This window comes from Clostridium sp. LIBA-8841 (genome assembly GCF_034439435.1).
GTDB lineage: Bacteria > Bacillota > Clostridia > Clostridiales > Clostridiaceae > Sarcina.
The window spans coordinates 1-230,686 of sequence record NZ_JAPCKJ010000004.1 but is presented as its reverse complement, the minus strand read 5'-3'; the positions used below and the strand labels follow the sequence as shown (position 1 = coordinate 230,686).

Below are 230,686 nucleotides of genomic sequence, written 5' to 3'. Positions count from 1 at the left end.
CCAGATGAAGAGGGTGTATTATGGGTTGATAATGATAACTTTGAAGCTATGTTTAAACTAGTGGATAAATTTATAAAAGATGGAGAGTCTGACTTAGCTTTTATTGGAGGAAAAAGAAACTGGAATGTTTCAAAAGATAGATTAAATGGGTTTAAGGATGCTTTTAAAGCAAATAATTTAAGTTATGATAGCACTATGGTTATTGAAGGGGAAGATTTTTCAGAAGGCTGTGGGTATTTGGCTATGAAGGAGATAATTTCAAAAAGAACTCCTAAAATAGTTGTTACTACAGATGATTTTCTTGCTTTCGGAGCAAATAAATTTTTAAATGAAAAGGAAATTAAAGGAGTAAAAATAGTAGGTTTTAATAATACACCTATGACAAAATATCAAAATCCACCAATTTCCTCTATAGATATTAATGCTAGAGAATTAGGATATGAGGCTACTAAACTACTTATAGACTATTTAAATGGCAACTTAAAGAACAGAAACGACTACTGTATAGTGGATACTGAGTTCATTGATAGAGGATAGGATTCCTCATACAATTTGGGCAAACGTTTGCACAAAAAAGTGAGAATAAATGAGAAAATAGAAGTTATAAAGAGAAAATAGTATAGAATTTTGCTGAAATCGATTTTGTAAAGGGTTTAATTATCTGATATTATAAAAATGTAAAATGAGACTTAATTCAAAGGAGCTTCGCGAACTTGAATTTTAGTCGAATTTATCTTATTACTATGTTTTTTAGATTATCTAAAAAACAAATTTTTTTGGAAATTGGGCAAACGTTTGCACAATTTTGAAATTTAAGGCATTCAAATAATATAATAAAAATGCAAGGAGTAGTTATGAATAAAAAGTGGTGGAAAGAATTAATCGCTTACCAGATTTATCCTAAGAGTTTTATGGATTCAAATGGTGATGGAATTGGTGATATTCCAGGGATAATATCTAAGTTAGATTATCTAAAGGATTTAGGGATTGACTTAATTTGGCTATGTCCAATGTATAAATCACCAAATCATGATAATGGATATGATATTAGTGATTATAAAGACATCTTAGATGAATTTGGAACTATGGATGATTTTAATGAATTACTTAATGAGGTTCATAATAGAGGGATGAAACTTATTATAGATTTAGTAATAAATCATACTAGTGATGAACATCCATGGTTTATAGAATCAAGATCTTCTAAGGATAATCCTAAAAGAGATTGGTACATTTGGAGAGATGGAAAAGAGGAAAAAGAACCTAATAACTGGGAAAGTATTTTCAAAGGTTCAGCTTGGGAATTTTGTGATAATAGTGAACAATATTACTTACACTTATTTGCTAAGGAGCAACCAGATTTAAACTGGGAAAATAAAGCGGTAAGAAATGAATTATATAAAATGATAAATTGGTGGCTTGATAAAGGAATTGACGGATTTAGAGTTGATGCTATAAGTCACATAAAAAAAGAAGATGGTCTTAAGGATATGGATAATCCAGAAGGGCTAAAATATGTTTCATCCTTTGAAAAACATATGAATGTAGAAGGTATAAATGATCATCTTAAAGAGTTGAAAGAGGAAACTTTTTCAAAATATGATATAGTTACTGTTGGAGAAGCTAATGGAGTTAGTGCTCATGAAGCTGATCACTGGGTAGCAGAAGATGAGGGAACATTTAATATGATATTCCAATTTGAACATCTTAGTCTTTGGAATTATGAAGAGGGACAAGGATTTGATGTAAAGGCATATAAGGATGTTTTAACTAATTGGCAAAATTCTTTAGAAGGTAAAGGATGGAATGCACTTTTTGTTGAAAATCATGATATACCTAGAGTTGTTTCAACTTGGGGAAATGACGATGAATATTTAACTCAGTGTGCAAAAGCTTTTGGAACAGTTTATTTCTTGCAAAAAGGAACACCTTTTATATATCAAGGACAAGAACTTGGTATGACAAATGTTAAGTATCATAGCATATCTGATTATGATGATGTTAGAACTATAAATACTTATAATGAGAGAATTGAAAATGGTGTTTCAGAAGAAGTAGCCTTAAAAGAAGCTTGGGTAACTTCAAGAGATAATTCAAGGACACCTATGCAATGGAACTCAAGTAAAAATGCAGGATTTACTGAGGGAAAACCTTGGATAGGAGTTAATGAGAATTATAAAACAATAAATGTAGAGGTTGAAGAAAAGGATGAAAATTCAGTTTTAAACTTCTATAAAAAGCTTATAAGACTTAAAAAGTCTAATGAAGCTTTAATCTATGGTGTATATGATTTAATTCTTGAAGAGGATAGAAGTATTTATGCTTATACAAGAACTTTAAATGAGGATAAGTTCTTAATAATAGCTAATTTAACTGGAGAGAATGCTAACTACAGTTACGAGGGAGAAAAACTTAATTCTAAAGACTTACTTCTTAATAACTATGAAGTTTGTGAACACAGTGATTTAGTAGAATTTACTTTAAAACCTTATGAGTGTAGAGTATATAAACTTTCTTAATAAATTGAGACTTGATTCAGAGTGGAGTTTTTACTTTGAATTTTAGCTAGATTTATCTAAAGACAAAACTTAGGGGTAGAGTGTGTATGGACTATAACCTGAGAGTGAGTGTTATAAGATTAATAATTGGAGGTATTTGAGAATGAAGAAATTTAAATTAGGGTCTTTTGATTTCTGGCAAAAGTTTGGTAAGGCATTACTTGTAGTTGTTGCTGTAATGCCTGCTGCCGGACTTATGATTTCAATAGGTAAGGTAATGGGAATTTACATCGATGTAGATTTCGTAAGAACTATAGCGAGAGTTATGGAGGATATAGGTTGGGCAATAATTGGTAACTTAAACTTACTATTTGCCGTTGCAATAGGTGGTTCTTGGGCTAAAGAACGTGCAGGGGGAGCTTTTGCAGGTACCATAGCATTTGTTCTTATTAATAGAATTACTGGGGTAATATTTAGTGTAAGTAATGCTATGTTAGCAGCAGATTCAACTGCCACAGTTCAATCATTTACAGGACAAACACTTTTAGTTAAAGATTACTTTGTTTCAATACTTGGCGCTCCAGCACTTAATATGGGTGTATTTGTAGGTATTATTTCAGGTTTCTTGGGAGCAGCTTTATATAACAAGTACTATAATTATAATAAATTACCTAATGCATTAGCATTCTTTAATGGTAAACGTTTTGTTCCTTTCGTTGTTATAGTAGGTTCAACAATAACAGCAATTATACTTTCTTTTGTATGGCCATTTGTACAATATGGATTAAATACTTTTGGACAATGGATAGCTACATCAAAGGATACAGCTCCAATAATAGCACCATTCTTATATGGTACATTAGAGCGTTTATTATTACCATTTGGATTACACCATATGCTTACAGTTCCAATAAACTATACAGAACTTGGTGGAGTATATCATATACTTACAGGTCCAACAGCTGGACAAGTTGTTGCAGGACAAGATCCATTATGGCTTGCTTGGATAACTGACTTAAATAACTTTAAACAAGCAGGAGACATAACTTCATATAATCAACTTATAGGCTCAGTAGTACCGGCTCGTTTCAAAGCTGGTCAAGTAATACTTTCAAGTGCATCATTAATCGGGGTAGCACTTGCTATGTACAAAAATGTTGATCCAGATAAGAAGAAAAAATATAAATCAGTATTCTTCTCAGCTGCTATAGCAGTATTCTTAACTGGTGTAACTGAACCAATAGAATTTATGTTCATGTTCATTTCACCAATATTATATGTGGTTTATGCTGTTATAGCTGGTTTAGGATTTGCCATAGCGGATGTAATAAACTTAAGAGTACATGCTTTTGGATTTATAGAACTTTTAACTCGTTCACCACTTATGATAAATGCAGGCTTAACTCAAGATTTAATAAACTTTGTAATAGTTGCAGTAGTATTCTTCTTCATAAACTACTTTGTATTTAGCTTCTTAATTAAGAAATTCAAAATAGCTACACCAGGACGTATGGGTAACTATATTGATAGTGAAGATGAAAACACTGGTTCAACAAATAGCAATGCTTCAATGGATGAATTAGCAGTTAAGGCTATTGAGTTATTAGGTGGAAAAGAAAATATAGTAGATGTAGATGCTTGTATGACTCGTCTTCGTGTTACTGTTAAGGAAATTGATAAGGTTGGAGACGAAAAGGCTTGGAAAGAAAATAAAGCTTTAGGTCTTATAGTTAAAGATAAAGGAGTTCAAGCTATATATGGCCCTAAAGCAGATGTATTAAAATCAGATATTCAAGATATCTTAGGTATTTAGGAGTTTATAAAATGAAATTACTTACTTTAAACTGTCATTCTTGGCTAGAGGAAGAACAATTAGAGAAGATAAAATATTTAGCAAAGACAATAGTTCAAGAAAAATATGATGTCATAGCTCTTCAAGAGGCTAGTCAAAGTATTAAGGCTAGTATTAAAGAAGGAAACATAAAAGAAGATAACTATGGATTATTATTAGTTAAAGAAATAAACAAACTAGGTGGAGAAAAGTACCACCTAGTTTGGGATTATTCTCATATTGGATATGATATATATGAGGAAGGCTTATGTATATTAACTAAGCATGAAATAGTAAATAGTGAAAGTTTTTATGTATCACAAAATCAATCAAAGGCTTTTTGGAAATCAAGAAAAATAGTAAAAGCAACAATAAATATAAATAATGAGCATATAGATTTTTATTCTTGTCATATGGGTTGGTGGAATGATGAGGAAGAAAGTTTTATAGTTCAAGTTAAAAATTTACTTTCACATGCAAAAGAAAGTAAAAATAGAGCATTCTTTATGGGTGACTTTAATAATAATGCTTTCTTAAAAAATGAAGGATATGATTTTCTTAAAAGTAACGGATTGATTGATACATATAATTTAGCAGAAAGCAAGGACTCTGGTGTTACAGTTAAAGAAAATATTGCTGGCTGGGATGATAACACTGAAGAGTTAAGAATAGATATAATTTTTACAAATGAAGATACTGAAGTCTACGAAAGTAAAGTTATATTTAATGGAGAAAACAAAATAGTTATATCAGATCATTTTGGAGTAGAAGTTTTATTAAAATAATAAAATTTTTATATTAAAACAAAAGCATAATTTATCTAAATGTAGAAGCTATTAAGTAAGTATTTAATAGTCTATAGATATAAGATGAAAGCTATTTTTAATCCCTTTTATTTAAATGGGGCTGTATCAAAATTTTTATTCAGTTATTTTGATACAGTCTCATTTTTTATGATATTTCATAGTTAAGATAGTTAACTTTCATTTGTAATTCTACCTATACTTCCTTCTAAAATCTTTGATATGTTTTTTACCAATTTTTCAGGTGATTCCTTCATTCCAGATTCTATCCATTGAAGTAAAAGTGCTGTGAAACTTAGACTATAGAAATTACAAAGGAATTTCTCATTATAGTCAGAGAGATTGAATAATTCCTTATTATTTTCTATAACATTTATAATAATTTTATTTATAGAATTACAGATAAAAGTTTCTATATATTTTCTGTTTGAAAAACGGATAAGTGAATAGCTGATTTCTTTATTTTCATAAAAATAATCCAAAAGATCATAAAAACAAAGTTGCCAATGTTGGAAGTCTAAGGATTCATGAATTTTTTCATCAATTTCTGTTTTACAAATCCATTCTAATAAATCATAAATATCCTTAAAGTGTCTATAAAAGGTTCTTCTATTAAGTCCACAATCTTCTGATATTTCTTTAACTGTGATTTTTTCAATGAGCTTTTCTCTCATAAGTTTTTTTAGTGAGTTAGCAAAAAGTTCTTTTGTCATTTTTGATATTATTTCACTTCTCATAATACACCACCATATAATCATTTTTTGCACAAATTTAAATATATGTGACAGCATGTCTCAGAATGAAAAACTTGATTATTTTCATCATATTCTTCTAGGAATATAATGTCAATATAAAGAAGAATAAGAATTAGAGAGGATGATGAGTTTATGGAAAATTATCTAAGAATAAAAACTGATGTTCCAGAAGGTATAGATAAACGTAAGGCTTACTTAGTAGGTGGCGGTATTGCTTCTTTAGCTGCTGCATTTTATTTAATACGTGATGGTCATATGCCAGGAAAGAATATAACTATTTTTGAAAAGCTAGATATTGACGGTGGATCACTTGACGCTGCAGGAGATCCAGAACATGGATATGTTTGTCGTGGTGGAAGAGAATTAGAATCACATTATGAATGTACATGGGATCTTTTTGGAGAAATACCTTCATTAGAAAAAGAAGGATATTCTATTTTAGATGAATTTAAAGAACTTAATGATAAGGATCCTAATAGTTCAAATTGTAGATTACTTAGAAATTGTGGTGAGAAAATTAATCTTGATGACTTAGGACTTACTCATGAACACGTTAAAAAAATTACAAAGTTATTCCTTGCGACTGAGGATGCACTTGATGATGTTACTATAGAGCAGTTTTTTGACCCAAGTTTCTTTGAAACAAACTTTTGGCGTTTATGGTACTCAATGTTTGCTTTCAATCCATGGCATAGTGTATTAGAAATGAAGAGATATATGGAACGTTTCATACATGCTTTCCCTGGATTTGCAAAGATGGATTGTTTAGTGTTTACAAAATATAATCAATATGAATCATTCGTATTACCACTTACTAAATATTTAAAAGAAAAAGGGGTAAATTTTGAATATAAAACTGATGTTAAAGATTTAGATATAGAAGTTATAGGAAAACAAAAAACTGTTACAGGAATTCATTTAGTAAGAGATGGACAAACTAAAGAACATATAGATGTACTTCCTAGAGATTTAGTAATGGTTACTAATGGTTCTATGACAGAATGTACTGGATATGGGGATTTAGACACTGTACCACAATTAATAAGAGAACCTGGTTCTATTTGGACATTATGGGAAAACATTGCTAAAAATTCTCCTGATTTTGGACATCCAAAAGTATTCTGTGGAGATATAGATAAATCAAAATGGGAATCTTTCACTATTACTTGTAAAAAATCTAAACTTACAGATAAAATACATGAATTAAGTGGAAGAGATCCATTTGCAAAAAATAAAACTGTTACTGGTGGAGTTATTACTGCCACTGATTCTAATTGGTTAATGAGTGTAACTTGTAATAGACAACCACAATTTAAAGAACAACCAGATGATATAGTTGTATTATGGGCATATGGTTTAAGACTAGATAAAGAAGGTAATTACATTAAAAAGAAAATGGAAGATTGTACAGGAAGAGAACTTCTAGAAGAACTTCTTTATCACTTAGGACTTGAAAAAGATATTCCTGAAATATTAAAAACAGTTAAGGTTATTCCAACAATGATGCCTTATATAACTGCTCAATTTATGCCAAGAGCTAAGGGGGATCGTCCTGAAGTTGTCCCTGAAGGTTGTGTTAACTTAGCATTCTTAGGACAATTTGTAGAAATACCAGGTGATGTTATATTTACAGTTGAATATTCCGTACGTTCAGCTATGATGGCAACTTATAAATTATTAAACATCAATAAGAAACCACCTATAGTATATCCTTCACAATTTGATATTCGTGCTATTATAAATGCAATGAAAACATTAAATAGTGGAAAATCATTTCCAGGTGAAGAATTTGCTAAGAAATTACTTAAAGGCACAAACTACGAAGGATTAATTTAAGTTTGAAATAAGTATAATTACTAAGTTTATATTATAAATGTGTGTAATTTACAATAAAAAGATAAACTATTTAAAAAATAGCACCAGCATGGAAAAAATCATGTTGGTGCTATTTTTTAGTGTTTATTTTTATTTATACCAGATTTTAAATTTTAATTTTTGGCTATGTTTTAGGTGAGTGTTGATTTTTAGCTAACTCTTCAGACCTAACTTAATATCGCAAAGTATTGCTATCATCTACTTCAGAATAATAGCTAAAGCTTTTAAACTCGCTCCGCTCAAACAGAAAAAGCTTCTTAATGCTATTGTTCTTACGTAGATAATGCAATACTAGATGTTCATTAAGACGGTCTTACAGTTCTATCTAAAAACCAATACTAGTTTAAAACAGAGCTAAAATTTAAAGAGTAACAAATAAATTAAGTTTTGAAAAGCTAGATGAAAATAAAAATTTACTTAAAACAAGAAGAAAATAAATTAGCAATTTGGAATTTTAGTCTATAATAATAAATATAAAATATTTAAAGAGTATGATTTAATAGAGTGGTTTTACTATAAAGAATTAATGGAAAGGAAGGCTATTATGATTAATTTAAATGAAGAGCAGCAAAAGGTTGTAAATGAACAAGATAGTAATATTATTTTGCTTGCTTCTGCTGGTACAGGAAAGACTAATACTTTAGCAGAAAGAGTAGCATCTATAATTAAAAATGGAAATTCAAAGCCTTCAGAAATTTTATGCATTACCTTTACTAATAAGGCGTGTAAAGAGATGAATGATAGAGTAATTAAAATTGTAGGGGGAGAAGCTAAGGATATAACAATAAGGACCTTTCATAGCTTTTGCTTTGATATAGTTAAAACTTATGCAAAGAGAAATACTGATATATTTTCAGATTTTATAATATTTGATGAAGATGATTGTAAGGAAGTTATAAGTAAATTAAGTTATTATTATGCAACAAGTAACTTAATGGCTACTACTATGCAAATACAAAAAGTTATTGATTTTATAAAGATTGAAAAGGCTAGAAGAGAAACTTTAGAGGATAGAGTTTTAAATGAATATAAAACTGTAATTGATGAAATTTTTAAGTTTAGCGAAGAGAAAATAAATCAAGTTTGTAGTGACAGAGGAAATTTAAATTTAAAGCTTAAAACATATATTAAGTTTCATGGACATGAATTAGTTACACTATATGATTCTAAGCTTAGGGAGGATCATGCTTTAGACTTTAATGATTTAATAATACTTACTAAGGAATTATTTAAGGATGAAAAAGTGGTTCAAGCTCTTAAGAACAGATTTAAATATATAAATATAGATGAAGTACAAGATACAAGTATTATAGAGTATTCAATAATTGAAAAACTTTTTGAGGGAAATAATGTTCTTATATGCGGAGATTTCTTTCAAACCATATATAGCTGGCGTGGATCGGATCCAGAAATGATTTTTAATAAATTTAAAGAAAAATATAAGCCCATAGAAGTTGTATTTTCTAAAAATTATAGAGCAACTCAAAACTTAAGCCAAGCTTCTTTGGAGTTTTTAAATAATGCTTTTTCAAAGAAAGTATCTAGTATGTATAAGGATGGAATTTCAGCAGAATCCCAAAATACTGGTGAGAAAATAATATTAAAGGAAACAAGAGGATTAAGAGAAGAGGCTAGATTCATTTTTGATTCTGTAAATAATTTATGCAGAAAAGGAGAAGATTTAAAAAAAGTTTGTGTACTTACAAGAGATAATAACTACAATATAGGACTTAGTGAAGAGCTTTATCAAATTGGTGGTTATGAGGGAGCTGATTTTGAGTTTATACTTGTAGATCAATTTAAGTTTTTTAGAAGACAAGAGGTTAAAGACATATTAGCCTTTTTAAAGTTAATAGCTAATAGATATGATTCTCTAAGCTTAAAAAGAATAGTAAATAGATTACCTACTGGTATTGGTATGAGAACTTTAGAAGCTATAGATTCTTTACAATACAAAAAGGTAGGGATAAGATTATCAGACTATATAGATCCTCTTGTACTAGAATATGGAGAAAAATTTTCCTTACTAATAAATGAGTTTGAAAAAGAAAATATAATAGTTTTTGATGTAGAAAGTACAGGTGTTGATGTTACAGAGGATGAAATAATTCAGATAGCAGCTATAAAATTAAATAAAAACGGAGAGGTAATAGAAAAGTTTGAAAAATTCCTAAAAAATAAGAAACCAGTTAAGGATTCTTTTTATGTTCATGGTTTTTCAGATGAAATGCTTCAAAAAATTGGTGAGGATAAAGAAAAAGTTTTAAAAGAGTTTGTGGAGTATTCTAAGGATGCTGTAATAGTAGGTCATAATGTTCAGTATGATATAAATATATTATCTAGCGAGTTGGAGAGAAATGGCTTAGGAAAACCTAAGTTTAAAACTTTTTATGATACCTTAGATATATATAGGCGATTTTATCCTGGAAATATAAATTATAAGTTAGAGAATTTAAGTAAGGTATATGATACCAAACATAAACCAAGCCATGATGCTATGGATGATATCATTGCTACTGGAGAACTTTTGGTTAGGGCAATTAATGAGAAGATAATTCCAACTTCAATGGAAAGAATGGCCTTTATGTCAAAGCATTTAAAAGCATTCACGGTTATTAGTAAGAAATTAAATGAGCTTTTTCAATTATCAGAGAGTAAAAGACCATATGAATTGGTTGCTTGTGTAATGAATGGTTTTAATATTAAAAGCATGTATTCTGGAGATGAAAATAAGGAAAAGTTAAATAGGCTTAGAGATTTGTATGCTTTATTTAGAGACTTAGATGATAAAAGTAAAGGAAATAGAGATGCCTTATTAGATATTATACGAATAACAGGGCTTTCTAATGGAGAGTTAGAATCATTAATAATAAATAGGACAAAGAAGCCTAGAATACCAATAATAACAGTACATCAAGCAAAAGGATTAGAATTTGATACTGTATTTTTAGCTGGTATTCAAGAAAATACATTTCCTTCATATATGTCTATAAAAAGTGGAAACCTAGCTGAAGAAAAAAGAGTGTTTTATGTAGCTATAACTCGTGCTAAGAAAAGGTTAGTAATAACATATAATTCTCAAGGAAAATATGGCCGCAGAAATGAAATAAGTCAATTTATAAATTATATTCATAATGATTTTTTTAAGATTATATAAGCTTCATTTCAATAATTAAAATAGGCTATATTTTAAACTAGTGTTGATTTTCAGATAGAACTGTAAGTTAGGTCTGAGGGAATATCTGAAAATAAACACTTAAATAAAACATAGCTTTAAAATAAAATATTATTAAGATAGGAATAACCCAATTGAGAGTTAAAACTTCAATTGGGTTATTTTCCATGTATTTAGAACAAATATTTTATTCGCTTAATTTATTTTTTAAATATGATTTTTAGAATTTCAGAATGAGTAGAAAAAGTTTTTTTAAAAATTTTTTATTGATTTTATCATTATATATAGATTGAGAGTTAGAATTTTTTTGGTTTTTAGTAAATTCTTTAATTAAGCAGGAGCTTCAGTTTGATTGGTTTCTTCAGAGTTCTCAATAGTTTCTGATTGTGAAGTAATAGCGGAATCTTCATTTTTAGAATTAGGTTCTTCGTTTAAATTTTCATCTGAAACAATGCTTGGAGGAAGTTCATCAGAGTTTAGAACGTTGTTAGTTTCTTCCTCTAAGGATGGAGAAATATTTTCTGGAATTTCATGAGTTATATCTTCATGAATATCTTCTTCATCTTTAGTAATATTTTCATATTCTAATAAATCATCCTTAGGTAAGGTTTCTAAAATAATTTCAGATGAATCAAAGTTTTTATCTGTATATATTATAGAATTCATAGAAATTGGTTCTGATTCAGAAGTATCTTTTGGTATTTGAGTTTGTTGATTCATAAGAGATATAACTTCTAAACATATATCTTTTTCTATTGAGGTATAAGTATTTTGAAATTTTTCTAAGTTATTTAAAATTAAATTTGCTTTTTCAACTATTTTATTAGGTTCAGCCACAGTTAAATTTTCTCTTAGTATAGATTCTAAATAGTAATATTGATGTTCTAAATATTTCAGTTCATTTGAGCAGTCTATACACAGTCCATTATTTAGTTTTAAAAATATACCTCTTTTTTTACAGGCAGTACATTCTTTAATCAGTGACATAAAAATACTCTCCAACAAAATTAATCATAATATTATAATATTGGCCTTAGTGATAATGTGTTAATAAATTTTTTGAGAGTCAGAAAATATCTATAGGAACTTTAATAATAATATGTACTAATTTTCAAATATTTAGATAAATACTAAGGTTGATATACTTCCTATAAATCTGTATAATAATTCTGAAACTAAACAATGGAGTGGATTAAAAATGAGAATGAGAAGAAAGCCTTGGGCTAGACCAGAATTAGAAGCATGTGACTTCTTTGTAGCTAACCCAAAAGATAACAAAGGAAATTGGAATAATACTTTTAAAAATACAGAAAACCCAATATATTTAGAATTAGGATGTGGTAAAGGAACATTCATGGCAGTTCATGGTTCAGAGCATCCAGAAATAAATTACATAGCAATAGATATAAAGGATGAAGTTCTTGTTTTAGCTAAAAGAAACATAGAAAAAGCTTATGAAGAAAAAAATCAACCTTTAGATAATGTTAAATTAATGCCTCAAGAAATAGCATTAATAGACACTATATTAGACAATAATGATAAAATAGAAAGAATTTATATAAACTTTTGTAATCCATGGCCTAAAGACAGACACAAGAAGAGAAGATTAACTCATACAAGACAGTTAACAAACTATAGAAACTTCTTAGTTGATGGTGGTGAAATACACTTTAAAACTGACGATGATAATCTTTTTGAAGAGTCTTTAGAGTATTTCAAAGAATGTAATTTTGAAATAACTTACATAACTTGCGATTTACATAATAGTGATTATAAGTATAATGTAGTAACAGAACATGAGGAAATGTTCTCAAAACAAGGAATAAAAATAAAATTCTTAATAGCTAAGAAATTATAGTATTTTAGTTATAGGAGGCTGTGTCAAAACTTAATAATAAAACTTACAAATATATTCCGAGAACTACTAGATTTCGCTAAGAATTTATAGTCATTACTCCGAAGAGATTGCTAAAGCTTCAAAACTAGCTTCGCGTCGAACATTTCAGCTTTTTAACGCAATATCTTCTACGTAATAACTTAAATTCTAAAGCTTATCTAGATATTCTCTTCATACTATTTGTAAGTTTTATTAAAAAGTTGTTTTGATACAGGTCCCTTTATTTAATTAATGATTAGACTCTTTTTTCTACTCTAAATGGCCTATTTAATGGAATTGATAATAAGTATATTACCAATTCATCATACTCTTCTTTAGTAATTTCAAAAGGAGTCCACCAACCACTTCTAGGCCAACCACCATCTAATAATATTTTATTTAATACTTTTAATTTAGGAATAACCTTGTCAAAGGGTAACCCCATAAGAATTCCATTATCTAATATTAAATCAGCAACAGTTCCTTTTTTATCTACAAACTCGCCTTTGGATCCATATGCTTCAGGTTCTAAGCTATATTCAATAATTCTCATAAATAAAAATCTCCTTTAAAGTAAATCCCTTATTATATAGCTGAGCTTTTAAGTTATTCTACTAGAAGTAGTTAGAGTTTAGTAGTAGTGGTAGATGAATTTAATAGATTCTTAAAAATATGATTACTTATAATATTTTAGTTTTTGTCTAGTTTCTAGATTTAGGTGATAAATTTTAGAAACATAAAGAACTTTAAAAAAGTATATTTATTACAGTGATGAAATGGTATACAATGTATCTGAAGTTGATTGGAGGCTTTATATATTTTTGATATTCTTAAGTCAACTTTGAGTTAAGTTGTAAAGTAAAGCATTTAAATAAAAGTTACTGTTTTAAATAAGTATTGATTTAGAACATGGCTAAATAATAAATATTTGAACTTGGGGGTAAGGGAAATGAGTTTATCAACTAATGAATTAAAAGAAATTGTGAGAAAAATTGGTAAAGATTTATCAACTAAAATAGACGATAAGGAATTGCAAGGATTATTTTATAATTGTTTCATAAATACAATGGATACAACTGTAGAGGTTTCAGAAGGAGATGCTTTTGTAATCACTGGAGATATTCCTGCAATGTGGCTTAGAGATTCTACATCTCAAGTAGAGCATTACTTACCATTTGTTAATGAGTATCCAGAGCTTAAAGCTATTTTTACTGGATTAATAAATAGACAAGTAAAATGCATATTCATAGATCCATATGCAAATGCATTTAATAAAGAGGCTAATGGACAAAAGTGGGATAATGATATAACTAAGGACAGTCCATGGGTTTGGGAAAGAAAATATGAAATAGATTCACTTTGTTATCCAGTTAGATTAATACATAAATACTGGAAAGAATCAGGAGATGAGACTTTCTTCAATGAAGATATCAAGAAAGCTTTCAATATGATAATAGATCTTTGGAGAGTTGAGCAATATCATAGAGAAAAATCAGATTATAGTTTCCAAAGATTAAATTGTTCAGTAACTGATACATTAAGTCATGAAGGTTTAGGAACTCCAGTAGAGTATACAGGAATGACATGGTCAGGATTTAGACCAAGTGATGATGCTTGTGAATATGGTTATTTAATTCCAGCTAATATGTTCGCTGTAGTTGCCTTAAGATATATTTCAGAAATTGCAGAGAAAGTTTACAAGGATGAAGAGCTTAAAGAAAAAGCTGATAGCTTAAGAGAAGAAATAGACAATGCTATAGAAAAGCATGGAAAAGTTTATAAAGAAGGTTTCGGAGATGTTTATGCATATGAAACTGATGGTATGGGTAACTATAACTTCATGGATGATGCTAACGTACCAAGTCTTTTATCAATTCCTTATCTAGAGTACAAAGGAATTGAAGATGAAGTTTATCAAAACACTAGAAAATTCATCTTAAGTAAAAACAATAGATTCTTCTTCGAAGGAAAAGCTGCTAAAGGAATTGGAAGTCCACATACTCCAGATCAATATATCTGGCATATAGCTTTATCAATGCAAGGATTAACAACAAATAATCAAGAAGAAATAGATGCATTAATCAAACTATTAAAAGAGACTCATGCTGGTACTGGATACATGCATGAAGGATTCCATGTAGATGATCCAGCTCAATTTACAAGAGACTGGTTTGCATGGTCAAACTCATTATTCTCACATTTCATATATGAGAAAGTTATAAATAGAAAATAATAACTATGTTTTAAACTTGTGCTGATTTTTAGATAGAACTGTAAGATCATCTTAATGGGTAATACTTTGCGAAATTAAGCTAGATCTGAAGGATAGCTAAAAAGCAACACTCATATAAAACAGAGACAAAATAATAAATTTGTTCACCTGAACTTATTTAGTGATTATTTTAAAGTATTATATTCTTTGAATATTAATCTCCGTTGTTGTTTAAAATATAAAATTTATAATTTTTAATAATAATCATCTAAATTAAGTAATTTATATATTCATATATTTCAAAGGAAGTATCAATTGATACTTCCTTTTTTATGGATAAAAATTCATATGTATAACAAAAAATGAAATTTTATTTTATAAAAATGAAAAAAAGATATGATAAAAAGTTTTATATTTATTTAATAAGAGAGTTTGTTGAGAATAAACATTGGATAAAAAGGTAAAAATAGACTGAGGTGAATTTATGAGAAAGTTGAGTCTAGTTTTATTAAATATATTTTTAGTATTTAATTTAATATCTTGTGGATCACAAGGAAGTGATATTGTCATAAATTTTGTTGATAATGAAATCGAGGTTGAAGAAAACGAAAAAAGAGATATAACAATACAGTCTAAAGATAAATTCAAACAGTTTAGAAATAATAAAACTAAAATAAATAAAGAAGATTTGAAAAGTTATTTTGAAAATGATTTAACATTAAAAAAATTTGAGGCTCCTAAGAAAACAATAGAAGAATATGAAAATTGGTTTATAAATATGGCTAGAGATAGAGGTGAAAGTGCTAAGGAAATTTCAGATGCTTTTAGATCAGTAGATATTTTAATAGGAGAGGATATAGTTAAGTTTCCTGTAATATTAGATACTGTTATTTTTAATGATAGAGAAGCATATGCTATAGCTTATTTGTGTGAAGAAAGTGAAAATTTAGATATGGAAGCACAAGAGGCTATGGAATTAAGAAGGTTTGATGATGTTTTAATAATAGGAGTTTATAAAGACTCTGCAGATATATTTTATAAAGATAAGTACAAGTATAAATTTTAATTACACAAAATACGTTTTTAAAGGAGTAATCTTTAAAGAAAATTGGTTTCATTATTTACCATAATAATATTTTCTTATTATGAGAAAAATAAAATGAAACTTAATTGAAAAGGAGGATTACTTATGTCAAAGGATAGTCAACCAGATAACAAGGTCGCTAGAATGGAGAAGTGTAATTTTCAAACTCCAATAACAAGCGAAGAGGGCAAAAATCATAATAGAACAGCTAAAAAACATTCAGTAAAGAGAGAAGGATTCCAAAGTCCACATATAAATTAGAATATTATGAACAATAAGTTATAATTTAAAATTTTAGAGATTATAATAAACTTTAAAAAGTTCTAAATTTGGTGAAAAATAGGTTGTTTTCAAGGGTATTTTATTAATATAAAGGGATTAGAATCAAAAAATGTTTATTTTTTGAAAAAACACTTGAAATTTATTTAACGATATGTTAATATAATGTTAACAGGTTAAAGCATAAACCTAATTTCCCTATATTTCATATATATATGCATTTGTCCTATAAGTATCCCTTAGCTTATAGGACTTTTTGTTATATGTTGAAAATTAATGGAGGCGTTATTATGGTAAATAAAAAGTTTGGCATATTAACAAAAATAGTTTTATTATTTTTACTATTAGTACCTATAACTTTTAGAGTTTATAATCTTTATTATGTTGATTCAAACTGGGATATAAATTCTAAAGTTGTTAAAAGAGGAAAGGTATATAGGGATTATATTAAAGAAAAGAATTTAGTTGGAGTTCCCCAAATTTATTATAAATATAATTCTTTAACTCCTGAAGAAATGATGACTTTAGATGTCTTAGCAAATACTAAGGGATATAATGTTGAGGAAGTTATTCCTGATGTTCAGAAATATGTATTATCAGAGCAGGATGAAAGCAAAGGAGCAAAACTCACAGAAAGTCAAAAAGAAGAAGTAAATAATTATATAGATGAAATAAAATATAGTGTAAATCAATCTTTAGAAAAAAATTCAAGATATATATATACTATGAAAATAATATTGTCAGTATTTACAGGTTTAATGATAGTTTTAAGTATTTATGGGATTTGCATGATGATTATTTTTATAAATGAGAAATAGGCCTTTTATTTTAAAAGGCCTATTCTTTCTCTTGGGTATATAGTAAAAAAGGCTTTTCCATCTAAATCTTTTTTGGGAACATAAGGATTTTCCCATTTCCTCGCATCTTCTGAACGTGCCCTGTTATCTCCAAAAAACAAATAATGTCCTTGAGGAACATTAAAAGTTTTATTCAATATTTCATTATTTTTTACGTATGGTTCATCAATTAAAATATCATTTACGTACACAATACCATCTTTTATCTCAACTTTTTCCCCAGGAAGACCAATAACTCTTTTTATAAGTAGTTCTTTAGAAGATTCATGACTAAATACAAATATATCACCTCTATTTACACTAGTAAAAATTTTACTAACAAGCACTTCATCCTCTTCCATTATTGTTGGTTTCATTGATCCAGTAGGAATATATGCTTTAAAAAATAGATAATTATTTATAAAGTAGGAAACTCCAAAAACAACTATGAAAAAAATTATTACATCCTTTATCCTTAAGTATGATTTCTTTTTAAAAGTAGATACATTTCTTTCAGATAATGAACTCATAAAATATTATGTTGCCTTAAATATTATATTGAATTTTATCAAATTTATCTAAAAACTTATTAGTTTTAATTTTAAAAGTAATATATAATTTATAGTTTTTAGATAAAAGAATATGAATTGCAACAAGGCACCTCCTGTCTTAAAATAATAATACCATAAAAATCAATAAATTTGAATAAATGTAATAAAATGTATTTGGATTAAAAGTTTTAAATAAAAAAATATTTACATATATAAAATATAAGAACAAAAAAATAAGAGGTTAATATGAATGAGGTTTCGGATTGGTTGAAGATCACTTCGATTTTAGGTATTGCAGCAACTACTTATTTAATATATGAAAATAATAGTATAGCAATAAAAGAATATGAGTTATTTACTAGAAAAACTCCCTTGGCTTTTAGGGGATTTAAAATATTACATTTAAATAATTTATATGGCAAAAGTTTCGGAATTGATAATTATAGACTTATAGAGAAAATACAACTTTTAAAACCAGATATTATAGTTACTACAGGGAATATGCTTACAGCTAGACTAGATAAAGATTTTGTTTTTTTAGAGCTTTGTAAAAAATTAAGAAGTTTTTATCCAATTTATTATGCAATAGAAAGCCCACTTACTTTAGAGAATGAAAAGAATAATAAATATAAAATTTATTTAGAAAAATTAAAAGAAGCTGGAATAATACTTTTAAACAATAATAAAGTTTCTTTAATAAAAAAGGAAGATAAATTAAATATTTATGGGATTCTTATAGGGGAAGATGAAATAAAAAAATACTCTTTCAAAGAAAAGAATAATGATATTACTTTTTCAAGGGAAGAGATAGAAAATAAATTGGGGGAGCCTAATAGAAGTGAGTTCAATATTGTCTTAACAAATGATGTTATAAATTTTGAAGCTTATGTAAAGTGGGGTAGCGATATAACTTTTTCAGGATATAGCAGAATAATAAATAGATATATTTTTAATAATCTTATGGAAAGAAAAAAGGGGATTTTTATAGAGAGAGATTCTTCTATGATTTTAAGTAGAGGACTTGGAAATAAATTTTTTAGGATAAGAATTAAAAACAGACCGGAAATAACCTTAGTTACTATAAGGTAATATTGCATAGATTTAAACAATGTTAATGCTATGTAAAATTTTGTTCAAATATCATAGATATTGCTACATACCACCACAAAAGGTGATAGAATTTAAGCAATATAAAATGAGACTTAATTCAGTAGAGCTTTGAGAACTCTGAATTTTAGCCGAATTTATCTAAATAATATGACTTTTAATTTTTCTAATTAAAGTTAAGAGTTACTAGATCATAAGACAAAATGTGAAAAGCTTTTAAATCAGAATATTAAGGAGTGTAATATGTATGCTATATCATAAGGTAGTAAATAATAAATATCTCCACAATGATAAAGAATGGATTCTGATGCTTCATGGAATAGGTGGGAATTTAAATATATTTAAAAAGCAAGTAGATGTACTTTCAGAAAATTATAATTTGCTTTTAATAGACCTTCATGGCCATGGAAATTCACAAAATCATACTTTAGAAAATATGAAAAAAACTAAAGGTGAAATATGCTTTAAATACATTTGTGAGGATATCATAGAGGTAATAAATAGTTTGAATATAGAAAAAGTAAATGTATTAGGTATATCTCTTGGTACTATAGTTGCAATGCAGTTTGAAAAATATTTTCCAGAGAGAATTTCTTCAATGATATTAGGTGGAGGAATCGTGGGAATGAATTTAAAATCTAAACTTTGTTTAAATTTAGCTATTTGTGCCAAGAATATTATTCCAAGAGAAATTTTTTATAAAATTGTAGCTTATATGTCAATGCCATGTAAAAATCATAAGCTTTCAAGAAGTATATTCTTAAAAGCTTCTGAAAAATTAGATAAAAATGAATGTTTTAGATGGGTTGAACTTATGAGGAAACACTTGGAAAATTATAAATATAGTAAAAGTCATATTAAGAAGATTTTTATTATGGGAGATCAAGATCATGTTTTCTTGCCAACTATTAAAAGGTTTGTACCAAAAGAAGATATTGTTATTTTTAAAAATTGTGGTCATATATGTAATATTGATTCTTTTGAAAATTTTAATAATCTTGCATTAAACTTTTTAGTAAACAACCATGGATATATGTTAACTACAAAAGAAAGAAGAAAATATGTATGCAAATATAACTTTACATAAAATATTTTTGTAAAAAGCTAAGAGATAAATATTTTAAGAGACAAAAGTTAATTAAAATAATAGGAGGGTATATTTAAGGGGAGAGTTTAATATGAGACTAAAAAGTATTTGTTGTATGGCGATGACTACTATATTATTTACATCAGTATTAACTGGTTGTGGAACAAGCAGTGCTAAGGAAAAAGCAGAAGATGAACTTTATATTGTAACAGAGGATAAGTCTACAAAATCTTTAAGAAATTCTAAGCCAGGAATGTTTGGTATAACAGAAGATGGAGAAATACTTATGGAAAAAGGATATGAAGGAAAAATTGGGTATATAGATAAAAATGGGAAAAAATCTATAGATTTTAAATTTGAGAAAGGTAGTGAGTTTACTTACGGAATGGCTGGTGTTAAAGATGGTGATAAATATAAAATCATAAATCAAAGAGGGAAAACACTAGTAGAGAAAGAGGACGGAGTCTTATCGCCTTTAAGTGATAAGCTTATAAGGTATGAAAAGTTAGCTAATGAAATTTTAACTAATGAAAATACCACAGAAGCCATAGAGTCTTTAGCTGAGTCTGGTAAAACATTAAAATCAACTGGAATAATAAATATTGATGGTGAAGTTGTGGTTGAACCAGGAAGATATGATGTTATTTCTTCAGATATTGGAGATGGATATATATTAGTTCAGAAAAATAAATTGTATGGGCTTTTAGACCCTGATGGAAATGAAATAGTACCTTGTGAGTACACTTCTATAGGAACCATGAATGAAGGATTTATTCCGGTGTCAAAAGGAAATCTTTGTGGAGCTTTAAATGAAAAGGGAGAAGTTATAGTTCCAATAGAATATTTTTACGTTGGGCCAATGAATGAAGGGGTAGCACCTGCAAGGCTAGATGAAACAGGAATAGGCTTTTTAGACAAAGAAGGAGCTTGGGCTATAATGCCAGACTTTGATGGAGTAACGGAAATGAATAAGGGCTTTGCATTTGCTAGAAAAGACGGAAAGCATATAATAATTGATAAAGAGGGAAATGAAATAGAAAGTGAAATAAACTTTGAAAATAACATATCTATAAATGGATTTAGTGACAGTGGACTTGCTGTTGTTGATATTTTAGATGGAGAATCAAAATATATGTCTGTTATAAATACTAAGGGAGAAGAAATTAAGAATCTTGAGAAGAAGGATTATGCTTCTTTAGAAGTTTCTCCTAGTGGATTAATAGTTTCTGTTAACCAAGAGGGAAAAAAAGGGTTACTTAAAGAGGACGGCAGTGTAATTTTAGAAGAGGAATATAGTGATATAAGGGTTATATCAAAAGATGTTATCTTAGTAGATAAGGATGGAACTTATTCATACTTGGATTCTACAGGAAAAATATTATATTAATTTTTATTTTAAAAATAAATAATAAGAGAAGTTAAATTTTGTTATTAGAGAAGGTTTTTATTAAGTCTTACTATATTAAATAGTGCTTAATAAGAACCTTTAATTTTTATAAAATTATTTGAAGAGTAATCATTAAACTTAAAAAAGATATTAATTTCTAGATAAAGTTTATAATTTCAAGTATTTGAAAAAAATACAATGAGATTAAGTAGCATAATATGATAAATATTCATAAAGTGAGTATTCATGGTTTTTAATGAAGAATAAGTTACTGGAAATCATGTTAAAAAAGCTCTATAATTTAATGTAAATGATTATGGCAACTCATATTATAATTAGTAAGTTAAAATTATTATTTAAAAAATTATAAGATTTTAAACTAAACACTTAAAAGAGATGCCTTAATTAAATTTTACATAGTAAAAACTCATTTTTTCTGTGAGTAATCATACATATAAGTAAAATAAGATTTGTTATATTTCTTAATATAAGATTTTATAGGAGGGATAGGAAATGGAGAATAAAGAAAATAGTAAAAAGTCTTTTATGGCAAAGAATAAACTAGAAAAAATTTACAGTACCTCCCTGCCTAGTGGGTATAGATTCACTGAATTTAGACCTGGTGATGAGAATAACTGGGCATATATTCAATATTCAGCAGGTGCATTTAAAGATTATCAGTTAGCTGTAAGAGCTGTTTTTAAGGAAGTTGATAAATTTAGAAGGGAATTTTCAAAAAGATGTACATTTCTTGAAAATGAAAATGGTGAGAGAATAGGAACCGTTATGGTTTTGCCTAGTGCCACAGAAGAGATAGGAGTTCAAGAGATTAAATATTTAGCTATTGTTCCAAAATATCAGGGACAAGGCTTTGGTAAGGTGCTTATATCAAAGGCATATAAAATAGTTAATGATATAGAGGGCGCTACTAGAATTAATTTAGAGGCAGATAATGATAAGTCTGTAGGCTTTTTTGAAAATTTAGGCTTTGAAAAACTTGGTTAATTAAAAACCCATTCCAAAGAAATCTTCAGAGATTTAGATTGGAATGGGTTCTTTTATTTTTTAAAGAAAATTTGATTAATTATTTTAGCTATTTCTCTTACAGTTTCAACATTAGATTCTATATTTTCTTTAGCAACGATTAATTCTGCTGTAGTTTCAGTTGCAACATCTGATATATCCTTAACGTTTTGACATGTATCATTAAGATTGCTAGCTATAGTAGGTAGATCTTGAATAGTTTTATTTAGGTTGTCCTTATTTTGATCTAAGAGGCTATTTATATTTGATATTAACTTTAATACTTTATTTAAAGTTAATATTAAATAAACTATAGCCACACAACCTAATACAGCTAACAATAAATAAATTACATTTAAATCTATATACATAGGCTACTATTTATCTTCTTTAACTTCTTCAGTTTCAGTAGCAGCAATTTCATCTGCAACTTCAACAGGTTCGTCTAAATTTTCTTCTACAGCTTCCTTAGTGTTTGTACCTTTTTTGCTATTAAGGTATTCTCTTATTTTGCTTTTAGCTTCACAAACATTTTCTTTTCCTTTTGTAACTTGTGTATTTAAGTTTTCTCTTAATTCAGAAGTTTTATCATTTAATTTTTGAGCTGCTTTCTTTGAACCCTCTTTTATATCATTTCTAGTTTCTTTTCCTGATTTAGGAGCTAATAATACACCACCTAATACCCCTGCTAATGTTCCAATAGCTGCACCAGTTACTGCAAATTTAGCTTTTTTGTTTCTTTCTACTCTTGCTTTAGCTTTTCTTTTTTCTTCGATTAATCTTGATAAACTCATAATTAGTACCTCCCAATAAATTTTTCGTTTCGTTTAATTAAATTATACTATACAGTATAAAAAAATCAATAATAATTATTACTTAATATATTTATCTTATAGAAACATATTTTGAAGTTTGTTCTAAGAAAATGTAATATACTATCAATAAGCTTTATATACATTTATATTAAATAAAAATTATATAATATTTTGATCTATATATTAAATTTTATTTAATTATAAGCTTGTAAATAAAAATCTATAAATAATTTTTTATTTATAGATTTCTATTTGAATTTGTTAGTTATGATTATTAGAATTCTATTCATTATTTCCTCTTTCTATATATTTTAGCTTTTAATGTTGTTTTGGTGTATTTTATTGAATTTAGAATTATATCTTTGCCAGTGTTACACAAGAGAATAGTTGTTCCAAGAATGAATTTAAAGAGATTCAAATTTTCTTTCACAATAAACCACCTTACTCATATTATTTATTATAAAAAAGGGAATAGGGGGAATGATTAAGTCCTTATAAACTTGAAAGCTACAGCTTGTAAAATTATTAATAAGCAAATATATATTTTAGAGAAAGTTAACTAAACTTCTAAAATAGTGAAAACTTAAGATAAATTAAGTCTTATTTTATTATATGTAGGAAAGATCATATAAGTTAAATATGAGAGTATTATATTTCAAGTATATGTAATAAATAATATAAGTGACTTAAATTATTTATTTAGTATAATTTAGGCTAAATTGTGCATATTATATAATTGAATAAAACGTACCAGTATGGTATTATGGTCTAAAATTGAATATCTTATTGTTACTGTTTTAACAATAAGTTTTGAAATGGTAAATAAGATAAATAAATCAAAATTCATTTTTTTAGAGGAGGAGTTAAAGGATGGACCCGAGTCCCAGTATTTTACCAAAAATTATTCTAATATTATTTCTTATCTTAATTAATGCATTCTTTGCAGCTGCAGAGATGGCTATGGTATCTGTAAATAAATCTAAGATAAAGATGCTTGCAGAGAAAGGTAATAAAAAAGCACTTTTATTAAGAAAGGTTTTAAAATCACCTGGCAACTTTTTATCTACTATTCAAATAGGAATAACATTTGCAGGATTTTTTGCCAGTGCATCAGCAGCGACTAGCATTTCAGAAACTCTAGCGCAATTCATGTACAAGCTAAATATTCCATATAGCAACGAGATATCAGTTATACTTATAACTGTACTTTTGTCCTATATAACTTTAGTATTTGGAGAATTACTTCCAAAGAGAATTGCATTACAGAAGCCAGAAGAAATTGCTTTAATGGCTATAAGACCAATCAATTTTATTTCTAAAATATCAACACCATTTGTAAAGATTCTTTCAGCATCAACAAACTTTTTTATAATGATTTTAGGTTTAAATAAAGCTGAAAGCCAAGAAAGTGTATCTAAAGATGAAATAAAATCTATGATAAGTATAGGACAAGAAAATGGTGTAATTGATAAAACCGAAAAAGATATGTTAGATAATATATTTGAATTTGATCACAAAGTTGTTAAAGAAGTTATGACTCCAAGAGGAGAAGTCTTTGCTATAAAATCATCAACTCCAAATGAAACAATTGCTAAGAAACTTATAAGTGAGCAATTTTCAAGAGTTCCTGTTTATAGTGAAACTAGAGATAATATAGTAGGAATACTTTATCTAAAAGACTTTTTTGAAGCTGTTGTAAAAGTTGGGGTTGATAACATTAAATTAGATCAATTAATACGACCAGCTTACTTTGTTCTTGAAAATAAAGCTATAGATGATTTATTTAAAGAACTTCAAGATAGTAAGCAACATATGGCTGTAATAATAGATGAATATGGTGGTTTTTCTGGAATTGTTACTATAGAAGACTTAATTGAGGAAGTTATGGGTGATATATTAGATGAATATGACGACTCAGAGAACTTCATAGATAAAATAGATAATAATACCTATGTAGTTGATGGTTTATTAACATTAGACAAATTAAATGATTTTTTAAACCTAAATCTTGAAAGTCAAAATATAGAGACTATTGGTGGTTTTGTTGTTAACTTAATAGGAAATATTCCGCAAAGTGAAAATCAAATGGTTGAATATAACAATCTTTCTTTCCAAGTTTGTAAAACAAATAAGAAGAGAATAGAAAAGCTTAAGATATGTTTAAACAATTCAGATAGTTTTAACTCAGATGTTATATTAAATAACTAAAAAGGAAAGTGAATTAAAGTTCATTTGAAATAGATAAAGTGTTTTACACTTAATGATTAAAGAGCTTATAAATTATGATAAATAATTTATAGGCTCTTTGTTTTTATAAGTTAGAAAAAAATTTTAAATAGAAGTTTTATGTTAAATACTATTTTAATAAGAAAAATAATAATGTTAAAAGTTTTTTTAAGAAAAGTTTACCAATAATATGTACTAAGTGAAAATTTTTATCCGTTAATAATAAAAATCATTGACTAAAATAACGATAATCATTATCATCTAATTAGTAATCGATTTATTTAAAATGAGACTTAATTCAGAAAAGTTTTGCGAACTTTGAATTTTAGTCGAATTTATTTGGAGCATAGCAATTCTTGGTGACAGCTCAAATAAGTTGGAATCTTAGAATTGATAACTGACAGGAAAAATAGAGGCTTAATTTAGAGTAAATTTGTAAACTCTAAATTTTAAACTAAAGGATAAATTAAGGGGGAAAAATAAAATGTTAAGAAGAAAAAAATTAGTTGCGTTAACAGTAACAGCTATAATGGCTATGGGGATTTTAGCAGGATGTTCATCTAAAAAAGCAGAAGCTCAAGATACATCTAATGCATCAGGAGAAAAGGTGGTTAATGTTTACTCAGCAAGACATTATGATGTAGATAAAAAACTATTTAATGACTTTGAGGCTGAAACAGGAATAAAGGTAAATTTAGTTGATGGTAAAAGTGATGAATTAATAGAAAGAATGGCTAGAGAAGGAGAAAACTCACCTGCAGATGTATTTTTAACAGTGGGGGCTGAAAATATATCTTTACTTAAAGGAAAAAATTTAATTCAAGAGATATCATCAGAAAAAATAGAGAACAATATACCACAAGAATATAGAGGAAAAGACTGGGTTGGATTAACTTCAAGAGCGAGAGTGATTGTTTATAATAAAGATAAAGTAAATCCAGAATCAATAAAGACTTATGAGGATTTAACAAAGCCAGAATTTAAGGATAAAGTTTTAGTTAGAAGTTCAAGTTCATCATACAATGTAGCTTTACTTTCATCATTTATTCAATTAAACGGAGAAGAAAAAGCAAAGGAATGGGCTCAAGGAATGGTTAATAACTTTGCAAGAGTTCCAGAAGGAAATGATAGAGATCAAGCTAAAGCTATAATGGCTGGAATTGGTGATGTAGGTGTTATGAATTCATATTACATAGCTAAAATGATAACATCATCAGATCAAGAGGAAGCAAAGGCTGGAAAAGAAGTAGGTGTTTTATTCCCAGAAAACACACATATGAATTTAAGTTTTGGGGCTATAACTAAGAATTCTAAAAATAAAGATAATGCAGTAGCATTATTAGAATACTTAACTGAAGAAAAGGCTCAAAAAGCATATGCTGAGGAAAATGGAGAATTTGCATTAAATAAAAAAGTAGAAAAAACTGATCTTCAAAAATCTTGGGGAGATTTCACTGTTCAAGATGTTAATTTTGAAACATTAGGAGATTTTAAAGAAGAAGCAGTCCTAACTTTCGACCAAGTTGGGTGGAAATAATGAAAAAGCTTAGATTTAATGGCTGGGCAATTTTAAGTACAATCATCAGTTTGATGATTGTACTTCCTAATATAGACATAATTATTCATTTATTTCAAAAGCCTAATAAAACATGGTATCACATAAAAGAATATTTACTAAAAGATTATGTAACCACGTCTATTATAGTTGTGGTATTTACAGTAATATTAACTGTGATAATAGGGGTAACTCTTGCGTGGCTTGTATCAGCATATGATTTCCCATTTAGAAAATTCTTTAGATGGGCTTTAATACTTCCATTAGCTATACCACCATATATTGGAGCATATACTTATGCTGGAATGGTTAGCTATACTGGAGTTATACAAAGATTTTTTAGAAATACTCTAGGTATGGAAGTAAATCAAAAGTATTTTGATATTATGTCAATTGAAGGAGCAATATTCATATTTACTTTATTTTTATTTCCATATGTTTATATGGTTACTAGAGCATTTCTAGAGAAACAATCCGCTGGATTAATAGAAAGTGCAAGACTTTTAGGAAGCAATTCTATCGAAATATTCTTTAGAGTTATTATGCCTATAAGTAGGGGAGCAATAGTAGCAGGTGCTACTTTAGTAGCCTTAGAAGTTTTAAGTGATTATGGAGTTGTTTCTTATTTAGGGGTTCAAACATTCAGCTCAGCTATATTTAAAAGTTGGATTTCTCTAGGAGATGTTGATTCGGCTATAAGGTTAGCTGGAATGCTTATGGTTGTTGTATTCATTATACTTTCAGGAGAAAAGGCTTTAAGAGGAAGAAAAAAATATAGTTTTACTAATACAAAAGTTAGACCTATAAAAAGAAAGAAGCTAAAGGGACTAGGAGGAGTTTTAGCAACTACTTATGTGATTATAATATTTGCCTTAGGATTTATGATCCCTGTAATGCAAATGATAGCATGGGCATTTATGAGTTATAAAAATATTTATTATAATCAATTTTTAAGCATGATAATGAACTCAGTAATGCTTGCAGTAGGATGTAGTTTATTAATAGTAATCATGGCTTTAATAGTTGCTAATTATGTTAGAACTAGAAATGGAATTTTATCTAAGGCTTATGCAAAGGTAACACTTATGGGATATTCAATTCCTGGAGCTGTTGTTGCTATAACTATGATTCTTTTCTTTGTGGATATAGATAGTAGAATAAAAGGATTAGCTTTAAGTACTAGTATAATAATGTTGATTTTTGCATATGTTGTAAGATTTTTAGCAATAGGATATCAAAATATAGAAGGTGGTTTTGAGAAAATAGGAAATAAGTTTACTGAGGCATCTAGAACTTTAGGGTATGGAGTTACTAAAACATTCTTTAAAGTTGATATACACCTATTAAAACCAGCGATTTTGGGGGCTTTTGCCTTAACTTTCGTTGATATAATAAAAGAATTGCCTTTAGTTTTAACTTTAAGACCTTTTAATTTCTATACATTATCAACAAAGGTATTTGAATATGCAAATGATGAAATGATACCAGAATCAGCTATACCTTCTTTAATAATAGTTTTTGTTAGTTTTATTGCCATATATGTTTTATATAAGGTTGCTGATAAGGAGGAAGCTTAATGTTTGTAGAAATTAAGAATTTACATTTTAAATATAGAAATTCTAAAAAAGATACTATAGAGAATTTTAATATGGAAATAGAAAAGGGAGAAATACTTGCTATTTTAGGTGAAAGTGGTAGTGGAAAAAGTACTATGCTAAGAATTATAGCTGGTTTAGAAGAGGCTTATAGAGGAACTATTAAAATTGGTGATAAGATAGTTTTTTCTAGTGGTAAATTTATTGAGCCAGAAAACAGAGGCATAGGAATGGTATTTCAAGACTATGCTTTATTCCCTCATATGACTGTAAAAAAGAATATACAGTATGGATTAAAAGGAAAAAGTAGAGATGAGAAAGAAAATATTGCCACAGAAATGCTTACCCTTGTAAACCTAATTGAGCATAAAGATAAGTATCCTTATGAGTTAAGTGGGGGACAACAACAAAGAGTAGCCATAGCTAGAGCAATAGCACCAAAACCTTCAGTATTGTTATTAGATGAACCTTTTTCAAATTTAGATGCAGATCTTCAAGAAAAAATAAGAAGTGAGATAAAGGAAATATTGAGAAAGGCAGGTATAACATCTATATTTGTCACTCATGATAGAGAGGATGCTAAAGCTTTAGCAGATAAATTTATAGAGCTTAAAGACGGAAAAATAATAAAGAGTGGCTCTGCTTTAGGTGAATGTTGATTTTTAGTTAGCTCTTTAGACCTAGTTAAAAATTACACCAGTTTAAAATAAAGTCTAAATGATAAGCCTATAGGAGAGTTAAAATTATAGGTTTATTAAATAATAACTTTATAGAGTGGATTAGATAATTTATATTCTTTAATCAATCTTACAAGACTAATGTATTTAAAAGGGTTAAGAGAGATTAAGAAATAGGATGTATCAAAACTTAAAATAATAAATCTCATAAATAGTATTAGGAAAATATCTTAATGCATTATAGGTTTTATTTTAAGTTATTTGATACATTCTTTTTTATTTTTTACTAAAACCAATTAGTCAGATATAAGATAATTTAATAAAAAAAAAACTCTTATTATTAATAGATCTAATAAAAGATAAGAGTTATTTTTCGTATAATTTATAAGGTTAAGAGAAAAAATAAAATTTTATTTAGAATTAACATGTTTTTTATCAACTTAGTAACCTGAGTTACTTTTGGAAAAGATTTTTTAGTGTATACTAACATTAATAAAGTTGATTTTAATATTTTACATAGGTTTTTATATAGAGGAGGAGTTTTTATGGACGGCATAGGAATAGGAATACCTAAGATGGTTAGTGGAACTCATTATGGGAATTTACAAAAGGTTAGAGATGGAAAAAGAACTTTTGGAATAACTCCACATATACCAGGAGGATTTATCTCACCTGAGCAACTAGAAAAAATAGCTAAGGTAGCTAAGAAATATAATGGAGTTATTAAAATAAATTCAGGACAGAGAATACTAATAACAAATTTAAATGGAGAAGATTTGCCACAAATTTGGGAAGAACTTGGTATGGAACCAGCTGTTAAAAAACAAAATTCAGTAAAAAATGTAGAGATGTGTCCAGCTGGATTCTGCAAAAGATCAAAATTCAATACTATAGGTACTGGAATGAAACTTTTAAACAAATATAAGCATATGGATATGCCATGTAGAACTAAAATAGGAGTTGCTGGATGTAGAAATGCATGTGGAAGTGTATATTCAAAGGATGTTGGAGTTATAGCTGATAAAACAGGATTTTTAGTAACTGCTGGCGGTTCAGCAGGATATAATCCTAGAATGGCGGATATACTAATAAAGGATGTAGATGAAAAAGAAGCTTTAAGAATTGTGGATAAAATTTTTGAAGTCTACAAAGGAGAAGCAGAAGATGGTGAAAAACTAGGAGATTTTATAGATAGAATAGGAATTGAAAGTTTTAAAAAGAAAACCTTAGAATAATTAAGAAAAACAATCCTAATTTAACTAAATGATCTAAAAACATTTAAAATAGCTTAAAATAATGTGTGCGTTGAGTATTTTTATCTGATATTATATGTTTAAAGATAAAGATTATTAATTAAGAATAAAAATTAAGAATATAAAATATACAGGTAAAATGAGAGGAGAATTTTTGTTATGGCAAATGTTTGTTTATGTAAAGGTGTTTCAGAAGAGAAGATAGTTGAGGCAATAAAAGATGGAGCTCTTTCTTTTGAAGAAGTAGGAGAAAAAACAGGAGCAGGAACAGGTGCTTGTAGAGGCGCTAGATGCAAATGTAAAATTGAAGAGTTAATAGAAGAAAATAAATAATAATATAAACCGAAGAGGTGCACGTTTTTGTGCACCTCTTTTTTTATTTAAAAAAATATATTGACACTATATGGAATTGGTGTATATACTGTATATAAAGAATATATACAGTATATACACAGAAAGAGGTGAGTTTTTGAATATAGTAGTTTCAAACACTTCAGGGGTACCCATTTATGAACAAATAGCTAAGGCTATAAAAAATGATATTTTATCAGGAGAATTAAAAGAGAATTCATCATTACCATCAATAAGAAGTTTAGCTTCTGAACTTAGAGTAAGTGTAATAACAACTAAGAGAGCTTATGAAGAGCTTGAGAGAGATGGATTTATATATACTCTGCCTGGTAAGGGGTCATATGTAGCAGAGCAAAACAAAGAGCTTTTAATAGAAGAAAAACTTAGGGAGATAGAAGAAAAATTTAGTGAAGCAATAGATATAGCAAATAGCATAGGATTAGACTTTGAGGAACTAGTTAGAATGCTTAAGACTTTGAAGGAATTATAAAAAAAATAAGGGATAGGTTTAAGGAGGAAAATTTATATGGAAAATGTGCTTGAAGTAAAGAATATAAGTAAAAATTATAAAGAATTTTCTTTGAAAGATGTGAGTTTTAATATACCTAAAGGCTTTGTAATGGGGTTAATAGGTCCAAATGGAGCCGGAAAAACAACCACTATAAAGGCAATCATGAATTTAATACATCTAGATGGTGGAGAGATAGATATCTTTGGTGAGGATATTAAGAAAAATGAAATAGAAATAAAAGATAGAGTTGGATTTGTTTATGATGATTGTTGTGCTTTTGAGGATTTTACTATAAAGGAAAATAAAAATATTATTGCACCTTTTTATTCTAAATGGGATGAAGAAAAATTTAAGTATTATATAAGTAGATTTGAATTAAATGAAAAGAAGAAATTAAAAGAATTATCTAAGGGACAAAAAATGAGATTTTCTTTAGCAATAGCACTTTCACACAAAGCAGAACTTTTAATATTAGATGAACCAACATCAGGATTAGATCCAGTTTTTAGAAGTGAACTTCTTGATATTTTATTTGAAATAATAGGTGAAGAAGAAGTTTCAGTTCTTTATTCAACTCATATAACAACAGATCTTGAAAGATTAGCTGATTATATAACATTTATAAATAAAGGGAAAATTGAATTTTCTAAAGAAAAAGACCTTTTATTAGAGGAGTATTTCATAGTTAAAGGTGCTTTAGATGCCTTAAATAAGGATATTGAAAAAGAATTAATTGGATTAAGAAAAACAAGATATAACTTTGAAGGGTTAACTAAGAATATGAGAAAAATAAAATCAATATGTGAAGATAGTATTATTTTTGAAAAAGCCACTTTAGATGATATAGTTGTTTATTACTCTAAAAAGGATGTGAAATAGTATGAAAGAATTGATTAAGTTAGATTTTTTTATACAAAAGAAATATATTAAGAGTTCAATTATAGTTATGCTTTTACTAGGAGTTACTTTCGCATTAACTCAAGGATTAAATTATTTGTTCACTATGGGAACTTTTATCGTATTTTATTTTATGATAATTCCAATTGAAGTTGAACGAAAAACAAAATTCAATGTATATCTAAATTCATTACCAATGAAAAAAACAGATTATGTTTTTAGTAAATATGTAGCAACATTAGTTTATATGGTAGTAGTTAATGTCTTTTTATATTTTTTATGTACAATATTAGGTTTGATTTCAGGAAATGTCTTTACGCTAACATTAAGAGAGATACTTCCTAGTATAACAATTCAACTATTTTATGTGGCAATAACTTTACCTATATATTTAGTTATAAATTATAAATTTTATAGAGTATTTAATATAATCTTCATCATGATAATAACCATAATGGGTTCAATGTTATTTAATTGTCTTGAAAATGTAAAATTACAGGCTTTATTCGATATTACTAGAGGAGGATATGGGTTAATATTTGGACTAATAGCTTTAATAATATCTTTAATCGTTTCTATGATTATTTATAAAAAAAGTGAGGTGAAGTAATATGAAAAATTTAATAATTAAAGATTTGAAGAATATAAGAGTGTTAGCTATACTATATATCTTTGCAATGGCCTTCGGATATTCTCCTTTTTTTATAGATTTACCAAAAGAACGTTATGAGTTTTTAATAAATAGTATATTTATCTATTTTACTTTATTAGCTTCAATGATTAGTGTTAATCTTATAGTAGCTAAAAATACCAATAAAGGGACAATGACAAATAGGTTATTAAGATCACTACCAATCGATGCAAGAAAGGTAGTAGGAACAGCCTTCATATTACCTATAATAATTTTCTTAATATTTGCTTTGCCTAATATAATTGCTAGTATAGGCGTAAGTTTTATCGTTGGAGAAAAGATTATTGTAAATTCTCTAAACCTGCTTTTAGCATTTATACTTTTCTATATATACGCATCAATAACATTTAGTATGGCAATAGTATATCCAGAAAGTAGTACAATGTCTTATTTAAGAAGTATTCCGTTATTTATTCTAATAATAGGACTTTCTTTAGTGGAAAAGTTCTTAAAAAGTATAAATTATGATATTTCAAATATTTTAAATTCATTACCACTTATCATAGGGATATTATCAGTAATAGCAGTAGTTATGTCCTTTATTTTATACAAATTCTCATTAAATAAATTTCTTGTAAAAGAATTATAACTAGATAACTTAATAAATATATTGAAAAATATGTCTATAGATAATATTAGAAATAACTATACTATTTTTATATAGTTATTTAAAAGTTATCTATAGATTTTTTTATAGATGTAATAGTACATAAATGGTAATATATAATAAAAAATATTATTTATAATAATGGAGGGTATAAAATGGCAAGCAAAATGTTACACACATGCATAAGAGTAAAAGATTTAGATAAATCTTTAAAGTTTTACAAAGAGGCGTTAGGTCTTGAGGAAACAAGAAGAAAAGATTACCCAGAGTACAAGTTCTCTTTAGTTTATCTTTCAGATAAAGAAGATGGGTATGAAGTAGAATTAACTTATAATTATGATCAAGAAAAGCCATACGATTTAGGAAATGGATTTAGTCATATAGCAGTTGGAGTAGAAGATGTAGAAGCTGAAAGAGAGAGACACATAGCTTTAGGATATGAAGTTACACCTATGAAACGTCTTTCAGATGGCGCTGCAACATATTACTTTGTAACTGATCCAGATGGATATAAAGTAGAAGTAATAAAACTTTAAAATAAAGGGTCTGTATCAAAGGTAACTTAAAATAAAACTTATAAATATATTCCGAGAATTACTAGATTTCACTAAGAATTTATAGCAATTACTACGAAGAGTTTGCTAAAGCTCAGAACTCCTGTTGGTCAAACAGCTTCGCTTCTTAACGCAAAATCTTCTACGTAATGGCTTAAATTCTAAAGTTCATATAGATATTCTCTTCATATTATTTATAAGTTTTATTATTTTAAGCTTTGATACAGTTATTTTATTTTTTAAATAAAGTTATTTTTAAAACTAATGTTGATTTTAGATAGAACTGTAGTACCATCTTAATGAGTAGTTAGAGTTTCTATTATTTTGGAATAGATAATAGAAACTCTTTGAGAAATTAATTAGGTTTGAAGGGCTAGCTAAAATCAACATTCAACTAAAAAATAAATTGAAATAGTATTAAATTTTGATTCCTTCCTTAGCATATTTTAGAGAATATTGTTTTGGAGTTAGTCCAAACTTCTTTTTAAATAATCTTATGAAGTGAGAAATGTTTTCATAACCTAAATCATATGCCACTTCAGTAACTGAGCTTAATTTAAGAAGTCTTGCAGCTTCATTAAGCTTTAAGTTTGTAAGATAGTCATTAGGAGTCATTCCCATAACTTTTTTAAATTTAGAAGAAAAGCTAGGAAGTGACATATTAAGGTCATAGGCAATTTCTGAAACTGTTATATTGTTTTTTAAGTTTGATTTCATTATTTGAATTGAACGACTTATTGGATTGTTAAAATCATTAGAAATAATATCTTTAGCACCTTTAGTATTTAATAGACTATAGGTTATTTCTTGAGCATATAAATCAAGTAAGAATTCTTTATGAGTAGTATCATTGGTAGCAGTTTCTACAATTCTTTTAGTTGTCAATTCTATCAATTCATTATTTTCACTAAAAAAAGGTTTTTCTAGTTTAGAGTTTTTAAAATCTGTATCTAATTCATAAGAGAGTTTTTCTGAAACTGTATTTATTAAATCTTCATTTAATTCTAAAACTAATGCCCTAGTTGGCTTTTCAATTTTCATTTCTACACTTGAATTAGGAGGAAGGAGCATATACTTAGATGAATCATAGGTTATATTTTCTCCATTATTAATTCGTACATTTTTTTCTCCATCAACTATGGTACATAATCTTTTATATTCATAGGATTTGTATGTATCTTTATAATTTTTATCAAAGGTGTAGTACAGAATTCTTAAATATTCAGTTTCTATACCATCTGCTAACTCAAGTTGTCTGTCAAATCTGTCCATAAAATTCACCTCATAATAAATAATATATAAGCTATGATAAGGTTGTCAATTTATGTCGATTTAAAAATGAGATATTTTTTGAAAAAATCGATTAGTTAAATTTTTAACATTAAATTAAAATTAAATTATAACTTGGGGATAAATATTGGGAATACATTTGAGAGAAGGACTTGGAGGAAGAGAATATGAGTTATAAATTTTTTATGCCAGCTATAAGTTTAATGGGAGCAGATTGCTTAAAAGACGCTGGAGAACAAGTTGCAGAATTAGGATTTAAAAAAGCTTTAATAGTAACAGATAAAGTTTTAGGACAAATAGGAATAGTTAAAAAGGTAACAGATGTTTTAGATAGTAAAAATATTGAATATGCAATATATGATGAAACTAAACCAAATCCAACAGTTAAAAATGTTAATGATGGTTTAGCCCTATTAAAAGAAAAAGAATGTGATTTCGTTATATCATTAGGTGGAGGTTCAGCTCATGACTGTGCTAAAGGAATAGCTTTATTAGCTACTAATGGTGGAGAAATTAAAGACTATGAAGGTGTAGATAGATCTAAAAAGCCGCAATTACCAATGGTAGGTATAAATACAACTGCTGGTACTGGTAGTGAAATGACTTTATTCGCTATTATAACAGATGAAGAAAGACATATAAAAATGGCTTTAGTTGATAAACATTTAACACCAATTATAGCAGTTAATGATCCAATGTTAATGCTTGCTATGCCAAAATCATTAACAGCAGCTACAGGTATGGATGCTTTAACACACGCTATAGAGGCTTATGTTTCAACAGCGGCTACACCAATAACAGATGCTTGCGCAGAGAAAGCTATAGAACTTATAAGCACTTACCTAGTTAAGGCTGTTGAAAATGGAGAAGATGTAGAAGCGAGAGACATGATGGCTTATGCTGAATACTTAGCAGGAATGGCATTTAACAATGCAAGTTTAGGATACGTTCATGCTATGGCTCACCAATTAGGTGGATTCTATAACTTACCTCATGGAGTATGTAATGCAATATTATTACCACATGTTCAAGAGTACAATAAAGCTACAAGTGCCGCTAGATTAGCTAAAATAGCTAAGATAATGGGTGGAAATATTGAAGGATTAACAGATGAGCAAGGCGCAGATCTTTGCATAGATATGATAAAATCATTATCTCAAACTGTAGGAATCCCAGAAGGTCTTGGAGTATTAGGAGTAAAAGAAAGTGACTTCGAAACTTTAGCTACTAATGCTTTAAATGATGCTTGTGCATTAACAAATCCAAGAAAAGGAAATTTAGAAGAAGTAATAGCTATATTTAAAAAAGCTATGTAATTAAATTGCCACTTAATTAAATTTCATAATATATGAGCTATATTAGAAGCCAATTACAATAATTTTATTTAAGAGGTTTCTGATATAGCTTTTTTATAATTAAAAATAAGCTATGGTTTAAACCAGTGTTTATTCTTAGCTAGTCCTTAAGACATAGCTTAATTTTAAGTAAAAGTTCAATTTTTCAATTTGGTATCTTGAATTGACACTTCTGAAAGAAGTAAAAAGACGCCTTCTATTTATTGAGGTGTTATTTAAAACATATGGTATAATAACTGTGTATAACAGAATGGAAGGAATGATTTAATGAGCATAGCTATAATGGCATGTAGAAAAATGATAGGAAAGTGTGCTGCATCAGGGTGCTTTAAGGCATATAATAATTCAACAGCGGCCTTCAGTATTTATGGAGAAAATAAAGAGGATTTAGCTAGTTTCTTTTATTGTGTTGGCTGCAAGGATACATTAGTTGAAGGGGAAAATTGGATACATAAAATAAAGCAATTAAAAAAGAATGGTGTTGAAACAATACACATATCTCATTGTATAGAAGTTGAATGTGATGACTATAAAAAGCATGAAAGAATTTTAGAAAAAGAAGGATTTAAAATTGTTCACGGAACACATTAATATTTGATGATAAATATGTTTTAAAGATGGTATTAACTTTTAATTATATCTAAATGAATAGATAAAAATTAATACTTATATAGAAGTAGAGTTGAGTAATTAGTTTATATTAATGAGGAGGTATTAAATGAATTTAAAGAAGATACATCATGTAGCAATTATTGCTTCAGATTATGAGAAATCTAAAAATTTCTATGTTAATATACTAGGTCTTGAAATAATTAGAGAAGTTTACAGAGAAGAAAGGGATTCTTTCAAACTTGATTTAAAGATTGGAGAATGTCAAATAGAGTTATTTTCATTTAAAAATCCTCCAAAAAGACCAAGCTATCCAGAGGCTTGTGGATTAAGACACTTAGCCTTTAAAGTTGATGATATCAAATTAGAAGTAGAAAATCTTTTAAGTAACGGTATTGAAGTTGAAGACATAAGAGTTGATGAGCTTACTGGAAAGAGATTTACCTTTTTTAGTGATCCAGATGGATTACCAATAGAACTTTATGAATCTTAAAAAATAATATCAATTTAAATATGATTGAAAGAGGTCATATCAAAATAAAAAAATAAAGTCTTATAAATAGATTAGGAATTTTAGAATATTTATAAACTTTATCTTAAGTTTTTTTGATATAGCCTCTTTTGGTATTTACAAGATAAATTAATAGCTATAAATTAGTTTAGAAATTATAATTGTTAAAATTAAAAGTAGAATAGATATGGGTATAATTATTTGTTCTAAATTGAACCTTTAAATAATATACATATTATGTTAAGTAAATATTATGTGAAATGAGGGAAAAGAATGTATGTGTAGGTTATTAAAGGGTGGAATGAATAAAAAAAAGCTAATTTGTTCAATAATTGCTTGTTCAGTTGCATTAAGTCCTATGACAACGTTTGCTAAAGGCATAACAGGTGAAAGTAATATTAACGTTTCTTCAGAGAGGGAAGTAAAATCTAGAGAGGAGTTTTCAAATCAACCAATAGCATCTTATTGGTTTCCAGAAGATTTGTTAAATTGGAGTCCAGAAAATGATAAAGATGCTGTTTTTAATAAAAGTACAATTCCATTAGCTGAAAGAGTAGATAAGGATCGTTTAGAAACTGTTAATGAGAATCAAAGTAAAGATGTTAAAATAGCAGCCTTATCTATCATGAATGAGAGTACTACTGGAAATCCGTCTCAAGGTTTTAATGAATTTAGTTCAAACACATTTTCATATTGGCAATATATTGATTCATTAGTATATTGGGGAGGGTCAGCTGGAGAAGGAATAATAGTTCCACCAAGTGCAGATGTAACAGATTCAGCACATAAAAATGGAGTTCCTGTATTAGGTACAGTATTTTTTCCACCTGGAGCTTATGGTGGAAAGTTTAGTTGGGTAAAAGAATTTATTCAAAAAGATGAAAATGGTAATTTTCCAATGGCTGATAAATTAATTGAAGTAGCAGTAGAATATGGATTCGATGGTTGGTTTATAAATCAAGAAACAGCAGGTGGTAATTCTCAAGATGCAAAGGATATGCAAGAGTTTATAAAATATTTTAAAGAAAATGCACCAGAAGGCATTGAAATTATGTGGTATGATTCTATGACAAATTCAGGAAGCATATCATGGCAAAACCAATTAAATGATAGAAACAAAATGTTTATGGTAGATGATGCTGGGAATAAGGTTTCAGATAGTATGTTTCTAAATTTCTGGTGGAGCTATGGAAATCTTTTAAGAAATTCAAGAGATTACGCAAACAACAATGGAATTGACCCATATGATTTATATGCAGGAATTGATGTCCAAGCCAATGGATATAACACAGGAATAAGCTGGGATCAATTTGCTCCTAATGGGAAAAATCCATACGTTTCATTGGGATTATATTGTCCAAGTTGGACTTATTTTTCTTCAAATTCACAGGATGAATTTATGGAAAAAGAAAGTACATTTTGGGTAAATAAGATGGGAGACCCATCAGAAGTTTTAAGTAATGCTTCAAATTCAACTTGGAGAGGACTTTCAAATTATGCTGTTGAGAAAACAGTAGTTAATTCAATTCCTTTCATAACAAACTTTTCAATGGGAAATGGAGAAGCATATTATGTTGATGGAGAAGTTGTTTCAGAGGAGCCTTGGAATAATAGAAGTTTAAATGATATTATGCCTACCTATAGGTGGATAATAAATAATGAAGATGGTAACTTATTAAAAGCCGATATGGATTTTGAAACAGCTTATTATGGAGGAAACTCAATAAAGCTTGAAGGAAATTTAAGTGAGAATAAGTCTTCCACAATAAAACTATATAGTGCAGATTTATTAATACCATCAAATATTGAATTCTCAACAGTTGCTAAAGCAAATAATGAAGGGGTTAAACTTGATTTAGTCTTACAATTCCATGATGGAAGTGAAGCAATAATAGAGGGTGATAAAGACTTAGGAATAGATTGGACAAAGGTTGTTTATAATATGTCACCATTTGAAGGAAAATCAATAAAGAATATATCTTATAAGTTATCTAGTGATACTAATTTAGAAAATATAAAAGTTAATTTAGGAAATATAACAGTTAAAGATAATAACCACAGTGAAGTTGCAGATATAGAATCATTCTCTATAGATGAAGCAGAATTTAATGGAGGAATAAATGCTGGATTAAGACTTTCTTGGACTATAGATGGAAATAAAGAAAATATTAATCACTATGAAGTTTACAGCGTTAATGAAGATGGAAGTAAAGAATTTTTAGGAGCAACACCAAATACAAGTTACTTTGTAGGAAATCTAAAGAGAGTAAATTCTAAAGAAATCAATACTGATATAGAAGTTGTTGCCATAAATAAAAATTATGAATCTGGAAATAGTAAAACTGCTACCTTAGAATGGCCAGAATATCCGGCTCCAGAAGCTAAATTTGAAGTATCTAAAACCTTAGTAGCACCAGGAGAGAGTGTTACATTTACTAATACTAGTAGTGAGGTAACTGAGAATGTAGAGTGGGTATTTGAAGGAGCTAATATAGAAACTAGTACAGAAGATAATCCTACTGTAACCTATGAAAAAGAAGGAGTTTATTCCGTTACTTTAAAAGCTAAAAATTCATCAGGAGAAGACATTGAAATTATGGAAGAAGGTATAGTAGTCACAGAAGATGCCAAGAACATTTATAATATGGCATTAAATAAATCTACTACGGCTTCAGGATATGTTAGTGGAAGTGAGGCTCCAAGATTTGCAGTTGATGGTAGTTATAATACAAAGTGGTGTGCTGTTGGAAATGGACCACATTGGATAACTATAGATTTAGGAGAAGATAAGTTAATAGGAAGTGTGGGAATAAAGCATGCTCAAGCTGGTGGGGAAAGCCAATCCATGAATACTAGAGCATATACTTTATCTGTTAGTAGTGATGGAGAGAACTTTGAAGAGGTTTATAAAAAGAATGATAATCAGGGAGCTTCATCATTAGATAATTTTAAACCTGTTAAAGGAAGATATGTGAAGTTAAAAGTTGATAAGTCAACACAAGGGGGCGACGGTGCTGCTAGAATATATGAGGTTGAAGTAAATGGCATAGATTATAATGTGAAAAATGACTTAAAGAAATTAATAGATTCATCTAAAGAGGATTTATCAAATGCAGTAGAAGGTATGGAGATAGGTAATTATCATATTGGTGCAAAAGCTGATTTAGAAAAATTTATTACCAGTGCAGAAGGAGTCTATAATAATGAGAATTCTTCAGAAGAAGAAGTTAAAAATATTATTAAGGACTTAGAAAATGCCTTAGATAGATTTAACAAGCTAGTTATTGATGAATTTACTGGAGATATAAATAAGGATGGTGTAATAAATTTAGGTGACTTAGCTCTTGTTTCAAGATATCAAGGAAATGTAGACAATGACAATGAGTTAAGTATAAATAGTGATTTAAATCTTGATGGAGTAGTTGATCAGTATGAAGTTCAATTTATTACTGAAAAGATGTTAAATTAATAATAATTTTTATATAAATAGATTTTTAGAGATTATATTGAGCTCAATATAATCTCTTTTTTGTTTTATTATTCTTAAGAAGTAATTTGTAACTTTAAAATATAAATTAAAGATAGAGCTAGTTTATGTGAATTTTATTTAGATAAAAATTATAAAAAGCTATTAAACATACAAAAGAACTTTATATTCTTATTTGAAATTGAAAATATTCTTTTGGAAGTGTTGAAAGAACCACATTTAATATAGGTCCTTTAATAATTATATTATTTTTTTCTATATAATTTTTAAGTTCATATATAGCATTATTTCTTTGATCCTCTTCATAAGAAAGGCATAGATATTCGCCTTTAGGTATAACAAAGTTATGTAATTTTTTATAATCTTTTAAGAGAAAATAAATCTCTGAACTATCCTTGCTTCTGTCACCTAAGCCTTTAATATAAATTCCCTTTTCAAAAGATCGACTCTGAATAATTTTATTTATTTCCATTTTAAATTCTGAAAAAACCTGTTCTCTATGGGAAACTACAAAATTTATAGGCTTATTAATACTTTTCTTTAGTACATATCTTTCATCAAAATGTTTTTTATAAATATAGTTAATATTACTAACCTTAATGTTATTTTCAAAGTTTAATTTAAGCTCTAAAATATCATCTTTAATTATTTCTAAACTTTCAATTTCTTTTTCAATATAGTTTATTTTGTTATCTAGGAAATCTGTGAATTCTTTAGAATCTGTATTTTTATTTAAAATTAAATCAATTTCTTTTAAGGGAGTTCCTATTTTTCTTAAATATTTTATAAATCTTAGTTTTCTAAATTGATCTTCAGAATAATATCTATAATTAGTTTTAGGATCTATATGAGAAGGAACTAGCAATCCTATTTTATCGTAATTTCTTAATCTATCTATGGAAATTTCATTTATTTTAGAAACATCGCCTATGGAAAAAAGTTTATCCAAAAAAAATCTCACCTCATTTTAAAATTTATTCTTTACTCTAGTATTATACTAGAGTTTATAATAAGTATTATTAAAATTAAATTAAACCCAAAAATTATTTGTGAGGGAGTTTTTACTCCCTCTAATTTTGCTTTAAATTAAAGTTATGTTTTAAGTGAATACTAATTTTAGTTAGACTTTCAAATATGTTTAAAACATAGCCTAAATTTAAAATTACTTAGAAAACTACAGTTTTGAATTTTAATAGAAGAATTTAATGCTATCAATAAAAGTATTTACCAAAGCTTTTAAGAGCATTTATAGATTTTATTGCATATTACAAAAGATAAAAATAGAAGGAGGATTTATGGATAAAAAAAAGATAGGTAAGGCTTTATTATTTGGCATTATTACTGTGGTATTAATGCTTTTTTATGGAAGTGTTTTCGGCTTGGAAAATGGTGGAATAGGAATGATGATAGGACTGACAAGCTATGCACTTACAAGGATTGATTTAACAGCTTATCCAGTTTACAAAACAGCTACATTCATAGGTTTAAATGTGTACTTGGCCATAAGTTCATATTTTATAACAATAAATCCATTCTTAGGCCTTATTATTAATACTATAAATTTATTTAGTATTTTATTTATTTATATGAGAGAGTTTAAGAGTAGTATAGCCTATCTATTCTTGATGACTTATATAATTATGTGGGAAGATCCTACGACCTTAGAAAACTTACCTAAGAGGATAATTGCAATAATATTAGGGGTTTTCATCATAATAATAATAAACTTTATTTTTAATAAAAATAAGTTTAAGAAAAGTTCTAAAAATATAATTTTAGGAATTATAAAGAATCTTCAAATGGAAATAGAGAATATATTAAATGGAAATTGTAAAAAAGAAGAAAATTCCAATATACATAAAGAGTTAAGAAAATTAATGCTTTTACTTGATGAAAGAAATAGTAATGCTCTCATGTCAAATAATAAAGATAATATTTATTTTAATATTATTCTTATATTAGAAAGAATAAATACTATAATTTACAATACAGGAAAAGGAAATTTAAATGAAAATTTTAAAAAAGATTATTTAGAAATCTTAAAAAGTGAGTTAGAAGCACTGGAAAATGCTTTAAATAAAAAAGTTTTTCTGGTGGATGATAATAGTATTTTTAAAAACTTAGGTGAAAAATATAGTCCTTATAAAGTGGATAAAAAAGAAATAAGAGAAGGTATTGAACTTATTAGAATGTTAAGAATACTGTTTAATCACTTAAATAAGTATAAACAAGATGAATTAAAGAGCATATATGAAAGCAAAAGGAATTTTAAAGCATTAATTAGAAATAAAAGCAATTGGGGATTAAGAAGCTTAGGAGTATCTTATTCATTTAAAGTAGCTCTAACAGTATCTATAGCAATTTTCATTCTAGAAATTTTAAAACTTCCACAGGGAAAATGGATGGTTACTACGGTTTTTGTACTTCTTCAACCTTTTAAAGAGGATACTGTAACAAAAGCAAAGCATAGATTTAAAGGAACTGTATTAGGGGTTTCAATGTATTTGATTATATATACATTTATTCCTAAAGCTATTCCTATGCAATTGTTAATGCTAATTCTTTTATTTTGTTATTATATGTTTACTGATTATGATAAAAAGGTTATATGCATGGCTTTATTAATATTAAGTTTAGAAGGCCATGGACAAGTATTGATACCTGCTTTTCATAGATTTATATATGTTTTCATAGGAGCAATAATTGCATTAATAGCAAATAAATACTTTTTTCCATATAGCAAATCCAATATTATTCATGATTTAAAAGATAGATATGTGGAATTAACTAATAATCTTATTGAAGAATTAAGAAATGCAATAGAAAATGGGTTTAATAATGAAAATGTATTTAGATTAATGTTAAACTGTAGCTTCTTAGAATCAAAATTAATAGGTAATGAGAAGTTTGAAAATAGTGATTCATTTAATCAATTTGTAAGGAAACAAAGTGACATCATAAGAAGAATGAGATTATTTATATTATTAGCTCACTATTCAAAATGGCAAGTTTCCTCATCTGGTTTAGTTATTGATAAGACTTTTTTAAATAACTTTATTAATAAAATAGAGAAAGAATGCAAAGAAAATAATTAATAAGATAACAAATAAAAAAAGAGAATATAAAAACTTTAATTTAAAGTTATTTTTGATATAGCCTCTTTTTTTGATTAGGAATATAGGAGAATTTTTTTGTACTAAAAATTTATTAAGAAACTCTTTAGAAAATCTTTAGATTTATCTGAGGGGTTTCTTTATTTTTGGAATTTATTATAAGAGTATAGCAAATGAGAAGAGAAAAACTTAGTTTGGTAGAAGTTTTTTAGATATAGAAATTAATTAAGAAGGGGTAAGGGGTATGGATTTAGGAACTATAAATAATTATTTTGCACAATATGGACTTGTATTTTTATTTGTTATTATTCTTTTGGAATATATGAATTTACCAGGTTTTCCAGCAGGAATAATAATGCCAGCTGCTGGGGTAGTAATCTCAAGAAGTGATATGAATTTCTTTGTGGCACTTTTGGTATCAGTAATAGCAGGGCTTTTGGGAAGTTGGATACTTTACTGTATAGGAAGGTTTGGGGGTGATATCATCCTTAGAAAATATTTAAATAAATTTCCAAGTCATGAAGATTTCATAAATAAAAAGATAGAGTATTTAAGAGAAAAAGGTTATGCAGGAATTTTAATAAGTAAGCTTATTCCAATGGCTAGAACAGTAATAGCAATACCAGCAGGAGTTTTAAGATTAAACTTTATAAAATATAGTGCTTATTCAGCCTTAGGAATTTTAATATGGAATACAGCTTTAATATCATCTGGATATTTCTTTGGAGAAAAGATTCTACAGTTCTTTGGATAAGAGGTTTAAGTTATAAAAGAGAATTTAGATAGAGATTTAGAAATATAAAAAGAGTTTGGGGAAAGGAGATTAAAAATGAGAATAGCAATGTTTACTAACAACTATAAACCTTTTGTAGGCGGGGTGCCAATATCTATAGAAAGATTATCTAAAGAATTAAGAAACCTTGGACATGAAGTTTATATTTTTGCACCAAGTTATGATGAAACTTTATACGAAATAAATAGTGATGAAGAAGAAAATGTAATAAGATATAAATCCTTAAAAAACAAAAAATTAAAGGGGGAAATAGTTATTCCCAATATGTTTGATTTAGACATAGAAAAGTATTTTAGGAAGTTAAATATAGATGTTATACATGTTCATCATCCAATGTTAGTAGGAAATACGGCTCAATACTTAAGTAAAAAATATAATGTACCTTTAATCTTCACATACCATACTAGGTATGAACAGTATTTACACAATATAAAGGCATATGAAATCTTAGAAAAACATCAAAAAGATAATTCAATAAATCCTTTAAGAAAAGCTGAAGAGAAACTATTAAAATACACTAAAGAAAAGTTTGTACCAGGATATATAAAATTATTTTCTAATAGCTGTGATTTAATATTCTCACCTACTGCTTTAATAAAAGATTATTTAGAAGAAACTGGAGTGAAATCAAATATAAAGATTATGCCTACAGGGTTAGATGAATCTTATTTTAAAGAGGATGAGGAGAGTAATAAAGAAGTTAAAGACATTAGAGAAAAGTATAAAGGAGATAAAAAATATTTATTTTGTACAGTATCAAGATTAACTAAAGAGAAAAATTTAGACTTTATGATTAAAGGATTAAATGAACTAAAAGAAAAGGTAGGTGATAACTTCAGAATAATGATTATAGGGAAAGGTCCTTATAAGAGAGAACTTGAAGAAAATATAAATGAATTAGGATTACAGGATAACGTAGTGTTCTTAAACAGCATAGACAACAAGGTAATAACTAATTATTATAGAGCTTCTGATCTATTTCTATTTTCCTCAAAGTCTGAAACTCAAGGTATAGTTCTCCTAGAAGCAATGGCTGCAAGAGTTCCAGTGGTAGCATTAAAGGCAAGTGGAGTTGTAGAAGTTGTTAAAAATAAAGAAAATGGCTTTATGACTGAAGAGTACACTTCAGAATGGAGCCTAAAAATAAAAGAAATATTAGAAAACAAGGAGTTATTTAAAGTATTAAAACAGGGTGCTTATGATACGGCCTTAAAATACATGGCTTCAAATATAGCAAAAGAGGTTGAAGAAACGTATAGCTTTTTAGTGTATAAGAAAAAAGCATATTCAGGCTACAGAGATACTTTTAGAAATTATATGAGCTTATCAACAATTTTAAAAAAGGTTAATCTAAAAGCTTAAGTGAAAGTCCAAAATTTCAATTGGTTATTTTAGGATTATGTAATCTAAGTTAAAAAAGAATTTATTTTATTAGAGTATTTATTTTTAGATAGAACTGTAAGATCATCTTAATGAGCAGTTAGTATTGCATTATTCTGGAGTAGATGATAGTAATACTTTGCGAAATTAAGCTAGGTCTGAAGGTCTAGCGAAAAATAAATAAACTTTAAAATATAGTGAGGGGTAGGTGTAATTGGTGAAGGCAGTTGTAAAAAGGGCTTATAAGGTTTACTTGGATTTTGTTTTAAAAACAAGTACAGTAAGCTTTGAGAATTTTTATGAGATAGATGATGAAATCATGGATAATTGTATTTTAGGTTTTTGGCATGGTGATAGTTATTCCATGAATCTCCTACTAAAGAAGTTAAACCGGTATTATAAGGTCAAAAAAAATCAGGAGTTAGATGTAAATGTAGTTGTTACAGCAGATTCTAGGGGAGAGTATATAGAATACATGTTGAACTCATATGGAGCTCATGCATTAAGAATGCCAGATGGTGTTAAAATGAAGAATTTTCTTAAGGAATTAAGAGAAAAGAGCAGAGCAGAATCAGTTGTGGTATTGGCTTTAGATGGGCCAGTAGGTCCATTACATGAACCTAAGAAAATAGCTTTTTCCCTAGCGAAAGACTCTAAGAAGCCTTTTGTAGGAATAAAGGTTGAACACTCAAGAAAATTAAAATTGAAAAACAGATGGGATAACTATGGAATACCACTTCCTTTTACTAAGATACAGTTTTCAGCAGATGTTTTTGGAAATATAGATAATGATGTGTTAACAAATTTTAAAGAATATAAGGAAATAGTCAAAGAGAGACTATGTTCTTAACAATAAAAAAGCTTTCTATGATATTATTATATTGAAATAATTGGGATTAACAAAAGATTATGAAGTTAATGGGAGTTTAAGAGTAATTCAAAATTAAGCTAGGTCTAAGAGGAGAGTTAAAAATAAATGTTCACCTAAGATTGAGCTTAAAGTTAATACTTTGTAATTTAAACTACTGTTAATTTTTTTGAGTTAACAATAGGGTTCTAAGAAATTTCAATTAATAGTATGGAAGGAAGTAGAAATAAAATGAATAAGTTTAATATTTTAGTTGTTGAAGATGAAAAGGAAATAGCAGATGCTATTGAGATATATTTAAGAAACCAAGGATACAATGTGTTTAAAGGAAGCAATGGTTTAGAAGGATTAGAAATAGTTGAAAGAGAGGATATTCATTTAGCTATAGCGGATATAATGATGCCTAAGATGGATGGAGCAACAATGGTAATGAAGATCAGAGAGGAATATGATTTCCCTGTAATAATGTTATCAGCAAAATCAGAGGACATGGATAAAATTTTGGGATTAAATATTGGTGCAGATGATTATGTAACAAAACCTTTCAATCCTTTAGAGCTTCTTGCAAGAGTTAATTCTCAACTAAGAAGATATTCAAAATATTTAAATATGATGAAGAAAGATGAGAAAAAATCAAATGCTTATGCTATTGGTGGATTAGAAATAAATGTAGATAGAAAAGAAGTAACTTTAGATGGAGAATCAATAAAAGTAACTCCAATAGAATTTAAAATACTTCACCTACTTATGAGAAGTCCAGGAAGAGTTTTCTCAGCTGAAGAGATTTATGAAAGAGTATGGAATGAAAATGCAGTAAACACTGATACTGTAATGGTCCATGTAAGAAATATAAGAGAAAAAATAGAGATAGATCCAAAGAATCCAAAATATTTGAAGGTGGTGTGGGGCGTTGGCTATAAAATCGAAAAGCAGTAATTTAGAAAATAAAATAATTAAAACAGATGGAAAAACAAATTGGATTATTACCTTAATAATAGTAACTTTATTAGGAATATTATCTGTGGGAATGTGCTTATCTTACCCTATAATAGAAAAGAATTCAAAAGCATATGATGATAGTAATTATAGTTTGTTTAATAATGGAAATTTAAAACGAGAAATAAAGAACACTAATTATGCTATTTATTATGATTCTTTAGAGAAAAAGGCAAATGATGCAGGAGAGGAATTAGTCCCAGGAGAGAGTTTCTTTACTTTAAAAAGAGAGAATATAAATAAAGAAAATAGTCGTTATGATGAAGCTAAAAAGGAAGATATAGTAGAGTTAAATGAATCGGTTAAAAGAATGATTTTAGATTTAAATAATCTAGTGAACTTAAAAGTTTATGCTTTAGATGAAAATGGAGATTTAGTTTATACCAATGAAAAAAATCCATGGGTATTAGAAGGACTTGCTAAGAATTATCCTATGGGAAATTCAGATGTAAGCAGTAAATATAGATTCTCTGTAACTTTAAAATATGATGATAGAGGAAAGCTTACTATAGGTGATATTTATGGTGAGGATGAATATAGAGTTAAGCAATCACTAATCTCAAATAATGGTTATTATGAAGATTACATGCATTTAAACAATGAGTATGATGCTAAACCAATAGAAAATATGACCTTTGTGTATGCAGTCCCAAATACTTTAGAAGTTGGAGATGAGCTATACTATAATGAACTTAATAGAGACGACTATGCAATTAGGGATGCAAGTAGCATATTCGTTTTAGTAGGAGTTATAATTTCTGCATTATTAGCTTTAATAATACCATTTAAATATTCAAAGGATATATTATGGTTCAATAAGCTTTTAAAAATGCCTTTAGAGTTATTTTTAATTATAGCTTCCTGTGCTATTCCTATAATTGTGGAAAGTGGATCCTTAATAATAGCTCAAACCCTAAATGGTGATCTTTTAAATGTTCTAAAGAGTGCAGATATATGGTATTTAGATAGTATTGCATATATTTTAAATATACTTTTCTGGATATTTATATATGGAGGAATATTCTTTGGAATAACTTATATTAAGAATATTTTTAATATGGGATTCAAAAAATATTTAAGAGAACAGGTATTAATATATAGATTTAAAGAAGTTATATTTGCAGGTATAAGAAAAATATCAAGATATATTAAAGGAATAGATTTAAATAAGAAAAGTGATAAAGTACTTGTAATACTTATAGGAATTAACTTTATCTTAGTATCATTACTTTGCTTAGTTTGGTTCTTTGGCATATTTGGAGTAATTTTATATTCAGCAGCTTTATTATACTTTGGTAGAAAGTACGTTAATAAGTGGAAAGATGACTACAATAAGCTTTTAGAAAAAACTAAGGAAATAGCAAGTGGAAACTTAGATTCTAAGACTGATGAAGATTGTGGTTTCTTTAATCCAATGAGAGATGAATTAAATAATATTCAAAAGGGATTCAAAGCAGCAGTTGAAGAGGAGGTTAAGAGTCAAAGAATGAAAACAGAGCTTATATCAAATGTTTCTCATGACTTAAAAACTCCATTAACATCAATAATTGCTTACGTTGATCTTTTAAAAGGAGAAGAGGATGAAGAAAAGAGAAAGGATTATCTAGATACTCTAGATAAGAAATCTCAAAGATTAAAATATTTAATAGAAGATTTATTTGAAGTTAGTAAGGCTACTAGTGGAAATGTTAGCTTAAATATAATGAATGTAGATATTTCATACCTTATGAAGCAAGCTATCATAGAATTAGATGACAAAATAAGTGAAGCTGGATTAGATGTTAGGCTTTCAATGCCAGACAATAAGGTGATTTTACCTTTAGATAGTCAAAGAACTTACAGAGTCTTTGAAAACTTAATAGTAAATGTGGTTAAATATGCTCTTCCAAATTCAAGAGTATATGTAGAACTTCAAGATAGAGAATCAGATGTAGAAATTACTATTAAAAATATATCTGCAGAAGAAATAACATTCAATGTTAATGAAATTTCAGATAGATTTGTAAGAGGAGATAAATCTCGTAACACAGAGGGTTCAGGATTAGGGCTTGCAATAGTTAAGAGCTTCGTTGAACTTCAAGGAGGAAGATTCAATATAGAAGTAGATGGAGATTTATTCAAATCTATAATAAACTTCAAGAAGAACTAAAACAAATTTTCTTAAGAATTCTTAATAATTTCTTTTGAAATCTTAACATTAATCTTATAAAGGACTTAAAGATTAATCTATAAAATATCTATTAAGCTAGTTAGTTTTTAATTAGCCTAATGGATATTTTTTTTTATTAAGTTTTAAATGAGTGGAGGAAATAAGATGTTTGATTTCATAAAAGAATTTATTAAGGAACCTAAATTTATAGGAGCTATTGCGCCAAGTGGGAAAGAATTATCAAATAAAATGATAGAAGATATAGATTTTAAAAGTTGTGATTGTATAGTTGAGTATGGGCCAGGTACTGGAGTGTTTACTGAGAAGATAATGGCACGAAAAAGAGAGAATACTGTATTTTTAGTCTTTGAAACAAATTATGAGTTTTATAAAAGTCTAAATGATACATATGGACACAAGAAAAATGTTAAAATAATAAATGATAGTGCCGAAAATATTAAGTTTTACTTAGAAGAACTTAATATAGAGAGTATTGATTATATAGTATCTGGATTACCTTTTACTTCATTACCTAAAGAAGTATCAAAAGCTATATTAAAAGCTTCAATTGAGGTCTTAAAAGCGAATGGATATTTAATAACATTTCAGTATTCATTAGCTAAAAAGAAATTTTTTAATGAGTACTTCAATGACATGAAGGTAAAGAGAAGTTTAATAAATTTACCTCCGGCATATGTATTAACCTTTCAAGGAAATCAATCTAGAGTTTGTTCAAAAGTATAGAATATTGCTTTAAATATATTTTAGAATTCAAAAGTGACTTTGCATATATGAATTTATAAGTACGGATTTATAGGATAAAATAATCAAATAGTAAATTATTTAGATTATGTCAATTAGGATATCTTAGATTCTTAATAAATGTATTAAAGGTTATATAAAAATTAAAGGAGGGAGTCTTCTAATAAAAGTTTTATATTATTTAAGTTAATAGTTAATTGAATCTTAAATTATGAATTGAGATTAAAGTTACATTTCGAAATTTGATTAGTTATAAATAACTTTATAAAGATAAGTAGTGAAGTGTACAAATTAAATTTAAACTAAGGTAAAACAAAATTTTAAGTTACTTTTATTAGAATTTAGAAGAAGATTATGAGTGAAAAAATATTAGTGGTAGATGATGATTTAAGTATAAGAAACTTAGTTCAGGTATATTTAAAAAATGAAAATTTCCATGTTGAAACAGCTTCAAATGGAAAAGAAGCATTAGAAATGATAGAAAATGATGAATTTGATTTAGTTATTTTAGATATAATGATGCCAGAGCTAGATGGAGTATCAACTTGCATAAAAATTAGAGAAAAATATATGATGCCAATAATATTTCTTTCAGCTAAAGGGGAAGAAATTGATAAGATACAGGGATTAATAGTAGGGGCAGATGATTATATATCTAAACCCTTTGGAGCTATGGAACTTATTGCAAGAGTAAAAGCTCAGCTTAGAAGATACAAGAAGTTCAATCAGAGTACAAAGGATAAAAATATAATTGAAATAGAGGATTTAAGAATTAACACTAATACTCATGAAGTAACTATTAGGGAAGAGAATATTAAACTAACTCCAAAAGAGTTTTCTATATTAGAGTGTTTAGCAAAAAATAAAGGGGTAGTATTTAGCGTAGAAAAACTTTATGAAAGTGTTTGGGGAGAAAAATTTGCTGTTTCAGATACATCAATAGTAGTTCATATAACAAATTTAAGACAAAAGATAGAGCTAGATCCTAAAAATCCTCAATATATAAAAACTGTATGGGGAGTTGGATATAAAATATGAAAAAGAAAATCTTTAATAAATTAGCTTTTAGATTAATTTTATTAATACTAAGTAGTATATTAATTAGTATGGCTATTTCTTTTTTTATAGGCAATGGGTTTTCAATTTCAATACAAAATGAGTATATATATATTTCTTGGTATAACTCTAACATTCCAGGTGTTATTTCAATAGCAAAAGATCCTTATATACAGGGGCAAGCCTTATTAAGGGAGTTTAATTTTTATTCATTACTTATGGTTTTATTTCCAGTAATTATTTTTTTTATGATATTTTTAACTGTTATTAATAAAAGAATAAAATATTTAGAGTACATTACTAGAAGTTTAAGTGAGATTAAAAATGAAAAATATCTAAAAAAGTTAGATGTAATAGGAAAAGATGAAATTTCGGAATTAGCTAAAGGAATAAATATAATGTCTGAGAGATTAAAAGAAAATTATGAAAAAGAAAAGAAGAATGAAGAGGCTAAAAATGAACTTATAGTAGCAGTATCCCATGATTTAAAAACTCCTTTAACATCAATAATTGGGTATTTAGATCTTTTAAATGACAATAAATATGATTATTCAGAGGAACAAAAAGCATATTTAGATATTGCTTATAAAAAAAGTTTAGATTTAAAAAAACTAACTGAAGAATTATTTGAATATACTAAATTAGCAAATGACTACATAGAGTTAGAAAAAATAAAATTTAATATATCAATATTATTAAATCAGTTAATAGGAGAATATACTCAATTTTTTAATGAAAAAGGTATAGATGTTAAGATTGAAAATCCTTTTAGTGAAATTAATTGTGAGATAGACATACAAAAGATAATTAGAGTTTTTGAAAATTTAATAAAAAATGCAGAGAAATATAGTTATCCAGGTAGTAAGTTTAAGATTACGGTTGAAAGAGAACCAAATATTGTGAAGTTTATATTTGAAAATGAAGGAGATAAAATAGAAAAAGAAGATTTAGAAAAAATTTTTGAAAAAATGTATAGGCTAGATAAGGCTAGAAATTCAGAAAATGAAGGCTCAGGATTGGGGTTAGCTATATCTAGAAAGATAGTTGAGCTTCATGGTGGCAAACTGTGGGCAGAGTGTAATGAAAATAAAATAAGTTTTAACATGACATTACCTATATAAATTTAAAATAGAATTAAAAATAAATATTAAATAAAGGATACTTAAAACTCAGTAGATTAGAGTTTTATTATAAGAAGTATAAATTAGCTTAAAAAGATTTATGGAGTTTAGCTGATTTATACTTTTTTTATTATCTTATATTTGGTTGTGCTTAAAAAAAGAAAAAGTCAAAAGTTTAGTTAAAAGTTAATATCTATGTAAAGTATAGTTTAAATAAAAAATAAACTCTTAATAATTCTTAATAAATTTCTAGATTATATCTTAATAAAGTTTTTTTAATATATGAGTATAGAAATTAATAAAAAGGAGAATTAGTTATGAGTAAAGATAGATATGATAATTTAAAAGCTATGAAAAGAAATGACATGATTTTTAGAAGTGGGGTTATAGGAAGTACTTTAGGAATAATTATTTTTTATAAATTTTATTTAGCTTTAGCGGTGATAATAAGCACATTTACAGCTTATTATTTTATAAAAGAAAAAAATACTAGAGTTAAGCTTAATAAGGCATAAGGAAGAGGTAAATATTATGAAAGAGATTATTTATTTTCTTACATGTTTAGTGCAACCTATATTTTTACCAATTCCAGAGGTTGTAACAGTTCTTGCAGGAAGTGCAGCATTAGGATCGTTTAAGGCTTTTATTTTAGGACTTTTAGGAACTACAATAGGAATTTTAATTATGTATTTTTTATCAGTTTTAGGAGCTAAAAAAATAATAGATAAATTAGTAAATAAGAAGCATTTAGAAAAATATAAAAGCTATGTAAAAAGAAACGAAATATTATTCACAGGATTATTATTTATATTTCCAATATTGCCAGATGAAATTGTATGTGTTGGAGCAGGGGTTACAGGAATATCTTTAAAGGTGTTTTTACCTATAACAATATTATCAAAATTAATCACTTCATTTACTTTGGCATACTCATGGGAAGTGGCAAATATTTTATCTTTAAGTAAGATGGAACTAGTGCTTATAGAATTAATAATTTTAATTTTATTAGTTTTAATAAAAGAGATATTCAAATTAAGGAATCTGAATAAGAACGTAATTAATTACTATAATTATTAAATTACTTTTTGTTTTTTTATGATTATGCTTTGAATTAATGCTAATTTTAGTAGAATTTTATCTGCGGAAAATAATAGCGTTAAGAGACTTTTTCTGTTTGATGCGTATTTCTTAGTAATACGATATAACTAAAGTTCTATTATATAAGTGAAAATCCAAATTTAAATTGGGACTTTCACTTATAATTAAGTTTGGTCTTAAGGATTAGATAAAATTAACATTCAATTAAAGTAGAGTCTTTGTTATATATCTGTAATTATATAAGATTTAAAGAAAATCATAATATTAATTAAAAAATATGCACCTAATTTAAATTCTTCAAAGAAATATTCATTTTTTCACTGAAAAATATAAAAAATAGATTTTGTTAAATTTTACAAATGTGGTATAATGCTCGACAGAAGAAATGAAGAAGAAAAAAGGGGCATAAACATATGGAGAAAAAGAGAGAAAAGAGAATAACAGGTAAGCTTCTTATAGGCAATTTAATTATGATAATTGGAATAGTTGCCTTTGTTACTTTATATGGAGCAGTTTTTGGAAGCTCAAATAGTCTTATAGGTGTATGCACTGTAACGGCAATGCTTATGTATGGATCAATTCACTTAAGCTTAAAGTTAAATGAAGCTATCATAACAACTATATTATCTTTTGTTTTAATGGGAATTTCTACTCAGTTAAGTTCGTTAAATCCATTTTTAGGACTAGCAATAAACTTTATAAGCGTATTTATAGTAACCTATTTAGTTACTAATAAGATGGAAACTAAAGCTTATTTACCATTTATATTATGTTATGTTTTTATTGGAGGAACACCAGTCACTTGGAGAGAATTTCCTATTAGACTAGTGGCTCTTTTATTTGGAGGAATACTTATATCTTTAGTTTATTATTTTAGTCATAGAAAAAAAGATGATTCAGATCATATGAATATTACTGAAATGATAAAAACTATGGATAAAAATACACTTCAATTTAACTTTTCTTTAAGAATGGCAGTTGGTTTATCAATAGCTATGTTTATAGGAAGTGTGTTTGGCTTCCAAAAAGCAATGTGGATAAGTATAACAGTAATGTCAATAACTCAACCACATTTTGGTGATACAAAGACAAGAGTAAAACAAAGATTCTTTGGAACTTTAATAGGGGCAGCAATATTCATTTTATTATTTGTTTATATTGTTCCTTCAAATTTTAGTACCTTAGTTTTACTTGTTCTAAGTTATATTTATACCTTTGTTAAAGAATATAAAGTGCAAATAGTTTTTATAACAATGAATGCTTTAGGAGCAGCAATGATTTTATTTGAACCAGGAATTTCAGTGCCTATGAGGATAGGATTTATAAGTGTCGGGATAATAATAGGTTTAATAGTGAACAAAGTTATTTATGGAAAATTAAAATTAGATAAAGAAGATGAAGAGATAGAGAAAATCTGTAGATCTATGGATAAAGTAAGTAATGGCTTTTAAGGAAGTTCTATTTATCATAACCTCTAGTTAGAATTGTCTTACAGGTTATCTGAAATTTGTACCAAGACATTTATAAAAAAAGAAATAAATTAAAACAGAGCCTATAAATAAAAATGGAGTAAAAGTCTTTCATATAAAAGAGACTTACGAAATATAAGTAATGGTTCAGTAATCTAGCTATTCAAAAAGTAAATAGTAGGGGGAAGACCATTAATAAAAGATGATAGTAAAGTTTGTTTAATAACTTTACTATCTTTTTTATTTTAACTAATATTCCTTTTAAAAATATTAGTTCTATTTTAGTTATTTAAAATTAGTTTTAGATAGAATAAGGATTTTCATAAAAACCACATCGCTATATTAAGAATATAGGTTTTTAAGAGGCGTATATATAGTATGTATAGTTATTTTAGTGGGAGGAATTTATGAAGTTAAAGAAATTATTAGCTTTAACAACAACATTACTTTTAAGTACATCCTTATTAGGAGGAATAGAAGTATTATCAAAAGAAAAATTTAGCATACCTATGGAAGGATTAAAAGGATATTGGACCTTTGAAGAAAGTAGTGGAAATACAATAATAGATGAAAGTGGAAATAGTAAGAATGCTACTATTAGAGGGGATGGAGTTATTATAAATAATGGAGTGAGCAATAAAGGATTAGAACTTACAGGAGAAAAAGGAACTTTTTTGAGTATTCCGTCTATATTAAACATGGCAAATGAGGACTCAACAGTTTCTTTTTGGGTAAATATAGATGAAGAAACTTCTGATAATAGAGTTGAAAACACAATTCTATTACAACAGGAGGGGGCAGGGCGCTCAATACTTTATTATGCTCCTAGTAATCAGAGAGATAGGTTAGGATCTTTTGTTGGTGGAAGTAATATTTATGGAGAAGAATCCTTAGAACAAGGAAAATGGTATAACTTAACCATAGTAAGTAAAAAAGATAAAAAAGAAATTGATTTTTATGTAAATGGAAAGCTAGATAGTACACATACTGTAGGAGCATTTCCAAATTCTAATGATCCTCTAAGAATTGGAGATCATAAAGGAAATGATGGGTATGCCTTAAATGGAATTATAGATGAAGTTTTAATATATGGAAGAAGTCTATCTGAGGATGAAATAAGCAATATATATTATGAAAATGCAACTATTGATTCTTTAAAATTAAATCTAGAAAATTTATTAAATGAAGCTAAAGAACTTTATTCTTTAACAAATGGAATGATTGAATCTTCTTTAAATGAAAGACTAGAAAATGAAATGATTTTAAGTGGAAAATTTTTAGAAAATGAAAGTACAAATAAAGAAGAATGTTTAAATAGAATAAATAATTTGAAGAAAATTATTGAGGAAGTAAATGATTTTGTAAATGAAGAGCTTAAAGATAAGGTTGTAATAAGCTCTAATATGGACAATGTCTTTAGAACTGTAGACAAGGCTTTATACGGTGCTAATCATAGATATCATAAGGATGGATATGGTTCATATGATAGTGAAAACTTAAAAATTAAAGAGGAATTTGATGTGCTTTATGATGAATCTTCTTTCGGTTCTGTTAGATATCCAGGAGGAAAGGTTGCAAACCTTTTCCAGTGGAAAAGATCAATTGGAGACGTCAGTGAGAGAAAACATACAATTCATGGTGATCCAGAGCAAGTACCAGAGTTTCCTTACTTTGGATTAGATGAGGCTGCTAGATATGCTGAAGATAAAAATAGTGAATTTATTTATGTTTATAATATGGGAAATGGAAGTAAAGAGGATGCTGCTGATTTAGTTGAATATTTAAATTGTGAAGTTGGAGAAAATCCAAATGGAGGAATAGATTGGGCTCAAGTCAGAGCTGATAATGGTCATCCAGAGCCATACGGAGTAACAAATTTTGAAATTGGAAATGAGTTTCAACTGGGCGAGCAAGGATATTGGATAAATAATACTTCAGATAGATTAGCTTCATATATAGATGGAGGATTAATTAACTTTACAAATCAGTATGTAGTTGAAGAAGAGGATTGGAGAAATAACACAGCTGGAAAGAGTAACGGAAAGCCTAATCAAGAGAAGGAAATAAGATATTATCCAATAAAAGAAGAAACATTAGTTTTGAAGGTTGGACAGGAAATTTGGACAAGAGTAGATTCACTAGAAAATAGTGAAGGAGGAAAAGTTTTTGAATATGATAATTCAACAGGAAAAATAAGTTTCGGTGATGGAATTAAAGGAGACATTCCTTCAAATAATTTAGATATAAAAGTTTCTTATAGTGCATATAGAGATGGATATGTTGATTATTATGAAGAAATGAAAAAAATAGATCAAAATATTAAGGTTTATTCAAGCTATGATTCTCATGAATTTGTAAGAAGAATGGGGACTAACAAGTACTATGATGGAGTAGTTATTCACCCTTATTCAGGAACAATAAACAGTTCTGATCCTAAATATTATGAAAAGATACTATATAGAGCTGAGGAGAGAGTAGCAGATGTTAAAGCATATGAAGATTTAATGAAAGCTACATTAGGAGAAGAAAAGAGTAAAGATAAAAAGGTGGTTGTTTCAGAGTATGGAATGTTTAGAGATGATAGTAGATTTGTAAAATCTCAAGTAAATGCTCTTTATACAGCAAAATCTTTAATAGGCTTAGCTGATATAGCCTCTGTTCCATATGCAAATAAACATTGTTTAATAGACTTCCCTGATGGAGATCTACTAGGACCAGGTCAACAGGCTATAATTCAAAGTATAGTGAATAAGGAGACTGGAGAAATAGAATTTGTAGCAACCCCAACAGCTAAAATATTCACTTTATTTAATAAGATGACAGGAAAGCATGTTCTAGAAGAAAAGGTAATAAATAATAAGCTTTTAAATATTGATGGAAATAGAAATTTAGAAGCAGTTGAAACTATGGTAAGTAAGGATGATGAAGGAAATCTTTATTTAATGATGGTTAATTCTGCTAAAGAAGAAATAGATGTAAGAGTACAAATTCAAGGCTTTGATTTCGCAGGAAAATCAGGAAACATAATGAGAGTCGATGGACCAAGTTATGATGCTGAGAATACTGTGAATGATAAGGATAATGTTGTTGTTGAGGAAGAGGATTTAAGCCCTTCTGAAAATTCATATTTAGATTATAAGCTTACTCCTCATTCTGTTACTGCTATTAAAATAAGCAATGAAGAGAGTGATTATAAGGGAGAACTTCAAAATACAATAAATGAATTAAGAGCATTATATGAAGATAGCGTAGAAGGATTTAATCTTGGAGAATATCATGAAGGGGCTAAGGCTAGATTAAATGAAGTTTTAGATAAGGCTCAGCTAGTATTAGAAAAAGAAAATTCTACTAAGGAAGAAGTAATACAAGTACTACAAGACTTAAAATTAGCAAAGGATAGTTTCAATAACTTTAAAATATTAGAAACAACTGGAGATTTTAATAATAATAAAAAGATAGATATAGGAGATTTAGCTCTTGTTTCAAGAAATTATAATTCATCTAATAGCCCATATGACTTAAATGGAGATAGATTAGTTGGAGAGTATGAACTTAATTTCTTAAACTTTAGAATTTTAAATTAGATAATATATTTTATAGATAAATGATATTTAAAACTTATTAAAAAAATTAATAAGGATAATTAAGTAGGGTTCAAAGTTTATACTTAAATGATTAAGTTTTTAGTAAAATAAGTTTCTAATAAATAGAGGTTGTGCTTCAACTTCTACCAGAGAAAAAACTAGAAAGTTTTTTGGAGAGATGGTAGAAGAGAAGGCAGCCTTTTTTTATTAGCTTTTGGTAATATGATATATAAAAAACAACTATAAGTTTTAATTATATAACAAGGATAAAGATATTTCACAGTGATATAATTACTTATAAGAGAGGGTTTCTATAAGATAATCAATTTATAAATAAGCTTTGTTTTAAGTTAATTTTTACTTTTTTTAGTGCTTTAGATTTATGAAATAAAATAATTAAGATTCATTATAGTAGATTTAAAGTTCTATATGAGGTTAACATTGTTTTAAAACAGAGCCTATAAATAAAAATGGGGGGAAAGGCTTTGATAAAAAAAGAACTAGAGAAATATAAGGCATATAATGAAATAACACCTAATATGGGATTAAGCGATAAACTGGCAGTAGATAGAACCATATTAGCTAAAGAGAGAACGGACTTGGCTTATTTTAGGACAGCTGTAAGCTTTGTTGTAGCAGCAATAACTTTGTATAAATTATTTGAAGGAAATGCTTGGGGAATATGCACGGCCTTAATACTTATTATAAGCGCTATATATGTAAGTATTAGGGGAATAAAAGTATCTTTAATTACAAAGAAAAGGCTTAATTTAAAATAGGCCTTTTTTTTATATAAAAAATATTATATTAGCATTTTATTGTGAATATATATTGTGCATATGAAATATACATGTAGAGTTGATTTTTTATGGTGTAGATATTAGATAGTTAAGTTAGATTATCTAAAATTAAAAAATAATATATGAAAATAAATATTTATAAGAACAATATTATATTAAGGCCACAAAGTAATTGTTATTGATAATAGGAAGATAAATTTATTGTTAAATAAGTTTATTTTAAGTTAAAAATAAATTTAAAAAGTATAAAAGAAGAAAATTGTATAAAAAAGTAAAAAATGTCTAGAGTTTTTTTATTATTTTAATAATATAAATTAAAAAATAATTAAATTTAAAAAAGATATAAAAGTACAATATTAATAAAAAATAAATAAAAAGAATTAACTGTTAAAAAATACAATATAGAATATTAAATAAATAAAAAATGAAAATTATTATGAAATTTTTACTACTTGAGCAATGTCGAATTTAGCATAAAATCGATTCTTTAAAGAAAAAATTAATGATGCTATAATTACATTAATTAACTCAAAAGAATTAATATGGAAAAGTAAGGGGAGTAATAATGGAAGAAAAAACATTGGATATTCAAGAAGTTCTATATGCCTTAAAAAAAAGATATAAACTTATGATAATCATTATATTATTACCAGTTTTATTTTCAGTGTATAAAGCTTCTCAAATGAAACCAAGTTATGAATCTAGAGTGAAATTCTTTGTTGGTAAAGAGGGAATAAAAGGCACTTATTCGCCTAGCGAGCTTGAAGCATATAAAAGTATGATTGGAGCTTATGTAGAAATTTTTAATAATGAAGATGTTGTAGCAAAACTTTTAAAGAAAGCTAATGTAAATTTGCCTGCTAACTATGTTAGAGCTGGATTATCTTTTATTCCTGGTGGTGGTTCAATACCAACATTAGAAATAAGTTATAGGTCTTACAATAAAGATGAGGTTGATCAGATTATTAAAGTTATGACCGATGGATTTGAAAGTACAGTTGGGGAGTATATAGAAAATTCTAATATTGATATATTAGATTCTCCAAAATCAAGGATAATTGTTCCGAATAAGAAAAAAGTTATCTTAGTTGGAGTTATAGCTGGATTAATATTGGCTTTAGGTGTAGTTTTTGTTTTAGATTATTTAGATAATTCTATAAAGAATAAAAAAGAGCTAGAAAAGACTTTACCTATTCCGGTAATAGGAGAAATACCAATACATGATTAGAGAGAAGGGAGGGGTTAGGTGTTTTTAGTAGATAAAGACCCAAAGTCAATAGCAGCAGAAAGCTATAGGGTATTAAGAACAAGTTTAGAGTATTCATCTATAGATAAACAATTGAAGAGTATTGTTATAACTAGTTCTGAGCCAGGTGAAGGAAAATCAACGGTTGCTGGGAACTTAGCTTCAATAATAGTACAAAATAACAAAAAAGTAATAATGATTGATTGTGATTTAAGAAAACCAACAATTCATAAAAAGCTTGGGATATCAAATGCTATAGGCTTAACAGAATATATTGTTGGAAAAAATGAATTAAACAATGTAATACAAGTATTAGATGAGAATTTTAGTGTTATAACATCGGGAAAGATTCCACCAAATCCTTCTGAAATCTTGGCTTCAAAGGCAATGGAAAATCTTTTAAAGGCATTAAGTGTATGCTATGATTATGTAATTTTAGATACACCACCTTTAAGAGCTGTTACTGATGCTCAGATTTTGGCTGGTAAATGTGATGGAACAATAATGGTTGTAAGAGCCGAGGCAACATCAAAAGACTCAATAATGAAAGCGTATAAAGAGCTTGAAAAAGTTAGAGCAAATGTTTTAGGGGCAGTCTTAAATGGGATAAAGGGAAATAATAAAAGTTATTATTATTACACTGAAAAAAACAAAGAGAAAAACAATAAGAAAAAAGTAAAGGTTAGGGCTTGATAGATTTTAATATTATTTATTTTGGAGGGGGAAAATGGGTAAAGAGGGTAAAGTTAAAGCTCTTCTTTTGATGTCATTAGATATTCTAACAATAGTAATCTCTTATATATTAGCATTTATCGTAAGATTTAATTTTGATTTTAGCATTGAGCAAAAAAAAGGACTAATATTATTTTTACCAGTAATAGTGATGATATATATATTTATGCTATCTATATTTAAAATGTATAAGAGTATATGGACTATTATGGGACTTGATGAAGTAGCCTTTGGAGTAATAGCCTGTTCACTTGCTACGAGTATTATATTACTTACTATTACAATAATACCAAAGAAAGTAGATCATATTATTGTTCTTCTAGCAGGGGTATTTATAATGATTTTTACGATAGGGATACGAGTATCATTTAGAATTTACAGAAGAATGCTTGTTCATGGAAAAGTTTTACTTAAATACAATAATAAGGATAATATGGAGAGGGTTTTAATAATAGGAGCAGGTTCTTGTGGACAACTTATAATAGAAGAAATTAGAAAGCAAAATCCTATTAAACAAAAGGTCATTGGAGTTATAGATGATAATCCAAATAAGATAGGAACATATTTAAGGGGAATTAAAATACTTGGTAATAGAAATAAAATTAAAGATATTGTAAGGGAGAAAGATATTGATTTAATTTTAATAGCCATGCCTTCAGTTAGTGGAGAAAAGAAGAAGGACATTATAGAAATATGCCAAAGCACAAAAAGAAAAGTAAAAATAATTCCAGGAATGTATGAACTTATAGGCGGAAAAATAAGTTTAAGTAGAATGAGAGATGTGGATTTAAGGGATTTATTAGGAAGAGAAGAAGTAAAGTTGGATAAGGTTGGAATAAAAGATTATATAGAAAATAAAGTTGTTATGGTAACTGGTGGAGGAGGATCTATTGGATCAGAGCTATGTCGTCAGATAGCTAGGTTTTCTCCTAAATTACTTTTAATTTTAGATATTTATGAAAATAATGCTTATGAGCTTCAGAATGAGATAAAAAGAAATTTTCCAGAACTTAAAAAGAAAGTATTAATAGCTTCAGTAAGAGAAGAAAAGAGACTTGATAATATCTTTAATGAATATATGCCACAGGTAATTTTCCATGCGGCTGCTCATAAACATGTTCCTCTTATGGAGAGTAGTCCAGAAGAAGCTATTAAAAATAATGTAGTTGGAACATTAAATGTTGCTGAATGTGCTCATAGATATGGAGCAGAGAGGTTTGTATTAATTTCAACTGATAAGGCTGTTAATCCAACGAATGTCATGGGGGCATCAAAGAGAATTTGTGAAATGATAATACAAGCTATAAATAAAGAATCCAACACAGAGTTTGTAGCTGTAAGATTCGGAAACGTTCTTGGGAGTAATGGATCAGTAATTCCATTATTTAAAAAGCAAATAGCAGAAGGGGGACCAGTAACTCTTACTCATGAAAAAATAACAAGGTATTTTATGCTTATTCCAGAGGCAGCACAGCTTGTTCTTCAAGCTGGAGCCTATGCAAAAGGGGGAGAAATATTTGTATTGGATATGGGCAATCCTGTACGAATATATGATTTAGCAAAAGATTTAATAAAACTTTCTGGATTTGAACCAGATATTGATATAAAAATAGAAATAAAAGGACTTAGACCAGGTGAAAAATTGTATGAAGAACTTCTTATGGACGAAGAAGGGCTAAGAAAAACAAGTCATGAAAAAATATTTATTGCAAGACCTGGTGAGTATGATTTAGAAAGATTAAAGCTTGGAATAAATGCTTTAAAAGAGATAGCTGATCTTGGGGATGTGGAGACATTAAAAACTGCACTTCAATTTATTGTGAAGACATATACAAGATTAGATGATGTAGATTCTGAAAATAATAAAATTTTTAATGAGGTTGCATCAACCAAGCCAAGTGAATTTATACTATCTTAAATATTAAATTTCAACTAGGATATATGCTTATAATTTGAGTATATATCCTAGCTGAAAGGTGATTAGTTTAAGTTGGTAATTTTTTAGATTAAATATATAGTTATGGTAGTAAAAATAGTAATTTTAAATGGTGGTTATTTAGAATAATGTAGGGGGACTTATTTTGGAAAAAAAGAGAATATTTTTAGCTTCACCTCATATGGGAGGATTAGAAGAACAGTTTGTTAAAGAGGCTTTTCAAAGTAATTGGATAGCACCTCTTGGACCAAATGTAAATGCTTTTGAAAAAGAGATGGCAGAATATGTAGGGGTAAAAGGGGCTTCAGCTATGGTATCTGGAACAGCTGCTCTTCATATGGCATTAAAATGTATTGGAATAAATGAGGGGGATAAGGTTTTTTGCTCAAGTTTAACCTTTGCAGCAAGCTGTAATCCTATAATTTATGAAAAGGGCAAACCTGTATTTATAGATTCAGAACCAAATGGATATAATATGTCTCCAAGAGCTTTAGAAAAAGCTTTTAGAAGCTGTGAGGAAGATGGACAACTTCCTAAAGCTGTAATTGTGGTAAATCTATATGGACAAAGCGCTGATTTAGATAAGATTAAAAAAATATGTGATTTTTATAATGTACCAATAATAGAAGATGCGGCAGAATCTTTAGGAGCAACTTATAAAGGTAAGATGAGTGGAACCATAGGGGAATATGGTATATATTCATTTAACGGCAATAAGATAATTACGACTTCTGGTGGGGGTATGCTTGTTTCAAATAATGAAGAAATGATAGAAAAAACAAGATTCTGGTCAACTCAATCTAGAGAAGCTGAAAGACACTACGAACATAGGGAACTTGGCTATAATTATAGGATGAGTAATGTGGTTGCAGGAATAGGAAGAGGACAGTTAAGAGTATTAGAAAAGAGAATAGAAAACAAGAAATATATTTTTGAAAGTTATAAAGAGGCTTTTAAGGATATAGATTATATAGAGATGGCGCCAATATGTGAGTATGGAGAGCCTAATTATTGGCTTAGTATAATGACTTTAAAAGAAGAATCAAAAATTAAACCTATAGACATAATAAAAGCTCTTGAAAGAGAAAATATAGAATCAAGACCGATTTGGAAACCTATGCATCTTCAGCCATTCTATAAAAAGTTTGAATTCTTTAGTCATAATGAAGAAGGAATTAGCGTTGGAGAGGATATTTTTAATAGAGGACTTTGTCTTCCAAGTGATACAAAAATGACAGATGAAGATATAAAAGAGGTAATAAGAATTATAAGAGAATTATTTTTATAATAATTTTAATATGAAAGTTAAAAGGGGCGTAATTAATGAACAATTCTCAAGTTCAAATAATCAAATTATTAAATCTAGCTATACATGGAGAGAAGCTTAAGGATTTTAAAGAAATTTCAAAATGGGATGAAATAATTGAGGAAGCTAAGGCTCATGAAATAAGTGCATTAATTTATTCAGCTATATATGGGATTAAATCATTAGATGGATTAAGCAAAGAGAGACTTGATTATTGGAAAAAAACTACTTTCTTTACTGGAATAGGACAAATATCACATTATAATCAAGTTGGAAAATTGTTTGAAAAATTTAACGAGGAAAATATAGATGTAATAGTTCTTAAGGGATTAGTTGTGAGAGAGCTATATCCAAAGTCAGAATTTAGAACTATGGGAGATGCTGATATTTTAGTACATGAAGAGGATTTAGAAAGAGTAACAACTCTTCTTCAGGGACTGGGATATAAACTAGAAGAATGCGAGGATGAACATGGGGCACATTTAGTTTTTAGCCATGAAAAATATAGACATGTTGAAGTTCACTGGACTTTAGTAAATGATGATTATTTCTTAGGAACAAAAGAATTTGAGAAAAGTATATGGGCAAACTCTATGAAGATTAATATTGGAGAGGCAGAAGTTTTATCTTTAGGATGGGAAGATCTAGCCCTTCATCTATGCTTGCATATGGCGGTGCATATAGTATGGGGAGGATTTGGACTTAGACAGTTATGCGATTTAGTACTTCTTGTAGAGCAAAAAGGTAATGAGATAAATTGGGAAAGCTTTATGATTAAAGGAATAGAATGTGGAGCTGAAAAATTTATCTTAGCTATATTTAAATGTTGTGAAAAGCTATTTAATATGGAAATTCCCAGTGAGGTCGAAAATAGTGGAAGTGTTGATGAAAACTTAATAGATGATTTAATACAAAATATTTTTAATAGTGGAGTTTTTGGAAAAAAGGACGTTATAGGAACTTTAGGGGCTGATTTTGCTTATAGTAAAGATGAAAAAGAGAAAAAAAGAAGTATTAGTGAAAAATATTTAGAATTAGTATTTCCTAAGGTAGAAAATATGTCAGAAAAATATCAATATGCTCAAAATAACAAAATATTAACTCCTATAGCTTGGGCACATCATTTAGGAGCTGGTGTGTTTAATAAAGACTATTCCCTAAAAAGTAAAATAAGATTTTTAACAAAATCAGTTAGTGTTTCAAAAAAGAAAAGGGAACTTTTGGAGGAGCTTAATTTAACTAAAAAATAGATATGGGGGACATTATGAGTTTATGCAAGGGGCAAATTAAAATTGGAAAAAGGAAAGTAAAAAAAAGAACTATGCGGTTCTTTTTTGAAAGATATCTAAAAAAAAATTATAAATATACAACTTCAGAATTTAATAATAAATATAAATTTGAAGTTTTAGATCCTGTTAAAATTGATAATCTAGATTTCCTTATTGATATAGATTTTTATGGGATTAATCCTAAAGAAATAGAATTAAGAAGTATAGATAATATAAATAAGGATGAAATTAAGTTTTACGAAGAATGGGTGAAAAGAAACTTAGGGGTTGAACTAGAGAGCTTAGAATGGCAAAAACGCTCCTTTAGATGGGGAACAATAAGAGCAAAACTTACAAAGTTACATAAGGATGATCATGGATGTGTTACGGTAAAGCTTAAATATAAATAATTTTAGGCTTTTAAAAAATATATCAATTATTCTAAAAATATATTATTGAGGATTAAGTATGAAAAAATATTATTATAGGGTTTATGGTTTAAATGTGAAATCAGATATAGAGATTTCAGAGCTTTCACCAACAGAAGAGGTAGAGGAAAATAAAATAGATATTAAAATCATAAAGGGAATAATCCCAAAGGAAGTTATTGACGGAATACCAAGTTATTCTTGGTTTAAATATGATGTCAATAAAATGGTTTTTACTGTTAAGAACGTTGGAAGTTTTTACGTATATGATGGAGAAAACATAATCGTACAGCCTTCAGAAAATACAGATAAACAAATGGTAAAAACATTTATATTGGGAACATCTTTTGGAATGATTTTATCACAAAGAAATAAGGTTGCAATTCATGGTGGATCTATATTAATAGGAGAAAAGGCAATAATTTTAACTGGTCAAAGTGGAGCTGGAAAATCAACATTAACAAATGCCTTTAGGCATTATGAATATCCTTTTATAGCGGATGATGTGTCTTCAACTAGGGAGTTTCAAGATGAAATATTCGTTGAGCCAGCTTATCCTCAACAAAAAATATGTAGAGATGCCATGGAGAAGATGGGATATAATATTGAAGATTTTAAGTTGATAGATGAAGGTAGAGAAAAATATGTAATACCTGCTCATAAAAGTTTTATAAAAGAAAAAAGAAAGTTAGAAGCTATATTTGAAATTGAACCTTATGAGGGAGAAGAAGTTAAAATAGAGGAAGTTTTAGGTGGGGATAAGATGAAAGCAATCTTAAGAAATATATATAGAATAGAACTTATAGCACCTCATGGAATTCCACCAGTTTATTTTAAAAAAGTTATAAATATAGCAAAAAAAGTTTTAGTCTATAGAATAAAAAGACCTAGAGATCAGTTTTCTGTAGATAAACAAATTAAGCTTATAGAAAGCGAATTAAAGTTAAAGTGCAATTGTTAAATTTATTTATATAAAGGTAGGGGATTATGATGAATAATAAATTGTTAAATTTAGATACAGTAGTTTCTCAAAAAGAGGATGTAGATGTAACTGAGTTAAATGGAGAAAAGGTCATGATGGACTTAGATAAGGGTAAATACTTTATGTTAAATGAAACAGGAAGTGTTATATGGGATTCAATTAATGAACCTAAAGCTATTTCAAAAATAATAGAGTCAATAATAAAAGAATACGATATAGATAGGGAAACTTGTGAAAGCAAAGTTTTAGAGTATTTGGAGAAGCTAAATCATGAAGAGCTTGTCTTTATTAAATAGAAAGATTAAAACTTTTTTTAAAATAGATTTTGAAAGTAAAGTTATGTTTTGTAAGGCATTTATACTTTGTGGATTTTACAGGTTTATTATACTAAACATAAACTTTGGTAAAGTAAAAAGGCTACTTGGTGAAAAAGGTAAGGAAAGTAATTTCAAAAGTGACATAGAGCATTATAAAATTGCAAAAAAAGTAGGATTTATTGTTAGACTTGCAAGTTCACATACTCCATGGGAAAGTAAATGCTTAGTACAAGCTATGACAGCACAAAAGCTTTTAAAGGATAAAGGGGTAGAAACAACTTTATATTTAGGAGTAGCTAGGGATGGTAGTAATATGTTAGCTCATTCTTGGCTTAGATGTGGTGAATTGTTTGTAACAGGTGGAAATGGAGATTTAAATTATATAAGAGTTAACTGCTTTGCAAAATAAATTAAGTTAACCAATATTTTATTATTTTAATTATAAGATTATTAATTTGAAATCAAGTTAATATAAAAATTTTCGCTATATAACTAGTCATTAAAGAAGTTTCAAATTCAATTGATGACTGTTAAATATAAATATTAATAAACGTTAGGAGTAGAAATTTATGAAAAAATGGGAAAATCCAGAATTAATGATTTTAGGAGTTGAAAACACAAAGGAAGAAGATTTAATTCCATTAGCACCACCAGATCAGAATTGTGACTGTATAAACTACGGCAATGGAAACCCAGGTGCAGGAAATGGTAATAGTGGACATACACATGGTACACAACCACAGTTTTGCCCTTGTTGCGCAAATAATCCAAGTTTAAGCTAATAAAAAGAGTTAATGATTTTTAGTTTAATCGCAAGAGTATTAATTTAAAATCTATTTGCTATATAAATAGTTATTAAAGAAGTTTTAACTTAAAAGTTTTAAATTTAATTGATGACTATTAAATATAAATATTAATAAATGTTAGGGGAGAATTTATGAAAAAGTGGGAAAATCCAGAATTAATGATTTTAGGAGTTGAAAACACTAAAGAAGATATGCTTGATATTGAAGCAAAGAAGTGGTGTCCAATATGTAAAGAACACTATGCACCTGGACATGGAGAGCATCATTGTCCAGTTAACCCTTTACCAGATGAAGGTGAAGGTGGACCAATTCCAACTTTTAGCTAATACTTAATAAAAAGAGCCAATGATTTTTTAGTCATTGGCTTTTTTATTTATATTTTTATTTCATTTAATTTTTCTAAATTTTTTTTAAAAGAATTCTTTTATAAGTAAGGAACTTGTTGTAAATATAAGGTCAAAGTTAAAGCACATGTATAATTTTATGTGAAGAAAATAAGTGAGAAACTGCATCAGATTTATATTATTTAAAGTTTAAAAAAGATTAACAAAAAAATATTTGTTGAAAAAAGTTATATAGATATTTATATACAATGAGAGAAAAGCTTGTTAAATAGAGGATTATAAAGCTAAAGGCATGAGGATAATAAATTTAAAAAGGAAAAGTAGTATTAAGTAGAATTAATTTTTTTGAAATAATTTTACTAAAACTGTATAAATACTAAATTAATTATTAAAAAACAAGTGAATATTAAAAAAAGATTTATTTTTAGTATTTGACAATAAAGTAAAATATTGTAAAATAGTTTTTAAAGAGTAATTCTTTAAAATCATATAACTTTAGGAAATTATTATGAATAATAAATTCTTAAGTTTGGATTCAATTAATAAGCTTAAACCTATTTCATAAGTAATAAATATAATGATCAATAAATATCATATAGATAGAGAAAATTGTGAAAGTGAAAAAAGATATATAAATTTTCTTTGCTATATAACTAGTCATTAAAGAAGTTTTAACTAAAGGTTTCAAATTTAATTGATGACTATTAAATATAAATATTAATAAATTTTAGGGGTGAAGTTTATGAAAAGATGGGAAAATCCAGAACTAATGATTTTAGGCGTTGAAAACACAAAAACAGATACTTTTGGAAGCGGAGATGGCAATGGTAATGATGGTGGAAGACCAGCTTGGTGTTACTGCGAAGATTTTCAGTTTAATCCTATTGATGCAGGAAATAAGGGACATGATCATGGAGCATGGATAGACAAAGGCTGTCCTTGCTGCCAGGGTATTAAGCCTAACGCTAGTTAAGAAATATAAAAAATGACTGATTAATTCAAGTATGAATTAATCAGTTGTTTTTTTATATAAATAATCTAATAGAAATATTTCGTAAAATTAAGAATTTTAAAGAATTATCTAAAAATCAACATTACTTAAAATATAGGAATTAGTTAATATTTTCAATAAGAGTTATCTTTTCTAGATTTTCTTTGTTTATCTCATTTATAAAACCATCTTTAAGTTCTAAAATTCTATTACATATACCCAAAGCTAATGGTCTATGAGTTATTATTATGCAGAGCGGCTTATGAGGAAGATTTTTAACTTCCTTAATAACTTTAAGTTCTGTTTCAGGATCTAAGGCTGATGTTGCTTCATCCAGAATTAAGATCGGCTTATCTCTTAAAAATGCTCTGGCTATGGCTATTCTCTGAGCTTGTCCTCCAGATATTCCAAGACCATTTTCTCCAATAACTGTATTAAAGCCTTCAGTTAATTCTTCTATAAAATCAAAAGCACAGGCTTTTTTAGTTGCTTTAATTATTTCATCCAAAGTTGCATTAGGTTTACCATGTCTTAGATTTTCTTCTATGGTTCCTGAAAAAAGAGTATCTCCCTGAGGAACATAGGATATAAGTTCTCTATGAATAGGTGCTAATTCATTCCTATAATAAAATTCCTTTGATTTATTTTCATCTTCTTCCTTCAAAGAATCTATAGCTATTAAAGAATCAGCATATTCACTTGAACTTAAAGAAACATTTCCATCATTAATATTAAGTAGTGAAAGAAGAATTTTAATTAATGTTGTTTTACCTTGTCCAGATGGTCCAATTAATCCTATTATTTCACCAGCTTCTATAGAGAGATTTAAATCTTTTAAAATTGGTTTGTTTTCATCATAGGAGAAGGAAACATCCTTAAAATTAATATTTAAATCATTAGTTATATATTCTTTTGAGTAATTAGAGTTAATTGAATTTATATCCATAGAGTCCTCAAAATTCTTCCTATTAGTTTTTAATTTTTTAGGTGTACATAAAGCATCTAAACCATCTTCCAAATCTTTATGATTCTCCAGAGACAAGGATTCAATTTCCATAAGTCTTTCAGTGGCAGCTATGGAGCCAACTAAACTAGGAAATGTACCAGCTAATGCTGAAAAAGGACCTTGAATTTTATTATAGAGTTGAAGCATTGCCATAAGAGTTCCATAAGTTCCTATTCCTTTTGAAAGATTTAATGCTCCCCAACAAAAGATTGTGAAATATGCTATAGAAGAGCAGATACTTAAAGTCATTCCAGACTTTATCCCTATTTTAGTATTTTTCATACTAAGGTGAAATCTTTTCTTTTGGATTTCGCTTAACTTATCTAAATTGACTTTTTCTAGACAAAAAGTTTTTACGATTATTAAATTTTTTATGCTTTCTTGAATAAAAGTCTTATATTTAACATCTTCCTCTTGAATTTCTTTGTAGATTTTTTTTAGTTTTCTTGCAAATAACCTACTTATTAACAATAAGAACGGACCTATAAAAACGGCTACCATTGCTACCGCAGGAGCTAAGTAGATTAAAGTTGTAAGCGATGCAAGAAGGGTTACTGATAATGATATTATGGCAGGAATTGTTTGCATAACGGTTCCTGTAATAGTACCAACATCGCTAGTCAATCTACTTAAAAGACTCATACTATGATGTTTAGAAGATTCTTGCCAGTTACTATAAGTTATATGGGCATAAATCTTTTTTTGAAGGGTTTGAGACATCTTAGTTGAGGTATAAGTTTTTATTAAAGTGGTTATTGGTGAACTTAATATATTAAGGAGCATTATAGAAGCCATTATTGTTAGCCATTTTATAACATCAGGAGTATTTCCAGAAATAGCACTATCAATTAGATTCTTTGAAACTAAGGCATTATAAACTCCTATTAAAGAAAATGTTGAGCTTATTATTACTATCAAAATTAGAGAGGGGAGTATTAATTTTGACTGGAGATATATCCATTTCATCTTTTTAAATAATTCTTTTAATTCTTTCAATATAAAAACACCTCTCAAAACTTAAAATTTATAAAAATCATACTAATAATAGTAGCATAATGTTTTTTATAAATAAGAAACTTGATGTAAATTTAAGGTAAAAATTAAAATTTATGAATAATTTTTTTTAGGAGAGCATAAAGTTTTAAAGTTGAAATATATTCATGGTATTTTAAAGTTTGAAAAAAATTAACAAAAAATATTTGTTGAAAAAAGTCATATAGATATTTCACGGATAATATAAGAAAAGCTTGTTAGATAAAGGGTTATAAGCAAATGAAATTAATAGGAAATTAACTTTAAAAAGAAAAATCAGTATTAAATAGAGATGATTTTTTTTACAAATTTATTATAACTATATGGAAATTAAATTAATCATAAAAAAATAAATAAATAGAAAAAAATGTGAATTTTTTAAGACTTTAACAGAAAAATAAAATGGTGTAACATGATTTTCGAAAGAATAATTTTTTCGTAAATAAAGATTATAAAAACTAATAAGGGGACAAATATGGCAGAGAAAAGATATCAATTTTTTATAAAAAGAATTTTCGATATATGCATTGCTTTAGGAGGACTGATATTTTTATTACCAGTTATAGCTATAGTTGCAATATTAGTTAGAACTAAGTTAGGAAGTCCTATTATATTTACTCAAGAAAGGGTTGGAAAAGATAATAAAGTTTTTAAAATGATGAAGTTTAGAACAATGCGAGATGGAGTAGATAAAATGGGAAATATCCTTCCAGATGAAGAGAGGTTAACTCCTTTTGGAAAAAAACTTAGATCTTCAAGCTTAGATGAACTTCCAGAATTAATAAATATACTAAAAGGTGATATGAGTTTAGTAGGGCCAAGACCATTACTTGTTGATTATCTTCCTTTATATAGTAAAGAGCAAATAAGAAGACATGATGTTATGCCTGGGTTAACAGGATGGGCTCAGATTAATGGTCGTAATGCTTTATCATGGGAGAAAAAGTTTGAGTTGGATATTTTTTATGTGGATAATTGGTCGTTAAAACTTGATTTTAAAATATTTATTTTTACTTTTTATAAATTGTTTAAAAAGGAAGGAATAAGTCAAGAGGGTATGGCTACCACAGTTAAATTTAATGGGAGTAATTAATAATGAAGGATTTAGTAATAATAGGTGCTGGTGGAGTAGGACAAGAGTTGATTTCAATTATTAATCAAATAAATAAGAGAGAAAAACGTTGGAATGTATTAGGATTTATTGATGATAACCAAAGTATACAGGGCACTGAGATCCTAGGATATAAAGTTTTAGGAGGAGTGAATTGGTTACTAAATTACACTGCTTATAGAAAAAATATTGATGCTGTAATAGCAATTACTAATTATGCTGTAAAAAAGAATATTGTAGAAAAAATTAATGGTAAGGTTAGCTTTGCAACATTAATACATCCAGATATTTATATTCACGAAAGTAATAATATTGGGGAAGGAACAATTATTTATCCAGGAGTTATTATTACCGTTGATATAAAGATAGGAAATCAAGTCATTATAAGCCCAAAATGTGGAATAGGTCACAATTCGGTAATTAAAGATTATGTTTCTCTTTTATGGAATGTTAATATTTCAGGGCATGATCATATAGAAGAAGGTGTTTTAATAGGTTCGGGTTCAACTATTATTCAAAATAAAAGAATTGGACAAGGAGCTATAATTGGGGCTGGAGCCGTTGTAGTTAAGGATGTAGATAAATGGACAACTTCCGTAGGAGTTCCAGCTAGGACTATTAATTTATGAATTAAAGGAGGTGTGAACATGAAAAAAGTCCTATATGTAACTACAGTTAGTAGAACTGTAAATGCATTTTTAATTCCTCATATAGAGATGCTTATAGACAATGAATATGAGGTTCATTGTGCTTGCTCTATAGACAAAGAGATTGATAAGAGGTTAATAAAAAAAGGTATTAATATTCATAATATATCCTTTAGTAGAAATCCTTTAAGTTTAGATAACTTAAAGGCTTTTAAGGAGTTAATAAAGATACAAAAAGAAAATAAATATGATATGGTTCATGTTCATACTCCTATAGCCTCTATATATGGAAGGCTTTTAAAAATTAAATTTAAGAAGTTAAAAACAATTTACACAGCTCATGGATATCACTTTTTAAAAAATGGACCAAAGATTGGTTGGATTTTATATTATCCTATAGAAAAAATTATGGCTAAGCTTACAGATGTAACTATCAATATAAATCAGGAAGATTTTGAAATAACTAAAAATAAGCTGAAACCTAAAAAGGCTTATTTGGTAAATGGTGTTGGATTAAATCTCGATGAATATAGTTCTTTAGGAAAAGAAGAAAAAAGTAAAAAGAGAGAGGTGTTAGGCTTAGAGGAAGAGGATTTTGTAGTAATAATGATTGCCGAGCTTAACGAAAATAAAAACCAAATTCAACTCATAAAGGCAATGGAATTGTTAAAGGATAAATATCAAAATATAAAATGCCTAATTGTTGGAGAAGGTGATAAGCTTCAAGGTTTAAGAGAAGAGGTTAAAAATAGAAAGTTAGAAAAAAATATAATTTTCTTAGGGTTTAGGACAGATATAAATGAATTAATAAATGCAAGTGATATAGGAGTACTTCTTTCATATAGAGAAGGGTTACCTAGAAACTTAATGGAGATTATGGCTAATGGCAAAAGAATAGTTGCTACCAATATAAGAGGAAATAGAGATATTATTTGTAATGACTTTATTGGAAGTTTAGTTGAAATTGATGATTTTGAGGCTACAGCTAAAGCTATAGAAAATTGCTATTTAACATCAGCTAATGAAGAGGGAATTTTAAAAGAGGTTAAAAACTATGCGATTTCAAGTGTATTAGAAGAACTTAAATTTATATATAAGAACCTTCAAGAAGGAGGGAGTTATAATGAAAAAATGTCTTCATATATTACCAATGAATAAGTTAAGTGGAGCAGAAAAAATGGCACTTCTAATGTGTAAGAATATGAGGGGATATACTCCAGTAGCGGTATGTGGTGGAAGAGCCTTAAGAGAAATTTTTGAAAAAGAAGGAATAGAAAGCTATGACATAACTTTTTCAAATAAGAAATTATTCAAGACACTAAGTAGTTTAAAGAATATTATAGAAAAAAATGATATAAAAATAATTCATGCTCATGATAATAATGCTTCCTTAAATGCTTATTTAGTAAAAAGAATTTTTAGACTAGATGTTAAGGTTATATCTCATATACATAATTGCTACCCATTCCTAAAAGATAAAAATGTAAATAAGCTTTTGGATAGTTATCTTAGACCTAGATATGACTATAACATAAGTTGTGGAAAGTTAGTTTTTGACTTTTATAAGGAAAATACTAAGTATTTTAGAGAAGATAAAACAGAAATATTATCTAATGCTATGGACATAAAAGAAATAAATAGTTTTGACAGAAATAAAAGCAATGAAATTATAAATGAGTTTAATATTCCAAGGGATAAAAAAATATTTGGATTTATAGGTAGATTAGATGAGCAAAAGGGTATTATTCCATTTATAAGAGAATTTTCAAAACACAAGGAAACTTTTAGTGATTGTAAATTTCTTTTAGTGGGAAGTGGTTCTCAAGAGGATAAAGTTAAGTCTCTAATAAAAGAATTAAAATTAGAAAAATATTTTATATTAACTGGATTTCAAAAGGATACGTATAAATTCTATCCAATAATAGATGTATTTTTCTTGCCGTCTTTATATGAAGGACTGCCAATGGTTTTACTGGAAGCAATGGCATTTAAAAAGCCAATAGTCTCTATGGATGTAGGAAGTATCGGTGAGGTAATAAATCGAAAAACAGGTGTCTTAATAAAGGAAGGAAATTACAAAGAATTTATAAAAGCTTTAGAAGACATGAAGAATGATAAAGACAAAGCCATAAAATATGGGGAAGAAGCAAATAAATTTGTAAGTGAAAATTACAATATAGAGTCTTATGTTAAAAAAATAGAAAAAAATTATAAAAAATTAATAAGTTGATTTAACAAGGAGTAGTAGTGTGGAAAAGTTACTAACAGTGTTTACACCATCATATAATAGGGCATATATATTACACAAGTGTTATGAAAGCTTAAAAAAACAAAGTTGTAAGGATTTTAAGTGGCTAATAGTAGACGATGGGTCTACTGATAATACAAAAGAATTAGTAGAGATGTGGAAAAATGAAAATAATGGTTTTGAAATAAATTATATTTATCAAAATAACCAAGGTATGCATGGTGCACACAACACAGCATATGAAAATATAGATACAGAATTAAATGTATGTATAGATTCAGATGATTATATGCCAAAGGATGCAGTGAAAAAGATAAAGAAAAGTTGGAATAGAGTAAAGCATAATAAAAAAATAGCTGGCTTAGCTGGGTTAGATGCTTATGAAAGTGGCGATATAATTGGAGGAAGTTTTCCAGAAGAATTAAAAGAATCTACTCTGTTTGAGATAAATAATAAATACAAAATACCAGGCGATAAGAAGTTGGTATATAGAAGCGAGTTAACTAAAAAGTTTCCATATCCAATATTTGAAGGAGAAAAATATGTTGGACTAGCTTATAAATACTATAAGTTAGATGAAGAGTATAGATTAGCACTAACAAATGATGTTTTATGTATAGTTGAGTATTTAGAAGATGGTTCATCTAAAAATATGATAAAGCAATATAAAAAAAATCCAAAAGGATTTGCTTTCTATAGAGTTGAAAATATTAAGAACTCAAGAGCCACATTAAAATTTAAGTTTAAAGAAAGTGTGCATTATGTATCCAGTTCTTTTCTTAGTAGAAACAAAAATTTCTTAAAAGAATCTCCATACAAAATATTAACTTTATTATCAATTCCATTAGGAGCTTCACTTTATTTATATATAAAGAAAAACGATTGATTAACAAAAGAATGAAAGGAGAAATTAATGGCTGCTTTTTATTTTGCTTTAATATCATCATATGTACTTTCTTTAATAGCTAGAATAGTGAAAACAAAAAAAAAATATCCTAATTTATATTTTTCTATTTTTGTTATATTGATTTTGGCATTACTTGCTGGATTAAGATGGGGAATAGGTGATACTCCGGCCTATGTTCATTTATATAGTTTAATAGAACCGGGATATGATCCAAAGGGTGGATACGAACCAGGATTTGTTTTATTTTTAGCAATTTTAAAAGGTATATCAAAGGATCCACAGTTTATGATATTTGTTACAGCCGTAATTACTACAGTACTAAATTTATGGACTATAAGAAAGTATTGTAAGGATAGTTACTTTGAATTAGCTGTTTTTACATATATAGCATCAGGATATTATTTAGTAACTATGAATGGAATAAGACAATCTTTAGCAGCATCGATAATTTTTGCAGGAACTTCTTTCATAATAAAGGGAGAATTTAAAAAGTATTTATTCTTATGTATTTTAATGACCACTTTTCATACTTCAGCTTTTGTTATGATTCCAGCGTACTATGTTGTACGAACTGAAGCTTGGTCTAAGAAAATATATCAACTATTAGTATTATTTTTAATAGGTATGATTTTATATGAGCCATTAATGGAAATTATATATAAATTATTAGGAAATTCTAAATATGCTGATTATCAAAACTTTAATGAAGGTGGAAGTAATATATTGAGAGTTATAGTATTTGCTGTACCGGTAATTTTATCTTATATAAAGAGGGATAAATTAAAAGAATGGACGGAGGCAAATGTTTTTATAAACATGTCATTAATTAGTTTTTTAATAATGGGATTTTCTTTATATAATTGGATATTTGCAAGATTTACTATATATTTTCAAATTTATAGCTTCGTACTATTAGCATATATTATAAAGAAGTGTTTTTTTGGAAGTGAAAGACGGTTAATTTATTTTGGATTTTTAGTATGTTATTTCTTATTTTTTATATATGAATATAAGATAAGTTTAAGAATTGTTTATAGTAGTAATTTTAGTATAAGCAAATATTTTTATTATGTGATTGAATAAAGGTTAATTAGGAGGATGAAATGAAAAGAATACTTCATATAGTAGGTGGAATGAATATAGGTGGAACAGAGACTATGCTTATGAACCTATATAGAAAAGTTAATAAAGACGTAAGTTTTCATTTCATATCCTACTATGAAAAAGAAGCTTATTATGATAGAGAAATTGAGTCTTTAGGGGGAAAAGTAATAAGAATAACTTCGCCTAATAAGGTTGGTATGGTTAAGTCAATAAGAGAATTATGTATGGTTATAAGGGAGAATGGTCCTTATGAAGCAGTTCATGCACACACTCTGTTTAATTGTGGAATTGCTATGATTGCAGCCAAAATATGCGGAGTTAAAGTAAGGATATCTCATGCACATACAAACTTAGATAATGATATGAGCTTTATTAGAAAAGTATATATGTCATTAATGAGAGGCATTATAAAAATTTTTTCTACCAATTATTTAGCATGTAGTGATGATGCAGGAAAATATCTATTTGGACAATGTATAACAAAAAATAAGAATTACATTAAACTTCCTAATTATATAGATTATTTAAAATTCTTAAATTGTAAGGAAAGTAATATAAGAAAAGAGTTAGGAATAAATGAATCAGATGTTGTGGTTGGCCATATAGGAACATTTAAGACTTCTAAAAATCATAGTTTCTTAATAGATACAATAAATAGCATGATTAAAGAAAATAACAATGTTAGATGCATATTAGTTGGAGATGGAGAGCTAAGAAATGAAATGGAAAGTAAGTGTAGGAATTTAGGAATATATGATAGATTTTATTTCTTAGGATTAAGAGAAGACACAGAAAAAATTCTAAATTCATTAGATTTATTTATTTTTCCATCTATATATGAAGGACTAGGGTTAGTTATGTTGGAAGCTCAAGCTTGTGGCTTACCTTGCTTAGTCTCTGAGGCCATACAGCCTGAGGCAGATTTAGGGTTAGGGTTAGTAAATAAAATAGAGTTAAAAGATGAATCTAAAGTCTGGAGTGAAGAGGCTTTAAAGTTAGTTGGAAGAAAAGATAAGAATCAAAAATTAATAAAAAAAGCTTTTAAGAATAAGGGATACGATTTAGAAAATATAATAAATACTTTATTAAAGGTTTATAAGTTTAATTAAGATAGGAGGTGAAGTTATTGAAAAAAGTATTAATAGGATCCTTCGATATGGAAGTTGGAGGGGTTGAGAGAAGTCTTATAAGTATGCTTGATAACTTTGATTATGATAATTATGAAGTTGATTTAATGTTATATAGTCATACTGGAGATTTAATGCCTTTACTTACTAATAAAGTTAATCTCTTAAAAGAAGATAGTAAATATGCAACCTTTAGAGAATCTATAAGTGAAACCTTAAAAGAGGGGCATATTTTCCTTGGGACTTCAAGAATTTTAGCAAAAATATTTGCAAATTTAAAGGGAAAGTTAAACAAAGTCCATGAGTATGGTATTTATCAGATGCAGCTTATGTGGAAATACAGTCTTCCTTTCTTACCAAAAATAGAAAAAGAATATGATGTTGCAATAAGTTATCTTTGGCCTCATTACTTTATAGCTGAAAAAGTAAAGGCTAAGAAAAAGATAGCTTGGATTCATACTGATTATTCAACTATAGAAACAGATGTTAAATTAGATCTTAAAATGTGGAATAAATTTGACTATATTATTGCTGTATCAGAGGAATGTAAAAATGCTTTTTTAGTAAAATACCCTAGCTTAAAGAAAAAACTTAAGGTTATAGAAAATATAACTTCACCGGAATTTATAAAAAAGATGGCAGAAGAAAAGGTAGAAGAAAACATAGAAAAAGATAATAGCTTTAAAATACTTTCTGTAGCAAGGCTTTCTCATGCTAAGGGAATTGATAATGGAGTAAAAGCCTTAAAGCTTTTACATGAAAGAGGATTAACTAATATTAAGTGGTATGTAGTAGGCTATGGTGGCGATGAAGAGGTTATTAGAAGTTTGATAAAAGAAAACAATCTTCAAGAAAGTTTTATCTTATTAGGAAAGAAAACTAATCCATATCCTTATATGAAGACATGTGATTTATATGTACAACCTTCTAGGTATGAAGGTAAGGCTGTAACTGTAGGTGAAGCTCAAATATTAGGGAAACCCGTTGTGATAACAAACTACACCACAGCAATAAGTCAAGTTAAAGAAGGCTTTGACGGATATATATGTGACCTATCTGTTGAAGGGATAGCAGATGGAATAGAAAAACTATTCAAAGATGAAGCATTAAGAAAAAGTTTGACTCTTAATTGTGAAAAAAGTGATTATGGAAATCCGTATGAGTTAAATAAACTGTATGAATTGATAAATTTATAAGGTTATAAGTCATTAAATAATTAAAGGATAATTTATTTAATGTTTTGAAAAATATTGGGTTAGTTTGTGGAGGAGTTTTATGTTGCCTAAGGTAAGTGTAATTGTTCCTATATATAAAGTAGAAAATTACTTAAATAGGTGTGTTGATAGCATAATAAATCAAACATATGAAAATTTAGAAATAATATTAGTTGATGATGGCTCACCAGATAAATGTGGAGAAATAGCTGATTGTTACGAAAGAAATGACAGGAGAATAAAGGCTCTTCATAAAAAAAATGGAGGATTATCAGATGCAAGAAATTATGGAATGGATTTTGTAACTGGAGATTATGTTCTTTTTGTAGATAGTGATGATTGGCTTAAGGCAGGGATGATAGAAGTACTTGTGAAAAATTCCATAGAATTAAATGCAGATGTTGTTCAATCAGGATTTTATTATGCTTATGAAAATTATTTGCTTTATGATAATAGATATTATTTAGAGGAATCGAAGCCTATAGTTTTAAAGAGAGAAGAATTAATGTATGAGCTTGTTGTAAATGAAAGAGTAAAAAATTTTGCATGGGGAAAGCTTTATAAAACAAGTTTAGTAAAAGATATATCATTTAAAAAAGGTGTTCTTTTTGAGGATGTTTTTTGGGCACATAAGGTAATGGATAGAGTAAACAAATATGTAATTATTCATAAACCAATGTGTTATTATATGCAGCGTGAAGATAGTATAGTAGCCACATATACAGAAAGGAACTTAGATATTTTAAAAGGACTTAAGGAAAGACATAGGTTTATAGAAGAAAAATATAGTAGCTTAATAAGTGAATCTCATAAGATACTTTTCAAAACAAGTGTCATTCATTATCAGTTGCTAAAAAAGAAGAAAAATATAAAAAATAGAGAAAACCACATGTATGGTATTAAAAAATATATTAGAGATGACTATAAAGGTATAAAAAAATCTCTTGAAAATGAAACAGAATTAATGTGGCAGTTAAAATTATTTAAAATCAATCCTACTATAAGTGAAATGTATATGCTTACAAATAAAGTTCTTAGAAAATTAAAACTTAAGAAGGCTGAGGATGGCTTAATGAAAATAGACCTTTAAATAAGGAGTAATAAAGAATGAATGAGAAAAAAGAAAAGTTCAGTAAAGCAATAGTAATAGCAATAACTAAAATTTTTAATTGCCTGCCAATAAAGAAAAACAAGATTTTTTTTTATAGTTATTATGGAAGTCAATATGGATGTAATCCTAAGTATATTTCAGAATACATAGTTAAAAATTATCCAGGAAAATTTGATTTGGTTTGGGCTTTTAGTTCATTAAAATCTAAGGGAAATATACCTGGAGTAAGAAAAGTCAAAATAACATCATTAAGATACATTTATGAATTATGTACATCTAAGATAATTATAACAAATTTTAGAACAACAGATACTTTTATAAAAAGAAAAGATCAATATTATATTCAAACTTGGCATAGTTCTTTAAGACTTAAGCAGATAGAAAGAGATGCAGAAGATACTTTGCCAAAAGATTATGTTAAAATGGCAAAGTCTGATTCTAAAAAAATAGATTTGTTATTATCTGGATGTAAGTATAGTACAGATATTTTTAAAAGAGCATTCTGGTATGATGGAGAAATTTTTGAACATGGAACGCCAAGAAATGATATTTTCTTTGAGAAAAATACTATGGCAAATCAAGAGATAAAATATAAGCTAAATATAAATAAGGATAAAAAGATAATATTGTATGCTCCTACTTTTAGAAAAAATAATGGATTAGAAGTTTACAACATAGACTATTCTTTAATCATCAATAGTTTGAAAAATAAGTTTAATAATGATTGGTTTTTTTTAGTTAAGTTACATCCGCATTTAGTTTCTAAGTCAAGGGATTTAGTATTTGGAGAAGGTGTAATAGATGTAACTTCATATGATGATATACAGGAGTTATTAAGTGTATCAGATATATTAATTTCTGACTATTCATCATTAATGTTTGATTTTGCTTTAAGTGAAAAACCATGTTTTTTATATGTACCAGATTTAGATGAATATACAAAGGCAGATAGAAAATTATATTTTGATATAAAAGCTCTTCCTTTTATATCAGTAAAAAATAATATTGAGTTAAAAGCTGCTATAGAAGATTTTGATTTATATAAATACAAGAAAGGTTTAAAAGATTTTTCAAAAGAAATAGGGAGTTTTGAAGAAGGAAAATGTTGTGAAAATTTATTGAAACATATAGAGGAAGTTTGTTTTAAATAAGGGGGATATAGGGATGAAAAAATATAGGATAGGTTATACAACAGGGGTTTTTGATATGTTCCATATTGGACATTTAAATATAATAAAAAGGGCAAAAGAACAGTGTGATTATCTTATAGTAGGGGTTAGTACTGATGAGCTAGTTCAAGAATATAAAAATAAAAAACCAATAATACCTTTTGATGAAAGATGTGAAATTGTACAAGCTTTAGAATACGTAGATAGAGTTGTTGCTCAAGAAAATAGAGATAAATTTTGGGCCTGGAAAAACCTAAACTTTGACGTAATGTTTGTTGGAGATGACTGGAAGGGTAAACCATTATTTATAGAAGTTGAAGAGGAATTTAAAAAAGTTGGTGTAGATATAGTGTACTTTCCATACACAAAGGATACATCTTCAACTATATTAAGAGAAAAATTAAGTTTTATTAAATAAAAATGAGGTAGTTAAATGAAGCCAGAAATAAGTATTATAGTTCCTATATACAATGTAGAAAAATATTTATCCAAGTGTATAGAAAGTATATTAAATCAAACATTTACTGATTTTGAATTAATTCTAGTTAATGATGGATCAAAAGATGGAAGTGGAAAGGTTTGTGATGAATATGCTTTAAAAGATAATAGAATAAAAGTAATACATAAGATTAATGGTGGAGTAAGCTCAGCTAGAAATTCAGGAATTAATTTAGCTTTAGGAAGATATATTGGATTTGTAGATCCTGATGATTATATAAGAAAAGATATGTATGAAAAATTATATTATATATGTAAAGATGAGAATGCAGATATATCTATATGTAAGTTAGGTAGAGAAATTAATGGGAATTTAGTTGATAAAGAAGATACCGAGTCAATTATTGAATTAAATAACATTGATGGATTAAGAGAATTATTTAAAGGGATTTTATACAGGTTTTCATTATGTAATAAATTATTTGAACGAGAATGTTTTAGAGACGTAATGTTTCCAGAAGGAAGAATACATGAGGATTTATCAACAACTTACAAGCTTTTTGCAAATGCTAAAAAATCGATATACCTCGATTATACTGGGTATATATATGTAAAAAGAGAAAATAGTATTCTTACAACCACTTATAATGAAAAAAGACTACAAGCATTTATTGGTTGGGATGAAATATTAGAATTTATGATGAATAAGTATCCAATGCTTGAAGAGAGAGTTGTTGCATGTTTTGGATACGCATGTATAGATCATATTAACTATATTATAAATCAAGTTATTGGATTTGATGATAAGTATAGATTATTAAATTTTATAAGAAATGAAGTAAAGAAAAGATTTCATTTATTAATTAGAAATAAAATATTAACAAATAAGATGAAAATAACAATGATATTGTTAAGTTTAAATAGTAGATTATTAATAATTTTAAAGTCTAAAAGGAAAAAGTGATTTATGAAAAAGTATTTGATTATTAATGCAGATGACTTTGGTTTAAGCAATTCCATTAATGAAGCAATAATAAATTTGTTAAATGAAAACAGAATATCATCTGCTACATTGATGCCTAATGTTGCTTCTTATGATCAAGCTGCTAGTTGGAGTAAAAATAATTCTAATAGTATAGGATTACATCTTACACTTGTAAATGGAGGATCAAATAAAAAATTTAATAGTTTAACAAGAAAAGCTTCATTAGAGGATGATTCAGGGTATTTATTTGAAGATAAGTTTTATTTTATGAAAAATTTCAAATACAAGGAATTGAAGAAAGAAATTGATATGCAATTTAAAAAAATTGTAAATGATGGTATAAAAATTTCTCATGTAGATACTCATAGATATGCAATATATCCAACTCATAACCCATTAGCATATATTTATTTATGTAAAAAATGCAAAGAATACAAAGTAGCAACGAGATGGTGTAGAAGAGGTCCATATTTTGTGGGTGAAAAAATTTCCAATTTATGTGATTCATATCCAGCTTCACAATTTTTTGCTTCTATAGCGGACATTTATAATGTTCCAATACCTGATTATGTTTTTAAATTTCCGTATAAAGATTTACTTATTGACTATGAGGAGAAAAAGAAGGGATTTATAGAAATGTTGAGTAAATTACCAAATGGAATAAGCGAGGTTCATATACACCCGTCTGTAGATGATAGGGATATAAGAGAGATTACTGAAACATATGAAGAGAGGATACATGAATACAATTTATTATTAGATAAAGATGTCATTGATGCTATAGGTAAGTTTGGAATTAATATAATAAAGTATTCTGATATATCCTCTATAATAAAGCCACAAAATAAACTTAAATCTTTTTTCAATATTATAAGATATGGAAGTAATTACGCTTTTAAAATTTTATATAAAAAGATAAGAATTAGTTAATTAGAATATAAAGGTGGTATAGTAAATGAAAAAGAAAATACTATTTGTTATAGATTCTTTACACTGTGCTGGAGCAGAAAAAAGTTTAATAACACTTTTATCATTAATAGATTACTCAGTTTATGAAATTGATTTACAATTATTTGGATATGGTGGATCATTAGAAGAATTAATACCCAAAAAGGTTAAGTTATTAAAACCTCTTCAGTATACAGAGTTTGCAAATTTAAGTATAAAAGAATCAATTTTATATTCTATAAGAAAAATGAATTTTAAAATGTTGAATTCTAGAATTAAATTTTCTAAGGAAATAAGAAAAGAAAAATATAGTAATGCTCAAAAGGCTAGGTTATTTTGGCAATGTGCTTCAAATGCAATAGAAATTAATGAGAAAGAGTATGATATTGCTATAAGTTATGCTCAAGGAATTCCAACATTTTATGTATCAGATAAGATAAAAGCAAGAAAGAAGTATGCTTGGGTTAATGTAAGCTATAGGTTAGATCAAGTCGAAAAAACATTTCAAAAAAAATATTATGATAGGTATAACAAAATTATAGCAGTCTCTCATTCAACTAAAGATATATTATTAGAAACTTTTCCTGAATATCATAGCAAGATTGAGATTATATATGATATAAATGATCCAAATTTTATTTTTAAGATGGCTAATATAGGGAAAAGTTACGAAGATGAATTCAATGGCATTAAAATACTTACAATTGGAAGACTAGCTATGCAAAAAGGTTATGATATTGCATTAGATACATGTAAGAAGTTAAAAGAAAAAGATGTTAATTTTAGATGGTATGCTTTAGGAGTAGGACCGTTAAAAGAGGAAATAGAAAAATATATAAAAGAGAATGATTTAGAAAATAACTTTAAGCTACTAGGAGTCAAACCTAATCCATATCCATATATAAAAGATTGTGACATTTATGTACAAACATCTAAATTTGAGGGGTTTGGATTAGCTATTGCAGAAGCAAGAATGTTAAATAAACCTATAGTAACTACTAGATTTGATGCTGTTTTTAATCAGATGATTCATGAAAAAAATGGACTAGTTGTTGATATGAATTCGCAAGGTGTTTATGAAGGAATAGTTAAGTTAATTAATGATAGTAATTTAAGAAGAAGTATAGTTGAATATTTAAGAGAAGAGAAAAAAGGTAATTTAGAAGAATTTGAAAAGTTTCATAAATTACTTGAATCTAGTTAAAGGATAAATTTATATGAAAAGTATATTATTTATGGCAATAAATATGAATATTGGGGGAACTGAAAAGGCTTTATTAACAATGATAAATCAATTATCAAAAGAAAAGTATAAAGTAACTATTTTATTATTAGAAAAGTATGGTGGATTTTTGGAGCAAATTCCAGATTGGGTTGAAGTTAAATATGTCAATGAATATAAAGAATTAAAAAAATATATTAATGAACCACCACAAACTTTAGTTAAAGAGTTGTTAAAAAAGAAAAAATATATTAATGCACTTGAAGTTTTTTTAAATTATTTTATGTCAAAGTTTAAAGGTGATATTTCTTGTTATTATAGATATTTATTAAAGAATGTAGATAGTTTAGAAGAGAAATATGATATTGCTGTAGCATATGCTGGACCGATGGATTTCATAACATATTTTGTTGCTAATAAGATAAAGGCGAAGAAGAAAGTACAATGGATTCATTTTGATATAACTAAAGTTGGATTTAACAAGAAGTTTGCTGAAAAAGCATATAGTAAGTTTGATAAGATTTTTGTTGTTTCAAGGGAAGGGAAAAATAAAGTAGATAGTTTAATACCAAGCTTAAAAAATAGAACAGAGGTATTCTTCAATATTATATCTTCAGATTTTGTAAATAAGATGGCAAATAAAGACGAAGGATTTACTGATGATTTTGATGGAATAAGAATATTAACTGTTGGAAGATTGAGCAAAGAAAAGGGACAAGATATAATAATTCCAGTTTTAGAAAGATTAAAAAAGGATGGTTATGAGGTTAAGTGGTACTGTATCGGTGAAGGTGTTATGAGAAAAGAACTTGAGTACATGATAAAAAATAAAAATCTTAAAGAAAATTATATTCTCCTAGGAAGTAAAACAAATCCTTATCCTTTTATGAAAGAATGTGATATATATGTTCAAAGTTCAAGACATGAAGGTTATTGTATAACTCTCGCTGAGGCTAAATGTTTTAACAATCCTATAGTAACAACAAATTTTACTGGAGCTAGTGAGCAGATTAAAAATGGAAAAAACGGTTTAATAGTTAATTTCAATGAGGATCAAATATACATGGCTATTAAAAGAATTATAATAGATAAAAAGTTAAGAAATTTAATGAAAAGTAATCTAGCACAAGATTTAGTTGATACTACAGGGGAAATAGAGAAGTTTGATTTTTAAGTTTCTAGAAGAGGGATGATGAGCGTAATGAAAAAAATATTATTCATGGTTAGTAGTATGAATATTGGTGGCGTTGAGAAATCGTTACTTTCTTTGTTATCAATAATTCCTAGAGAAGAATATGAGGTTACTGTTTTACTTTTAGATAAGAGTGGAGGGTTTTTAAATCATATACCTAGTTGGGTTAAAGTTGAAGAGGCAATGTGGTTTAAAGATATAAAGCCTATAATAATGGAAGCACCACAAGTAATATTAAAAAATTATATAAAGAAAAAGAAGTATATTGACGGAGTGCTATTCACATTTTCCTACTTTATAGACAAGCATTTTAAAAATAGATATCTTTATTATAAAAATATTTTAAGAAGTATTCCTATAAAAGAAGATGAATATGATGTTGCTATAGCTTATGCAGGACCAACAGAAATAATAGATTCATATATAACACATAAAGTTAAGGCTAAAAAAAAGATTGGATGGGTACATTTTGATGTATCAAAACATGATATTAATACTAATTTATATTTAAAATTATATAGTAAAATGGATAAAATTTTTATTGTATCTAAAGAAGGAAAGGCTAAGTTCGATAAAAAATTTTCATCAATATCAAACAAATCAGAAGTTTTTAAAAATATAGTTTCAAAAGAAGTGATAAGAGATATGGCTTGTGAAAAAGTAGATTTTGATGACGCTTTTGAAGGAATAAAAATAATAACTGTAGGGAGACTTTCAGTAGAAAAGGGCCAAGATTTAGGAATAAAGGCATTAGCTAGATTAAAGAAAGCGGGATATAAAGTTAGATGGTATTGTGTTGGTGAAGGAAATTCGAGGAAAGAATATGAATCTATTATAAAGGAATATAAGTTACAAGATGATTTTATTTTATTAGGTGCTAAGACAAATCCATATCCTTACATGAAAATGGCAGATATATATGTTCAGACATCAAGACATGAGGGATATTGTTTAACTCTTGCAGAAGCAAAAGTATTAAATAAAGAAATAATAACAACGAATTTTACTGGTGCTAATGAACAGATAGAGCAAGGTAAAACAGGACTTATTGTAGAAAGTAATTGGGAATCTGTATATGAAAATATTAAACATATTATTGATAATAAATTGAGAAGAGAAGAAATTTTATAAAATGTATCTAAATTTATATTTGGTATAACTAAGCAAAGGTGTAATGATATCTAAAAGAGAGGTTAAAATGAGAACAAAAAATGCAGTTAAAAATATTTCTATGAGTTTAATGGCTCAAATTGTAATTATAATATTGGGTTTTATATCAAGAAAAGTATTTATAGATAACTTAGGAACAGAATATTTAGGAATAAACGGATTATTAACAAACGTATTATCAATGATGGTCTTGATTGAAAGTGGTATTGGTATAAGTATAGTCTATAATTTATATAAGCCTTTAGCCGAAGGTAATAAGGAAAAAATAACAGCATTGGTTACTTTATATAAGAAGGCATATAAAGTATTAGCTTTTATAATTATTGGAGTTAGTGTTACATTATATCCTCTATTAGGAAAAGTAATGAAAACAGAGAAACAAATATCAGGATTATTATTAGTTTATGGTATATTTGTGCTTAAAAATGTAGTTTCATATTTAAATGCATACAAATGGGCCTTGATAAATGCGGATCAAAAGGGATATGTTTTAACTAGAAATAATTTGATTTTTCAGATAGTAACAACTATTTCAAAAATCATAGTGCTTATGATAACACAAAATTATTTGCTTTTTTTGTTTGTAGAATTGTTAATATTTGCAATTCAGAACCTTGTTAATACAAAAGTAGTTAAAGAAATGTATCCATATGTAAATTCTAAATATAATTATTCTATAGATTCAGAAACTAAAAATAACATAAATAAAAATGTGAGAGCTATGTTCTTACATAACATTGGAGGATATCTTGTTTTTAGTACAGATAATATTTTAATATCTTCATTTATAAATGTTTCAACAGTAGGATTATATTCAAATTATACTATGATTATAGGACAATTATCTGGATTGCTATCTCCAATAATCGGGGGGATAGGTGCTGGTATTGGAAATTTAATTGCAACAGAAAATGAAGAAAAGGTTTATGAGATATTTAAAACTACATTTTTCATAAGCTTTTGGATATACTCTTTTGCAACTATATTTTTATATAATTTACTAGAGCCGTTTATAAACTGGTGGATTGGAGAAGGATATTTACTAAATGAGTTTGTATTTTCAGTAATATTGATTAATTTTTATATTAATGGTATGAGAAGTGTTATAGGAACATATAAAAGTAAAGCAGGATTATTTGTACAAGATAAATACATGCCTGTTTTAGAGGGAATAGTAAACTTGGTAATGTCACTAATACTAATAAAATACTTAGGACTAGTAGGTGTTTTTTTAGGAACAACAATAAGTACACTTATTGTTCCTTTTTGGAACCAACCAAGAATAGTCTATAAAGAATTATTCAAAAAATCAGTAAGCAAATATTTTGTTACATATTTAGTTTATTTAATAATAATGTTATTAGTGGGATATTTAACAACTAATATATGTAATTTTGTAGTTAATGGATATAGTTTTATATCATTGATAATTAGAGGAAGTATATGTGTAATTATTCCTAATATAGTTTATTGTATATTATTTCTTAGAACAAAAGAATTTCAGTATTTATGGTCCTCTATTAAGAATCAAATAAAGAATACAAGACTTTATAAGATAGATTTATAAATTTTACTTATATATAATTAAAATAAGAGTTAAATAACAAGAAAAAGATATTAGAAAATATTATAAATTTTTATAAAATAAAGAATTGAATAACAAGATAATAGGAGATGTTATGGAATTAAGTAGGGAGCAAATTAAAATAACAAAGGGTATAGCAATATTATTTATGTTATTATTACACTTATTTTGCATTAAATCCTATGAAGGATTGTACACACCTTTAATATTTATTGGTGATGTCCCACTGGTATATTATTTGGCTTTATTTGGAGATTGTTGTGTAGTGATATATTGCTTTTGTAGTGGATATGGATTGATGATAAGTTATGAAAATAATAGACAAGAATATTTAAGAAAAAATTTAATAAGAATTTTTAAGTTGTATATTAATTTTTGGATTATATTATTTATTTTTGTAGTAGTTTTAGGATTTATAACTGGGAAAAGTAATGAGTATCCAGGTAGTTTGAAAACATTTTTGCTAACTTTTACAGCAATATCTCCAGGTTATAATGGAGCTTGGTGGTTTTTAACTACATATATAATATTAGTTTTAGTATCACCTTGTATAAATAATATTATTAAGAAGCATAATGTTTATGGAATTCTAATAATTTCATTTATATTTTATTTTTTAGCATATATACAAAGAATAAAAGGGATAATAATGTTAGAAAATGAAATGTTAAATTGGGCAATCAGGCAATTAGCACTCTTTGGAACATCACAACTTCCTTTTTTTATTGGAGGAGTATTTGCTTATAGAAGGATTTATTCTAAGCTATATAATATTTCGAAGAAAATAAAGTATAAAAATGCCTTGGGAATTTCAGTAATATTTTTAATGATTATAGCTCATGGGTTTGTAGAGAGTTTATTTGTGGCAGTATTTACTGGAGTAGTGTTTATATGTATTTTTAATATTATAGACAAACCTAGATGGGTTAATAATTTATTGGATTACTTAAGTAATCATTCAACAAATATGTGGTTAATTCATATGTTCTTTTATATGATTTATTTTAAAGAATTAGTTTTTGCACCTAAATACAGTTTTTTCATATTTTCATGGCTAATAATTTTATGCCTAGTTAGCTCATATATTATTAAATTAATAGAAAAGCCTATAAATAAGGTTTTGGATAAATATTTAAATAAGAATAATGCTATGGCAAAGTAAATTTGCCATAGCATTTTTTTATTTCTCTTCAATTTTTAAATTTGGATTTTGTTTTGCTTTAGGATCGCATAGTTGTAAAGTTTGTGGAGAAAGGGTGTTATTTATTGATAATAGATTTATATTATTAAGTGTTTTATCTGTAAGCCCTATCACTACATAGGATGAATTAGGAAGGTTTATAGTGTTTGAATCTAGAATTAAGTCTTCTTGAGGAACTAAATCTCCAGCACTTCCACCAGTTCTATCATCATAGAAGTTAAAAAGTCCTATAGTACTATTTGAATTAATTATATTATTTCTTAATACTATATCTTTTTTCATTGCATAATGAGGAAGTTTCAATAAAAAGTCAGTATTGTTTATTGTGCAATTCTCTAAAGAGATATTAGCACCTTTATACCAGTATGGGAATTGGATTTTGAAGTTTGTTATTTTAGAATTTTTAATATTGTAACTTGCATCATAGTATCCAGCATTACAATTCCAGTTAGAAAGTGTGCAATTGTTTAAAACAAAAGTTCCATGAAGATTACCAGAAACATTTTCTAATTTGCAGTTTTCATAAATTCCACCATGGTTTTCTTTTGACTTATCATGAATATAACAATCTTTAAAATTACCAATAGATAATGATGAATAAATGCCCGGTTGAGGGGTTGAGTCTCCGATATCACATCTAAGATATAGTCCAGTACCAATCTTATTTTCAGCACTCTTTTTAATTATAGAATTTTTAACAACAAGTTTCCAATTATCATTATCTACATATCCAATTTTGATACCTCCATTAATAGTATTACTATAGAATCGGCTATAGCCGGTTCTTAGTTTGTTTCCATGTCCTAAATTAGCATCTGTTAATCCTTTTGAATTTCGTACTATATAGGAATTTGTTCTTTCCCAAAAATATAATTTGCCACCCTTCATTTCTTCAATAATAAAATTATGACCAGCAGCTGTTAAAAATTCATTATAAGGATTATCATAAAAATTAAGTCCTCTAAAGGTCGCATCTTGCATTAAGTCCCAACCATCTTCTGCATCAAAGGCACATTTAGCTAGTGATTGTCCTGATTTTGTAAATTCACAGTTTTCTACTAACATATCTTTCATAGCAGCAGGAGCTAAGCCAACAGCTCTACAGTTTTGAAATTCTACATTTTTAAATGCACAGTGAGTTGGTACTCTAAAAAGTTGAACTGAAAGGTCCGTTGGTTTATCTGTACTTAGTAATGTTACTTTCATGAATTTAGCATCTTTAGGAACGCTAATTCTCCTATATTGGTATCCATCAACTGATTTTAGGAACTTTTTATTCTCATCATAGAAGTGAGATATCAAATTCCAAGTAGATGCTGAATTACCTTGATAACCTAAATATCTACTAATACTTAAATAACCAATATCTCCATATCCAGTTATATCTATGAAATTTGAAGTAGTTCTACTATCAGAAGCAATAGCTTCACCGTTACTTCTATCTACATCTCCAAGAGTAAAAGCATCATCAATTTTTTTAGGATAAATATAAGTGTAACCAAGAGATTTATCTCTTGAATTAGCGATTCCATTAGTTCCACCATATCCAGTTATATCTTTTACAACTAGGTTTTCAAAGGAGCTATATTTGCTTTCTCCACCTATACTTATGCCATGAACCCATTCTGAACTATTAGGTGAGTTAGCATAGTCGTGACTATAATAATCTCCTTCTATAATTCCATTTATTACGTGTGAATCAAAGGTGTTATTTAAATCAACCATTAAAGCTCTATCACCAGTAAATTGATTTTGTTTAAAGGTAGCACCATTCATATCAATAGTAAAATCTGTTGGTATATATATTGGCTCTAAGTGGTCTATTCTGTAAACTCCTTTTAAAAGAGTAACTTTATTAAATCCTTCTGCTTTTTTGTCATCTAAAAACTTTTGTAATCCAAGTCTTGTATTTTTAGATTCTTCCATAACAGCATTTTTATTATAATCAGGTGCATATTTTACTATGGTTTCTCCCCACCATTGACCAGGTTCTCCAGTACCTTTTGTGTCTGCAATGATACAAGTATAAGTCTTAGGTGATGGAATTATGCTTTTTGCGGCTTCTTCAAGAGCAGCTTTTACTGTTGTAGAGGTTGGGTTTGTTATATTTAGAGTTTTTACATCTTTTACTTCATAATTATCTGTATTTTTAATGTTATATTTTATTAAATCAGCTTCGGTCATTATATATTCATTAATTAAAGCTTGGTTTTCTGTAGAATTTTCACATTTACAAACATAATCACATTCACATTTTCCAGAGTAAACTGTTTCTGCTGTGCAATCATGAGGAGCTTTAAATTTACAAGAGAACTCACATTCACATTTTGGTTTTGGAATTTCAGTATTTTTTACTAGGAAAAAGTTAAAAAGTTCATGAGAGTTTCTTCCATACTGGTCAGTAGCTATTATTGAGAATTTTTGTTCACCTAAATTTGCGAATTTTCCAAGGTTTACTGAATGATCTCCACCTTTTAAGTCTTTCATTACGATATCATCTTTTCCATCTATTTTAACTGTAACAGTGAAAGTATAATCAAAAGTTTCTTCAACATATTCAGTGTGGTTGTAGTCTGTTATATAAAAGTCTATGATTACATCTTCACTTGGAGTTACTACAGGTTTTATATAATAGGTTGAAATATAGGGAACTTCGTTAGGATTAACACTACTTAATGGAGTATTTAAAGAAGACGAATATATCCCGTATGCTCCAGAAAGGAATAGGGGAGCAATTAAAAATTTTAAAAGGTTAAAGCTAGATTTTTTATCACATTTTTTCATAAAAAGAAGTCTCCTTTATTTATATATTGAGGGATAAAATTTAATAAGTTTTTCTAATAATAGTTTATTAAATAGGAATTTAAGTTGTTCTACCAATTATTAATATTTAAACAAGTTATTTATTATGTCATTTAAAAATAAATATCTTTTTTATTTCTAATTTTCACAGCTCATTCTCACTTTAATTCATATTTATATAGTGAAGACTTATTTATCACTACAAATGTAGGGTTTAGTTTACTTAATAAAAGAATTGTTTAGTGAGGAGAGTATTTTTATTTTCTTTACTTTTACTAGCAAAAGAATAAGCTGTTTCATTTATGTATTTATTGTAAAAATATAGAAAATAATAAGTTTTTTTATTGAGTTTTAGAATTTATAATGATAAAATTAATTTACAATAAATAACATAACAGTATAAGTTATGTAAAATAACTTGTGGTAAATAGTTTTAAATAACATAACTGATAAATATTGATTTGGAATGATAGGATTTCTAAGTTTAAAGTTAAATACTCTAGGAAAGTAAAATTTTTGTTTGTGGAAATTAGAATTTTATTGGTAGTAGTTATCAGATGAATTTTTGGTTTGAGAGATTTTAAAATTAAGAAAATGATAGGTATTATGTTAGGGGAGAGTATGAGTTATGGAAAGAAGAGCAAGTGAGTTAAGAAACAAGAGGTTAGTTTGGCTTAGAGAAAATGCAAAGAAAGGAAATAAAGTTGCAATCAATGAACTTATTTTAAGAGCAAAGGATGGGGATAAGGATGCTATGGCAGAAATCATAGGGTTATATGAAGGATTAATTCATAAGCATGCGTCTAGATTCTTTTTAAATGGTTATGCTCTTGAGGATTTAGAGCAGATTTCTAGATGTGTTGTTATTGAGTCAGTTCATAAGTTTGATGGAGATTTTGGTTCAGATTTTATATTTTTTGTAAGTACTAATGTTAAAAATAAGCTTGGAACAATGGGGAGAAAAAAGGATAATAATGAAAACTTTTCAAGCTTAGAAGAACCTACTAGATCTGGAGTTATTATTAAGGATACTCTTGAAGATAAAGTTTCGATAGAGGATGAGTATATAGAAAAGGAAAGAATAAGAGCTTTAATAAAAGTATTGGGGTCATTACCTAAAAGTGATAGAGAATTCATATTATATGTTCATAAGGACAGAGGAAATCTACAAAAATATTATGAAGAGCATAGAGATGAAATGACTTATGGGAAGGTTAGACATAGAAAAGATAGCTTATTAAAAAAGATTAGAGAAGCAATGAAAGATTATAAATAGATAATTTACTTTTTAGATGATATGTCAAAGTGAAAAAGAATAAAACCTATAAACTATTAGATTATTTAATAATCCTAGGGGAAAGGGTATAAGTTTTATTTTAAGTAGTTTTTGATATATCATCTTTTTATTTCTTCAATATTTAAACTTATTATTAAAAACGCTAGTGGTGTATAAAATGAATTAAGTTTATTTAATATAATTAAGTTAGGCTATGTTTTAAATTAGTGTTGCTTTTTAGATAGAACCGTAGGAATATCTTAAAAGCAATATTCTCTAAAACAGAGCCTTAAGTTAAAGAAAAATAAACTATGTTAAATATTATTTTGAAATTTAAGTTTAATTTGAGGGAATAGGTGAATTTATGAGTAGATTAGAAAAGGAAAGAAGTGTTTCTTTATTAGAACCTAAAAATAGAGGAGTTTTTACTGTTAATTTCAAGCATCCATTACTGGTGGATAGTAAGAGCAATGTAAAGTCCATTACTAAGAGTTTAGGTGCTGATGTAGGAAAAGATTATCATAAGGCCAAAGAGATAGTTGATGAAATTAAAAGTATTATAAATAACAAGGAGTGTTATGGTGATTTTAATGGGTATTTAAAATGTAAGACAATGTATAGTAAAAAGGCTGTTGATATTATTTTTGATAATACTATTTTTAAAAATGGATTATATGATGATTTTAAAGGAGATATATTAGAAAAGTATATTCCTTTAAAAAGTAGAGGAGAAGATGACAAAAATTTATTATTAAATAAAACATCAGAGTATAAGGAGAAGAAGATTCAATTAATAGGAAGAGGAAATAAATCTATAAAAAGAATATTGTCTCAATACATAGGATCAGTAAAAACAAATTTTTTAGAAGTGAATAGAAGAATTAATATGGAAGGAAGTTTTGAAGCACATGTTTGTAATAAATCAAATGAGCTTGAATTCGTATGTACATTTTTATCAAAAGAAGCCTTAGTATATGAACTTAAAAAGAATCTATATTATTCAATAGAAGCTTTGCTTTTAAGTGAAAAGTTAAATAACAAACATGGCCTTTACTCCAATGATGAGACAAATGAAGAAAGCAAGTTAAGCATATTCAGAAATTTAACTGAAGGAAGACATGGAGAAAATAGTTTTAATCTATTATTTTATGATTTTAAATCAGGAAGTGATTTTGCATATATTAAGGAAGAAACTCATTCACTATATAGTAAAATAACAGAAAAAATTAAAAGCTTAGCTAAGGATTCATGGATAGGATTTTGTAATATTAATAAGAAGGCAAATTTTATTTATGGGGATAATAAGGATGAATTAATAAAGGAAGCTTACTATAAATTTTTAACTAAAGAGGATAAAGAGTTTTCTAAAAGGTTTAATATCTTAATTGAAGATATCCTTAAAGAAGTAGAACATAAGAGAGTTAATATATTAAAGAAGTTTATTGAAGAAGCTAAGAATCTTGGAAAGGGTATAAATTGGACTCTTAAAATTTTAGATAGAGAATCTGGGAAAGAAGTTAATTTTTCTAATAAAGATAGGTTATGTCATAAGAATGAATTATATGATGGAGCTGGATTATGTGATGAAGATAAATTATGTGATGAAGATCAGTTATTTGATGAAGATAGATCATTTAATGAACATGAATTATCATATGTTGAAAAGAATAACTTAAGTTTAAATGATTTAAAGAACATATCTTCTATGGCATCTGTTTATTTTAGTTTATCTTATAGAAAAGATGAAAAAGATTTAAAGGGAAAGTTAGAGAAGAATCTTAGTGATTTAGAATTAATTAATAAAAAGCCAGATAAGCATTTGAGAGAAAAGTTTTTTAGAATTTTGGAGGGCTTTTCAAGTGAGGGTGAGAACTTAAGAGAAATAACATTGAAACCATTAATTAATGGAATAAGAATAAAGGGAAACTTCAAGCCTTTATGGGTCAATGAGGAAGAAAACTTTGAGGATACTATATTATCTTATTATGAAGATGGATTAAATAATGAAAAGAGTATTTCTAATGAGGTAAGAAAAAACATGGTTAACTCCCATAGAATACTTTGGGTTTTAGAAGAAAATGAAAATAGTATATATAATGAAGAAATATTGAAATACTTAATAATAAATGGATATTTAAATAAGAGTAGGCTTTGTTTTATCGAAGATGAAAGCTCAAAAGGTTATTTTGAAAATAGAGAATATAGAAAGTATAGAGAATATATAAAATGTAGAGAAGATAAAGAGGAAAAAGAAGATAAGAAATATAGCGGTTATGATTTTAGTAATTATTATAGAGTGAATGCTGCAATAAGAAAGCTAGATTATCTTTTGAACTCTCTAGGAAAAGAAAGTGGAGTTGGCGATAGTTTTGTTAGGGGAAGAGAAGAATTATATAAGAATAAGTTAATTAATAAAGTGGTTTTACTAAATAGTTTAGACAAGATTATTTTAAATAGAGAGTTTGCTTATAAGGATGAGAAGAGAGCTTCTGAAGATAAAAAGAATATAGAGGATTTAATTAGCCTAGGGGCAGAGAGGGAAGATTCCAATTTAAATAGTGTATTCTTAAGCTTAAAAAAATCCTTTGAGGAAAATAAAATCAATGTTTATGAAACAGTTAGAAATCTTGAGGAATTAATGAGGGAGTTTGAGGAAGAAAAAGAAGCGAGTATTGGGTGTAGTAGCAAGTTTTCTTGTGAATTTAAGTGTAGTAAGCCTTCTTATAAATATGAAAAACTAGTTTACTTGGGATTATACTTAAATAAAACTTTTAGAGAGGACTTTATAAAGCGTATTAACTCATCAAATTGGCAGGAGCTAGAAAGTTTTAATAGTAAAATAGCTTATAACTATAAAGGAAGATCTGAAGGGAATTTATGCCCAGAATATATCCTTGAATGTACTATAAAAGAGAAGTTACTTTCATACTTATTAAATCCTGAATTAGTGAAAGAAAAAATTAATAATGAGGAATTTGAGGAAGCAGTTATGTCTATTATGGAAAGTCTTTCTGGGAAGATTCTAGAAGGAGTTAAAAGGCTTATAGTAGATGATAATTTAGAGAAATGGGAGAAGGGAGTTAATAGTATAGAAGAGAGCTTTATTAGTAGAAGAAAAAGCATAGAGAATATTATAAATGAAAATTTTTATGTTGATTATGAAGTATTAAATGAAGATAAGGTTCTTTCTTTTATGAAGGATATTTTAATTAATAATAAAATTTTTAGGGAGATTAAAGGAGAGATAAAAATTTGATGAAGTTTAAAAATATTACCAATTTAGAAAATATTAACAAATGGTAATCTAAAGGTATTTATTTGCTTTATAAGTAAATAAATACCTTTTGTTGAGATAAAAAAGGTGTTGATAACAAATTAACAAAAAGTTAACAAAAAAATATTTTGTAGAAAAAAGTCATATTGTTTATGGTTATGAAATTGTTTTCTTAAAGTGAATAATGTTTAAAAAAAGTATAAAAAAGTTAAAAATCATAGTAGAAATATAGTATATAGAAAATTAATTAAAAAATATTGATAAATATTTTAATAAATATTTTAATATTATAATAAGTTTCAATAAAAAGGAATACTTTTTTGTTTTTTATAGATTTTAATTTTAAAAAAAGTTTTTAAAAATATAAAAAATGAAAAAAATTAGAAATGCAAGAATTAGTAGCCACTTTATGAATTTTTTATTTTGTTATATTATATTTAGGTGAGATAGTTTGTTGATAAAACAAAAAATAATATTAAAATTAAACTTAAAACAATTTAATAAAGTAGGAGGGTTCATGGAAGAGAATACTATAAGCTTACAAGAGATTGCTTATGCTTTAAAGAAAAGATGGAGATTAATAGCTTTAATAACTATTGGAGCAACCTTAATCTCAGCAATATTAAGTTTTTTTGTTATAAAACCACAATATGAAGCATCAACTAAGCTTTTTATTGGTAAGCAAGAATCACAAGATAATAATGCATACAATAGTAATGATGTAATGATGTATCAACAATTAATGAAGACTTATGCAGAACTTGCCAAGACTTCAGATTTAGTTACTAAGGCTGTAGATAATGCAGGACTAGACTTTAATAGTAAACAAGTTAAAGGCTTACTTGATAATTTACAAGTTGTTCCAAGTGCTGATACACAAATTTTAGATTTAACATATAAGGGAGAAAATCCTGAAGATGTTTTAAAGATTACAGAAGCCATAACTAATGAATTTATTTCTGAATCTAAAAAACTTATTCCTAATGGAAATATTCAAATAATACAAGCACCACAGCTTCCAGAGCATCCAGTTAGTCCAAACAAGAAGCTTAACATACTTATTGCTTTTGTTTTAGGCCTTATGGTTGGGGTAGGAGTAGTACTTTTACTTGAATATTTAGATAATACATTTAAATCAAGGGAAGAGTTAGAAAAGACTTTAGATTTACCTATAATAGGAACAATACCAGATTATAATAATCTTGATGCTTAGGAGGAAAGAGAATGTTAATACTAGAAAGCAATCCTCAGTCAGTAGCTGCTGAGAGTTATAGAACTTTAAGAACAAACATACAATATTCATCTTTTGATAATCCTGTTAAGTCAATTGTTATGACTAGTTCAGAGCCAGGGGAAGGAAAATCAACTACAAGTGCTAACTTAGCTCTTTCTTTTGCTCAAGATGGAAAGAGAGTAATACTTATAGATTGCGATTTAAGAAAACCTGTTGTACATAAAGAGTTTGGAATAAGTAATTCTGTGGGATTATCAGAGTTTTTAATTGGTATGACCGAATTTGGTAAGGTTGTTTATAAGCATGAATCAGGACTTCATGTATTACCATCTGGGACAATCCCTCCAAATCCAGCTGAGATGCTTGCTTCTAAAGCGATGGAGCATTTATTAGAACAATTAAAAGAAAAATATGATTACATAATATTAGATATGCCACCAGTGAATGCTGTAACAGATTCAAAAATACTTTCAACAAAGGTTGATGGAACAATATTAGTTGTAAAGTATGGTTATACAAAAAAAGATGCTGTTGTTGAAGCAGTAAAAGGATTAAAAGCAGTTAAGGCTAATATAATAGGAACAGTATTTAATGGAGAAGAATCTCAAAGAGGAAAATACTATCATTATTATAAAAAAGATTAATATTTAAACATAAGCAGTCTAACACTCACTAAAGTAGGAGTGTTAGGTTGTTATTTATGATATGAAAAATTAATGTGCAAAAGAAAACGTGTTTAGGTTAAAAATAAAATATGTTAGGGGGATAGAGTTAAATGTATGAATCTTTAGAGAAAATTTCAGATGAAGATAAAGAACAATTATCAGATCATGGAAAAAAGAATTATTTATTCTGTAAAAGATTAATTGATATTTTGGGTTCAGGAATCGGATTAATAATATTAAGTCCTTTATTTTTAATCGTAGCAATAGCTATAAAAATTGAGGATAGAAAAGGAACTGTTTGGTTTTCTCAAAAAAGGGTAGGCCAGTATGGTGAAGAATTTAATATGTATAAGTTTAGATCAATGGTTAGTAATGCAGAAGAATTAAAAGCTAAACTTATGGAGCGAAATGAAATGTCTGGACCAATGTTTAAAATGAAAAATGATCCTAGAATAACTAAAGTTGGAAGATTCATAAGAAAAACTAGTATAGATGAGTTACCTCAACTCATAAATGTTTTAAAGGGAGAAATGAGCTTAGTTGGTCCTAGACCAAGCCTTCAAAAGGAAGTATCTCAGTTTGAACCATGGATGAGAGAAAGACTAGAGGTTAAACCTGGTTTAACATGTTATTGGCAAGTAATGGGGAGAAATGATATAGATTTTAATGATTGGATGAAGCTTGATGTTAAGTATGTTCATGATAGAAATCTATGGTTAGATTTAAAGTTAATTTTTAAAACATTTTTTGTGCTTTTTGGAGATAAAAGTGCAAGTTAGATAAAAGGGGATGAAAGTATATGTTATGTGCATTAATAATGGCTGGAGGGAAGGGGACAAGATTTTGGCCTTTATCAACAGAGGAAAAACCAAAACAATTTTTAAAACTTATAGGCGATAAAACCATGATACAAATGACTATAGATAGGGTGAAACCTATAATTCCCATAGAAAGAATATTTGTTTGTACTGGTGAAAGATATATAGATTTAGTAAAAGAACAGCTTCCAGAATTACCAGAAAAGAATATTATAGTGGAACCTGAAGGAAGAAATACAGCACCATGTATAGCTTTATCTGCATTAGTTATAAAGAGATATTATAAAAATGCAACAATGGTAGTTTTACCTTCAGATCATTTAATAAGTAATGAAGGTAGGTTTAGAGAAATACTTTTAGATGGAGAAGAATATTTAAAAGAACATAAAAGTGCAATTCTTACATTAGGAATGACTCCAAGTAGAGCGGAAACTGGTTATGGATATATTAAATTTACTGAAGAACAAAACTTAGTGAATAATAGTGAAGTAATAAAAGTTGAAAAATTTGTTGAGAAACCTGATAAAGAAAAAGCTGAGGAATATTTATTAGATGGTTCATATCTTTGGAATGGAGGAATGTTCCTATGGACTGTTGATAACATAATTAATAGAGTAAAAGAGCATATACCAAATACATATGAAGCGTTAAAAGGAATTGAAGAGATTAGTGAGGAAAATCTTCAAGAACTTATAAATAATAACTATAAAAATACTGATTCAATTTCAGTTGACTATGCAATTTTGGAAAATGCAGATGAGATAAGAGTTATTCCAAGTGATATAGGATGGGATGATATTGGAACTTGGAGATCTGTAGAAAGGTACAGAAAAAAAGATTTAAATAATAATATAGTAAATGAAAATGTAAGGGTAATAGAGTCAAAATCAAATATGGCTATTAATAAAGAAAAGAAAGTTGTTATGATTGGTGTGGAAGATATCATGACAGTTGAAACAGATGACGCTATATTTATTGTAAAAAAAGATTATATGGATAATCTTAGAGATTATAAAGAAGTATTATAAAAAATAATGATGAAAGTGTTGATGATATGAGTAGAATGAATTTTCTTAATATAGAAGTTGATAATCTAACTATGGACGAAGCACTAGATAGAGCTGAAAAACTAATTTTAAATAAAAAGCCAAGTTATGTTGTTACACCAAATGTTGATCATATAGTTAAATTAGAGACCGATAAGGACTTTCAAGATGTATATAGAAATGCAGATTTGATTTTGACAGATGGAATGCCATTAATATGGATATCAAAAATAAAAGGGAATCCAATAAAGGAGAAAATTTCAGGATCAGATTTTTTTCCAAAACTTTGTGAAAGAGCTGCTGAAAAAGAGTATAGTTTATTTTTATTAGGCGCGGCAGAAGGCGTTGCAGCTAAAGCAGCTGAAAATTTAAAAGAAAAGTATAAAGGGCTTAATATAGTAGGAACGTATTCACCAAGCTATGGATTTGAAGAAAAAGAGGATGAAATAAAAAAAATAATTAAAGTTATTAACAATGTAAGACCAGATATATTAGCAGTTGGACTTGGCGCTCCAAAACAAGAAAAGTTTTTGTATAAATATAGAAATCAACTTAATGTACCAATTTCATTAGCAATAGGGGCTAGCATAGATTTTGAAGCTGGAAATGTAAAAAGAGCTCCTAAAATTATGCAAAATATGGGGCTTGAATGGTTCTATAGATTATGCAAGGAGCCTAAAAGGATGTTTAAAAGATATATAATTGATGATTTTAAAATATTTAAAATTTTTATTAAATATTAAAGATTTGGAGATATAAATGAAGAAAAATATTTTATTTATAAGTACATTATTACCTTATCCATTAAATAATGGTGGAAAAATAAAAACATATAATACATTGAAAATACTATCCGAAAGTTATGATATAGATTTAATTTGCTATTATGAAAATGAAAATGAATTGAAGTATATCGAAAATTTAAAAGAAGTAGCAAAAAATATTGATGTTTTCAAATCAAAAATAACAACTAATGATAATAAAAAATATATGTGTAAGTTAGCTTTAAAAAGTTTATTTACAAGTTTACCGTTAACAGTACTTAAATTTTTTAGTGGAAATTTTTCACAGTTAATACATAAAAAAATAGAAGAAAATAAATATGAGAAATTATATATAGATCATTTACAAATTTCTATTAATATAAAAAATTTTAATTTAAAAAATTTAGATTACATATTAGATGAGCATAACTGCGAGTATTTAATAATGAAAAGAAAAGCTAAAGAAGAAAAGAATATATTTAAAAAAATATTTTTTGGATTAGAATATTTAAAGCTTAAAAATTATGAGAAGAATATTGGAGATAAAGTTAATAAGATCATAGCTTTATCAGAAAATGATAAAAAAGAGTTAGATAACATCGGAATTAAGATGAATAAAATAAAGGTGATACCGATAGCTTTCTCTACAGACTACATAAAAGAAAATTTGAATGAAAAAAAAGAATGTTTAAACATATTATTTTTAGGAACAATGAGCTGGATGCCTAATTATGAAGGTGTGCTATGGTTTTTAAAAAATGTTATTCCTATTTTAAGAGAAGAAAAAATGAATTTTAAATTTTATATAGTAGGAAAAGGTGCAAGTGATGAAATAAATCAATATGATAATGGAAAAGATATTGAAATTTTAGGTTTTGTAGAGGATTTAAATCAATATTTTGATTTATGCGATTGTATGATAGTGCCAATATTTTTTGGAAGTGGCCTTAGAGTAAAAATAATAGAAGCTTTTGCTAAAAAAATGCCTGTAATATCAACAACTATAGGAGCTGAAGGGTTAAATATAGAAAATAAAAAAAATATATTAATAGCAGATTCTTCTAAAGAATTTTTAAGTTCATTAAAAGATATAAATAATCCTAAAATTAGAGAAAAGTTGGCTAGAAATGGAAGAATAGTTTTTGAAAATGAGTATTCTTTTGAAGCTATAAAAAATAAAATTTTAAAATTTCTAAAAAAGGGAGAATAATATGAATAAAATATCTTTAGTAATGGCTACTGTAGGAAGAGTCCATGAAGTTGAAGCATTTATTAATACTTTAGAAAAACAGAAATTCTCTAATTACGAACTTATAATTGTAGATCAAAATACTCATTATTTATTGGAAGAAATTTATGAAAAATATAAAGATAAAATAAAAATTAAGTATATTAGAAGTGAGAAAAAAGGTTTATCCTTAAATAGAAATATAGGAATAAAATATGTAACTGGGAATATAATAGCTTTTCCAGATGATGATTGTGAATATGATGAAGATACTTTACTAAATGTAGATCAATACTTTAATAATAATGATAAAGAAATATATTGCTGCAAAGTAGTTGATAAGAATACCGGAGCAAAATTTGGCAAAACAAGTGATTTAAATGAAATGTTAGCATTTAATAATATAATGAAAAATTGTGTTAGTATATCTATATTTATTAAATTTAAAAATATAGAACACATTAAATTTGATGAGAAGTTAGGTGCTGGGACTTACTTTGGTAGTGGAGAAGAAAGTGATTTGATTTTTAAGTTGCTTCATTATGATTATAAAGGAGATTATTTTTCTGATAAAGTTGTTTTTCATCCAGCTCGAAATGATGATAACCCAAGTATTGAAAATAATAATAAAGATAGTTTAGGTTTAGGTGCTTTAATGAAAAAAGAAATATATTATAGAAAGAATTATAAGTTAATTATATTTTTCATAAGTAGATTATTTAGACCAGCAGTAGGATGTATTATAAAACCTAAAAAGTCAAAATTTTACATGGAATCAATAAAGTATAGAGTAAAGGGATATTTAGAATATGAACAAAGAGAATAAAATAAATATAATTACTGCAACCTATAATAGGGGAAAGTATTTAAAAAATATTTATAAAAGTATATGTGAACAAAAATATAGTAATATACAATGGGTTATTGTTGATGATGGTAGTAAAGACAACACAGAAGAAGTAGTAAATAAATATATATCAGAAGGTATTATAGCTATAAAATATATAAAAAAAGAAAATGGTGGTAAACATACTGCTTTGAATATAGCAATTGATAAAGTTGAAGAGGGATTGGTATTTATAGTAGATTCTGATGATATTTTATCAAAAAATAGTTTGGAAAAAATAAATACATTATGGAGTAATATTAATAAAAAAGAATATAATTATAACATTATTGGCATTGGAGGCTTAAAGGGATATATAAATAATAATGTTATAATTGGTGATAAAATACCGTGTGATAATTTTTTAGATGATACGTTATTAGGCTTAACATATAATTATAAAGTTTTAGGAGATAAATCTATAATTTTTGATTACGAAGTTCTTAAGAATTATAGGTTTCCAGAATTCAAAGGAGAAAAGTTTCTTACAGAAGCTGTAGTATATAATAGAATAATGAATGAAAAAAATAAGTTAAGATGGGTAAATGAAATATTTACATTATGTGAGTATTTAGATGATGGATTAACTAAAAAATATGATGAAATAATGAGTGAAAATTGGAATGGAACCAAATTATATTTTGAAGAGTTATTGAATTTAAATATAGGTAATGATAATAAGAGAGAGATTATAAAAAATTATTTAAGATATGGTTATGTAAATAATGAATTTAATTCTATAACTAAAAAATATAAACTTAAAGGAATTCCTAAATTAAATGCTTTAAAAGAAGGAATAATTTTATCAAATAAAATAAAAGTTAAAAAGCTTTTAAGGAGAAAATAATGAAAAGATTAAAAAGTCATAGTTATATAATATTAATTTTTATATTTTCTTTTATAATAATTGACTTTTTTAGAAGATTTATTATATGTAATTTTTTAAAAATAGATAGTAATCTAATTGGATATGTAAACTATGTTGTTTACATACTATTGTTTTTTACAATTTTATTTAAGTTAAAATATAAAATGTATGAATTAAAAGTATTATATGGATTTATTTTTATACAAATATTGTTTTTTATAAATTTTAGGGTTAATGGATATGGAATTGATAGATATTTTTATGAAGAAGTATTTGTATTGTTGCCATTACTTTTAATTGGAATAAAGTTAAATAAGTTTGATTTTAAGAAGGTATATTTTTTAGTTCTTAAATTAATTAATATTCTAGTTGGAATTCTAGTTTTTTTAGGAGTCATTGATTTTATAACTAATTCTGGAGTACAGAAGTTTTTAGCATCTCATAATTACTTTGAAAGTTTATTAAATAGTGACTTACTTATGCAAAGTGGAGTATATAGATATTATTCTTTTTATGGGCATCCACTGAGAGTTGCTCAAATGATTATATTATTTTATATATTAAATGCTATAGCATATCAATATTTAAATAAAAAAATAAATATGTTTATTATATCTATAGTTAGTATAGTAGGAGTTATTATTACTAGTAGTAAGGCTGGAATAATAATATTACTAGCTTTATTAATAATAAATTTTAATATATATAAAAGTATAATTGGTAAAATATGTATTAATACTTTTTTAGTAATAACTGTGGTATCAGTAGCACTTAGCAAAGTATTTAGGGAAATTGTTTTAGCAAGATTAGTTAATATAGATTTTTCTTCAGGAAGAAATGAAGTTTTTGACTATATAAAAATGGGATATTTGCCTAAACCAACTTTTTTAGGAAAAGGTGTTGATTATAGCGGATATTTATTAAATATAATGAATACTAGTATTTCAAGTTTTGAATATCCATTTTTAATATTTTCATATGAGTGCGGAATAATAATAACCATAGTAATGTATGCTCTATTTCTGTACCCAGCAATAAAGTTGTTTTTAAAAAAACATTTCAAAATATTTATATACTTTATAGCTTTGACAGGAATAATAAATATTTATAATGGAATATCTGTAATGGGAGATTATATGATTCAATACTGCTTCATAATAATGTTATTCAATAATTTAAATAACTATTTGGGGGAGAAGAATGAAGAAAAAAATATTATTCGTGATTGATAATTTAAATGGTGGAGGAGCTGAAAAAACATTAGTAACTTTGCTAAATAATTTTGACTTTAACCAATATGAATTGACTTTATTTTTATTTTCAAAAGAGGGAGTTTATTTAGAGGAGCTTAATAGCAATATAAAATTAAAATATTTATTTAATTTAAAATATTCTAAGAGTAAAACAATTATAAATAAAATAAGACGAAAAATATTTTTCTTATTAGCTTCTAAGTCATTATTAACAAATACAATAAAAAATAAAATAATTTCAATTATAGGAGAAGATTATGATACTTATATAGCATTCATGGAGGGACTATCAACTAAGATAGTTGACATTATAGGAGATAATGAGAAAAAGAAAATTGCTTGGGTGCATACAGATGTAAGTAAATACAATTGGTATACAAAATATTATAAGTCATATGATGAAGAAAAAAAATGTTATTTAAATTTTGAAAAGATAGTATGTGTTTCACAGGATGCTCTTAAAGGATTTGAAAACAGATATTTTAAAGATAAAAATAAATTAACAGTAATATATAATGTTCTAGATAAAGATAAGATTTTTAAAAAAGGAAATGAAAAAATTATCTTAGAAGGGGATTTTAAAATTTCTAATATAGGAAGGTTAGAAGAAGAAAAAGGACAAGATGTATTAATAAGAGCATTTACTAAAAGTAATTTAAATAAAGAAAATAATTATTTATACATAATTGGAGAGGGAAGCAAAAAGAAATACTTAAAAAACTTATGTGAAGAATTAAAAGTCAATAAAAAAGTTAGATTTCTTGGTTTTAAAGATAATCCATATAAATATATTAAAAATTCAGATGTTGTGGTTTCAGCTTCTAGAAATGAAGGCTTCTCGTTAGTTGTTGCTGAGGCAATAATATTGGGGAAGATGGTTGTATCAACAAATTGTTCGGGACCAATTGAAATTTTAGAAAATGGAAAATTTGGTGTGATAGTTAATGATGAAAATGAATTAGTTAATATATTAAATGAGATAGATACTAATAGAAGATTAATAAGTAAATATGAAGCATTAGCTAAAGAGAGAAGTAGTATTTTTGATTTAAATAATACTCTAGAGAAAATATATAATATACTATAATGGAGAATAAAATGAAAAATAATAAAGTTATAAAATCGGTAACATTATTGACAGCTTTAAGTTTGTTTTCAAAACTTTTAGGTTTTCTTAGAGATATATTAATGGCTAGTAATTATGGTACAAGTTATCAAGCCGATGCATATAATATGGCTATTACTATTCCTAACATAGTCTTTGGAATAGTAGGGGTTGGAATAACTACCACTTTTATTCCTATATTTTCTGAGATATTAATGAAGAAAAATAAAGATGAAATGTTTGAGTTTGCTAATAACATAATGACTTTAGTATCAGCATTAACTATTTTTTTAGGCGTTATTTCTTTTGCTTTTTCAGATGAAATTGTGAGAATAATAGCTCCAAATTTTACGGGAGAAAGATATTTACTTACAGTAACCTTAACCAAAGTTAGTATAATCAATATTTTCTTTATGGGTATTGTTGCAGGATTCAATGCTATATTACAAACATTAGATGATTTTAGAGCAACTGCATACATGTCTATTATCATTAATATACCAATAATAATATACTTGTTATTAGGAAATACTTTTGGTGTGCTAGGACTAACAATAATAACTGTTTTAGGTAATGCATTGCAAATAGCTATACAGATACCATATTTAATAAAATATAAATATAAATTTAAGCTTAATTTTAATATTAAAAATGAATATATAGGAAAGATAATAAAATTATTAATTCCAGTAATAATAGGAAGTGGAGTGGCGCAAATTAATGATGTAGTAGATAAGATGTTAGGATCATATCTACCAACAGGTAGCATAACAGCATTAAATTTAGCACAGAGGTTGAATTCAATAATACATACTGTTTTTATAACTGCTATAGTAACAGTAATATTCCCTATAATGGCTAGTTATGTTAATGATAATTTAGAAAAATTTAAAGGTTTGATTTCAAAATCAATAATAATAATAATAATTGTTATGTTACCAGCAATACTTCTTATTGTTATTTTAAATAAAGAAATAATAACTTTGATTTTTGAAAGAGGAGAATTTGATGCAAATTCTGTTAATATGACAGCAACAGCATTAATGTTTTACTCAATAGGAACAATATTTTATGGGCTACGGGATGTACTAAGCCGTGCGTTTTATTCATTACAAGATTCTGTTATACCAATGAAAAATGGAATAATAGGAGTTTTAACCAATATAATTTCAAATATTATGCTTATAAGAATTTTAGGAATAGGTGGACTTGCCTTGGGTACAACTATTTCTGCAATAGTAACAACTGGACTTATGTTAAAAGATATGAGAAAAAAAATTGGTAAGTTTATGAATAAGGAGTTTTATAAGAATTTAATTAAAGTTATATTCTCATCAACTATAATGGTTATAGAATTAATAATTCTTTTAGAATGTGGTATAAGTAATTTATTTATTTTATGTCCAATAGCTATTTTAACATATTTAATTTTAGTATATATATTAAAAGTTGAAGAGGTATTTTTCATAAAAGAAATTGTTTTAGAAAAAATAAGAAAAAAATAAAAATTTATGTTTTTATAAATTAAGTTTCTGCTATAAATTTTTTTGTAGTAGAAATTTTTCTTTATCTTTTTAAAGATTTACAGTTACGTTAAGAACTAGTTCTTATATTATTTTTGAATAGGAGTGATCAATTAGAATGAAGATATTATTAACTGGTGGAATTGGTTATATAGGAAGCCATACAATAATAGAACTATTAAAAGATGAAAATAATTCTGTTGTTGTTATTGATAACTTAATAAATAGTAGAAAAGAAGTTAAGGATATAGTTGAAGATATAACAGGTAAAAAAATAAAATTCTATGAAGGTGACTTAGTCAATTTTGAAGACATAGATAATATTTTTGAAAATGAAAAAATAGATGCTGTTATACACTTTGCTTCTCTTAAAGCAGTCGGAGAATCAGTTGAAAAACCCTTAGAATATTATAATAACAATATTATTGGAACCTTAAATCTTTTAACAAGTATGAGAAATCACAATGTTAAGAAGTTTATATTTAGTTCTTCAGCTACCGTTTATGGAGAAAGTGAAATCGTGCCTGTACATGAAGGACTTCAATCAGGTTTTGCAACAAATCCTTATGGTAGATGTAAGACAATGACAGAGGATATGTTAAGAGATATATATGTATCAGATAATTCATGGGATATTGTTCTTCTTAGATATTTTAATCCAGTTGGAGCTCATGAAAGTGGGTTAATTGGTGAGTTACCTAATGGAATACCAAATAATCTTATGCCTTATGTTTCAAAAGTAGCTGATGGAGAGTTAGACTATGTAAGAGTATTTGGAAATGACTATAACACTCCAGATGGAACTGGAATAAGAGATTATATACATGTTGTTGATTTAGCCAAAGGACATGTAGCTGCTATGAAAAAGTTAGAGGATGGTTCAGGAGTTAGTACATATAACTTAGGAACTGGACAAGGATATTCTGTATTAGAAATAATTGAAGCTTTTTCAAAGGCATCAGAAAAAGAAATACCTTATAAAATAGTTGAAAGAAGATCAGGAGATATTGCTATTAGCTTTGCTGATCCATCAAAAGCTGAAGAGGAGCTTGGATGGAAAGCAGAGAAAAACTTAGAAGATATGTGTAAAGACTTTTGGAAATGGCAATGTGTAGGAATGAAAAATTTAAAATAGCACAAGCATAAAAATTTTACTTGGAGGATTAAAGATGAATCATTTAGAAAGACTAAAAATGTGGATAGAATCAGCTAAGGTTTCAAAAAAAATAAAATAAGAATTAAAGAATTTAACAGATACAATAGAAATTGAGGATAGATTCTACAAAGATTTAGAATTTGGTACTGGTGGATTAAGAGGAGTTATTGGGGCTGGTAATAATAGAATGAATATATACACTGTATAAAAGGCTACTCAGGGATATTCACAATATTTAAAAAAACACTTTGAAAATCCATCTATAGCTATTGCTTATGACTCAAGAAACATGTCAAAGGAGTTTGCAAAGGCAACAGCATTAACTTTTGCTGCTAATAATATAAAGGTTTTCTTATTTGAAGATTTAAGACCAATTCCAGAACTTTCATTTACAGTGAGAGAGCTTAAATGTTCAGGAGGAATAGTTATAACAGCTTCTCATAACCCAAAACAATATAATGGATATAAAGTTTATGGAGCTGATGGAGGACAAATAACTGACGAAACAGCTAAAGAAATTATAAGATATATTGATTCTTTACATATATTTGAACATGTTAAAACTATGTCTGAGAAAGAAGCATTAGATAAAGGGTTATTAACTTATATTGGAGAAAATGTGGACAAAGTCTACATTAAAAATGTTAAATCTTTATTTATAAGAAAAAGCTTAGTTCAAGAAAAGGCTAAGGAGTTAAAAATAATATATACTCCGATTCATGGTTCAGGTAATAAACCGGTTAGAAGAGTTTTACATGAACTTGGATTTGAAAATTTAAAAGTTGTTAAAGAACAGGAAAAGCCAGATGGAAACTTTCCAACAGCATCATATCCAAATCCAGAGGATAAATCAGTATTTAAATTAGCTTTAGAAATGGCTAAAACTGAAAATCCAGATATAATTTTTGGAACTGACCCAGACTGCGATAGAATAGGGGTTGTTGTTAAGGATAATTCAGGAGAATATAAAGTTTTAACAGTAAACCAAACAGGAATGCTTTTAGCAGATTATATATTAAAATCACTAAAAGATGAAGAAAAATTGTCTTCAAAGGGAGCTATTATAAAAACAATAGTTACTACAGAAGGCGTTAAAAATATAGCGGACTTTTATGGTGTAGAGCTTATAAATACACTAACTGGATTCAAATATATTGGTGAAAAAATAGGAGAGTTTGAAAAAACTAAGAGTAATGATTTCATCTTTGGTTTAGAAGAAAGCTATGGATATTTAGCAGGAAATTTTGTAAGAGATAAGGATGCAGTTATAGCTTCAACTTTAATTGCTGAGATGGCGTTATATTATAAAGAAAATGTACTAACTCTTTACGAAGCTTTAATAGAGTTATATGAAAAGTTTGGATATACGCAAGAAAAACTTATATCTATAGAATTAGCAGGAAAAGAAGGACAAGAAAAGATAGCTAAATGTATAGATTCTTTAAGAAATAATCCTGTTAAAGAGGTTTTGGGAGTTAAGGTTAAAACTTCATTTGATTATAAATTAAGTAAAGAAATAGATAACGATACTATGGAAGAAAGAGAAATTAATCTTCCAAAATCTAATGTTTTAAAATATATACTAGAAGATAATTCATGGTTTGTTATTAGACCATCAGGAACAGAGCCGAAAATGAAGATTTATTTAGCTATAGAAGCTAAAACTCTAAAAGAATCAAATGAAAAAATAGAGAAATTTGAAAAAGCCGTAATGGACATTGTAAATAAAGAACTTTAATTTTATATTTAAATTTAAGAAAATTAGATATTATTCATATAATATAAAGACATAGCAAGTTCTAACTCCTCTGAATTTGCTATGTTATTTTTTTGAAAAATATTGCATATAAATTTAATATTGTTTTATTTTATATATAATAAGATGATAAAAAAATATAATATAACTTTCTTATGAATAAAAGTTATACTAATATCAACTTTTTATTTTTTAGATATTGTTAATTTGTAAGAGTTAATTATTTTATGATATAATTTTAGATGTAATTTTTTGGTGAGGGAGAAGTTTTAATGAATATATTATTAACTGGCGGAATTGGCTATATAGGAAGCCATACGATAATAGAATTATTAGGGGATGAGAATAATTCTGTTGTTGTTATTGACAACTTAATAAATAGTAGAAAAGAAGTTAAAGATATAGTTGAAGATATAACAGGTAAAAAAATAAAATTCTATGAAGGTGACTTAGTCAATTTTGAAGACATAGACACTATTTTTGAAAATGAAAAAATAGATGCTGTTATACACTTTGCTTCTCTTAAAGCAGTCGGAGAATCAGTTGAAAAACCTTTAGAATATTATAATAACAATATTATTGGAACTTTAAATCTTTTAACAAGTATGAGAAATCATAATGTTAAGAAGTTTATATTTAGTTCTTCAGCTACCGTTTATGGAGAAAGTGAAATTGTGCCTGTACATGAAGGACTTCAATCAGGATTTGCAACAAATCCTTATGGTAGATGTAAGACAATGACAGAGGATATTTTAAGAGATATATATGTATCAGATAATTCATGGGATATTGTACTTCTTAGATATTTTAATCCAGTTGGAGCTCATGAGAGTGGGTTAATTGGTGAGTTACCTAATGGAATACCAAATAATCTTATGCCTTATGTTTCAAAAGTAGCTGATGGTGAGTTAGATTATGTAAGAGTATTTGGAAATGACTACAACACTCCAGATGGAACTGGAGTAAGAGATTATATACATGTTGTTGATTTAGCAAAAGGACATGTAGCTGCCATGAAAAAGTTAGAGGATGGTTCAGGAGTTAGTACATATAACTTAGGAACTGGACAAGGATATTCTGTATTAGAAATAATTGAGGCTTTTTCAAAGGCATCAGGTAAGGAAATACCTTATAAAATAGTTGAAAGAAGAGCAGGAGATATTGCCACTAGCTTTGCAGATCCATCAAAAGCTGAGAAAGAGCTTGGATGGAAAGCAGAGAAAAACTTAGAAGATATGTGTAAAGATTTTTGGAAGTGGCAATGTGTTGGAATGAAAAATTTCAGATAGAATTAATCATATGTTGTAATAATCTAGGTTAAAAGTATTTAAATATATTTTTGTATTTAAATTAATCAAGGATAGAACTTGACAATTAACTTACAATAGTTTTACTAAAATAGAGTCATGAAAAAGTATTTTGAAGTCTTTAAATTTTATTGTACAAGGGGATAAGAGAATGAATAAGAAAATAAGAAAAGCTATAATACCAGCAGCAGGTCTTGGAACTAGATTTTTACCTGCAACAAAAGCTCAACCTAAGGAGATGCTTCCGATAGTGGATAAGCCAACTATACAATACATAATAGAAGAAGCTATAGCCTCAGGAATTGAAGAAATTCTTGTTATTACAGGAAGAAGTAAAAAATCAATTGAGGATCACTTTGACCGTAATATTGAACTTGAAATGGAGCTTGAAAAGTCAGGTAAGACTGAACTTTTAGATTTAGTTAGAGATATATCAGAAATGGTTGATATTCATTATATAAGACAAAAAGAACCAAAGGGACTTGGACATGCTATACATTGTGCAAAGACTTTCGTTGGGGATGAGCCATTTGCTATATTACTTGGAGATGACGTGGTTTATAATGATGAGAAACCATGTTTAAAGCAATTAATTGATTGTTATGATGAATATAGAACTAGTGTATTAGGTGTTCAAACTGTTCCAGAAGAGAATGTTTCTAAGTATGGAATTGTTAATGGAAAACATATTGAAGGTAGAGTTTACAAAGTAAAGGGATTAGTTGAAAAACCATCTCAAGAAGAAGCACCTTCAAATGTAGCTATATTAGGAAGATATATAGTAACACCTAGAATATTTGAAATATTAGAAAATACTAAGCCAGGTAAAGGTGGAGAAATTCAATTAACAGATGCCCTTTTAGAGCTTATGAGCGAAGAAGCTATGTATGCTTATGATTTTGAGGGTAGAAGATATGATGTTGGAGATAAACTAGGATTCTTAGAAGCTACTGTTGAGTATGCCTTAAGAAGATCAGATCTTAGAGATGGATTTGTTGATTACTTAAAAGGATTATCTACTAGCCAAGATATATTTGGAGAAAAAACAGTTACTAAAAAGGAAGAAGAGAAAGAAGAAGAAAAAGTTCTTGTTACTCAAGCGTAATTAAGAATAGGTTGTATCAAAAGTTCGAAATAATAAAATATAAATCTTTAATGAAAAAGCTCTGTGCATTTACAGAGCTTTTTTTATTAAAACTTAGATTTTTAACTATATAAATAATTTATAATATTTTAAATTTAAGCTTTATTTTAAAGCACAAATTAAGATTATAAAGAGAAAGATTAATAAAATGTAATAAGGGTTGACTATAATTTTAAATATATGGTTATAATTAACAGATGATATTTAAAATTTATTTATAGCAGTATGGAATATACTAAGATAGGAGAATTTATGGTTATTATTTCTCAAAATACATTTTTAATATGGGGTATTTTATTTTTTTGCTTCTTCAGAGTGGCAATTAAAATCAAAGGAATAATTAAAAAAGAACATATTTATAAAAGCATATATTCTAGTGAAGAATTTATGTTTGATTTATTTTGTATTTACATAATTGGCGTAATTTCAAGAGTTTATTTCCCACTAACTATTGCTTGGGGAAACCACATCGTTTATAGTCCACCAGAAATATGGCTTAGACCAATTTGGAGCATAAAGCAAATATATCTTGATGTAGGGCTTTCAGGTGTAATATATCAATTAACTGGCAATTTAATAGTACTAAGCCCAATGGCATTTTTCATTTGTTATTTTTATAGTATAGATGAAGAAAAATTAACCTTAGGAAAAAGGATAATAAAAAGGATAAATAAACTTTTAGAAAGCTTTGAAAGAAGAAATAAAGAGGGAATAAGAGAAAATTCTTATATACCATCAATAAAAACTATATTAAAAGTATGTTTTTTAATAGCCTTATTCATAGAAAGCTCTCAAGTGGTTTTATCTTTAGTTTTTCCTAATACAAAAAGATTCTTTGAAATTAATGATCTTATATGTAATACTTTAAGTGGAATTTGGGGATATTATATTTATAATTTATTTATTAATATAACAGTTAAATCAAGAAATATATGCAAGTTTTAAGTGAAAAGGATTATCTAAGTAGTAATGTTAACTTGAAGAAAAGCGTAAGTTAATATTTGAAAATAAAACCTCAACTAAAGAGTAAAAATTCTCTAAAAATAACTTGAAATAAAAAAAGTTTTTATTAAGGCATTGAGGTTATGACTAGCTTATAAGTAGTTTGAGTTAAGTTAAAATATATTCTTTGGAAAATAACCTTTGACTTCTTAAAGAATTAGGAATATACTTAGTACATGTCAACGAGACAATTTAATGACGCGGGATGGAGCAGCTGGTAGCTCGTCGGGCTCATAACCCGAAGGTCGTAGGTTCAAGTCCTGCTCCCGCAACCATAAAAAGTTCTACTTAAAAAAGTAGAACTTTTTTTATTGTTTTTATTTTAGATAAGAAAATGCATTTATATATTAAGTAGTAATATTAACTCTAAGAAAAGCCTAAGTTAATATTTGTAGATAAAACCTCAACTAAAGAGTAAAAATCCTCTGAAAATAACTTGAAATAAAAAAAGTTTTTATTAAGGTGTTGAGGCTATGACTAACTTATAAGTAGTTTAAGTTAAGTTTAAATATATTCTTTGGAAAATAACCTTTGACTTCTTAAAGAATTAGGAATATACTTAGTACATGTCAACGAGACAATTTAATGACGCGGGATGGAGCAGCTGGTAGCTCGTCGGGCTCATAACCCGAAGGTCGTAGGTTCAAGTCCTGCTCCCGCAACCATAAAAAGTTCTACTTAAAAAAGTAGAACTTTTTTTATTGTTTTTATTTTAGATAAGAAAATACTTTTATATATTTAATTTTAATGAAATTCTCTATATAATTCTATTGAAGGATAAAATTAGTATGTTGGTTTGATAAAGATATAAATAACTGTAAATACATATATCTAAAAATCAATATTCATCTAAAAAATAGTATAAATAGGGGGAAGAGTTAGTAAGGCTTTATTCAAGAAGCTTATATAGCTCTAAGTGGATTATGAGTATAAATTATAATGAGAATTTTAAAACCTTTCATTTAAAGACAAAGAATACAAGTTATGTTTTTAAAATCTTGGAAACAGGACATGTAAGTCACTTATATTGGGGAAGAAAGCTAAAGACCGATAACTTAGAATATTTTTTTAGAAAAAGATGTTTTGGAAGTTTTTTAGCCGATACAGATAATATAGAAGGCTTTCAATTGGAATTAGTTCCACAGGAGTGTCCAACTTTTGGAGCGACTGATTTAAGAAGTCCAGCCTTAGAGTTTCAATATGAAGATGGCACATCAGCTACTGATTTAAGATATAAGTCTCATAGAATTTACAATGGGAAACACAATCTTGCAGGATTACCAGCTGTATATATTGAAAATAAAGAAGAGGCTACATCACTAGAAATAACCCTAGTAGATTCTCTAAAAAATCTAGAAGTTATTTTAACATATAATGTTTTTAAAGATTTTGATGCTATTACAAGAAGTTTAAAGATAGTAAATAATAGTAATGAAAAAATAAATATAGAGAGAGTTTTAAGTGCTAATGTAGATTTTAAGGATGATCAATTTGATTTTATTCAACTTTCAGGGGCATGGGGAAGAGAAAGACATATTGTTAGAACACCTCTAAGAAGTGGAAGTCAAGCTGTTGAGAGTAGAAGAGGAGCAAGTAGTCATGCTCAAAATCCTTTCATGGCTTTATGTAGAAAAGAGGCTAATGAAGAGAATGGAGATGTTTATGGATTTAGCTTAGTCTATAGTGGAAATTTCTTAGCTAATTTGGAAGTTGATATGTATAGAAATGCAAGAGCTCAAATAGGAATAAATCCTTTTGATTTCAAATGGTTACTTGATTCTAAAGAGGAATTTCAAGCTCCAGAGGTTGTTTTAGTTTATTCTCCAAATGGTTTAAATGGAATGTCTCAAATTTACCATAAGCTTTATAGAGAAAGATTAGCGAGAGGAGAGTATAGAGATAAGGTAAGACCTATACTTATAAATAACTGGGAAGCTACTTATTTTGACTTTAATGAAGTGAAAATAAAGGAAATCGCCAAAGAGGCTTCAGAACTAGGAATGGAACTTTTTGTTCTTGATGATGGATGGTTTGGAAACAGAAATGATGATAGAAGTTCCTTAGGAGATTGGTTTGTTAATGAAGATAAATTAAAAGGTGGACTTGGTAAGTTAGCTAAGGATATAAATGATATGGGATTAGGATTTGGATTATGGTTTGAACCAGAGATGATTTCACCTATTAGTAAACTTTATGAGAATCATCCAGATTGGTGTATTCATATTCCAGGAAGGGCTAGATCTCAAGCAAGAAAACAGTTAATTCTAGATTTATCAAGAAAAGAAGTTTGTGATTATATAATAGAGTCTGTTAGTAATGTACTTGAAAGTGCTAATATATCTTATGTTAAGTGGGATATGAATAGAAATATGACTGAAGTCTGTTCTTTAGGTTTATCTCCAGATAGACAAAGAGAAACAGCTCATAGATACATCTTAGGGTTATATACAGTTATGGAAGAGATAACAAGTAGGTTCCCTAATATATTATTTGAGAGTTGCTCTGGTGGTGGAGGAAGATTTGATCCAGGAATACTTTATTATATGCCTCAAACTTGGACAAGTGATGATACTGATGCCATAGAAAGACTTAAAATACAGTTTGGAACATCTATGGTCTATCCACCAATTTCTATGAGTTGTCATGTTTCAGCCGTACCTAATCATCAATCTGGTAGAGTAACGCCTCTTGAAACTAGAGGAATTTCTGCTATGGCAGGTAATTTTGGATATGAGCTTGATATTACTAAGTTAAGCGAAGAAGAAAGAGAAGAGTTAAAAGAGCAAATAAGTCTTTATAAAGAAATTAGAGAAACTGTTCAATTTGGTACTCTTTATAGATTAAAAAGCCCTTTTAATAGCAATGAAGTAGCTTGGATGATAACTTCAGAGGACAAGAAAGAGATTGTAGTAAGTTATGTTAGACAATTAGCTCTTGTTAATGAGACATTTAAAAATTTAAAACTTACAGCATTAGATAAAGATTCAGAGTATGAAATTATAGGAGAAAATTTAACTCTTGGTGGAGATGAGCTTATGTATATAGGTTTAAATATTCCAGAACTTAATGGAGACTATGTTTCAAAACTTTGGAGATTAAAAAAAGTAGAAAAGTAATTTAATAAAAGAATGCATGATTACTTAAGTTTAGCTTGTAATCATGCATTTTATTTTTATCTCTATTTTAAACTTCTTTTGCTACCACCACTATTCTAGCATCATCAAATTCATATCCACAAGTAACTAGAGTTAATATCTTATTATCTGGTTTTAAATCCATATCTGCTCTTTTAAAGAGTGATTTATCGACTTGTTCTTTTAAATATGCTTCATAGGATGCTTCATTTGGGAAGTTTAATTTTATTTGAGATTCTAAATCCTTAGCATTACTTAAATAAACTGAGAAAATTTCAAAATTTAATTTCTTACCATCTCTATAAAGAGTTATATATTTATTTGTATTAAAGAAATTTTCATTCTTAAAATGCTTCATTTGGGCAAACATAGTATCATTTCTCATATTATGACCATAAATAACAATATTAGTATCATTATTTAAATCATTTTCTGAGTCAACAAATATTGAACCAGAAAAGCTCTTTTCTTTGTTAAAGTTACGGTGTAGATAAAAATTATTATCTTCTCCTTGAACTACTGGAAAATCTATGTTTGTTCCATCAACTTTTATCCAAAATTTATAGTCTGGATTTATATCTTTTAAGTTCTTTTCATTTTTAGCATCTTTCTCAGATTCTTCTGGGTCTGTATTAGTAGCAGAATCAGATAGAGGAGAAAGAGTTCTTAAGCTTTCATAATTATTTGAGTCAGTATAATATCCTAAGCGCCTTTGATATATTTGTAGAGCACAAAAGAAAATTATAACTATTAAAACTAAGCTTATAATTTTTTTACTTCTTCTTGAGTTTTTCATTATATTCACCTCTAAATAATAACTTGTTTTTTTATGGCTATGTTTTAGACGAGTGTTGATTTTTAGTCGGATTTATCTAAATTGTAGAAAGTCTTAAGGACCGTTTTAGTAAACTGAAATCTTAGAGTTTCTAGCTATTAGAAAATACAATACTATATTTTTATTAATATGGTATTACATTCTATCTAAAAAGCAACATTAGTTTAAAACAACCATTTTTATATAAATTTGTTTTGAAAGTTTATTAGTAATTAAACAATATAATCAAAAAGTATATATATGTATTAATTTAAAACAAAAAGTTAATTATATTTGTGCTTTAGTGGTTTTTACTATTCTAAAAAAACCACGATAGTTTCAATATTACACCAATTTATTTATGAATACAACAATAGATTTATATGTTTAAAAATTCACATTTACGTAATAAAAAATGTAATTCACGCCATATTTATTGAGGCAAATTATTTATGGTGTTATAAATAATTTGCAAGCTAGAAATTAAAAAGCTTAATAACTTATAAGGGTGAAAAGGAACAGTTTATGAAAAATGGTATAAAGATTTTCTATAATATTTTGTTTTATGGTTTTTTAGGCATACTTATAGCGTTTTTACTTTTAGGTTTTGTTGCTAAAAAAAGCAATTCTGGAGTTAGTATAGGCGGTTATAGAGTATATGATATTTTAACTGGAAGTATGAGTCCAACCATAAAGCCAGGAAGTTTAGTAGTTGTAAAAGAAACTTCACCAAATAATATAAAAGAAAATGATGTAATAACCTTTAAAAGTGATATTACTAATAATATAACAACTCATAGGGCTATAAAAATAATAAATAATAATGGAAATATTGAGTTTATTACTAAAGGTGATGCTAATAATACTCAAGATCCAATGCCTTTAGAAGGAAGTTTACTTGTTGGAAAAGTAATGTTTCAGATTCCTTATTTAGGTGGAATATTAAGAAGTATTCAAAATAATAAAGTGATATTTATAGGTAGTTTACTACTAATTATTCTCTTAGTTGGATTCATATCTAATAGATACACAAGGGGGAAAAAGTTAGTTTAGTTTTAATAAGAATAATATAAATAATTGTTGAATTTAGGAGGTAATTTGAATTGAGTAAGAAAAAAATTATAGGACTTTGCATAGCAGGTGTTTTAGCAGTCGGAAGTATAGGAGGATCTTTAGCATGGTTTACATCAAGTGATTCTGTAACAAACCCATTTGCAACAGCAAGTACTGATAATCCTAATGATCCAAATTCAGGTATAAAAATACATGAAAACTTCGATAGAACAAAAGCTGATAATACATTACCAGGGGATAATGTAACAAAACAAGTAAGTGTAACTAATACAGCTACATATGATCAATTAGTTAGAGCAAAAATAACAAAAGAGTGGAAAGATTCTAATGGAAATGTAGTAACTAGTATTTGGACTAAAGATGGACAAATAGTTCCTGCAAATACTGAAGGAGCTACAGAAGAAGCATTAAATACAGATTACATAGTTTTGAACTTTAAAAACGATGCTGATGGCAATAGATTAACTGATTCATCAAGTCCAGAACAAGGAAAATGGATACAAGAAACAGATGCTAACTTAGGAGCTGATGGTGGATATTATTACTATAATGGTGTCTTAGCACCAAACACTAATACTGGAAACTTACTAGAAAGTGTAACATTATCACCAAACACTCCAAATGAATATAAAGGATTAAAATTTGATGTAACTATTGATTCAGAAGCTGTACAAGCATCAAATGGAGCAGCAAAAGACTCATGGAAAACAGCACCAACTTCAATTGTAGATTTAGGCAATCAAGAAAATTCTAATAAATAGAAAATTTACAGTAATACAAGGGAGTGAAAAGGGTGAAGAATTTAAAAAAATCCTTTTTGTTAACCATAGTATTTTTGATTATAATGTGTAAACCAGGGGTTGCAAGTACATTTGCAACCCCTAATGTTGAATTAGAAGGAAATGCTAAAGGTATAGTTTTTATCAGTGGAGATGAACCATTTTTGTGGTCTGATAATGTTCTTCCAGGAGATAAATTAGAAAGAAATATTGTTCTTAGAAACAATTATGATAGTCCATATAAAATTTTTATGAAAGCTAGTAGGGTTACAAAGAAGGAAAAATATGATTTGTTAGAAAAGATGGATTTAAGAGTAACTTACGATGTAAGCAACATATACACTGGACCTGTAAGCGGAGAAAATGGATTAGAAGAAAATATATTTTTAGGAACTATAAATCCTGGAGAAAGTAAGACGCTTAATGCTGTAGCTAGTTTCCCAGGAAAGACTATGGGAAATGAGTACAAAAACAAAAAAGGTCAAGTAGATTGGATTTTCACAGCAGTTAGATTAGATGGAGGAAGAAGTAGAAATAAACCAAATGAATCAGATAATAACAGTACAGCTAAATATTCTAAAGATAATGATTATGCAAATAGTTATGAGACACAAAAAGTATCAAATAATAGCATTGAGGTGGCAAAGACATCATCTAGTAAAGCTTCTAACAACAATGAAGAGAAACACTCTATCCCATATACAGGGGATAGAGGATACATTAATTACTTTATAATAATTGTGATTTGTTTAGGAGCACTTTTAATTATAAATTCTAATTTTAAAAAAGATGCTAAATTTATAAATAAAAAGAGGAATGAACATGAAGATAATAAGAAAAACATATAAGATTCTAATTTGTGGAGTTATTATTATTAGTGTTTTTTCAGTTACAGTATTTGCAAAATATTTTACTTCTTTAGATCAAAAAATTAATAAGTTTGGAGTTGGAAGTATTGATGCTAAAATTGCAGAAAAGTTTGAAACTCCAGATTCCTTTAATGGAGAAAAAATAAATAAAAATGTTAAGGTAGAGAATACTGGTAAAAATGATGAACTTGTTAGAGTAAGTATAATACCAAGGTGGGTAGATGAAAATGGTAATCCATGGCCTGGAAATACAAATTTACTTACTTTAAATTTAGAAAATACAATAAACTTATCTGATTTAAATAATAATAATAATCTTTGGATATATGGAAATGATGGATATTATTATTATTCAAGTAAGCTCCCACATGCTACAGATAAGGAAATTTCAAAAGAGATAAGTGAAAAAATTACGCCAGAAGAAAGATACAATGATTCTTTACTTAAAAATAGTGATGGCACTTTAAAAGATAATTACACAAAAGAATTTTTAAGTTCTGTAAAACTAAACACAGAAAAAATGAGTAATGAGGAATTAGCTAGATATAAAGATAAGAAGCTAATTATTGATGTAAAAGTAGAAGCCATAGAACCAAGAAAAGAAGTAATAGATGAAAATTGGAATGGTATAGATTCTAAACTTAAATATTATTTAATGGGAATTTGTAATTAAAGAAGTAAGGTGAAGTAATATGAAAAGCATAAAAAAATTAATAGTAGCTTTAGTTGTTTTTACTTTAAGTATAAATTTCCCTTTAATAACGACTAAGGCAGAAGAAGCTCAAAATCAGCAAACTGTTAAAACAAGTTCAGGAGCTAAAATAGTAAAAACGGCAACTTCAGTAGGTAATGGCGAGTATGAAATAAACTTAAAAATGCTTGGAAATAGTTCGAAAATAGTAGATCCAGCAGATATAGTATTAGTTATGGATGTTTCTAATAGTATGGCGCCTAATATTAATGAGTTAGTAGATGGCATGAATACATTAGTAGAGAATACAGTGAAAAATTTAAAAGGAGCTAGAATATCAGTTGTATCTTTTGGAAGCAAGGCTAAAAAAGATATTGGGTTTGAAGAAAGAGAATACTATAATAATGATGAAGACTATATAAGAGCTATTGAAAAATCTTATGCTTATAATGGTTATAGCGATGATGATGACGATGAGGGAAGTAATTATTTTATGGGAAATACTAATATTCAGGCAGCTTGGATGTTAACAAATAGTATTCTTCAAGATGATGACAGAAAAGATGTTCCTAAGTATGTGGTATTTTTTACTGATGGAGTACCTAATAGGCTTGTAAAAAAGTATGATGATTATTGGAGTGTAATACAAAATACACTATATTATTATAAAAATGTATTTATGGAAAATAATACGTATGCTAAAACTTTTTCAATAGGGCTTTTAGATAACATAAGAAAAGATAGCGAAAAAGATAGAGCAGATTCTCTTTTAAAAGAAATGCAAAACTCTGGATATTATAAAATAGACAGTAGAGCAACTAATTATGATGAAGATGATGACGACGAACATAGTCATGATGATAATATTGATAATAGTAGTACTTTAAAGCAAATTTATGGAAGTATATCTAATAAGATAATAATGGATAATATGCTTGCTAAAAATTTAGTTGTTAAAGATGTAGTAAATCCAAATTTTGAAATTGTTGAAAATGCTTATGGTGAGGGAAAGACTTCTAAAGTTTTAAATTTAAAAACACAGGAAGAAAAGAATATTACTCCAAGTATTAATAATAATGAATTAACTTGGGATGTTGGAGATTTAGATACTTCAGGGTTAGAAATAAAATTTAGAATTAAACCTAAAGATGATTATTGGGGATCTAATGAGCCTATATTTACAAATGAAGAGGCTACTGTGGAATATTCTAATCCTATTACAGGAGCTGAGGAAAGTGGTACTTTTAATAAGCCAACGGTAAATATACCATATAAAGAGGGTAAAATAAATGTTAAAAAGAATATAATCGGATTAAAAGAAGAAACTAATGATAATTTTACTATATGTTTAGACGGAGGGGATAAGGGCAAGTATTATTTAAAGGTAGTTGGAAATGGACAAAACAATACCTTGGATGTTTATTTAAAAGATGAGAACACAGATATATCAAATAATAAGGATATGTCTAAAAATTACTTGTTAGCAGGTGAATATAAAGTAGAAGAAATAGATTCCTTAGGTTATGATATTGATAATATATCAATAAATGGGCAACAAGTTTCTATGGACAACCCAGTCTTCAATATTGATAAAGATAATAGAAATATAGATATATTAATATCAAATAACTCAACTAAAAAGAATGGCTTTTTTGATATTGATGAAATAGAAAATAAAATAGGTAGTTTTATGGGGATTAAATAAAGGCTTTAATAAAAAACCTTATGCTAAATCAAACTTAGCATAGGGTTTTTTGAATTTTTATCAATAAAATGCATTTTACGCTTTAAAGTTGACATTTTACGCATTTTAACTATGAAAAAAATTAAGAGAGAAGTAATATTTAATTGGTAATTATTAAAAAATTAAAGTGAAAATGATTTTTTAATATAAAAAAAGTATAAAGTGTTAATAAAGTATGTATTAAGTTAACAAAACAAGTTGAGTTTTTTAGAATTAATCATTATAATTTACATGAAATGTTAACTGGTGAGAGAAGGTAAAAACATGATAAACGTAGCAATATGTGATGATGAAAAGATTCAAAGAGAAATAATTAAAGATATGCTTTTAAAAATATGTAAAAAAAACAATTTGAATATAATAATTGATGAATTCAGTTCAGGAAAAGAACTGCTAGATAAATATAAAGTAAATACAAGAAAGTATAATATAATTTTATGTGATATTCTAATGGATGATTTAAATGGAATTGAGTTAATAAAGAAAATAAGAAAAATGAATACATCATTTCAAGCTATAATTATAACTGGAAGTGTTGAATATGTTTTTGAAGGTTATGATATTGGAGCCTTAAATTATTTAGTAAAACCAGTGTCTATAGAAAAATTAGAAAAAGAGTTTATTAGAGCCGTAAAAAATATTAATTCAACTATGCCATGGATGTATTCAGTTCATGTAAATGGCAAGAGAGTATTTATTAATATTTCAGAAGTTTTATATTTTGAGGTTAATAATAAAACAATCACAGCTAACTTGGAAAAAGAAAAAATAGATTTTAATATGAAAATAAAAGAATTAGAGAATGAAATAAAAGATAAGAATTTTATTAGATGTCATAGAAGTTATTTAGTTAATGCTAATAAGATAGAGGAATTTTTATTGAATAAACTAGTTCTTAAAAATAAAGTTGAAATACCTATAGGAAGAAGTTATAAAAGCGAGATAAAAAATTATTTGTTGAAAAAAGCTAATAATATATAGGTATAGGATTAATGAACTTATCTTATTTTATACATACAGCTTATATAATAAGTGTTTTTTCTATAGGTATTACTATGTTTTTTGAAACTAGAAAAAAAATTGGGAATAGTAAGAGTTTGCTTAGTGTTGTACTAATAACTATTGGAATAGTATTAGTACATTATCTTTTTGGAATAGAAAATAATTCATATCTTTCAGAGGCAGTAATTATATTTATAATCTTTGTATTTTATATGAAAAAAGAAAGAATAGGTAATTGCATATTAATTACTTCAGTTTATTGTTTAGGGATTTCCTTAAGTAAATACTTTCTTATTTATCTGTATTCAATAATGTTATTATATTTAAAAAATCCTAGAATAAAACTAGAAAATCTATATTTAAAGGCTAGTATAAGTATATTTTTAATGATTTTATTTTTAGTAATAATAGTTAGATTTTTTGCTAAAGGTAAAAAAATATATAGTAAAACATATATAAAAAAATATACTATTACTATAATAATTTTAGGTCTTATAATTATTTTTTCAGATAGATTTTTTAATGAAATAGATTTTGAGAATGATATTGTTTATTATGCATCACTTGCAGCTATTAGTATATCTATTGAATTAGGATTTGTTTATTTTAGTCTTTATAAAAAGTCTAAAGAATACAAAATGAGAGTTCAATTAGAAGTTCTTGAAAAACAATTAGATTATCAAAAAAAATATTATGAACAGGTTATAACGAATTATGATGATACAAGAAAGACTTTTCATGACATAAAAAACCATGTTAATGTAATAAGTTATTTATTAAAAAATAAGGACTATGATAGCATGGAAGAGTATCTCAATAACTTAAATAATAAAATTATATATAGTGATATTAATATTTGTTCAAATAAAATAATAAATGCAATTTGTTTAGAAAAGTTAAATAGATGCAAAGAAGAAAATATAAATATTGAGTTTGATATTAATATAAATAAAGAATTAAATATAAATGCTTTAGATGTATGTATTATTTTTGGAAATTTAATAGATAATGCGATAGAAGCTTGTGAAACTAATGATTCACAAAAAGATATTAAAGTAATTGTAAAGACAGAGTTTAATCAATTAAGTTTAAAAATCATTAATTCAAAAGAGAAGAGTTTGATAAGGGTTGGCGATAAAATTTTAACTAGTAAAGAGGATAAAAAAAATCACGGTATAGGATTAGAAAATGTTAAACAATCTGTTGCAAAAAACAATGGCAAGATAGAGTTTAATGATTTAAAAGATTTCTTTGAGGTAACTTTATATGTAATGTGTTAGAGAAAAAATGAGTAATTAAAAAAGAAAGTATATAATTAAATGGATTAATTTTCAAAATATACTATAAAAAACTCCATTTTTTAGATAAAATATAAAATATATAACAAATTATCTCACAAATAAAAATATGGAGGAAAACTATGAAGAAAGAAAGAAGAGTCAAAAATCCTAAAAAGACTTCTTCTAATAGAAGTAAATCTAAAGCTTTAGATATTTCAATAATAGTTTTAATAATAGCTTTAGTATTAGTTATAGGTATAGGAACCATAAAGGATAAGAAAATTTTAGCTAAAAATATGGAAAGTTACAGTACAGATTCAACTAATCAGCCTGTAAATAATGAAAAAAAACCTTCATCATCAAATCCTTATGAAAAAATAAAAAATGGTGAAGAAGTTAACATATTAGTTTTAGGTAATGGAATAGGTCTTAGTGAAGGCAAAACAGATGAAAGTGGTAATTGGACAAGTAACCTTTCTAAATGGTTAGAAGAAACATATAAATCAAAGGCTAATATAACAAATTTATCACAAGATAAAGCTACAGTAAAAACTGGATTAGAAGCATTAGAACAAAACAAAGATAATTTTGATTTAGCTTATATAATATTTGGTCAAAATGATCAAAAAGCAGTTAATCCTAAAGAATTTAAAGAAGATTACGAAAAAATAATAGAGAATTTAAAAGGTAGAAATGAAAATATTGTTATAGTTCCTATAATAGAAAATTCTATTAGAAAGAAAAATGAATATACAAATATAATTGAAGAGCTTGGAAAAGCTAATAATTTAACTGTTATAGATATGGCAACAGTATTTACAAAGGACCCAGCACCTTACGCTAAGTTAACAACAAAGGGTGGAATATATCCAAATAATTTAGGATACAGTGTATATTTTTCTAATATAAAAAGTTCAATAGAAGCTAATGTATCAGCTTTAAATTAGTATAGAGATTTCTAAGTTAGACTTTGTTTTAAGTAGTCATTATTTTTAAGCTTATAATAAGAAGTAATAGTTTTAAAGTGAAATACTATCACTTGTGAATCTGGAACTTCTTTGGCAATATTTCTACTAGAACAAGTTTATTTAAACTAACTTCGTTGTATTAAGGATTAGTGTTTATAAATAAAGAAAATTTAGTTTGTTGGAAATATTAAATATCACATTCATAGCATAGTAGTACTAAGATTTGATTTAATTTCAAATTAGAAATTTATGCATTGAATGTGATATTTTCTTTGGCTATGTTTTAGACAAGTATTGATTTTTAGATAGAACTGTAAGACCATCTTAATGAGCAATACTTTGCGAAATTAAGTAGGTCCGAAGGAATAGCTAAAAATCAACACACACCTAAAACAGGACCTAATTTTTATATTAAGGCCTATTTTATTTGAGTATAGCCATGTGAAAGCATATAGTTTGAAATTTGTTCTCCATGTTCTTGTTCTTCTTTTTGTATATGATTTAGAACTTTTCTTATTTTTGTATCTAAACATTCAAATATGGTTGAGTTATAGCTTGAAGATATATATTTTTCTGTACTTAGAGCATCTTGACATAATGTACAATCTTCATTGAAATTTTCATTAGGGGTTATTTCAGTTGCTGTTTCCATACCAAAATTTGAGTTCATTTGATTTTGGTACATATTAAATTGACTATTATTAAATCCACTATTAGAAGAGGATTGAGAACCGCCTTGATTAGAATTTTGCTGTGATTGAGCCTCCTTTTCTATATCGGGAACATCACCATTAAGTATTCTTTTTAAGCTTGTTAGGTGTTGCTTTTCATGCTCTAAAATTGAAGAAAAAAGTTGTTTAAGTTCAGGGTCTTTAGCTTCTTTTATGCCTTTTTCGTACTTTGCTATACAAAGCTCTTCGTTAGCTTTTTCTTCGTTAATAAGCATAGATTCCTTAGTAGTTAAATTTGACATATCTTTTCACCTCGTTGAATAATCTTTGTTTTATTTTAGTATTGAACTAAAATAAATAAATATACTTATAAAATTGACTTCAAAGAGTATAGAGTGATAATATACTTAGGTGAATTTATTATATATATTGGTTTTTTTAGGATTTATTTTTACATTTGGGGGATTACTAACATATATTAAATTTCATATAGAAGGTTGGTGAATTTTATTAGGAATTTATTAAGTGAGAATAGAATTATTCTCAATGCTAAAGTTTTAAATAAAGAAGAGGCAGTAAGATTAGCTGCAAAACCTCTTTTAGAAGAGGGATATATTTCAGAAGAATATGTAGAAGGGATTTTAGTGGAGCTAGAGGATATTGGACCATATATGGCTATTATGCCAGGTGTGGTTATTGCTCATTCAAGACCGAGGGAATATGTGAAAAAAGAATGTGCCAGTATGATGACATTAAGTGAGCCAGTTAAATTTGGGCATGAGACAAATGATCCTATAGAGATAATATTCGTAATTGCTGCCAAAGAAAATAATGGTCATTTAGATGCTCTTCAGGATTTAGCTAGAGTATTAATAAATGAAGAATCTGTAAATAAGATTAAAAATGCTGAAAGAGCAGAAGAAGTAATGGAACTTTTTCTTTAAATTTATTAAGTCAAAATATTATCTTATATTGATATTTTTTTAGGGCGTAATTATTCCTTGGGAAATAATTATTAAAATCTTTTTAGTATTTAATAAAGGGGGAGAAACTTATGAAGATTATAACTGTTTGTGGATTTGGTGTTGGAACAAGCTTGCTTCTAAAAATGACAGTTGATGGTGTATTGAGTGAAGAAGGAATAGAAGGCGAAGTTGAAGCAATGGACATGACTAGTGTATGTGGAAGCTCCGCAGATATTATTTTAACATCAAAAGAAATAGGGGAACAAATAAAAGATCAAGTTCATGGAAAGTTGATTTATATATCTAATTTTATGGATACTGAAGAAGTTAAGGGGAAAATACTTCAGTTTAAAGAAAATATATAATTTACAGTCCCTATTTTAGGTTAATATTGATTTTTAGCTAGACTTTTAGATATAGTTTGCTAAAAAGCAAGTTAGTTTAAGACAGAGCTAATTTATGTTAAAGGTTGTGCTTTTATAAAATTTTATAAATATTAGTGAAAAGGAATTATTAAAATGAAAGAAATATTAGATTTTTGTGTAAGTTTTTTTAGAAATCCAGCTTTATTTATGGGACTGGTAGCTGCTATTGGATTAATACTTCAAAGAAAATCAATAGATGCAGTTTTAAAAGGTATGTTTAAAAGCATAATTGGAATGGTAATTTTAATTAAAGGAGTAGATATAGTAGTAGCATCAATAACTCCTTTAGCTAATGCTTTTTCAAGTCTTTTTAATACTCAAAGTAATAGTAGTCTAGGTGATTTCAATGTGTTCCTAGGGGAATATGGAAGTTATGTTGGATTAATACTTCTTTGTGGATTTATAATCAATATATTAATAGCTAGATATACTAAATTCAAAACTATATATTTAACAGGAAATATATTATTTTGGTATCCTATGCTTTTCTGGGCTGTTGGAATTGAAAATAATATAGGTGGATTTAAATTATTTTTATTTACTTTATTTATGTATATCTTAGTTATAACAATATTCCCATACATATTAAGAAAGCATGTTCCTTATGTAACAGGTAATGAAAGTTTTACTATTGGACATACTGCCTCAATATATTGTTTATTAGGTTCTTACATTGGAAAACTTGTTGGACAAAAGGACAAGAATATAGAGAAATTAAATATTCCTAAATCTTTAAGTTTCTTTAGAGATACAAACATAACAGCTGCTATAGTTATGTTTATTATGTATATACTTGTTGGATTATTCATAGGAAAAGAGAGTAGAGGAACTATTTATGGAAGTGAGCCATTACTTACTTATGCTTTAATTCAAGGGATAACATTTGCTGCAGGTATGATAATACTTTTAACTGGAGTAAGAATGATTTTAGGAGAGATAATACCATCTTTTAAAGGAATAGCTGATAAATTGGCTAAAGGAGCTATACCAGCTTTGGATATTCCAATGATATTCCCATATGGACCAAATGCATTATTAATTGGATTTATAATATCACTTATAACAAGTATAGGAACTATATTTTTACTTGGAGCATCTGGTATATTAACTTTTGCTCTTATTCCATTAGTAGTAGCTTGTTACTTTGATGTGGCTCCGGGAGCTATTTTTGCAAATGCAAGGGGGGGATGGCCAGCTGTTATAATAACGAGTGCCTTAGGAGGAATAATTCTAATGTTGCTAGCTGCTATTTCTTTAAATATAGTAAGTGGAACTGTAGGAAACTTTATTCAAACTTATGGAGGAAATGAGTTTTCAATCTGGGTAATAATAAGTGACTTAGTAGGAAAACTTTTTAGCTTATAAAAATAAACTTTGTATTATAGGTTAAGTATATTTATATATAATAAAAGAAGAGTTGTAAATGTAATTTATATTCATTTGCAACTTTTTTTATATAAAGGCTATTGCTATTTTAAAGTAGAATATATAAATTAAAAAAATAAGCATAAATACTAAAAGAAAAATAAAAAAATATTATATTTATGAGATGAGGTTTTTATATAAATTTAAGGAGAAGAAAGAATAAAGGAAGTATATTTATTATATTTAGGTTAATTATCATGAAAAGGTTTATAATAGGAAGAAAAAATGTGATATTATAAGAACTGTGAAAACTAGGACAAGTTTTCTTATTTGTATTTTATATTTAAATAAGGATGGTGAAAATTATGGAGAATTTAAAAGGAGTAGTATTTTTTGATGTAGATGGTACATTAATTGATTGTAGCAAAGGACTATACAAACCATCAAATAAGACTAAAGAGGCAATAAAAAAGTTAAAAGAGAACGGATATTTAACTATGCTTGCAACAGGCCGTCCAATGAGCTTTGTTGATGAAGGGTTAAAAGAGTTAGAATTAGATGGATATATAGCATCTAATGGAACATACATAGAATTAAATAATGAAGTTGTACTTAATAATGATATAGAATTAGAGAAATTAAAAGAAATCATGGATTATTGTGTTGAACATGATATTAACTTTATTTTAGAAGGACAAAAAGCCAGCTATGTTTTAAATAAAGATGTAGTGAAACATATAGTAGAAACATTCTCACTTCCAGAAGAGAGTTTTAAGGCTGATTGGACAGAAGAAGAGCTTTCTGCAAACAAGCTTGTTATAATCGATAATGAAAAAGAGGATTTCAAGGATATTTTTGAAAGATTTAAGGATGAGTATGTATTTATGCAACATCCAGGTCAAATATCTTATGATATGTATAGAGTAGGGTGTACAAAGGCTCATGGAATAGAACACTTAATAAATGAATTAGGATTAACAGATAAGGATACATATGCTTTTGGTGATGGGGAAAATGATATAGAAATGTTCCAAAGAGTTAAATATGGAATAGCTATGGGTGATGCTCATGAAACATTATTACCACATGCATATAAGCAAACAGAAAATGTACCTAATGAAGGTATCTATAAAGCTCTTATAGAATTAGGTCTAATATAGGATTAAAAATAGCTATATTTCTAAGTTATTATTGATTTTAGGTTATTAATTTAAAACTAATTAAATTAAGCAAAAGCTCAAATTTTTAATTTGCTAGCTTGAGCTTACTAATGGAATTTAGTTAGACTGTATCTTAAATAAAGAATAGAATATACTTATAAAAATAGCATTAAATTTTAGTTTGAATTAATAATTAACTAAAATATTCACATAGTTATTACAAAAAGTAAAAGAGAATGTATAAAAAGTAACTTAGAACTTTAATACATCCTCTTTTATTAGCTATTTAATAAATGTTACTACATCATCAAACTTTTGTCTTGCTTTTGGTCTTGGTTCTTCTTTTCTATAGCCAAAGGCAACAGTAATACCAATCTCAAACTCATCTTTATCTAATACACCTTCCTTAATAAGTATATCTTCTAAAGTTTTCTTATCATAGCCACCTATAGCACATGAATCTATTTTAAGAAGTGATGCTGTATACATCATATTCATAAGAGCTAAGTGACTTTGAGTATTTGAATACATTAATATTAAATCATCTCTATTTTCTATATCAAATCTTGAAATTTCAAGTTCTTTTAAGGTGTTTTTTATTTGATTTGATATTTCTTCAGGAACTTTTCTTATATCCTTTAGTAAATGATCTATATATTCTGAATCATACTTAATAGAGTTGCCATTTCTAGTAAGAATAACGACAAATTTGCTACAAGTAGGTATTTGCCTTCTTCCTCCCCATGAAGCTTCTCCTAATTTATCTTTATATTGTTGATTGTCTATAACAACAAATTTCCATGGTTCAAGTCCCATTGAACTTGGTGCAAGTCTTCCGGACTCAAGTATTAATTTAAAATCCTCATCATTTATTTCTTTTGTATCATCAAAAATTTTACAAGCATGTCTAAACTCTAAGGCTTCAATAATTTCTTTCTTCATTAAAAACACTCCTTATACTATTATAATTTTTTTTAATATACTTTTATTAAATATTATTATAAAAATTAAGAGATATTATGAATTTAGAGTTTTTTGTTTGGTAAAATAAGTTGATGGATTTATAATGAATTAAAAAAGAATAGCTTTTTAATTCATTATTATATTCTTTTTATTTAAAAGGCTATATTTTAAACTAGTTTTGATTTTTAGATAGAACTGTAAGACTATCTAAAAATCAACATTCACCTAAAACAGAGTCTTATTTAAAGATATAAGACTAAAATACAGGACCTGTATATTCAGTTTTTTCTAATTTATCAAAGTCATAAGTTTTTAATGCCTCTAAAGAATCTATGTAAGAAGTTAAACTATCACTTATCATTAAGTTAACTGGTTTTCCAGTTAGGTTTACTACTATAACTGGCTTACCCATTGCATATGCATATCCACATTCCCAGGCTGTTCCACTATCTGAATAGTTTCCATTGCTTATTATAGAAACCATAACATCAGCGTTTTTAATTCCACTTAAATCAGCATGAAAAGTTTCAGTTCTCCATTCCTTTGAACCAAATTCAAGATCGCTTTTAAGCTCGAAAGGGGCAAAGACATCAAATCCTCTATCTTCCCTTAATATTTTAAGAACTCCATGCATTCTTTCAAGTTCAGCATCATTAAAAAATGGACTAGCTAAATAAACTTTTTTCATTTGTTTTCCTCCAATTAATTCATATAGTAATAATATTATAATAGCTAAATATTCTTTTGTCATTTTATAAGAGATTAAGAGAGAAAAAAGAAATAATACAGTATTAAACGCTGTGTCTTATAGTCAGTATGAATATATTGATTATTTTAATAAAATGAATATTCTTAGAGTATTAACATATATAAAATTAAAAATGATAAAGCACATACATTTTATGTATGTGCTTTATTGTAGTTATTCTATTTTAGAAAAAATACAATTAAGTTCTTTTGCTAAATCTTTTACTTTAGCTAATTCGCATGGTGAAAGTGAAGAAATTTTTTCCCTAAGATGTTTTTTAGTTTTCTCTCTTTGCTTTATACAAAAGTTATGTCCTTTTTCTGTTACCCTAACCCTAATAATTCTTCTATCATTAGGGTCAGTAAATCTTTCAACTAAATTTTCTTGAATAAGTTTATCTATAATTGGAGTCATATTTGATTTTGATATAGATAAATGCTTTGCTATTTCAGAAACGGAAGCCTCTCCACCACAATGTAAATGAAATACAACCTTGGCATGTGATGGTGGAATAGACAGTCTTTTAACAATATCGTCATGACTAAATACTTTTCTATTTAAACATAATAACAATGTATAAAGCTCTTCGGAAGCTCCATTCAAAATTTCTACGGTACTCATTTTTACCTCCTATCATTAAGTTGATAAAATTAATTTGATGTATAATATAATAAGTGGATAATTTAAAAAAATCATTATATAGTAGCAAACACCTTATATTATAACTATATATACATATTATACACTAAAAATAGTTATTGACATAGAATAGTTATAAAAATATAATTAATATTAAAATATAACTAATAAGAGATCAATTAAAAATATACAAAGAAAAGAGGGAAATACATGTCAAAGCTAATTAAATACTTAAAACCATTTACGGCATCAATTTTAGCTGTTATAGTACTTCTTTTTGCTCAGGCAATGTTTGATTTATCTTTACCAGATTACATGTCAAACATCGTTAACGTAGGAATTCAGCAAGGTGGTATAGAAAATGCTGTTCCTAAAGTGATTAGTCAATCAGAATTTGATAAGCTAACACTATTTATTAGCAAAGATGAGAAGAAAAAAGTAGAAAGTAATTATATATTGTTAGATAAAAACACTCTATCTCAAAGTGATTATGATAAATATATTAAAGATTATCCAGCTTTAGAGAATGAGGCAATTTATAAGCTTAACACAAAAGATAAAGATGTTATAAATGAATTAAATCCTATTATGGGAAAAGCAATAATTATTGTAGGTGGAATTGAAGAAAAAGGCTTACAAGGATTAATGGAAAACTCAGGTCAAACAGGTGCTTCAGAAAATGCTCCAGCTAATATGGAGGCAAAGGCACCAACAGGTAATCAAATGAAAGGATTACCTGCAAATACAGATCCATTCTTTATGATAAAAAATATGCCAGAGGCTCAAAAGAATGATATGCTAAAGCAAATTAATGATAAGTTTGCAGATATGCCAGAGAGTATGATTACTCAAACAGCTGCATCTTTTATTAAAACTCAATATACTGATTTAGGTATGAGTGTAGAAAATATACAAAGCCAATATATACTAAGAACTGGAGGAATAATGGTTCTTTTAGCCTTAGGAAGTATGGTTGCTGCAGTAGCAGTAACATTAATAGCTTCAAGAGTTGCTGCTGGCTTTGGAAAAAATCTTCGTGGTATGGTTTTTGGAAAAGTTGTTAGATTCTCAAATGCAGAATTTGATAAGTTTTCTACAGCATCACTTATAACACGTAGTACAAATGATATTCAACAGATACAAACTCTTATGGTTATGCTTCTAAGAATAGTTTTCTATGCACCTATTTTAGGTCTAGGAGGTATTTTCAGAGTTGTAAAAACTGATACTGGAATGTCATGGATAATTGCCGTAGCACTAGCTGCTATACTTTCATTAGTAATAGTTATGTTTGGACTAGCTATTCCAAAATTCAAGTTAGTTCAAAAACTTGTTGATAAACTTAACTTAGTAGCTCGTGAGTCACTTACAGGTATGCTAGTAATTCGTGCTTTCAATACAGAAAAGTATCAAGAAGATAAGTTCGATGGAGTAAACAAAGATCTCACTAAAACAAACCTTTTTGTTAATAGAATAATGGGTGGAATGATGCCACTTATGATGCTTATAATGAACCTTATAACTGTTCTTATAGTTTGGGTTGGAGCTCACAATGTAAATGATGGTGTTATGCAAGTCGGAGATATGATGGCATTTATCCAATACACAATGCAAATCATCATGGCATTCTTAATGATATCTATGGTATCAGTAATGCTTCCAAGAGCATCAGTTTCAGGTCAACGTATAGCTGAGGTTTTAGATACTGATGAAAGTATAAAAGATCCTGAAAAGAAAGGTGAATTTGATGAAAGTAAAAGAGGATATGTTGAATTTAAAGATGTTTCATTCAAGTATCCAGGTGCAGAGGAATATATTTTAAAAGATATTTCATTCACTGCGAAACCAGGTAAAACAACTGCTTTCATTGGAGGAACTGGTAGTGGTAAGTCTACTTTAGTTAACTTAATACCACGTTTCTACGATGTTACAGAAGGAGAAATCTTAGTTGATGGAACAGATATAAGAAATGTTTCACAACATGATTTAAGAGATAAAATAGGATATGTTCCTCAAAAAGGAGTATTATTCTCAGGTACTATTGAAAGTAACTTAAAATATGGTGATGAGGATGCTCTTTTAGAAGATTTAGAAGAAGCAGCAAATATTGCTCAAGCTTCTGAGTTCATAAATACTAAAGCTTTAAAATATGCAGAAGAGATTTCACAAGGTGGTACCAACGTATCTGGTGGACAAAAACAGAGACTTTCTATTGCAAGAGCTTTAGTTAAAAAACCTGATGTATATATATTTGATGATAGTTTCTCAGCTCTTGACTTTAAGACAGATGCTGCTGTTAGAAAATCTCTTAATGAGAAAACATCACATAGTACTATGCTTATAGTTGCACAAAGAATAAGTACAATTATGGGAGCTGATCAAATAATCGTACTTGATGAGGGTAAGATTGTTGGTAAAGGAACTCATAAAGAACTTCTAGAAAATTGTGAGGTTTATAAGCAAATAGCTTTATCTCAACTTTCAAAGGAGGAGCTAGGTAATGAGTAAAGAAAGAAAAGGCGGAATGGGCGGTCCAATAGGTAGAATGGGCGGCGGTCCAAGAGCTGTTGAAAAAGCAAAAGATTTTAAAGGAACAATGAAAAAGCTTGGGGTTTACTTAAAGCCTTATAGTTTATCTATAGCTATAGTAATATTATTTGCTATAGGAAGTGCTGCCTTCTCAATAGTTGGACCTAAAGTTTTAGGTAAGGCAACTACAAAAATATTTGAAGGAATAATGGAAAAAATAACTGGTGTTCCAAATGCTTCTATAGATTTTGGATACATTGGTAATATAGCTATTATTTTAGTAGCTTTATACTTAATCAGTGCCTTATTTGGATTTATACAATCCTTCATAATGGCAGGTGTTGCTCAAAAGGTTTCTTATAATTTAAGAAAACAAATTTCAGAAAAGATGGATACTTTACCTCTTAAGTATTTTGATACAAGAACAAATGGTGAAGTATTATCAAGAATAACAAATGATGTTGATACTGTGAGCCAAACTTTAAACCAAAGTTTATCACAGATAATAACTTCAGTAGTTACTTTAATTGGTGTATTAATTATGATGTTCTCAATAAGTTGGATTATGACTTTAGCAACATTCATAATACTACCAATTTCAATGATTCTTATATCATTAGTTGTTAAGAAATCTCAAAAATACTTTAAATCTCAACAAGAATATTTAGGACATCTTAATGGCCAAGTAGAAGAGGTTTATGGTGGTCACAATATAATGAAGGCTTTCAATAGAGAAGAGGTTTCAGCTAATGAATTTAATGAATTAAATGATACTTTATATAAATCAGCTTGGAAATCACAATTTTTATCAGGTATGATGATGCCAATCATGTCTTTTGTAGGAAACTTAGGATATGTTTTAGTTTCAATACTTGGTGGATGGTTAACAGTTAAAAGTATTATAACAGTTGGGGATATACAAGCGTTTATACAATATGTACGTTCATTTAACCAACCAATATCTCAGATGGCTCAGGTTGCTAATATAATGCAATCAACAGCAGCTGCAGCTGAGAGAGTATTTGAATTCTTAGATGAAGAAAACGAAGTTAAGGATCCAGAAACTTCAGTAGATACTTCAGAGATAAAAGGTGAAGTTGATTTTGAGGATGTTCACTTTGGATATAATCCAGATAAAATAATCATAAATGACTTCTCAGTAGATGTTAAACCAGGTCAAAAGGTTGCTATAGTTGGACCTACAGGAGCAGGTAAGACAACAATAGTTAAATTATTAATGAGATTCTACGATATAAATAGTGGAAGCATTAAAATTGATGGCATTGATATAAGAGACTTCAAACGTAATGATTTACGTAGTTTATTTGGTATGGTTCTTCAAGATACTTGGTTATTTAACGGAACAATAATGGAAAACTTACGTTATGGAAGATTAGATGCAACTGATGCAGAGGTTAAAGAAGCGGCTAAGGCTGCCCATGTTGACCATTTCGTAAAAACTTTACCAGATGGATATAATATGGTTTTAAATGAGGAAGCAAGTAATATATCTCAAGGACAAAAACAACTTTTAACAATTGCTAGAGCTTTCTTAAAAGATCCTAAATTATTAATACTTGATGAGGCTACAAGTTCAGTTGATACTCGTACAGAACTTTTAATCCAAAAGGCTATGGAGAAGCTTATGGAAGGAAGAACAAGCTTTATTATAGCTCATAGACTTTCTACTATACGTGATGCAGACTTAATTCTTGTTATGAAAGATGGGGATATAGTTGAGCAAGGAAACCATGAAGAGCTTCTAAAGAAAGGTGGATTCTACTCATCACTTTATAATAGCCAATTTGAACAAAGCAGTGCTTCATAATAAAGAAATAAAATTTAAATAAGATTTTAATTATAGCTGATAGGGCTTGGAGATGGAATACTTTCTCTGCCTATATCAGCTATATTTTTTTATTTAATAGAGAGTCTATTATTAATAATTTTACTTTTTTAAAGATTAGTGAAGAAATTGGTATGATATAATTGTAATTAGTTGAAATAGATAAATAAGTTGATTTTATCTAAATAAATAGAAAAGTTATTAATAGCTTTCATAATTTGGGGCTTTGTAGGAAGTTATTTAATAATAAGTTGTTGTGAGGTTTTTATGAAATTCAGATTTTTTTACGTGGGGGATAAAACCTTAAGTTATAGAGAAGAGGGGCTACTTAGGGTTTTAAATTGTGAAAATTATTTCTTTGAGAATAGTGTTTTGGAACATAAGAAAACTTATAATAAGAATTTAAAGAAAGTGTTTAAGGAAGAAGAGAACTTTAAGAGAGTATGTTTAAATAAAAAAGAGACTGCTATTGATTTTTTCTCATTAAAAACTAAAAGTTTTATTAATAAGTACTTAGATGATGAACTTTCATTTAAAAGCATATTTAAATTAAATAAATGTGATAAAGGAAATGATGCTATTAATATAATCTTTTTTGATTCATTAAATAGAGAGTATGATATTCCTAGAGAGAGTATACAGTTATTCTTAAATAAATTAAATGAACTTTTTAAAGAAGTATATTCAGAAAAGGTGTTAATTATATTTAATGAAGAAGAATTTTTTAACAGTATTATAGAATTTAATCCGGAAATTGGAGAGATATCATTATTATTAAATAGTTATGATGTGGATTTAAAAGAGGTTGTTTATAGTTTCACTGACTTTATTTTATTGAAAAATAATCTATATGAGAAATGGTTCCTTTATAGAAAAGAATTAAGTAAATGCAAAGTAACTTTAGGTAAAGGAAAAGGTGAAAACTTTTCAGGTGATATAATATTAAGGATTTTAGGCGGTTTTTCCAAAATTCAAGAATATAATTTATTTAAATTAATATTAATTAGTAATGATTATATAAATTTGAATGAAATTTCACTTATAGAGGATGCTTTAAAGGATTATATTCCTTTAAATTCGAAATTGATAATTAAACAATTAACAAACAAATTTTTAAATAATGAAGTGAGATTTTTGCTTTTTTCAAAATAAAAAACTAAATACATCCATGAATTGAAGTTCTTAAAGTAGCTTATAAAGCTATTTTAAGAACTTTTTTGTTTTTAGAACATAGCCTTAAATAAATATTTTAATTGTTAATTATTTAACTTAAATAACTTAAATAATTATTTAAAAACTTAAATAAATTGTTTGAAAGGGGCAAGGCTTGTACAATATTTCTTGTAAGGAAAATATTCGACAAAAATCAACATGATTTTAAATGTTAAAAAAAACACAAAATAGGAGGAAGGTTAAGAATGTTAGAAATCATTCAAAAAACACTTACGGATAATGCAATTATAGGTGCAATATTTTCATCAATAGCAATTATATTTTTAGGATTTTATATTAGAAAAAGAAATATAGTATCAGGTGCTGCATCAAAAATATTAACTAAAGTAGTTTTAACAGTTGCAATTCCAGCATTAGCATTCACTTCATTCATGAAGGATGTTAACCAAAAGGAATTACAAGAAGGTATTAATATTTTAATATGGGGATTTGTAGTTTACATATTATTAATCGTCTTAACAAAGTTTATCTATGCAAGATATAAGGGAGATAAGCAAGACGTATTTAGAGTACTTACTATATTTGGATCAACAACTTTCTTTGGTATTCCAATAGTTAAAGCTGTATATGGTTCAGTAGGTGCAATGTATTCATCAATATTCAATATAGCATACAGAGTTTTCTTATATTCATATGGTTACATCAAAATGTCTGGTGTGAAAATGGACAAAGAAAACATGAAGAAGAACTTAAAAGAAATGTTATTAAATCCAATTATTATAGCAACTTTCTTAGGATTATTCATATGGTTATTCCAAGGAATGTTACCACAAGTTCAAATTGGAGATAAGAGCTATGCTTTCTTAAGAATAGATAAAACTTTACCATGGTTATATCAACCACTTACATATTTAGATAAGTTATGTTCACCACTTGCATGGTTAGCTATAGGTATTACTTTAGCAGAGGTACCATTTAAGCAAGCTGTAGGACAAAAAGATCCATGGATATACAGTTTAATAAAAATAATGTTAGTTCCAGCTATAAACTTAGTATTATTAGTAGTATTAACTAAAACAGGTATATTACCAGTTTCATTCGAAGGAATGGCTACAACAGTTATCATGTTAGCAACTCCAACAGCAACAGTTGCGGCAGCTTACGCAATAAGCTTTGATAAAGAAGCTTTATTAACATCAAACTGTTCATTATTATCAACAGTTGTTGCCGTAGTAGCAATGCCATTCTGGATAGTAATTTTAGAAATAATCAAAAACATAGGATTATTTGCTTAAGATTATAAAGATTTAAAACTTAATTTGAATTTTTCATATTAAATATAGTTCAATAATTATTGAATTTCGTGAAGAATTTCTATTGTTTATTCCATAGATTCAGCTAAAGCTCAAAACTTGCTTCGCTTCGAACAGTTTTCGCTTCTTAACGCTGAATCTATTCCAAAAACAATGAAAATCTAATTACTCATTCAAATATTATTTCACTTATATTTAATATAGAAAAATTCAGTTTCAAATTTAAAATAAAGCAGAAAAGATGGGGAAAAGAGGAGGATTTTCATATGATAAAATTAGTATGTTATGGAGTTAGAGAAACAGAGGTACCATACTTCCACAAGTTAAATGAAGAGTTCGGATATAACTTAACTTTAGTTGAGAAAAATTTAAACCATGAAAATGTAGAAGAAGCTATCGGAGCTGGAGCTATAATGGTAAGAGGAAACTGCATGGCTGATAGACAAAACTTAGAACTTTTAAAGAGTAAGGGACTTAAGTATGTTTTAACTAGAACAGTTGGATTTGACCATGTTGATTTAGAAGCAGCTAAAGATCTAGGATTACAAGTTGCTAGAGTACCTGGTTACTCACCAAATGCTATAGGAGAGTTAGCAGTATCTTTAGCTATGATGCTTTTAAGACATACAGCATACACTACTAATAGAACAAGCAATAAAAACTTCATAGTAGATGGATTCATGTTTAGTAAGGAAATAAGAAACTGTACAGTTGGAATATTAGGGGCAGGTAGAATCGGATTAACAGCTGCCAAATTATTTAAAGGTTTAGGAGCTAAGGTTGTAGCATACGACGTATTCCAAAGCGATGCTGCTAAGGAAGTAGTTGAATTTATGCCTTTAGATGAAGTTTTAAAAGTTTCTGATGTAATATCAGTACATATGCCATACATAAAAGGTCAAAACTACCACATGATTAATGAAGAATTCATATCAAAAATGAAAGATGATGCTATCATAATCAACACTGCAAGAGGAGAATTACAAGACGTAGAAGCTATAGTAAAAGCTCTTGAATCAGGAAAATTAGGTGGATTCGGAACTGACGTTTTAGAGGGTGAGTCAGCAGTGTTCTTTAAGAACTTAGAAGGACAAAAGTTAGAAAATGAATCATATGAAAAATTAATAGGCTTATACCCAAGAGCTTTAGTAACTCCTCATATGGGCTCATATACAGATGAAGCTTTAAGAAATATGATAGGAATATCATATGAAAACTTAAAAGAGTATTTAGAGGGAAATACTTGTAAGAATGCAATAGCATAATAAAAATAGAGAGTTATTTAGGGTAATTAAAATTAGACTTAAATAAATGAAAAAGCAGTATATCAATAATTTAATTACTAAGAAGATATAGATTATATTTTCTAGGTTTATAAATTATGATATACTCTTTTTTTGTGAAAAAATATTAAAAAAAATTTAAAAGATAATTGGAGTAATTTTATTAATATGATATAATTCCTTCACGGTGGTGAAAGCTATGAAAGTAAAATTTGAAAATAAAATATTACTGTGGGCTATACTTATCGCCTTTATTCCTTTAGCTTTATCTTTTACTTTATTTATAGAAGATAAGATCTCCTATATGGATGAGGGGATAAGAAATACTTTAAAAGAAACAGCCTTTAATATAAGTCAAACACCTTTTGTTCAAGAGGGTCTTAGTAAAGAGGAAATAGATCCAAAGATTCAAGAGTATACTAAACAATTTATTGAATCTAGAAAGGATGTAGACATAATTGTTATTGCTGATATGAGAGGAGTTAAATACTCTCATTTAGATGAAGGGCAGATAGGAACAGTATTTGTAAATGAGGATAAAAAAGAGGTTTTAGAATATGGATCTAGTTATTATTCTTTAATGCAAGGATCAATGGGAGAAACCTTAAGATGGTTTCAACCTATAATGTATGATGGTAAGCAAGTTGGATTTGTTATGGTAGGAAAATACTATAATGAAATTCAATTATTAACTTATAAGACTTTAATAAAGTACATATGGCTTTTTATAATAGTTTTTTCAATTACTATATTAATATCTAAGCTTTTTGCTAAAGAGGTTAAAAAGGCAATTTTGGGGATGGAACCAGAGGAGATTGCTACTCTTTATAAGGAAAAGAACATTATATTAAATACAGTAAGTGAAGGGATTATAGCATTAAATAAAAATAATGAAATAACAGAAGTAAATGAAAATTGCTATAAGCTTATAGATGGATTTTCAAAAGAAAGAGTCTTAAAAAAATTGGTTCCTTATATAGAAAAAAATAAATCAATAGAGATGAAGGAAATCATAGTCCAAGGGAAAAAGGTATTCATAAATATACATCCTATTATGAAAGAAGGAGAATATTTAGGTTCTGTAATAACTTTAATGGATAGAAATGATATTAGAAAGATTGCAAAAGAGATTACTGGAGTTGATGAGGTTGTTAAAAACCTTAGAGCTAATGTACATGAATTTAGAAATAATCTTCATGTAATTTTAGGGCTAATTCAATTAGGAGAATATGAAGAGGCTAGAAAGTACATATTAAAAACACAAAAAATGCATGAGAATAATTCCTTGAAGTTTTCAAGTATAGAAGATTATTATGTTAGAGGATTACTTCTTAGCAGAGAGTTAGTTGCAAAAGAGAGGGAAGTAAAATTTATTCTAACAGAGGAATCTTTCTTGTTTGGGAATCATAATTACGTTGATTCTTATGATATTGTTACGATTTTAGGTAATCTTATAGAAAATGCTTTTGACTCTTGTGCATCTTCAGATATTGAAAATAAACAAGTTGAAGTTACTTTATATGAAGATGATGAGAGAATTGAAATACAAGTTAGAGATAATGGGAAACCTATAGATAAGAACATAAAAGAAAAAATATTTGAATTGGGAGTTTCCTCAAAGGGAGAAGGAAGAGGAACAGGATTATCATTGGTTAAGAATAGAGTAGAGCTTTATGATGGTTGTATTGATATTGAGGAATTCAATGGAGAAAAAATATTTATTATAACTATTTTAAAAGGAGAAAATGATGGCAAAGAAGATACTTATAGTAGAAGATGATCCAATGGTGGCTCTTATTAATAGAAGATATTTAGAAAATATGGGATTTAAAAATATATTAGGACCAGTGCAAACAGAAGAAGAGATAATAAAAGTTTTAGATGAAGAAGAGGTTGACTTAATACTTTTAGATGTATATCTTCCTAAAAAAAATGGTATTGATATATTAAAAAGCTTAAGATATAAAAAGTATTTAACAGATGTAATAATGATAACAGCGGCTAATAGTGTTGAAGAGGTGAAGAGAGCCTTTGCCTATGGAATAACTGACTATTTAGTTAAGCCTTTTGAGTTTGAGAGATTTGAAGAAGCATTAAATAAATATAAGCAAAAAAATAATATGCTAAGCAAAGGATCTTCTTTAAGTCAAAAGGATATAGACGTTATTTCAAAGATCTCAGAGGAAAAATTTGAGTTGCCTAAGGGTCTAAATGAAAAAACATTAGAGAGAATTTTAGAATTTTTAAAAGAAAATCAAGGAAAAGTATGGACATTAAGAGAGATAGCTTGTGAACTTAGAATAAGTAATGTAACTATAAAAAAATATATGGATTACTTAGAAAATATAAAGAAAGTAAATGTAACCTTAACTAGCGGAAATGTAGGAAGACCTGAGTATAAATATACTTTAAGTTAGTAAATTAAGATTTATATAGTAAATATTTCCTGGTGGATATAGTATAATTAAAATAAGAAATATTCACTAGGAGGGGTATTATGGAATATAACAAACATAGATATCTAGGATTTTTAGGATTAATTTCATTAATTGGACTTAAAGGGTTTACCACAGGAAATAGTTTATGGTATATTTTCTTTGTTAATTTCTTATGGTTCACATTTTTTTATGAGAATAGTTGGGTTTATACTGGCAGTCCATTTAAAGTTAGTAAATAAAGTAAGATTAGATTTAAAAACTTCTCTAATTCACTATAAAATTTATAATTGCTTTAAGGAGAGCTAAAATACTGCTTCCTTTTGAGTTTATAAAGAACAAATAAAATCAATTTTGTAATATATATTTATATAAAATATATTATAATAATGTAAGAATGTAAATTATTATTATATATTTGCATATTAGGAAAAATACATAAGAGAAAGAGTTGAGGGAGAAGAAACTATGAATAGAAAAAAAATTGTTGCTAGTTTAATAATGACTTCTTTATTAGTTATATCACTTGTTGGTTGTACTAACTCTAACCAAAAAGCTAATACTGATAGTAATCATTCAAAGATCCAACAAAGTGCTCAAAACGAAGCTAACTTTAGTGATTTAAGTACTTACGTAGGAAAGACTTATGATGAAGTAACAGCAAACAAAGGAATTGGAACTGAAAAAATAGAAGATGTTGAAGGCAAGAAGGTTATTGTATCTTCAAGCTATTCTGTAAGAATGTTTAACTATGATGCAAATCTAGTACTTGAACTTGATGATTCTAAAAATGTAAGTGCTGTAAGTGTTCATTTTAAAGGAATAACACCTGATAACATATTAGGAAATATTAAAGAAAGTTTAGGTGAACCAAAGATTAACAAGGATGAGGAAGGTAGTGATTCCAAAGTTTACGAATGGGAAAAGGATGGATATCAATATAAACTTTCTCAAGTTGGTGAAGAAACTATAATAACTGTAAATAAAAATGCTATTTAATGAATATTAAGAGACTTGTAGTTTTCAAAACTATAAGTTTCTTAATTTTTTTACCTTTAATAAGTAGTATTTATAATAAAGAAGAAGATATTTTATTAAAATTAACTTTATTATAATTTATTTTTAAATATAGTACGGGAGAGGGAATAATACAAAGAAAATATATTAAACTTTAAAAAAAATAGGATATTTTAAGTGTATATGCATTAAAATAAGGAGTTATTGATTTTTACATAGTTTTAACATAAGAGTATCATGAATTTAAAGATGAGGATGACCTTAAAGTAAGGATTCCTTATTAAAATTTTAAATTTGCCTATGCTAATATTTAAATGTAAGAAGGTGTTTTATATGGGAAAAAATCATAAAATAACTCATTATGATTCTGAAAATGCAATAAAAGTAGAAAAAGAAAAAATGGCTGAAGTTAGAAGAGAAGAAGAAAAAATGGCACATAAAATTAAATCTCATGAAAAGTGTTGTGGAAAATAATTAAGTTCAAAAGCCTAAAAGTCAAAGCATTAATATAAGGATATAAATGAATTTATTAAAAGAATAAATTTATTTATATCCTTATTTTATTTTAGTGACTGTAAAAAATTAAGAAAAAGCTTCTTAACGCTATTCTTCTTACGTATATAATACAATACTAGATGCTCATTAAGATGGTTTTACAGTTCTATATAAAAATTAATACTAGTTTAAATCATAACTTATTTTTATTAAAATTATAAATTAGAAGAACAGAAAGTACAGTTATGGATAAATATTATTTAAAGTAGTAGATACTTATATACCAATAACATATTCATATATTATATAAATTTAAAAGGAAAGTTTTAAACTACTCTATACTATAAAAAGAGATTAATTAAAATTTGAGGTGAATTTATGAAGAAATTAGTATCTATTTTATCCATAATTCTTATACCTTTATTTTTAGCTGGATGTTTTACTAAAGAAAACAAAGATAATAACAATAATAATGAAACTTCTAGTGAAATTAATGAAACAGGAGAAAATTCTTCATTTATTAAGGAAAATGAATTAAAAGAAGAGGGAAAAGTCAATAAAGAAGAAAGTGAAATGAAGGATAACGAAGATACAAATGAGAATAATAAAAATGATGAAGTTAGTAGAGAAAACATGATTCTCAGAATTTTTTATCATGATAATGATTATAAACTTTATTATGTTGATAAAGAAGTAGAGGTACAAGATAAAGCTATTGTTAAGGCTGTTACAGAGGAACTAAAAAATGATTTACATGAAAGGTTATCAGTTGGTATTCCAATAGAGGCCGAAATAAAAGATGCTAAGCTTGAGAATGGAGTTTTAACTGTTAATTTTTATAAGAATTCTTTTAAAAATATTAATTTAGGAAGTGGTTTTGAGACTAGTATGCTTAAGTGTATGGTTAATTCTTATGGTTATAACCTAGGTGTTGATAAAGTCATTATAAAAGTTGATGGAGAAAATTATGCTAGTGGACATATATATTTAGAAGAAGGAGAATATTTTCAAGTTGATTATAGTGAGGTAAGTGAACTAAAAGAATAAAAATAATTATATTGAATATTTACGTTGAATTTAATATATACTTGATTTTTATAAATATTTATGATAAAGTTTTTAAGTATTTAATAAACTTTGTTTCCATATGAGGGAGTAGTTAGCTCAAATTGAATGAGTGATTAAGTCAACAAATTGACCAAAGAGATTTGGTCTGGCTTAGTCTTAAATAGCGAGACTTATATGCAGTTTTTTACTGCATATAAGTCTTTTTTTATGCATATTTTAATAAGTAGGAGGAATGTTTGTTATGAGTATTTTATCAATTATTTTAACTGGATTTGGGCTTGCAATGGATGCTTTTGCAGTTTCTGTTGCCAAAGGAATAACACTAACAAGAGTAAGAGTTAAAGATGCATTAAGAATCGCTTTATTTTTTGGAGGATTTCAAGCAATTATGCCTTTAATAGGTTGGGGAGCTGGAAGATATTTTGCTGATTATATAAAAGCATTTGATCATTGGATAGCTTTTATACTATTAACTTTAATCGGAGGTAAGATGCTTTTTGAAGCAATAAAAGAAAAGAAAGAAGAAGCGGGTGAGGTTTCAGTAACTTTAGAGGCTTTTGAAGATAGTGGCCTAGAGTTGGTTCGTAGTAGTAATGATGAATTAAGCACTAAGAATCTTACACTATTAGCTATTGCAACTAGTATTGATGCATTAGCAGTTGGAGTTAGCTTTGCATTCTTAGGAATTTCCATAGTGCAATCTGTAATAATAATTGGAGTTATAACTTTTGTTTTATGTTTTTTAGGTGTAATAATAGGAGAAAAGTTAGGGGATATATTTAAGAATTATGCTGAGATAATTGGAGGAGTAATTTTAATACTTATAGGTATAAATATATTATTAGAACATACTGGAATTATTGAAAAATTATTTTCTTAGTATCATAATTAAGTTAAATAGGATAAAAATAAAAATATTACTTGTAATATAGAGTGAACAAGTGTTATAAATATATAGGTAGATTTTAGAAAGATGACTTTAATGAAAAATATTTTAGGAAAATGTTGATTTTTAGCTAGCACTTTAGACCTAACTTAATTTCGCAAAGTATTGCTATCATCTACTCCAGAATAATAGCTAAAGGTTAAGTGAAAGTCCAAATTTTTAATTTGGTATCTTGAACTTATGAAATCGAACTATAGTGAGATTGTATTCCTTATAAAAATAAGAAAAAGCTTCTTAACGCTATTATTCTTACGTAGATAATGCAATACTAATTGCTCATTAAGATGGTCTTACAGTTCTATCTAAAAATCAACATTACATTAAAATATAGCTTAATTAAAGTTTTTAGATAGTTTATAGAAATAACTAAGGAGGTAATTTACATGTATGTTGCATTTGGAAACAGAGTTTTAGATAGTGAAGAAATAAAAAGAGATATAGAGCAGAATACTGATGTGAGAGTAGTAAGTGATTTATGTAAAAGTTCAAAAAGAGAGGACATAGTTGCTTTTAAATTAAGTATAGATATGGATATATTAAGAGGGCTTATAAAAGAGAATAATGACCTTAAGGATTTAAATGATGAAGAGCTTTTTGAAGATTATTTAGATTTAGCGGAAGAAGTTGCGGGCATGATATTTGAGTATATGCCAGAAGATGCCGTTTTAGACATAAGATCGTATAAATGGGATATGTCTTACAATGATGTAAAATTAATAATGGTTATGGCACATGAAGATCTTGGAATAGCAAAGGTTAATGATGTTATGAAAAGACTTTTAAGGCAGGTAGATTAATTTAGAATATAAAATTTATAAATTTGAATTTTATATTGCATATAATAATTAAAACCTATAAATACTGCATGATTTTATGCAATATTTATAGGTTTTTTGTTTTGATTTTTTACAAAAACTTATTTTAATGATTTATTATATGTAATTTATATTGGAGTAAGAATAGAAATTTTAGTATAATAAAATTATTAATATATTGTGAATGAAATTAAAGAATAACAATATACTGATTTAAGTTCAGGTTCTTTTATGTAATTGTTGATTTTAAAATTGAAAAAAATATTTTATTGTTTTAGTAGGTGATTATAATGAAACTTTTTAGTTTAAATACAGAAATATTAAGCTTTAATAATGCTTATGATTTTGCAAAAGAATTAAATTTAGGAGAAAAAGATTTAGTGTTTACTAATAAAAGAATATATAAGGGAAGTTTTGAAGAGTTAAATTTAAAATGTAATTATATATTAAAAGATAAATACAATTTTAATGAGCCTAATGATGAAATTGTAGATGAAATTTTTAAAGATATAAGAGACTTAGATTTTGATAGAGTTATAGCAATTGGAGGAGGATCCATATTAGATGTAGGAAAGCTTTTGTCTTTAAAAGATGTAGATAGTACAAAAAAATTATTTAAAAGAGAAATTCCTGTTATAAGAGATAAGGAACTTATTATTGTGCCTACAACTTGTGGTACTGGTAGTGAAGTTACTAACATATCTATTGTTGAGATAAAGAGTGAAAATACAAAACTTGGATTAGCAGTAGATGAACTTTATGCAGATAAGGGAATTTTAATTCCTGAACTTTGTAAAACAATGCCTTATAAAGCTTTTGTTTATAGCTCAATTGATGCCTTAATCCATAGTATTGAGAGTTTTTTATCTCCAAATTCAACTCCTTATACAGATTTATTTGCTTTAAAAGCTATAGAAATGATTTTAAGTGGCTATAAAGAGATAATAGACAGAGGAGAAGAGTATAGAAATAATATAATGGATAAGTTTCTAATTGCAAGTAATTATGCGGGAATAGCCTTTGGAAATGCAGGAGTCGGTGCAGTCCATGCATTATCATATCCTTTAGGGGGTAAATATCATGTTCCTCACGGAGAAGCAAATTACGAATTCTTAATGGCAGTACTTAATTTTTATAAGAAAAATAATGCAGAAGGAAAGATTAATGAACTAACAAGATTAATAAGTAATATTGTTAATTCAGATGAAAAAGAATGTTATTTAGAGTTAGAAAATTTATTAAATAATCTTATTAGAAGAAAAGATTTAAAAGAATATGGAATGACAACAGAAGAAATAGATATATTTGCCCATAGTGTTATAAAAAATCAACAAAGATTGTTAAAAAACAATTATGTATCTATGAGTATCGATGATATAGTAAAAATTTATAAAGCTCTTTATTAGGGGGATATATGAAGTTAGTAAGAATGATTATAATGGCTGGAGAGATTCTGCTTATAGTTTTATTACTTTTAGGAATGTTATCTAAAATTACAGGAATTGATACTGAGAAAAAGTCAATTGATAATAAATCAAAAATTAAAGTGGAGGATGAATTAACAGAGAAATTGTTAGTTTGCAATATATTAATTTGAAAATTTAAAGGTTATTAGGGAGGAAGAGGTTTTGGTTTTAGTACTTACATTTATTTTATTTTTAATGATATTTTTAATTATAGTAGACTTTTTTGCTATATTATTTAGACTTACAGGGGTTCCTATAGAAAAAGCAAGATTCCAGGTTACCTCTCTTTTAACAGGAACAGGATTTACAACCAAGGAAAGTGAAATAATAGTTCAACATCCTACTAGAAGAAAACTTGCTATTTGGCTTATGGGATTTAGTTACGCAAGTACAGCAACTATAATATCCTTCGCAGTAAACATAATAACTAGTAGTGTTATAGATGTAGGTTCTATAGCAATAATAGTATTATTTATTGTATTTATTTTATTTTTTCATAAAAGTTCTTTACTTGAGAAACTAGAAAATAAAATAGAAAAATTTATTGTGCAGTCTAAAATTTGGGACAAGTTGAATTCAAAGCACTTAACTTTAATAACTCATACTAGAGGATTTGGGGTTTATGAAATATATCTTTCAAGTAAAACCATAATTATCGGAAAGAGTATAAGAGATAGTGGACTTAAACCTATGGAAATTGAAGTATTAAATATAGATAAGGGAGATAAATTTATTAATTTTCCAACTCCTGATTATGTTTTTGAAACTTACGATAAAATAACTGTGTATGGAAATTTAAAAAATATAAAGAGTATGTTTGAGCACATAAATGAAGTGAAATAATGTCATTTGTACATATGGTATAAAAATATAGAAAATCTATAAATAGCATTTAGATAAGAAATCTTTAAGCTATTTATAGATTTTTTTATGTATAGATGTTTAAATTTTTAAGTTGTTTAGGTTCTTAATCATTTTGTTTAATATGTTGTCAAAAGCAGCAAGCTCTTCCTCTTTTAAACCTTCTAATAACAATTTGCAAAATTCATTACTTATTTTATTTAAAACATCAATTGTTTTAGTAGCTGAGTCAGATATATAAAGTCTAACTATTCTTTTATCTTTCTCATCCTTTTTTATTATTAGCATTTCTTTTTTTAATAAGCCTTCTATAGATCTTGAAATTAATCCTTTTGAAAGGCCAGAAAATTCTACTATATCCTTTGCTGTATTATATTCTAAATTTTCTTGTAAGAAAACTAATATTTCAAACTCATTATGTGTTAATCCTAAATTACTTAAAGTCGGTGAAATAAATTTCTTATATGTCTTTTTGGCTTTAGTAAATGAAACTAAAAATGCGTTACCATTAGGATTTAGAGTTTTTAAATCCATTAACCTTCCTCCTTAAATAGTTCAATTGTAAACTTTATATAAATTATACCTTAAGATAGTTTATAAGTAAACCATAATTGCTATTTTTATAATTTCTATACATATTATATAGTTTAAAAATTCTTTTTTCATATCATATTTTTGAAAGTTTAATGTATAAAAGATTAATATTTTAAAATTGGGTCAATAATATAATGATGAAATAATAAAAATCTTTTAAGAAGTTATTTCATATTAATTTAGAATTTTAGGAGAAAAATATTGGAGTACAAGGATAAAAATTTCAAAAAATATATTTTTTTAGCCACATATATAATATTTTTAACTTTCTTGTTTATAAATATAAAAGAGGTATTAGGTTTTTTATCAAATCTTTTAGGTATAATAAAACCATTTCTTTGGGGAATAGCTATAGCATTTGTTCTTAACATTCCAATGACATTAATAGAAAAATGCTTAGGAAATGGAAAGTTTGTTAGAGGTGTTAAGAGAACATTATCAATAACAATAACTTTAACTATTTTTGTATTAGCAATAGCAATCCTTACTATATTTATAATTCCTCAACTAACGAATAGTATTACTACTTTAGTAGAAAATGTACCTAATTATTTAATAGCATTTGAGCAAATGTTACAAGAAGGTGCAATAAATAATTCACAATCGCAAGTTATCTTGCAAAACCTTACAAATGAACTTGTTAATATGTGGAAAGATATTTTCAAAGTTACAAGCCAGATTGTTGGAAGCTCCCTAGGATATTTATTAGATTTTACTTTGGGGGTCACATTTGGAATAGTTAATTTTTTCTTAGCTTTAATTTTAGCAATATATATGTTAGCTAGTAAGGAATTACTAATAAGCCAAGTAAAGTTAATAATATATGCATTTATGAAAAAAGATAAGGCAGATAGACTTGTTGAGCTTGGACAAATGTGCAATTATACATTTTCTAAATTTATAGCAGGACAATGTACTGAATCTATAGTTATTGGAGTACTATGTTTTATAGGGATGACTATTTTAAAAATGCCATATGCTTTATTAATAAGTGTAATGATAGGGGTGACGGCCTTAATACCTATTTTTGGAGCTTTTTTAGGAACAATACCATCAGCATTTATTATCTTAATAATAAATCCAATGAAAGCCTTGTGGTTTATATTATTTATAATAGTTCTTCAACAAGTAGAAGGGAATTTAATATATCCTAGAGTTGTAGGTAGCTCTATAGGGCTATCAGCCTTATGGGTTATGTTTGCAATATTAGTTGGTGGAAGTTTATTTGGAGTTATGGGAATGTTAATAGGAATACCTATCTTTGGAGTCTTTTTCAAGGTGTTAAAAAGAATAACTAATAAACAACTTAGAGAAAAAGGGATTCATAAGTGATTAGAATAGCAATAACTAAATAGTAAAAATAAGAGTTTTTAGATTAGATCAATATAGTAATAAATATATTGGTCTAATTTTTATGTTTTTTTAATCTTGTTTATTGCTAAAGAATAAAATTTAACGATAAAATTTATTAATATATTAATTAAGTTACATAATGATGAGTAAAGTACTAAAAGTGTGTATTTAATAAAAAAACAAATGTGTTGTTACGGTGCACATAGAAAAAAGGAGTATTTAAGAGGAAATATGATTAAATTATTAATAAACTTACAATAATTTGTGAAAGTGACGTTTGATTAGAATTAAAAATGTATTTATAATTAAAAATGTGTTAACGAAATAATAACTTTAATGATAAATTAATATAATACAAAGAAGTTAATAAAGTTATAATTAAAAGAGGGGGCTTAATATAAAATGGCAGAGGCAGTTAATGCTACTGATATTGAAGTAGCGAAGAGTAAAGGAAGATTAAAACAACCAGCAGGTTTATATTTACTATTCTTTACAGAGATGTGGGAAAGATTTAGTTACTATGGTTTAAGAGCATTATTAATGCTTTACTTAACAGCATCATTTGTAACTGGGGGGTTAGGATTTGATGTTTCAACAGCAGCAACTATATATGCTTGGTATACATGTCTTGTATATTTTACTCCAATTATAGGAGGAGAGCTTGCAGATAGATACTTAGGGCAAAGAAGATCAATTATCATTGGGGCAGCAGTAATGATTTTAGGAAACTTAACTTTATTTGCATGGCAAAGTAGAATGGCATTATTTGTTGGATTAGGATTAATAATTATAGGAAATGGTTTCTTTAAACCAAATATATCAGCAATGGTTGGTCAATTATATGAAGAGGGTGACAAAAGAAAAGATTCAGCTTTCACAATATTCTATATGGGTATAAACTTAGGATCTTTTATAGCACCAATTATTTGTGGATTTTTAGCAGAAAACTATTTTGCGACTAAATCAGGAGAAATGATACTTCATTATGGATTTAAATATGGATTCTTAGTAGCAGCTATAGGTATTATATTAGGAGAAATAATATTTATAACATTATCACCTAAATACTTAGGGGATATAGGTAAGAAGAAAAAAGAAAAAGTTAAAAAAGAGGTTGTAAAAGAAGATAGACCTTTAACTAAACAAGAGAAAAAGAGAATAGCAGCTATATTAATACTTACATCATTCGTTATATTCTTCTGGACTGGATTTGAACAAGCCGGAACAACATTAACATTATTTGCAGAGCAAACAACAAATAGAAATTTATTTGGATGGACTGTTCCAGTAGCATTTTTCCAATCATTAAACCCATTATTTATACTTTTATTAGCGCCAGTATTCTCTAAATTATGGTTTAAACTTGCTAATAGTAAAAAAGGAGATCTATCAATACCAGCTAAAATGGGAATGGGTATGATAGTTCTAGGATGTGGTTTCTTATTAATGACAATTGCAACATTATCAGTAAATGGAGATCTTGCAAATCCAGCTGTAAAAGTTAGTATGTTATGGTTAGTTGGAACATATTTATTTAATACAATGGGAGAACTTTGTCTATCACCAATAGGACTTTCAATGGTAAGTGGACTTGCACCAGTTAAATATGTATCATTATTAATGGGAGTATGGCTTGCAAGTAACGGTGTAGCGAATCTTTTATCAGGATACATAGCATCATTTATAGCATCATTTGGAGCTTTAGAAATTTTTGCTTCAATAGCTGGAGTAAGTATTTTATTAGGACTAAGTCTATTATTACTAAGCAAAAAAATTACTGCTATGATGGAATAAAATGATACTAGATTTAAAATTTCTTTAAGGAGTTTTTAAAGAAGAAACATTGAATAAATTGAATTAGGATATTTAAGTTTTATATAAAGAAAAAGACACATTAATTAAATTAATGTGTCTTTTTTATATTAAGTTCTGAAATATTCTTCATCTAAAGCTAAAAGCATTTCTTCAGTTATTGGAACTGGTAAGCCTGCATAATCAGTAAACTCTTTTGCATCTTTTTCTCGTTCTTCTTTTCTTAATTCGTGGTAGTGCTTAATTTTTTTACCAGTCTTATGCTCTAAGTCTTTCCACTCTTTATAAACTTTCACTAAATCTTCTTTTACTTTGCTATCACCCATAAAAACATCTCCTTTAAATAAATGTATCATTGTAGTATTCCTCTAATTGGAGTATTTCATCTTCTGTTAGAGGATTGTCTAATTTAGCAAATTCAGAAAATCTTTTTGCGGCATCTTCTCGTTCTTCTTTTTTTAATTGGTGGTGGTGTTTAATTTTTTCATCAGTTTTATGTTCTAAATCTTTCCACTCTTTATAAGCTTTTATTAAATCTTCTTTTATTTTATTTTCTCTCATAAAAATCAACTCCTTACAAAACCTATAAATATATTATATAATAAGAATATAAAAATTAAAATTGTGTAAACAAACAAAATTTTTTATTAACAATAAATCTGGAAATGTTTCAAGTATAATAACATTTATATTTATTGGAGAAAAAAATAATGAAAATCATATAGGTATTTACCTATATGAGGTATAAAGAAATAATTGTTTACTAATAAAATGTTGAAGTTTAAAATTTTAATGAGGTGATATAAAATGAATACATTAAATGAGATTTTATCAAAGGAAATTGAAGAGTTTAGAGAAAAAGGACATAAGTTTTTAAATAAAGAAATGACTGTTGGTGAATTTAAAAAAGCTTCAGGTGGAATGGGAGTTTATGCACACCGTGGTGGAAAAGAATTCATGGTAAGATTAAGAGTTCCATCAGGAGTTGCTGGATTAAATTTATTAAAAGAAGCTTATAATTGGGCTGAAAAATACAACTTAGATAAGGTGCATTTAACAACTCGTGAAGCAATACAATTACATGGAATATCTATAGATGCTGCATGTGATATAATGCAAGAAGGGTTAACTAAAGGGATTTACACTAGAGGAGGAGGCGGAAACTTCCCAAGAAACGTAGCTTTAAATCCTCTATCAGGAGTTCAAATAGAAGAAACTTTTGATGTAACTCCATATGCATTAGCTGCTAATGCACATTATATGAGTAAAATATATACTTATAAATTACCAAGAAAAATAAAAACTGCATTCTCAAATACAGAAGCAGATGCAGCACATTGTACAGTTACAGATTTAGGTTTCTTAGCTGTTGATAATAATGGAAAGAGAGCATTTAAACTTTACATAGGTGGTGGATTAGGAAGAAATCCAAGAACATCTGTTGAATTTGATGAGTTAATAGATGAAAAAGACATATTATACTGCCTTGATGCTATGACTAATTTATTCGTAGCTGAAGGTGATTATGAACACCCAGGAAAAGCACGTATTAGATACATTGTTGAAAGAATGGGTGAAGAGGAATTTAAAAACTATTTCAGAAAGTATTTAAAAAAGGCTAAAGCTAAAGGTGGTTTAGACCTTGAAGTTAAAGAAATAAAATACAACAAAAAAGGTGAAAAAACTGATATCAAGCATGAAAGATTAATTCCTCAAAAACAAGAAGGATTATATACAGTATTATTCCATCCTGTTGGAGGACAATTAAATTTAGATATTTTAAAAGCTTTAATAGAAGCTATAGAAGGATTAGAAGAAGTTGAAGTTAGATTAGGAATGGATGAAAATCTATATGTTAGAAACTTAAATGGAAAAGAAGCAGAGGCTATATTAGAACTTACTCAAGGTAAAGGTGGAGAAACTTTAGCTGAGAGAAGTGTAGCTTGTATAGGTGTTCCAATATGTCAAATGGGTGTATTAGAAAGCCAAAGAACTTTAAGAGAATTCGTAGAATTATTAAAAGAAAATGGTATTAAAGAAGGATCATTACCAAGAGTTCGTTTTTCAGGTTGTCCAAACTCTTGTGGTATGCATGAAATCGGAGAAATTGGATTTGCTGGTAAGAAGAAAAAAGTTGGAGAGGTATTAGAAAATGTCTTTGAATTACATTTTGGTGGTAAACTAGGCATAGGTGAAACTCGTTTAGGATATTATTATGGTGATATAATTCAAAACAATGTTCCTGAATTTTTAATCAAGGTTGCAAAGGCTGTTGAGGTCCAAAATTCAACTTTTGAAGAATGGATTGAAAATAACAAAGAAGAATTTAAAGATATATTTAATGAATATATAGTATAATTATTAACAAAAAGTTCACAAACTCCAAAAAAACTTTACAAATGAGTTTTTTTGGAGTTTTTTTATTTTTAATTAAATTTACTTTAAGAGTGCATTTTTAAACACTTCTTCAGTTTACTTTATTAAAGTTTAAGTTTAGTAATACTAAGTATTTTACTTAGTTTTTGTTACCGAAATATTAACGCAATACTATTTAACTGACTAAATGCCAAGGATGGTCGGTTTTCCCTATAGTAAAATTTAAATCTGTGATATATAATAAATTCAAAAATTACATTTAATAAATTTAAATGAATTTTAAATTTATATTTATACAGTAAATAAGTTGTTTAAAGAAAGGGTTGATGTTAGGGTTGAAAGAAAAAATATGCCTTTACGGTTTTAATAATCTTACTAAGACATTAAGTTTTAATATTTATGATATTTGTTATGCAAAGACAGAAAGAGAAAAAGAAGACTATATAAAATATATAGATGAGCAATATAATTCTGAACGTCTTACAAAGATTCTTTGTGATGTTACAGATATGATAGGAGCTCATGTTTTAAATATTTCAAAACAAGATTATGAACCACAGGGAGCTAGCGTAAATGTTCTTATAACAGAAGAGGCATTACCAGTAGCACTAATTGATCCATCATGCAATAGATTAGAGCTTTCTTCTCTAGAGCTTAGAGATAGTGTTGTTGGACATTTAGATAAGAGTCATCTTACAGTGCACACTTATCCAGAGTTTCATCCAAATAATGACATAATATCTTTTAGAGTTGATATAGATGTATCTACATGTGGAAAGATATCTCCATTAAATGCTTTAGATTATTTAATTGGAAGCTTTGATTCAGATGTAATAACTATTGATTACAGAGTAAGAGGATTTACTAGAGATGTAGATGGAAGAAAGTGCTACATAGACCATGACATAAAATCTATTCAAGACTATATAGATGGAGAGACATTAAAAAGATATGATGCTATGGATGTGAATGTTTATCAATCAAACATATTCCATACAAAAATGATGCTTAAGGATATTGTTTTAAATAACTATTTATTTAATTCTGATCCATATGAATTATCTCCAAATGAGAGAAGAGAAATAAGAGATAGAATATCAAAAGAGATGATTGAAATATACGGTGGTGTAAATATTTATTAGGAAAAGGAGGGATTTCTGTGAAAAGACTTTCTCAAGAAAATGCTCCTATTTATGAAGCATTAAAATGGTATAAGGGACAAAGGATTGTTCCTTTTGATGTACCAGGTCATAAGCAGGGAAGAGGAAATGCAGAACTAAGAGAGTTTTTAGGAGAGGATTGTGTTTCAGTTGATGTAAATTCAATGAAGCCTTTAGATAATCTTTGCCATCCAACTTCTGTAATAAAAGATGCTGAGGAATTAGCAGCAGAGGCTTTTGGAGCAGATAAGGCATTTTTCATGGTTAATGGTACTACGTCAGCAGTGCAAGCTATGATTATGAGTGTTTGTAAGGATGGAGATAAAATTATAATGCCTAGAAACGTTCATCGTTCAGCTATAAATTCTTTAATAATAACAGGAGTAACTCCTGTATATATAAACCCTGGTATTCACAGTAGACTTGGAATATCTTTAGGAATGGCAATAGAGGATATAAAAAATGCCATAAAAGAAAATCCAGATGCAAAAGCTATATTTGTTAACAATCCAACATACTATGGAATTTGTTCAAATTTAAGAGAAATAGTTAAGTTAGCTCATGAAAACAATATGTATGTATTAGTTGATGAAGCTCATGGAACTCACTTTTATTTTGATAAAAGACTTCCAGTTTCAGCAATGGAAGCAGGAGCTGATATGGCAGCAGTTAGCATACATAAAACAGGTGGTTCTTTAACTCAAAGTTCAATGCTTCTTATGAAGTGTAATAGAATTAAGCCTGATTATGTTAGAACAATAATAAACTTAACACAAACAACTAGTGGATCTTATTTATTACTATCCTCTCTAGATATTGCCAGAAGAAATCTAGCTTTAAATGGAGAAGATATATTTGAAGAGGTAGTTAACATTGCAGAGTATGCAAGAGAAGAAGTAAATAAAATCGGTGGTTATTATGCTTTTTCAAAAGAAATTAATAATGGTGATGACATTTACGATTTTGATGTAACAAAGTTAACAATAAACACTCTAGATACAGGGTTAGCTGGAATTGAAGTTTATGACATATTAAGAGACGACTATGGAATTCAAATTGAACTTGGAGATGTGGCAAATATTCTTGCAATAATATCAGTTGGTGATACTAGATATAACATTGAAAGATTAGTTTCAGCTTTAAGTGAGATTAAGAGAATTCATGAAAAAGATAAAAAAGATATATTTGATTATGAATATATAGATCCTATAGTTAAAGTTAAACCGAAGGAAGCTTTTTATGCTGATAAAAAGAAAGTACTTCTAAAAGAAAGTGAAGGTTTAATTTCTGGAGAATTTGTAATGTGTTATCCACCTGGAATTCCAATACTTGCTCCAGGTGAGCTTATAACTAAAGAGACTATAGATTATATTGAATATTCTAAGAAAAAGGGAAGTTTAGTAACAGGCCCAGAGGATATGGAAATTGAATATATAAATGTTTTAGATTGTTAGGAGGATTTTTAATTATGGAATTATGGTACACAGAAGAGCATACAGATAAGGTGCGTTTCTCAATAAAGGTAGATGAACAAGTTTATAGTGGAAAGAGTGATTTCCAAAGAATAGATGTTTTTAAATCTCAAGAATTTGGAACTTTCTTTACATTAGATGGACTTATGATGGTAACAGAAAAGGATGAATTTATATACCATGATATGATAGTTCATATTCCAATGGCTACAAATCCTAATATTAAGAATGTATTAGTTATAGGAGCTGGAGATGGTGGAACTGTAAGAGAGCTTACAAGATATGAAACTATAGAAAAAATAGATATGGTTGAAATAGATAAGCTAGTAGTTGATATTTGTAGAGAATATTTACCACAAACAGCTAGTAAGTTAGATGATCCTAGAGTAAGTTTATACTTTGAAGACGGATTAAAATTCGTACGTTCAGTAGAAGATAAATATGACTTAATAATAGTTGACTCAACAGACCCATTCGGACCAGGAGAAGGACTATTTACAAGAGAATTTTATGGAAATTGCTTTAAAGCATTAAAAGAAGATGGAATACTTGTAAATCAACATGAAAGTCCATATTATGAAGCTTATGCAAGAGGAATGAAGAGAGCTCATAAGAGAATAAAGGAATGTTTCCCTGTTTGTAGAGTTTACCAAGCTCATATTCCAACTTATCCATCAGGACATTGGCTATTTGGCTTTGCTTCAAAGAAATATGATCCATTAACTGCTGACATAGAAAAATGGAATGATTTAGGACTAAAAACTAAGTATTATAATACGGACTTACACAAAGGATGTTTTGCATTACCTAACTATGTTAAGGAAATGTTAGAGAGCGTTGATAATGAATAAGAATATAAGTACATTCATAGGATGTGAGTCAGATTATAATGAATCAAGCATAGTTGTTTTTGGAGCACCTTTTGACTCAACAACTTCTTTTAGACCAGGTACTAGATTTGCTAGTCAGGTAATGAGAGGAGAGTCTTGGGGATTAGAAAGCTATAGTCCATATCAAGATTTAGATCTTTATGATTTTAATATTTTTGATGGTGGAGAGTTGGAGCTTCCTTTTGGAAATTCAGAAGGGGCATTAGCTCAAATAGAAGAGTTTTCAACAAAGGTTGTTGAAGATGGAAAAATACCAGCTATGATAGGTGGAGAACACTTAGTAACATTAGGATCCTTTAGAGGAGTATTTAAAAAATATCCTGATGTCCATGTTATTCACTTTGATGCTCATGCAGATTTAAGAGATCATTACTTAGGTCAAAAATTATCTCATGCTACAGTTATGCATAGAGTTTGGGACTTAGTAGGGGATAATAAAATATTCCAATTTGGAATACGTTCAGGTGAAAGAGAAGAGTTCTTATGGGGAAAAGAGCATGTTTACACAAATAAGTTTAATTGTAATAACTTAGAGTATGCTTTAGAACAGGTTAAAGATAAACCTGTTTATGTAACAATAGACTTAGATGTTCTAGATCCATCAGTATTCCCAGGAACAGGTACACCAGAACCAGGTGGAGTACAGTTTACTGAACTTTTAAATTCAATATTAAAATTTAAGGGATTAAATATTGTAGGATTTGATATTAATGAATTATCACCTCAATATGATCAAACAGGAGCATCAACTGCTGTTGCGTGTAAAGTTTTAAGAGAAATGCTATTAGTAGCAAATAATAAATAGGCTCTGTTTTAGATAAATGTTGACTTTAAGCTAGCTCTTTAGACCTAGCTTAATTTCGCAAAGTATTGCTATCATCTACTCTAGAATAATGTAGTACTAACTGCTCATTAAGATGGTCTTATAGTTCTATCTAAAAATCAACACTAGTTTAAAACATAGCTAATAAATAAAATAATAATAAATATAGAGGGTTATATAGGATTCTATAAATAGACAATCCTATATAACCCTCTTTTGATTTATCTGATAATGTAAAGAACTAAAAGAGCTTGGGCAGCGAGGATTAAAGGTATTCCTATAGTAAACTTTGCATGCTTTGTTTTATGACGAAAAACATGCATTCCCCATAAGGCTCCAATGCCTCCTCCTAATATTGCCACACCTATTAGTGTATCCTCACTAATTCTCCATTGATGTTTTTTAGCCTTTTGTTTATCTATATACATTAGTACTATTGCAACTAAATTTATAACAACTAAATATGCTATTAAAAGTTCCTTCAATAATCATTCCTCCTAATTTTTTCATTAGTATTTAATATCCTTATTTTAGTTTAATTATAACTTATTTTAAAAGAAAATTATCATGAATAAATATATAAATTTCAGGTAATTTGAGGAAAAGCTATTAAAAATATTAACAGAAAATTTTTTTGAAGATTATCATTAAATAGCAACATGAAACAATAATATATATAATCACATAATAATTATTATATAGGAGAGGGTGTTTAGTATTGAAAAGTAAAAAGATAATAGCATCTTTAGTAGTTGGCTTATTTATTTCAAATAGTATTGGAGTTATGGTTAAGGCTAATCCTTTAGATTATTCGGAAGGTACTAAATTAGAAGAGAAGAAGGCAATTATTGAACAAGCAGTTCCACAAAGTGAAATGACTGCTACTGCTATGTCACAAGAAGGACAAGATCCAGCTTCAAGTGCTATTGATGGGAATTTAAATACTATGTGGCACACAAAATGGAATGAAAGTGACAAGTTGCCTCAGAGTTTAAATATTGACTTAGGAAAGTCTAGAAATATAACTAGCATATCTGTATCTCCAAGAGTTAGTGGAGAGAATGGAATAATAACAAAGTATGAAATTTATGCTATTAATAATGGTGTTGAAACATTAATTTCAGAAGGAAATTGGGAACAAAATAATTCAACTAAGATTGTTAATTTAAGTTCACTAGTTCAGGCTGAAAAAATAAAAATTACTGCTCTTCAAGGGGTAGGAGGTTTTGCTTCAATATCAGAAGTTAATGTTTATGAAAGTGGAGAAGAGGTTGATTCTATAGTTAACTATGGGAATAAAAGTATAGCAGACAATAATAGTGTGGTTGACATAACAGAGGACTTAAGTAAACTTGAAAGTTTAGAAGAAGGAACAATATTAGTAAGATTTAAAAATAAACCAGTCGGTAATGTAGAGAGTCTAATAGGGTTAAGTGATAATTCAAAAGACAATAACTATTTTTCATTATATGTTAATGAGGGAAGAGTGGGATATGAATTAAGAAGACAAGATGGTAATGGAACAACTAATTTATCTCATGTTTATGCAGATGTTGCATTTAATGAAGGAATAAATACATTAGCTTTAAAAGTTGAAAAAGGTGTTGGGGCTAAAATATATTTAAATGGAAGTTTAGTTAAAACAGAAGGAAATGCTAATATTCAATTTTTATCAGCAATAAATCTTAATAAAGGTATGATAGGAAAAACTGACAGAGCTAGTGGAAATGAATATCAGTTTAATGGAGATATAGATTTTATGGAAATATATTCAGCACCAGTATCTGATAAATATCTATTAGATAAAACAGGAGAAACTTTAGCAAGGGAGAATGATATTTTGCCAGAAAACGTTTATAAAAGTAAACCTGTAGATATTTTTGCTCCAGGAGAGTTAGAATCAAATAACTTTAGAATTCCAGCTATGATAACAACTACTGAGGGAACTGTAATTGCTGGTATAGATGCTAGAGTTGGAGGTGGACATGATTCACCTAATAATATAGACACGGCAGTAAAGAGAAGTATAGATGGGGGAAAAACGTGGGATGAAGGACAAGTTGTAATAAATTATCCAGACAGTGCATCAACCATAGATGCTAGTTTATTGCAAGACGAAGATACAGGCAGAATATTTTTACTGGTAGATGCTTTCCCAAATGGATACGGTGCATTCAAAGCTGAATTTGGAAGTGGTTTTGAGGATTTCCAAGGAGAAAGATGTATGCAGCTTTTTGATAGTTCAAACAATAAATATTTTGTGAAACCAGGAGGAACTGTTGTTGACAAGGATGGTAATCCAACAAATTATACTGTAGATGCTAATAATAATTTATATGAAAATGGAGAAAAAATAGGAAATACATTTGCTAGAGAATGTGTTTTGAAAGCTTATGGTACATCATATTTGGCTCTAATTTATAGTGATGATGATGGACAGACTTGGAGCGAGCCAAATTTAGTTTCAAGCCAATTCAAAGAAGAATGGATGAGTTTCTTAGGAACTGGTCCAGGAGCTGGTATCCAAATAAAAAATGGAGAGCTTAAGGGAAGACTTGTGTTCCCAGTTTATTATTTGAATCAATATAAAAAACAATCAAGTGCAGTAATTTATAGTGATGATAATGGAGCTACTTGGCAATTAGGAGAGTCTCCTAATGATGGAAGAATAATTAATGGACAAGGTCCTCTAGATTCTCAAACTATAAATAATTCTGCTTATGAGTTAACAGAGAGTCAGGTTGTAGAGATGCCAAATGGTCAGTTAAAACTATTTATGAGAAACTGGGGTGCTCATACTGCCATAGCTACAAGCTTCGATGGTGGAGAAACTTGGCATGAGGAAGTTGAAATGGATACTAATTTAAAAGAGCCGTATTGTCAGTTAAGTGTTATGAATTATAGTCAGAAGGTTGATGGAAAAGATGCCTTAATATTTGCTAATCCAGAGGCTACGTATCCTAATAGAGTTAATGGAACTGTTAAGATAGGTTTGATAAATGAAAATGGAACTTATGAAAATGGAGAACCAAAATATGATTTAGAGTGGAAATATAAAAAACTTGTTAAACCAGGGTATTACGCTTATTCATGTTTAACAGAATTACCGAATGGAAATATTGGTTTGTTCTATGAGGGGACTCCAACAACCAATATGTCTTATACAGAAATGAATTTAGATTATATAAAATTTAATGCTAATGAGGATGCAAATCCCGCTAAGGTTACTTCTGTGGAAAGCTTAGATGAAGATTTAAAATATAAGGTAGGTGACAGTATAGGAATTAAGGTTAATTTTGATCAAGTTGTAAGTATTATGGGAAGTAGAGAATTAATATTAGATATAGATGGAGTAGATGTTCCTTTAACTATGAAAAACTATGGAGAAGATAAGAGTGTTACCTTTGAAGGAATCATACCAGAGGAAGTAAGTACCGGTTCCTATGAAATAAAAGTTAAAGGTAATGATGCTATGGAACTTTCAACAGTTTATAATAGAGTTTCATCTTTAGGAAGTATAGATAATACAGGAATAAATATAGAGATTGGAGAGGTTAAGACAACTGTTGGTAATTCAAGCTTAGGAGTGGTGAGTGAAGTTCAGATAGGAACTAACTTCGATGTTACTTTAGGAGTAGAAGACTTAGCAGAGGATAAGGATGCATATTCAGCAGAATATATATTTGAATATAATCCAGAAATATTTACTTTAAATGAAGTAACTTCAGCTAGGGATAATTTATTTGTTGATAGTAAAGAAATTGAGCCTGGTAAGGTTAGAATATTAGTTGCTTCTTTAGGAAATGAAATAGGAAAAACCTCAGAATTAGTTAAGGTTAATTTAACTTCAAAGGCTTCTTCAGAAGCAGAGATATTAGGAGTAACAACTGCCTTGATTGGAATTGGTGATGGAAGTACTCATGAATTAGAACTTGTTAATAAAGAAGTTAAAGTTAATGAAAAAGCTTCTGGAGAAATAATAGTGAATCCTGTTCAAAATTTTGATATTCCAGAAATAAACAAGAAGGATGTTAAGTTAACATGGACAGCTCCAATAACAACTGAAGGGTTAGAAGGATATGTAATCTATAAAGATGGAAAGAAAATAAAAGAACTTCCAGCTGATGCTACAGAGTTTGTGATATCAAAATTAAATAGACATACTATTTATAACTTCAAAATAGCTGCTAAATATTCTAATGGAGAATTATCTACTAAAGAATCTAAAACAATAAGAACTTTAAGATAGAATAATTTGCGAAATTAAGTTAGGTTATAAGAGTTAACTAAAAATCAACACTGGTTTAAAATATAGATAAATCTAAAAATTATTTAATTAAATGGCTCTAAGAGATAGAATTAAGTCTTTTAGAGTCATTTTATATTTTAGAGATTTATACATTTTTATAAAGAAGGTATTTAATTTAAGATCTAAATTTATATAAATTTTGTACTTTAAACTTAGACTTTAGACAAGAAATTATATTTTTATGTATCTAAAATCATACTTCACGTACTTTTAGTCATATTAATGATTTTTTAAAAGTATACATAATAATGAGGTTAATTTTTATGTTAAGGGGGAGAGTTTATGAAAAGTAGAAAAATAATAGCGGCACTTATTGCTGGTCTAGTTATTTCTAACATAGGAGGATATGTAGTAAAGGCAAATCCAACTTTAAGTGATAATGATGTGGTTATAGAAGATAGGCAAGCTGTTGTTGAAACAGCTATTCCACAATCAGAGATGACTGCTAGTGCAACTTCTCAAGAAGGACAAGATCCGGCTTCAAGTGCTATTGATGGAAATCTAAATACTATGTGGCATACAAAATGGAATGGCAGTGACGCACTTCCTCAAAGTTTAACAGTGGATTTAGGAGGAGCTAGAAAAGTTAGTTCTATAGCTGTTACACCAAGAACTAGTCAAAGTAATGGAATTATAACTAAGTATGAAATCCATTCTGTAAATAATGGAGTTGAAACTTTAGTTGCAGAAGGAAGCTGGGAAGAAAATAATTTAGTTAAAACTGTAACTTTTGATAGCCCTGTTGATGCAGAGAAAATAAAAATAACTGCACTTCAAGGAGTAGGTGGATTTGCTTCAATAGCAGAGTTAAATGTTTATGAAACTCAGGGAGAAGTTAGTGATCTTGCTAACTATGGAAACTTGAAGATAACTAAGGAGGAAGAAAGATTAAATATAACTAGTGATTTAGAAAAATTTTCTTCTTTAGAAGAAGGAACTATAGTAACTAGATTTAATATGGATGATACTTCAATTCAGAGTTTAATTGGTTTAAGTGATGGAAATAAAGCAAATAACTATTTTTCACTTTATGTAAGTGGAGGAAAAGTAGGTTATGAGCTTAGAAGACAAGAAGGAAATGGAGATTTTAATATACATCATAGTACAGATGCTACTTTTAATAAGGGAGTAAATACTTTAGCTTTAAAAATAGAAAGCGGTGTAGGAGCTAAGATATTTTTAAATGGTTCTCTAGTTAAAAGTGTATCAGATCCAAATATTAAATTTTTAAATGCAATAAACCTTAATAGTGGATTTATTGGAAAAACTGATAGAGTAAATGGGTCTAATGAGTATTTATTTAGAGGAGATATAGATTTTATGGATATTTATGCTGAACCTATAAGTGATAATTACTTATTAAGAAAAACAGGAGAAACTAAAACACCAGCCGAGGATAGTTTATTACCAGATGATGTTTATAAGACAGAACCAATAGATTTATTCTATCCTGGATATTTAGGATCAAGAGGATATAGAATTCCAGCTTTAGAAACTACTAAGGAGGGAACTATTTTAGCATCTATAGATGTTAGAAATAATGGAGATCATGATGCTCCACATAATAATATAGATGTTGGAATAAGAAGAAAAGAGTTAAATGGAGATTGGGAAGAGGCTCAAGTAATAGTAAATTACCCGGGCCAATCAGCAGCTATAGATACTTCTCTTATGTCAGCTATGATTGAAGAGGATGGAGTTGAAAAAGAGAGATTATTCCTTATAGTTACCCATTTCCCAGAAGGATATGGATTCCCTAATACAGGTGGCGGAAGTGGATATAAAGAAATTGATGGAAAGTATTATTTTATATTAAAGGATGCTCAAAATAACGAATACACAGTTAGAGAAGAAGGTATTGTTTATGATGCAGAGGGTAATCCAACTGATTATGTAATGGAAAATGATAAAACTCTTCTTCAAAATGGAACAGAGATTGGAAATGCTTTATTAAGTAATGCTCCACTTAAGGCTATTGGAACAGCATATATTCATATGACTTATAGTGATGATGATGGTAAGACATGGAGTGAAGTTGAGGACTTAAATCCAGGACTTAAGAAAGAGTGGATGAAATTCTTTGGAACTGCACCAGGAAAGGGTATCCAAATAAAAAATGGAGAGCATAAAGGAAGATTAGTATTCCCTATATACTATACTAATCAAAATAACTTCCAATCAAGTGCTGTGATTTATAGTGATGACTTCGGAAAGAATTGGCAGTTAGGAGAGTCACCAATAGATACAGATTCAGTAAGTTCTGAAACAGTTTCTTCAGGAACTCAGTTAACAGAGTGCCAAGTAGTTGAAATGCCAAATGGACAACTTAAATTATTTATGAGAAATACAGGTTCATATACAAGGATTGCTACTAGCTTTGATGGAGGAGCAACATGGCATGATGAAGTTCCAGAGGATACTTCTTTAAGAGAACCATATTGTCAGTTAAGTGTTATAAATTATAGTGGAAAAATAAATGGTAAAGATGTAATTATATTCTCAAATCCAGATGCAAGTGGAAGAACAAATGGAAGTGTTAAAGTTGGCTTAATAAATGAAAATGGAACTTATGAAAATGGTGAACCAAGATATGAGTTCGATTGGATTTATAATAAAACTGTTAAACCAGGTTCATTCTCTTATTCTTGTTTAACAGAGTTACCAGATGGAAATTTAGGGTTATTCTATGAAGGTGAAGGCGCAAGCAGAATGGCATATACCGAGTTTGATTTTAATTATCTTCAGTTTAATGCCTCAGAAGATGCGCCAGCAGCTACTGTTAAATCAATTGAAAGCTTAGATGAAGATTTAGTTTATAATACTGGAGATAAAATTTCAGTTAAGGCAAATTTAAACCAAGTAGCAAGTATTATTGGAGATAGAACTTTAACTTTAGATATCGGCGGAATAGATGTTTCATTAAATATGGTTAATTATGAAGGCAAAGATTCAATTATATTTGAGGGAACTATACCAGAGGGAATTGCTCCGGGAAGCTATGAAATAAAGGTTAAAGCAAATGAAGCTATGGAATTATCTACTGTTTATGATAAAATTTCAACTTTAAATGCATTAGATAATACTGGGCTTACAGTTCAAGTTGGAGAGGTTAAGACAACTGTCGGTAATTCAATTTTAGAAGTAGATAGTGAAGTTCAAGTAGGAACAGCCTTTAATGTTACTTTAGGAGTAGAGGATTTATCAGAGGATAAGGAGACATATTCAGCAGAGTATATATTTGAATATAATCCAGAAATATTTACTTTAAATGAAGTGACCTCAGCTAGTGATACTTTATTTGTTAATAGTAAAGAAGTTGAGCCTGGTAAGGTTAGAATATTAGTTTCTTCTTTAGGAAATGAGATAGGAAAAACATCAGAATTAGTTAAGGTTAATTTAACTCCAAAGGCTTCTTCAGAAGTTGAAGTGTTAGGAATAACAACTGCCTTAATTGGAGATGGTGATGGAAGTACTCATGAATTAGAACTTGTTAATAAAGAGGTTAAAGTTAATGAAAAGACTTCTGGAGAAATAATAGTGAATCCTGTTCAAAACTTTGATATACCAGAAGTAAATAAAAAGGATGTTAAGTTAACATGGACAGCTCCAATAACAATTGAGGGATTAGAAGGATATGTAATCTATAAAGATGGAAAGAAAATAAAAGAACTTTCAGCTGATGTTACAGAGTTTGTAGCGACTGAATTAAGTAGACATACTATTTATAACTTTAAAGTAGCAGCAAAATATTCTAATGGAGAATTATCTACTAAAGAATCTAAAACAATAAGAACTCTAAGATAGAGTAAAACAAAGTTTTATTATATAAAACTTTGTTTTAGATTAATACTGATTCAGGTTAATTCTTTAGAGTGTTAATGTTATTTTAAAATTCTATTTGAAAATCAACAATAATTAAAAATAGAATTTAAACTAAAAATTATTTAATAAATGGCTTTAAGAGATTAAGTAAATCTTTTAAAGCCATTTTTTGATTTCTATCAAACAGAAAAAGCTTTTTAAGGCTAGTATTCTTACTTAGATAAAATGAGACTTAATTCAGAGATAGCTTAATGCGAACTCTGAATTTAAGTCGAATTTATCTAGAGCGTAGAAACCTCTGGATGACAGTTTTAATAAGCTGGAATCTTAGAATTATTAGCTATAGGAAATGTAATACTAACGGCTTATTAAGATGGTCTTACAGTTTTATTTTAAAAAATCAACACTAGTTTAAAATAGAGATTTTAATGAAGATAATAAAGAGATTTTATAATTTTTAGAATTAAAGTATCTTAAAATGTTGAAAAAAAAGGGTGAAAAGTATTTTTTTATGAATTAAAGAGTATATTTTACATATTTTTAGTCATATTAATAGTCTTTGAAACGTATACATAATAATGAGGTTAATTATTAAATTTAGGGGGAGAGTTGATGAAAAGTAAAAAAATAATAGCAGCACTTGTAGCTGGTTTAGTTATTTCTAGTACTGGAGGGTACTTAGTAAAGGCAAATCCAGCTTCAAGTGATAATGATGTAATAATGCAAAGTGAAGAGGTTAAAATAACTATAGGTAATTCATCTTTAGGCGTATCTAGTGAAGTTGAGGTGGGAACTGCTTTTGATGTTTCTTTAGGAGTAGAAGATTTAGCAGAGGATAAGGATGCATATTCAGCAGAATATATGTTTGAATATAATCCAGAAATATTTACTTTAAATGAAGTGACTTTAGCTAGTGATACTTTATTTGTTAATAGTAAAGAGGTTGAGCCTGGCAAGGTTAGAATATTAGTGGCTTCTTTAGGAAATGAAATAGAAAAAACATCAAATTTAGTTAAGGTTAATTTAACTCCAAAGGTTTCTTCAGAAGTTGAGGTATTAGAAATAACAACTGCTTTAATTGGAACTGGGGATGGAAGTACCCATGAATTAGAACTTGTTAATAAAGAAGTTACGGTTAAGGAACAGGGTTCAGGAGTTATAGTTGTAAATCCAGTTAGAAACTTCGATATTACAGATATAAATAAAAAGGATGTTAAGTTGATATGGGATGCACCAGAAACTATAGAAGGATTAGAAGGATATGTAATCTATAAAGATGGAAAGAAAATAAAGGAACTTCCAGCTGATACTACTGAGTTCGTAGCATCAAAATTAAATAGAAATACTATTTATAACTTTAAAATAGCTGCTAAATATTCTAATGGAGAGTTATCAACTGAAGAATCTAAAAATATTAGAACAGCTAGATAATGAATAAATTTATAACTTGATGTAAATAAATAGAAAAATAGTAATATTATGTGATGGTAGTGAATATAAATATTTATGTAGTCGATTAAATTAAGTATATATATTATGTATATAAAAATGAAATGTTTGGGGGAGAATTTTTATGAAGAAAAAAGTAATTGGAATGTTATTAGCAGGTACATTAATGGTAGGAGCAGTTGGATCATACGCTTGGTTCACAGATCAAGCTAAAGTAAATGGAGACATAAAACTTACTATGGGTACATTAGATGTTAAAGTTATTGATTCTGAAAGAGGATGGACAGTTGAAGATGAAACTTCAGAAATATTAAACAAAGATAATAGAAATTCATTTAAAAATGTTAGACCAGGAGATACTTTTGCAAGAGATTTCTTAGTTCAAAACGTTGGAACTTTAAAGCAAAATGTAACAGTTGAAATAAATCCAGAGTTATTAAACCTTGAATTAAAAGATGGAATAACTTTTGATGATGTATTTAATGTAAGCTTCTCAACTGAGTTATCACCACTAGCATTAGAAAATGATGGAAAAGTAACATTTGAATTAGATTCAGTTGAAACTGCTGTTGAAAATGAAATCGGTGGATATACTGATGCTAAGAAAGTTGTTGTTAACTTAGAAGTAGATCCAGAAGCTATGGGTAATGAGTTTAATGCTTTAGGAAATGTTTATAAAGAAGTTATAAACTTAAATAACATAAAAGATGCTGATGGAAACAAAATTCCATTATTAGTTGTAGATGCTCAACAAGTTAATAAATAATAATAAATTAAAATAAAAAAAAACAGAGTCTTTTGACTCTGTTTTTTTATTGTGATTAAGGTTTAAGGGATTTTAAAGTTTATAATTAGATTTTTAAAATAAATAATATTTTAAAAATATTATTTATAATTTGGTTTAAATCTTTTTAATCTTAAAGCGTTTAGTAATACAGATACTGAACTAAAGCTCATAGCAAGAGCACCTATCATTGGGTTAAGTAATGGACCACCAAATATATGAAGTATTCCCATAGCTACTGGGATACCTAAGGTATTGTATCCAAATGCCCAGAATAAGTTTTCTCTTATATTTTTCATTGTTTGTCTGCTTAATTGAATAGCTCCAACAACATGTAGAATATCACCTTTCATTAGAACTATGTCAGCAGATTCCATTGCTATATCTGTTCCAGAGCCTATTGCCATTCCTATGTCAGCAATAGCTAGGGCAGGGGCATCGTTTATACCATCTCCAACCATGGCAACTTTTTTGCCTTCATTTTGAAGTTCTTTAACTTTTTCAGCTTTTTCTTGAGGAAGAACCTCTGCTATAACTCTATCTACACCAACTTCTTTTGCAATAGCCTTAGCAGTTTTCAAGTTATCTCCTGTTAACATAACAACTTCAAGTCCCATTTTTTGAAGAGTTTCTATAGCTTTTTTACTTGTTTCCTTTACTGTATCAGCAACGGCAATTATTCCAGCTATCTTTCCATTTAGGGCAATGAACATTGGAGTTTTACCTTTTGAAGCTAATTCTTCAGAAATTTTTAATAGACTTCCAAGAGCTATATTTTTTTCATTCATAAGCTTTTGATTACCTAGTAAAACTAAATTATCATCAATAGAGCATTCAATTCCCTTACCTGGTATTGCTTCAAAGTTTGAAACAGTTTTTAAAGTAAGATGTTTTTCTTCAGCATCTTTAACGATAGCTTCCCCAAGAGGGTGTTCAGAACCTTTTTCAGCTGAGGCAGCTATTATAAGAAGTTCTTCTTTTGAAAAATCTTCACATATAATATCTGTAACCTTAGGTTTTCCCTGAGTTATTGTTCCTGTTTTATCAAATACTACAGTATTTAAGTTTTGAGTAGTTTCTAAAGCTTCACCACTCTTAATAAGAATTCCATTTTCAGCTCCTTTACCTGTACCAACCATAATAGCTGTTGGAGTAGCCAATCCTAAAGCACATGGACAAGCTATTACTAAGACAGATATAAATATTGTAAGAGCGAAGATTTTACTTTCACCAGAGAAATACCAAGCTAAACTTGAAATAACAGCTAAGGTAATTACTACAGGCACAAAATAACCTGAAATTGTATCAGCTAATTTAGCAATAGGAGCTTTAGAACCTTGAGCATCTTCAACTAACTTAACTATTTGAGAGATTACAGTATCTTTACCTACTTTTGTAGCTTTATAAACAATTCTTCCGTTTTTATTGATACTAGCACCAAACACAGTGTCTCCAACATTTTTTTCTGCTGGAATACTTTCACCAGTTAGCATACTTTCATCAATTGATGTATATCCTTCAACAACCTCACCATCTACAGGAAGTTTTTCACCAGGTTTAACAAGAATTAAGTCACCAACTTGAACATCATCAATAGAAACAACTTTTTCTTTTCCATCAACAAGAATAGTAGCAGTTTTAGGAGCTAATCCCATTAATTTTTTAATTGCTTCAGATGTTTTTCCTTTAGTTAAAGTTTCTAAATATTTACCTAAGCTTATTAAAGTAAGTATTGTTCCTGCTGATTCAAAATATAATTGCATTGCATAATTACTATCTCCCATATAGATATGGTATATAGCAAATATTCCATAAGCATATGCGGCACCAGCACCTATAGCAATTAAGGAATCCATGTTTGGACTTCTCATAAATAAGTTTTTAAATCCATGAATGAAGAAATCTCTACATATGAATATAACTATAGTTGTAAGAACAAACTGAATAAGTGCGAAATTTAATGGGTTATACATTGGATCTATTATATGAGGTAAGTGAAGACCAAACATATGTCCCATTGAAATTATAAATAGTGGAATAGTAAACACTGCTGACCATATAAGTCTATTTTTCATTTTTTTAGTTTCTTTTTCCTTAGTTTTTTGATGTTCATCTTCTTGTGAAGCATCTAAAAGTTTATATCCTAGTTTTTCGACCTTAGCTTTTATGTCGTTTATAGAAACTTTGTCTTTATCAAAGTTTATGTTTAGGGTAGAGTTTGCAAAGTTGACATTTGATTTTTCTACACCATCCATTTTACTTGTTACTTTTTCAATTCTAGCTGCACAGGCAGAGCAGGTCATACCTTCAACTTTAAATGAAGCTGATTGATTATTGCCTTTTAATTCAAAGCCTAATTTTTTTACTTTATCTTTAATTTCATTTATTGAAACTTCATCTTTGTTGTATTCTAATTGAAGATTTTCACTAGCTAAATTAACTGATGCATTAGAAATTCCAGGTAGTTTATTTAATGTTTTCTCAATTTTTGCTGCACATGAAGCGCAATGCATACCTGATACCTTAAAAGTTTCTTTTTTAGTATTTTGAACTATTGAAAAACCAAGTTTATTGATTTTTTCTTCTATTTCTTTAAATGTTATTAGGTTTTCATCAAATTCTAAGTTTAATTTTTCTGTTGCAAAATTAACATTAGCTTTTGATATGCCATTGACTTTTCCTAGAACTTTTTCGATTCTAGCAGCACAAGCGGCACAACTCATGCCTTTTATTTTTAATGATTTATTTATCATAAAATAATTAGCTGTTAAATTTCTTCTATAAATTTAACATTAATAAGAAGAAATAACAGTTTGCCTCCTTTAATTAAATTAACCACCCCCAGGGGGTGGGGTATAATACTAATATACTCCTTGAATTTTTTTTTGTCAACAATGAAGTAATAATTTTTATCAATTAAATTTTAGAAGAATTTAATCGAGTTTTTTAGGAACTATATTTTTAGTTTATCTAAGATATAAAAAATTATTTAAAGAGCAAAGACTAAATTTTTTTGATATAGATACTAATAAAAAGTAAGAAAAATCACAAGATAAGATAAGAAGTTACTTTAGAAAATTAAATGAGGTGAGCATATGAAAAAGTTACTTTATATTACAGTGAATTCAAAACCAGAAAAGTTTTCATCAAGCAAAACAATTGGAAGAGCTTTTGTAAGTAGGTTTTTAGAACTAAATCCTGAATTCGAGGTTGAAGAAGTAGATTTATATAAAGACTTTATACCTAGATTAGAGGATAAACATTTTTCAGGAAGAAGTTGTGTAGTTGATGGTGAAAAACCTGATTTAGATGAACAAACTAAAAAAGAAGTTAAGAGAATAATTGAATTAAGCGAACAATTTAAGAGTGCAGATTTATATGTAATTGCAGCACCATTATGGACATTATCTTTCCCAGCACCTTTAAAAGAGTACATAGATTGTATTGTGCAAAATAAGATAACAATAAAAATTTCTCAAGATGAAGTAAAAGGATTATTAGATGATAAGCAGAGAGAAATGGTTTATATACAATCTTCAGGTGGAGAGATACCTTGGTTTGCTAAGGGTGGATTAAATATAGGACTAAACTATGTTGAAGATATAATGAAATTCTTGGGGATAAAGAAATTTCATCAGCTTTTAGTTGACGGCACAGGCTCTAGTATAGAACAAAAGTTTAAGGCTGAAGATAAAGCTGTTGAAAAGATCGATGATGTAGTAAAGAGTATATATTTTAGTAACAAAGGTTAATCATATAATTTAAAAGTATTTGGCTATGTTTTAAAGAAGTAAATCAAAGCATAGCCTAATTTATTTAATAAAAGGCTTAGATATAGAAATGAGATTTATAAATTGTTTCATAAATTACTTGTTGACAGAAAAACCTTTACATTATATTATGGAGATAACATATACGTACAAGTTTGGAGTTGCATAGGAGGAGAAGAGAATGGAGAAAAAATGGTGGCATAGCTCAGTGGTATATCAAATATATCCTAGAAGCTTTAATGATAGTAATAATGACGGAATTGGTGATATAAATGGAATAAGAGAAAAGCTTGATTATTTAAAAGAGTTAGGAATTGATGTTATTTGGTTAAGTCCGGTATATAAATCACCTAATGATGACAATGGATATGATATAAGTGATTATTGTGACATAATGGATGAGTTTGGTACTATGGAAGATATGGACAACCTTCTTAAGGGGGCTAAAGAAAGAGGAATAAAAATTCTTATGGATTTAGTAGTAAACCATACATCTGATGAGCATAAATGGTTTATTGAGGCTAAAAAGTCAAAGGATAATGAGTATAGAGATTATTATGTTTGGCGAGATCCAGTTAATGGTAAGGAACCAAATGAATTAGGTTCAACCTTTGGGGGAAGTGCTTGGGAATATGATGAAGCATCAGGACAATATTATTTACACTTATTTAGTAAGAAACAACCAGATTTAAACTGGGAAAATGAAAAAGTGCGTAAAGAGGTTTGGGATTTAATCAATTTCTGGATAGAAAAAGGAATTGGTGGATTCAGAATGGATGTAATTGATCTCATCGGAAAGGTTCCAGATGAAATGATAAAGGAAAATGGCCCAAAACTTCATGAATATTTAAGAGAAATGAATGAAAAATCTTTTGGGAAACATGATTTGTTAACAGTTGGGGAAACTTGGGGAGCAACTCCAGAGGTTGCTAAGCTTTATTCAAATCCTAAGAGAAATGAATTAAGCATGGTATTTCAATTTGAACATATAAGTTTAGATAAAATTCCTGGAAAGAGAAAGTGGGATTTAAAACCTCTAGATTTAAGAGATTTAAAGAGAGTTTTATCTAAGTGGCAAACTGAGCTAGATGGAGATGGATGGAACAGCTTATTCTGGAATAACCATGACTTACCAAGAATAGTTTCAAGATGGGGAAATGATAAAGAATATAGAGTTGAAAGTGCAAAAATGCTTGCAACACTTCTCCATGGAATGAAAGGAACTCCTTATATATATCAAGGTGAAGAGCTTGGTATGACTAATATAAGGTTTGAATCTATAGACATGTATGATGATATAGAAATTCATAATATGTATAAAGAAAGAATAGCTCAAGGATATAAACATGAAGATATTATGGAATCTATTTATGCTAAAGGAAGAGATAATGCTCGTACACCAATGCAATGGGATGATTCAGAATTTGGTGGTTTTTCAACTGTAGAACCTTGGATTGGAGTAAACTCAAACTATAAAACTATAAATGCCAAAGAAGCATTAGAAAATAAAGATTCAATTTTCTATCACTATAAGAAGCTTATTGACATAAGAAAAAATAGTGAAACCATAATTTATGGTGATTATGAATTATTAAATCCTGAGGATGAAAATGTATTTGCTTACACAAGGGAACTAAATGGAGAAAAAATACTAGTTGTATGTAATTTTAAAGAAAATCCAGCAGAGTTTTCTTTAGAAGAAGAGTTAGAAAAAGATCCAGAGATTTTACTAAGTAATTACAATGATTCAGGGATGGACTTAGGAAGATTAAGTTTAAGACCTTATGAATCTATAATGTACAAAGTTAAATAGATTAGTATATAAAATAAGTAGGTCTGTATTTAGAGTGAATTTTAAATACAGGCTTTTATTTTAAGATTAAAGGTATAATTACTAAGCTTTTTAGGTTTAGTTTAGGATAAATGATGGATTGAAATATAATGTTATATAAGAAAAGAGAATGGATGTTTGCAATTGTTTGTGTTATATGTTATAATATGAATTCAGCTTGTGGGTTTAAAAAGCTGATTGGAAAATATAAAAAATTTATATTTAATAATTAAATAAAGTTTAGAGTTTGTTCTCAGGTTTAAAAAGGTATAGAAGAGAGAGAAAATATACAAATTAAATTACAAGTCGGTAAATTGTAATTCACTTCAAAAGAGAAGATTTTTCACTTCAATAGGTTATAGATATTATTTTATACTAATGTTTTAATAAAAGTTATAAAAACATGATAAATGGTATGAAAATAATATAACACCTAAAATATTCTTATAAATCCAGTAAATGATTTTAAAATATAGTATTAATTTAGGATAGTTCTAATTATATAGGATTATTTAGTGAACATTTATAGACCATTTATTAAAATAATAAAGTGCTAGTTAGAGATTATTTATAATAATATTTGATTAGTTTAGTTTTGATTGATAAAAATAGAATATATTCATGCTAGTTGTTAACTCAAGAGAGAAACTAGATGATTTTTAATGCTTAAATTTAGGCCTGAAATAAACAATAAATAAAATAAAGAAATATGATTTATAAAAATAATAAATTAGATATTTAAAGGAGGATTAATTTGTTAATATATAAAATTTGTAATGAATTTAGTAAAAATAAAAAAAATAAAAGAAAAACAAGTAAAGATGTGAAGAAGATTTTAAAAGATGTTAAAAATAAATAGTTTTATTATGTAGAGCACTGTTTTATATAATAGTGTTTTTTTATTATTTAAATTATATATTTAATAGTTTTTAAATGAGGAAATATAACTATTAATGTGAAAGAAGATGACATTCAGTGTGTAGTAAATTTTAGATAACAAGTTTAAGGTTAGATGTATTGAGATTTGCATTTAACTTTATATCATGTTACAATGAACTGGCAACTTGATATAAAAATAAAAGTTGGCAGTAGAAAAGGGGGTTTTTTAATGATAGAAGTAAGAAATGTATCTAAACAAATTGGGGATAGAAAGATACTAGATAATATTTCTCTAACTATTGATAAAGGAAGTTTAGTTGTTTTAATAGGTTCTAGTGGATGTGGTAAGACCACTACTTTAAAGCTTATTAATAAGTTAATAACACCTACTTCAGGTGAAATATTTATAAATGGAAAACCTTTGTCTAAAGAAGATCCAATTGAGTTAAGAAGAAAAGTTGGATATGTAATTCAGAATAATGGTTTATTTCCACATCTAACTATTAAGGAAAATATAGAACTTATTCCAAGACTTAAGAAGGATAAGGAAATTGAGAAAATAGAACAGACAACTATAGATCTTTTGAATATGGTTGGATTAGATCCAGAAATTTATTTAAACAAATATCCATCAGAACTTAGTGGAGGACAGCAACAGAGGGTAGGATTTGCCAGAGCCTTTGCAACAGATGCAGAGATAATTTTAATGGACGAGCCATTTAGTGCTTTAGATCCAATAACTCGTACTTCACTTCAAGAAGAGCTTTTTACAATTCAAGAGGAATTAAAGAAAACAATTATTTTCGTTACTCATGATATGGATGAAGCTTTAAAGATAGCTGATAAGATATGCATAATGAATGGAGGAAGAATAGCTCAATATGACACTCCAGAAAATATTCTTAGAAATCCAGCAAATGATTTTGTTAGAGATTTCATAGGATCAGATAGAGTTTGGAATAACCCAGATTTTATAAAAGCTAGGGATATAATGATAAAAAATCCTGTTTCTGTTAAAGGTGCAAGAACCATATTACAAGGAATTGAAATAATGAGAAGTAATAAGGTAGATAGTTTATTAATTGTAGATAAAGAAAATATCCTTAAGGGTATTGTTACCTTTAAGGATATAAAGACTACAAATGAAAAATCTAGAGCACTTTCAGAAATTATGAGTGAAAATCCACTTAGAGTTAATGAAGAGGATAGTTTAGTGGATATTTTAACTATAATGAATGAAAATTCAGTAGGGTTCATACCAGTTGTTAATGCAGAGGAGAAACTGGTAGGACTTATAACAAGAAGTAGTTTACTTTCAATATTAAGTGATCAGTTCTTGGATATGGAGGTGAATATATTTGAATAATTTATTACAATATATAGTTTCACAAAAAACTCAGATATTAGATTTATTAGTTCAACATATATATTTAACACTTGCAGCTATAGGAATAGCTATAGTTATAGGAATACCTTTAGGGATTATTGTTTCTAGGGTTAAGTTTTTAAGAAAGCCGATTATTGGATTTGTTAATTTAGTACAAGCCGTTCCTTCAATGGCTTTATTAGGATTACTTATTCCAATACTAGGAATAGGAAGTACACCAGCGATTTTTATGGTAGTAGTTTATTCATTACTTCCAATTGTTAAAAATACTTACACGGGAATTGCAAGTATAGATCCTGTGGTATTAGAATCAGCTAAAGGAATTGGACTTACTAAGAATCAGAGCTTATTTAAGATACAATTACCATTAGCATTACCAATAATAATGTCTGGTATAAGAATATCAGCAGTTACTGCTGTAGGTCTTATGACTTTAGCGGCCTTCATTGGTGCTGGTGGACTTGGATACTTAGTATTCTCAGGAGTTCAAACAGTAAATAATAATATGATTTTAGCAGGAGCTATACCAGCTTGTATTTTAGCTTTAATAGTTGATTTTATTTTTGGAAAAATAGAGGTAGCTGTTACACCAAAAGGATTAAATAATCAGGATAAAAAGAAAAATACCTTTGTTCTTAAAATCATAGGAGTGATAATGGCAATAGCTATTTTGTTTATGGGAGTTTCTTCATTCTTATCAAGTAAGAAAAATAAAATAGTTATTGGTTCAAAAAACTTTACAGAGCAGCTTATTTTAGGAAATATGTATGCAGATTTAGTTGAGGATAAGACAGATTTAGAGGTAGAAAGAAAGTTAAATCTAGGGGGAACATCTGTTGCTTTTGGAGCTCTTGAAAAAGGGGACATAGATATGTATGTTGACTATACTGGTACATTACTTGTCAATGTTATGAAAGAAAAAAATATTGATAATAGTGTAGATTATTATGAAGATATAAAGAAAAACATGGATAGTGAACATGGATTAACATTATTAGATCCAGTAGGATTTAACAATACCTATAATTTGGCTATATCAAAAGAGTTATCTGATAAGTATGGAATAAATACCATATCAGATTTAGCTAAGCATAGTAGTGATTTAATACTATCACCAACTATGGAGTTCCAAAATAGAGAAGATGGTTTAGTTGGATTACAAAAGCATTATGGAATGAATTTTAAAAATGTTAAATCTTTAGATGGAAGTCTTAGATATTCAGCTTTAACAAGTGGAGAGTCACAGGTTATCGATGCTTTCTCTACAGATGGACTTCTTAAAAAGTTTGACTTAAAAACTTTAGAGGATGATAAGAATTTCTTTGTTAACTATAGTGCTGTACCTATAGTTAATAATAAAACTTTAGAAAAATATCCAGAGTTAAAGGATGTATTGAATTCTTTAAATGGAAAAATAGATGAACAGACTATGATTGATTTAAACTATCAGGTAGATGTTTTAGGAAAGTCACCAGAAGAGGTTGCTAAAACTTTCTTAATTCAAGAAGGTTTAATAAAAGAATAAAATAAAAATTATAAAAAGCATATTAAGATTATATAATCTTAATATGCTTTTTTATTTATCTAATTTATAATTAGTATAGTTTTGTAATAAATACCTTTTAATTTAGTTATGCCTTAGGTGAATGTTGATTTTTAGTTAGCACCTCAGACCTAACTTGAGGAGAATTATATAAAGGCCGTTTAGTTAGTAGTATTTTAAAATCAATTAAAATATTTATTTGAAACAAAAATTTAGAAACTTTTTGAAACTTTCTGACCACTTAAAAAGACTAATGTATGTAAGCATCGATGTTAAAGCTTTGGTTAGGAGGAGAAAGATGGGAAAAACTATGAGTATATCATATCTAGATATAGATATAAAAAATGAATTAAGTGAAATTAAATTAATAAAAGAATCAATTAAAGGAAATAAGGAGTCTTTTGGAATTCTTATAAAAAATAATAAGGAATATTTGTATAAAATGGCTTTTTTATATGTTAAGGAGGAACAAGATGCTCTTGAGGTTATACACGAAACAGTGTATAGAGCGTTTTTAAATATTGAAAAATTAAAAAAGGCAAAATTCTTTAATACATGGATAACAAGAATTCTAATAAATGTATCAATTGATTTTCTAAAGAAAAAAGGAAAAAGTGAGATATTAGATAAAAGTACACCCATAATAAAAGAAAAATCTGAAGTATCAACAGAAGAAAAATTAGATTTATATAATGCAATAGATTTGTTAAATGATAATTATAAGACAGTAATAATTATGATGTACTTTAATGATATGAAAATAAAAGATATTGCAAAGGTTATGGAAATTCCAGAAAACACAGTTAAAACTTATTTGAGAAGAGCAAAACAAGCTTTAGGTGAGGTTTTAAAGGAGGGCTATTTGAATGAATAAAAAAGGTTTAGATAAGATAAATTTACCAGATAATTTAGATAATATTATAGATGATGCAATAAGTATGGCTGAGGAAGATAAAAAGAAAAATAGGAAAGGTAAAGGATATAAAAAAGTATTTAAAAATATTGCGGCAGGGATTGCTATAGTTACTATACTAGGGCTTGGTACAACTACTTTAACTTATGGAATACCAGAAATTAAGAATGCTTTTGAAAAAATACAAAATGAAATGTTGAATAAAGGTGATTACTCTAAATATGCAACAGAGGTTAATCAAACTGTTTATGATAATGGAGTTGGTATAACTTTATCAGAAATTCTTTGTGATGGACAGAATTTATATGTAACTTATATTGTTGAAAGTGAGGAACCTTTTAAATATATAAATTATGATTATGACCCAGTGAAAGACTATGATTTAACAAAGGAACAAGCTGAAGAAATAGTAAATACTCAAATGTTAGATGAATCATATTCTAAAGTTAGTTTTACACAAAAAAAATTAGATAATAGTGGAATTGCAGGACTAGAAGGAAAATATATAAATGAGCATACTTTTGTAGGCGTTGAAAAATATGATTTAACTACTTTGAATATGGAAATTCCTGTTAAATTTGATTTTGAAATAAATTATAAAAGACTAATAGTATCTTCATGGAACAGTGAAAGAGAAAAAGATCAAGAATTTAAAGGAAGTTGGAATTTTAAAGTGCCAGTTAAAGTTGATAAATCACTTACTAAAGAGATTAATGTTGATGATATAAATAAAGAGGGAATAGGAGTAAGTAAAGTTTATGAAACTCCATTTGAAATAAAAATTTTAACAAATCATCCTAAAGATACGGAGGTATTAAACTATATTGTTGAGGTATATGATAATAATGGAGATAGACTTAAGCTAGAATCACAAAAGTGGGAAGATGAGTATTCAATTGTAACATTATTTAAAGATGATAAGAAAATTAATACAATAAAAGTAGTATTTTATGATGAGTCTTTAAAAGCTATCGATGATGAAAATTTAGAAAAACATATAAGCTATTCTAAGGAAATAAATTTAAGAAATTAATTTTAAAATATATTTCAGTAACTAAATATAATTAATTAGTGGATAATATATTTAGTTTTAAAAGAAAGTACAATAGATAAGAGTAATATAATTTTAAAGAGATAAGCTGTGGTATAGATGTGTTACTATAGCTTATTTTTATTTCTTTAGGATAATTTAATAAAGTTAGTACTGAATGAAATAAAGTTCTAAGGAAAAACTTTTGAAAACGATAAATGAAAAGGTTGACATGACTTATACGTATATGTTAGTATAAATACATAAGATATACGTACAAGTTAAATGGAGGGGAAAAAGATGAGTAAGTTTGAAAAAGATGCAAAGTTACTAACCGAGTACATAGGTGGAAAAGAAAACGTAGCTTCAGTAACTCACTGTGCTACAAGAATGAGATTCGTTTTAAATGATACAAGCAAAGCAGATGTAGATAAGATAAAAGCCATTCCTTGTGTAAAAGGGACATTTACACAAGCGGGACAGTTTCAAGTAATTATTGGACCTGAAGTTTCAACTTTCTATAATGATTTTGTTGGACAAACAGGGATAGAAGGACAAAGTAAGGATGAAGTTAAGAAAGCTGCTAAGAAGAACATGAATATAGTTCAAAGAGCAGTGGCAGGACTAGCAGAAATATTTGCTCCATTAATACCAGCTATCATAGTTGGAGGTCTTATATTAGGATTCCGTAACGTAATTGGAGATATGAAACTATTTGAAGATGGAACAAAAAGCTTAATTGAAATATCTCAGTTCTGGGCAGGAACTCATAGTTTCTTATGGTTAATAGGTGAGGCTATATTCCACTTCTTACCTGTAGGGGTTGTTTGGTCTATTGCTAAGAAAATGGGTGCAGACCAAATGTTAGGAATAGTTATTGGTATAACATTAGTATCACCACAATTATTAAATGCATATAGCGCAGGTAGTGGGGCAGTAGCTCCAGTTTGGGACTTTGGATTCGCTCAGGTTCCAATGATAGGATATCAAGCACAAGTTTTACCAGCAATCATGGTTGGATTCACTTTTGTTTACTTAGAAAGATTCTTTAAGAAAATTACACCAGGTCCTATACAAATGATAATAGTACCATTCTTTTCAGTAATACCAACAGTATTATTAGCACACACTGTTTTAGGACCAATAGGTTGGAAAATAGGAAGTGTAATATCAGGAGTTATAGTAGCAGGTTTAACATCATCATTTGGATGGTTATTTGCAGGAATCTTTGGTATGATCTATGCACCATTAGTTATAACAGGATTACATCATACTTTATTACCAGTTGACTTACAACTTATAAGTGATATAGGTGGAACATTCTTATGGCCAATAGTTGCATTATCAAACATAGCTCAAGCATCAGCAGTTCTAGCTATGATATATGTAAATAGAAAAAATGAAGATGAAAAACAAATATCAATACCAGCATGTATTTCAGGATATTTAGGGGTAACTGAACCAGCAATGTTTGGTGTTAACTTAAAATACTTATATCCATTCATAGCATCTATGATTGGTGCAGGTGTAGCAGGTATGTTCTCAATGGCAATGGGATGTATGGCAAACTCAGTAGGAGTTGGTGGATTACCAGCAATCCTATCAATGCAACCATCTAGCATGTTAATGTATCTAATAGCAATGGGAATAGCAATAGTTGTACCATTTGTTTTAACAATAGTGTTCTCAAAGACAAAATTAGCTAACATGGCTTCAAAATAATATGAAAAGGGTGGGGGATGACTCCACCTTTTATGCTATCTAGTTTTTTATTTCTTGATTTAACTATAGTTCGATAATTATTGAATTTTACATCTAAATCAAGAAATCTAAAAGATAATAATAATTTAAGGCTTAATAAAATTTTTCGGTTGTACATGAATGATGAGATATTTGAATAAGCTTTTAGAATTTCATTTTTTCTGGATTAAAAAATACGTTAAGAAGTTACATTTGTTTGAAGCGTAGCGAGTTATGTAACTTTAGTATTTTTACGAAAGAAATAATAGAAATTCTTAGCGAAATTCAATAATCACAGAATTATGTACAACTGAAAAATTAAATACGCTTAATGAGAGTTGACAGAAAGAATAATTTAGAATATATTTAAGATAACTTATACGTACAAGTTGTGTGAGGTGTGAATTATGAAAGATTTTAAGAAAAGTGTTGTATATCAAATATATCCAAAATCATTTAAGGACTCTAATGGAGATGGTTTTGGAGATTTAAGAGGAGTAATTGAAAAATTAGATTATCTTAAAGAGTTAGGAGTAGATTATATTTGGATGACTCCTGTCTACGTATCTCCTCAAAAGGATAATGGGTATGATATAGCAGACTATTATAAAATAGATCCTAGATATGGGACTATGGAAGATTTTGAAGAATTAGTTAAAGAAGCTAAAAATAAAAATATAGATATTATGCTTGATATGGTATTTAATCATACTTCAACAGATCATGAATGGTTCCAAAGAGCTTTAAAAGGAGAAGAAAAATATAAGAATTATTATATTTTTAAAGAAGGCAAAAAGGGAGAACCACCTACAAATTGGATTTCAAAATTTGGAGGAAATGCTTGGGAGTATGTTGATGAGCTAGGAGAGTACTACTTACATTTATTTGATGTTTCACAAGCAGATTTAAATTGGGATAATCCAGAGTTAAGAGAGGAAATTTATAAGGTAGTAAACTTCTGGATAGATAAAGGAGTCAAAGGATTTAGATTAGATGTTATAAATTTAATTTCTAAACCAGAAAAATTTGAAAATGATTATGAAGGTGATGGAAGAAGATTCTATACTGATGGTCATAGAATACATGAGTATCTAAAAGAGCTTAATGAAAGAACTTTTGGTAAGGATGTAGACATAGTAACCGTTGGAGAAATGTCATCAACAACTATAGAAAATTGTATAAAATATTCTAATCCTAAAGAAAAAGAATTATCGATGGTATTCAATTTTCATCATTTAAAAGTTGATTATAAAGATGGACAAAAGTGGTCCTTAATGGATTTTGATTTTATTGAGCTTAAAAAAATATTTAATCATTGGCAAAGAGGAATGATCAATGGGGGAGGCTGGAATGCTGTTTTCTGGTGTAACCATGATCAACCAAGGGTTAATTCAAGATTTGGAAATGTTGAAGACTATCTTAATGAGTCCTCAAAAATGTTAGCTACTTCAATTCATATGATGAGTGGAACTCCTTATGTATATCAAGGAGAAGAAATTGGAATGACAAATCCAGAATTTAATAATATTGATGATTATAGAGATGTAGAATCAATAAATTATTTCAATATATTAAAAGAAGAAGGAATTGATGAAAAAGAGATAATGGAAATTCTTAAGAGTAAATCAAGAGATAATTCAAGAACTCCTGTTCAATGGAATGGAGAAAAGAATTCAGGGTTTACTACAGGAACTCCTTGGATAAATGTAGCTAATAACTATGATCAAATAAATGTTGAAAAAGCTTTAGAAGATAAGGATTCTGTGTTCTATCATTATAAGAAACTTATAGAACTTAGAAAAAATGAAGATGTAATAGCATATGGAGATTATGTTCAACTTTTAGAAAATCATCCTAAGATATATGCTTATGAAAGAAATTACAATGGTGAAAAGTTACTTGTTATAAATAACTTCTATGGAGAAGAGTGTTCATTAGATTTATCAAAAGAAATTGAAGAATTAGAAAAATATAATAAGTGTATTTTAATATCTAATTACAATTATAGCACTTTAGATTTATCTAGTTTAAATTTAAGACCATACGAATCAGTAGTTTATAAATTAAAAAAATAAAGAAAATAAAGAAAATAAGAAAAGCCTCGCTTAAATGAAAGTTATTTAAGGGAGGTTTTCAATTTGGAGGGGTATTTTAGCAAAAGTCGATTTTAGTTGGTTTTCTAAAATTAGTTAAAAATCGATAATTATCTAAAATAGGGTTTTATGTTAAAATATAAGTAAATTTAAATATAAAAAAGTTTTGTTAAAATAAGGCTAAGTGAAAGTATTAAGTTGATTTTAACTTTAAAGTTTAGAAATAATATAATTTATAATAACAGTTTAGGGAGAGTTAGAGATGTCTAGTAAGTATTTAAATATATATAACGAAATTGTTGGAAAAATAGATAGTGGTATTTTTGAAACAAATAGTAAGTTACCTTCAGAATCACAACTTATGGAGGAGTATGAAGTATCGAGGGATACTGTAAGAAAAGCTTTAAATTTATTAGAGCAAAATGGATATATTGAGAAGGCTAAAGGTAAGGGATCTTTTGTACTTGATATGAATAAGTTTAATTTTCCGGTTTCAGGAATAAAGAGTTTTAAAGAAATAGAGAAAAACTTAGGAAAGAAATGTGAAACAATAGTTGAAGAGTTAACTTTAAAAAATCCAAGTGAGAGTATAATGAAGAAGCTTGAGGTTTCACCTAATGAATATGTTTGGAGCTTAATAAGAACTAGAAATATAGATGGAGAAAAGATAATCTTAGATAAAGATTATTTAAATTCAGAGTTTGTTCCAAGATTAACTGAGGAAATCTGCAAAAATTCTTTATATGATTACATAGAAGGAGAGTTAGGATTAAAGATAGCTTATGCAGAAAAAGAAATAACAGTTCAAAAAGCTACGGAAGAAGATAGAAGGTTATTAGATTTAAGAGGATATGATATGGTGGCTGTGGTTAAAAGTTACACATACTTAGAAGGAAGAAATTTATTTCAATATACAGAATCAAGACATAGACCAGATAAGTTTAAGTTTGTAGATTTTGCAAGAAGATAAAAACAATTAATTTAGTTGTTAATTCCTTTGAAAATTATTTTTATAAAAAAGAAATATAATATCACATTCATAGTTGGTAAATACTTAGACAATAAACTATGAATTGTGATATTTTTTATAGAAAATTTTAAGAAATAATATAGCCATAAATACGTAATTAGCTATCTTATTATATAACTTTAATAATGCTTTTTACAGATAGTTGAAAGATAGAAATTAAATTATAATTTTTTAGATTTAAAAAATTTATACTAAAAATCCCTTGGATAAAAAATAAGTTAGGGGTAATAATAATTTTTAATGATTATTTCTGTTTTAAATAATAGACTAATAATTAAAAATTTAAATGGAGGTGAAGTAGTGGAAAAGTTTTATGGTCCTTTAGGGTTAGAAGGCTATGTATCAAAATACATAGATAAAAATGGATGTACTTTAGAAGAAGCTTGTAATGAGTTAGAAGTAAATGTTGAAGACATATTTAATAAATAGAGCTGAAAATAGATAAAAATAGCTGTATGTTAGTATCTAATACATTAATATTGAAATAAAAAAAGGAGAGTACAAATGTACTCTCTTTAATGTAATAATGTTTAACACCTAAAATAGCAAAGGAAAAAGTTTCGATGTAGTAAAGGCTAATTTAGGAAAGCCACTTAAGTATTAAACAACCTTTAAAAAGTTAATAATGTTTACAGCTTATTTATAAACCTTTTTAAAATTCATGTCAAATAAGTGAAATTAAATAATTTTAATATTGAAGGCTATATTTTGAAATTAAATCTATTTTAGCTAGTAAATATTATCTAAATAAGGAATGTATACATTTTACATTACCAAATCTTTAATATCCTAAAGTTAATGTGATTTTTGAATTTCCAGCCACTACTTCATCAGGAGAAATACTTTGTTTAGTTACAGATGGTCCTTCACCAACAAATTCACCTTTAAGTCCTAACTGATTAAGAAGTTTTTCAGCAGATTCTTTAGAATAGTTAGTGAAATCAGGAACAATAACATCACTATTTAAATTTGAGCTATCACCTGCAATTAAAGTTATCTTCGTATCTGGTGAGATTGGATAGCCTGTAGCAGGATTACTATCAACTATAAATTCACCTTCACCTTCTACAGTATAAGAAATTCCTAAATCTTTTAAAATTTTAGTCGCATCATTTACAGGTAAACCACAAACTTCAGGAATTATAACAGTTTCCTTTTGAGGAAGCTTTTCGTCTAATTTAAATTCTGTTAAATCTATATAGTTAAATATATTTTGGAATAGCATTCCTGCTAGTGGAGCAGCAACTCTACCACCATAATATTCTCCATTTTTAGGATTATCAACAGAGACCATTACGGATATTTGAGGGTTATCATAAGGGGCAAAGCCAACAAAGGAAGCAACATAGCCACCACCATAGCCACCAGTTTCAGGATTAACCTTTTGAGCAGTACCAGTCTTACCAGCCACTCCATAACCTTCTTTATAGGCAGATTTAGCAGAACCATTCTTAGCAGCATTGGCTAAGGCTGCATTTATTTGTTCAGCAGTCTCTTTGCTTATTATATTTTCTGTTTTCTTAGGTACAAAGCTCTCATCTATAACTCTTTCATTATTTTCATTTATATAACTTATTTCCTTAACTACATGAGGTTGAATTAATGTACCCCCATTAGCAACTGCATTAACGGCTGTCATAAATTGAATTGGATTAACTGTGTTAGTTTGTCCAAATGCAATAGTAGCAAGGTCCATATCAGTTATGTTTTCAGTTTTCTTAACAATTCCAGGAGATTCACCAGGTAAATCTACACCTGATTTTTTTCCAAGACCAAAATTTTTGATATATTTATTTAACTTTTCTGCACCTAATTTTTCTCCTAAATTCATAAAACCAACGTTACATGAATTCTGTATTATCTCTGTAAAGGTCTGAGTTCCATGACCTCCTCTTTTCCAACATTTAATAAATCTATCACCTTTTTGAAGGCCGCCTCCACAAGTATAGGTCTCATCTTTACCGGCTAATCCTTCTTCAACAGCGGCAGATGCTGTTATTATCTTAAAGATAGAACCAGGTTCAAAGGAATCTGAAACAGCTCTGTTTCTCCACATTTTTTGAATTCTATCTGATGAAGTGTTACCTGGGAAGTTTTCTGCTCCATCATAAGGTTTATTTGGATTAAAATCAGGTTTATTAGCCATTGCTAAAATTTCACCATTATTTGGGTTCATTATAATTACTGAAGTAGCATCGGCATTATTATGAATAAGGCCTATTTCAGCTATTTGCTCCGCAAAGTATTGGAGTTTTTCATCAATTGTTAAAACTACATCTTTACCATCTACAGGAGCAGTAAATCTAGAAATAGTATAAGGATAGTCAGCTCCATCTTTAACCATTTCAGTTATTTTTAATCCAGGAGTTCCTGCTAAAACACTATCGTATTTTAATTCAACACCATTCAATCCAACACCATCTGAATTGGTAGTTCCTAAGACATGGGAAAGGAAATTATCGTTAGGATAATATCTTTGAGTATCGGGGGAAACCATTACCCCAGGAATTTCAAGCTCTTTAACCTTATCTGCCTTATCTTTTTCTATTCTTCTAGCAACTATTGCAGCACCAGCAGGTGCACCAGAAGGAAGTCTAAATTCTATTTTCTTTAAAACAGCATCTTTATCCATCTCAAGAACCTTAGAGATTTCTAAAGCTAATTCATCATTGGTTTTTCCAGTTTTCTTTGTATAAGATCTGATTGCATTTAAGTTAAAGTCAACTCTGTAAAGATTTGAACTTACAGCAAGCTCATTTAAATCTCTATCAAGTATTTTTCCTCTTCTTGCAGATATTTTAACTTCGTTTGTCCACTGTTCAACAGCAAGTTCAGCATATTCTGGTCCCTTAACTACCATTACATAAGATAATCTAAGGCTTAAGACGAAAAACATAATTATAATAAACGCTAAGATAAACGAGAGTCGTTTCCTGATTACAGCCATATCTCTGTATAATCTTTTCAATATTTCATACCTCCTTCAAAAAAACTATATCTATACATAATATTAGTGGAAGGAAGATTTAATTATTAAATTCTAAAAAAAATTATAAATGGAATAAATTATTAATTATTAGAAATTCAGTAGAGATTGGATTAGTTTTTGTTTATTATTTACATATAAGGTTTTTGCATAAAAACATTTAGTGAAAAGTAGATTAAAAAAGAGTTGATTTTATAATATAGAAAAGGGGATGAGAAGGTTTGGATAATAGTAAAATTAAGAAGGGAAATTCCTTAGAAAGACGAAGAAAATTTTTAAGAAGAAGAATTATATTTTTTCTTGGTATTATATTATTCTTAGGAATCATTATTTTCTTTACTTTTTCGATTATAGGAAGAGAAGAAAGTTATAGAGATTTATATAATAAAAATCTTTCAAAAAGAGAGTTAGATAAAATGAGGGGAGATTTAAATATACAAGATGTTGAGTATAAGTGGGGAAATGGACTTAAGAAAGGAAATTATCCTAAAAGATTGATTATACATCATTCAGCTACAGATTCACCAAAGACTCCAGAGGAAATTCATAAATTCCATTTAGAAAAGGGATGGAGTGGAATCGGATATCATTTTTACATAAGAGAAGATGGAACAATTTATAAAGGACGGGATGAAAATATAATAGGTGCTCATGCTAAAAATGCAAATTATAACACCTTAGGTATATGTGTTGAGGGAAACTTTGAAAAAGAAGGATTAAATGAGGCACAGAGAAATTCTCTTATTAAACTAGGAACTTACTTAAGCTTAAAATATCCTATAAAAGATATAATTCCTCATAGAGATGTTGTGGATACTTTGTGTCCAGGAAGTCTTTTCCCTATGGATAATATAAAAAGTAGTATTATTGAGGAAATAAAAAAGATGTAGTGAATATTTAATTAGAATGGAAATTTATAAACTAAAAAGAGAATTGACAGTAAAATTTTAAAATGGTAATTTATAGACATAATTTAATATAAATTCTTCAGGGCAGGGTGGAATTCCCTACCGGCGGTAAAGCCCGCGAGCTAATATTTAGCATGATTCGGTGAAACTCCGAAGCCGACAGTAAAGTCTGGATGAAAGAAGAATATCTAATAGGTTATCTTTTTATTTGTGTATTTTTATATGCTAATAAAATAGATTATTATAACTTAGAATTTTTTGCTCTGAACTTTTGTTCAGAGCTTTTATTTTTGTTAAATTACTTAAACACTAATATTATTTTTATATAAAATGTTGTATCTCTATTATAAATAATCGGCATTTTATATAAGATTAATTGATGGTTTTCTTTTAAAGAAAATAAAGTAGTTTTAGCTTGAATTTCTGTTTTATATATTTTCTAAATGGATAACGAATAAAGCCCTGAGTATATTCAACTCAGGGCTTTAATTTTTATTAGGTAATTCTTTTTAAGTTGAAATTCAATTTGAAAATTTGAAATTCAATTTGAAAATTTGAAATTTTAAACTTACACATTTTAGATAAAAATGTGCTTCCCATAAGTAAGAATTTTGGAAGGAGAGGGTAACTTGGATGAATTTTTTATGAAAAAGGCTTTGGAATTAGCTAAAAAAGGTGAGGGATATGTAAATCCTAATCCTTTAGTAGGTGCTCTTATTGTTAAAGATGGAGAAATAATTGGACAGGGATATCATGAGTTTTTTGGAGGAAATCATGCTGAAATCAATGCAATAAATAGTGCTATTAAAGATGTTGAGGGTGCAACAATATATGTGACTTTAGAACCGTGTTGTCATTATGGAAAAACACCACCTTGTGTAGAAGCCATAAAGAGAAATAAGTTTAAAAGAGTTGTAGTTGGAACATTAGATCCGAATCCATTGGTTTCTGGAAAGGGCGTTAGGATTTTAAAAGAATCTGGAATAGAAGTTGAAGTTGGAGTATTAGAAGAAGAATGCTTAAGGTTAAATGAGATATTTAATTTTTATATAGAAAAAAATAAACCTTTTGTAGCAATTAAATGGGGGATGACTTTAGATGGAAAAATAGCAACAAAGGATTTTAACTCCAAATGGATAACCAATGAAAAATCTAGAGAGTTTGTTCATGGATTAAGGAAAAAGTATAGTTTAATAATGGTTGGTATAAATACTGTTTTGAAAGATAATCCAGATTTAAGATATAGGCTAAATGAAAGTGAAGCTAAAAACAAAAGAATAAAAAGAAATCACTTTAGAGTAATTCTTGATAGCAAACTTAGAATACCTTTAAGTGCAGAAGTATTAAAAAATCAAGATGAATCAAAAACATTAGTTTTCACAACTAATCAGAAGGATAAGGAAAAGTATTTTTCATTAAAAAATATAGGAATAGAGGTTTTAGAAGTAGATTCGTATAAGGGAAGAATTAATATTGACGAGGTTTTAGATATCTTAAAGAGAAAAAATATTGATTCTATTCTTATTGAAGGAGGAGGAAATTTAAATTTTTCTTTTTTAGAAAAGAGAAAGGTAAATAAGATATATGCTTTTGTAGCACCAAAAGTTTTTGGAGGAAGCAATGCTTTAAGTCCTGTTGAGGGAGAAGGAGTAAGTAAGGTTTGTGAGGCTTTTGAGTTTAAGAAGGTAAGTTTAAAGACCTTTAATAATGACGTTTTAATAGAATGTGATTTTATTTAAGAGGTAGAAAAAGGAGGTGAATTACATGTTTACAGGAATAATAGAGGAAGTTGGTGAGGTTTTTGCTATATATGGAGGAGAAAAATCTTCATTAGTAAAAATAAAATGCTCTAAGGTTTTAGAGGATACGAAAGTTGGAGACAGTATAGCTACTAATGGTGTTTGTTTAACCATAACAAACAAAGGAAATGATTTCTTTACAGCATATATTATGGGAGAAACTTTAAGAAGAAGTAATCTTGGAATATTAAAAAAAGGTTCTAAGGTTAATTTGGAGAGAGCTATGGGACTTAAGGATAGATTTAATGGACATATAGTAACTGGTCACATAGATTCAAAGGGAAAGATAGTTTTATTTAAGAAAGAAGCAGAAGCTATTTGGTTGGAAATCAATATACCTCATGAATTTAGTAAATATATAGTTTACAAAGGATCAATAGCTATTGATGGAATAAGCTTAACTGTTGCAGAGGTTAAAGGAGATAATTTTAAGGTTTCACTTATTCCCCATAGTCAAGAGGAGACAACTTTAATAAAGAAAAATATTGGAGAATTAGTAAATATAGAGTGTGATACTATTGGAAAATATGTTGAAAAGCTTTTAGGATTTAAGGAATATGTGGGAGAAAAGAAAAAATCATCTTTATTAGAGAATTTATTACGTAGTAATGGATTTATGTAAAAAATTTGATGGCCTTTTATAGAGAAGTTTTTGCAAGAAAAATATACTTTTAATATTTTGAAAGGTGGTGTAGGGGAAGTGGATTCCCTTAAGAATATGAGAGATTTTAATTTAATAGAAGAGGCAATAGAAGATATAAAGAATGGAAAGATAGTTATTGTTATTGATGATGAAGGAAGAGAAAATGAAGGAGATTTAGTTATGGCTGGTGAGCTTATAACTGGAGAAAAAATAAACTTCATGGCTACTTATGGAAAAGGGCTAATATGTGCTCCAATAAGTGAGGAGATTGCAGAGAAACTTAGTTTAAATCCAATGGTTTCACATAATACAGATAATCATGAGACTGCATTTACCGTATCCATAGATTATACGGAGACAACTACAGGAATTTCAGCCTTTGAGAGAGCTGATACGATTAGATACTTAGTTAGTGAGAATAGTAAGCCTGATGATTTTAGAAGACCGGGACATGTATTTCCTTTAATAGCTAAAAATGGTGGGGTGTTAAAGAGAGCAGGACATACAGAAGCAGCCATTGATTTAGCTAAGTTAGCAGGTCTAAAAGAAGTTGGAGTTATTTGTGAAATAATGAAAGATGATGGAACAATGGCTAGAACAGAAGAGTTATTAGAATTTGCTAAGGAACATAATATGAAAATAATAACCATAGAGGATTTAATAGCTTATAGGACTGAAAGAGATAATTTTGTTGAAAGAGTTGTTGAAACAAATATGCCAACTAAACAGGGTGATTTTAAGGCTATTGGATTTATAGATAAGCTTACAGGAGAGCATCATGTAGCTTTAGTTAAAGGAGAAATTAAATCAGATAAGCCAGTTTTATTAAGAGTACATTCAGAATGTTTAACTGGAGATGTCTTTGGTTCAAGAAGATGTGATTGTGGAGAACAATTTGAAAGAGCAATGGAAAAAATCAATGAAGAGGGAAATGGAATACTTCTTTATATGAGACAAGAGGGAAGAGGGATTGGACTTATAAATAAGTTAAAAGCGTATAAACTTCAAGACGAAGGATTAGATACAGTTGAGGCAAATTTAGCATTAGGTTTTCCAGAAGATCTTAGAGATTATGGTGTTGGAGCACAAATATTAAAAGAATTAGGAGTAAGAGAAATAAGGCTTATAACTAATAACCCTAAGAAAATAACTGGATTAGAGGGATATGGACTTAAAATTGTTGAGAGAGTTCCAATTGAGATAAAATGTAATGAAAAAAATAAGTTTTATTTAGAAACTAAAAAAGAGAAAATGAATCATTTAATAATGCAGTAATTTTAAAAGTTGGTTATGTTCTAGGGAAGTATTGATTTTTAGCTAACTCTTTAGATCTATCTAAAAATCAACACTAGTTTAAAATAGAGACTAAAAGTTTTACTTTTATTAAAAAATATAATGTTTAAAGGAGATAATTGAAATGAAAGTTTTAGAAGGTAATTTAGTTGGACAAGGTAAAAAATTTGCTATGGTGGCAGGAAGATTTAATGAGTTTATTGTTTCTAAACTTATAGGAGGAGCTGCCGATGCCTTTAAGAGACATGGCGTTAATGAAGAGGATATAGAATTAGCATGGGTACCTGGAGCTTTTGAAATACCTTTAGTGGCTAAGAAGTTAGCCAAGTCTGGAAATTACTCTGCTGTGGTATGTTTAGGAACAGTAATAAGAGGAGCAACAAGCCATTATGATTATGTATGTAGTGAAGTTTCAAAAGGAATAGCTCATGTTAGTTTAGAGACTGAAGTGCCAGTAATATTTGGAGTTGTTACAACTGAGAACATAGAACAAGCTATTGAAAGAGCTGGAACTAAGGCTGGAAATAAAGGTTTTGATGCAGCAGTAGCAGCAATAGAGATAGCAAATCTTTTAGAAAATATTTAAAGATTCAGGCTATGTTTTAAAAATCAACATTTATCTAAAGCAAAGCTAAATTTTATTTAGGATTTAAGTGAAAAAATATGGCTATATTAAAATAAATAATTTTTATTTTGATATAGCCATTTATTTTAAGTTTAAATGTTAACCTTCAAGTATTTTTACATAAAAAGTTCTATTTCTTGGACCATCAAAATCGCAGAAATAAACATCTTGCCATTGGCCTAGAATAAGTCTTCCTCTATGTAGTATTAATTGTTGAGAAGCTCCTACGGTAGAGCTTTTTAGGTGTGAGTGAGAATTGCCTTCAAAGTGTCTATATTTAGAATCATTAGTTGGATAAATCTTTTCAAATCCATAAATCAAATCTTTAACCACGTCAGGATCTGCATTTTCATTTATTGTTATTCCTGCAGTAGTATGTGGACAATAAACAACAACAATTCCATTTTCAATATTACTGTTTTTAATATCCTCTCTTATATAAGATGTAATTTTACTCATACTCTGAGGTGTATGAGTTTCTAGTGTATGCTTAAAAAAATTATTCATAAAAACACCCCTCTAAATCTTAGTATATACAAATTATATAACAAATAGCTATTTAGGTTATGATTTATTTCAAACTAAATATGATTTTTAAACTATAAAATTTAAAAAAGATAGTTAGTATAGAATCAGTAATTTTATAGTTGAAAATAGTGCTGTTAGGTAAATGAGAATTCTCAGAGATTATAATAATTGTTCTTAAAATTAACAAATAAAAAACTTTGTAAAAAATGATAGGTTTTTATATTCCAATTCGTATATAAATAGTGTACTAGTACTTAGGGGAATTAAATTAGGAGGAAATAGGGAATATGGAAGATAGCCTTATTATAAAATACATTAAACTAAAGAAAGAAGAAGGAATAGATATGCTTATAGATAAATATTCTCCACTTATTAAGGGAGTTATTAGAAAGTATTTATTTAATTTAAGGGAATATGAGGAAGAATGTTTGAATGATATACTTCTTTCAGTTTGGAATAATATAGAGAGTTTTGATGAGAGAAAAAATACTTTTAGAAATTGGATAATATCAGTTTCTAAATATAGAGCAATTGATTATAAGAGAAAGCATATTAAAGAAGTAGAAAATTTAGAAATAGATCTAAATATGATTCAGGATTCAATAAGTGTTGAGGCTGATATTTTAAGAGAGGAACTTCAAGAAGATGTATATGCACTTTTAAAAAATCTTAATCACAAAGATAGAGAAGTTTTTATTAAGTATTATATTGAAGAGTTAGAACTTAAAAATATATCTAAAGTTATGAATATTAAAGAATCTACATTATACAACAGGCTTTCAAGAGGAAGAAAAAAACTTAGAAAATTGATTCACTTATATGATTTTTAGGGAGAGTTGGGTATGAAAAAAGATAAATTTAGAATTTTAAATGGTTTAGATAATAGTAAAGATAAAATAGATGAAATAAATCTTAGTGAGGTTGAAAAGAATTCCTTAAAGTTAAAAATGAGAGGAATCATAAATGAAGACAATAAGCTAAAGAATATAAAAAAGAAAAATAGAAATAAAATAATAGCCGCTTCAGTTTCATTTATTATTGTAGGAACTTGTATTTTAAATAGTGAAAATGTAAGAGCTAGTATGACTTCTTTAGGAAAGAAAATCGAAAGTTATTTTGGAAAAGAGAAGGATTCATTAAAGTCATACAAGGAAGAGGTTTTAAAATCAGTAGAAGATAAAGGAATAACTTTTTCTTTAAATGAACTTATTTTAAATGATGAAGAGCTAGTAGTAAGTATGATGGTTGATTATGGAGACTTTGATTTTGAAAGTGTTGGAATAAAAGAAAGTAAAGCAGATAATGTCTCAGTATATCCTTATGCAGGAATTGCAATAACTTCAAATGGACAAGAGATTGATATAACAGGTATGGGTGGAAGTTATGATTATAATGAAGAAAATAAAGTAAGTAATGTAATTATGCACTTTGATATGACTGGTGCTGATTTAGAGAAAGATTATAATATTAAGTTTAATGTAGATGATATGGTATTAAATGAAAGGTTTAAGGATGAGAAATTTGTTAAGGGAAATTGGACTTTAGACGCTGATTTTAATGGAAAGAAATTAAAAGAAAAAGTAGAAGTAATAAATATAGATAAAACCATGAACATTGAGAAGTATGGACATGTTGACTATGTATTAACTGAGATAAGAAAAACACCAGCTTCAACAGTTATAAAATATGATTACAAAGAGCCATCAGAAATTATTGAAGAGGGAGAAAAGCATAGATATATTGAGTTAGAATTTTATGATGAGAATGGAAAAAAATTAGATTTTTTAAGTAAAGGAGGAAGCTGTGAAAAAGGTTTTTCTTATGAATATAAAGGAAATAAAGAGCTTAACAGAATAAAGGTTGTTCCAGTATTATATGAAGAGAGAAATGCCTTTTTAAAGTTTATAGGAATGGGATTTAAGAGCACTAGGTTAACAGAAAAAGAATTTTATATTGATTTAAAATAGTTTTTATTAGGCTATGTTTTTAAGTGAATGTTGATTTTTAGATAGTATGACAGACCTATCTTAATTTTGACAATAGTTTAAAACATGGTCTTTTTTTAATTTGAGTTAGTAGGTAGTTAAAAATTAAAACTAAATTATAAAATTCCTTATTAAAAGGAAACACAAATTTTTTGGCTTTTAATTATTTTTAGGATTAATATTAAAGCTTTTGGATAGAATCACATATGAAGAATTTATATTGGAGGAAGTAGTATGTTTGATTTTATTTTTGACAAAGAAGATAAGGCCATGAGAGAAATGAACTTAATGGAGGAGAGAAAATTTATAATGATGTTTCTTACGTATATGTATTTGTAATTTATAGTAGTAATAGTTACTAATTATAAATATATAAAATTAAAATGTTTAAATATTAAAAATACTATTTAATAATTTTATGAAATTAAAATTATTTCTAGTGAATTAATTTTAATTTATTATTAAGAGGATTTAAAATAAGAGAGAATTGTATATTATAAATTTACTTTGTGAATAATAAGTAAGGAAATTGTGAGAAAAAATTACCACTATATGCTAATATATATTTAATATTGAGATTATTTAAATTTAGGGAGGAATTCAATATGTATACTATAATGGCAATAAAATTATCACCTAGAACAACTGTGGCACCTAAAGTTCAAGAGATATTAACTAGATATGGTTGTATAATACATACTAGAATAGGATTACATGAAGCTACTGAAAATACATGTTCAACTTCAGGTCTTATTCTTTTAAACCTTACACCAAACGAAAAAGAGGAAATAGAAAATCTAGATAAAGAGTTAAATTCTTTAGAAGATGTAACTGCTAAAATATTAAATCTTTAATAATCAATTACTTATTAAAAATCACCATGATTTATATTATGGTGATTTTTTAATGATAATTTATAGAAATTATCATTAAAATTAATATACTCAAAATTTTCAATAATTTAGTAAATAAATTGCATGTAAACGTTAATTGGTAGATGTTAATATTAAATTGTAAGAAAAAGGTGAGATTACTATATAAGACTTTAAAAGTCATACAGTAGGGTAAATGGAGGAGAGAATTATGGGAGAATTAAAAGGAAGAGTTACAATACCGACTGATTCCAATATGAAAGAAGAGATAAAAGGTATTATAGATAAATGGGGAGCTGATGCCTTAAGAGACTGCGATGGAACAAAGCTTTCTAAGGACATAGTTGACTTAGGTGTTAAGTTATATTCTACATACTTAACAGTTAGAAGTGATCAGGATTGGGCTAGAGAGAACAAAGATGAGTTACAACAGCTTTACTTAATGTCAGAACCTGTTATTGCTAAATCAGAAAAAACTGAAATAAAAATATTAGCTGGATATTATTATCAGCAATTTGAAATAGATAAAGTTCATGATGAAAAGAAATGGTGGGAAGTTATAGATAGAACTACTGGAGAAGTTATAGAACCTTCAAAATGGAGTTTTGATAAAGAAAGTGAAATCTTAACTGTTGAAGAAACTACACCTTATCATGAATATACAGTAAATTTCTTAGTTTATATGGTTTGGGATCCAACTCAAATGTATAACCATATAACTAACGATTGGGGCGATAAAGCTCATGAAATGCCTTATGATTGTAGACAAGCTAAAACTAGTGTACATGTTAAAGAGGCTTTAAAGAAGTGGATAGGCGAAAATCCAGAAGTTGATGTAGTTAGATTTACAACATTCTTCTATCACTTCACATTATGCTTTAATGAAGTTGCTAAGGAGAAGTTTGTTGATTGGTTTGGATATAGTTCATCAGTAAGTCCACTTGCTTTAGAACAGTTTGAAGAAGAAAAAGGGTATAAGTTAAGACCTGAAGATATAGTTGATGCTGGTTATTATAATTCAACATTTAGAGTACCGACAAAACAATATAAGGATTTCATAGATTTCCAATGTCAACATGTTTCAAAAATGGCTAAAGAGTTAGTTGATTTATGTCATGAAAATGGAAAAGAAGCAATGATGTTCTTAGGTGATAACTGGATAGGAACAGAGCCTTATGGAAAGTATTTCCCAAGTATAGGAATAGATGCCGTAGTTGGTTCAGTAGGCAATGGAACAACTATGAGAATGATTGCTGATATTCCAGGAGTTAAGTACACAGAAGGAAGATTCTTACCATATTTCTTCCCAGATGTATTTAATGAAACAGGGGATCCTGTTGGGGAAGCTAGAGAGAATTGGTTACAAGCAAGAAGAGCCATATTAAGAAGTCCATTAGATAGAATAGGATATGGTGGATATTTAGGTCTTGCAGTTAAATTCCCAAAGTTTGTTGAGCAAGTTGAAAAGATATGCGATGAATTTAGAGAAATTCATGATACTATAAAGGGAACTAAAGCTTACACAACACCATTTAAGGTTGGAGTATTAAACTGTTGGGGTAAATTAAGAAGTTGGCAAACACAACAAGTAGCTCATGCTTTATGGTATAAAGAGATATATTCATATGCTGGAATAGTTGAATGTTTAAGTGGTATGCCTGTAGAAGTAGAGTTTATAAGTTTTGATGATATATTAGAAAATGGTATTCCAAATGATATTGGAGTTATGATAAATGCTGGAGATGCTTATACTGCTTGGAGTGGTGGAGAGTATTGGAAAAATCCTAAATTAGTTTCTATGATTAGAAATTGGGTTAATAATGGTGGAGGATTCATAGGTGTTGGAGAACCAACTGCAATACATTATGAAAATAAGTTCTTCCAGTTAGCAGATGTTTTAGGAGTAGATAAAGAGGTTGGATTCAGTTTAAGTACAAGAAAGTATAATGAATTAAATCCACATCATTTCATAACAGAAGAAATTGGAGAGTTACCAATAGATTTTGGTGAAGGAATGAAAGGTGTTTATGGAAAGGGAGATAGTTACCAAGTTATAAGAATGGATTTTGGTAATGAGCATTGCACTAAGAATAATTTTAGAGGAGATACAACTTGTGCTGTAAACACATATGGAAAAGGTAGAAGTGTTTATTTTGCAGGATTCCCATACACTCCAGAAAATTGCAGAATTTTATTAAGAGCAATTTATTGGGCTGCAAGTAAAGAAGATGAAATGAAAAAATTCTATGTAACTAATATAGATACTGAGTGTGCTGCATTCTTAGAAGTAGGAAAGATGGCTGTAATAAACAACACTCAAGAAGAAAAGGTTACAGATGCATATATAAATGGTGTTAAGGTTGAAACTTTAACTTTAGCTCCTATGGAAATTAGATGGCTAGATATAAATAAATAAGCTTTTTCTTTTAATTCCCTTATATTAAAGGTCCTTAGTGAAAATTACACTAAGGACCTTTTTAATGTTTACAGAATGTTGTACAAATCTTAATAAAAAACTGGTGTTGAAATTATTGTTTTAATTTCAAAAAAATAACATATATGATAAAATATTAAAAGAATGTAGAAATTATGCTGAGAGGTGAGGAAGATTATAAAGAAAATAATAAATACCTTAGGTGAAATATCGAATTTTCTTAGAAAAACTTCTATCAAAAATAGGCTTATAGTCTCTTTTTCTATAGGAATAATATTTTGTAGTAGTATATTAGGAATACTCTTATACCAAAAAGCTACTAATGCACTGAAAATTAATGCAATAAATTATTCAGAAAATATGCTTTCGATCATGGATGAAGACATTTACAAAAATAAAGATTTTTTAGAAAGAGCATCCGTTGAATTATCTATAAATGAAGAGATAGTAAATCATCTTATAAATTATAAGTTTATGGATGGAAAAGAAAAAAATGAATTTCTAAAATATATGAATGATTATTTATCGAAGAAACTATCACTCCTACCTAACTTAGCAGAGGTTGAAATAATATCAAAAGACTACGATGTAGTTTATATGCAGGGATTCAAATATTTTAAAAGAGAGGATATCGAAAAGTATGCTGATGAAGCAGAGGATGGATTGCTTTGGTTTTCTACTCTTTTAAACAATGAGGAACATATATGTATAGCAACTCCAGTAAAACAAGATGAAAATACTGTTGGATATGTTTTTATGGCTATAAAAAATGAAGTTTTTGCATCTTCTTTTTCTCTTTTAAATATGGGAAATGGAAGTGAGACATTTATAATTGATGAAGAAAACAACATAATAATTTCTGAGAATAGTATTAATGAGGATTTTATATTAAATGAACCATATTTAAATAAATTCCTTGAAAATAAAGATTCAAGGGATACAGTTAGGAAGATATTGGTTAATGAAGAAAATTATGTAGCAACCTATAGAAAATTAAAGGGGTTTAACTGGTATATAGCATCAATAACTCCTTATGATTTTATAAATTCAGATATTCAAAGTTTAAGAAAAGAAATGATTATAATAAGTGTGCTTTTTATTTTAGTAATTTTAATATTTTCATACTTTCTATATTCAAGCATTAAGGTGCCTTTGTACAATCTGTTAAACAAAATGAAAAGGGTATCTAAAGGAGATTTAACTGTTGAAGTAAATGACTTTTATAAGGATGAAATTGGTGTGATTTCTGATAGTTTTGATTCTATGCTAAGAAGAGTAAATGAATTAATTAAAAAAACAAAGTTACAAGAAATAGAGAAAAGGGATTTAGAAATAAGAATGTTACAAGCACAAATTAATCCTCATTTTCTTTTTAATACATTAAATTCATTAAAGTGGACAGCCTTAATGAATCAAGATTATACAGTAAGCGAAGGACTTAGCTCTTTAGCAGAACTTTTAAGAAATACTATTATAGATAAAAATGAACTTGTGACTATTAGAGAAGAACTTGACAATATAAAAAACTATGTTGTCATTCAAAAAATAAGATATGGTAATTCTTTTGATGTTGAATATGAGGTGGATGAAAATTTACTAGATAATAAAGTAATAAAGTTTATTCTTCAACCCATAGTTGAAAATTCAATAATTCACGGTATTGACGAGAATAAGGAAAATCAAAAGATTATTATTAAGATTACTGAAGAAGACGAAAAGATTTTAATATCTATTAAAGACAATGGAAAAGGTTTCAATAGTGAGGAAAAGGTAAAAGACAATAAACTTTCTGGTATTGGATGGAACAATGTTGATGAAAGAATAAAGTTAACTTTTGGGGTAGGTTATGGAACAACTATTAGTAGTGAAGTAAATAAAGGGACTGTTGTTAGAATAATAATTCCAAAAAGAATTTAAGGGGGAATTTTTATGCTTAAGGTTATTATTGCTGATGATGAGAAAATAGTTAGAATTGCCATGCAAAATATAATCGATTGGGAGGCACATGGGTTTAGTATAGTTGGGTTAGCTCAAGATGGGGAAGAGGTTTTGGATATACTAAATAAAAATGGTGCTGATTTTATAATAACTGATCTTAAAATGAAGGGATTAAATGGAATTGAATTAATTGAAAAGCTTAAGGAGCTAGATTTTAAAGGGAAAATACTTGTTCTAAGCAATCATGGTGAATTTGAATTAGTTAGAGAGGCTATGAAAAAGGGTGCAGCTGATTATTTACTAAAAATAACTCTTAGACCAAAGGAATTAGAAGAAATTGTAGATAAGTTCCGTGAGAATTTAGAAGAATTGAAAGAAGATGAAAAAAAGGAAGAAAAGTTAAAGAATGAGTTTAATAAAACTAAAAAAATAGCAGAACTATCTTTAATAAGAGAATATCTTAAAGATGAACTTTCATATGATGAGCTTTTAAGTAAATTTCCTAATTTAAGCTTTTTAAATAAAGAGGATGGAGATTATAGTGGAGCATGTATTTGTATAGACAATCATAAAAAGGTTTATGAAGATAAGATAAAAGATAAAAATAAATTAACTGTTACTATAGAGAACATAATAAAAGAAGAGTTTAGTTCTAATGAAATCAAAATTATTCCAATAAATAATCATAAATATCTTTTTATTTCAAAAATGGATTCTACTAATTTAAAGCTTAAAACAGTTAATATTCAAAATTTAATAAAGCTTTATTTAAATATTAAAGTAAGTGCAGTTATTTTATCTAAAATTGAGAATGTACAAAGGCTGAAAGAATTATTTAAAAAGGGAGAAGAAATTCTTAGCTTAAGATTCTATGGAAAAGAAAGTTCTTTAACTGTTATTGATGATTTTCCAGGCTTTGGAGATGCTATAAAACTTAAGAAAGAAATTACAGATGCTATTTTAGAAAATATAGAATTAGGAGAGATTTCTGCTAACAAAGAGCTTATAAAAGAGCTTGTTAGAAGATGTTCTAATATGTATATAAAACCTGAAGATTTAATAAACCATGTTAATTTTATTTGTGAGTTAATAGAAAATCATGAGTATGTTCAGGAAGAAAATTCAAATGATTTGAAGCTTCTTAAAGAAACTATATTAAAGAGTGAAAATATGGATGAACTAATAAATAGTTCTCTTAAATTAATAGATTATATAAATCAAAGATATATAAAAAGTAAGGAATTAAATTATAAAAAAGAAGTTAATGAAATTATAAAGTTTATAGAGAAGAATGTGGATAAAAGAATAACATTAGTTATGGTAGCTAGTGCTGTTAATTTGAATGAAAGTTATTTAAGTAGGATTTTTAAAAATGAAACAGGTAAAAATCTTATGTATTTTATAAATGAAGTAAAAATGAAAAAGGCAAAGGAATTATTAAAATATCCAGATAATTTAGTTAAGGAAGTGGCTAATAGCATTGGAATGACAGACCAATTTTACTTTAATAGAGTTTTTAAAAAGTTTTATGGCGTAAGTCCATCTAAATTTAAAAAAGACTACAGCAATAAAGTTTTGTCATAGATATGGATTATTTTTGCTTTGGATAAATATTGTAAAAAAAGTACATGTTTAAGTAAAATACTTATATTCAAAAAATTTCCATTAAGAAGTATCATAAGAATGTAAAGAAAATGTTTACAAGAAATGAGTAAGGGTATTGGAGGAGAGAGATTATGAAAAGAAAATTGGTTAAAATGCTAACAGTTGCATGTGTTACAGCTATTGCAGCATCTACATTTGTTGGATGTGGTAGTAAGGATGAAGCACCTAAAGATAATGAAAAGCCATCAACTGAGCAATCTGAAGGCTCAGGAGAGAAGAAGGTTTTAGAAATAGCTGTTTTTGAAGGTGGATTTGGTAAAGATTACTGGGAAGCTTGCATAGATGCTTTCGAAGCTGCAAATCCAGATGTAGAAGTTAAGATGGAGGCTAACCCTAAAATTGGTGATATTATAAGACCAAAATTATCATCAGAAAATACACCAGACTTCATATACTTAAGTTCAAACGACCCATCAGGTATAGCTAATGCTTTAGTAAAAGATAAAGCTTTAGTAGATTTAACTGATGTATTTGATAGAGAAGACCCAGACAATGCAGGACAAAAATTAAAAGATAAAATATTACCAGGTTTCTTAGATACACCACTTACAACTCCATATGGAGATGGAAAAGTGTTCTTAGCACCACTTTATTATAACGTAACAGGTATGTGGTACAACAAAGCTTTATTTAAAGAAAAAGGATGGGATGTTCCAAAAACTTGGGATGAATTCTTTACTTTAGGTGAAAAAGCTAAAGAGGAAGGAATAGCTCTTTATACTTATCAAGGACAAGCTCCAGGATATAACGAAGCTATCGTATTCCCAATGTTAGCTAGTGCTGCAGGAGAAGAAGCTGTAGAAAAGATATTTAACTATGAAGAAGGCGCTTGGAAAGATCCAAATGTTAAGAAGGCATTAGATGTATTCCAAAAGATGGCTGATGAGGATATGGTTCTTAATGGAACAGTTGGTATGTCTCATACTCAAGCTCAGGTTGAGTTCTTAAATGGAAAAGCATTATTCTTACCATGTGGTAGCTGGTTAGAAGGAGAAATGAAAGATGCTATACCAGAAGGATTTGAATTCGGATTTATGGCTCCACCATCATTTAAAGAAGGGGATACTCCATATGTAACAACTACAATAGAGCAAATGTATATCCCTGCTAAATCAGATCAAATTGACTTAGCTAAAGATTTCCTAGCATTCCAATACACAGATGCTATGGTTCAAAAGAACGCAGAAATAGCTAAAGCTGTAGTTCCAGTTAAAGGAGCAGTTGAAAAAGCTAAAGGTTCATTAGATGCATCAGGATATGAGTCTTATAAGGTAGTTGAAGAGGGAGCTAAACCAATCCCACTTTCATTCAAACCAACTAATTCTAAGATTGACTTTAGACAAGATAGCGTATTTGCACCAATAGGAAGTATCATAAACAAAGAGTTAACTGTTGACGAGTGGATAGAGAACTTAGAAGCAGATTCTCAAACTATGGCTAAAGAAATTGTTGAATAATTACTAAATATAAAGCAAAAGCATTTAGAAGAAGGAGAAATTCTTCTCCTTCTTTAAAAATTATAGGGGGTGAAATTTCATGAACAGTAATAAAAGAAAAATATTTTTAGCAATGTGTGTATTGCCAGCACTTATACTATTTACAATATTTATGCTATATCCAATTGGAAAAGGGTTCATGATGTCTTTATATGAATGGAGTGGGATTTCAGGGGAACCAGTATTTGTAGGGTTAGAAAACTTTCAAGCACTTTTAAGTGATAGATATTTTAAAGAGGCATTTGGAAATACATTTTTCATAATAGTCTTATTTCCAACAATAACAATAACTCTTTCTTTATTCTTAGCAGTAGTAATAACTCAAAGTAAATTAAAAGAAAGGAATTTCTACAGAGTTATATTATTTTTCCCAAATATATTATCAATGGTTGTTATAGGGGTTTTATTTACATACGTTTATGACCCATCAATAGGAATACTTAAAGCGTTTTTTGAAATGATAGGGCTGGATAAGTTGGCTGGCTTAGCATGGCTTGGAGATTCAAAATTGGTTTTATGGGCCTTAATTATAACTATGGTATGGCAGGCTGTAGGTTATTACATGGTAATTTATATAGCTGGATTAGATGGAATATCACCATCACTTTATGAAGTTTGTTATTTAGAGGGAGCTTCAGCTTGGCAAAAGTTTAGATATGTAACATTACCACTTTTATGGGATGTTGTTAGAGTAACATTTGCCTTCTTTATTACTGGTGCACTTAACCTAAGTTTCATATTTGTAACTGTAATGACTAAGGGTGGACCAAATGGAAAATCAGAGGTTTTATTAACATACATGTATAAGCAAGCATTTACAAATTCTCAATATGGATATGCTATGGCAGTTGGAGTAACTATATTTGCCTTTGCTATGATCCTTGCATTAATAATCAATAAATTAAGTGACTCTGATGCAAGAGAGGAAAAGAGAATTAAAAAATTACAGCAGAAAGGAGTGAGATAACATGTTAGAAACTAAAAAGAAAAAGAATGTAGGGTTAGATACTGAAAATAAAACTAAAAAAATAATATCCCATACTTTATTAAGAGTAATATTAATAGCTGCAACTATTCTAGTTATAGTACCAATCATATGGACAATAATGTCTTCATTTAAAACTACTAAAGAGTTCTATGCAAGCCCATGGTCTCTACCAACAAGTTTTGGATTTGCAAACTATGTAACTGCATTTACTGAAGCTAACATGGGAGCTTACTTCCTTAACTCAATATTAGTAACTGTAATAGCTATGACTTTATCATTATGCTTAAGTGTACCAGCATCTTATGTTTTAGCTAGACAAAAGTTCTTTGGATGTAATTTAATAAAAAATTTATTTATGGCTGGATTATTCATTCAACCTGTATATATCATAGTTCCTTTATTTACAATATTAGAAAAAATGAACTTATTAAATAATCTTTTTGCACTAGCTCTTGTATATGCAGTATTAAGTTTACCTTTCTCAATCTATATAATGAGTGGATTTATGAAAGGTATTGCAAAAGACTATGAAGAAGCTGCAATGATAGATGGATGTACTAATCTTCAAATTTTAACAAAGATAGTAGTTCCATTAGCTAAACCAGGTATAATAACTATAATGATATTTAACTTCATGAACTACTGGAATGAGTATGCTATGGCAATGACTTTCATAACAGACGCTGAAAAGAAAACTTTACCAGTAGGTTTACAAAACTTAATGGAAGTTCAAAAGTTTGCCACTGACTGGGGTGCATTATTTGCTGGTCTAGTAATAGTAATGGTACCAACAATGATAATCTATTCATTAGTTCATAAGAAGCTAACAGAAGGTGTTAACATTGGAGGAGTTAAAGGTTAAAAAATAATTTTTTAATATATAATCAATATAGTTTTTAAAAAATCAGGTATTACTTTAAGAGTAGTACCTGATTTTTTATTTGTAATAGTGTTTATCATATGAAATAAATTTAAATAGAATAAAAGTTTTTATATAGAGTGGCTCAAAATATTAGATAGGATTAAGAAATGTTTTATTGATTCTATTTAGAAGTATTTGAACACTCTATTTTTTTATTTACAATGAGGAGTATGTTCATTTATGAATTTTACTATATAATTAATTAGTGTGTATAATATAAAATTTTTATATATTAAGTACATGATTTTATATCATAGATTTTTGAGGAAAATTATTTTAATAAATTATTTATAGAATTTAATAATTTAAAGTTAATAATATCAAATTTATTAAATAAAAATGGAGGGGATAGGGTGAAAAAAAACACAAAATCATGGGTTATTACCTTAGGAATTTTAATAATTATTTTAGGAGTATATTTTTTTGTTCCAATTGTAAATAGTAAAGTAAATCAAATGATTTTTTATTTAAGCAGTATGAATTTGGATATGATAAAGGAGTATATATTATCTTTTGGAATATGGGCGCCAATAACATCATTTTTCTTAATGATACTTCAATCTGTAATTGCTCCAATACCAGCTTTTTTAATAACTTTAAGTAATGCAGCTATATTTGGATGGGTTAAGGGAGCTATATTATCATGGAGTAGTGCCATGGCTGGAGCTGCCTTATGTTTCTTTATAGCAAGAGGATTAGGAAGAGATGCTGTTGAAAAATTAACTAGTAAGTTTGCATTAAAAGATATAGATGGATTTTTTGAGAAATATGGTAAGCATACTATATTAATAGCTAGATTATTACCATTTATATCTTTTGATATAGTTAGCTATGCAGCTGGATTAACATCAATGAGTTTTTGGTCATTCTTTATAGCTACTGGAATTGGTCAATTACCAGCAACAATAATATACTCTTATGTAGGTGGAATGCTTACGGGAGGAGCACAATTACTTATGAGTGGACTTTTAATACTATTCGCTTTAAGTATAGCTATATATGTAGGAAAAAAAGTTTGGAATGAAAAGAGAGGTAAAAATGCCAAATAGAGAACTAAAGAAAAATTTAGAAAATTGTATTGACTGTGGACTTTGTTATAAGGTTTGTCCAATGATGAATAAGTTTGGAGAAAGTCCTAAAAATATATTAAATGCTATAGATGAAAATAAGATAAGTTATGAGGAAATTTCATATTCTTGTATGCTTTGCAATGCATGTACTGAAACATGTCCAAAGGATATAAATTTAAAAGAAATGTTTCATAAGTTTAGAATAAAATCTTATAGAGAAAATTTAAAGGATACTAAGAAAAGATTTAACTTAAAAGTTGTTCAAAGTCATCAAAAGGGGAGTTTTTCTAAGTTTTTAACATCAAAAGACAATGATAAAAAGATTAAAAGAGTATTTATTCCAGGGTGCAGTCTAAGTGGATACCATAATGATATTATTTTTAAAATAAAGGACTACTTAGAAATGAACTTGGGAGAAATAGAGATTTTATTAAAGTGTTGTGGAAAGCCTTCAAAGGATATAGGAAATTTAGATTTATTTGAAAAGAATTTAAAAGATATAGAGAAGAATATAAAAAATAAAGGCGTTGATGAAATAATAGTAGCCTGTGAAAATTGCTATAAGACTTTTGGAGAAGCTTTTAATGAGATTAAGGTAATAACACTATGGGAAGTTATTAATGAGCTTGGAGTACCTGTAGAGCTTAAAAATAAGTATTTGAATTGTAAGGAAAAGTTTGCTTTACATGATCCATGCCCAATAAAAAAAGAAAATCAAATACATGAAGCAGTTAGAAATATACTTAATGAATTAGGAATTAAAATAGTCGAGTTCGAAAAAAATAGAAGTAAAACTGAATGTTGTGGCTGTGGAGGTATGGTAGGAGTTACTAATAAGGAGCTATGGGAAAGTCAGAAAAATAAGAGAGCTAATTCCACAGAATGTGAAAATATAATTTCCTATTGTGAATCATGTGTAAATACCTTTAAATCATCAGATAAAAATGTGTTACATATATTAGATTTGATTTTTAATGAGGATGTTATTAATGGTAAAGTTAAAAGTCAGAAAAATATAAGTACAATTAACCAATGGATAAATAGAATTAAATTAGCAAACAAAGTAGGGAGAGAAAATTAATGTTAGATACTTATGGAAGAAAGTATGTAAATCCATTTATAAATTTAGGTGCTAATATTTTATTAAAGTGTAGGCTAACACCAAACAGTGTTAGTATAATAGCCTTAATAATAGGAGTTTTAAGTTCTGTATTGCTTTATTTTGATAAATTGATTTTAGCTGTAGCATTTCTTTGGATATCAGGATATTTGGACTCAGTAGATGGTGCTATGGCAAGAAAAAAGAATTTAACTAGTGCTTTCGGAACACTTTTAGATATAACTTTTGATAGAATCGTAGAATTAAGCATAATTTTAGTTTTAGCTTTAAAGTTTGAAGGTAGTAGGTTAGAATTATTAGTTTTAACAATGATGATTTTAATATCAATGACAATATTCTTAACAGTAGGAGCTTTAGCAGAAAATAACGGAGTTAAATCTTTTAGATATCAAGCTGGAATAGCAGAAAGATCAGAAGGTTTCATTTTCTTTTCTTTAATGATTTTATTATCAGCTACGAAATTAGGGGTAGTAACTAACATTTTTTCAATAGTTATCTTTATAACTATAATACAAAGAGCTCTAGAAGCAAAAAAACTTTTAACATAAAATAAATTTTGAATTTAAAAGTTCTATTAAATATAATTATATAAATGATTAGTATGATTTTTTATATGATTCTTTATTTTAATAGAACTTTTTTGCTTATTAATGAAATATTAAAAGATAGATTGATGCTTACATAAATAATTGTTAAGCTGATTTACACTTAATTAACGATAAAAAAGGTTTTTATGAAAGTATTTTTAATTAAATTTAAAAAATACAAGCTTAATACTAAATAAATGGATAAATATATATTTCTGTGTTAAGTGTAAGTTAATTAATTAATTCAATGTTAAAAATAGAAAAAACTTGTGCTATACTAAGTTTGTTAAATAAAAATTCATAATAAGAATCAGGAGATGAAAAAAGAATGTTTAACTTAAATCCTAAAGATGATAAATTTTATGATATGTTTATCGATGAAGCAAAAAATGTAGAAAAAGCAGCAATAATCTTAAGTGAAGCTTTAGGCGATCTTGAAAACAAGACAAGCCACGTAGCAAGAGTAGAAGAGTTAGAACATAAAGGAGATGAAATAGTTCATAATCTTATAGAAGAACTAAATAATTCTTTTATAACTCCTATTGATAGAGAAGATATATTTTCTATAACAAAAAAAATGGATGATATTTTAGACTCAATAGAAAGTACTATGCATAGATTCATTATGTTTAATATAAATGAGTCAAGAGAAGGTGCTAAGGTTTTAGGAGGCTTAATAATTGATGCGACTAAAGAATTAGTAGCTTTAATGGAAGAATTTAAGCATATGAAAAAGAGAAATAAAGAAATTACAGAGAGAGTAATTTCAATAAATAAAATTGAAAACAAAGGAGATGTTTTCTATAGACAAATAGTTTCAGAACTATTTGCTGAGGATGGAAAAACTCCAGTTCTTGAAATAATAAAATGGAGAGAAATATATAAATTCTTTGAAGCAACTTTAGATAGTTGTGAGGCTGTAGCTAATATAGTTGAGGGAGTTGTGATGAAGTATGTCTAGTACTTTAGCGGTAACTATTGTTATAATTCTCTTAACATTACTTTTTGACTTTATAAATGGATTTCATGATACAGCAACTGCCGTTGCTACATCAATTTCAACAAGAGCGCTTTCACCTAAAGCTGCCATAGCTTTATGTGCCGTATTTAACTTTATAGGGGCTTTTTTAGGAACAGAGGTTGCTAAGACTGTTGGTGATGGTATAGTAGACCAAAGTAAAATGCCTTTATGGGTAATCGCAGCAGTTATATTAGGAGCTATAATATGGAATCTTATTACTTGGTATTTTGGAATTCCAAGTAGTTCTTCTCATGCCTTAATAGGGGCATTAATAGGTGGAGGAATAGCTTATTCTCATTCAATTAACATAGTAAGTTGGGGAACACTTTTTGATGAAGTAATTCTTTGGCTTATATTATCACCAATTATAGGTCTAATAGTTGGATACATATTTATGATTGTACTAAATTGGGCTTTAAGAAAATGTAAGCCAGGTCCTGTAAATAGAATTTTCTCAAAGCTACAAGTTGCATCAGGTGCTTTAATGGCATTAAACCACGGTGGTAATGATGCTCAAAAATCAATGGGTATAATTACTATGGCACTTTTAAGTGGTGGATTTTTATCTACTTTTGAAGTACCAACTTGGGTTATAGCTTTATGTGCTATTGCTATGGCTACAGGAACTTCAATAGGTGGACAAAAGATAATAAAAACAATGGGAAGTGGAGTTGCTAAATTAAACCCAGTTAACGGATTCGCGGCACAAACTGGAGCCGCAGGAGTTATTGGAATAGCCACTATGTTCCATGCACCAGTAAGTACAACTCACATAATAACAACTACTATAATGGGAGTTGGAGCTTCTAAAAACCCTAAGGCTGTTAAATGGGGTGTTGCTAAGAATATAGTTTGGGCTTGGATATTAACAATTCCAATAAGTGCTGGTATAGCAGCAATAGTAGTAGAAATATTTAAAGTTATATTATAGTTTAAACAAGTATATATAGGCTTAGATGTTAAGTCATTAAAATAAAGCTTAGATAAAATTTCATTGGTTTTATCTAAGCTTTTATTTATTTACAGGTTATATACATTTTATAGGTAATAACTCTATGTTAATTTAAAATAAGAAAGATAAATAAAGGTGATGTATTAGAGAGTTTTTACTAATACATCACCTTTTAATTTATATATTATTTATTTCTTTCAGAAACAGGTTTCTTTAAGAATCCTATTAGAAGAGCTCCTACAATTGAGCCTATTACTATTGATAAGATATATAAGAATGGGTTTCCTTCAACTACTGGAATTACGAATATTCCACCGTGAGGAGCAGGTAATCCTATCTTAAATACCATTGATAATCCTCCCGCTATAGCAGAACCTATAACACAGGCTGGAATGACTCTGAATGGGTCAGCAGCGGCAAATGGAATAGCTCCCTCAGTTATGAAAGTTAATCCCATTATATAGTTAGTAGCACCAGCATCTCTTTCATCCTTAGTAAATTTATTTTTGAAGAAAGTAGTTGCTAAAGCTGTTGCAAGTGGAGGTACCATACCACCAGCCATTATAGCAGCATGTGGATAGTAGTTGCCAGAAGCAATCATTGCTATACCAAATGTAAATGCAGCTTTGTTTATAGGACCGCCCATATCTATAGCCATCATTCCACCTAATACTATTCCAAGAAGAACTAAGTTTCCAGTACCCATATTGCTTAGCCAGATTGCAATGTTATTATTTAAAGCAGTTACAGGACCTACTACTACTACGTACATTAAGACACCAGTTATTAAGATACCGAATAGAGGATATAATAAAACCGGCTTAATACCTTCTAATGATTGAGGTAATTTACTAAATATTTTCTTTAAGAATACAACAACGTAACCACCTAGGAAACCTGCGATTAAGCCACCTAAGAATCCAGAACCGCTATTGTATGCAATTAAACCACCAACCATAGCAGGTGCGAAACCAGGTCTGTCAGCTATACTTGATCCAATGAAACCAGCAAGTACAGGAATCATAAGGAAGAATGCGTTTGCACCACCTATATCATTTAATAGCTTGGCTATTGGGTTAAAACTAGGATTATTAATATCAGCTGAGTGTATGCCGAACATGAATGAAATAGCTATTAGGATACCTCCACCAACAACGAATGGTAGCATGTTTGAAACACCATTCATTAAGTGTTTGTAAAAGCCTCTTTTTTCTGACTTACTAGATGAAGAACTAGATGAATCTCCAGAATGAGAGTAAACTGGGGCAGATCCATTTAAGGATTCGTTTATTAATTCTTTAGGTCTCTTCATAGCTTGAACTACTGGGACTATTACGACCTTTTTACCGTTAAATCTAGCCATGTCAACTTGTTTGTCTGCTGCAACTATTATTCCGTCAGCTTTATCAATATCTTCTTGAGTTAATTTATTTTTAACCCCTGTTGAACCGTTTGTTTCAACTTTTATATTTATATCCATTTCCTTAGCTGTTTTATTAAGTGAGTCAGCAGCCATATAAGTATGGGCTATACCAGTTGGGCAAGCTGTAACAGCTAGTATATATTTTTTGTTTGAATCGTTTTCTTGAGGGTTAGAATCCTCGGATTCATCATTTTCTTCAAATTTATCAAGAAGTGAAAGAACTTCTTGTGGAGTTTTAGCATTTAAAAGTCCATTTTTAAATTCAGGGTTCATTAATAACACTGAAAGTCTTGATAGAGTCTCTAAATGTTCATTATTAGCGCCTTCAGGAGCAGCTATCATAAAAACTATGTTAACAGGTTCACCATCAAGTGAATCATAATCTACACCATCTTTATATATACCAAGAGCTAAGGCAGCGTTTTTAACTGCAGAAGTCTTAGCATGAGGAATAGCTATTCTTTCACCTATACCAGTTGAAGATAGGCTTTCTCTTTTTAAAATTTCTTCTTTATAAAGAACTTTATCATTTAGTTTTCCAGCATCCCATAAAACATCAACTAATTGATTTATAATTTCATCTTTATTAGTTGCTTTAAGATTAAGTTTAATTGTATCAATGCTTAATAATTGAGAAATTTTCATTTGTTAATCCTCCCAGTATCTTTTTATTTCTATAATTGGTAGTAGTTTATTAACATCTTCAGCAAGAGCTAAATCTAAGGAGAATGCACTAGCACTTCCTGATGCTATTCCGTTTTTAAAAGAAGCAATTAAATCTTTAGTATCAACATATTTAGCTAAGAAACCACCTACTAAGGAATCACCAGCTCCAACAGAATTTTTAACCTCTCCTTTAGGTGCATTTCCTTTAAAGACACCATCTTTAGTTATTAATAAAGCTCCATCTCCAGCCATAGATATTATTACATTTTCAGCTCCAAGAGAAACTAACTCTTTTCCGTATTTAATAAGTTCTTCCTCAGAGTTGATTTTTACATCAAATATCTCTTCAATTTCATGATTGTTTGGTTTTATTAAAAATGGTTTATTTTTTATGGCTTCTAAAAGAGCTTTCCCAGAGGTATCAACTACTACTTTTACATTTTTTTGAGAAACTTTTTTTTGTATTTGAAGATATAAATCTCTAGGAAGAGTAGTAGGAATACTACCTGCAAGTACTAATATATCTCCTTCTTTTAATTTATCTAATCTATTGAAAAGTGAATTTAAATTTTCGTCAGATATCATTGGGCCAGATCCATTTATTTCTGTTTCTTCATTAGATTTAATTTTTACATTAATTCTTGAATCTCCATTTACTTTTATAAAGTTTGTTTTTACTCCTAAAGAGTTTAATTTATCTTCAATAAATTTACCAGTGAATCCTCCTAGAAATCCAAGAGCTACATTGTCTACCTTTTGATTGCTTAAAATTCTTGAGACATTTATTCCTTTTCCACCTGGAAATTTAAAGTCTTTAGAAGTTCTATTGACTTTTCCAAGTTCTAGATTTTCTACATCTATTACATAATCAATAGATGGATTAAGAGTAAGTGTATAAATCATTAAATATCAACCACCTTTATATCAGTTTTTTTATCATATGTATTATCTTCTGGTTTTTCGTTTGTTACTATTATGCATTTATCAATATCAGCAAATTTTATAGTTGAAATTTCTCCAAACTTAGAGTCATCAACTAACAAATAAGATTTTCTAGAGTTCTTTATTGCACATTCTTTTAATATGGCTTCCTCAGTATCAGGAGTAGTTAATCCATAAGTGGGATGTACTCCGTTGGCACCAATAAAGCATTTGTCAAATCTGAACTTTGAAAGACACATCAGTGCATCAGATCCTGTTATTGCCTTTGTAGAAATTTTTACATTTCCACCAATCATGTAACATTTAATATTTTTTTGAATAAGTGTATCTATATGAGATAATCCATTACTTACCACAAAAATATCTTTGTTTTCTAAGTAATCGATTAATTCATAGGTTGTAGTTCCTGCATCGATAAAGATACAATCTCCATCTTTAATTAAAGAAGCTGCATATTTTGCTATAGCTCTTTTTTCATGAATGCTTTTGGATGATTTTTCATTATAACTTAATTCTTTCGATACATTATCTAGTGATTTTGCGCCACCATGAACTCTTTTAAGTAAGTTTATTGATTCTAAGTAGCTAAGATCCCTTCTTATAGTTGATTCAGAGCTTTCTGTTGATTCAAGCAATTCGTTAAGACCAACAAATCCTTTTAATTTTAATAAGTTTAATATTATTTCATGCCTTTTTTCACTTAACATAATAACCTCCTAGAACCTTGTAATTAGATTATACATCCAAAAACAATCAAAATCAATAATAAACGTTCAAAAAATAAAAAATATTTATATAATAATTTTAACCACAATAACATATAAATTATTAAAAAGTCAGAAAATTCTTGAAATAAGAGGTGTTCAAAGATGTTGAATAGGGCAAGTGGAGAAATTAATGTTATGGCTCCAGGTGATGGAACTGTTCTGGAGTATGTTGTTTTAAATAAGGCTTTCAAATTAGGTGATTTAGAAGATTTGATTAGTTTAAGTTCACATAATGAATTTTTCTTTTCACCAGTTGATGGAGAAGTTACTAATATTTCAAAAGAATTTGGAGTTATAGAAATAAGAGTAAATAATGAAGTAGATATACTAGTAAGTACCCATATAAATAAAAATATAAAATCTGTAGAACCTATGATTGATATTGGAGGAAATGTTTTAACAGGACAACCTCTTATGTATTTTGAAAAAGAAGATGACTATGATTTACCAATTACAGTAGCAATAAAAAAATCTGATTCAATATTGAGATTAATAAAATCAAAGAATAAAGATATACTTGTAGATGAGTTTGTAATGAAATTAAACTTAAGCTAGAGCTTGCTTTAGGTGAATGTTGATTTTAAAACGGAGCCTATTTTTATAAAGATAAAAGATAGACTGTATAAAATTATACAATCTATCTTTATTTATTCTGCTCTATATTCAAATTTATTTATTAATTTTCTAGTATATATTTTAAGGACTGACATAACTGGACTTCCAAGAATCATACCTATAGGACCATAAACGGCACCACCTATAGTTACACCTAGAATTACTAAAAATGGACTAAGACCAACTCTATTTCCTATAAGTTTAGGGTCTAGGTACCAAGCATCAAATTGTTGTAATAAGAAAAGATAAATTAGAACAATAAGCGCTTTCATTGGACTTACAAATACATTTATAAAGAATCCAACAACCATTCCTATAAATGGACCAAAATAAGGAATCATATTAGTTATTGCAACTACTACTGATAATAGAAGAGCATATTCAGAGTTCATTAATGATAGTCCTATAAATGCTAAAATTCCTATGATTAAGGAATCAATAGCTTTTATACCTACATAAGTTCCTATCTTATAGTTAAGTATTTTTACAAAATCTATTAATTCATTTCCAAATCTTTTACCAAAAATAATTTTAGTAACTTTAGAGCTTGTACTAAGGAACTTGTCTTTATCTACTAAGACATAGATTGAAATTAAGAATCCAAATACCCAATTTATTATTGAACTAGTTAGACTAATTGCCGTATCTAATAACCAATTTGATAATACTGTAACTAATGAACCTATAAAAGTAATTACCTTATTTGCATCACTTTGAGGTAAATAAGAGTTTATTCCTTCAGGAATTTTTAAATGCGTCATTATTTCAGTAAATAAGTTTTGGACATAGATTGTAAATGCAGGTATGTTATCTATTAATTCAACTAAGCTTGTATATAATTTAGGCAGTAAGTAAGTGGCTGCTAAAGAAATTGATACAACAAACAATAGATAAGTTATTACAATACTAAGTCCTCTCGATAACTTGAATTTCTTATTAAATAAATTAACGATTGGATTTAATATGTAAGCAATAATAAAAGCTAGTAAAAAAGGTGATAGTATAGCTAATACAGTATGCGCTCCAGACATAACGCTTGGTACGTTATCGATTAATTTTATTGATAAATAGGATACTATTACTACTAATATTGCTTTTATATATATTTGATTGTTTTTGAAAAACTTATTCAATATGTAACCTCCTTTTGTATGATTATTATTTAATTATATTTGGTTAAAATAAATTAATCAATTATAAGATACATAAGACTATCATAAACTAATTTATGGTATTTAAACTTAAAAATTTATTAAGTTTAAATACTTTAATTAAGTGTTAAAAATATCTACAATTATTGATAAAAGAATTGATTGATTAGATAATATAAAATATATAAAATATTATATTTAAGTATAGGGGGAATTATATCATGAATAATAAAGAAATATTATTGAATGAAACTCATGAAATGATGGAGGGAATTTATGAAAGACTTCAATCTTTAGAAAATATATCACTAGAGGATTTAGATAAAGAAAGAACAATGCTTTTAATAGTTGATATGAATAAAGGATTTGCAAAAAAAGGTGCTTTATATAGTTCAAGAATAGAAAGTTTAATAAATCCAATAAGTAAATTGGTTAAAGTAGCTTTAGAAAAAGGAATAAAAGTTAAAGCATTTACTGATTATCACACAGAGGAGTCTGTAGAGTTAAGAGCATACCCTAAACATTGTATGATTGATACTGAGGAGTGGGAATTAGTAGATGAATTAAATTTAGAAGGAATAGAAGTTATAAAGAAAAATTCAACCAATGGATTTTTAGAAGAAAAATTTAATTTTGATGAAAATAAAATAGATAACATAATAATAGTAGGGGATTGCACAGACATATGTGTTTATCAATTAGCTATAAGTTTAAGAACAGATTTTAATAGAGTTAATAAAAATGGAGAGATATATATACCTAAAAAACTTGTAAATACATTTGATGCACCTATGCATAGAGCTAATTTTATGAATTATGTATTCTTAAATTCTATGCTTGATAATGGAATAAATGTTGTTGAAGATATTATTACAGAATAAAGGGATATATTTCCTAAATAAATAATTAAATAATTAGTAAAACTAGATACTAATAGTATAACTTATGATGAGGAGTTGTTTTTATGAGTGAGAAAAAGGGTAGGCTTAATCTAAGTCAATTAGTCCTTATGATATTTACTACAGTATTTGGTTTTGCTAATATGCCAAGAGCTTTTTATTTAATGGGGTATGGAGCAATTTTATGGTATATAATAGCAGCTATAGCCTTTTTGATACCTTTTGCATTTATGGTTGCAGAATATGGTGCTGCCTTTAAAACAGAAAAGGGTGGTATATATTCATGGATGGAAAAATCAGTAGGAGATAAGTATGCCTTTGTAGGAACTTTTATGTGGTATGCAGCTTACTTGATTTGGATGGTTAATGTATCATCAAGTATTTGGATACCTTTATCAAATGCTATTACAGGTAAAGATACAACCAACACTTGGCATTTTCTTGGTTTAAATTCAACTCAAACCTTAGGCTTAATGGGGTGTATATTAATAATAGTTATAACCTTAATCGCTACAAAGGGTATAGATAAAATAAAGAAAGTTACAAGTACAGCAGGTATTTTCGTAATGTTATTAAATGTACTTTTAATATTAGGAGCCATCTTAATATGGGTTTTGAATGATTTTACTTTAGCTCAACCAATTTCAAGTACTATGGATTTCATAAGTTCTCCAAATCCTGATTATCAAAATATAATAGCTGTATTATCTTTTTCAGTCTTTGCAATATTTGCTTATGGAGGAATAGAGGTTGTTGGAGGATTAGTTGATGAAACCGAAAATCCTACTAAGACTTTTCCTAAGGGAATAATATTAGCGGCAATTATTATATCTATAGGATATTCTTTAGGAATATTGATGTGTGGAGTATTTACAAATTGGCAAGATATATTATCTTTTGATACGGTTCATATGGGAAACGTAGCTTATGTACTAATGAGAAATTTAGGATATCAATTAGGATTAGCATTTAATTTAGCTGAGAGTAGTGCTTTAAGTTTAGGCTTATGGATTTCTAGATTTGTGGGGTTATCAATGTTCTTTGCCTTAGTTGGAGCTGTTTTTACTGGTGCATATTCTCCTTTAAGACAATTAATTGAAGGAACACCAGAGACAATTTGGCCTAAAAAAATTGCAAAGCTAGATGACGGAGTACCTAGAAATGCAATGATAGCTCAGTGTGTTATTGTTGTTGTAATAATATTATTAGTATCCTTCGGTGGAGAAGGAGCATCAAAATTTTTCTCGAAATTAGTTCTTATGACTAATGTTGCAATGACTATACCATATATGTTTATATCAGGAGCCTTTTATTCATTTAAAAGAAAGAAAAATATAAATAAGCCTTTTGAAATATATAAAGGAGAAGGAGCTGCCCTGTTAGGAACCTTTGCTACTGTTTTAGTAGTGGGATTTGCTAATGCATTTACAATAATATCACCAGCTATAAATGGAGATTGGAGTTCTACTTTATGGATGATAGCCGGACCTGTATTTTTCTCTTTAGTAGCATTGGGATTATATAGTAGATCAAAAGTGAATAGAAATTATTAAATATAAAAATGATTATTTAAATTTGTTATAAATTTTAGATGGAGTTATGTTGAAAGAATATTTTAACATAACTCTTATTTGTTTTTTAGGCTATGTTTTAAAAGTGAGTTGATTTGCATAGGTTTAAGATATTAAATATGGACAAGTATTAATAATTATGGTACTATTTTAAAGTAATTTTTACGGGCGATGGAGTTCGCCATTAAATGCTTTATGCTAATGACTCCTACAAAATATAAGTTATATAGTTATAACTTATATTTTGTAGGAGTTATTTTTTTGCTAAAAAATTTTAAAATAAGAAAGGAAAAATATCAATGAAGCACAAATGGAAGGAATATTTAAAAACAAATAGCAATAATACAATTCTTCTAGGAAGAACATTTTTAAAGTGGCTATTAATAGGAAGTTTAATAGGTGTTTTTATAGGTGGTGTAATAGCAGTATTTTTAAAATCCTTAGAATGGGCAACAGATTATAGAATGAATCATGGCTGGGTTTTATTTCTATTGCCACTTGGGGGAGCACTAGTAAGTTTTTTATATTATAAGTATGGAAGAAATTCAGTAAAAGGTAATAATTTAATTATTGAAAATATAAATGAATATTGTGGAGATGTACCACTTCGTATGGTTCCATTAGTTTTCTTTGGAACAGTTGTGACGCACTTTTTTGGTGGATCAGCTGGTAGAGAGGGTACTGGAGTCCAGATTGGTGCAAGTATAGCGGAAGCTATAGGAAAGCTATTAAAATTAAATAAGGAAGATTCAAAGATAATGCTTATGGCAGGAGTTAGTGGTGGATTCTCAGCTATATTTGGAACACCTCTTGCTGGAACAATATTTGGATTAGAAGTGTCTGTTTTAGGTAAGATGAGTTATGAAGCCTTAATACCAAGTTTTTTTGCTAGTATTGTTGGGAATGAAGTGGTTAAAAGACTTGGAGTACATCATTCTCATTACGAGGTTTTTGGAATACCTGAACTTTCAACACTAGTTTTACTAAAAATAATGATTGCGTCTATTTGTTTCGGACTAGTAAGTAAGTTGTTTAGTAAGTTAACTTATAAGTTAAAAGAAGTATTTTCTAACGCATTTAAGTGTACAGCATTAAAAAGTTTTATAGGAGGGTGTGTAGTAATACTATTAGTATATTTAATTGGGAGTAGAAAATATTTAGGGTTAAGTATTCCTTTATTATCGGATGCTTTTACAGAGCATGTAGCTCCTTTAGACTTTTTAGGTAAGTTAATATTTACTTCTGTAACCTTAGGTGCTGGATATCAAGGGGGAGAAGTTACACCTTTATTTGTTATTGGGTCAACTTTAGGAAATTCTTTGTCAGGATTATTAGGTTTATCTCCATCATTTTTAGCATCTTTAGGGTTGGTAGGAGTTTTTGCAGGTGCAACTAATACTCCAATAGCATCATTTATACTAGGATTAGAGATGTTTGGATCAACTGGAGCGCCATATTTATTTATGGCTTGTGCAATAAGTTATATTTTTTCAGGGCATACAGGAATATATAGCTCTCAGAAAATAGGTGTTAGTAAAAGTAATCTAATAGTTTTTCCTAAAAATTCAACACTTTCTTCATGTAATAAGAAGGGTATTGTTATAAAATAGAGAATCAGAAGTGAATATAATAGCTTGATAAGTGAAAATACATAAGGTAACTATGGATTTAGTTTTTTAAAAGGAAGAAAATACTTATTATATAGAAGTTTGAGATAGGACAAGAAATCTTTATAAAAGTATTTATTCATAAACATATACCCCGTTAAATAAATATAGTTTAATCTACTTATATTTATTTAATGGGGTATTAATTTGAATAAGTTATGTGATTTTCTCACTGATTTTGGATTATTCCCAATATGCATCTTCTCCTAAAAGTGTGTTATCTAATCCTCTAAGTTGTTCTTTTTTAGTTGTTTCTATAGGATAAATCTTATTAATTACTTTTAATAATAAGAATGTGACAACAAATGAATATACAGCAACTATAATAACTCCTAGAAGTTGAATTGAAAATTGGTGGAATCCACCTTGAACTTTATTTATTGCTAGGCTTGCAAATATTCCAACTAATAAGCTTCCAGTAAGTCCACCCATACCATGAACTCCCCAAACATCAAGAGCATCATCCCAGTTCATTTTTTTCCTAAATTTGATACTAAAGAAGCAAACAATAGGTCCGATTATTCCTATGATTATGGCAGATTTAGGATCAACATATCCAGCACATGGAGTTATGGTTGCTAATCCAGCAACGGCACCTGTAAGTAAGTCAGTAAACAATAATTTTTTGTTTATTATTACGGATATTATCATCCAAACTACCATAGCAACAGCGGCTGCGATGGCTGTGTTAATAAATGCGGCGGCTGCAATTTCATTAGCTGCAAGAGCTCCACCTGTATTAAATCCAAACCATCCAAACCATAATAAACCAGTTCCCATAGCAACAATTACTAGATTATTAGGATTCATTTTTTCTCCAGGTTTAGTAAATCTTTTTCCTAAATATATTACAGAGGCTAATGCACCAAAACCTGCACTAACATGGATTACAGTTCCGCCTGCAAAATCGATAAATCCTAATTTGCTTAGGAATCCGCCACCCCAAACCCAGTGACAAGTTGGTATGTAAATTAATAATGTCCAAAAAATAAGTATTAATATGTAGCCTTTTAAATTTAATCTGTCAGCGAAGGCTCCAGTCATTAATGGAGCTGTTATTACAGCAAACATTAATTGATAAGCAAAGAACATAACAAATGGTATTGTTGCACCATAATGAAGGTTAGGAGCTAAACCAACTGACTTCATAGCAAAAAATTGAGTGAAGCTACCTATGATTCCAGCATAATCGGTTCCATAAGCTAAACTAAATCCCCCTAATATCCATATTAATGTTACGATTCCCATGGAAATAAAACATTGCATCATCATCATAACTACATTTTTCTTTCTGACTAATCCACCATAAAAAAGAGCTAAGCCTGGTGTCATTAGGCATACTAGTGCAGTACAAATAATCATAAACGCAGTATCGCCAGTATTAATTCCATTCATAATTATTATCTCCTTCCTAAGTTTTTTCTAAAGTAAAAAGCTTTTCATCTATAAATTATAATATTCTTTAAATTAATTTTAAAGAATAAAAGTTAATAAATAGTAAATTAATTTACAAAAAATACATAAATAAAACTATAAGAGAATCAAATTTATTTTTGTTTTAAAGAAATTGTAATTTTGGAATTAAATTCACAAATTATCAATGGAAAAATTGTTGGAAGTTTAAATTATGACTTTTGATTTTGAATTTATTAACTGATTATAATGAATTTAGAAGATTAATTGAGAGGTGATTTTTATGGATATAAATGACATAAATTTAGATGCATTAGTAGAAGAGAATAGAAAGTATACAAAGGATGGACATGTAGCTACATATATTCCAGCACTTGCGAAAGTTAATCCTAATCAATTAGGGGTTTGTATTTATTCTTTAAAGGATAATAAGGAATATTCAGCTGGAGACTGTGATGTAAGATTTGCAGTTGAAAGTGTATCAAAAGTTCCTACATTAATACTTGCTATATTAGATAATGGAATAGAAAAAGTATTTTCGGAAGTTGGAACAGAACCATCAGGATTTCCTTTTAACTCAATTATGAATATGCAAATAAATCATAAGAATAAACCATCAAATCCATTTATTAATGCAGGAGCCATTAAGGTAGTATCTTTACTTAAAGGTAAAGATGATAATGAACGTTTCAAAAGGATTTTAGATTTTTACAAAAAAATTATGAATGATGATGAAATTACATTAGACACTGAAATTTATTTATCAGAAAAAGAAACTGGAGATATAAATAGATCTCTTGCTTATTATATGAAAGGTAATAAAATTATGGAGGGAGATGTTCCAGATATTTTAGACTCATATTTTAAACAATGCTCAGTTTTAGTTACAGCTAGAGATTTATCAAGATTAGGAGCTGTTTTAGCAAATGAAGGTGTTATGCCTTGGAATGGTGAAAGATTATTTTCAATAGAAACAGCAACCGTTGTTAAATCATTAATGACTACTTATGGGTTATATGATGAATCAGGAAGCTTTTCAGTTCATATTGGATTACCATCTAAGAGTGGTGTAGGTGGAGGCATTTTATCTGCTGTACCTAATAAATGTGGTATAGGATTATTTAGTCCAGCTTTAGATGTACCAGGAAATAGTGTTGCTAGTTTAAAATTACTTAAACAAATAACAGATGAATTAAAATTAGATATATTTAGATAATAATGAAATATAAAGAGAAACAGAAGATTATTTAGATAAATAATCAGATTCATATAAATAAATATAATTAATAAGAGAACTACATAAGATTAGAATTTAACTAATTTTATGTAGTTTTCTTATTAACTTTTAAAAAAAATTAGTAAAATCAATAATTATTTTTAGATGTTTTTAAATAGTTACGTTTTAGACTAACATTTAAGTAAAATAGAACCTTTTTAATAAATAGTAATTAAAAAAATAATTATCAACTTTTAATTTATTAATTTAAATTGAATAAATCAAAAGTTGATACAATTGATAATATTTAAAGAAACTTTTTTCTTTAAATATTATTGAAAGGCAATATTTATCTTTTATATCAAGCATACTTTAGTAATAGAAAGTTTATTTTATGGGTTTTTAGGGAGTTTTTTTATGGAGTTAACTTTAGGTATAAAAGATGTAATTTTAAGATTATTACTTGCAAGTTTAGTAGGGGGAATTATAGGGTATGAAAGAGAATACCATAATAGAGCGGCTGGTTTTAGAACTCACATATTAGTTTGTGTAGGAGCAACTATAGTTTCTCTTATTGAAATAAAATTAGGAGAAGAGGTATTTCAGTTAGTAAATAACAATTTTTATGCTCAAAATGTTGTTAAAGTTGACTATGCTAGATTAGGAGCACAAGTTATTTCAGGGATTGGTTTTTTAGGTGCTGGAACCATATTACAAAATAAAGGTTCGGTAAAAGGATTAACAACTGCTGCTTCTTTATGGGCCGTAGCCTGTCTTGGGTTAGCTTTAGGAATGGGATATTATGATTTGGGGATTTTAGGATCATTGTTTATATTTTTAACTTTAGCAATATTAAAGAAATTTCAATCTAGATTTATAACAAAGGCTGGAGAGAAAAGATTTGAGATAATATATGAGAAAGATTCACATGTATTAGAATTTATAGATAGAATTTTTGCTCAGAAAGGAGTTAAAATCAGTAGTATTGAGTTTATAACAAAGAATAATAGTGAAAATTTAAATTATAAAAGTGCAATATATAAAGTTTATTTACCTAATTATGTAGAAGTTGGTGAAATAATAAATAAATTAAGTATAAATGATGGAATCATAAAGATAAGTGAATATAGTGAATTATAATTGATATGTTTTGGGTATGGTTTTGAGAAAAAACTATCCTTAAATGTCTAAGTTAGCAATAATTTTAAGTTAAATTCTTGTTTTTCTACAAGTTAAGAAAAATAATCAATGAAAACTTGTCCAAGTGTATCAATGCAGTTAATTTAAAGAATTATTTAGAAAAATGAAGAAAATTTGATTTGGTTTGTTAAAATGATAATATTTATCGTAATTTAGATTTCAATATATGATAAGATAAAACACGTCGCTGAGAGACACACAAACAATTTACTTCAAAAATTAAATTTGATTAAAAAATCAAAAAGAATTAAGAAAAAGTTGTTGACAAAGTTTCTAAGTGGTGTTAAACTAAGT

At 27.7% G+C, this 230,686-nt stretch carries 193 protein-coding genes, 2 tRNA genes, 1 pseudogene and 2 riboswitches (1 of these 198 cut by a window edge); of the genes and pseudogenes, 169 read left to right on the top strand and 27 right to left on the bottom strand.

Annotated features, from left to right (window positions below; translation table 11 throughout):
* From OIF33_RS12080 to OIF33_RS12065, 4 genes are all read left to right on the top strand, one after another.
* Nucleotides 1–537 carry the 3' portion of a LacI family DNA-binding transcriptional regulator gene (locus OIF33_RS12080; RefSeq protein ID WP_322504513.1) on the top strand. 456 nt of this gene lie to the left of the window's left edge, so 537 of the gene's 993 nt are visible here — the last part of the coding sequence; its start codon lies beyond the left edge, outside the window; it ends in the stop codon at nucleotides 535–537.
* Between the two features lie 317 nt (nucleotides 538–854).
* On the top strand, nucleotides 855–2,519 hold the full coding sequence (locus tag OIF33_RS12075) for an alpha-glucosidase (RefSeq protein WP_322504512.1): 1,665 nt from the start codon (nucleotides 855–857) through the stop codon (nucleotides 2,517–2,519).
* Nucleotides 2,520–2,661: 142 nt separating this feature from the next.
* A complete protein-coding gene (locus OIF33_RS12070; RefSeq protein WP_322504511.1) occupies nucleotides 2,662–4,311 on the top strand; it encodes a PTS transporter subunit IIBC in 1,650 nt (549 codons plus the stop codon).
* 11 nt (nucleotides 4,312–4,322) lie between these two features.
* On the top strand, nucleotides 4,323–5,114 hold the full coding sequence (locus OIF33_RS12065; protein ID WP_322504510.1) for an endonuclease/exonuclease/phosphatase family protein: 792 nt from the start codon (nucleotides 4,323–4,325) through the stop codon (nucleotides 5,112–5,114).
* A gap of 191 nt (nucleotides 5,115–5,305) precedes the next feature.
* Here the strand turns inward: OIF33_RS12065 and OIF33_RS12060 are convergent, their stop codons facing one another.
* Nucleotides 5,306–5,869, bottom strand: a complete 564-nt coding sequence (locus tag OIF33_RS12060; RefSeq protein WP_322504509.1) for a TetR/AcrR family transcriptional regulator C-terminal domain-containing protein — start codon at nucleotides 5,867–5,869, stop codon at nucleotides 5,306–5,308.
* Between the two features lie 150 nt (nucleotides 5,870–6,019).
* Here OIF33_RS12060 and OIF33_RS12055 point away from each other — a divergent pair, with 150 nt between their 5' ends.
* Together OIF33_RS12055 and OIF33_RS12050 are read left to right on the top strand one after the other, a co-directional pair.
* Complete coding sequence (locus OIF33_RS12055; RefSeq protein ID WP_322504508.1) at nucleotides 6,020–7,723, top strand: oleate hydratase; 1,704 nt, start codon at nucleotides 6,020–6,022, stop codon at nucleotides 7,721–7,723.
* A gap of 583 nt (nucleotides 7,724–8,306) precedes the next feature.
* On the top strand, nucleotides 8,307–10,919 hold the full coding sequence (locus OIF33_RS12050) for a 3'-5' exonuclease (RefSeq protein ID WP_322504507.1): 2,613 nt from the start codon (nucleotides 8,307–8,309) through the stop codon (nucleotides 10,917–10,919).
* A gap of 348 nt (nucleotides 10,920–11,267) precedes the next feature.
* On the opposite strand, the gene OIF33_RS12045 is transcribed toward OIF33_RS12050, so the two are convergent.
* Entirely contained in the window at nucleotides 11,268–11,924 is a 657-nt protein-coding gene (locus OIF33_RS12045) for a hypothetical protein (protein WP_322504506.1), read from the bottom strand.
* Between the two features lie 211 nt (nucleotides 11,925–12,135).
* Between OIF33_RS12045 and trmB the strand changes: the two genes are divergently transcribed.
* Nucleotides 12,136–12,795, top strand: coding sequence for a tRNA (guanosine(46)-N7)-methyltransferase TrmB (gene trmB, locus OIF33_RS12040; RefSeq protein ID WP_322504505.1), 660 nt, complete (start codon nucleotides 12,136–12,138; stop codon nucleotides 12,793–12,795).
* A gap of 274 nt (nucleotides 12,796–13,069) precedes the next feature.
* Here the strand turns inward: trmB and OIF33_RS12035 are convergent, their stop codons facing one another.
* Entirely contained in the window at nucleotides 13,070–13,366 is a 297-nt protein-coding gene (locus OIF33_RS12035) for a hypothetical protein (RefSeq protein ID WP_322504504.1), read from the bottom strand.
* Nucleotides 13,367–13,762: 396 nt separating this feature from the next.
* Here OIF33_RS12035 and OIF33_RS12030 point away from each other — a divergent pair, with 396 nt between their 5' ends.
* From OIF33_RS12030 to OIF33_RS12015, 4 genes are all read left to right on the top strand, one after another.
* On the top strand, nucleotides 13,763–15,046 hold the full coding sequence (locus OIF33_RS12030; RefSeq protein ID WP_322504503.1) for a glycoside hydrolase family 125 protein: 1,284 nt from the start codon (nucleotides 13,763–13,765) through the stop codon (nucleotides 15,044–15,046).
* 463 nt (nucleotides 15,047–15,509) lie between these two features.
* On the top strand, nucleotides 15,510–16,091 hold the full coding sequence (locus OIF33_RS12025; RefSeq protein WP_322504502.1) for a hypothetical protein: 582 nt from the start codon (nucleotides 15,510–15,512) through the stop codon (nucleotides 16,089–16,091).
* A gap of 123 nt (nucleotides 16,092–16,214) precedes the next feature.
* A complete protein-coding gene (locus tag OIF33_RS12020) occupies nucleotides 16,215–16,370 on the top strand; it encodes a hypothetical protein (protein WP_322504501.1) in 156 nt (51 codons plus the stop codon).
* Between the two features lie 308 nt (nucleotides 16,371–16,678).
* A complete protein-coding gene (locus tag OIF33_RS12015; protein ID WP_322504500.1) occupies nucleotides 16,679–17,206 on the top strand; it encodes a hypothetical protein in 528 nt (175 codons plus the stop codon).
* Between the two features lie 5 nt (nucleotides 17,207–17,211).
* Here OIF33_RS12015 and lepB read toward each other — a convergent pair whose 3' ends face one another.
* Nucleotides 17,212–17,754, bottom strand: coding sequence for a signal peptidase I (lepB, locus tag OIF33_RS12010; RefSeq protein ID WP_322504499.1), 543 nt, complete (start codon nucleotides 17,752–17,754; stop codon nucleotides 17,212–17,214).
* A gap of 267 nt (nucleotides 17,755–18,021) precedes the next feature.
* Here lepB and OIF33_RS12005 point away from each other — a divergent pair, with 267 nt between their 5' ends.
* The 4 genes from OIF33_RS12005 to OIF33_RS11990 all read left to right on the top strand — a co-directional run bounded on the left by OIF33_RS12005 (nucleotide 18,022) and on the right by OIF33_RS11990 (nucleotide 22,361).
* Complete coding sequence (locus tag OIF33_RS12005; RefSeq protein WP_322504498.1) at nucleotides 18,022–18,864, top strand: hypothetical protein; 843 nt, start codon at nucleotides 18,022–18,024, stop codon at nucleotides 18,862–18,864.
* 265 nt (nucleotides 18,865–19,129) lie between these two features.
* Nucleotides 19,130–19,969: an alpha/beta fold hydrolase gene (locus OIF33_RS12000; RefSeq protein ID WP_322504497.1), complete on the top strand. Its 840-nt coding sequence runs from the start codon at nucleotides 19,130–19,132 to the stop codon at nucleotides 19,967–19,969.
* A gap of 91 nt (nucleotides 19,970–20,060) precedes the next feature.
* Complete coding sequence (locus OIF33_RS11995; RefSeq protein ID WP_322504496.1) at nucleotides 20,061–21,356, top strand: WG repeat-containing protein; 1,296 nt, start codon at nucleotides 20,061–20,063, stop codon at nucleotides 21,354–21,356.
* 513 nt (nucleotides 21,357–21,869) lie between these two features.
* Nucleotides 21,870–22,361, top strand: a complete 492-nt coding sequence (locus OIF33_RS11990; RefSeq protein ID WP_322504495.1) for a GNAT family N-acetyltransferase — start codon at nucleotides 21,870–21,872, stop codon at nucleotides 22,359–22,361.
* 53 nt (nucleotides 22,362–22,414) lie between these two features.
* Here OIF33_RS11990 and OIF33_RS11985 read toward each other — a convergent pair whose 3' ends face one another.
* A complete protein-coding gene (locus OIF33_RS11985; RefSeq protein WP_322504494.1) occupies nucleotides 22,415–22,750 on the bottom strand; it encodes a hypothetical protein in 336 nt (111 codons plus the stop codon).
* Nucleotides 22,751–22,756: 6 nt separating this feature from the next.
* A complete protein-coding gene (locus tag OIF33_RS11980) occupies nucleotides 22,757–23,173 on the bottom strand; it encodes a YtxH domain-containing protein (RefSeq protein WP_322504493.1) in 417 nt (138 codons plus the stop codon).
* Nucleotides 23,174–24,064: 891 nt separating this feature from the next.
* Here OIF33_RS11980 and OIF33_RS11975 point away from each other — a divergent pair.
* The 11 genes from OIF33_RS11975 to OIF33_RS11925 all read left to right on the top strand — a co-directional run bounded on the left by OIF33_RS11975 (nucleotide 24,065) and on the right by OIF33_RS11925 (nucleotide 34,093).
* A complete protein-coding gene (locus tag OIF33_RS11975) occupies nucleotides 24,065–25,402 on the top strand; it encodes a hemolysin family protein (RefSeq protein WP_322504492.1) in 1,338 nt (445 codons plus the stop codon).
* Nucleotides 25,403–25,904: 502 nt separating this feature from the next.
* On the top strand, nucleotides 25,905–26,957 hold the full coding sequence (locus tag OIF33_RS11970) for a Fe(3+) ABC transporter substrate-binding protein (protein WP_322504491.1): 1,053 nt from the start codon (nucleotides 25,905–25,907) through the stop codon (nucleotides 26,955–26,957).
* On the top strand, nucleotides 26,957–28,552 hold the full coding sequence (locus OIF33_RS11965; RefSeq protein WP_322504490.1) for an iron ABC transporter permease: 1,596 nt from the start codon (nucleotides 26,957–26,959) through the stop codon (nucleotides 28,550–28,552). Before OIF33_RS11970 ends, OIF33_RS11965 begins: the two co-directional genes overlap by 1 nt.
* Nucleotides 28,552–29,229 (top strand): ABC transporter ATP-binding protein, encoded by a 678-nt coding sequence (locus OIF33_RS11960; RefSeq protein WP_322504489.1) that lies wholly within the window; start codon nucleotides 28,552–28,554, stop codon nucleotides 29,227–29,229. Before OIF33_RS11965 ends, OIF33_RS11960 begins: the two co-directional genes overlap by 1 nt.
* A gap of 563 nt (nucleotides 29,230–29,792) precedes the next feature.
* Nucleotides 29,793–30,482, top strand: a complete 690-nt coding sequence (locus tag OIF33_RS11955; RefSeq protein WP_322504488.1) for an NAD(P)/FAD-dependent oxidoreductase — start codon at nucleotides 29,793–29,795, stop codon at nucleotides 30,480–30,482.
* A gap of 177 nt (nucleotides 30,483–30,659) precedes the next feature.
* Complete coding sequence (locus OIF33_RS11950; RefSeq protein WP_322504487.1) at nucleotides 30,660–30,833, top strand: (2Fe-2S)-binding protein; 174 nt, start codon at nucleotides 30,660–30,662, stop codon at nucleotides 30,831–30,833.
* A 136-nt stretch (nucleotides 30,834–30,969) separates the two neighbouring features.
* Nucleotides 30,970–31,341, top strand: coding sequence for a GntR family transcriptional regulator (locus tag OIF33_RS11945; protein ID WP_322504486.1), 372 nt, complete (start codon nucleotides 30,970–30,972; stop codon nucleotides 31,339–31,341).
* 36 nt (nucleotides 31,342–31,377) lie between these two features.
* Nucleotides 31,378–32,241, top strand: coding sequence for an ABC transporter ATP-binding protein (locus OIF33_RS11940; RefSeq protein ID WP_322504485.1), 864 nt, complete (start codon nucleotides 31,378–31,380; stop codon nucleotides 32,239–32,241).
* A gap of 1 nt (nucleotide 32,242) precedes the next feature.
* Nucleotides 32,243–32,869 (top strand): ABC-2 transporter permease, encoded by a 627-nt coding sequence (locus OIF33_RS11935; RefSeq protein ID WP_322504484.1) that lies wholly within the window; start codon nucleotides 32,243–32,245, stop codon nucleotides 32,867–32,869.
* A 1-nt stretch (nucleotide 32,870) separates the two neighbouring features.
* Nucleotides 32,871–33,539, top strand: coding sequence for an ABC-2 transporter permease (locus OIF33_RS11930; RefSeq protein WP_322504483.1), 669 nt, complete (start codon nucleotides 32,871–32,873; stop codon nucleotides 33,537–33,539).
* A gap of 173 nt (nucleotides 33,540–33,712) precedes the next feature.
* Nucleotides 33,713–34,093 carry a VOC family protein gene (locus tag OIF33_RS11925; protein ID WP_322504482.1) on the top strand — a complete coding sequence of 127 codons (381 nt, stop codon included), beginning with the start codon at nucleotides 33,713–33,715 and terminating at the stop codon, nucleotides 34,091–34,093.
* Between the two features lie 435 nt (nucleotides 34,094–34,528).
* On the opposite strand, the gene OIF33_RS11920 is transcribed toward OIF33_RS11925, so the two are convergent.
* Complete coding sequence (locus OIF33_RS11920; protein ID WP_322504481.1) at nucleotides 34,529–35,383, bottom strand: AraC family transcriptional regulator; 855 nt, start codon at nucleotides 35,381–35,383, stop codon at nucleotides 34,529–34,531.
* Nucleotides 35,384–35,568: 185 nt separating this feature from the next.
* Here OIF33_RS11920 and yiaY point away from each other — a divergent pair, with 185 nt between their 5' ends.
* The 4 genes from yiaY (at nucleotide 35,569) to OIF33_RS11900 (ending at nucleotide 41,345) form a co-directional block, all read left to right on the top strand.
* Nucleotides 35,569–36,717: an L-threonine dehydrogenase gene (yiaY, locus tag OIF33_RS11915; RefSeq protein WP_322504480.1), complete on the top strand. Its 1,149-nt coding sequence runs from the start codon at nucleotides 35,569–35,571 to the stop codon at nucleotides 36,715–36,717.
* A gap of 306 nt (nucleotides 36,718–37,023) precedes the next feature.
* A complete protein-coding gene (locus OIF33_RS11910; protein WP_322504479.1) occupies nucleotides 37,024–37,347 on the top strand; it encodes a CGGC domain-containing protein in 324 nt (107 codons plus the stop codon).
* A gap of 127 nt (nucleotides 37,348–37,474) precedes the next feature.
* Entirely contained in the window at nucleotides 37,475–37,858 is a 384-nt protein-coding gene (locus OIF33_RS11905) for a VOC family protein (protein WP_322504478.1), read from the top strand.
* Nucleotides 37,859–38,177: 319 nt separating this feature from the next.
* Nucleotides 38,178–41,345, top strand: coding sequence for an endo-beta-N-acetylglucosaminidase (locus OIF33_RS11900; RefSeq protein WP_322504477.1), 3,168 nt, complete (start codon nucleotides 38,178–38,180; stop codon nucleotides 41,343–41,345).
* Between the two features lie 181 nt (nucleotides 41,346–41,526).
* Here the strand turns inward: OIF33_RS11900 and OIF33_RS11895 are convergent, their stop codons facing one another.
* Entirely contained in the window at nucleotides 41,527–42,312 is a 786-nt protein-coding gene (locus OIF33_RS11895) for a helix-turn-helix domain-containing protein (protein WP_322504476.1), read from the bottom strand.
* 346 nt (nucleotides 42,313–42,658) lie between these two features.
* On the opposite strand from OIF33_RS11895, the gene OIF33_RS11890 reads away from it, so the two are divergent.
* From OIF33_RS11890 to OIF33_RS11765, 26 genes are all read left to right on the top strand, one after another.
* Complete coding sequence (locus tag OIF33_RS11890) at nucleotides 42,659–44,458, top strand: FUSC family protein (RefSeq protein ID WP_322504475.1); 1,800 nt, start codon at nucleotides 42,659–42,661, stop codon at nucleotides 44,456–44,458.
* A 262-nt stretch (nucleotides 44,459–44,720) separates the two neighbouring features.
* Nucleotides 44,721–45,230 carry a DedA family protein gene (locus OIF33_RS11885; RefSeq protein ID WP_322504474.1) on the top strand — a complete coding sequence of 170 codons (510 nt, stop codon included), beginning with the start codon at nucleotides 44,721–44,723 and terminating at the stop codon, nucleotides 45,228–45,230.
* A 75-nt stretch (nucleotides 45,231–45,305) separates the two neighbouring features.
* The gene (locus OIF33_RS11880) at nucleotides 45,306–46,631 is read left to right on the top strand and encodes a glycosyltransferase (protein WP_322504473.1); all 1,326 of its coding nucleotides are present in this window, start codon (nucleotides 45,306–45,308) and stop codon (nucleotides 46,629–46,631) included.
* Between the two features lie 235 nt (nucleotides 46,632–46,866).
* On the top strand, nucleotides 46,867–47,499 hold the full coding sequence (locus OIF33_RS11875; protein WP_322504698.1) for a hypothetical protein: 633 nt from the start codon (nucleotides 46,867–46,869) through the stop codon (nucleotides 47,497–47,499).
* Nucleotides 47,500–47,748: 249 nt separating this feature from the next.
* On the top strand, nucleotides 47,749–48,453 hold the full coding sequence (locus OIF33_RS11870) for a response regulator transcription factor (protein ID WP_322504472.1): 705 nt from the start codon (nucleotides 47,749–47,751) through the stop codon (nucleotides 48,451–48,453).
* Complete coding sequence (locus tag OIF33_RS11865; RefSeq protein ID WP_322504471.1) at nucleotides 48,428–50,662, top strand: MFS domain-containing histidine kinase; 2,235 nt, start codon at nucleotides 48,428–48,430, stop codon at nucleotides 50,660–50,662. Before OIF33_RS11870 ends, OIF33_RS11865 begins: the two co-directional genes overlap by 26 nt.
* Before the next feature lie 165 nt (nucleotides 50,663–50,827).
* Entirely contained in the window at nucleotides 50,828–51,406 is a 579-nt protein-coding gene (locus OIF33_RS11860) for a class I SAM-dependent methyltransferase (protein ID WP_322504470.1), read from the top strand.
* Nucleotides 51,407–51,778: 372 nt separating this feature from the next.
* Nucleotides 51,779–52,462: a response regulator transcription factor gene (locus tag OIF33_RS11855; protein ID WP_322504469.1), complete on the top strand. Its 684-nt coding sequence runs from the start codon at nucleotides 51,779–51,781 to the stop codon at nucleotides 52,460–52,462.
* Nucleotides 52,459–53,601, top strand: a complete 1,143-nt coding sequence (locus OIF33_RS11850; protein WP_322504468.1) for a HAMP domain-containing sensor histidine kinase — start codon at nucleotides 52,459–52,461, stop codon at nucleotides 53,599–53,601. Before OIF33_RS11855 ends, OIF33_RS11850 begins: the two co-directional genes overlap by 4 nt.
* Before the next feature lie 317 nt (nucleotides 53,602–53,918).
* Nucleotides 53,919–54,116 carry a hypothetical protein gene (locus tag OIF33_RS11845; RefSeq protein ID WP_322504467.1) on the top strand — a complete coding sequence of 66 codons (198 nt, stop codon included), beginning with the start codon at nucleotides 53,919–53,921 and terminating at the stop codon, nucleotides 54,114–54,116.
* 16 nt (nucleotides 54,117–54,132) lie between these two features.
* Nucleotides 54,133–54,678 carry a VTT domain-containing protein gene (locus tag OIF33_RS11840; RefSeq protein WP_322504466.1) on the top strand — a complete coding sequence of 182 codons (546 nt, stop codon included), beginning with the start codon at nucleotides 54,133–54,135 and terminating at the stop codon, nucleotides 54,676–54,678.
* A gap of 434 nt (nucleotides 54,679–55,112) precedes the next feature.
* On the top strand, nucleotides 55,113–56,150 hold the full coding sequence (locus OIF33_RS11835) for an FUSC family protein (protein ID WP_322504465.1): 1,038 nt from the start codon (nucleotides 55,113–55,115) through the stop codon (nucleotides 56,148–56,150).
* A 425-nt stretch (nucleotides 56,151–56,575) separates the two neighbouring features.
* Nucleotides 56,576–59,752, top strand: a complete 3,177-nt coding sequence (locus OIF33_RS11830; RefSeq protein ID WP_322504464.1) for a LamG-like jellyroll fold domain-containing protein — start codon at nucleotides 56,576–56,578, stop codon at nucleotides 59,750–59,752.
* Between the two features lie 485 nt (nucleotides 59,753–60,237).
* Nucleotides 60,238–60,531, top strand: a complete 294-nt coding sequence (locus OIF33_RS11825) for a DUF202 domain-containing protein (protein ID WP_322504463.1) — start codon at nucleotides 60,238–60,240, stop codon at nucleotides 60,529–60,531.
* Nucleotides 60,532–61,117: 586 nt separating this feature from the next.
* The gene (locus OIF33_RS11820) at nucleotides 61,118–61,780 is read left to right on the top strand and encodes a YveK family protein (protein ID WP_322504462.1); all 663 of its coding nucleotides are present in this window, start codon (nucleotides 61,118–61,120) and stop codon (nucleotides 61,778–61,780) included.
* Nucleotides 61,781–61,798: 18 nt separating this feature from the next.
* Nucleotides 61,799–62,491, top strand: a complete 693-nt coding sequence (locus OIF33_RS11815) for a CpsD/CapB family tyrosine-protein kinase (protein WP_322504461.1) — start codon at nucleotides 61,799–61,801, stop codon at nucleotides 62,489–62,491.
* Between the two features lie 34 nt (nucleotides 62,492–62,525).
* Entirely contained in the window at nucleotides 62,526–64,448 is a 1,923-nt protein-coding gene (locus tag OIF33_RS11810) for a nucleoside-diphosphate sugar epimerase/dehydratase (RefSeq protein ID WP_322504460.1), read from the top strand.
* Nucleotides 64,449–64,611: 163 nt separating this feature from the next.
* Nucleotides 64,612–65,754 carry a DegT/DnrJ/EryC1/StrS family aminotransferase gene (locus OIF33_RS11805; protein WP_322504459.1) on the top strand — a complete coding sequence of 381 codons (1,143 nt, stop codon included), beginning with the start codon at nucleotides 64,612–64,614 and terminating at the stop codon, nucleotides 65,752–65,754.
* 35 nt (nucleotides 65,755–65,789) lie between these two features.
* A complete protein-coding gene (locus tag OIF33_RS11800; protein ID WP_322504458.1) occupies nucleotides 65,790–67,022 on the top strand; it encodes a nucleotidyltransferase family protein in 1,233 nt (410 codons plus the stop codon).
* 14 nt (nucleotides 67,023–67,036) lie between these two features.
* A complete protein-coding gene (locus tag OIF33_RS11795; protein ID WP_322504457.1) occupies nucleotides 67,037–67,450 on the top strand; it encodes a hypothetical protein in 414 nt (137 codons plus the stop codon).
* 58 nt (nucleotides 67,451–67,508) lie between these two features.
* Entirely contained in the window at nucleotides 67,509–68,429 is a 921-nt protein-coding gene (locus OIF33_RS11790; protein WP_322504456.1) for a hypothetical protein, read from the top strand.
* Between the two features lie 29 nt (nucleotides 68,430–68,458).
* Nucleotides 68,459–68,746 (top strand): lasso peptide biosynthesis PqqD family chaperone, encoded by a 288-nt coding sequence (locus tag OIF33_RS11785; RefSeq protein ID WP_322504455.1) that lies wholly within the window; start codon nucleotides 68,459–68,461, stop codon nucleotides 68,744–68,746.
* A complete protein-coding gene (locus OIF33_RS11780) occupies nucleotides 68,721–69,176 on the top strand; it encodes a lasso peptide biosynthesis B2 protein (RefSeq protein ID WP_322504454.1) in 456 nt (151 codons plus the stop codon). Before OIF33_RS11785 ends, OIF33_RS11780 begins: the two co-directional genes overlap by 26 nt.
* Nucleotides 69,177–69,336: 160 nt before the next feature.
* A complete protein-coding gene (locus OIF33_RS11775) occupies nucleotides 69,337–69,549 on the top strand; it encodes a hypothetical protein (RefSeq protein WP_322504453.1) in 213 nt (70 codons plus the stop codon).
* 155 nt (nucleotides 69,550–69,704) lie between these two features.
* Entirely contained in the window at nucleotides 69,705–69,899 is a 195-nt protein-coding gene (locus OIF33_RS11770) for a hypothetical protein (protein ID WP_322504452.1), read from the top strand.
* 760 nt (nucleotides 69,900–70,659) lie between these two features.
* Nucleotides 70,660–70,890: a hypothetical protein gene (locus OIF33_RS11765; RefSeq protein ID WP_322504451.1), complete on the top strand. Its 231-nt coding sequence runs from the start codon at nucleotides 70,660–70,662 to the stop codon at nucleotides 70,888–70,890.
* A gap of 139 nt (nucleotides 70,891–71,029) precedes the next feature.
* Here the strand turns inward: OIF33_RS11765 and OIF33_RS11760 are convergent, their stop codons facing one another.
* Nucleotides 71,030–72,910 carry an ABC transporter ATP-binding protein gene (locus OIF33_RS11760; RefSeq protein WP_322504450.1) on the bottom strand — a complete coding sequence of 627 codons (1,881 nt, stop codon included), beginning with the start codon at nucleotides 72,908–72,910 and terminating at the stop codon, nucleotides 71,030–71,032.
* A 511-nt stretch (nucleotides 72,911–73,421) separates the two neighbouring features.
* Between OIF33_RS11760 and OIF33_RS11755 the strand changes: the two genes are divergently transcribed.
* From OIF33_RS11755 to OIF33_RS11670, 18 genes are all read left to right on the top strand, one after another.
* A complete protein-coding gene (locus OIF33_RS11755) occupies nucleotides 73,422–74,039 on the top strand; it encodes a sugar transferase (protein ID WP_322504449.1) in 618 nt (205 codons plus the stop codon).
* 2 nt (nucleotides 74,040–74,041) lie between these two features.
* On the top strand, nucleotides 74,042–74,686 hold the full coding sequence (locus tag OIF33_RS11750; RefSeq protein ID WP_322504448.1) for an acetyltransferase: 645 nt from the start codon (nucleotides 74,042–74,044) through the stop codon (nucleotides 74,684–74,686).
* An 18-nt stretch (nucleotides 74,687–74,704) separates the two neighbouring features.
* On the top strand, nucleotides 74,705–75,862 hold the full coding sequence (locus tag OIF33_RS11745; protein ID WP_322504447.1) for a glycosyltransferase family 4 protein: 1,158 nt from the start codon (nucleotides 74,705–74,707) through the stop codon (nucleotides 75,860–75,862).
* Complete coding sequence (locus OIF33_RS11740; RefSeq protein WP_322504446.1) at nucleotides 75,828–76,934, top strand: glycosyltransferase; 1,107 nt, start codon at nucleotides 75,828–75,830, stop codon at nucleotides 76,932–76,934. The genes OIF33_RS11745 and OIF33_RS11740 overlap by 35 nt, the downstream gene beginning before the upstream one ends.
* 19 nt (nucleotides 76,935–76,953) lie before the next feature.
* Complete coding sequence (locus tag OIF33_RS11735; RefSeq protein ID WP_322504445.1) at nucleotides 76,954–77,838, top strand: glycosyltransferase family A protein; 885 nt, start codon at nucleotides 76,954–76,956, stop codon at nucleotides 77,836–77,838.
* Between the two features lie 27 nt (nucleotides 77,839–77,865).
* The gene (locus OIF33_RS11730) at nucleotides 77,866–78,942 is read left to right on the top strand and encodes an EpsG family protein (protein WP_322504444.1); all 1,077 of its coding nucleotides are present in this window, start codon (nucleotides 77,866–77,868) and stop codon (nucleotides 78,940–78,942) included.
* Nucleotides 78,943–78,962: 20 nt separating this feature from the next.
* A complete protein-coding gene (locus tag OIF33_RS11725; protein WP_322504443.1) occupies nucleotides 78,963–80,072 on the top strand; it encodes a glycosyltransferase family 1 protein in 1,110 nt (369 codons plus the stop codon).
* A 17-nt stretch (nucleotides 80,073–80,089) separates the two neighbouring features.
* A complete protein-coding gene (locus tag OIF33_RS11720) occupies nucleotides 80,090–81,286 on the top strand; it encodes a glycosyltransferase (protein ID WP_322504442.1) in 1,197 nt (398 codons plus the stop codon).
* A 79-nt stretch (nucleotides 81,287–81,365) separates the two neighbouring features.
* Nucleotides 81,366–82,394: a glycosyltransferase family 2 protein gene (locus tag OIF33_RS11715; RefSeq protein WP_322504441.1), complete on the top strand. Its 1,029-nt coding sequence runs from the start codon at nucleotides 81,366–81,368 to the stop codon at nucleotides 82,392–82,394.
* A gap of 17 nt (nucleotides 82,395–82,411) precedes the next feature.
* Nucleotides 82,412–83,566: a CDP-glycerol glycerophosphotransferase family protein gene (locus tag OIF33_RS11710; RefSeq protein ID WP_322504440.1), complete on the top strand. Its 1,155-nt coding sequence runs from the start codon at nucleotides 82,412–82,414 to the stop codon at nucleotides 83,564–83,566.
* 13 nt (nucleotides 83,567–83,579) lie between these two features.
* Entirely contained in the window at nucleotides 83,580–84,002 is a 423-nt protein-coding gene (locus OIF33_RS11705; RefSeq protein WP_322504439.1) for an adenylyltransferase/cytidyltransferase family protein, read from the top strand.
* Nucleotides 84,003–84,017: 15 nt separating this feature from the next.
* Nucleotides 84,018–84,986 carry a glycosyltransferase gene (locus OIF33_RS11700; RefSeq protein ID WP_322504438.1) on the top strand — a complete coding sequence of 323 codons (969 nt, stop codon included), beginning with the start codon at nucleotides 84,018–84,020 and terminating at the stop codon, nucleotides 84,984–84,986.
* A gap of 3 nt (nucleotides 84,987–84,989) precedes the next feature.
* Entirely contained in the window at nucleotides 84,990–85,937 is a 948-nt protein-coding gene (locus OIF33_RS11695; protein WP_322504437.1) for a carbohydrate deacetylase, read from the top strand.
* 25 nt (nucleotides 85,938–85,962) lie between these two features.
* Complete coding sequence (locus OIF33_RS11690; protein ID WP_322504436.1) at nucleotides 85,963–87,159, top strand: glycosyltransferase; 1,197 nt, start codon at nucleotides 85,963–85,965, stop codon at nucleotides 87,157–87,159.
* Nucleotides 87,160–87,172: 13 nt separating this feature from the next.
* Nucleotides 87,173–88,351 carry a glycosyltransferase gene (locus tag OIF33_RS11685; RefSeq protein WP_322504435.1) on the top strand — a complete coding sequence of 393 codons (1,179 nt, stop codon included), beginning with the start codon at nucleotides 87,173–87,175 and terminating at the stop codon, nucleotides 88,349–88,351.
* Between the two features lie 27 nt (nucleotides 88,352–88,378).
* A complete protein-coding gene (locus OIF33_RS11680) occupies nucleotides 88,379–89,500 on the top strand; it encodes a glycosyltransferase (protein WP_322504434.1) in 1,122 nt (373 codons plus the stop codon).
* Nucleotides 89,501–89,567: 67 nt separating this feature from the next.
* A complete protein-coding gene (locus OIF33_RS11675) occupies nucleotides 89,568–91,106 on the top strand; it encodes an oligosaccharide flippase family protein (RefSeq protein WP_322504433.1) in 1,539 nt (512 codons plus the stop codon).
* Nucleotides 91,107–91,218: 112 nt separating this feature from the next.
* Nucleotides 91,219–92,286, top strand: a complete 1,068-nt coding sequence (locus tag OIF33_RS11670) for an acyltransferase (protein WP_322504432.1) — start codon at nucleotides 91,219–91,221, stop codon at nucleotides 92,284–92,286.
* An 18-nt stretch (nucleotides 92,287–92,304) separates the two neighbouring features.
* Here OIF33_RS11670 and OIF33_RS11665 read toward each other — a convergent pair whose 3' ends face one another.
* Nucleotides 92,305–95,109 carry a hypothetical protein gene (locus OIF33_RS11665; RefSeq protein WP_322504431.1) on the bottom strand — a complete coding sequence of 935 codons (2,805 nt, stop codon included), beginning with the start codon at nucleotides 95,107–95,109 and terminating at the stop codon, nucleotides 92,305–92,307.
* Between the two features lie 646 nt (nucleotides 95,110–95,755).
* Between OIF33_RS11665 and OIF33_RS11660 the strand changes: the two genes are divergently transcribed.
* The 21 genes and pseudogenes from OIF33_RS11660 (at nucleotide 95,756) to OIF33_RS11560 (ending at nucleotide 120,548) form a co-directional block, all read left to right on the top strand.
* Nucleotides 95,756–96,403, top strand: coding sequence for a sigma-70 family RNA polymerase sigma factor (locus tag OIF33_RS11660; protein ID WP_322504430.1), 648 nt, complete (start codon nucleotides 95,756–95,758; stop codon nucleotides 96,401–96,403).
* Between the two features lie 364 nt (nucleotides 96,404–96,767).
* The gene (locus OIF33_RS11655; protein ID WP_322504429.1) at nucleotides 96,768–99,659 is read left to right on the top strand and encodes a hypothetical protein; all 2,892 of its coding nucleotides are present in this window, start codon (nucleotides 96,768–96,770) and stop codon (nucleotides 99,657–99,659) included.
* Nucleotides 99,660–100,194: 535 nt separating this feature from the next.
* The gene (locus tag OIF33_RS11650; RefSeq protein WP_322504428.1) at nucleotides 100,195–100,890 is read left to right on the top strand and encodes a YveK family protein; all 696 of its coding nucleotides are present in this window, start codon (nucleotides 100,195–100,197) and stop codon (nucleotides 100,888–100,890) included.
* An 11-nt stretch (nucleotides 100,891–100,901) separates the two neighbouring features.
* Complete coding sequence (locus OIF33_RS11645) at nucleotides 100,902–101,555, top strand: CpsD/CapB family tyrosine-protein kinase (RefSeq protein ID WP_322504427.1); 654 nt, start codon at nucleotides 100,902–100,904, stop codon at nucleotides 101,553–101,555.
* A gap of 131 nt (nucleotides 101,556–101,686) precedes the next feature.
* Nucleotides 101,687–102,355: a sugar transferase gene (locus OIF33_RS11640; RefSeq protein WP_322504426.1), complete on the top strand. Its 669-nt coding sequence runs from the start codon at nucleotides 101,687–101,689 to the stop codon at nucleotides 102,353–102,355.
* Nucleotides 102,356–102,375: 20 nt separating this feature from the next.
* Nucleotides 102,376–103,422, top strand: a complete 1,047-nt coding sequence (locus tag OIF33_RS11635; RefSeq protein WP_322504425.1) for a mannose-1-phosphate guanylyltransferase — start codon at nucleotides 102,376–102,378, stop codon at nucleotides 103,420–103,422.
* Nucleotides 103,423–103,448: 26 nt separating this feature from the next.
* Complete coding sequence (locus OIF33_RS11630; protein WP_322504424.1) at nucleotides 103,449–104,183, top strand: WecB/TagA/CpsF family glycosyltransferase; 735 nt, start codon at nucleotides 103,449–103,451, stop codon at nucleotides 104,181–104,183.
* Between the two features lie 16 nt (nucleotides 104,184–104,199).
* Entirely contained in the window at nucleotides 104,200–105,414 is a 1,215-nt protein-coding gene (locus tag OIF33_RS11625; RefSeq protein ID WP_322504423.1) for a glycosyltransferase family 4 protein, read from the top strand.
* Between the two features lies 1 nt (nucleotide 105,415).
* Nucleotides 105,416–106,258 (top strand): glycosyltransferase family 2 protein, encoded by an 843-nt coding sequence (locus tag OIF33_RS11620; protein ID WP_322504422.1) that lies wholly within the window; start codon nucleotides 105,416–105,418, stop codon nucleotides 106,256–106,258.
* The gene (locus tag OIF33_RS11615) at nucleotides 106,242–107,165 is read left to right on the top strand and encodes a glycosyltransferase family A protein (RefSeq protein WP_322504421.1); all 924 of its coding nucleotides are present in this window, start codon (nucleotides 106,242–106,244) and stop codon (nucleotides 107,163–107,165) included. Before OIF33_RS11620 ends, OIF33_RS11615 begins: the two co-directional genes overlap by 17 nt.
* Entirely contained in the window at nucleotides 107,165–108,415 is a 1,251-nt protein-coding gene (locus OIF33_RS11610; RefSeq protein WP_322504420.1) for a hypothetical protein, read from the top strand. Before OIF33_RS11615 ends, OIF33_RS11610 begins: the two co-directional genes overlap by 1 nt.
* The gene (locus OIF33_RS11605) at nucleotides 108,387–109,526 is read left to right on the top strand and encodes a glycosyltransferase (RefSeq protein WP_322504419.1); all 1,140 of its coding nucleotides are present in this window, start codon (nucleotides 108,387–108,389) and stop codon (nucleotides 109,524–109,526) included. Before OIF33_RS11610 ends, OIF33_RS11605 begins: the two co-directional genes overlap by 29 nt.
* 11 nt (nucleotides 109,527–109,537) lie before the next feature.
* Nucleotides 109,538–111,049, top strand: a complete 1,512-nt coding sequence (gene murJ, locus OIF33_RS11600) for a murein biosynthesis integral membrane protein MurJ (protein WP_322504418.1) — start codon at nucleotides 109,538–109,540, stop codon at nucleotides 111,047–111,049.
* Nucleotides 111,050–111,185: 136 nt separating this feature from the next.
* Nucleotides 111,186–112,202, top strand: a complete 1,017-nt coding sequence (gene galE, locus OIF33_RS11595) for a UDP-glucose 4-epimerase GalE (protein ID WP_322504417.1) — start codon at nucleotides 111,186–111,188, stop codon at nucleotides 112,200–112,202.
* 34 nt (nucleotides 112,203–112,236) lie between these two features.
* Nucleotides 112,237–113,961, top strand: a pseudogene (locus OIF33_RS11590) (phospho-sugar mutase).
* 290 nt (nucleotides 113,962–114,251) lie between these two features.
* Complete coding sequence (galE, locus tag OIF33_RS11585) at nucleotides 114,252–115,268, top strand: UDP-glucose 4-epimerase GalE (protein WP_322504416.1); 1,017 nt, start codon at nucleotides 114,252–114,254, stop codon at nucleotides 115,266–115,268.
* Between the two features lie 169 nt (nucleotides 115,269–115,437).
* Nucleotides 115,438–116,391 (top strand): UTP--glucose-1-phosphate uridylyltransferase GalU, encoded by a 954-nt coding sequence (galU, locus tag OIF33_RS11580; RefSeq protein ID WP_322504415.1) that lies wholly within the window; start codon nucleotides 115,438–115,440, stop codon nucleotides 116,389–116,391.
* Nucleotides 116,392–116,682: 291 nt separating this feature from the next.
* Nucleotides 116,683–117,375, top strand: a complete 693-nt coding sequence (locus OIF33_RS11575; protein WP_322504414.1) for a VanZ family protein — start codon at nucleotides 116,683–116,685, stop codon at nucleotides 117,373–117,375.
* 256 nt (nucleotides 117,376–117,631) lie between these two features.
* Nucleotides 117,632–117,707 (top strand) — tRNA-Met (locus OIF33_RS11570).
* A 314-nt stretch (nucleotides 117,708–118,021) separates the two neighbouring features.
* A tRNA-Met gene (locus OIF33_RS11565) sits at nucleotides 118,022–118,097 on the top strand.
* A gap of 258 nt (nucleotides 118,098–118,355) precedes the next feature.
* Entirely contained in the window at nucleotides 118,356–120,548 is a 2,193-nt protein-coding gene (locus OIF33_RS11560) for an alpha-galactosidase (RefSeq protein WP_322504413.1), read from the top strand.
* Between the two features lie 67 nt (nucleotides 120,549–120,615).
* On the opposite strand, the gene srtB is transcribed toward OIF33_RS11560, so the two are convergent.
* Entirely contained in the window at nucleotides 120,616–121,362 is a 747-nt protein-coding gene (srtB, locus tag OIF33_RS11555) for a class B sortase (RefSeq protein ID WP_322504412.1), read from the bottom strand.
* Nucleotides 121,363–121,905: 543 nt separating this feature from the next.
* Here srtB and OIF33_RS11550 point away from each other — a divergent pair.
* From OIF33_RS11550 to OIF33_RS11515, 8 genes are all read left to right on the top strand, one after another.
* A complete protein-coding gene (locus OIF33_RS11550) occupies nucleotides 121,906–122,433 on the top strand; it encodes a signal peptidase I (RefSeq protein ID WP_322504411.1) in 528 nt (175 codons plus the stop codon).
* 50 nt (nucleotides 122,434–122,483) lie between these two features.
* On the top strand, nucleotides 122,484–123,215 hold the full coding sequence (locus OIF33_RS11545) for a BsaA family SipW-dependent biofilm matrix protein (protein WP_322504410.1): 732 nt from the start codon (nucleotides 122,484–122,486) through the stop codon (nucleotides 123,213–123,215).
* A gap of 32 nt (nucleotides 123,216–123,247) precedes the next feature.
* On the top strand, nucleotides 123,248–124,081 hold the full coding sequence (locus OIF33_RS11540; protein ID WP_322504409.1) for an LPXTG cell wall anchor domain-containing protein: 834 nt from the start codon (nucleotides 123,248–123,250) through the stop codon (nucleotides 124,079–124,081).
* Nucleotides 124,056–124,775 (top strand): hypothetical protein, encoded by a 720-nt coding sequence (locus OIF33_RS11535; RefSeq protein ID WP_322504408.1) that lies wholly within the window; start codon nucleotides 124,056–124,058, stop codon nucleotides 124,773–124,775. The genes OIF33_RS11540 and OIF33_RS11535 overlap by 26 nt, the downstream gene beginning before the upstream one ends.
* Before the next feature lie 19 nt (nucleotides 124,776–124,794).
* A complete protein-coding gene (locus OIF33_RS11530; protein WP_322504407.1) occupies nucleotides 124,795–126,498 on the top strand; it encodes a vWA domain-containing protein in 1,704 nt (567 codons plus the stop codon).
* A gap of 303 nt (nucleotides 126,499–126,801) precedes the next feature.
* On the top strand, nucleotides 126,802–127,518 hold the full coding sequence (locus OIF33_RS11525) for a LytTR family DNA-binding domain-containing protein (protein ID WP_322504406.1): 717 nt from the start codon (nucleotides 126,802–126,804) through the stop codon (nucleotides 127,516–127,518).
* Nucleotides 127,519–127,529: 11 nt separating this feature from the next.
* Nucleotides 127,530–128,819 carry a sensor histidine kinase gene (locus OIF33_RS11520; protein ID WP_322504405.1) on the top strand — a complete coding sequence of 430 codons (1,290 nt, stop codon included), beginning with the start codon at nucleotides 127,530–127,532 and terminating at the stop codon, nucleotides 128,817–128,819.
* Between the two features lie 140 nt (nucleotides 128,820–128,959).
* Nucleotides 128,960–129,766: an SGNH/GDSL hydrolase family protein gene (locus OIF33_RS11515; RefSeq protein WP_322504404.1), complete on the top strand. Its 807-nt coding sequence runs from the start codon at nucleotides 128,960–128,962 to the stop codon at nucleotides 129,764–129,766.
* A 439-nt stretch (nucleotides 129,767–130,205) separates the two neighbouring features.
* Here OIF33_RS11515 and OIF33_RS11510 read toward each other — a convergent pair whose 3' ends face one another.
* The gene (locus OIF33_RS11510) at nucleotides 130,206–130,760 is read right to left on the bottom strand and encodes a spore coat protein (RefSeq protein WP_322504403.1); all 555 of its coding nucleotides are present in this window, start codon (nucleotides 130,758–130,760) and stop codon (nucleotides 130,206–130,208) included.
* A 198-nt stretch (nucleotides 130,761–130,958) separates the two neighbouring features.
* Here OIF33_RS11510 and OIF33_RS11505 point away from each other — a divergent pair, with 198 nt between their 5' ends.
* The 4 genes from OIF33_RS11505 to OIF33_RS11490 all read left to right on the top strand — a co-directional run bounded on the left by OIF33_RS11505 (nucleotide 130,959) and on the right by OIF33_RS11490 (nucleotide 134,373).
* A complete protein-coding gene (locus OIF33_RS11505) occupies nucleotides 130,959–131,402 on the top strand; it encodes a PTS sugar transporter subunit IIA (protein WP_322504697.1) in 444 nt (147 codons plus the stop codon).
* A 110-nt stretch (nucleotides 131,403–131,512) separates the two neighbouring features.
* Nucleotides 131,513–131,788, top strand: coding sequence for a PTS sugar transporter subunit IIB (locus OIF33_RS11500; RefSeq protein ID WP_322504402.1), 276 nt, complete (start codon nucleotides 131,513–131,515; stop codon nucleotides 131,786–131,788).
* A gap of 153 nt (nucleotides 131,789–131,941) precedes the next feature.
* The gene (locus tag OIF33_RS11495; protein ID WP_322504401.1) at nucleotides 131,942–133,213 is read left to right on the top strand and encodes a PTS ascorbate transporter subunit IIC; all 1,272 of its coding nucleotides are present in this window, start codon (nucleotides 131,942–131,944) and stop codon (nucleotides 133,211–133,213) included.
* Nucleotides 133,214–133,578: 365 nt separating this feature from the next.
* Complete coding sequence (locus tag OIF33_RS11490) at nucleotides 133,579–134,373, top strand: HAD family hydrolase (RefSeq protein ID WP_322504400.1); 795 nt, start codon at nucleotides 133,579–133,581, stop codon at nucleotides 134,371–134,373.
* A 282-nt stretch (nucleotides 134,374–134,655) separates the two neighbouring features.
* Here the strand turns inward: OIF33_RS11490 and OIF33_RS11485 are convergent, their stop codons facing one another.
* The 3 genes from OIF33_RS11485 to OIF33_RS11475 form a co-directional block, all read right to left on the bottom strand.
* Nucleotides 134,656–135,315 carry an NAD(P)H-dependent oxidoreductase gene (locus OIF33_RS11485; protein ID WP_322504399.1) on the bottom strand — a complete coding sequence of 220 codons (660 nt, stop codon included), beginning with the start codon at nucleotides 135,313–135,315 and terminating at the stop codon, nucleotides 134,656–134,658.
* Between the two features lie 277 nt (nucleotides 135,316–135,592).
* Nucleotides 135,593–136,024, bottom strand: coding sequence for a nucleoside 2-deoxyribosyltransferase (locus tag OIF33_RS11480; protein WP_322504398.1), 432 nt, complete (start codon nucleotides 136,022–136,024; stop codon nucleotides 135,593–135,595).
* A 234-nt stretch (nucleotides 136,025–136,258) separates the two neighbouring features.
* Nucleotides 136,259–136,705 carry a MarR family transcriptional regulator gene (locus OIF33_RS11475; RefSeq protein ID WP_322504397.1) on the bottom strand — a complete coding sequence of 149 codons (447 nt, stop codon included), beginning with the start codon at nucleotides 136,703–136,705 and terminating at the stop codon, nucleotides 136,259–136,261.
* Nucleotides 136,706–136,933: 228 nt separating this feature from the next.
* Here OIF33_RS11475 and OIF33_RS11470 point away from each other — a divergent pair, with 228 nt between their 5' ends.
* The 16 genes from OIF33_RS11470 to OIF33_RS11395 all read left to right on the top strand — a co-directional run bounded on the left by OIF33_RS11470 (nucleotide 136,934) and on the right by OIF33_RS11395 (nucleotide 153,952).
* Nucleotides 136,934–139,231: an ABC transporter ATP-binding protein gene (locus OIF33_RS11470; RefSeq protein WP_322504396.1), complete on the top strand. Its 2,298-nt coding sequence runs from the start codon at nucleotides 136,934–136,936 to the stop codon at nucleotides 139,229–139,231.
* A complete protein-coding gene (locus OIF33_RS11465; protein WP_322504395.1) occupies nucleotides 139,224–141,080 on the top strand; it encodes an ABC transporter ATP-binding protein in 1,857 nt (618 codons plus the stop codon). The genes OIF33_RS11470 and OIF33_RS11465 overlap by 8 nt, the downstream gene beginning before the upstream one ends.
* Nucleotides 141,081–141,365: 285 nt before the next feature.
* Nucleotides 141,366–142,250 carry a hypothetical protein gene (locus tag OIF33_RS11460; RefSeq protein WP_322504394.1) on the top strand — a complete coding sequence of 295 codons (885 nt, stop codon included), beginning with the start codon at nucleotides 141,366–141,368 and terminating at the stop codon, nucleotides 142,248–142,250.
* A gap of 266 nt (nucleotides 142,251–142,516) precedes the next feature.
* On the top strand, nucleotides 142,517–143,566 hold the full coding sequence (locus OIF33_RS11455) for an AEC family transporter (RefSeq protein ID WP_322504393.1): 1,050 nt from the start codon (nucleotides 142,517–142,519) through the stop codon (nucleotides 143,564–143,566).
* A gap of 284 nt (nucleotides 143,567–143,850) precedes the next feature.
* Complete coding sequence (locus OIF33_RS11450) at nucleotides 143,851–144,849, top strand: 2-hydroxyacid dehydrogenase (protein ID WP_322504392.1); 999 nt, start codon at nucleotides 143,851–143,853, stop codon at nucleotides 144,847–144,849.
* Between the two features lie 217 nt (nucleotides 144,850–145,066).
* A complete protein-coding gene (locus tag OIF33_RS11445) occupies nucleotides 145,067–146,647 on the top strand; it encodes a sensor histidine kinase (protein ID WP_322504391.1) in 1,581 nt (526 codons plus the stop codon).
* On the top strand, nucleotides 146,616–147,284 hold the full coding sequence (locus OIF33_RS11440) for a response regulator (RefSeq protein WP_322504390.1): 669 nt from the start codon (nucleotides 146,616–146,618) through the stop codon (nucleotides 147,282–147,284). The genes OIF33_RS11445 and OIF33_RS11440 overlap by 32 nt, the downstream gene beginning before the upstream one ends.
* A gap of 80 nt (nucleotides 147,285–147,364) precedes the next feature.
* Nucleotides 147,365–147,544, top strand: a complete 180-nt coding sequence (locus OIF33_RS11435; protein WP_322504389.1) for a hypothetical protein — start codon at nucleotides 147,365–147,367, stop codon at nucleotides 147,542–147,544.
* A 226-nt stretch (nucleotides 147,545–147,770) separates the two neighbouring features.
* On the top strand, nucleotides 147,771–148,301 hold the full coding sequence (locus OIF33_RS11430; RefSeq protein WP_322504388.1) for a hypothetical protein: 531 nt from the start codon (nucleotides 147,771–147,773) through the stop codon (nucleotides 148,299–148,301).
* Nucleotides 148,302–148,652: 351 nt separating this feature from the next.
* Nucleotides 148,653–148,793: a hypothetical protein gene (locus tag OIF33_RS11425; RefSeq protein WP_322504387.1), complete on the top strand. Its 141-nt coding sequence runs from the start codon at nucleotides 148,653–148,655 to the stop codon at nucleotides 148,791–148,793.
* A gap of 399 nt (nucleotides 148,794–149,192) precedes the next feature.
* Nucleotides 149,193–149,861 carry a GerMN domain-containing protein gene (locus OIF33_RS11420; RefSeq protein WP_322504386.1) on the top strand — a complete coding sequence of 223 codons (669 nt, stop codon included), beginning with the start codon at nucleotides 149,193–149,195 and terminating at the stop codon, nucleotides 149,859–149,861.
* Nucleotides 149,862–150,123: 262 nt separating this feature from the next.
* On the top strand, nucleotides 150,124–150,762 hold the full coding sequence (locus tag OIF33_RS11415) for a manganese efflux pump MntP family protein (RefSeq protein ID WP_322504385.1): 639 nt from the start codon (nucleotides 150,124–150,126) through the stop codon (nucleotides 150,760–150,762).
* Nucleotides 150,763–151,211: 449 nt separating this feature from the next.
* Entirely contained in the window at nucleotides 151,212–151,625 is a 414-nt protein-coding gene (locus OIF33_RS11410) for a hypothetical protein (RefSeq protein WP_322504384.1), read from the top strand.
* A 308-nt stretch (nucleotides 151,626–151,933) separates the two neighbouring features.
* Nucleotides 151,934–153,049, top strand: a complete 1,116-nt coding sequence (locus OIF33_RS11405) for a 4-hydroxybutyrate dehydrogenase (protein WP_322504383.1) — start codon at nucleotides 151,934–151,936, stop codon at nucleotides 153,047–153,049.
* Nucleotides 153,050–153,057: 8 nt separating this feature from the next.
* A complete protein-coding gene (locus OIF33_RS11400) occupies nucleotides 153,058–153,240 on the top strand; it encodes a hypothetical protein (protein WP_322504382.1) in 183 nt (60 codons plus the stop codon).
* Between the two features lie 31 nt (nucleotides 153,241–153,271).
* Complete coding sequence (locus OIF33_RS11395) at nucleotides 153,272–153,952, top strand: TrkA C-terminal domain-containing protein (RefSeq protein ID WP_322504381.1); 681 nt, start codon at nucleotides 153,272–153,274, stop codon at nucleotides 153,950–153,952.
* Between the two features lie 99 nt (nucleotides 153,953–154,051).
* Here the strand turns inward: OIF33_RS11395 and OIF33_RS11390 are convergent, their stop codons facing one another.
* The gene (locus tag OIF33_RS11390) at nucleotides 154,052–154,504 is read right to left on the bottom strand and encodes a MarR family winged helix-turn-helix transcriptional regulator (RefSeq protein ID WP_322504380.1); all 453 of its coding nucleotides are present in this window, start codon (nucleotides 154,502–154,504) and stop codon (nucleotides 154,052–154,054) included.
* A gap of 261 nt (nucleotides 154,505–154,765) precedes the next feature.
* Here OIF33_RS11390 and OIF33_RS11385 point away from each other — a divergent pair, with 261 nt between their 5' ends.
* Together OIF33_RS11385 and OIF33_RS11380 are read left to right on the top strand one after the other, a co-directional pair.
* Nucleotides 154,766–155,896, top strand: coding sequence for an AI-2E family transporter (locus OIF33_RS11385; RefSeq protein ID WP_322504379.1), 1,131 nt, complete (start codon nucleotides 154,766–154,768; stop codon nucleotides 155,894–155,896).
* Nucleotides 155,897–156,319: 423 nt separating this feature from the next.
* Nucleotides 156,320–157,711, top strand: coding sequence for a peptide MFS transporter (locus tag OIF33_RS11380; protein ID WP_322504378.1), 1,392 nt, complete (start codon nucleotides 156,320–156,322; stop codon nucleotides 157,709–157,711).
* A 128-nt stretch (nucleotides 157,712–157,839) separates the two neighbouring features.
* Here OIF33_RS11380 and OIF33_RS11375 read toward each other — a convergent pair whose 3' ends face one another.
* Together OIF33_RS11375 and OIF33_RS11370 are read right to left on the bottom strand one after the other, a co-directional pair.
* Nucleotides 157,840–158,055 carry a hypothetical protein gene (locus OIF33_RS11375; RefSeq protein WP_322504377.1) on the bottom strand — a complete coding sequence of 72 codons (216 nt, stop codon included), beginning with the start codon at nucleotides 158,053–158,055 and terminating at the stop codon, nucleotides 157,840–157,842.
* A 13-nt stretch (nucleotides 158,056–158,068) separates the two neighbouring features.
* On the bottom strand, nucleotides 158,069–158,290 hold the full coding sequence (locus OIF33_RS11370; protein WP_322504376.1) for a hypothetical protein: 222 nt from the start codon (nucleotides 158,288–158,290) through the stop codon (nucleotides 158,069–158,071).
* Between the two features lie 246 nt (nucleotides 158,291–158,536).
* Between OIF33_RS11370 and OIF33_RS11365 the strand changes: the two genes are divergently transcribed.
* The 5 genes from OIF33_RS11365 to speB all read left to right on the top strand — a co-directional run bounded on the left by OIF33_RS11365 (nucleotide 158,537) and on the right by speB (nucleotide 164,432).
* Entirely contained in the window at nucleotides 158,537–160,087 is a 1,551-nt protein-coding gene (locus OIF33_RS11365) for a nitrite/sulfite reductase (RefSeq protein ID WP_322504375.1), read from the top strand.
* A 344-nt stretch (nucleotides 160,088–160,431) separates the two neighbouring features.
* Nucleotides 160,432–161,247, top strand: a complete 816-nt coding sequence (speD, locus tag OIF33_RS11360; RefSeq protein WP_322504374.1) for an adenosylmethionine decarboxylase — start codon at nucleotides 160,432–160,434, stop codon at nucleotides 161,245–161,247.
* 17 nt (nucleotides 161,248–161,264) lie between these two features.
* Complete coding sequence (locus tag OIF33_RS11355) at nucleotides 161,265–162,719, top strand: aminotransferase class I/II-fold pyridoxal phosphate-dependent enzyme (RefSeq protein WP_322504373.1); 1,455 nt, start codon at nucleotides 161,265–161,267, stop codon at nucleotides 162,717–162,719.
* Between the two features lie 14 nt (nucleotides 162,720–162,733).
* On the top strand, nucleotides 162,734–163,588 hold the full coding sequence (gene speE, locus OIF33_RS11350) for a polyamine aminopropyltransferase (RefSeq protein WP_322504372.1): 855 nt from the start codon (nucleotides 162,734–162,736) through the stop codon (nucleotides 163,586–163,588).
* Nucleotides 163,581–164,432 (top strand): agmatinase, encoded by an 852-nt coding sequence (gene speB / locus OIF33_RS11345; protein WP_322504371.1) that lies wholly within the window; start codon nucleotides 163,581–163,583, stop codon nucleotides 164,430–164,432. Before speE ends, speB begins: the two co-directional genes overlap by 8 nt.
* A gap of 239 nt (nucleotides 164,433–164,671) precedes the next feature.
* On the opposite strand, the gene OIF33_RS11340 is transcribed toward speB, so the two are convergent.
* Nucleotides 164,672–164,935 carry a DUF1294 domain-containing protein gene (locus OIF33_RS11340; protein ID WP_322504370.1) on the bottom strand — a complete coding sequence of 88 codons (264 nt, stop codon included), beginning with the start codon at nucleotides 164,933–164,935 and terminating at the stop codon, nucleotides 164,672–164,674.
* Nucleotides 164,936–165,168: 233 nt separating this feature from the next.
* On the opposite strand from OIF33_RS11340, the gene OIF33_RS11335 reads away from it, so the two are divergent.
* From OIF33_RS11335 to OIF33_RS11320, 4 genes are all read left to right on the top strand, one after another.
* On the top strand, nucleotides 165,169–168,699 hold the full coding sequence (locus OIF33_RS11335; RefSeq protein ID WP_322504369.1) for a sialidase domain-containing protein: 3,531 nt from the start codon (nucleotides 165,169–165,171) through the stop codon (nucleotides 168,697–168,699).
* Nucleotides 168,700–169,041: 342 nt separating this feature from the next.
* A complete protein-coding gene (locus tag OIF33_RS11330) occupies nucleotides 169,042–172,563 on the top strand; it encodes a sialidase domain-containing protein (RefSeq protein WP_322504368.1) in 3,522 nt (1,173 codons plus the stop codon).
* A 630-nt stretch (nucleotides 172,564–173,193) separates the two neighbouring features.
* Nucleotides 173,194–174,012 (top strand): cohesin domain-containing protein, encoded by an 819-nt coding sequence (locus tag OIF33_RS11325; protein WP_416173358.1) that lies wholly within the window; start codon nucleotides 173,194–173,196, stop codon nucleotides 174,010–174,012.
* 142 nt (nucleotides 174,013–174,154) lie between these two features.
* Complete coding sequence (locus tag OIF33_RS11320; RefSeq protein ID WP_322504367.1) at nucleotides 174,155–174,796, top strand: TasA family protein; 642 nt, start codon at nucleotides 174,155–174,157, stop codon at nucleotides 174,794–174,796.
* A gap of 119 nt (nucleotides 174,797–174,915) precedes the next feature.
* Here OIF33_RS11320 and OIF33_RS11315 read toward each other — a convergent pair whose 3' ends face one another.
* Complete coding sequence (locus OIF33_RS11315; RefSeq protein ID WP_322504366.1) at nucleotides 174,916–177,567, bottom strand: heavy metal translocating P-type ATPase; 2,652 nt, start codon at nucleotides 177,565–177,567, stop codon at nucleotides 174,916–174,918.
* 342 nt (nucleotides 177,568–177,909) lie between these two features.
* On the opposite strand from OIF33_RS11315, the gene OIF33_RS11310 reads away from it, so the two are divergent.
* The 10 genes from OIF33_RS11310 (at nucleotide 177,910) to OIF33_RS11265 (ending at nucleotide 191,459) form a co-directional block, all read left to right on the top strand.
* Entirely contained in the window at nucleotides 177,910–178,566 is a 657-nt protein-coding gene (locus OIF33_RS11310) for an FMN-dependent NADH-azoreductase (RefSeq protein WP_322504365.1), read from the top strand.
* Nucleotides 178,567–178,765: 199 nt separating this feature from the next.
* Nucleotides 178,766–180,397, top strand: coding sequence for an alpha-glucosidase (locus tag OIF33_RS11305; protein WP_322504364.1), 1,632 nt, complete (start codon nucleotides 178,766–178,768; stop codon nucleotides 180,395–180,397).
* Between the two features lie 1,126 nt (nucleotides 180,398–181,523).
* The gene (locus OIF33_RS11300) at nucleotides 181,524–182,660 is read left to right on the top strand and encodes an ABC transporter ATP-binding protein (RefSeq protein WP_322504363.1); all 1,137 of its coding nucleotides are present in this window, start codon (nucleotides 181,524–181,526) and stop codon (nucleotides 182,658–182,660) included.
* On the top strand, nucleotides 182,653–184,206 hold the full coding sequence (locus OIF33_RS11295) for a glycine betaine ABC transporter substrate-binding protein (RefSeq protein WP_322504362.1): 1,554 nt from the start codon (nucleotides 182,653–182,655) through the stop codon (nucleotides 184,204–184,206). Before OIF33_RS11300 ends, OIF33_RS11295 begins: the two co-directional genes overlap by 8 nt.
* Before the next feature lie 316 nt (nucleotides 184,207–184,522).
* Nucleotides 184,523–185,098 carry a sigma-70 family RNA polymerase sigma factor gene (locus tag OIF33_RS11290; protein WP_322504361.1) on the top strand — a complete coding sequence of 192 codons (576 nt, stop codon included), beginning with the start codon at nucleotides 184,523–184,525 and terminating at the stop codon, nucleotides 185,096–185,098.
* On the top strand, nucleotides 185,091–186,170 hold the full coding sequence (locus OIF33_RS11285) for a DUF4179 domain-containing protein (protein ID WP_322504360.1): 1,080 nt from the start codon (nucleotides 185,091–185,093) through the stop codon (nucleotides 186,168–186,170). Before OIF33_RS11290 ends, OIF33_RS11285 begins: the two co-directional genes overlap by 8 nt.
* 297 nt (nucleotides 186,171–186,467) lie before the next feature.
* Complete coding sequence (treP, locus tag OIF33_RS11280; protein WP_322504359.1) at nucleotides 186,468–187,889, top strand: PTS system trehalose-specific EIIBC component; 1,422 nt, start codon at nucleotides 186,468–186,470, stop codon at nucleotides 187,887–187,889.
* Between the two features lie 425 nt (nucleotides 187,890–188,314).
* Entirely contained in the window at nucleotides 188,315–189,982 is a 1,668-nt protein-coding gene (gene treC, locus OIF33_RS11275) for an alpha,alpha-phosphotrehalase (RefSeq protein ID WP_322504358.1), read from the top strand.
* Nucleotides 189,983–190,262: 280 nt separating this feature from the next.
* On the top strand, nucleotides 190,263–190,970 hold the full coding sequence (treR, locus tag OIF33_RS11270) for a trehalose operon repressor (RefSeq protein ID WP_322504357.1): 708 nt from the start codon (nucleotides 190,263–190,265) through the stop codon (nucleotides 190,968–190,970).
* 360 nt (nucleotides 190,971–191,330) lie between these two features.
* Nucleotides 191,331–191,459, top strand: coding sequence for a hypothetical protein (locus OIF33_RS11265; RefSeq protein ID WP_322504356.1), 129 nt, complete (start codon nucleotides 191,331–191,333; stop codon nucleotides 191,457–191,459).
* Nucleotides 191,460–191,811: 352 nt separating this feature from the next.
* Here OIF33_RS11265 and OIF33_RS11260 read toward each other — a convergent pair whose 3' ends face one another.
* The gene (locus OIF33_RS11260) at nucleotides 191,812–193,998 is read right to left on the bottom strand and encodes a stage V sporulation protein D (protein ID WP_322504355.1); all 2,187 of its coding nucleotides are present in this window, start codon (nucleotides 193,996–193,998) and stop codon (nucleotides 191,812–191,814) included.
* A gap of 239 nt (nucleotides 193,999–194,237) precedes the next feature.
* Here OIF33_RS11260 and OIF33_RS11255 point away from each other — a divergent pair, with 239 nt between their 5' ends.
* The 5 genes from OIF33_RS11255 to ribE all read left to right on the top strand — a co-directional run bounded on the left by OIF33_RS11255 (nucleotide 194,238) and on the right by ribE (nucleotide 199,245).
* A complete protein-coding gene (locus OIF33_RS11255; protein ID WP_322504354.1) occupies nucleotides 194,238–194,906 on the top strand; it encodes a peptidoglycan recognition family protein in 669 nt (222 codons plus the stop codon).
* An 89-nt stretch (nucleotides 194,907–194,995) separates the two neighbouring features.
* Nucleotides 194,996–195,113: riboswitch (FMN riboswitch) on the top strand.
* Nucleotides 195,114–195,553: 440 nt separating this feature from the next.
* Nucleotides 195,554–196,663 carry a bifunctional diaminohydroxyphosphoribosylaminopyrimidine deaminase/5-amino-6-(5-phosphoribosylamino)uracil reductase RibD gene (ribD, locus tag OIF33_RS11250; RefSeq protein WP_322504353.1) on the top strand — a complete coding sequence of 370 codons (1,110 nt, stop codon included), beginning with the start codon at nucleotides 195,554–195,556 and terminating at the stop codon, nucleotides 196,661–196,663.
* A 25-nt stretch (nucleotides 196,664–196,688) separates the two neighbouring features.
* Nucleotides 196,689–197,345, top strand: coding sequence for a riboflavin synthase (locus OIF33_RS11245; RefSeq protein ID WP_322504352.1), 657 nt, complete (start codon nucleotides 196,689–196,691; stop codon nucleotides 197,343–197,345).
* Nucleotides 197,346–197,441: 96 nt separating this feature from the next.
* Nucleotides 197,442–198,641, top strand: coding sequence for a bifunctional 3,4-dihydroxy-2-butanone-4-phosphate synthase/GTP cyclohydrolase II (locus OIF33_RS11240; RefSeq protein WP_322504696.1), 1,200 nt, complete (start codon nucleotides 197,442–197,444; stop codon nucleotides 198,639–198,641).
* 142 nt (nucleotides 198,642–198,783) lie between these two features.
* A complete protein-coding gene (gene ribE / locus OIF33_RS11235) occupies nucleotides 198,784–199,245 on the top strand; it encodes a 6,7-dimethyl-8-ribityllumazine synthase (RefSeq protein ID WP_322504351.1) in 462 nt (153 codons plus the stop codon).
* A gap of 138 nt (nucleotides 199,246–199,383) precedes the next feature.
* On the opposite strand, the gene OIF33_RS11230 is transcribed toward ribE, so the two are convergent.
* Nucleotides 199,384–199,791, bottom strand: a complete 408-nt coding sequence (locus tag OIF33_RS11230) for a secondary thiamine-phosphate synthase enzyme YjbQ (protein WP_322504350.1) — start codon at nucleotides 199,789–199,791, stop codon at nucleotides 199,384–199,386.
* Nucleotides 199,792–200,099: 308 nt separating this feature from the next.
* On the opposite strand from OIF33_RS11230, the gene OIF33_RS11225 reads away from it, so the two are divergent.
* The 14 genes from OIF33_RS11225 to OIF33_RS11160 all read left to right on the top strand — a co-directional run bounded on the left by OIF33_RS11225 (nucleotide 200,100) and on the right by OIF33_RS11160 (nucleotide 216,841).
* Nucleotides 200,100–200,642: a sigma-70 family RNA polymerase sigma factor gene (locus tag OIF33_RS11225; protein WP_322504349.1), complete on the top strand. Its 543-nt coding sequence runs from the start codon at nucleotides 200,100–200,102 to the stop codon at nucleotides 200,640–200,642.
* Nucleotides 200,643–200,654: 12 nt separating this feature from the next.
* Nucleotides 200,655–201,779 (top strand): DUF4179 domain-containing protein, encoded by a 1,125-nt coding sequence (locus OIF33_RS11220; RefSeq protein WP_322504348.1) that lies wholly within the window; start codon nucleotides 200,655–200,657, stop codon nucleotides 201,777–201,779.
* A 623-nt stretch (nucleotides 201,780–202,402) separates the two neighbouring features.
* Nucleotides 202,403–202,651, top strand: coding sequence for a hypothetical protein (locus OIF33_RS11215; RefSeq protein WP_322504347.1), 249 nt, complete (start codon nucleotides 202,403–202,405; stop codon nucleotides 202,649–202,651).
* A gap of 229 nt (nucleotides 202,652–202,880) precedes the next feature.
* Nucleotides 202,881–205,085 carry a 1,3-beta-galactosyl-N-acetylhexosamine phosphorylase gene (gnpA, locus tag OIF33_RS11210; protein WP_322504346.1) on the top strand — a complete coding sequence of 735 codons (2,205 nt, stop codon included), beginning with the start codon at nucleotides 202,881–202,883 and terminating at the stop codon, nucleotides 205,083–205,085.
* A 183-nt stretch (nucleotides 205,086–205,268) separates the two neighbouring features.
* Entirely contained in the window at nucleotides 205,269–207,020 is a 1,752-nt protein-coding gene (locus tag OIF33_RS11205) for a sensor histidine kinase (RefSeq protein WP_322504345.1), read from the top strand.
* Nucleotides 207,021–207,032: 12 nt separating this feature from the next.
* Entirely contained in the window at nucleotides 207,033–208,625 is a 1,593-nt protein-coding gene (locus OIF33_RS11200; RefSeq protein ID WP_322504344.1) for a response regulator transcription factor, read from the top strand.
* A gap of 152 nt (nucleotides 208,626–208,777) precedes the next feature.
* Nucleotides 208,778–210,163, top strand: a complete 1,386-nt coding sequence (locus OIF33_RS11195; protein ID WP_322504343.1) for a carbohydrate ABC transporter substrate-binding protein — start codon at nucleotides 208,778–208,780, stop codon at nucleotides 210,161–210,163.
* Between the two features lie 79 nt (nucleotides 210,164–210,242).
* Nucleotides 210,243–211,169, top strand: coding sequence for a sugar ABC transporter permease (locus OIF33_RS11190; RefSeq protein WP_322504342.1), 927 nt, complete (start codon nucleotides 210,243–210,245; stop codon nucleotides 211,167–211,169).
* 1 nt (nucleotide 211,170) lies between these two features.
* Nucleotides 211,171–212,052 (top strand): carbohydrate ABC transporter permease, encoded by an 882-nt coding sequence (locus OIF33_RS11185; protein WP_322504341.1) that lies wholly within the window; start codon nucleotides 211,171–211,173, stop codon nucleotides 212,050–212,052.
* Between the two features lie 413 nt (nucleotides 212,053–212,465).
* On the top strand, nucleotides 212,466–213,161 hold the full coding sequence (locus OIF33_RS11180) for a TVP38/TMEM64 family protein (protein ID WP_322504340.1): 696 nt from the start codon (nucleotides 212,466–212,468) through the stop codon (nucleotides 213,159–213,161).
* Nucleotides 213,151–214,263: a (Fe-S)-binding protein gene (locus OIF33_RS11175; RefSeq protein ID WP_322504339.1), complete on the top strand. Its 1,113-nt coding sequence runs from the start codon at nucleotides 213,151–213,153 to the stop codon at nucleotides 214,261–214,263. Before OIF33_RS11180 ends, OIF33_RS11175 begins: the two co-directional genes overlap by 11 nt.
* Nucleotides 214,263–214,850: a CDP-alcohol phosphatidyltransferase family protein gene (locus OIF33_RS11170; RefSeq protein WP_322504338.1), complete on the top strand. Its 588-nt coding sequence runs from the start codon at nucleotides 214,263–214,265 to the stop codon at nucleotides 214,848–214,850. The genes OIF33_RS11175 and OIF33_RS11170 overlap by 1 nt, the downstream gene beginning before the upstream one ends.
* A 367-nt stretch (nucleotides 214,851–215,217) precedes the next feature.
* Nucleotides 215,218–215,850, top strand: a complete 633-nt coding sequence (locus OIF33_RS11165) for a DUF47 domain-containing protein (RefSeq protein WP_322504337.1) — start codon at nucleotides 215,218–215,220, stop codon at nucleotides 215,848–215,850.
* Complete coding sequence (locus OIF33_RS11160) at nucleotides 215,843–216,841, top strand: inorganic phosphate transporter (RefSeq protein WP_322504336.1); 999 nt, start codon at nucleotides 215,843–215,845, stop codon at nucleotides 216,839–216,841. The genes OIF33_RS11165 and OIF33_RS11160 overlap by 8 nt, the downstream gene beginning before the upstream one ends.
* A 205-nt stretch (nucleotides 216,842–217,046) precedes the next feature.
* Here the strand turns inward: OIF33_RS11160 and OIF33_RS11155 are convergent, their stop codons facing one another.
* The 3 genes from OIF33_RS11155 to OIF33_RS11145 are packed head-to-tail and all read right to left on the bottom strand — an operon-like array spanning nucleotide 217,047 to nucleotide 220,600.
* Entirely contained in the window at nucleotides 217,047–218,930 is a 1,884-nt protein-coding gene (locus OIF33_RS11155; protein WP_322504335.1) for a fructose-specific PTS transporter subunit EIIC, read from the bottom strand.
* Between the two features lie 3 nt (nucleotides 218,931–218,933).
* On the bottom strand, nucleotides 218,934–219,854 hold the full coding sequence (gene pfkB / locus OIF33_RS11150; RefSeq protein WP_322504334.1) for a 1-phosphofructokinase: 921 nt from the start codon (nucleotides 219,852–219,854) through the stop codon (nucleotides 218,934–218,936).
* The gene (locus OIF33_RS11145) at nucleotides 219,854–220,600 is read right to left on the bottom strand and encodes a DeoR/GlpR family DNA-binding transcription regulator (protein ID WP_322504333.1); all 747 of its coding nucleotides are present in this window, start codon (nucleotides 220,598–220,600) and stop codon (nucleotides 219,854–219,856) included. The genes pfkB and OIF33_RS11145 overlap by 1 nt, the downstream gene beginning before the upstream one ends.
* A gap of 162 nt (nucleotides 220,601–220,762) precedes the next feature.
* Between OIF33_RS11145 and OIF33_RS11140 the strand changes: the two genes are divergently transcribed.
* Complete coding sequence (locus OIF33_RS11140) at nucleotides 220,763–221,215, top strand: hypothetical protein (RefSeq protein WP_322504332.1); 453 nt, start codon at nucleotides 220,763–220,765, stop codon at nucleotides 221,213–221,215.
* A 92-nt stretch (nucleotides 221,216–221,307) separates the two neighbouring features.
* Here OIF33_RS11140 and OIF33_RS11135 read toward each other — a convergent pair whose 3' ends face one another.
* A complete protein-coding gene (locus OIF33_RS11135) occupies nucleotides 221,308–222,408 on the bottom strand; it encodes an AI-2E family transporter (protein ID WP_322504331.1) in 1,101 nt (366 codons plus the stop codon).
* A gap of 239 nt (nucleotides 222,409–222,647) precedes the next feature.
* On the opposite strand from OIF33_RS11135, the gene OIF33_RS11130 reads away from it, so the two are divergent.
* From OIF33_RS11130 to OIF33_RS11120, 3 genes are all read left to right on the top strand, one after another.
* On the top strand, nucleotides 222,648–223,307 hold the full coding sequence (locus tag OIF33_RS11130) for an isochorismatase family cysteine hydrolase (RefSeq protein ID WP_322504330.1): 660 nt from the start codon (nucleotides 222,648–222,650) through the stop codon (nucleotides 223,305–223,307).
* An 83-nt stretch (nucleotides 223,308–223,390) separates the two neighbouring features.
* Entirely contained in the window at nucleotides 223,391–224,878 is a 1,488-nt protein-coding gene (yjeM, locus tag OIF33_RS11125) for a glutamate/gamma-aminobutyrate family transporter YjeM (RefSeq protein ID WP_322504329.1), read from the top strand.
* 176 nt (nucleotides 224,879–225,054) lie between these two features.
* Nucleotides 225,055–225,114: riboswitch (Fluoride riboswitch) on the top strand.
* An 81-nt stretch (nucleotides 225,115–225,195) separates the two neighbouring features.
* Nucleotides 225,196–226,506, top strand: a complete 1,311-nt coding sequence (locus tag OIF33_RS11120) for a voltage-gated chloride channel family protein (protein ID WP_322504328.1) — start codon at nucleotides 225,196–225,198, stop codon at nucleotides 226,504–226,506.
* Nucleotides 226,507–226,746: 240 nt separating this feature from the next.
* Here OIF33_RS11120 and OIF33_RS11115 read toward each other — a convergent pair whose 3' ends face one another.
* Nucleotides 226,747–227,958, bottom strand: coding sequence for an ammonium transporter (locus OIF33_RS11115; protein ID WP_322504327.1), 1,212 nt, complete (start codon nucleotides 227,956–227,958; stop codon nucleotides 226,747–226,749).
* A gap of 301 nt (nucleotides 227,959–228,259) precedes the next feature.
* Here OIF33_RS11115 and glsA point away from each other — a divergent pair, with 301 nt between their 5' ends.
* Nucleotides 228,260–229,192, top strand: a complete 933-nt coding sequence (gene glsA / locus OIF33_RS11110) for a glutaminase A (RefSeq protein ID WP_322504326.1) — start codon at nucleotides 228,260–228,262, stop codon at nucleotides 229,190–229,192.
* 417 nt (nucleotides 229,193–229,609) lie between these two features.
* On the top strand, nucleotides 229,610–230,332 hold the full coding sequence (locus tag OIF33_RS11105) for an MgtC/SapB family protein (RefSeq protein ID WP_322504325.1): 723 nt from the start codon (nucleotides 229,610–229,612) through the stop codon (nucleotides 230,330–230,332).
* Nucleotides 230,333–230,686 lie beyond the last annotated feature (354 nt).

Coding starts and splice junctions, on each gene's coding strand:
- OIF33_RS12075 (WP_322504512.1), top strand. CDS start 855: ATGAATAAAAAGTGGTGGAAAGAATTAATCGCTTACCAGATTTATCCT.
- OIF33_RS12070 (WP_322504511.1), top strand. CDS start 2,662: ATGAAGAAATTTAAATTAGGGTCTTTTGATTTCTGGCAAAAGTTTGGT.
- OIF33_RS12065 (WP_322504510.1), top strand. CDS start 4,323: ATGAAATTACTTACTTTAAACTGTCATTCTTGGCTAGAGGAAGAACAA.
- OIF33_RS12060 (WP_322504509.1), bottom strand. CDS start 5,869: ATGAGAAGTGAAATAATATCAAAAATGACAAAAGAACTTTTTGCTAAC.
- OIF33_RS12055 (WP_322504508.1), top strand. CDS start 6,020: ATGGAAAATTATCTAAGAATAAAAACTGATGTTCCAGAAGGTATAGAT.
- OIF33_RS12050 (WP_322504507.1), top strand. CDS start 8,307: ATGATTAATTTAAATGAAGAGCAGCAAAAGGTTGTAAATGAACAAGAT.
- OIF33_RS12045 (WP_322504506.1), bottom strand. CDS start 11,924: ATGTCACTGATTAAAGAATGTACTGCCTGTAAAAAAAGAGGTATATTT.
- trmB (WP_322504505.1), top strand. CDS start 12,136: ATGAGAATGAGAAGAAAGCCTTGGGCTAGACCAGAATTAGAAGCATGT.
- OIF33_RS12035 (WP_322504504.1), bottom strand. CDS start 13,366: ATGAGAATTATTGAATATAGCTTAGAACCTGAAGCATATGGATCCAAA.
- OIF33_RS12030 (WP_322504503.1), top strand. CDS start 13,763: ATGAGTTTATCAACTAATGAATTAAAAGAAATTGTGAGAAAAATTGGT.
- OIF33_RS12025 (WP_322504502.1), top strand. CDS start 15,510: ATGAGAAAGTTGAGTCTAGTTTTATTAAATATATTTTTAGTATTTAAT.
- OIF33_RS12020 (WP_322504501.1), top strand. CDS start 16,215: ATGTCAAAGGATAGTCAACCAGATAACAAGGTCGCTAGAATGGAGAAG.
- OIF33_RS12015 (WP_322504500.1), top strand. CDS start 16,679: ATGGTAAATAAAAAGTTTGGCATATTAACAAAAATAGTTTTATTATTT.
- lepB (WP_322504499.1), bottom strand. CDS start 17,754: ATGAGTTCATTATCTGAAAGAAATGTATCTACTTTTAAAAAGAAATCA.
- OIF33_RS12005 (WP_322504498.1), top strand. CDS start 18,022: ATGAATGAGGTTTCGGATTGGTTGAAGATCACTTCGATTTTAGGTATT.
- OIF33_RS12000 (WP_322504497.1), top strand. CDS start 19,130: ATGCTATATCATAAGGTAGTAAATAATAAATATCTCCACAATGATAAA.
- OIF33_RS11995 (WP_322504496.1), top strand. CDS start 20,061: ATGAGACTAAAAAGTATTTGTTGTATGGCGATGACTACTATATTATTT.
- OIF33_RS11990 (WP_322504495.1), top strand. CDS start 21,870: ATGGAGAATAAAGAAAATAGTAAAAAGTCTTTTATGGCAAAGAATAAA.
- OIF33_RS11985 (WP_322504494.1), bottom strand. CDS start 22,750: ATGTATATAGATTTAAATGTAATTTATTTATTGTTAGCTGTATTAGGT.
- OIF33_RS11980 (WP_322504493.1), bottom strand. CDS start 23,173: ATGAGTTTATCAAGATTAATCGAAGAAAAAAGAAAAGCTAAAGCAAGA.
- OIF33_RS11975 (WP_322504492.1), top strand. CDS start 24,065: ATGGACCCGAGTCCCAGTATTTTACCAAAAATTATTCTAATATTATTT.
- OIF33_RS11970 (WP_322504491.1), top strand. CDS start 25,905: ATGTTAAGAAGAAAAAAATTAGTTGCGTTAACAGTAACAGCTATAATG.
- OIF33_RS11965 (WP_322504490.1), top strand. CDS start 26,957: ATGAAAAAGCTTAGATTTAATGGCTGGGCAATTTTAAGTACAATCATC.
- OIF33_RS11960 (WP_322504489.1), top strand. CDS start 28,552: ATGTTTGTAGAAATTAAGAATTTACATTTTAAATATAGAAATTCTAAA.
- OIF33_RS11955 (WP_322504488.1), top strand. CDS start 29,793: ATGGACGGCATAGGAATAGGAATACCTAAGATGGTTAGTGGAACTCAT.
- OIF33_RS11950 (WP_322504487.1), top strand. CDS start 30,660: ATGGCAAATGTTTGTTTATGTAAAGGTGTTTCAGAAGAGAAGATAGTT.
- OIF33_RS11940 (WP_322504485.1), top strand. CDS start 31,378: ATGGAAAATGTGCTTGAAGTAAAGAATATAAGTAAAAATTATAAAGAA.
- OIF33_RS11935 (WP_322504484.1), top strand. CDS start 32,243: ATGAAAGAATTGATTAAGTTAGATTTTTTTATACAAAAGAAATATATT.
- OIF33_RS11930 (WP_322504483.1), top strand. CDS start 32,871: ATGAAAAATTTAATAATTAAAGATTTGAAGAATATAAGAGTGTTAGCT.
- OIF33_RS11925 (WP_322504482.1), top strand. CDS start 33,713: ATGGCAAGCAAAATGTTACACACATGCATAAGAGTAAAAGATTTAGAT.
- OIF33_RS11920 (WP_322504481.1), bottom strand. CDS start 35,383: ATGGACAGATTTGACAGACAACTTGAGTTAGCAGATGGTATAGAAACT.
- yiaY (WP_322504480.1), top strand. CDS start 35,569: ATGAGTTATAAATTTTTTATGCCAGCTATAAGTTTAATGGGAGCAGAT.
- OIF33_RS11910 (WP_322504479.1), top strand. CDS start 37,024: ATGAGCATAGCTATAATGGCATGTAGAAAAATGATAGGAAAGTGTGCT.
- OIF33_RS11905 (WP_322504478.1), top strand. CDS start 37,475: ATGAATTTAAAGAAGATACATCATGTAGCAATTATTGCTTCAGATTAT.
- OIF33_RS11900 (WP_322504477.1), top strand. CDS start 38,178: ATGAATAAAAAAAAGCTAATTTGTTCAATAATTGCTTGTTCAGTTGCA.
- OIF33_RS11890 (WP_322504475.1), top strand. CDS start 42,659: ATGGATAAAAAAAAGATAGGTAAGGCTTTATTATTTGGCATTATTACT.
- OIF33_RS11885 (WP_322504474.1), top strand. CDS start 44,721: ATGGATTTAGGAACTATAAATAATTATTTTGCACAATATGGACTTGTA.
- OIF33_RS11880 (WP_322504473.1), top strand. CDS start 45,306: ATGAGAATAGCAATGTTTACTAACAACTATAAACCTTTTGTAGGCGGG.
- OIF33_RS11870 (WP_322504472.1), top strand. CDS start 47,749: ATGAATAAGTTTAATATTTTAGTTGTTGAAGATGAAAAGGAAATAGCA.
- OIF33_RS11860 (WP_322504470.1), top strand. CDS start 50,828: ATGTTTGATTTCATAAAAGAATTTATTAAGGAACCTAAATTTATAGGA.
- OIF33_RS11855 (WP_322504469.1), top strand. CDS start 51,779: ATGAGTGAAAAAATATTAGTGGTAGATGATGATTTAAGTATAAGAAAC.
- OIF33_RS11850 (WP_322504468.1), top strand. CDS start 52,459: ATGAAAAAGAAAATCTTTAATAAATTAGCTTTTAGATTAATTTTATTA.
- OIF33_RS11845 (WP_322504467.1), top strand. CDS start 53,919: ATGAGTAAAGATAGATATGATAATTTAAAAGCTATGAAAAGAAATGAC.
- OIF33_RS11840 (WP_322504466.1), top strand. CDS start 54,133: ATGAAAGAGATTATTTATTTTCTTACATGTTTAGTGCAACCTATATTT.
- OIF33_RS11835 (WP_322504465.1), top strand. CDS start 55,113: ATGGAGAAAAAGAGAGAAAAGAGAATAACAGGTAAGCTTCTTATAGGC.
- OIF33_RS11830 (WP_322504464.1), top strand. CDS start 56,576: ATGAAGTTAAAGAAATTATTAGCTTTAACAACAACATTACTTTTAAGT.
- OIF33_RS11820 (WP_322504462.1), top strand. CDS start 61,118: ATGGAAGAAAAAACATTGGATATTCAAGAAGTTCTATATGCCTTAAAA.
- OIF33_RS11810 (WP_322504460.1), top strand. CDS start 62,526: ATGGGTAAAGAGGGTAAAGTTAAAGCTCTTCTTTTGATGTCATTAGAT.
- OIF33_RS11800 (WP_322504458.1), top strand. CDS start 65,790: ATGAACAATTCTCAAGTTCAAATAATCAAATTATTAAATCTAGCTATA.
- OIF33_RS11795 (WP_322504457.1), top strand. CDS start 67,037: ATGAGTTTATGCAAGGGGCAAATTAAAATTGGAAAAAGGAAAGTAAAA.
- OIF33_RS11790 (WP_322504456.1), top strand. CDS start 67,509: ATGAAAAAATATTATTATAGGGTTTATGGTTTAAATGTGAAATCAGAT.
- OIF33_RS11785 (WP_322504455.1), top strand. CDS start 68,459: ATGAATAATAAATTGTTAAATTTAGATACAGTAGTTTCTCAAAAAGAG.
- OIF33_RS11780 (WP_322504454.1), top strand. CDS start 68,721: ATGAAGAGCTTGTCTTTATTAAATAGAAAGATTAAAACTTTTTTTAAA.
- OIF33_RS11775 (WP_322504453.1), top strand. CDS start 69,337: ATGAAAAAATGGGAAAATCCAGAATTAATGATTTTAGGAGTTGAAAAC.
- OIF33_RS11770 (WP_322504452.1), top strand. CDS start 69,705: ATGAAAAAGTGGGAAAATCCAGAATTAATGATTTTAGGAGTTGAAAAC.
- OIF33_RS11765 (WP_322504451.1), top strand. CDS start 70,660: ATGAAAAGATGGGAAAATCCAGAACTAATGATTTTAGGCGTTGAAAAC.
- OIF33_RS11755 (WP_322504449.1), top strand. CDS start 73,422: ATGGCAGAGAAAAGATATCAATTTTTTATAAAAAGAATTTTCGATATA.
- OIF33_RS11750 (WP_322504448.1), top strand. CDS start 74,042: ATGAAGGATTTAGTAATAATAGGTGCTGGTGGAGTAGGACAAGAGTTG.
- OIF33_RS11745 (WP_322504447.1), top strand. CDS start 74,705: ATGAAAAAAGTCCTATATGTAACTACAGTTAGTAGAACTGTAAATGCA.
- OIF33_RS11740 (WP_322504446.1), top strand. CDS start 75,828: ATGAAAAAATGTCTTCATATATTACCAATGAATAAGTTAAGTGGAGCA.
- OIF33_RS11730 (WP_322504444.1), top strand. CDS start 77,866: ATGGCTGCTTTTTATTTTGCTTTAATATCATCATATGTACTTTCTTTA.
- OIF33_RS11725 (WP_322504443.1), top strand. CDS start 78,963: ATGAAAAGAATACTTCATATAGTAGGTGGAATGAATATAGGTGGAACA.
- OIF33_RS11715 (WP_322504441.1), top strand. CDS start 81,366: ATGTTGCCTAAGGTAAGTGTAATTGTTCCTATATATAAAGTAGAAAAT.
- OIF33_RS11710 (WP_322504440.1), top strand. CDS start 82,412: ATGAATGAGAAAAAAGAAAAGTTCAGTAAAGCAATAGTAATAGCAATA.
- OIF33_RS11705 (WP_322504439.1), top strand. CDS start 83,580: ATGAAAAAATATAGGATAGGTTATACAACAGGGGTTTTTGATATGTTC.
- OIF33_RS11700 (WP_322504438.1), top strand. CDS start 84,018: ATGAAGCCAGAAATAAGTATTATAGTTCCTATATACAATGTAGAAAAA.
- OIF33_RS11695 (WP_322504437.1), top strand. CDS start 84,990: ATGAAAAAGTATTTGATTATTAATGCAGATGACTTTGGTTTAAGCAAT.
- OIF33_RS11690 (WP_322504436.1), top strand. CDS start 85,963: ATGAAAAAGAAAATACTATTTGTTATAGATTCTTTACACTGTGCTGGA.
- OIF33_RS11685 (WP_322504435.1), top strand. CDS start 87,173: ATGAAAAGTATATTATTTATGGCAATAAATATGAATATTGGGGGAACT.
- OIF33_RS11680 (WP_322504434.1), top strand. CDS start 88,379: ATGAAAAAAATATTATTCATGGTTAGTAGTATGAATATTGGTGGCGTT.
- OIF33_RS11675 (WP_322504433.1), top strand. CDS start 89,568: ATGAGAACAAAAAATGCAGTTAAAAATATTTCTATGAGTTTAATGGCT.
- OIF33_RS11670 (WP_322504432.1), top strand. CDS start 91,219: ATGGAATTAAGTAGGGAGCAAATTAAAATAACAAAGGGTATAGCAATA.
- OIF33_RS11665 (WP_322504431.1), bottom strand. CDS start 95,109: ATGAAAAAATGTGATAAAAAATCTAGCTTTAACCTTTTAAAATTTTTA.
- OIF33_RS11660 (WP_322504430.1), top strand. CDS start 95,756: ATGGAAAGAAGAGCAAGTGAGTTAAGAAACAAGAGGTTAGTTTGGCTT.
- OIF33_RS11655 (WP_322504429.1), top strand. CDS start 96,768: ATGAGTAGATTAGAAAAGGAAAGAAGTGTTTCTTTATTAGAACCTAAA.
- OIF33_RS11650 (WP_322504428.1), top strand. CDS start 100,195: ATGGAAGAGAATACTATAAGCTTACAAGAGATTGCTTATGCTTTAAAG.
- OIF33_RS11645 (WP_322504427.1), top strand. CDS start 100,902: ATGTTAATACTAGAAAGCAATCCTCAGTCAGTAGCTGCTGAGAGTTAT.
- OIF33_RS11640 (WP_322504426.1), top strand. CDS start 101,687: ATGTATGAATCTTTAGAGAAAATTTCAGATGAAGATAAAGAACAATTA.
- OIF33_RS11635 (WP_322504425.1), top strand. CDS start 102,376: ATGTTATGTGCATTAATAATGGCTGGAGGGAAGGGGACAAGATTTTGG.
- OIF33_RS11630 (WP_322504424.1), top strand. CDS start 103,449: ATGAGTAGAATGAATTTTCTTAATATAGAAGTTGATAATCTAACTATG.
- OIF33_RS11625 (WP_322504423.1), top strand. CDS start 104,200: ATGAAGAAAAATATTTTATTTATAAGTACATTATTACCTTATCCATTA.
- OIF33_RS11620 (WP_322504422.1), top strand. CDS start 105,416: ATGAATAAAATATCTTTAGTAATGGCTACTGTAGGAAGAGTCCATGAA.
- OIF33_RS11615 (WP_322504421.1), top strand. CDS start 106,242: ATGAACAAAGAGAATAAAATAAATATAATTACTGCAACCTATAATAGG.
- OIF33_RS11610 (WP_322504420.1), top strand. CDS start 107,165: ATGAAAAGATTAAAAAGTCATAGTTATATAATATTAATTTTTATATTT.
- OIF33_RS11605 (WP_322504419.1), top strand. CDS start 108,387: ATGAAGAAAAAAATATTATTCGTGATTGATAATTTAAATGGTGGAGGA.
- murJ (WP_322504418.1), top strand. CDS start 109,538: ATGAAAAATAATAAAGTTATAAAATCGGTAACATTATTGACAGCTTTA.
- galE (WP_322504417.1), top strand. CDS start 111,186: ATGAAGATATTATTAACTGGTGGAATTGGTTATATAGGAAGCCATACA.
- galE (WP_322504416.1), top strand. CDS start 114,252: ATGAATATATTATTAACTGGCGGAATTGGCTATATAGGAAGCCATACG.
- galU (WP_322504415.1), top strand. CDS start 115,438: ATGAATAAGAAAATAAGAAAAGCTATAATACCAGCAGCAGGTCTTGGA.
- OIF33_RS11575 (WP_322504414.1), top strand. CDS start 116,683: ATGGTTATTATTTCTCAAAATACATTTTTAATATGGGGTATTTTATTT.
- OIF33_RS11560 (WP_322504413.1), top strand. CDS start 118,356: ATGAGTATAAATTATAATGAGAATTTTAAAACCTTTCATTTAAAGACA.
- srtB (WP_322504412.1), bottom strand. CDS start 121,362: ATGAAAAACTCAAGAAGAAGTAAAAAAATTATAAGCTTAGTTTTAATA.
- OIF33_RS11550 (WP_322504411.1), top strand. CDS start 121,906: ATGAAAAATGGTATAAAGATTTTCTATAATATTTTGTTTTATGGTTTT.
- OIF33_RS11535 (WP_322504408.1), top strand. CDS start 124,056: ATGAAGATAATAAGAAAAACATATAAGATTCTAATTTGTGGAGTTATT.
- OIF33_RS11530 (WP_322504407.1), top strand. CDS start 124,795: ATGAAAAGCATAAAAAAATTAATAGTAGCTTTAGTTGTTTTTACTTTA.
- OIF33_RS11525 (WP_322504406.1), top strand. CDS start 126,802: ATGATAAACGTAGCAATATGTGATGATGAAAAGATTCAAAGAGAAATA.
- OIF33_RS11520 (WP_322504405.1), top strand. CDS start 127,530: ATGAACTTATCTTATTTTATACATACAGCTTATATAATAAGTGTTTTT.
- OIF33_RS11515 (WP_322504404.1), top strand. CDS start 128,960: ATGAAGAAAGAAAGAAGAGTCAAAAATCCTAAAAAGACTTCTTCTAAT.
- OIF33_RS11510 (WP_322504403.1), bottom strand. CDS start 130,760: ATGTCAAATTTAACTACTAAGGAATCTATGCTTATTAACGAAGAAAAA.
- OIF33_RS11500 (WP_322504402.1), top strand. CDS start 131,513: ATGAAGATTATAACTGTTTGTGGATTTGGTGTTGGAACAAGCTTGCTT.
- OIF33_RS11495 (WP_322504401.1), top strand. CDS start 131,942: ATGAAAGAAATATTAGATTTTTGTGTAAGTTTTTTTAGAAATCCAGCT.
- OIF33_RS11490 (WP_322504400.1), top strand. CDS start 133,579: ATGGAGAATTTAAAAGGAGTAGTATTTTTTGATGTAGATGGTACATTA.
- OIF33_RS11485 (WP_322504399.1), bottom strand. CDS start 135,315: ATGAAGAAAGAAATTATTGAAGCCTTAGAGTTTAGACATGCTTGTAAA.
- OIF33_RS11480 (WP_322504398.1), bottom strand. CDS start 136,024: ATGAAAAAAGTTTATTTAGCTAGTCCATTTTTTAATGATGCTGAACTT.
- OIF33_RS11475 (WP_322504397.1), bottom strand. CDS start 136,705: ATGAGTACCGTAGAAATTTTGAATGGAGCTTCCGAAGAGCTTTATACA.
- OIF33_RS11470 (WP_322504396.1), top strand. CDS start 136,934: ATGTCAAAGCTAATTAAATACTTAAAACCATTTACGGCATCAATTTTA.
- OIF33_RS11465 (WP_322504395.1), top strand. CDS start 139,224: ATGAGTAAAGAAAGAAAAGGCGGAATGGGCGGTCCAATAGGTAGAATG.
- OIF33_RS11460 (WP_322504394.1), top strand. CDS start 141,366: ATGAAATTCAGATTTTTTTACGTGGGGGATAAAACCTTAAGTTATAGA.
- OIF33_RS11455 (WP_322504393.1), top strand. CDS start 142,517: ATGTTAGAAATCATTCAAAAAACACTTACGGATAATGCAATTATAGGT.
- OIF33_RS11450 (WP_322504392.1), top strand. CDS start 143,851: ATGATAAAATTAGTATGTTATGGAGTTAGAGAAACAGAGGTACCATAC.
- OIF33_RS11445 (WP_322504391.1), top strand. CDS start 145,067: ATGAAAGTAAAATTTGAAAATAAAATATTACTGTGGGCTATACTTATC.
- OIF33_RS11440 (WP_322504390.1), top strand. CDS start 146,616: ATGGCAAAGAAGATACTTATAGTAGAAGATGATCCAATGGTGGCTCTT.
- OIF33_RS11435 (WP_322504389.1), top strand. CDS start 147,365: ATGGAATATAACAAACATAGATATCTAGGATTTTTAGGATTAATTTCA.
- OIF33_RS11430 (WP_322504388.1), top strand. CDS start 147,771: ATGAATAGAAAAAAAATTGTTGCTAGTTTAATAATGACTTCTTTATTA.
- OIF33_RS11425 (WP_322504387.1), top strand. CDS start 148,653: ATGGGAAAAAATCATAAAATAACTCATTATGATTCTGAAAATGCAATA.
- OIF33_RS11420 (WP_322504386.1), top strand. CDS start 149,193: ATGAAGAAATTAGTATCTATTTTATCCATAATTCTTATACCTTTATTT.
- OIF33_RS11415 (WP_322504385.1), top strand. CDS start 150,124: ATGAGTATTTTATCAATTATTTTAACTGGATTTGGGCTTGCAATGGAT.
- OIF33_RS11410 (WP_322504384.1), top strand. CDS start 151,212: ATGTATGTTGCATTTGGAAACAGAGTTTTAGATAGTGAAGAAATAAAA.
- OIF33_RS11405 (WP_322504383.1), top strand. CDS start 151,934: ATGAAACTTTTTAGTTTAAATACAGAAATATTAAGCTTTAATAATGCT.
- OIF33_RS11400 (WP_322504382.1), top strand. CDS start 153,058: ATGAAGTTAGTAAGAATGATTATAATGGCTGGAGAGATTCTGCTTATA.
- OIF33_RS11390 (WP_322504380.1), bottom strand. CDS start 154,504: ATGGATTTAAAAACTCTAAATCCTAATGGTAACGCATTTTTAGTTTCA.
- OIF33_RS11380 (WP_322504378.1), top strand. CDS start 156,320: ATGGCAGAGGCAGTTAATGCTACTGATATTGAAGTAGCGAAGAGTAAA.
- OIF33_RS11375 (WP_322504377.1), bottom strand. CDS start 158,055: ATGGGTGATAGCAAAGTAAAAGAAGATTTAGTGAAAGTTTATAAAGAG.
- OIF33_RS11370 (WP_322504376.1), bottom strand. CDS start 158,290: ATGAGAGAAAATAAAATAAAAGAAGATTTAATAAAAGCTTATAAAGAG.
- OIF33_RS11365 (WP_322504375.1), top strand. CDS start 158,537: ATGAATACATTAAATGAGATTTTATCAAAGGAAATTGAAGAGTTTAGA.
- speD (WP_322504374.1), top strand. CDS start 160,432: ATGTTAGGGTTGAAAGAAAAAATATGCCTTTACGGTTTTAATAATCTT.
- speE (WP_322504372.1), top strand. CDS start 162,734: ATGGAATTATGGTACACAGAAGAGCATACAGATAAGGTGCGTTTCTCA.
- speB (WP_322504371.1), top strand. CDS start 163,581: ATGAATAAGAATATAAGTACATTCATAGGATGTGAGTCAGATTATAAT.
- OIF33_RS11330 (WP_322504368.1), top strand. CDS start 169,042: ATGAAAAGTAGAAAAATAATAGCGGCACTTATTGCTGGTCTAGTTATT.
- OIF33_RS11325 (WP_416173358.1), top strand. CDS start 173,194: ATGAAAAGTAAAAAAATAATAGCAGCACTTGTAGCTGGTTTAGTTATT.
- OIF33_RS11320 (WP_322504367.1), top strand. CDS start 174,155: ATGAAGAAAAAAGTAATTGGAATGTTATTAGCAGGTACATTAATGGTA.
- OIF33_RS11315 (WP_322504366.1), bottom strand. CDS start 177,567: ATGATAAATAAATCATTAAAAATAAAAGGCATGAGTTGTGCCGCTTGT.
- OIF33_RS11310 (WP_322504365.1), top strand. CDS start 177,910: ATGAAAAAGTTACTTTATATTACAGTGAATTCAAAACCAGAAAAGTTT.
- OIF33_RS11305 (WP_322504364.1), top strand. CDS start 178,766: ATGGAGAAAAAATGGTGGCATAGCTCAGTGGTATATCAAATATATCCT.
- OIF33_RS11300 (WP_322504363.1), top strand. CDS start 181,524: ATGATAGAAGTAAGAAATGTATCTAAACAAATTGGGGATAGAAAGATA.
- OIF33_RS11290 (WP_322504361.1), top strand. CDS start 184,523: ATGGGAAAAACTATGAGTATATCATATCTAGATATAGATATAAAAAAT.
- OIF33_RS11285 (WP_322504360.1), top strand. CDS start 185,091: ATGAATAAAAAAGGTTTAGATAAGATAAATTTACCAGATAATTTAGAT.
- treP (WP_322504359.1), top strand. CDS start 186,468: ATGAGTAAGTTTGAAAAAGATGCAAAGTTACTAACCGAGTACATAGGT.
- treC (WP_322504358.1), top strand. CDS start 188,315: ATGAAAGATTTTAAGAAAAGTGTTGTATATCAAATATATCCAAAATCA.
- treR (WP_322504357.1), top strand. CDS start 190,263: ATGTCTAGTAAGTATTTAAATATATATAACGAAATTGTTGGAAAAATA.
- OIF33_RS11245 (WP_322504352.1), top strand. CDS start 196,689: ATGTTTACAGGAATAATAGAGGAAGTTGGTGAGGTTTTTGCTATATAT.
- OIF33_RS11240 (WP_322504696.1), top strand. CDS start 197,442: ATGAGAGATTTTAATTTAATAGAAGAGGCAATAGAAGATATAAAGAAT.
- ribE (WP_322504351.1), top strand. CDS start 198,784: ATGAAAGTTTTAGAAGGTAATTTAGTTGGACAAGGTAAAAAATTTGCT.
- OIF33_RS11230 (WP_322504350.1), bottom strand. CDS start 199,791: ATGAATAATTTTTTTAAGCATACACTAGAAACTCATACACCTCAGAGT.
- OIF33_RS11225 (WP_322504349.1), top strand. CDS start 200,100: ATGGAAGATAGCCTTATTATAAAATACATTAAACTAAAGAAAGAAGAA.
- OIF33_RS11220 (WP_322504348.1), top strand. CDS start 200,655: ATGAAAAAAGATAAATTTAGAATTTTAAATGGTTTAGATAATAGTAAA.
- OIF33_RS11215 (WP_322504347.1), top strand. CDS start 202,403: ATGTATACTATAATGGCAATAAAATTATCACCTAGAACAACTGTGGCA.
- gnpA (WP_322504346.1), top strand. CDS start 202,881: ATGGGAGAATTAAAAGGAAGAGTTACAATACCGACTGATTCCAATATG.
- OIF33_RS11200 (WP_322504344.1), top strand. CDS start 207,033: ATGCTTAAGGTTATTATTGCTGATGATGAGAAAATAGTTAGAATTGCC.
- OIF33_RS11195 (WP_322504343.1), top strand. CDS start 208,778: ATGAAAAGAAAATTGGTTAAAATGCTAACAGTTGCATGTGTTACAGCT.
- OIF33_RS11190 (WP_322504342.1), top strand. CDS start 210,243: ATGAACAGTAATAAAAGAAAAATATTTTTAGCAATGTGTGTATTGCCA.
- OIF33_RS11185 (WP_322504341.1), top strand. CDS start 211,171: ATGTTAGAAACTAAAAAGAAAAAGAATGTAGGGTTAGATACTGAAAAT.
- OIF33_RS11175 (WP_322504339.1), top strand. CDS start 213,151: ATGCCAAATAGAGAACTAAAGAAAAATTTAGAAAATTGTATTGACTGT.
- OIF33_RS11170 (WP_322504338.1), top strand. CDS start 214,263: ATGTTAGATACTTATGGAAGAAAGTATGTAAATCCATTTATAAATTTA.
- OIF33_RS11165 (WP_322504337.1), top strand. CDS start 215,218: ATGTTTAACTTAAATCCTAAAGATGATAAATTTTATGATATGTTTATC.
- OIF33_RS11160 (WP_322504336.1), top strand. CDS start 215,843: ATGTCTAGTACTTTAGCGGTAACTATTGTTATAATTCTCTTAACATTA.
- OIF33_RS11155 (WP_322504335.1), bottom strand. CDS start 218,930: ATGAAAATTTCTCAATTATTAAGCATTGATACAATTAAACTTAATCTT.
- pfkB (WP_322504334.1), bottom strand. CDS start 219,854: ATGATTTATACACTTACTCTTAATCCATCTATTGATTATGTAATAGAT.
- OIF33_RS11145 (WP_322504333.1), bottom strand. CDS start 220,600: ATGTTAAGTGAAAAAAGGCATGAAATAATATTAAACTTATTAAAATTA.
- OIF33_RS11140 (WP_322504332.1), top strand. CDS start 220,763: ATGTTGAATAGGGCAAGTGGAGAAATTAATGTTATGGCTCCAGGTGAT.
- OIF33_RS11130 (WP_322504330.1), top strand. CDS start 222,648: ATGAATAATAAAGAAATATTATTGAATGAAACTCATGAAATGATGGAG.
- yjeM (WP_322504329.1), top strand. CDS start 223,391: ATGAGTGAGAAAAAGGGTAGGCTTAATCTAAGTCAATTAGTCCTTATG.
- OIF33_RS11120 (WP_322504328.1), top strand. CDS start 225,196: ATGAAGCACAAATGGAAGGAATATTTAAAAACAAATAGCAATAATACA.
- OIF33_RS11115 (WP_322504327.1), bottom strand. CDS start 227,958: ATGAATGGAATTAATACTGGCGATACTGCGTTTATGATTATTTGTACT.
- glsA (WP_322504326.1), top strand. CDS start 228,260: ATGGATATAAATGACATAAATTTAGATGCATTAGTAGAAGAGAATAGA.
- OIF33_RS11105 (WP_322504325.1), top strand. CDS start 229,610: ATGGAGTTAACTTTAGGTATAAAAGATGTAATTTTAAGATTATTACTT.